This window comes from Pararhizobium sp. (assembly GCF_965279435.1).
Lineage (GTDB): Bacteria > Pseudomonadota > Alphaproteobacteria > Rhizobiales > Rhizobiaceae > Pararhizobium.
The window spans coordinates 2720923-2941912 of record NZ_CBDIHY010000003.1 but is presented as its reverse complement, the minus strand read 5'-3'; the positions used below and the strand labels follow the sequence as shown (position 1 = coordinate 2941912).

At 60.2% G+C, this 220990-nt stretch carries 226 protein-coding genes, 1 tRNA gene and 2 pseudogenes (1 of these 229 cut by a window edge); 97 read left to right on the top strand and 132 right to left on the bottom strand.

All coding sequences use genetic code 11. The features are described 5' to 3' along the window. Nucleotides 1–41 precede the first annotated feature (41 nt). Nucleotides 42–968, top strand: coding sequence for a transcriptional regulator GcvA (gene gcvA, locus ACQY8Q_RS19890; protein ID WP_428428144.1), 927 nt, complete (start codon nt 42–44; stop codon nt 966–968). Here gcvA (ACQY8Q_RS19890) and ACQY8Q_RS19885 read toward each other — a convergent pair whose 3' ends face one another. After that, nucleotides 969–1871 (bottom strand): DMT family transporter, encoded by a 903-nt coding sequence (locus ACQY8Q_RS19885; protein WP_428428143.1) that lies wholly within the window; start codon nt 1869–1871, stop codon nt 969–971. It abuts the gene before it with no gap. 198 nt (nt 1872–2069) lie between these two features. Continuing rightward, nucleotides 2070–3578, bottom strand: coding sequence for a winged helix-turn-helix domain-containing tetratricopeptide repeat protein (locus ACQY8Q_RS19880; RefSeq protein WP_428429829.1), 1509 nt, complete (start codon nt 3576–3578; stop codon nt 2070–2072). Nucleotides 3579–3713: 135 nt separating this feature from the next. On the opposite strand from ACQY8Q_RS19880, the gene ACQY8Q_RS19875 reads away from it, so the two are divergent. Continuing rightward, a complete protein-coding gene (locus ACQY8Q_RS19875; protein WP_428428142.1) occupies nt 3714–3968 on the top strand; it encodes a DUF1127 domain-containing protein in 255 nt (84 codons plus the stop codon). A 9-nt stretch (nt 3969–3977) separates the two neighbouring features. Then, a complete protein-coding gene (locus ACQY8Q_RS19870; RefSeq protein ID WP_428428141.1) occupies nt 3978–5144 on the top strand; it encodes an MFS transporter in 1167 nt (388 codons plus the stop codon). 33 nt (nt 5145–5177) lie between these two features. Here ACQY8Q_RS19870 and ACQY8Q_RS19865 read toward each other — a convergent pair whose 3' ends face one another. Next, nucleotides 5178–6041 carry a DMT family transporter gene (locus tag ACQY8Q_RS19865; RefSeq protein ID WP_428428140.1) on the bottom strand — a complete coding sequence of 288 codons (864 nt, stop codon included), beginning with the start codon at nt 6039–6041 and terminating at the stop codon, nt 5178–5180. Nucleotides 6042–6123: 82 nt separating this feature from the next. On the opposite strand from ACQY8Q_RS19865, the gene ACQY8Q_RS19860 reads away from it, so the two are divergent. Together ACQY8Q_RS19860 and ACQY8Q_RS19855 are read left to right on the top strand one after the other, a co-directional pair. Then, the gene (locus ACQY8Q_RS19860; protein WP_428428139.1) at nt 6124–7542 is read left to right on the top strand and encodes a PLP-dependent aminotransferase family protein; all 1419 of its coding nucleotides are present in this window, start codon (nt 6124–6126) and stop codon (nt 7540–7542) included. 171 nt (nt 7543–7713) lie between these two features. Next, complete coding sequence (locus ACQY8Q_RS19855) at nt 7714–7866, top strand: hypothetical protein (protein ID WP_428428138.1); 153 nt, start codon at nt 7714–7716, stop codon at nt 7864–7866. A 9-nt stretch (nt 7867–7875) separates the two neighbouring features. Here ACQY8Q_RS19855 and ACQY8Q_RS19850 read toward each other — a convergent pair whose 3' ends face one another. Beyond that, the gene (locus ACQY8Q_RS19850; protein ID WP_428428137.1) at nt 7876–8718 is read right to left on the bottom strand and encodes a GNAT family N-acetyltransferase; all 843 of its coding nucleotides are present in this window, start codon (nt 8716–8718) and stop codon (nt 7876–7878) included. Nucleotides 8719–8894: 176 nt separating this feature from the next. Between ACQY8Q_RS19850 and ACQY8Q_RS19845 the strand changes: the two genes are divergently transcribed. Then, the gene (locus ACQY8Q_RS19845; RefSeq protein ID WP_428428136.1) at nt 8895–9821 is read left to right on the top strand and encodes a Gfo/Idh/MocA family protein; all 927 of its coding nucleotides are present in this window, start codon (nt 8895–8897) and stop codon (nt 9819–9821) included. Nucleotides 9822–10074: 253 nt separating this feature from the next. Here the strand turns inward: ACQY8Q_RS19845 and ACQY8Q_RS19840 are convergent, their stop codons facing one another. The 4 genes from ACQY8Q_RS19840 to ACQY8Q_RS19825 all read right to left on the bottom strand — a co-directional run bounded on the left by ACQY8Q_RS19840 (nt 10075) and on the right by ACQY8Q_RS19825 (nt 13325). Next, the gene (locus tag ACQY8Q_RS19840) at nt 10075–10476 is read right to left on the bottom strand and encodes a hypothetical protein (RefSeq protein ID WP_428428135.1); all 402 of its coding nucleotides are present in this window, start codon (nt 10474–10476) and stop codon (nt 10075–10077) included. 58 nt (nt 10477–10534) lie between these two features. Beyond that, complete coding sequence (locus tag ACQY8Q_RS19835; protein WP_428428134.1) at nt 10535–10891, bottom strand: HNH endonuclease; 357 nt, start codon at nt 10889–10891, stop codon at nt 10535–10537. A gap of 479 nt (nt 10892–11370) precedes the next feature. Beyond that, on the bottom strand, nt 11371–11820 hold the full coding sequence (locus ACQY8Q_RS19830) for a DNA polymerase III subunit chi (RefSeq protein WP_428428133.1): 450 nt from the start codon (nt 11818–11820) through the stop codon (nt 11371–11373). An 8-nt stretch (nt 11821–11828) separates the two neighbouring features. Beyond that, nucleotides 11829–13325: a leucyl aminopeptidase gene (locus tag ACQY8Q_RS19825; protein ID WP_428428132.1), complete on the bottom strand. Its 1497-nt coding sequence runs from the start codon at nt 13323–13325 to the stop codon at nt 11829–11831. Between the two features lie 323 nt (nt 13326–13648). Here ACQY8Q_RS19825 and lptF point away from each other — a divergent pair, with 323 nt between their 5' ends. The 6 genes from lptF to rsmA all read left to right on the top strand — a co-directional run bounded on the left by lptF (nt 13649) and on the right by rsmA (nt 21276). Further along, complete coding sequence (gene lptF / locus ACQY8Q_RS19820) at nt 13649–14824, top strand: LPS export ABC transporter permease LptF (protein ID WP_428428131.1); 1176 nt, start codon at nt 13649–13651, stop codon at nt 14822–14824. Then, nucleotides 14821–15906: an LPS export ABC transporter permease LptG gene (gene lptG, locus ACQY8Q_RS19815; protein WP_428428130.1), complete on the top strand. Its 1086-nt coding sequence runs from the start codon at nt 14821–14823 to the stop codon at nt 15904–15906. The genes lptF and lptG overlap by 4 nt, the downstream gene beginning before the upstream one ends. Beyond that, entirely contained in the window at nt 15906–18236 is a 2331-nt protein-coding gene (locus tag ACQY8Q_RS19810) for an LPS-assembly protein LptD (protein WP_428428129.1), read from the top strand. The genes lptG and ACQY8Q_RS19810 overlap by 1 nt, the downstream gene beginning before the upstream one ends. Nucleotides 18237–18468: 232 nt before the next feature. Further along, nucleotides 18469–19410, top strand: coding sequence for a peptidylprolyl isomerase (locus tag ACQY8Q_RS19805; protein ID WP_428428128.1), 942 nt, complete (start codon nt 18469–18471; stop codon nt 19408–19410). 10 nt (nt 19411–19420) lie between these two features. Then, on the top strand, nt 19421–20449 hold the full coding sequence (gene pdxA, locus ACQY8Q_RS19800; protein WP_428428127.1) for a 4-hydroxythreonine-4-phosphate dehydrogenase PdxA: 1029 nt from the start codon (nt 19421–19423) through the stop codon (nt 20447–20449). Next, the gene (gene rsmA, locus ACQY8Q_RS19795) at nt 20449–21276 is read left to right on the top strand and encodes a 16S rRNA (adenine(1518)-N(6)/adenine(1519)-N(6))-dimethyltransferase RsmA (RefSeq protein WP_428428126.1); all 828 of its coding nucleotides are present in this window, start codon (nt 20449–20451) and stop codon (nt 21274–21276) included. Before pdxA ends, rsmA begins: the two co-directional genes overlap by 1 nt. A gap of 188 nt (nt 21277–21464) precedes the next feature. Here rsmA and gmk read toward each other — a convergent pair whose 3' ends face one another. From gmk to fabD, 7 genes are all read right to left on the bottom strand, one after another. After that, nucleotides 21465–22082 carry a guanylate kinase gene (gene gmk / locus ACQY8Q_RS19790; RefSeq protein WP_428429828.1) on the bottom strand — a complete coding sequence of 206 codons (618 nt, stop codon included), beginning with the start codon at nt 22080–22082 and terminating at the stop codon, nt 21465–21467. A gap of 46 nt (nt 22083–22128) precedes the next feature. Next, nucleotides 22129–23016 carry a YicC/YloC family endoribonuclease gene (locus ACQY8Q_RS19785; RefSeq protein ID WP_428428125.1) on the bottom strand — a complete coding sequence of 296 codons (888 nt, stop codon included), beginning with the start codon at nt 23014–23016 and terminating at the stop codon, nt 22129–22131. Between the two features lie 157 nt (nt 23017–23173). Beyond that, nucleotides 23174–24352, bottom strand: a complete 1179-nt coding sequence (gene mltG, locus ACQY8Q_RS19780) for an endolytic transglycosylase MltG (protein ID WP_428428124.1) — start codon at nt 24350–24352, stop codon at nt 23174–23176. A gap of 305 nt (nt 24353–24657) precedes the next feature. Then, on the bottom strand, nt 24658–25917 hold the full coding sequence (gene fabF, locus ACQY8Q_RS19775) for a beta-ketoacyl-ACP synthase II (protein ID WP_428428123.1): 1260 nt from the start codon (nt 25915–25917) through the stop codon (nt 24658–24660). 221 nt (nt 25918–26138) lie between these two features. Then, nucleotides 26139–26375 carry an acyl carrier protein gene (locus ACQY8Q_RS19770; RefSeq protein WP_018327362.1) on the bottom strand — a complete coding sequence of 79 codons (237 nt, stop codon included), beginning with the start codon at nt 26373–26375 and terminating at the stop codon, nt 26139–26141. A gap of 325 nt (nt 26376–26700) precedes the next feature. Further along, entirely contained in the window at nt 26701–27438 is a 738-nt protein-coding gene (fabG, locus tag ACQY8Q_RS19765) for a beta-ketoacyl-ACP reductase (RefSeq protein WP_428428122.1), read from the bottom strand. Nucleotides 27439–27464: 26 nt separating this feature from the next. Further along, nucleotides 27465–28409, bottom strand: a complete 945-nt coding sequence (gene fabD / locus ACQY8Q_RS19760; RefSeq protein WP_428428121.1) for an ACP S-malonyltransferase — start codon at nt 28407–28409, stop codon at nt 27465–27467. Nucleotides 28410–28638: 229 nt separating this feature from the next. Here fabD and ACQY8Q_RS19755 point away from each other — a divergent pair, with 229 nt between their 5' ends. After that, the gene (locus ACQY8Q_RS19755; RefSeq protein ID WP_428429827.1) at nt 28639–29682 is read left to right on the top strand and encodes an aldo/keto reductase; all 1044 of its coding nucleotides are present in this window, start codon (nt 28639–28641) and stop codon (nt 29680–29682) included. A gap of 118 nt (nt 29683–29800) precedes the next feature. Here the strand turns inward: ACQY8Q_RS19755 and ACQY8Q_RS19750 are convergent, their stop codons facing one another. Both ACQY8Q_RS19750 and gcvA (ACQY8Q_RS19745) read right to left on the bottom strand, forming a co-directional pair. Next, a complete protein-coding gene (locus ACQY8Q_RS19750) occupies nt 29801–30211 on the bottom strand; it encodes a GNAT family N-acetyltransferase (RefSeq protein ID WP_428428120.1) in 411 nt (136 codons plus the stop codon). A gap of 245 nt (nt 30212–30456) precedes the next feature. Beyond that, entirely contained in the window at nt 30457–31356 is a 900-nt protein-coding gene (gene gcvA, locus ACQY8Q_RS19745; protein WP_428428119.1) for a transcriptional regulator GcvA, read from the bottom strand. A gap of 207 nt (nt 31357–31563) precedes the next feature. On the opposite strand from gcvA (ACQY8Q_RS19745), the gene ACQY8Q_RS19740 reads away from it, so the two are divergent. Together ACQY8Q_RS19740 and ACQY8Q_RS19735 are read left to right on the top strand one after the other, a co-directional pair. Then, nucleotides 31564–32187: a glutathione S-transferase family protein gene (locus ACQY8Q_RS19740; RefSeq protein WP_428428118.1), complete on the top strand. Its 624-nt coding sequence runs from the start codon at nt 31564–31566 to the stop codon at nt 32185–32187. A gap of 29 nt (nt 32188–32216) precedes the next feature. Continuing rightward, on the top strand, nt 32217–33266 hold the full coding sequence (locus ACQY8Q_RS19735; protein ID WP_428428117.1) for an LLM class oxidoreductase: 1050 nt from the start codon (nt 32217–32219) through the stop codon (nt 33264–33266). Nucleotides 33267–33445: 179 nt separating this feature from the next. On the opposite strand, the gene ACQY8Q_RS19730 is transcribed toward ACQY8Q_RS19735, so the two are convergent. The 3 genes from ACQY8Q_RS19730 to ACQY8Q_RS19720 all read right to left on the bottom strand — a co-directional run bounded on the left by ACQY8Q_RS19730 (nt 33446) and on the right by ACQY8Q_RS19720 (nt 37410). Further along, entirely contained in the window at nt 33446–34468 is a 1023-nt protein-coding gene (locus ACQY8Q_RS19730; protein ID WP_428428116.1) for a DUF1254 domain-containing protein, read from the bottom strand. 13 nt (nt 34469–34481) lie between these two features. Then, on the bottom strand, nt 34482–35900 hold the full coding sequence (locus ACQY8Q_RS19725) for a DUF1254 domain-containing protein (protein WP_428428115.1): 1419 nt from the start codon (nt 35898–35900) through the stop codon (nt 34482–34484). A 103-nt stretch (nt 35901–36003) separates the two neighbouring features. Beyond that, nucleotides 36004–37410 carry a DUF1254 domain-containing protein gene (locus ACQY8Q_RS19720; RefSeq protein ID WP_428428114.1) on the bottom strand — a complete coding sequence of 469 codons (1407 nt, stop codon included), beginning with the start codon at nt 37408–37410 and terminating at the stop codon, nt 36004–36006. Nucleotides 37411–38428: 1018 nt separating this feature from the next. On the opposite strand from ACQY8Q_RS19720, the gene rpsF reads away from it, so the two are divergent. The 4 genes from rpsF to rplI all read left to right on the top strand — a co-directional run bounded on the left by rpsF (nt 38429) and on the right by rplI (nt 40930). Continuing rightward, nucleotides 38429–38890, top strand: coding sequence for a 30S ribosomal protein S6 (gene rpsF, locus ACQY8Q_RS19715; RefSeq protein WP_113246009.1), 462 nt, complete (start codon nt 38429–38431; stop codon nt 38888–38890). An 11-nt stretch (nt 38891–38901) separates the two neighbouring features. Then, nucleotides 38902–39150 (top strand): 30S ribosomal protein S18, encoded by a 249-nt coding sequence (rpsR, locus tag ACQY8Q_RS19710; protein ID WP_037107250.1) that lies wholly within the window; start codon nt 38902–38904, stop codon nt 39148–39150. Between the two features lie 201 nt (nt 39151–39351). After that, nucleotides 39352–40329 carry a DUF2232 domain-containing protein gene (locus tag ACQY8Q_RS19705; RefSeq protein WP_113246010.1) on the top strand — a complete coding sequence of 326 codons (978 nt, stop codon included), beginning with the start codon at nt 39352–39354 and terminating at the stop codon, nt 40327–40329. Between the two features lie 25 nt (nt 40330–40354). Continuing rightward, complete coding sequence (gene rplI, locus ACQY8Q_RS19700) at nt 40355–40930, top strand: 50S ribosomal protein L9 (protein ID WP_113246011.1); 576 nt, start codon at nt 40355–40357, stop codon at nt 40928–40930. 104 nt (nt 40931–41034) lie between these two features. Here rplI and ACQY8Q_RS19695 read toward each other — a convergent pair whose 3' ends face one another. From ACQY8Q_RS19695 to ACQY8Q_RS19685, 3 genes are read right to left on the bottom strand one after another with little or no spacing between them, the layout of a single operon-like run. After that, nucleotides 41035–42090, bottom strand: a complete 1056-nt coding sequence (locus ACQY8Q_RS19695) for an HlyD family secretion protein (RefSeq protein ID WP_428428113.1) — start codon at nt 42088–42090, stop codon at nt 41035–41037. A 19-nt stretch (nt 42091–42109) separates the two neighbouring features. After that, nucleotides 42110–43783 carry an MFS transporter gene (locus tag ACQY8Q_RS19690; RefSeq protein WP_428428112.1) on the bottom strand — a complete coding sequence of 558 codons (1674 nt, stop codon included), beginning with the start codon at nt 43781–43783 and terminating at the stop codon, nt 42110–42112. Nucleotides 43784–43790: 7 nt separating this feature from the next. Next, a complete protein-coding gene (locus tag ACQY8Q_RS19685; RefSeq protein WP_428428111.1) occupies nt 43791–44234 on the bottom strand; it encodes a MarR family winged helix-turn-helix transcriptional regulator in 444 nt (147 codons plus the stop codon). Nucleotides 44235–44591: 357 nt separating this feature from the next. On the opposite strand from ACQY8Q_RS19685, the gene ACQY8Q_RS19680 reads away from it, so the two are divergent. The 10 genes from ACQY8Q_RS19680 (at nt 44592) to ACQY8Q_RS19635 (ending at nt 54257) form a co-directional block, all read left to right on the top strand. Next, nucleotides 44592–46094, top strand: a complete 1503-nt coding sequence (locus tag ACQY8Q_RS19680) for a replicative DNA helicase (RefSeq protein WP_426231862.1) — start codon at nt 44592–44594, stop codon at nt 46092–46094. A 143-nt stretch (nt 46095–46237) separates the two neighbouring features. After that, a complete protein-coding gene (locus tag ACQY8Q_RS19675; RefSeq protein ID WP_428428110.1) occupies nt 46238–46882 on the top strand; it encodes a TerC family protein in 645 nt (214 codons plus the stop codon). Nucleotides 46883–47011: 129 nt separating this feature from the next. After that, nucleotides 47012–48175 (top strand): alanine racemase, encoded by a 1164-nt coding sequence (alr, locus tag ACQY8Q_RS19670; RefSeq protein ID WP_428428109.1) that lies wholly within the window; start codon nt 47012–47014, stop codon nt 48173–48175. A 178-nt stretch (nt 48176–48353) separates the two neighbouring features. Next, complete coding sequence (gene radA, locus ACQY8Q_RS19665) at nt 48354–49757, top strand: DNA repair protein RadA (protein ID WP_428428108.1); 1404 nt, start codon at nt 48354–48356, stop codon at nt 49755–49757. Nucleotides 49758–49900: 143 nt separating this feature from the next. Then, nucleotides 49901–50515, top strand: coding sequence for a CvpA family protein (locus tag ACQY8Q_RS19660; protein ID WP_428428107.1), 615 nt, complete (start codon nt 49901–49903; stop codon nt 50513–50515). A gap of 153 nt (nt 50516–50668) precedes the next feature. Beyond that, nucleotides 50669–52159 (top strand): amidophosphoribosyltransferase, encoded by a 1491-nt coding sequence (gene purF, locus ACQY8Q_RS19655; RefSeq protein WP_426123316.1) that lies wholly within the window; start codon nt 50669–50671, stop codon nt 52157–52159. Nucleotides 52160–52290: 131 nt separating this feature from the next. Further along, the gene (locus ACQY8Q_RS19650) at nt 52291–53031 is read left to right on the top strand and encodes an SDR family NAD(P)-dependent oxidoreductase (protein ID WP_428428106.1); all 741 of its coding nucleotides are present in this window, start codon (nt 52291–52293) and stop codon (nt 53029–53031) included. Nucleotides 53032–53133: 102 nt separating this feature from the next. Further along, the gene (locus tag ACQY8Q_RS19645) at nt 53134–53346 is read left to right on the top strand and encodes a helix-turn-helix domain-containing protein (RefSeq protein ID WP_428428105.1); all 213 of its coding nucleotides are present in this window, start codon (nt 53134–53136) and stop codon (nt 53344–53346) included. After that, a complete protein-coding gene (locus ACQY8Q_RS19640; protein WP_428428104.1) occupies nt 53282–53896 on the top strand; it encodes a Clp protease N-terminal domain-containing protein in 615 nt (204 codons plus the stop codon). Before ACQY8Q_RS19645 ends, ACQY8Q_RS19640 begins: the two co-directional genes overlap by 65 nt. 46 nt (nt 53897–53942) lie before the next feature. Next, nucleotides 53943–54257, top strand: coding sequence for an SDR family oxidoreductase (locus tag ACQY8Q_RS19635; RefSeq protein ID WP_428429826.1), 315 nt, complete (start codon nt 53943–53945; stop codon nt 54255–54257). Nucleotides 54258–54265: 8 nt separating this feature from the next. Here the strand turns inward: ACQY8Q_RS19635 and ACQY8Q_RS19630 are convergent, their stop codons facing one another. The 3 genes from ACQY8Q_RS19630 to ACQY8Q_RS19620 are packed head-to-tail and all read right to left on the bottom strand — an operon-like array spanning nt 54266 to nt 56313. Next, the gene (locus tag ACQY8Q_RS19630) at nt 54266–54673 is read right to left on the bottom strand and encodes a GFA family protein (protein ID WP_428428103.1); all 408 of its coding nucleotides are present in this window, start codon (nt 54671–54673) and stop codon (nt 54266–54268) included. Between the two features lie 45 nt (nt 54674–54718). Beyond that, on the bottom strand, nt 54719–55582 hold the full coding sequence (gene pssA, locus ACQY8Q_RS19625) for a CDP-diacylglycerol--serine O-phosphatidyltransferase (protein WP_428428102.1): 864 nt from the start codon (nt 55580–55582) through the stop codon (nt 54719–54721). Between the two features lie 32 nt (nt 55583–55614). Continuing rightward, a complete protein-coding gene (locus ACQY8Q_RS19620) occupies nt 55615–56313 on the bottom strand; it encodes a phosphatidylserine decarboxylase (RefSeq protein WP_428428101.1) in 699 nt (232 codons plus the stop codon). Nucleotides 56314–56506: 193 nt separating this feature from the next. Here ACQY8Q_RS19620 and ACQY8Q_RS19615 point away from each other — a divergent pair. Next, nucleotides 56507–57154, top strand: a pseudogene (locus ACQY8Q_RS19615) (VOC family protein). 6 nt (nt 57155–57160) lie between these two features. On the opposite strand, the gene ACQY8Q_RS19610 reads toward ACQY8Q_RS19615, so the two are convergent. After that, nucleotides 57161–59044, bottom strand: coding sequence for an ABCB family ABC transporter ATP-binding protein/permease (locus ACQY8Q_RS19610; protein ID WP_428428100.1), 1884 nt, complete (start codon nt 59042–59044; stop codon nt 57161–57163). Between the two features lie 204 nt (nt 59045–59248). After that, a complete protein-coding gene (locus ACQY8Q_RS19605) occupies nt 59249–61168 on the bottom strand; it encodes a LysM peptidoglycan-binding domain-containing protein (protein ID WP_428428099.1) in 1920 nt (639 codons plus the stop codon). Nucleotides 61169–61428: 260 nt separating this feature from the next. On the opposite strand from ACQY8Q_RS19605, the gene ACQY8Q_RS19600 reads away from it, so the two are divergent. Then, the gene (locus ACQY8Q_RS19600; protein ID WP_428428098.1) at nt 61429–62049 is read left to right on the top strand and encodes a TIGR00730 family Rossman fold protein; all 621 of its coding nucleotides are present in this window, start codon (nt 61429–61431) and stop codon (nt 62047–62049) included. A 24-nt stretch (nt 62050–62073) separates the two neighbouring features. Here the strand turns inward: ACQY8Q_RS19600 and rarD are convergent, their stop codons facing one another. Then, on the bottom strand, nt 62074–63012 hold the full coding sequence (gene rarD, locus ACQY8Q_RS19595; protein ID WP_428428097.1) for an EamA family transporter RarD: 939 nt from the start codon (nt 63010–63012) through the stop codon (nt 62074–62076). A 238-nt stretch (nt 63013–63250) separates the two neighbouring features. Between rarD and ACQY8Q_RS19590 the strand changes: the two genes are divergently transcribed. Together ACQY8Q_RS19590 and ACQY8Q_RS19585 are read left to right on the top strand one after the other, a co-directional pair. Next, on the top strand, nt 63251–65236 hold the full coding sequence (locus ACQY8Q_RS19590) for a bifunctional 2',3'-cyclic-nucleotide 2'-phosphodiesterase/3'-nucleotidase (protein ID WP_428428096.1): 1986 nt from the start codon (nt 63251–63253) through the stop codon (nt 65234–65236). Nucleotides 65237–65405: 169 nt separating this feature from the next. Then, entirely contained in the window at nt 65406–66287 is an 882-nt protein-coding gene (locus ACQY8Q_RS19585; RefSeq protein WP_428428095.1) for a DMT family transporter, read from the top strand. Between the two features lie 78 nt (nt 66288–66365). Here the strand turns inward: ACQY8Q_RS19585 and cimA are convergent, their stop codons facing one another. From cimA to cysS, 7 genes are all read right to left on the bottom strand, one after another. Then, complete coding sequence (gene cimA / locus ACQY8Q_RS19580; protein WP_428428094.1) at nt 66366–67982, bottom strand: citramalate synthase; 1617 nt, start codon at nt 67980–67982, stop codon at nt 66366–66368. Nucleotides 67983–68171: 189 nt separating this feature from the next. Next, entirely contained in the window at nt 68172–69131 is a 960-nt protein-coding gene (gene pip / locus ACQY8Q_RS19575; RefSeq protein ID WP_428428093.1) for a prolyl aminopeptidase, read from the bottom strand. 36 nt (nt 69132–69167) lie between these two features. Continuing rightward, nucleotides 69168–69641, bottom strand: coding sequence for a GFA family protein (locus ACQY8Q_RS19570; RefSeq protein WP_428428092.1), 474 nt, complete (start codon nt 69639–69641; stop codon nt 69168–69170). A gap of 1 nt (nt 69642) precedes the next feature. Beyond that, nucleotides 69643–70137 carry a GFA family protein gene (locus ACQY8Q_RS19565; protein ID WP_428428091.1) on the bottom strand — a complete coding sequence of 165 codons (495 nt, stop codon included), beginning with the start codon at nt 70135–70137 and terminating at the stop codon, nt 69643–69645. After that, complete coding sequence (locus tag ACQY8Q_RS19560; protein WP_428428090.1) at nt 70134–70616, bottom strand: GFA family protein; 483 nt, start codon at nt 70614–70616, stop codon at nt 70134–70136. Before ACQY8Q_RS19560 ends, ACQY8Q_RS19565 begins: the two co-directional genes overlap by 4 nt. Then, nucleotides 70613–70981, bottom strand: coding sequence for an endonuclease domain-containing protein (locus ACQY8Q_RS19555; protein WP_428428089.1), 369 nt, complete (start codon nt 70979–70981; stop codon nt 70613–70615). Before ACQY8Q_RS19555 ends, ACQY8Q_RS19560 begins: the two co-directional genes overlap by 4 nt. A gap of 233 nt (nt 70982–71214) precedes the next feature. Next, nucleotides 71215–72606 (bottom strand): cysteine--tRNA ligase, encoded by a 1392-nt coding sequence (cysS, locus tag ACQY8Q_RS19550; RefSeq protein ID WP_428428088.1) that lies wholly within the window; start codon nt 72604–72606, stop codon nt 71215–71217. A 414-nt stretch (nt 72607–73020) separates the two neighbouring features. Between cysS and ACQY8Q_RS19545 the strand changes: the two genes are divergently transcribed. Then, nucleotides 73021–73158: a hypothetical protein gene (locus ACQY8Q_RS19545; protein WP_428428087.1), complete on the top strand. Its 138-nt coding sequence runs from the start codon at nt 73021–73023 to the stop codon at nt 73156–73158. 21 nt (nt 73159–73179) lie between these two features. Here ACQY8Q_RS19545 and ACQY8Q_RS19540 read toward each other — a convergent pair whose 3' ends face one another. Continuing rightward, nucleotides 73180–73944, bottom strand: coding sequence for an SOS response-associated peptidase (locus tag ACQY8Q_RS19540; RefSeq protein WP_428428086.1), 765 nt, complete (start codon nt 73942–73944; stop codon nt 73180–73182). Between the two features lie 65 nt (nt 73945–74009). Between ACQY8Q_RS19540 and ACQY8Q_RS19535 the strand changes: the two genes are divergently transcribed. The 8 genes from ACQY8Q_RS19535 to ACQY8Q_RS19500 all read left to right on the top strand — a co-directional run bounded on the left by ACQY8Q_RS19535 (nt 74010) and on the right by ACQY8Q_RS19500 (nt 79090). After that, the gene (locus ACQY8Q_RS19535; protein WP_428428085.1) at nt 74010–74432 is read left to right on the top strand and encodes an NUDIX hydrolase; all 423 of its coding nucleotides are present in this window, start codon (nt 74010–74012) and stop codon (nt 74430–74432) included. Between the two features lie 54 nt (nt 74433–74486). Next, a complete protein-coding gene (locus ACQY8Q_RS19530; RefSeq protein ID WP_428428084.1) occupies nt 74487–74909 on the top strand; it encodes a TIGR02301 family protein in 423 nt (140 codons plus the stop codon). 125 nt (nt 74910–75034) lie between these two features. Further along, nucleotides 75035–75304: a hypothetical protein gene (locus ACQY8Q_RS19525; protein WP_428428083.1), complete on the top strand. Its 270-nt coding sequence runs from the start codon at nt 75035–75037 to the stop codon at nt 75302–75304. A 13-nt stretch (nt 75305–75317) separates the two neighbouring features. Further along, nucleotides 75318–76067 (top strand): hypothetical protein, encoded by a 750-nt coding sequence (locus ACQY8Q_RS19520; protein WP_428428082.1) that lies wholly within the window; start codon nt 75318–75320, stop codon nt 76065–76067. Nucleotides 76068–76140: 73 nt separating this feature from the next. Beyond that, entirely contained in the window at nt 76141–76980 is an 840-nt protein-coding gene (locus tag ACQY8Q_RS19515; RefSeq protein ID WP_428428081.1) for a YgfZ/GcvT domain-containing protein, read from the top strand. Next, nucleotides 76977–77585, top strand: coding sequence for an HD domain-containing protein (locus ACQY8Q_RS19510; protein WP_428429825.1), 609 nt, complete (start codon nt 76977–76979; stop codon nt 77583–77585). The genes ACQY8Q_RS19515 and ACQY8Q_RS19510 overlap by 4 nt, the downstream gene beginning before the upstream one ends. A gap of 1 nt (nt 77586) precedes the next feature. After that, complete coding sequence (locus ACQY8Q_RS19505; protein WP_428428080.1) at nt 77587–78126, top strand: tyrosine phosphatase family protein; 540 nt, start codon at nt 77587–77589, stop codon at nt 78124–78126. After that, a complete protein-coding gene (locus tag ACQY8Q_RS19500; protein WP_428428079.1) occupies nt 78116–79090 on the top strand; it encodes an NUDIX hydrolase in 975 nt (324 codons plus the stop codon). The genes ACQY8Q_RS19505 and ACQY8Q_RS19500 overlap by 11 nt, the downstream gene beginning before the upstream one ends. A 23-nt stretch (nt 79091–79113) precedes the next feature. Here ACQY8Q_RS19500 and ACQY8Q_RS19495 read toward each other — a convergent pair whose 3' ends face one another. Further along, nucleotides 79114–79599 carry a superoxide dismutase family protein gene (locus ACQY8Q_RS19495; protein ID WP_428429824.1) on the bottom strand — a complete coding sequence of 162 codons (486 nt, stop codon included), beginning with the start codon at nt 79597–79599 and terminating at the stop codon, nt 79114–79116. A 144-nt stretch (nt 79600–79743) separates the two neighbouring features. After that, on the bottom strand, nt 79744–80457 hold the full coding sequence (locus ACQY8Q_RS19490) for a sulfite exporter TauE/SafE family protein (protein WP_428429823.1): 714 nt from the start codon (nt 80455–80457) through the stop codon (nt 79744–79746). Nucleotides 80458–80608: 151 nt separating this feature from the next. On the opposite strand from ACQY8Q_RS19490, the gene ACQY8Q_RS19485 reads away from it, so the two are divergent. Together ACQY8Q_RS19485 and ACQY8Q_RS19480 are read left to right on the top strand one after the other, a co-directional pair. Continuing rightward, on the top strand, nt 80609–80839 hold the full coding sequence (locus tag ACQY8Q_RS19485) for a hypothetical protein (RefSeq protein ID WP_428428078.1): 231 nt from the start codon (nt 80609–80611) through the stop codon (nt 80837–80839). Nucleotides 80840–80849: 10 nt separating this feature from the next. Then, complete coding sequence (locus ACQY8Q_RS19480; RefSeq protein ID WP_428428077.1) at nt 80850–81068, top strand: DUF6434 domain-containing protein; 219 nt, start codon at nt 80850–80852, stop codon at nt 81066–81068. A 7-nt stretch (nt 81069–81075) separates the two neighbouring features. Here ACQY8Q_RS19480 and nadC read toward each other — a convergent pair whose 3' ends face one another. The 5 genes from nadC to ACQY8Q_RS19455 form a co-directional block, all read right to left on the bottom strand. Next, nucleotides 81076–81984, bottom strand: a complete 909-nt coding sequence (gene nadC / locus ACQY8Q_RS19475) for a carboxylating nicotinate-nucleotide diphosphorylase (RefSeq protein WP_428428076.1) — start codon at nt 81982–81984, stop codon at nt 81076–81078. A gap of 157 nt (nt 81985–82141) precedes the next feature. After that, the gene (locus ACQY8Q_RS19470; RefSeq protein ID WP_428428075.1) at nt 82142–83740 is read right to left on the bottom strand and encodes an L-aspartate oxidase; all 1599 of its coding nucleotides are present in this window, start codon (nt 83738–83740) and stop codon (nt 82142–82144) included. 134 nt (nt 83741–83874) lie between these two features. Beyond that, nucleotides 83875–84954 carry a quinolinate synthase NadA gene (gene nadA, locus ACQY8Q_RS19465; RefSeq protein WP_428428074.1) on the bottom strand — a complete coding sequence of 360 codons (1080 nt, stop codon included), beginning with the start codon at nt 84952–84954 and terminating at the stop codon, nt 83875–83877. A gap of 171 nt (nt 84955–85125) precedes the next feature. Continuing rightward, nucleotides 85126–86370 (bottom strand): MFS transporter, encoded by a 1245-nt coding sequence (locus tag ACQY8Q_RS19460; RefSeq protein WP_428428073.1) that lies wholly within the window; start codon nt 86368–86370, stop codon nt 85126–85128. A 108-nt stretch (nt 86371–86478) separates the two neighbouring features. After that, entirely contained in the window at nt 86479–87345 is an 867-nt protein-coding gene (locus tag ACQY8Q_RS19455) for a helix-turn-helix domain-containing protein (protein WP_428428072.1), read from the bottom strand. 125 nt (nt 87346–87470) lie between these two features. On the opposite strand from ACQY8Q_RS19455, the gene ACQY8Q_RS19450 reads away from it, so the two are divergent. Further along, on the top strand, nt 87471–88409 hold the full coding sequence (locus ACQY8Q_RS19450) for a phytanoyl-CoA dioxygenase family protein (RefSeq protein WP_428428071.1): 939 nt from the start codon (nt 87471–87473) through the stop codon (nt 88407–88409). A gap of 110 nt (nt 88410–88519) precedes the next feature. Beyond that, on the top strand, nt 88520–89527 hold the full coding sequence (locus tag ACQY8Q_RS19445; protein ID WP_428428070.1) for an aldo/keto reductase: 1008 nt from the start codon (nt 88520–88522) through the stop codon (nt 89525–89527). Nucleotides 89528–89533: 6 nt separating this feature from the next. Here ACQY8Q_RS19445 and ACQY8Q_RS19440 read toward each other — a convergent pair whose 3' ends face one another. The 7 genes from ACQY8Q_RS19440 to ACQY8Q_RS19410 form a co-directional block, all read right to left on the bottom strand. Beyond that, nucleotides 89534–90379, bottom strand: coding sequence for an MOSC domain-containing protein (locus ACQY8Q_RS19440; RefSeq protein WP_428428069.1), 846 nt, complete (start codon nt 90377–90379; stop codon nt 89534–89536). Between the two features lie 81 nt (nt 90380–90460). After that, nucleotides 90461–91117: an HD domain-containing protein gene (locus ACQY8Q_RS19435; protein WP_428428068.1), complete on the bottom strand. Its 657-nt coding sequence runs from the start codon at nt 91115–91117 to the stop codon at nt 90461–90463. A 1-nt stretch (nt 91118) separates the two neighbouring features. Next, nucleotides 91119–94013 (bottom strand): DUF2339 domain-containing protein, encoded by a 2895-nt coding sequence (locus ACQY8Q_RS19430; RefSeq protein ID WP_428428067.1) that lies wholly within the window; start codon nt 94011–94013, stop codon nt 91119–91121. 257 nt (nt 94014–94270) lie between these two features. After that, on the bottom strand, nt 94271–94780 hold the full coding sequence (locus tag ACQY8Q_RS19425) for a PaaI family thioesterase (protein ID WP_428428066.1): 510 nt from the start codon (nt 94778–94780) through the stop codon (nt 94271–94273). 14 nt (nt 94781–94794) lie between these two features. Continuing rightward, entirely contained in the window at nt 94795–95541 is a 747-nt protein-coding gene (gene recO / locus ACQY8Q_RS19420) for a DNA repair protein RecO (protein ID WP_428428065.1), read from the bottom strand. A gap of 95 nt (nt 95542–95636) precedes the next feature. Then, a complete protein-coding gene (locus ACQY8Q_RS19415; protein WP_428428064.1) occupies nt 95637–97958 on the bottom strand; it encodes a Tex family protein in 2322 nt (773 codons plus the stop codon). Nucleotides 97959–98083: 125 nt separating this feature from the next. Then, a complete protein-coding gene (locus tag ACQY8Q_RS19410) occupies nt 98084–99340 on the bottom strand; it encodes a class I SAM-dependent methyltransferase (protein WP_428428063.1) in 1257 nt (418 codons plus the stop codon). Here ACQY8Q_RS19410 and ACQY8Q_RS19405 point away from each other — a divergent pair. Beyond that, a complete protein-coding gene (locus ACQY8Q_RS19405; protein ID WP_428428062.1) occupies nt 99333–99485 on the top strand; it encodes a hypothetical protein in 153 nt (50 codons plus the stop codon). The two genes, ACQY8Q_RS19410 and ACQY8Q_RS19405, sit on opposite strands and share 8 nt — an antisense overlap. Before the next feature lie 151 nt (nt 99486–99636). On the opposite strand, the gene ACQY8Q_RS19400 is transcribed toward ACQY8Q_RS19405, so the two are convergent. Next, nucleotides 99637–100635: a glutathione S-transferase family protein gene (locus ACQY8Q_RS19400; protein WP_428428061.1), complete on the bottom strand. Its 999-nt coding sequence runs from the start codon at nt 100633–100635 to the stop codon at nt 99637–99639. A 177-nt stretch (nt 100636–100812) separates the two neighbouring features. Between ACQY8Q_RS19400 and ACQY8Q_RS19395 the strand changes: the two genes are divergently transcribed. The 6 genes from ACQY8Q_RS19395 to arsK are packed head-to-tail and all read left to right on the top strand — an operon-like array spanning nt 100813 to nt 105093. Next, the gene (locus tag ACQY8Q_RS19395; RefSeq protein WP_428428060.1) at nt 100813–101169 is read left to right on the top strand and encodes an ArsR/SmtB family transcription factor; all 357 of its coding nucleotides are present in this window, start codon (nt 100813–100815) and stop codon (nt 101167–101169) included. Then, nucleotides 101162–101689: an arsenate reductase ArsC gene (locus tag ACQY8Q_RS19390; RefSeq protein ID WP_428428059.1), complete on the top strand. Its 528-nt coding sequence runs from the start codon at nt 101162–101164 to the stop codon at nt 101687–101689. Before ACQY8Q_RS19395 ends, ACQY8Q_RS19390 begins: the two co-directional genes overlap by 8 nt. Before the next feature lie 3 nt (nt 101690–101692). After that, a complete protein-coding gene (arsB, locus tag ACQY8Q_RS19385; protein ID WP_428428058.1) occupies nt 101693–102745 on the top strand; it encodes an ACR3 family arsenite efflux transporter in 1053 nt (350 codons plus the stop codon). Between the two features lie 2 nt (nt 102746–102747). Further along, a complete protein-coding gene (arsC, locus tag ACQY8Q_RS19380) occupies nt 102748–103170 on the top strand; it encodes an arsenate reductase (glutaredoxin) (RefSeq protein ID WP_428428057.1) in 423 nt (140 codons plus the stop codon). Continuing rightward, nucleotides 103145–103870: an arsenical resistance protein ArsH gene (gene arsH / locus ACQY8Q_RS19375; RefSeq protein WP_428428056.1), complete on the top strand. Its 726-nt coding sequence runs from the start codon at nt 103145–103147 to the stop codon at nt 103868–103870. Before arsC ends, arsH begins: the two co-directional genes overlap by 26 nt. After that, nucleotides 103867–105093, top strand: a complete 1227-nt coding sequence (arsK, locus tag ACQY8Q_RS19370; RefSeq protein WP_428428055.1) for an arsenite efflux MFS transporter ArsK — start codon at nt 103867–103869, stop codon at nt 105091–105093. The genes arsH and arsK overlap by 4 nt, the downstream gene beginning before the upstream one ends. 33 nt (nt 105094–105126) lie before the next feature. Here the strand turns inward: arsK and era are convergent, their stop codons facing one another. The 8 genes from era to rpoZ all read right to left on the bottom strand — a co-directional run bounded on the left by era (nt 105127) and on the right by rpoZ (nt 112332). Further along, nucleotides 105127–106059, bottom strand: a complete 933-nt coding sequence (gene era, locus ACQY8Q_RS19365) for a GTPase Era (RefSeq protein ID WP_428428054.1) — start codon at nt 106057–106059, stop codon at nt 105127–105129. A 111-nt stretch (nt 106060–106170) separates the two neighbouring features. Continuing rightward, nucleotides 106171–106887 (bottom strand): ribonuclease III, encoded by a 717-nt coding sequence (rnc, locus tag ACQY8Q_RS19360; RefSeq protein WP_428428053.1) that lies wholly within the window; start codon nt 106885–106887, stop codon nt 106171–106173. Next, nucleotides 106884–107618 (bottom strand): signal peptidase I, encoded by a 735-nt coding sequence (gene lepB / locus ACQY8Q_RS19355; protein WP_428429822.1) that lies wholly within the window; start codon nt 107616–107618, stop codon nt 106884–106886. The genes rnc and lepB overlap by 4 nt, the downstream gene beginning before the upstream one ends. Nucleotides 107619–107821: 203 nt before the next feature. Continuing rightward, on the bottom strand, nt 107822–108229 hold the full coding sequence (gene acpS / locus ACQY8Q_RS19350; protein ID WP_113313566.1) for a holo-ACP synthase: 408 nt from the start codon (nt 108227–108229) through the stop codon (nt 107822–107824). 77 nt (nt 108230–108306) lie between these two features. Beyond that, a complete protein-coding gene (locus ACQY8Q_RS19345) occupies nt 108307–109017 on the bottom strand; it encodes a DUF2062 domain-containing protein (protein ID WP_428428052.1) in 711 nt (236 codons plus the stop codon). Nucleotides 109018–109098: 81 nt separating this feature from the next. Continuing rightward, the gene (locus tag ACQY8Q_RS19340; protein ID WP_428428051.1) at nt 109099–109251 is read right to left on the bottom strand and encodes a DUF3563 domain-containing protein; all 153 of its coding nucleotides are present in this window, start codon (nt 109249–109251) and stop codon (nt 109099–109101) included. Between the two features lie 292 nt (nt 109252–109543). Next, nucleotides 109544–111766, bottom strand: coding sequence for a RelA/SpoT family protein (locus ACQY8Q_RS19335; RefSeq protein WP_428428050.1), 2223 nt, complete (start codon nt 111764–111766; stop codon nt 109544–109546). A gap of 158 nt (nt 111767–111924) precedes the next feature. Next, nucleotides 111925–112332: a DNA-directed RNA polymerase subunit omega gene (gene rpoZ, locus ACQY8Q_RS19330; RefSeq protein ID WP_428428049.1), complete on the bottom strand. Its 408-nt coding sequence runs from the start codon at nt 112330–112332 to the stop codon at nt 111925–111927. Between the two features lie 587 nt (nt 112333–112919). Between rpoZ and ACQY8Q_RS19325 the strand changes: the two genes are divergently transcribed. Then, nucleotides 112920–113498 carry an NYN domain-containing protein gene (locus ACQY8Q_RS19325; protein WP_428428048.1) on the top strand — a complete coding sequence of 193 codons (579 nt, stop codon included), beginning with the start codon at nt 112920–112922 and terminating at the stop codon, nt 113496–113498. 62 nt (nt 113499–113560) lie between these two features. Here ACQY8Q_RS19325 and smpB read toward each other — a convergent pair whose 3' ends face one another. After that, nucleotides 113561–114037, bottom strand: coding sequence for an SsrA-binding protein SmpB (gene smpB, locus ACQY8Q_RS19320; RefSeq protein WP_426231920.1), 477 nt, complete (start codon nt 114035–114037; stop codon nt 113561–113563). Further along, the gene (gene dapA / locus ACQY8Q_RS19315; RefSeq protein ID WP_428428047.1) at nt 114037–114921 is read right to left on the bottom strand and encodes a 4-hydroxy-tetrahydrodipicolinate synthase; all 885 of its coding nucleotides are present in this window, start codon (nt 114919–114921) and stop codon (nt 114037–114039) included. The genes smpB and dapA overlap by 1 nt, the downstream gene beginning before the upstream one ends. 298 nt (nt 114922–115219) lie before the next feature. On the opposite strand from dapA, the gene ACQY8Q_RS19310 reads away from it, so the two are divergent. Next, nucleotides 115220–117307: a transglycosylase SLT domain-containing protein gene (locus ACQY8Q_RS19310; protein WP_428428046.1), complete on the top strand. Its 2088-nt coding sequence runs from the start codon at nt 115220–115222 to the stop codon at nt 117305–117307. Nucleotides 117308–117434: 127 nt separating this feature from the next. Further along, complete coding sequence (locus ACQY8Q_RS19305; protein WP_428428045.1) at nt 117435–118328, top strand: alpha/beta fold hydrolase; 894 nt, start codon at nt 117435–117437, stop codon at nt 118326–118328. A gap of 106 nt (nt 118329–118434) precedes the next feature. Here the strand turns inward: ACQY8Q_RS19305 and ACQY8Q_RS19300 are convergent, their stop codons facing one another. Then, the gene (locus ACQY8Q_RS19300) at nt 118435–119526 is read right to left on the bottom strand and encodes a porin (RefSeq protein ID WP_428428044.1); all 1092 of its coding nucleotides are present in this window, start codon (nt 119524–119526) and stop codon (nt 118435–118437) included. Between the two features lie 994 nt (nt 119527–120520). Next, nucleotides 120521–120610: transfer RNA gene (locus ACQY8Q_RS19295), tRNA-Ser, on the bottom strand. A gap of 355 nt (nt 120611–120965) precedes the next feature. On the opposite strand from ACQY8Q_RS19295, the gene ACQY8Q_RS19290 reads away from it, so the two are divergent. Further along, on the top strand, nt 120966–121145 hold the full coding sequence (locus ACQY8Q_RS19290) for a hypothetical protein (RefSeq protein WP_428428043.1): 180 nt from the start codon (nt 120966–120968) through the stop codon (nt 121143–121145). Between the two features lie 86 nt (nt 121146–121231). On the opposite strand, the gene ACQY8Q_RS19285 is transcribed toward ACQY8Q_RS19290, so the two are convergent. Further along, entirely contained in the window at nt 121232–123454 is a 2223-nt protein-coding gene (locus ACQY8Q_RS19285) for a caspase family protein (RefSeq protein ID WP_428428042.1), read from the bottom strand. 331 nt (nt 123455–123785) lie between these two features. On the opposite strand from ACQY8Q_RS19285, the gene ACQY8Q_RS19280 reads away from it, so the two are divergent. The 4 genes from ACQY8Q_RS19280 to ACQY8Q_RS19265 all read left to right on the top strand — a co-directional run bounded on the left by ACQY8Q_RS19280 (nt 123786) and on the right by ACQY8Q_RS19265 (nt 126477). Then, nucleotides 123786–124142, top strand: coding sequence for a PilZ domain-containing protein (locus ACQY8Q_RS19280; RefSeq protein ID WP_428428041.1), 357 nt, complete (start codon nt 123786–123788; stop codon nt 124140–124142). Between the two features lie 99 nt (nt 124143–124241). After that, nucleotides 124242–124655 (top strand): DUF2177 family protein, encoded by a 414-nt coding sequence (locus tag ACQY8Q_RS19275; RefSeq protein ID WP_428428040.1) that lies wholly within the window; start codon nt 124242–124244, stop codon nt 124653–124655. 149 nt (nt 124656–124804) lie between these two features. Further along, nucleotides 124805–125227 (top strand): PilZ domain-containing protein, encoded by a 423-nt coding sequence (locus ACQY8Q_RS19270; protein WP_428428039.1) that lies wholly within the window; start codon nt 124805–124807, stop codon nt 125225–125227. A 128-nt stretch (nt 125228–125355) separates the two neighbouring features. Then, nucleotides 125356–126477 (top strand): pyridoxal phosphate-dependent aminotransferase, encoded by a 1122-nt coding sequence (locus tag ACQY8Q_RS19265; protein ID WP_428428038.1) that lies wholly within the window; start codon nt 125356–125358, stop codon nt 126475–126477. Between the two features lie 61 nt (nt 126478–126538). On the opposite strand, the gene ACQY8Q_RS19260 is transcribed toward ACQY8Q_RS19265, so the two are convergent. Beyond that, nucleotides 126539–126805, bottom strand: a complete 267-nt coding sequence (locus tag ACQY8Q_RS19260) for a tetratricopeptide repeat protein (protein WP_113246086.1) — start codon at nt 126803–126805, stop codon at nt 126539–126541. Nucleotides 126806–127354: 549 nt separating this feature from the next. Here ACQY8Q_RS19260 and ACQY8Q_RS19255 point away from each other — a divergent pair. The 5 genes from ACQY8Q_RS19255 (at nt 127355) to ACQY8Q_RS19235 (ending at nt 130389) form a co-directional block, all read left to right on the top strand. Next, nucleotides 127355–127696, top strand: coding sequence for a DUF2147 domain-containing protein (locus ACQY8Q_RS19255; protein WP_428428037.1), 342 nt, complete (start codon nt 127355–127357; stop codon nt 127694–127696). A gap of 352 nt (nt 127697–128048) precedes the next feature. Further along, nucleotides 128049–128222, top strand: a complete 174-nt coding sequence (locus tag ACQY8Q_RS19250; protein ID WP_037107006.1) for a hypothetical protein — start codon at nt 128049–128051, stop codon at nt 128220–128222. Between the two features lie 11 nt (nt 128223–128233). After that, the gene (locus tag ACQY8Q_RS19245; RefSeq protein ID WP_428428036.1) at nt 128234–128407 is read left to right on the top strand and encodes a hypothetical protein; all 174 of its coding nucleotides are present in this window, start codon (nt 128234–128236) and stop codon (nt 128405–128407) included. Between the two features lie 81 nt (nt 128408–128488). Then, nucleotides 128489–128809, top strand: a complete 321-nt coding sequence (locus tag ACQY8Q_RS19240; protein ID WP_428429821.1) for a YnfA family protein — start codon at nt 128489–128491, stop codon at nt 128807–128809. A 77-nt stretch (nt 128810–128886) separates the two neighbouring features. Further along, a complete protein-coding gene (locus tag ACQY8Q_RS19235) occupies nt 128887–130389 on the top strand; it encodes an AMP nucleosidase (RefSeq protein WP_428428035.1) in 1503 nt (500 codons plus the stop codon). 3 nt (nt 130390–130392) lie between these two features. On the opposite strand, the gene ACQY8Q_RS19230 is transcribed toward ACQY8Q_RS19235, so the two are convergent. Next, nucleotides 130393–131349, bottom strand: a complete 957-nt coding sequence (locus ACQY8Q_RS19230; protein ID WP_428428034.1) for a lysylphosphatidylglycerol synthase domain-containing protein — start codon at nt 131347–131349, stop codon at nt 130393–130395. A 105-nt stretch (nt 131350–131454) separates the two neighbouring features. Between ACQY8Q_RS19230 and ACQY8Q_RS19225 the strand changes: the two genes are divergently transcribed. Further along, nucleotides 131455–132459, top strand: coding sequence for a glycosyltransferase family 2 protein (locus ACQY8Q_RS19225; protein WP_428428033.1), 1005 nt, complete (start codon nt 131455–131457; stop codon nt 132457–132459). A 77-nt stretch (nt 132460–132536) separates the two neighbouring features. Here the strand turns inward: ACQY8Q_RS19225 and ACQY8Q_RS19220 are convergent, their stop codons facing one another. After that, nucleotides 132537–133433, bottom strand: a complete 897-nt coding sequence (locus ACQY8Q_RS19220; RefSeq protein ID WP_428428032.1) for a diacylglycerol/lipid kinase family protein — start codon at nt 133431–133433, stop codon at nt 132537–132539. A 118-nt stretch (nt 133434–133551) separates the two neighbouring features. Then, the gene (locus ACQY8Q_RS19215) at nt 133552–133899 is read right to left on the bottom strand and encodes a winged helix-turn-helix transcriptional regulator (protein ID WP_428428031.1); all 348 of its coding nucleotides are present in this window, start codon (nt 133897–133899) and stop codon (nt 133552–133554) included. Nucleotides 133900–134014: 115 nt separating this feature from the next. Here ACQY8Q_RS19215 and ACQY8Q_RS19210 point away from each other — a divergent pair, with 115 nt between their 5' ends. Together ACQY8Q_RS19210 and ACQY8Q_RS19205 are read left to right on the top strand one after the other, a co-directional pair. Further along, nucleotides 134015–135028 carry a zinc-binding alcohol dehydrogenase family protein gene (locus ACQY8Q_RS19210; protein WP_428428030.1) on the top strand — a complete coding sequence of 338 codons (1014 nt, stop codon included), beginning with the start codon at nt 134015–134017 and terminating at the stop codon, nt 135026–135028. A gap of 200 nt (nt 135029–135228) precedes the next feature. Next, nucleotides 135229–135675: a DoxX family protein gene (locus ACQY8Q_RS19205; protein WP_428428029.1), complete on the top strand. Its 447-nt coding sequence runs from the start codon at nt 135229–135231 to the stop codon at nt 135673–135675. A 94-nt stretch (nt 135676–135769) separates the two neighbouring features. Here the strand turns inward: ACQY8Q_RS19205 and ACQY8Q_RS19200 are convergent, their stop codons facing one another. Then, a complete protein-coding gene (locus ACQY8Q_RS19200; protein ID WP_428428028.1) occupies nt 135770–136342 on the bottom strand; it encodes a CGNR zinc finger domain-containing protein in 573 nt (190 codons plus the stop codon). Nucleotides 136343–136439: 97 nt separating this feature from the next. On the opposite strand from ACQY8Q_RS19200, the gene ACQY8Q_RS19195 reads away from it, so the two are divergent. Then, entirely contained in the window at nt 136440–137342 is a 903-nt protein-coding gene (locus ACQY8Q_RS19195) for an alpha/beta fold hydrolase (protein ID WP_428428027.1), read from the top strand. A gap of 76 nt (nt 137343–137418) precedes the next feature. Here ACQY8Q_RS19195 and ACQY8Q_RS19190 read toward each other — a convergent pair whose 3' ends face one another. Together ACQY8Q_RS19190 and ACQY8Q_RS19185 are read right to left on the bottom strand one after the other, a co-directional pair. Next, nucleotides 137419–138036 (bottom strand): L,D-transpeptidase, encoded by a 618-nt coding sequence (locus ACQY8Q_RS19190; RefSeq protein ID WP_428428026.1) that lies wholly within the window; start codon nt 138034–138036, stop codon nt 137419–137421. A gap of 391 nt (nt 138037–138427) precedes the next feature. Continuing rightward, nucleotides 138428–140092: an electron transfer flavoprotein-ubiquinone oxidoreductase gene (locus tag ACQY8Q_RS19185; protein WP_428428025.1), complete on the bottom strand. Its 1665-nt coding sequence runs from the start codon at nt 140090–140092 to the stop codon at nt 138428–138430. Nucleotides 140093–140359: 267 nt separating this feature from the next. Between ACQY8Q_RS19185 and ACQY8Q_RS19180 the strand changes: the two genes are divergently transcribed. The 4 genes from ACQY8Q_RS19180 to ACQY8Q_RS19165 all read left to right on the top strand — a co-directional run bounded on the left by ACQY8Q_RS19180 (nt 140360) and on the right by ACQY8Q_RS19165 (nt 145619). Next, nucleotides 140360–142714, top strand: a complete 2355-nt coding sequence (locus ACQY8Q_RS19180; RefSeq protein WP_428428024.1) for a TPR end-of-group domain-containing protein — start codon at nt 140360–140362, stop codon at nt 142712–142714. A gap of 177 nt (nt 142715–142891) precedes the next feature. Continuing rightward, nucleotides 142892–144190 carry an Hsp70 family protein gene (locus ACQY8Q_RS19175; RefSeq protein WP_428428023.1) on the top strand — a complete coding sequence of 433 codons (1299 nt, stop codon included), beginning with the start codon at nt 142892–142894 and terminating at the stop codon, nt 144188–144190. 212 nt (nt 144191–144402) lie between these two features. Further along, nucleotides 144403–145290: a uracil-DNA glycosylase gene (locus ACQY8Q_RS19170; RefSeq protein ID WP_428428022.1), complete on the top strand. Its 888-nt coding sequence runs from the start codon at nt 144403–144405 to the stop codon at nt 145288–145290. A gap of 152 nt (nt 145291–145442) precedes the next feature. Beyond that, nucleotides 145443–145619, top strand: a complete 177-nt coding sequence (locus ACQY8Q_RS19165) for a hypothetical protein (protein WP_428428021.1) — start codon at nt 145443–145445, stop codon at nt 145617–145619. Nucleotides 145620–145692: 73 nt separating this feature from the next. On the opposite strand, the gene ACQY8Q_RS19160 is transcribed toward ACQY8Q_RS19165, so the two are convergent. After that, nucleotides 145693–146061, bottom strand: a complete 369-nt coding sequence (locus ACQY8Q_RS19160) for a hypothetical protein (protein ID WP_428428020.1) — start codon at nt 146059–146061, stop codon at nt 145693–145695. On the opposite strand from ACQY8Q_RS19160, the gene ACQY8Q_RS19155 reads away from it, so the two are divergent. After that, nucleotides 146060–147340 carry an MFS transporter gene (locus ACQY8Q_RS19155; protein ID WP_428428019.1) on the top strand — a complete coding sequence of 427 codons (1281 nt, stop codon included), beginning with the start codon at nt 146060–146062 and terminating at the stop codon, nt 147338–147340. The two genes, ACQY8Q_RS19160 and ACQY8Q_RS19155, sit on opposite strands and share 2 nt — an antisense overlap. 16 nt (nt 147341–147356) lie before the next feature. Here ACQY8Q_RS19155 and ACQY8Q_RS19150 read toward each other — a convergent pair whose 3' ends face one another. Continuing rightward, nucleotides 147357–148295 carry a DMT family transporter gene (locus ACQY8Q_RS19150; RefSeq protein ID WP_426240833.1) on the bottom strand — a complete coding sequence of 313 codons (939 nt, stop codon included), beginning with the start codon at nt 148293–148295 and terminating at the stop codon, nt 147357–147359. Between the two features lie 514 nt (nt 148296–148809). Between ACQY8Q_RS19150 and pepN the strand changes: the two genes are divergently transcribed. Continuing rightward, on the top strand, nt 148810–151458 hold the full coding sequence (gene pepN, locus ACQY8Q_RS19145; protein WP_428428018.1) for an aminopeptidase N: 2649 nt from the start codon (nt 148810–148812) through the stop codon (nt 151456–151458). A gap of 204 nt (nt 151459–151662) precedes the next feature. Continuing rightward, the gene (locus tag ACQY8Q_RS19140) at nt 151663–154002 is read left to right on the top strand and encodes an ATP-binding protein (protein ID WP_428428017.1); all 2340 of its coding nucleotides are present in this window, start codon (nt 151663–151665) and stop codon (nt 154000–154002) included. A 37-nt stretch (nt 154003–154039) separates the two neighbouring features. Here ACQY8Q_RS19140 and ACQY8Q_RS19135 read toward each other — a convergent pair whose 3' ends face one another. From ACQY8Q_RS19135 to ACQY8Q_RS19070, 14 genes are all read right to left on the bottom strand, one after another. Then, a complete protein-coding gene (locus ACQY8Q_RS19135; RefSeq protein ID WP_428428016.1) occupies nt 154040–156994 on the bottom strand; it encodes a bifunctional [glutamine synthetase] adenylyltransferase/[glutamine synthetase]-adenylyl-L-tyrosine phosphorylase in 2955 nt (984 codons plus the stop codon). A gap of 45 nt (nt 156995–157039) precedes the next feature. Beyond that, on the bottom strand, nt 157040–158449 hold the full coding sequence (locus ACQY8Q_RS19130) for a sensor histidine kinase (protein WP_428428015.1): 1410 nt from the start codon (nt 158447–158449) through the stop codon (nt 157040–157042). Beyond that, nucleotides 158446–159147 (bottom strand): response regulator transcription factor, encoded by a 702-nt coding sequence (locus ACQY8Q_RS19125; RefSeq protein ID WP_060503644.1) that lies wholly within the window; start codon nt 159145–159147, stop codon nt 158446–158448. Before ACQY8Q_RS19125 ends, ACQY8Q_RS19130 begins: the two co-directional genes overlap by 4 nt. Nucleotides 159148–159303: 156 nt before the next feature. Then, a complete protein-coding gene (locus ACQY8Q_RS19120) occupies nt 159304–160869 on the bottom strand; it encodes a Do family serine endopeptidase (RefSeq protein WP_428428014.1) in 1566 nt (521 codons plus the stop codon). 211 nt (nt 160870–161080) lie between these two features. After that, complete coding sequence (locus tag ACQY8Q_RS19115) at nt 161081–161536, bottom strand: cytochrome c-type biogenesis protein (protein ID WP_428428013.1); 456 nt, start codon at nt 161534–161536, stop codon at nt 161081–161083. Next, nucleotides 161533–163521 carry a heme lyase CcmF/NrfE family subunit gene (locus ACQY8Q_RS19110; RefSeq protein WP_428428012.1) on the bottom strand — a complete coding sequence of 663 codons (1989 nt, stop codon included), beginning with the start codon at nt 163519–163521 and terminating at the stop codon, nt 161533–161535. The genes ACQY8Q_RS19115 and ACQY8Q_RS19110 overlap by 4 nt, the downstream gene beginning before the upstream one ends. After that, a complete protein-coding gene (gene ccmE, locus ACQY8Q_RS19105) occupies nt 163518–163970 on the bottom strand; it encodes a cytochrome c maturation protein CcmE (RefSeq protein ID WP_428428011.1) in 453 nt (150 codons plus the stop codon). Before ccmE ends, ACQY8Q_RS19110 begins: the two co-directional genes overlap by 4 nt. Then, nucleotides 163967–165118, bottom strand: a complete 1152-nt coding sequence (ccmI, locus tag ACQY8Q_RS19100; protein ID WP_428428010.1) for a c-type cytochrome biogenesis protein CcmI — start codon at nt 165116–165118, stop codon at nt 163967–163969. Before ccmI ends, ccmE begins: the two co-directional genes overlap by 4 nt. Before the next feature lie 96 nt (nt 165119–165214). After that, nucleotides 165215–165664, bottom strand: a complete 450-nt coding sequence (locus tag ACQY8Q_RS19095; protein ID WP_428428009.1) for a hypothetical protein — start codon at nt 165662–165664, stop codon at nt 165215–165217. A gap of 192 nt (nt 165665–165856) precedes the next feature. After that, nucleotides 165857–167245, bottom strand: a complete 1389-nt coding sequence (locus ACQY8Q_RS19090; protein ID WP_428429820.1) for an ATP-binding protein — start codon at nt 167243–167245, stop codon at nt 165857–165859. A gap of 100 nt (nt 167246–167345) precedes the next feature. Further along, complete coding sequence (locus tag ACQY8Q_RS19085) at nt 167346–168032, bottom strand: response regulator transcription factor (RefSeq protein ID WP_113246111.1); 687 nt, start codon at nt 168030–168032, stop codon at nt 167346–167348. A 125-nt stretch (nt 168033–168157) separates the two neighbouring features. After that, nucleotides 168158–168409, bottom strand: coding sequence for a hypothetical protein (locus ACQY8Q_RS19080; protein ID WP_113246112.1), 252 nt, complete (start codon nt 168407–168409; stop codon nt 168158–168160). Between the two features lie 120 nt (nt 168410–168529). Next, complete coding sequence (locus ACQY8Q_RS19075) at nt 168530–168736, bottom strand: hypothetical protein (RefSeq protein WP_428428008.1); 207 nt, start codon at nt 168734–168736, stop codon at nt 168530–168532. Between the two features lie 59 nt (nt 168737–168795). Beyond that, nucleotides 168796–171492: a baseplate multidomain protein megatron gene (locus ACQY8Q_RS19070; protein ID WP_428429819.1), complete on the bottom strand. Its 2697-nt coding sequence runs from the start codon at nt 171490–171492 to the stop codon at nt 168796–168798. A 911-nt stretch (nt 171493–172403) separates the two neighbouring features. Here ACQY8Q_RS19070 and ACQY8Q_RS19065 point away from each other — a divergent pair. Next, a complete protein-coding gene (locus ACQY8Q_RS19065) occupies nt 172404–172976 on the top strand; it encodes a hypothetical protein (RefSeq protein ID WP_428428007.1) in 573 nt (190 codons plus the stop codon). Between the two features lie 498 nt (nt 172977–173474). On the opposite strand, the gene ACQY8Q_RS19060 is transcribed toward ACQY8Q_RS19065, so the two are convergent. From ACQY8Q_RS19060 to istA, 4 genes are all read right to left on the bottom strand, one after another. Beyond that, complete coding sequence (locus ACQY8Q_RS19060) at nt 173475–173720, bottom strand: DUF6894 family protein (RefSeq protein WP_428428006.1); 246 nt, start codon at nt 173718–173720, stop codon at nt 173475–173477. Nucleotides 173721–173740: 20 nt separating this feature from the next. Further along, nucleotides 173741–174148 carry a response regulator gene (locus tag ACQY8Q_RS19055; RefSeq protein WP_428428005.1) on the bottom strand — a complete coding sequence of 136 codons (408 nt, stop codon included), beginning with the start codon at nt 174146–174148 and terminating at the stop codon, nt 173741–173743. Between the two features lie 259 nt (nt 174149–174407). Beyond that, complete coding sequence (gene istB / locus ACQY8Q_RS19050; RefSeq protein WP_428423465.1) at nt 174408–175202, bottom strand: IS21-like element helper ATPase IstB; 795 nt, start codon at nt 175200–175202, stop codon at nt 174408–174410. Next, complete coding sequence (istA, locus tag ACQY8Q_RS19045) at nt 175192–176712, bottom strand: IS21 family transposase (protein WP_428423463.1); 1521 nt, start codon at nt 176710–176712, stop codon at nt 175192–175194. Before istA ends, istB begins: the two co-directional genes overlap by 11 nt. Before the next feature lie 142 nt (nt 176713–176854). Here istA and ACQY8Q_RS19040 point away from each other — a divergent pair, with 142 nt between their 5' ends. Continuing rightward, on the top strand, nt 176855–177148 hold the full coding sequence (locus ACQY8Q_RS19040) for a hypothetical protein (RefSeq protein WP_428428004.1): 294 nt from the start codon (nt 176855–176857) through the stop codon (nt 177146–177148). 309 nt (nt 177149–177457) lie between these two features. Here the strand turns inward: ACQY8Q_RS19040 and ACQY8Q_RS19035 are convergent. The 4 genes and pseudogenes from ACQY8Q_RS19035 to ACQY8Q_RS19020 all read right to left on the bottom strand — a co-directional run. Continuing rightward, nucleotides 177458–178618 (bottom strand): annotated as a pseudogene (locus tag ACQY8Q_RS19035) (baseplate multidomain protein megatron); the annotation flags it as partial. Between the two features lie 5 nt (nt 178619–178623). Further along, nucleotides 178624–179169 carry an NlpC/P60 family protein gene (locus ACQY8Q_RS19030; RefSeq protein WP_428428003.1) on the bottom strand — a complete coding sequence of 182 codons (546 nt, stop codon included), beginning with the start codon at nt 179167–179169 and terminating at the stop codon, nt 178624–178626. Continuing rightward, complete coding sequence (locus tag ACQY8Q_RS19025; protein ID WP_428428002.1) at nt 179162–180052, bottom strand: DUF2163 domain-containing protein; 891 nt, start codon at nt 180050–180052, stop codon at nt 179162–179164. Before ACQY8Q_RS19025 ends, ACQY8Q_RS19030 begins: the two co-directional genes overlap by 8 nt. Then, nucleotides 180049–180690, bottom strand: coding sequence for a phage distal tail protein, Rcc01695 family (locus tag ACQY8Q_RS19020; RefSeq protein ID WP_428428001.1), 642 nt, complete (start codon nt 180688–180690; stop codon nt 180049–180051). The genes ACQY8Q_RS19025 and ACQY8Q_RS19020 overlap by 4 nt, the downstream gene beginning before the upstream one ends. Nucleotides 180691–181015: 325 nt before the next feature. On the opposite strand from ACQY8Q_RS19020, the gene ACQY8Q_RS19015 reads away from it, so the two are divergent. From ACQY8Q_RS19015 to ACQY8Q_RS19000, 4 genes are all read left to right on the top strand, one after another. Continuing rightward, nucleotides 181016–181270 (top strand): hypothetical protein, encoded by a 255-nt coding sequence (locus ACQY8Q_RS19015; RefSeq protein WP_428428000.1) that lies wholly within the window; start codon nt 181016–181018, stop codon nt 181268–181270. Nucleotides 181271–181419: 149 nt separating this feature from the next. Beyond that, the gene (locus tag ACQY8Q_RS19010) at nt 181420–181620 is read left to right on the top strand and encodes a hypothetical protein (protein ID WP_428427999.1); all 201 of its coding nucleotides are present in this window, start codon (nt 181420–181422) and stop codon (nt 181618–181620) included. Nucleotides 181621–181812: 192 nt separating this feature from the next. Next, complete coding sequence (locus tag ACQY8Q_RS19005) at nt 181813–182022, top strand: CPCC family cysteine-rich protein (protein WP_428427998.1); 210 nt, start codon at nt 181813–181815, stop codon at nt 182020–182022. Nucleotides 182023–182140: 118 nt separating this feature from the next. Then, nucleotides 182141–182518 carry a DUF5071 domain-containing protein gene (locus tag ACQY8Q_RS19000; protein WP_428427997.1) on the top strand — a complete coding sequence of 126 codons (378 nt, stop codon included), beginning with the start codon at nt 182141–182143 and terminating at the stop codon, nt 182516–182518. 93 nt (nt 182519–182611) lie between these two features. On the opposite strand, the gene ACQY8Q_RS18995 is transcribed toward ACQY8Q_RS19000, so the two are convergent. From ACQY8Q_RS18995 to ACQY8Q_RS18930, 14 genes are all read right to left on the bottom strand, one after another. Further along, complete coding sequence (locus tag ACQY8Q_RS18995; RefSeq protein WP_428427996.1) at nt 182612–183193, bottom strand: phage tail tape measure protein; 582 nt, start codon at nt 183191–183193, stop codon at nt 182612–182614. 30 nt (nt 183194–183223) lie between these two features. Continuing rightward, the gene (locus ACQY8Q_RS18990; RefSeq protein WP_428427995.1) at nt 183224–183409 is read right to left on the bottom strand and encodes a rcc01693 family protein; all 186 of its coding nucleotides are present in this window, start codon (nt 183407–183409) and stop codon (nt 183224–183226) included. Nucleotides 183410–183429: 20 nt separating this feature from the next. Continuing rightward, nucleotides 183430–183768: a gene transfer agent family protein gene (locus tag ACQY8Q_RS18985; protein ID WP_428427994.1), complete on the bottom strand. Its 339-nt coding sequence runs from the start codon at nt 183766–183768 to the stop codon at nt 183430–183432. Between the two features lie 20 nt (nt 183769–183788). Continuing rightward, entirely contained in the window at nt 183789–184196 is a 408-nt protein-coding gene (locus tag ACQY8Q_RS18980) for a phage major tail protein, TP901-1 family (RefSeq protein ID WP_428427993.1), read from the bottom strand. 77 nt (nt 184197–184273) lie between these two features. Beyond that, nucleotides 184274–184672: a DUF3168 domain-containing protein gene (locus ACQY8Q_RS18975; RefSeq protein ID WP_428427992.1), complete on the bottom strand. Its 399-nt coding sequence runs from the start codon at nt 184670–184672 to the stop codon at nt 184274–184276. Continuing rightward, the gene (locus ACQY8Q_RS18970; RefSeq protein ID WP_428427991.1) at nt 184669–185004 is read right to left on the bottom strand and encodes a phage head closure protein; all 336 of its coding nucleotides are present in this window, start codon (nt 185002–185004) and stop codon (nt 184669–184671) included. Before ACQY8Q_RS18970 ends, ACQY8Q_RS18975 begins: the two co-directional genes overlap by 4 nt. A gap of 2 nt (nt 185005–185006) precedes the next feature. Beyond that, entirely contained in the window at nt 185007–185576 is a 570-nt protein-coding gene (locus ACQY8Q_RS18965) for a head-tail connector protein (protein WP_428427990.1), read from the bottom strand. A 143-nt stretch (nt 185577–185719) separates the two neighbouring features. Beyond that, complete coding sequence (locus ACQY8Q_RS18960) at nt 185720–186988, bottom strand: phage major capsid protein (RefSeq protein WP_428427989.1); 1269 nt, start codon at nt 186986–186988, stop codon at nt 185720–185722. Next, nucleotides 186985–187563, bottom strand: coding sequence for an HK97 family phage prohead protease (locus tag ACQY8Q_RS18955; protein WP_428427988.1), 579 nt, complete (start codon nt 187561–187563; stop codon nt 186985–186987). The genes ACQY8Q_RS18960 and ACQY8Q_RS18955 overlap by 4 nt, the downstream gene beginning before the upstream one ends. A 246-nt stretch (nt 187564–187809) precedes the next feature. Beyond that, nucleotides 187810–188127 (bottom strand): DUF6107 family protein, encoded by a 318-nt coding sequence (locus ACQY8Q_RS18950; RefSeq protein ID WP_428427987.1) that lies wholly within the window; start codon nt 188125–188127, stop codon nt 187810–187812. A gap of 220 nt (nt 188128–188347) precedes the next feature. Then, nucleotides 188348–188659 (bottom strand): type II toxin-antitoxin system RelE/ParE family toxin, encoded by a 312-nt coding sequence (locus ACQY8Q_RS18945; RefSeq protein ID WP_428427986.1) that lies wholly within the window; start codon nt 188657–188659, stop codon nt 188348–188350. Next, nucleotides 188659–188919 carry a CopG family ribbon-helix-helix protein gene (locus ACQY8Q_RS18940; RefSeq protein WP_428427985.1) on the bottom strand — a complete coding sequence of 87 codons (261 nt, stop codon included), beginning with the start codon at nt 188917–188919 and terminating at the stop codon, nt 188659–188661. The genes ACQY8Q_RS18945 and ACQY8Q_RS18940 overlap by 1 nt, the downstream gene beginning before the upstream one ends. Before the next feature lie 69 nt (nt 188920–188988). Next, nucleotides 188989–190140 carry a phage portal protein gene (locus ACQY8Q_RS18935; protein ID WP_428427984.1) on the bottom strand — a complete coding sequence of 384 codons (1152 nt, stop codon included), beginning with the start codon at nt 190138–190140 and terminating at the stop codon, nt 188989–188991. A gap of 62 nt (nt 190141–190202) precedes the next feature. Next, a complete protein-coding gene (locus ACQY8Q_RS18930) occupies nt 190203–190823 on the bottom strand; it encodes a hypothetical protein (RefSeq protein WP_428427983.1) in 621 nt (206 codons plus the stop codon). Between the two features lie 163 nt (nt 190824–190986). Between ACQY8Q_RS18930 and ACQY8Q_RS18925 the strand changes: the two genes are divergently transcribed. Continuing rightward, the gene (locus ACQY8Q_RS18925; RefSeq protein WP_428427982.1) at nt 190987–191136 is read left to right on the top strand and encodes a hypothetical protein; all 150 of its coding nucleotides are present in this window, start codon (nt 190987–190989) and stop codon (nt 191134–191136) included. 338 nt (nt 191137–191474) lie between these two features. Here the strand turns inward: ACQY8Q_RS18925 and ACQY8Q_RS18920 are convergent, their stop codons facing one another. Both ACQY8Q_RS18920 and ACQY8Q_RS18915 read right to left on the bottom strand, forming a co-directional pair. Beyond that, nucleotides 191475–192797, bottom strand: a complete 1323-nt coding sequence (locus ACQY8Q_RS18920; protein WP_428429818.1) for a DNA-packaging protein — start codon at nt 192795–192797, stop codon at nt 191475–191477. A gap of 220 nt (nt 192798–193017) precedes the next feature. After that, nucleotides 193018–193644, bottom strand: a complete 627-nt coding sequence (locus tag ACQY8Q_RS18915; protein WP_428427981.1) for a hypothetical protein — start codon at nt 193642–193644, stop codon at nt 193018–193020. A gap of 372 nt (nt 193645–194016) precedes the next feature. Here ACQY8Q_RS18915 and ACQY8Q_RS18910 point away from each other — a divergent pair, with 372 nt between their 5' ends. Beyond that, nucleotides 194017–194361 carry an MmcQ/YjbR family DNA-binding protein gene (locus tag ACQY8Q_RS18910; protein WP_428427980.1) on the top strand — a complete coding sequence of 115 codons (345 nt, stop codon included), beginning with the start codon at nt 194017–194019 and terminating at the stop codon, nt 194359–194361. Here ACQY8Q_RS18910 and ACQY8Q_RS18905 read toward each other — a convergent pair. Continuing rightward, complete coding sequence (locus ACQY8Q_RS18905; protein WP_428427979.1) at nt 194358–194825, bottom strand: YcgN family cysteine cluster protein; 468 nt, start codon at nt 194823–194825, stop codon at nt 194358–194360. The genes ACQY8Q_RS18910 and ACQY8Q_RS18905 overlap by 4 nt on opposite strands. 149 nt (nt 194826–194974) lie before the next feature. On the opposite strand from ACQY8Q_RS18905, the gene ACQY8Q_RS18900 reads away from it, so the two are divergent. From ACQY8Q_RS18900 to ACQY8Q_RS18890, 3 genes are all read left to right on the top strand, one after another. Next, nucleotides 194975–197221 (top strand): transglycosylase domain-containing protein, encoded by a 2247-nt coding sequence (locus ACQY8Q_RS18900; RefSeq protein WP_428427978.1) that lies wholly within the window; start codon nt 194975–194977, stop codon nt 197219–197221. 252 nt (nt 197222–197473) lie between these two features. Continuing rightward, nucleotides 197474–198061, top strand: coding sequence for a DUF1214 domain-containing protein (locus tag ACQY8Q_RS18895; RefSeq protein WP_428427977.1), 588 nt, complete (start codon nt 197474–197476; stop codon nt 198059–198061). Then, nucleotides 198054–198599: a DUF1254 domain-containing protein gene (locus ACQY8Q_RS18890; RefSeq protein WP_428427976.1), complete on the top strand. Its 546-nt coding sequence runs from the start codon at nt 198054–198056 to the stop codon at nt 198597–198599. The genes ACQY8Q_RS18895 and ACQY8Q_RS18890 overlap by 8 nt, the downstream gene beginning before the upstream one ends. A 114-nt stretch (nt 198600–198713) precedes the next feature. Here the strand turns inward: ACQY8Q_RS18890 and ACQY8Q_RS18885 are convergent, their stop codons facing one another. The 3 genes from ACQY8Q_RS18885 to ACQY8Q_RS18875 form a co-directional block, all read right to left on the bottom strand. Next, nucleotides 198714–198896, bottom strand: coding sequence for a hypothetical protein (locus ACQY8Q_RS18885; protein ID WP_428427975.1), 183 nt, complete (start codon nt 198894–198896; stop codon nt 198714–198716). 423 nt (nt 198897–199319) lie between these two features. Next, nucleotides 199320–199610 carry a hypothetical protein gene (locus ACQY8Q_RS18880; protein ID WP_428427974.1) on the bottom strand — a complete coding sequence of 97 codons (291 nt, stop codon included), beginning with the start codon at nt 199608–199610 and terminating at the stop codon, nt 199320–199322. A 16-nt stretch (nt 199611–199626) separates the two neighbouring features. After that, a complete protein-coding gene (locus ACQY8Q_RS18875) occupies nt 199627–199992 on the bottom strand; it encodes a hypothetical protein (protein WP_428427973.1) in 366 nt (121 codons plus the stop codon). Here ACQY8Q_RS18875 and ACQY8Q_RS18870 point away from each other — a divergent pair. The 3 genes from ACQY8Q_RS18870 (at nt 199991) to ACQY8Q_RS18860 (ending at nt 202562) form a co-directional block, all read left to right on the top strand. Continuing rightward, nucleotides 199991–200806: an SH3 domain-containing protein gene (locus ACQY8Q_RS18870; protein WP_428427972.1), complete on the top strand. Its 816-nt coding sequence runs from the start codon at nt 199991–199993 to the stop codon at nt 200804–200806. The two genes, ACQY8Q_RS18875 and ACQY8Q_RS18870, sit on opposite strands and share 2 nt — an antisense overlap. 135 nt (nt 200807–200941) lie before the next feature. Next, nucleotides 200942–201232 (top strand): hypothetical protein, encoded by a 291-nt coding sequence (locus ACQY8Q_RS18865; protein WP_428427971.1) that lies wholly within the window; start codon nt 200942–200944, stop codon nt 201230–201232. Between the two features lie 307 nt (nt 201233–201539). After that, entirely contained in the window at nt 201540–202562 is a 1023-nt protein-coding gene (locus ACQY8Q_RS18860; RefSeq protein WP_428427970.1) for a DUF2336 domain-containing protein, read from the top strand. 12 nt (nt 202563–202574) lie between these two features. Here the strand turns inward: ACQY8Q_RS18860 and ACQY8Q_RS18855 are convergent, their stop codons facing one another. From ACQY8Q_RS18855 to ACQY8Q_RS18840, 4 genes are all read right to left on the bottom strand, one after another. Beyond that, entirely contained in the window at nt 202575–202922 is a 348-nt protein-coding gene (locus tag ACQY8Q_RS18855; RefSeq protein WP_428427969.1) for a DUF1491 family protein, read from the bottom strand. An 80-nt stretch (nt 202923–203002) separates the two neighbouring features. After that, nucleotides 203003–204454 carry a methyl-accepting chemotaxis protein gene (locus ACQY8Q_RS18850; protein WP_428427968.1) on the bottom strand — a complete coding sequence of 484 codons (1452 nt, stop codon included), beginning with the start codon at nt 204452–204454 and terminating at the stop codon, nt 203003–203005. Between the two features lie 92 nt (nt 204455–204546). Further along, nucleotides 204547–205521: a peptidoglycan-binding domain-containing protein gene (locus tag ACQY8Q_RS18845; protein WP_428427967.1), complete on the bottom strand. Its 975-nt coding sequence runs from the start codon at nt 205519–205521 to the stop codon at nt 204547–204549. After that, the gene (locus ACQY8Q_RS18840) at nt 205493–207067 is read right to left on the bottom strand and encodes a sensor histidine kinase (RefSeq protein ID WP_428429817.1); all 1575 of its coding nucleotides are present in this window, start codon (nt 207065–207067) and stop codon (nt 205493–205495) included. The genes ACQY8Q_RS18845 and ACQY8Q_RS18840 overlap by 29 nt, the downstream gene beginning before the upstream one ends. A gap of 583 nt (nt 207068–207650) precedes the next feature. Here ACQY8Q_RS18840 and ACQY8Q_RS18835 point away from each other — a divergent pair. Both ACQY8Q_RS18835 and ACQY8Q_RS18830 read left to right on the top strand, forming a co-directional pair. Further along, a complete protein-coding gene (locus tag ACQY8Q_RS18835; protein ID WP_428427966.1) occupies nt 207651–208100 on the top strand; it encodes a DUF5330 domain-containing protein in 450 nt (149 codons plus the stop codon). A 160-nt stretch (nt 208101–208260) separates the two neighbouring features. After that, on the top strand, nt 208261–208683 hold the full coding sequence (locus tag ACQY8Q_RS18830) for a SufE family protein (RefSeq protein WP_426123621.1): 423 nt from the start codon (nt 208261–208263) through the stop codon (nt 208681–208683). Nucleotide 208684: 1 nt separating this feature from the next. Here ACQY8Q_RS18830 and ACQY8Q_RS18825 read toward each other — a convergent pair whose 3' ends face one another. From ACQY8Q_RS18825 to ACQY8Q_RS18780, 10 genes are all read right to left on the bottom strand, one after another. After that, complete coding sequence (locus ACQY8Q_RS18825; RefSeq protein WP_428427965.1) at nt 208685–209518, bottom strand: DUF6456 domain-containing protein; 834 nt, start codon at nt 209516–209518, stop codon at nt 208685–208687. After that, the gene (locus ACQY8Q_RS18820; protein ID WP_428427964.1) at nt 209511–209906 is read right to left on the bottom strand and encodes a helix-turn-helix domain-containing protein; all 396 of its coding nucleotides are present in this window, start codon (nt 209904–209906) and stop codon (nt 209511–209513) included. Before ACQY8Q_RS18820 ends, ACQY8Q_RS18825 begins: the two co-directional genes overlap by 8 nt. Nucleotides 209907–210208: 302 nt before the next feature. Further along, nucleotides 210209–210640, bottom strand: a complete 432-nt coding sequence (locus tag ACQY8Q_RS18815) for a MucR family transcriptional regulator (protein ID WP_113242894.1) — start codon at nt 210638–210640, stop codon at nt 210209–210211. Between the two features lie 610 nt (nt 210641–211250). After that, entirely contained in the window at nt 211251–211613 is a 363-nt protein-coding gene (mnhG, locus tag ACQY8Q_RS18810; protein WP_113242895.1) for a monovalent cation/H(+) antiporter subunit G, read from the bottom strand. Next, nucleotides 211613–211990 (bottom strand): cation:proton antiporter, encoded by a 378-nt coding sequence (locus ACQY8Q_RS18805; RefSeq protein ID WP_428427963.1) that lies wholly within the window; start codon nt 211988–211990, stop codon nt 211613–211615. Before ACQY8Q_RS18805 ends, mnhG begins: the two co-directional genes overlap by 1 nt. Continuing rightward, complete coding sequence (locus ACQY8Q_RS18800) at nt 211987–212463, bottom strand: Na+/H+ antiporter subunit E (RefSeq protein WP_113242897.1); 477 nt, start codon at nt 212461–212463, stop codon at nt 211987–211989. Before ACQY8Q_RS18800 ends, ACQY8Q_RS18805 begins: the two co-directional genes overlap by 4 nt. After that, on the bottom strand, nt 212460–214019 hold the full coding sequence (locus ACQY8Q_RS18795; RefSeq protein WP_428427962.1) for a Na+/H+ antiporter subunit D: 1560 nt from the start codon (nt 214017–214019) through the stop codon (nt 212460–212462). Before ACQY8Q_RS18795 ends, ACQY8Q_RS18800 begins: the two co-directional genes overlap by 4 nt. Before the next feature lie 5 nt (nt 214020–214024). Further along, entirely contained in the window at nt 214025–214402 is a 378-nt protein-coding gene (locus tag ACQY8Q_RS18790; RefSeq protein ID WP_428427961.1) for a Na+/H+ antiporter subunit C, read from the bottom strand. Beyond that, the gene (locus ACQY8Q_RS18785) at nt 214402–214821 is read right to left on the bottom strand and encodes a Na(+)/H(+) antiporter subunit B (RefSeq protein WP_113242900.1); all 420 of its coding nucleotides are present in this window, start codon (nt 214819–214821) and stop codon (nt 214402–214404) included. Before ACQY8Q_RS18785 ends, ACQY8Q_RS18790 begins: the two co-directional genes overlap by 1 nt. Then, a complete protein-coding gene (locus ACQY8Q_RS18780) occupies nt 214818–217178 on the bottom strand; it encodes a putative monovalent cation/H+ antiporter subunit A (protein ID WP_428427960.1) in 2361 nt (786 codons plus the stop codon). The genes ACQY8Q_RS18785 and ACQY8Q_RS18780 overlap by 4 nt, the downstream gene beginning before the upstream one ends. A 260-nt stretch (nt 217179–217438) precedes the next feature. On the opposite strand from ACQY8Q_RS18780, the gene msrB reads away from it, so the two are divergent. The 4 genes from msrB (at nt 217439) to ACQY8Q_RS18760 (ending at nt 220096) form a co-directional block, all read left to right on the top strand. After that, nucleotides 217439–217846 (top strand): peptide-methionine (R)-S-oxide reductase MsrB, encoded by a 408-nt coding sequence (gene msrB / locus ACQY8Q_RS18775; protein WP_428427959.1) that lies wholly within the window; start codon nt 217439–217441, stop codon nt 217844–217846. Between the two features lie 143 nt (nt 217847–217989). Further along, a complete protein-coding gene (locus ACQY8Q_RS18770; protein ID WP_428427958.1) occupies nt 217990–218508 on the top strand; it encodes a hypothetical protein in 519 nt (172 codons plus the stop codon). Nucleotides 218509–218539: 31 nt separating this feature from the next. Then, nucleotides 218540–219085 carry an AAA family ATPase gene (locus tag ACQY8Q_RS18765; RefSeq protein WP_428427957.1) on the top strand — a complete coding sequence of 182 codons (546 nt, stop codon included), beginning with the start codon at nt 218540–218542 and terminating at the stop codon, nt 219083–219085. A gap of 141 nt (nt 219086–219226) precedes the next feature. Beyond that, nucleotides 219227–220096 carry a DUF4118 domain-containing protein gene (locus ACQY8Q_RS18760; RefSeq protein WP_428427956.1) on the top strand — a complete coding sequence of 290 codons (870 nt, stop codon included), beginning with the start codon at nt 219227–219229 and terminating at the stop codon, nt 220094–220096. Between the two features lie 27 nt (nt 220097–220123). Here ACQY8Q_RS18760 and trhA read toward each other — a convergent pair whose 3' ends face one another. After that, the gene (gene trhA, locus ACQY8Q_RS18755; RefSeq protein WP_428427955.1) at nt 220124–220783 is read right to left on the bottom strand and encodes a PAQR family membrane homeostasis protein TrhA; all 660 of its coding nucleotides are present in this window, start codon (nt 220781–220783) and stop codon (nt 220124–220126) included. Nucleotides 220784–220979: 196 nt separating this feature from the next. After that, nucleotides 220980–220990, bottom strand: partial view of a LysR family transcriptional regulator gene (locus ACQY8Q_RS18750; protein ID WP_428427954.1) — the 3' end only. It continues 883 nt past the right edge of the window; 11 of the gene's 894 nt are visible here — the last part of the coding sequence; its start codon lies beyond the right edge, outside the window — the gene reads right to left on this strand; its stop codon occupies nt 220980–220982.

The following is a 220990-nucleotide window of genomic DNA, read 5'->3' as shown; positions in this document are numbered from 1 at the left end:
AATTCTAGTGCCATCTATTAGTTTTATTTGAAGATCGCCCCATGACCCGACACATTCCCGGCACACGGTCCCTGCAGGTGCTCGAGGCTGCCGGGCGGCATCTCAACTTTACCCGTGCAGCAGTGGAATTGAACCTGACCCCGGCCGCAGTCAGCCATCAGATCAAGGAATTCGAGTTGCAGCTCGGCGTCACGCTGTTCGTCCGCAAGGGCCGCTCGCTGCAACTGACGCCGGGCGGAGACATCCTCCATGAGGCGGCGTCGGACGCATTGGCGGCGCTGCGCCATGCCGCCGCCCGCGCAAGACGCAGCCAGGGGCAAACGAAGGTTCGGCTGAATGTCAACGCATCGACCTCGATCGCCGCCAAATGGCTGGTGCCCCGGCTCGACCAGTTCTTGAAGAAAGAACCGCATGCCGATGTCCGGCTGAATGTCTCCTGCGGCATGCAGGACTTCGATCGGAACGAGATCGATGTGGCCATCCAATTCGGCCCGGGAACATATCCCGGTCTGTCCACGGAGCGGCTGTTTAATCATGTCATCTACCCGGTCTGCAGCCCCAGGCTGCTTCAGGGCGAGCATCCGCTAACCGCGCCGGAAGATCTTCTCCGGCACACGCTCATCCAACAATCATGGAGCGGCCAAGGCGTCGTGTGGCCGGACTGGCATATGTGGATGCTGGCGGCGGGTATCGAGGGCTTCGAACCGAAGCCGGGGCTTCACTATACCGATACCCATCTTGCCATTCAGGCTGCCATCGACGGGCACGGTATCGCACTGGGAGACGAGGCTCTCGTGGCTGACGACCTGGCGGCCGGACGGCTTGTCCGGCCGTTTGCCCTGTCGATCGGCGGCCCGCCGACCTTTGCCTATTTTGTCATTTTTCCACCCGGCATGATGCAAAATCCGCTGGCGGCGAGTTTCATCCACTGGCTGCACACTGAGGCCCAAACGGACGGCGGCGCCTGATCAGGCAGGAACACGCTTGCGGGCCGGGATGGTCATGGCCATGACACCGGTGATGACGCAGGCAAGCCCCACCAGAGCTGTGCTGCTAATGCTTTCCCCGAGAAAAATGACGCCGATCGCCACGCCGATGGGCACGCGCAGATAGGCCTGCGCCGTCGTGCCGACGGAACCCAGCGTGTGCACAAGCCGGAAATAGATAACGAAGGCGAGTGCTGTCGAAAATACCGAGAGGCCCAGCAAGGCGAAAATCGAGGCCGTGGACGGCGCCAATGTCCATGGCTGCTCGATCGCCAGACTGAGCGGCATCAGGATGACAGCGCCGCAGATCAGCGACCCCGCCGCCGGCATCATCGGATCGAGCGACTTGAAGCCGCGGCCGAAGATGGCAGCGCCCGCGTAGCAGATCGTTGCGGCGACGATGGCGAGTTGGGCAGGCAGCTGGTCACCAGCACCGTTCAATGCTTCCAGACCAACGACAAGGGTAATTCCCGCAATGCCGGCGATCACGCCGAACAGTTTGCGTCCCGTCACCGATTCGTGGCGGGTGAGAACCGCAGTGAGCAGGAACGCAAAGATCGGCGTCGTCGAGTTCAGGATGGCGGCAAGTCCCGCATCGACGGTTTGTTCCGCCCAGGCGATCAGGGTGAAGGGGATGGCGCTGTTCAGGCAGGCCTGAAACAGAAACCGTCCCCACGTCGCTTTATCCTTCGGCAGGGAAAGCCCCCGCACGCGCAGGACTGCCAGCAGCAGCAGGCCGGCGATCAGCGTGCGCGTGGCAATCAGCGTAATCGGTGGAATGGTCTCCACGCCGATCTTGATGAAGGTATAGGAAGCGCCCCAGAGCGTGGCGAGCGCCAACAGCAGCGCCAGTTCCTTTTTCAGGTTTATCGTATCCGGTGTCATGATCGTCCCGCGTCCAAAGGATTGCCAAATTCCATCCTGCTATATCGCGCTTGCTGCCGGAATGCTTCGATGAAGACCGAAGTAAGGACGTTTCTCTCGCTGCCCGGCAAAGAACCGCCCCGGTGACCGCTTCAGCCATCCCCGCCCTCGGGTGGCAGTCGACTTTCAGATCGACGGGCCAGGGATCCCGGCGGCATCTCAGTCGGGCAGACCGGCCTTGCGGTAGCCATCGACAAAATGCTCCAGCGTCGCTGCATCACGGAACGGTTCGGTTTCGGCCCAGTGGCGGGTGGTAAAGTGCGGATTGCCGACGAGGAACAGCTCGGCTTCGGCGCGTGCCTCGTCAAGGCGGCCCAGTTGCGCAAGGCTTGCCGCCAGAAAACGGCGGGAGCTTGTGCTGTAGGTCTCGTCCCTGCGCAGGGTCTCGACGGCGGCGTGGTAGTCGCGGGCCGCATAGTGTGCCTGCCCCAGCGTCAGATAATACCAGCTTGCCGGATAAGGGTTCAGCCGGAACGCCTTGGCAATATGTTCAACGCCCTCCTCGATCCGCCCGGCAAGGACCATGATGTCGGATAACGCCGCAAAGGTATCGGCTTCGTTCGGGTCGAGCGCGATAGCCCTGGCGAATTCCGCATCGGCCTCGGCAAAGCTGCGCTCATAGGCAAGAAGGTAGGCCAGGACCCAGCGGCAGCCGGCATCGTTGGGATCCAGCGCCACCGCTTTACGCGCCAGTTCCAGGGCGACACTACGGTCAGGTTTCGTCGGCCCGCCACTGTGAACCCAGCCCATCCAGTGGTTCATGGCTAGCCAGCGATAGGCCTCGGCGTAATCAGGATCGAGCGAAATCGCGCGCGTCAGCATCAGATGCGCTTCACGAGCACTCTGCGGCGTGTCGTCCATCAGCTTGCGCGCCCGCACGCACAGATCGTAGGCCTCGATATTGTTCGGCCGGTTGCGCGGCAGCGGCGCGCGCAGGTGCCCGAGCAGCGCCTCGACGATCCTGGCTGTCACCTCGTCCTGAACGGCAAAGATATCATCCAGCGAGCGATCGAAGCGTTCCGCCCAGAGATGATCACCACTATCAGCATCGACCAGCTGGGCGTTGATGCGCACGCGGCCTGCGGCACGCCGGGCGCTGCCCGTGAGCAAATAGCGCACGCCAAGGTCTTCGGCGATCGCACGCACATCCATCGGTTTTCCTCTGTAGGAAAAGGCCGAATTCCGGGCGATGACGAACAGGCCCGCAGTCCTGGACAGGTCGGTGATCAGGTCTTCGGTCAGCCCATCCGCGAATGTTTCTTGCCCGGGATCATCGCCGATATTGGCGAAGGGCAGCACGGCTATCGATGGTTTATCGGGCAGCGGCAAAGGTTTTCGCTTAGCATCGCCGCGTTTTTCGACACTGCCCAGAAAACGATAGCCGATACGCGGAACAGTGACGATCCATTCGCCACCGTCGGCGGCCGGACCGAGCAGCTTGCGCAGCTGCGAAATCTGCACCGTGAGGTTGCCCTCCTCGACGGCCATGCCAGGCCACGCCGCATCCATCAAGTCGCCTTTGCCGAGGATGTCGCCGGGCCGTCCGATCAGCGCCTCAAGCAGCTTTATCCCGCGATAACCAACGGCAACGGGATCATGGCCCCGAAGGAGCGTTCCCGCACCCGGATCAAGCACGAACGGACCAAAGGCAAAGCGCAATCCCCGCATAGGACGCATCTATAGTCCGTTTGGAAGTTTTTGCGAACTTTTTGGCGGGGCTTAACGACGGCGCGGCTGACATGCTGCAGCATCATCTTCATCAGGCCGAGGGTCTTTTGATCCTCAAACCCTATGGAGGTTGCCATGAACAAGACCATCACCCTTGTTTCGCCCCACCATCGTGTGGCGCAACCGGGTTTCCCCATGAGTGCTGCGCCAGCGTCGCGCCGCTACAACCTGTCCAACGTCCGGCAGCTTATCTCTGTCTGGCGCGCGCGAAGACGCTTCCGTTGGGACCTCGAGCAGATAGCGGAGAACAATCCGCATCTGATCGACGATATCGGTCTGAGGCGGTGGCAGATCGAGGCGGAGATCGCCAAGCGATTCTGGGAGGCATAGGGACCGTAGATGACCGCAGAAAGCACGACATCATCGCCGCACGACCGTATCCCATGGGCCGCCATGGCCGGCATCATCGCGACGGTTACGGTATTCGCCGTGGCGCAGGGGCTGACCTATCCGCTGCTCAGCTTGATCCTCGAGCGGCAGGCAATACCCTCCGGCCTGATTGGCTTGTCAGCGGCGATGACACCTTTGGGCTTTGTCGTATCGGCGCCGTTCATTCCGGTACTGACGCGCAAAGGCGGCGGGGCGCGGCTTGCCATCCTCTGCTCGGTCCTTGCGGCCGCCACGCTCGCCGCGATTGCCGGGACACAAAACGTCTGGGCCTGGATGCCGTTGCGTTTCCTGCTTGGCGTCTTTGCCAATCCGCTTTCCGTCATCAGCGAGACCTGGCTGATTTCGATCACACCAGCCGCACGCCGGGCCCGCATCATGGGCCTCTATTCGTCGCTCGTTTCGGGGGGCTTTGCCGTCGGGCCGATTTCACTGGGGCTGGCCGGCACGCAGGGTTGGGCGCCCTTCATGGTCGGAATCGTCGCCTTCCTGCTGTGCGGGATGATCGTGCTTGCTGTCGTGCCGCGATTGCCGAAACTCTCATATGACGGTCAGGCAACATCCGTTGGCGGCTTTTTCGCCCTGGCGCCGCTGCTGCTGTTTGCGGTTTTCAGCGCTGCCGCCTTCGAGCAGGTCATGGTTTCCCTGTTTGCGGTCTATGGCGCAGCACTCGGCAGCACCGAGCCGCAGATTGTTGCGCTCATCACCTGCTTCATCGCCGGCAATGCCATGCTGCAGATTTTGCTCGGGCGCTTAGCCGAGACGTTTGGCTCGGCGCGAACCATGCTGATGTGCGCCCTGATGTCGCTGGCGGGTTGCCTGTTGTTGCCGCTGGTCTTCGGTTCGTGGCTCGTCTGGCCGCTGGTTTTCGGCCTGGGCGGGGTCTCGTTCGGGATCTACACCCTGTCGTTGATCCAACTCGGTGAACGTTTTAGTGGCCAGGCCCTGATCGCCGGCAACGCCGCCTTTGCGGCGATGTGGGGTATCGGCGGCATCATCGGCTCACCCACGGCAGGACTGGCCATGCAACTCTTCGGCCACCAGGGGCTACCATTATCCCTTGGCCTGCTGTGCGCCGTACTGGCACTGTTGCTGACCAACGCGAAATGGCGGGGCTGATCGTGCATTACCGGGCGGAGGTTGCTTCCGCTCCTACCGGGCGAACTTTCGTGCGCCTGCGACACAAAGGATGACCGCAACAGTGACCGCCAGCATCATCCAGCTCACCGGTTCATGCAACAGCGTTGCCGCCAATGCCAGGCCAAAGAAGGGCTGCAGCAGTTGCAGCTGGCCGACAGCGGCGATGCCGCCCTGCACGAGGCCGCGATACCAGAAGATGAAGCCGATCAGCATGCTGAACAGCGACACATAGGCAAGGCTCAGCCATGTGGGCAGCGCAATGCCGGAAAACGTCGGCGGCCTGAAGGCAAGCGACAGCGCCATCATCACCGGCAGCGACAGGACCAGTGCCCAGCAGATCACCTGCCAGCCACCGAGCGTGCGCGACAGTTTTGCCCCTTCGGCATAACCAAGCCCGCAGACGATGATGGCGGCAAGCATCAGCCCGTCGCCGAGAGGGGACGCTGCTCCACCCTGCACGAGCGCAAAACCGGCGACCAGTGCGCTACCGAGCGTCGAGAATATCCAGAACGCGGGTTTTGGCCGCTCACCGCCACGCAGCACGCCAAAAATCGCCGTCGCCAGCGGCAGCAGACCGACGAAAACAATGGAATGCGCCGAGGTGACATGCTGGAGCGCCAAGGCCGTCAAAAGCGGAAAGCCGACGACGACCCCGAGGGCGACGACGACGAGCGAGACGATATCGCCGCGCGAGGGCCGTTTCTGCCGGAAGACGACAAGCAGGCAAAGTGCCAGCAATCCGGCAATCGCCGCGCGCGCCACCGTCAGGAACACCGGGTCCAATTGCATCACCGCCACGCGCGTCGCGGGCAACGAGCCGCTGAAGATCACCACGCCGATCAATCCGTTGATCCATCCGCTCGCCATCCGGTCCATTCAACGCTCCTTCGTTGCGCTCTTATCGGCGGTGGTGGCTGGCAATACCAGCAACAGTCATATACAGTTTGGCGAAACTGTTATGGTATCGGATCACGTACAGATGAACAACGAGGCGACGAATGGCACCCGTATTGCAGCGGTTATCGCCGCGATCAGGCAGCGCATTGCCGGACGCAGCCTGACGGCAGGCGACAAACTACCGTCGATCCGGGCGTTTGCCCGAACCCTGCAGGTCTCCACGTCCACCGTGGTCGAAGCCTATGACCGCCTTGCCGCCGAAGGCGTGATCCAGCCACGTCCGGGCTCCGGCTTCTACGTGGCAAGCCAGGCAGTGCCCCTCGCCTTGTCGGAAATCGGACCGAAACTGGACCGGGCGGTCGATCCCTTCTGGGTGTCGCGCCAGTCGCTGGATGCGGGCAGCAATGATCTCAAGCCGGGATGCGGTTGGCTTCCGCCCTCCTGGTTACCGGATGACGGCGTACGCCGCGCCCTGCGAATCTTGGCGCGCGCCGACGGCGCCTCGCTTGCTGAGTATGGAGCGCCACTTGGGCTGCCACCGCTGCGCCAGTTGATCGCACGCCGCATGGGCGATCATGGCATCGACGCATCGCCGGACCAGATTATGCTGACGGAATCGGGAACGCAGGCGCTGGATCTCATGTGCCGGTTCCTGCTCGAGCCGGGCGACACCGTCATGATCGACGATCCCTGCTATTTCAATTTTCATGCGCTGCTGCGCGCCCACCGCGCCCGCATCGTCAGCGTTGCCTATACGCCCACCGGCCCGGATATCGAGCAGTTTGCCAAGGTGCTGCAGGAGCACAAGCCGCGGCTCTACATCACCAATTCCGCTATCCACAACCCGACCGGAGCGACGTTATCGCTGGTGACGGCGCACCGCGTACTGAAACTGGCCGAACAGGCGGGGCTGACCATTATCGAGGACGATATCTTCGCCGATTTCGAGCATGTTGCCGCCCCAAGGCTTGCCGCCTTCGATGGGCTTGAGCGCGTCATCCATATCGGCAGCTTTTCCAAAACCCTGTCGGCTTCGGCGCGCTGCGGCTTTATCGCCGCCCGGCCGGACTGGATCGAGGGGCTGATCGACCTGAAGATCGCCACCACATTTGGCGGCGGCCCCCTCACCGCCGAACTGGTGCTGAATGTGCTGCGCGACGGAAGCTACCGCAAACACATGGAGGGCTTACGCTTGCGCCTCTCCCGCGCCATGACTGAGGTCAACATCCGGCTGAAAAACCTCGGGCTCGTGCCATGGATCGAGCCGCAGGCCGGGATGTTTTTGTGGAGCCGGCTGCCGGACGGACTTGATTCGGCGGATATCGCCCGGGAAGCACTGGCAGACAATATCGTCCTGGCCCCCGGTAACGTCTTCAGCCTGTCGCAATCGGCGACCAGCTTTTTGCGGTTCAATGTCTCTCAGTCGCAGGATGAGCGTGTCTTTGCAGCGCTGCGCAAGGCCATGGCCCGAAAGCGATAGCCGCTCCGTGCAGGCACCGGACGAGCGCTCATCCACAAGCGAACGCTAAAATTTTACCAAAACCTTTAACCCACCGTTCAAATCGAGGCTTTAACTTTCCGCTCCATGAAGAACGAAACCCAAAATGCCTTCCGGTTCCGGCGCGTCAAATGGGGAGATCCCAGGCACGCCATGAATGCGTTGCGCAACAAGGAGCCGGTTTTCGTCGACGAAGCTGAGACATCCGGCCGCCTGTTCTGGGTGCTGGTCGCCCTTCTGGTGATCGCCGTCTTCGTCAGCATCATCGTCTTCGGCAGCCATCGCCAGCTGCCCTTCTGGAACTGATCCCAACCTTTATCCCAGCTCGAACGTGGTAATGCCGTAAAACTGACCCAGCGGCAGGTCCGGCACCGGACCGCGATACATCCGCGCCGTTTCAAACACCGGCTTCAGATTGTAGCGATCACACAGCGCGCGGGCTGCGGCATTGGGCTCGGGGATATCGAGATAGACCTGGCCGCCCCCAACACTGGTTACCAGCTTGCGGAAAATCAGGTCGGCATTCGTTTCGCTGTCGGCGAACAGCGGACCGATCTTGTGGCCCTCGCGGCAGGCGCGGATGGTGCCGTAGCCGGCAATTTCGGAATTGCGCAGCAGCGCAAAGCTTTCGCGCGTATCCATTGCCTTCAGCCACTCGCGCAGGAACGCATCTCTTCTTGCCGGATTGAACCGCGCATCATAATCGGCCAGCATCGGCACAAGAACGGGAGAGACAGAGACCAGCTCGGTGCCGGGCGGCTCGGTGCACTGGATCTCGCCGCCATAGCGGAAGTTGGCATGGGCGTAGACGAAGCCCGACTTGCAATAATTGTCCTGCTGGGCGACCACGCCATCAAGCCCGACCGTGCGGCTGCCCGCCTCCGCCAGTGCCCGTTGCCAAAGGGCAAGACCGATCCCCTGCCCGCGATAGTCCGGATGCGCCATGTAGAACCCGAGGAACGCATAGGTCTCATCGTAACGCACCAGCGACAGAGCTGCGGCCATGACGCCGTCCTCCTCGGCAATCCAGTAACCGTCCGGATCTGCCGCCCAGAAGGCCGCTGCATCGTCGATACCGGGGTTCCAGCCCTCTCTGGCCGCCCAGTCGATCAGGACATCAAGATCGGCTCGGCCGGCTTTTCGAATGATCGGGGGCATGGGCACTCCTGTTTGACATTGCAGACTACCCAAATAGCGCAACTTGGCTATTGTCCACCACCCGCAGTGACGATTGTCGTCAGGTCATCGTTAGCGCAAGCGACAGGCGCTTGCCCGCGATTGTCTTTCTGATACAAAAGCCCACCATAAAAGTCATACAAATCGAGCGAAGCACCATGAGTCCCATCCATATCTCGATCGTCGGCGTCGGCAAGATCGTCCGCGACCAGCATCTTCCTTCCATTGCCAAGAATGCGGATTACAAGCTGATCGCTGCCGCCAGCCGCCACGGCGTCGTCGATGGCATCGACAATTTCAAGTCAATCGAAGCCATGCTCGACGCGGTTCCGGCCATCGATGCCGTGTCGCTCTGCATGCCGCCGCAGTTCCGCTATGCTGCTGCCCGTACCGCACTTGAGGCCGGCAAGCATGTGTTCCTGGAAAAGCCGCCGGGTGCGACGTTGAGCGAAGTCGCCGACCTTCAGGCGTTGGCCGACGAAAAGGGCCTGTCGCTGTTTGCCAGCTGGCATTCGCGCTATGCGCCGGCCGTCGAAGCGGCAAAGTCTTTCCTTGCCTCGACGAAGATCAACGACGTCAAGGTGATCTGGAAGGAAGACGTGCGCCACTGGCATCCTAACCAGGACTGGATTTGGGCCGCCGGCGGTCTCGGCGTCTTCGATCCCGGAATCAACGCCCTATCGATCGTCACGCATATCTTGCCGAACCCGCTGTTCATCACCTCGGCGACGCTGGAGTTCCCGGAAAACCGCGACGCGCCGATTGCCGCCTCGATCGTCTTCAGCGACGCCAACAATCTGCCGGTTTCCGCCGAATTCGACTGGCGCCAGACCGGCCACCAGAGCTGGGATATCGTTGCCGAAACCGACGCCGGCATGATGGTGCTGGCCGAAGGTGGCGCCAAGCTGTCGATCGACGGCAAGCTGGTGCATGACGAGCCGGAGCAGGAATACCCGGCCCTCTACGCCCGCTTCGCCGACATCATCAAGGCAAAGACATCGGACGTCGATCTGGCGCCGCTGCGGCACGTGGCCGATGCCTTCATGCTGGGACGGCGCAAGTTCGTGGATGCGTTTTTCGATTGAGCCTGCAGGCTACCTGAAAAATAAAAAGGCCGTGGAGCGATCCACGGCCAACGCCTGTTTTGACATCGAACCGGCTATAACGCAGACATTGTGAGCGATTTTACGCGCTGAAAATATCTGCATCCAGCATCCGGCACACTCGGTTGTCGTCGGACGCCCATTTTACAACAATGGCACGGCGTCCGCTTTCGGCCCATTGCAGCCATTGTGAGGAGACTGCCAGCAACCTTTATCAGCGCAACGCGGTAGACGGCTAGCAAGGCATCCTTCCCCTGTTGCGTTTTCGATAACTCAGGGCTTTTTCCACGCTGACAATATCTTTTCTCGATGCGGCTCCCTCCTCAAGTACGACGACACCTGGGAGATAATCACGTCCTCCGCAGGGCCTGCGAAGAGCCTTGAGAACAGGACCGTTGATAAACAGATAGCGGCCGAGGTCAACGCAGTTCGGTTCTCCTGTCTCGATCAGATTGCCATTGGCATCACACCTCTCGATATAGGGGAAATTATCTGCTGCGGCTGAAAGCCGGCTAACGGCAGCGGCCGTGCTATACACCTCCCACAGAAAAAATGCGACAAAAGCGACACATCCGAAGAATACACTGAGCCGGTAAAGGCCACGGGCAACACTGGGATTGGCTGCGTCATCCGGCATTTAATATTCTCTACATTAGGACCGATGTCTCTTACTGGCGCAAACCTGCCGTTGCCGGTTAAGGCTTGCGCCCTCTGCCTCGACCCGACGACTGTCGTGATTCCTTCGCCGAATCCGAAAAACCTGGAGGCTTGCTTTTTACCCAGGCAACGAATGTTTGCACCGCAGGGTCTTCAAGAATGGCCTCGATCGTGGAGAACTTCTTGGCGAGTTGGGCATCAGTAAAAATCGCATGTATCTGGTCGTGGCAGATACGGTGCAGGCAAACGGTTTTCTTGCCACCTTTGCTCTTGGGGACGAGATGATGCTCGTCTTGCTGATCATCCGGGATCACGCGCTCGCACATTGGACAAAGCACCGGCTCAGGCACCGCCACGTCCCATGAAGCCAATTCGTCTCTGTTTTTGCGGGCCATCGGTCCATCATCCTAAGCGCTGCCGGCCTTGCTTCCATTTTGCTTGGATCGATGCAGGCCCTTGTACCCGCAGATAACGCTTCTCATCAGGCGGAGCAATGCTGTTCTAAACCAACCCTGGGCCATGGCATGGAAGTAGTTCTGGACCACCTTATCTGAGCAGCATTATGATCGCCACTATTCGCACCAGTGCCACTTCCCGATATGAGCGACCAAGAGATTGGCAGTCTGGGTGTACCTTTTGCTTTTGTTCAGTTGTCGACCACTGGTGGACGGAGGCTGAGTGTATGGCGACGAATTTGTTCGCCGATAGAAATGCCTTTAAGGCCAATCAACTTCACGATTATTTTGCCGCACAGCCGACGTTGCGTCACAAACGGTGGTAGCATAAATTCGAATTTCACAACCGTTTCCTGCGGCAACACGCCTTCCACATAATAGAGCGATCGTTGGCTTTTTTCGTTTAATGCGTGAAAGCATCAAGCCTTCTTCACCCAGCGCCCATCCTGATTCTGCTGCCAATAAGTCAGCGCATGCCCCTCGCCTTTCAGCACCTTCCAGTGCGCCCGCGCGCCTTCAAGCTGTTCCTGATCATAGCCGTCGAACATGAACACCACCCGCTCGTAGGTGCCGACCGGCGGTGGCACAGCGCCGTCGATGATGAAGCGAACGGTGGCACTGTTGGCGTTACCGTCACCAGCAGTCAGCAAGATCGGCTGGTCACCGGAAAACTCCGTCGCATCGGTGCCGTGCGGCAAAAAGCTGTCGTCGCGATAGGTCCACAGATGGTTGTCGAGCATGTCGCGGCGCTCGTCATCCGACGTCTGCACCACGACGCGCCAGCCGCGCTCGACACAGCGGTCAAGCAGGGGCGGCAGCGCGTCTTCGAGCTTGGATTCGGTCAGGTGGTAGAACAGGATTTCGGTCACGTCGCCGGTCAGCTCTCGTAATTGGAGCGAACGAGTTCATCAAGCAGACGAACACCGAAACCGGACGCCCAGGACTGGTTGACCTCGTCGGTCGGCGAGCCCATCGCGGTGCCGGCAATGTCGAGATGCGCCCACGGCGTGTCCTTGACGAAGCGCTTGAGAAACTGGGCGGCGGTGATCGAACCGGCATAACGGCCGCCTGTGTTCTTCATGTCGGCGAACTTGCTGTCGATCATCTTGTCATATTCCTTGCCGAGCGGCAGGCGCCACAGGCGCTCCTGCGTCGTCAGTCCGGCTGCGGTCAGCTGGCCGGCCAGCCGGTCGTCATTGGTGAACAGGCCGGCGTGATGGCTGCCGAGCGCCACCATAACGGCACCGGTCAGGGTCGCCAGATTGATCATGAACTGCGGCTTGAAGCGGTCGTTGCAATACCACAGCGCATCACACAGCACGAGCCGGCCTTCGGCGTCGGTATTGATGATCTCGATGGTCTGGCCAGACATCGAGGTGACGATATCGCCCGGACGCTGGGCGTTGCCATCCGGCATGTTTTCCACCAGGCCGATAATCCCGACGACATTGGCCTTGGCCTTGCGGGTTGCCAGCACGTGCATCAGGCCGGTGACGGCGGCCGCACCACCCATGTCGCCCTTCATTTCCTCCATGCCGGCACCCGGCTTGATTGAAATACCGCCGCTGTCGAACACCACGCCCTTGCCGACGAAGGCGACCGGCCGGTCCTTCGGCTTGCCGCCCTTCCACTGCATGATCGCCAGCCGTGGCGGCCGCACCGAGCCCTGCGCCACGCCGAGCAGTGCGCCCATGCCGAGCTTCTTCATTTCCCGTTCGGTGAGGATTTCGACTTCGACGCCAAGCTTTTCCAGCTCTTTCGCCTTGGCGGCGAATTCGACGGGGCCGAGAATGTTGGCGGGTTCGTTGACCAGGTCACGCGCAATGAACACACCCTCGGCGATCGCCTGCGAATAAACCGCGGCCTTCTTGGCGGCGATAACGGCGCCGGTAACGATGGTCACCTTGACCGGTTTCGGCGGGCTCTTCTGGTCGTCATCGTCCTTCTTGGTCGTCTTGTAGGTGTCGAAGCTATAGGCATTCATTTCCATGCCGAGGGCAAAATCGGCCGCCGCCTTGCCGGACACCTCGAGACCGGGCGCATCAAGAAAAATTACCACCTTTTCCGCACCGCGGGTTTTCGACGCTGCCGCACCGCCGGCTTTCAGCCAGTCATGCGCCGTTAGGTCGGCGCCATCGCCGATGCCGAGCACCAGGATACGATCGACAGGCGCGCCCTGCGGCGCAACGATGTCCAGCGCACGGAGCGATTTTGCCTTGAACTTGGCGATTCGCGCGGCCTTGGCAATGATCGCATCCGGATCGGCTTCCGCAGCACCGGCCGCCTCTTTTCCGTCAAGAGTCTTGAGCAAGATTGCCAGGCCGCCCGACAGGCGGGCCGACTTGCTGAAACCGATTTCGAATTTCAATGACATGAAGAAACTCCAGAATTGCCTTGGGCCGAAGCCAGTCTGTTACATGGGGGTTACAGTGGCAAACATTCGCCATCAACCGCAAGCCCGGAAACAGGTTCATGCACCGTTGTTGGTTTCGATGACCTTGGCAAGGCGCTCCCTTATGTTTACATGCTGTTAACCATCATTCTTTGCCGAGCCTTAGCCCTGCTCCTTTACAATTTCGTTATCGTGGAAAACATGCAAACCGGTTCATTCAACGCGATAGGGACATCAGGCTCAGCCATGTCCAGACTGGCGGCAGGCAACCGGACGGACGGCAGGAAAATGGGCCAGGACCCCGCATGAAGTTGATCGAACGTTATATCCTGAAGCGGGCAACGGGCATGTTCTTTGCCACGCTTTTGCCGCTGATGGCGATTGTCTGGACGACGCAGGCGCTGACCAGCGTCAATCTGGTCACCGATAGCGGCCAGTCGACGCTGGCTTTCATGCGTCTTGCAACGCTGATCCTGCCCTCGATCATTCCGCTTATTCTTCCCTTCGCGCTGGTGATCGGCGTGGCGCAGACGCTGACAGCGATGAATGCCGATTCGGAGCTGACTGTCCTGAATGCCGCCGGCAGTTCGCGCATGACCATCATCCGCCCGGTGATCTATCTCGGTCTTGCCCTGAGCGCCGTGTCGTTCACCGTCGATAACTTCGTCGAGCCCTATTCACGCATGGCCGTGCGCAAGATGATCGCCACAGCCCATGCCGACCTTCTGTCCTCGGTCGTCCAGGAAAACACCTTCCGCAAGATTACCGATGGCCTCTATGTGCAGGTTGCCTCACGGCGCAACGGCGGCGTCCTGCACGGCATCTTCGTCGCCGATTCGCGCGATCCGGCCTATGAACTCGTCTATTACGCCCGCGAGGGCGCCGTCGACGACAGCGGCTCGGCGCTGGTGATGAAGGATGGCGAAGTGCACCGCAAGCTGCCGGATGGCAACGTCTCGATCATCAAATTCGACAGCTACGCCTTCGACCTGACCGACATGACCAAATCGGCCGGCCAGGCAACGATCCGCGCCAAGGACCGCGACCTGCCCTTCCTGATCAACCCTGACCCGAAGGATCCGGTTTATGTGAAAAATCCGGAATCTTTTACGGCCGAACTGCATCGCCGCTTCACCGAATGGACATATCCGCTGCTGTTTGCCCTGATCGCGCTGGTTTTCAGCAGCGATGCTCGGTCGCACCGGGAGGCTCGCGTCCATCCGATGATCACGGCGCTTTTGACCTGCCTGTTCATCCGCTGGACGACATTCTATGCGGCCAACAGTGCAGAAGAATCACGCTTCTTCATCCCGATCATGTATCTGATCCCGCTTGGCACCGGCTATCTGACGATACGCCAGCTGATGGGCAACAGACGGCTTGAAATTCCGCTCACACTGGAGCAGAAGGTCAAGGAGATTCTGGTTCGCCTGCGCCTGACCAAGGCCACCCCGGCATCTGACGGGAACCAGGTGAAATGATCTTCACGACGCTCGGGCGTTATTTTTTGAAGCGATACGCGATCACCACATTCTGGTTCCTCGCCGGTATCTTCGCGTTGATCTTCATCATCGACTTTAGCGAGCTTTCCAACCGGATGTCGCAGCTACCGCGCTATTCGGTCCTCGGCGCGCTGTTGATGACGACATTCCGCATTCCAACGATCCTACAGCAAACGGTGCCGTTCGTTGCCCTGTTTGCCGGCATGGCGTCGCTGATTTCGCTCAATCGCCGCTATGAACTGGTGGTGACGCGCGCCGCCGGGATTTCAGCGTGGCAGTTCCTGCAGCCCTTCGTGATCGGCGCGTTCCTGTTTGGAATTGGAACGGTGGTCGCACTCAATCCGATCGCATCGTGGGGAACAAAACAGGCAGAAGCGCTTGAGGCCGAATGGGGCAGCTCGTCCTCGGCCGCGTCGGCGATCTCCATCCCCTGGCTGCGCCAGATCTACGGGAACGACGATACGATCATCGGTGCCCGGTCCGTCCAGGACGAAGGCAAGACACTGGTCAACGTGACAGTGATCCATTTCGATCCGCTCGGTACGATCGTTTCGAGGCAGGACGCCGCCTCGGCAAAACTGGAAGATGGTTACTGGCTTCTTAACAACGTGACGGAAACCCGCAACGGGGAACTGCCACGTCGTATTGCAACGGTACAACTGCCGACGCACCTGAAGCCGGAGTTCGTTCAGGAAACGCTGACGAAGGCTGATTCTATTCAATTTTTCGACTTGAGACGAAAAATTGAAGTGGCGAAGTCGTTTGGCTTCCCAACCAACGCAATGGAAACCCAATTCCATTCCATGCTGGCGCTTCCACTGCTTCTGGTCGCAATGACTCTGATCGCTGCAAGCGTCTCTTTAAAATTTAGCCGGTTTAACCAATCGAGACCGGTAATTCTCGGTGGAATCCTGTCGGGCTTCGTGCTTTATGTCGTCACCGTGCTTGTCAAAGCATTCGGGAGCAGCGGCATAGTGCCTCCGTTCGTTGCAGCCTGGTTGCCAGTTGTTGTAGCGATGGCGTTGGGCTCGACGATTCTATTGCATGAGGAGGATGGCTAGTGGCGGCAAGCAACCGCAAACATATCAGGCTGCTGGCGGCCATTCTGCTTTCCGGTGTTGCGCTCCAGGCGCTGACTCCGATCGCACCCGCATGGGCACAAGAAACCAAGATCGATTCGTTCAATCCCAAGATGCCTGACGATGCCAAGATGCTTCTGTCGGCCAATGAACTTGTCTACAACAAGGACGCCGAGCGCGTGATCGTGCGCGGCGCAGTTCAGATCAATTATGGCGGCTACCAGATGGTCGCCCAGCAGGTCGAATACAGCCAGAAGACCGGGCGCATCATTGCGACCGGTCAAATCGAGCTGATCGAGCCCGGCGGCAACAAGGTCTATGCCGACCAGATGGACGTGACCGATGATTTCGGCAACGGCTTCATCGAGCGGCTGCGCGTCGAAACCACCGACCTGACCAAGCTTGCAGCCGTAACCGGCGAGCGGCGCAATGGCGAGGAGATGATCCTCAACAACGCCGTCTATACCGCCTGCACGCCCTGCGCGACCAATCCCGACTACAAGTCGCTCTGGCACGTCAAGGCGCAGCGCATCGTCCAGAATGGCAGGACCCATACGATCCGTATGGAGAACGCCAGGTTCGAGCTGTTCGGCAAGCCGATCCTGTATCTGCCGGTGCTCGAAGTTCCGGACCAGACGATCAAGCGCAAGAGCGGCTTCCTGTTTCCGAAATTCGGCTATACCCAGAAGCTCGGAGCGGGCATCAGCGTCCCCTACTATTGGGCGATTTCGCCTTATATGGATGCGACGGTTACAGCGACCGGCCTGACCCGTCAGGGTTTTCTGCTGCAGGGTGAGTTCCGCCAGCGCTTTGCAAATGGCGAACATATTCTCAGCATGGCCGGCATCAGCCAGCTCAACCGCAGCAGTTTCACCGGCAATACTGTCGATGCCCGGGAAACCAACCGCGGCATGATCGGCTCCAAGGGCACGTTCGAGATCAATCCGCGATGGGCTTTCGGCTGGGATGTTCTCGTTCAGAGCGACAACAACTTCGCCAAGACCTACGAGCTTTCGACCTTTGACGGAACGACGTTTACGAACCAGGCCTATCTGTCCGGTCTCGGCAAGCGCAATTCCTTCGATGCGCGCGCCTTCTATTTCGACATCCAGGATGCGGATCCCGACAGCCTTGCCGAAAACAAGCAGGCCGTTGCCCAGGTTCTCGACTATTCCTACACGCACCCGGAACCGGTGCTTGGCGGCGAACTGACGGCGGATATCAATCTGACCAACGTCAATCGCAATCGCGAGGACGACCTGATCATACCCGGCATTGTCGATCGCTTTCGCGGTCTCGAGGGCACCTATCAACGCCTGACTGCCGACCTGGAATGGAAACGCAACTTCATCGTTCCAGGCGGCCTGTCGCTGACGCCGATCCTTGCCGCCCGCGGCGATCTGATCGGATCGTCGATGGCCGACCCGGTCGGCTATACCGGTAACTTCGACAGCGACGACGCGGCGACGCGGCGGATGCTGACGGCCGGTATCGACGCGCGTTACCCGATCCTTTTGACGACGCAGTACAGTAGTCACATCATCGAGCCGATCGCACAGATTTTCGCCCGGCCGAACGAGGAATATGCCGGCGGCCTTCCGAACGAGGATGCGCAGAGCTTCGTGTTCGACGCAACATCGCTGTTCGACCGCGACAAGTTCTCGGGCTATGACCGCATCGAAGGCGGTACACGCGCCAATCTGGGCGTCCGCTATACCGGCGCCCTTGGCAACGGCTACGCCCTGCGCGCAATTGCCGGACAATCGTTCCATCTTGGTGGCGTCAATTCGTTTGCAAGCGACGACCTGGTCAAGGCTGGCGCCAATTCCGGCCTGGAAACCGACCGCTCCGACTATGTCGCCATGGTCGGCGTCGATGCCCCTTCCGGCATCACGGCAAGTTTAAGCAGCCGCTTCGACGAGCGTAATCTGGACTTGCGCCGGGCCGATGCAACGCTCGGCTACCAGGGTATCCTCTGGCAGACGGCCGTGACCTATACCAGCATCCAGGCGCAGCCGCTTTATGGCTCGACCAGGGACCAGGATGAAATCCAGACGGCGGCGGCCTATAAGTTCGCCGATTACTGGTCGGTGTTCGGCTCGGTTACCTACGACCTGAACAGCAATGTCATCACCCGCAATGGCGTCGGTATCACCTATGATGACCGGGATACGATCTTCTCGCTGGTCTACAAGGAAGAGCGCGACAGCAATCAATCGATCGCCAACGACTGGTCGATCGGCGCACGCATCAGCTTCCGCACACTCGGCGATATCAACGTTGGCGACGCAAAGTTCGACGCACTGAACTGAGGCGCGCCGTCCTGACGGCGCTTTCGTCTTGTCTGAGGCAGTCATGCCTCAGACGGAATGCAGGGTTTTTGGCAGCCGGATGGCACTTTTTGCGGCGGACGGCAGGTCTTGTCATTGTTCGGCCGCATGTATTATGCATTTGATGCGCAGAAATGCGCAGGATGATGGCGCTTGGCATGAAGATCATGGCCCCGGATACGCGATGTCCGGTGGAAAATGAAAAGGACAAAGAATGGGCGGGAAGCTTTCGATCACGCGCACGGTTTCGGCAATGATCCTTGCCTGCGGCTTGGCGCTTTCCTCCGCGCCGGTCACATATGCCGCGAGCAAGGTTGTTGCTGTCGTCAACGGTGCACCGATCACATCCGGCGACATTGCCAAGCGCGCCGCTTTCATGCGCCTGCAGAGGCAAAGCGGTGGCCCGGGCGCTGCACGCGAGCAGATGATCGATGAAGCCCTCAAGCGCGAAGAAGTCCTGCGCGTCGGCGCCTCCGTCAGCACCACCGAAGTCGAAGGCGCCGTCGGGCGTTTCGCCGCTGGCAACAAGCTCTCCGTTCAACAGCTGTCGCAGGTCCTCGACCAGGCAGGCGTTGGTATCGATCACTTCAGAAATTATGTTGCCGTTGCCATGAGCTGGCCGCGTGTCGTCAACGCCCGCTTCGGCGGCGGTGGTGGCGGACGGCTGTCGAACGAGGACCTCGTCCGGCGCATGCAGGAAGCCGGTGGCACCAAGCCGGTGACGACGGAATATTTCCTGCAGCAGGTGATCTTCGTCGTGCCCGCCGCCAAGCGCAACGCCATCATCGGCAAGCGCCAGGCCGAAGCCAACGCGTCGCGTTCGAAATATCCGGGCTGCGAGCAGGCAAAAGTCTTTGCCGCCACGATGCGCGATGTGTCGATCCGCAACCTCGGCCGGATGATGGCGCAGGAACTTCCAGGCGACTGGAAGCCGCTGATCGAGAAGGCCGGCGACAGCAACACAACCGCAACCCGCGTCACCGAACGCGGCGTCGAATATCTCGGCATCTGCAGGAAGCGCGAAGTCTCCGACGACCTGGCTGCCGAAATCGTGTTCCGCGCCGAGGATCTCGGCAAGAAGCAGGATGGTGACGACCCAAACAGCAAGCGTTACATCGAGGAACTGCGCAAGCGCGCGCAGATCATTGAAAAGTAACTTAAGCAGCATGAGCCCGACGCGCGACAGGCCGCTCGCCCTGACAATGGGCGATCCCGCCGGGATTGGCCTCGACATCAGCCTTGACCTGTGGATGAACAGGCAGAGCTTGCAGACGCCGCCGTTCATTCTGATCGGCGATCCCGCAGCCCTGCAGCAGCGCGCCCGCGTTCTTGGCCACGACATCGTGATCCGCGAGACGAGTTGCGCCGAGGCTTCCACCATTTTTGAGAGCGCGCTGCCGGTTTTACCGGTGGCCTGCGCTGTCCCGGTCACCCCGGGCATGCCGGATTCCGCCAATGCCGGTGCGATCACCGGCGCCATCGAAACCGCCGTGCGGTTGACGATGGACGGCTCGACCTCTGCCATCGTCACCAATCCAATCGCCAAATCCGTACTCTACGACGCCGGCTTCAGATTTCCCGGCCATACCGAATTTCTCGCCAATCTTGGCGAACGTGTGACCGGCGAGCCGCTGCTTCCGGTGATGATGCTCGCCGGCCCGAAACTGATGGCTGTCCCGGTAACGATCCATATCCCGCTGAAGGATGTGCCTAAACAGCTGACCGCCGACCTGATCTACCGAACCTGCGTCATTACCGTGCGGGACCTCAAGGACCGCTTTGGTCTTGCCTCTCCGCGCATCGCCGTTGCCGGTCTCAATCCGCATGCGGGCGAGAATGGCGCTCTTGGCTTGGAAGACGATGCGATCATCCGTCCCGTCATCGAACGGTTGAAAGCCGAAGGTGTTGACATTACCGGTCCCCTGCCCGCCGACACCATGTTCCACGATCGCGCCCGCGCCACCTATGACGTGGCGATCTGCATGTATCACGATCAGGCGTTGATCCCCGCCAAGGCGCTCGGCTTCGACGACAGCGTCAATGTCACGCTTGGGCTGCCGTTCATCCGCACATCGCCGGATCACGGCACGGCGTTCAGTCTTGCCGGCAAGGGCATTGCCCGCGCCGACAGCCTGCTGGCAGCGCTACGGATGGCACAGCAATTGGCCGATAACGCCGCACGAGGGGAAAACTGATGGCGGCGATCGACGGCCTGCCGCCGCTGCGCGATGTCATAACGCGCCATGGGCTCGACGCGAAAAAAGCGCTCGGCCAGAATTTTCTGCTTGATCTCAACCTCACCCAGAAGATCGCCCGGACCGCCGGTCCGCTGGACGGGGTCACGGTGATCGAGGTCGGCCCAGGTCCCGGCGGCCTCACTCGCGCCATCCTGTCGCTGGGCGCCAAGAAAGTCATTGCGATCGAGCGCGACGGCCGCTGCCTGCCGGCGCTCGCCGAAATCGCCGATTTCTATCCCGGCCGTCTCGAGGTGATCGAGGGCGACGCGCTGAAGACATCGTTCGAGGACCTTGTGACCGCTGGCCCGGTCAAGATCATCGCCAACCTGCCCTACAATGTCGGCACGCAGCTTCTGGTCAACTGGCTCCTGCCGAAGGCATGGCCGCCATTCTACCAATCGATGACGCTGATGTTCCAGCGCGAGGTGGGGTTGCGCATCGTTGCCGATGCCGATGACGATCATTACGGCCGCCTTGGCGTGCTCTGCGGCTGGCGCACGAACGCCCGCATGGCCTTCGACGTGCCGCCACAGGCCTTCTCGCCACCGCCGAAGGTCACCTCGTCCGTGGTTCATCTGGAGCCGATTGAAAACCCGATCCCTTGCTTGGCCGAAGACCTCGAAAAAGTGACGATGGCTGCCTTTGGCCAACGCCGCAAGATGCTGCGCCAGAGCGTCAAGTCGATCGGCGGCGAAGCCTTGCTGGCCAGGGCGGAGATCGACCCGAAGCGCCGCGCCGAAACGTTGTCGGTGGAAGAATTTTGCAGGTTGGCGAACTGCCTTTGATGGCAGCTCCGGTCTTCCTCTTCTCCCCTGCGGGGAGAGGTGCCGAGCATAGCGAGGCGATGAGGCTCTCCGCGAGTTCAGAACCTGCCGCCCCCTCATCCGGCCCTACGGGCCACCTTCTCCCCGCTGGGGAGAAGAGAGAGGGGGCCGCACGCTCCCCTCAAACGATAGCTTAGTCCATCGGTTGATCAAGCGAGCTTCGGCGTTTCCGTCAGCAACCCATTGACGAACTCGAACAACCCGGGCCGGCGGTCGCGGCGCAGGCGTTCCGCTTCGACGATGGCCTGCACGGACGCAAAGGCGCTGTCGAGGTCCTCGTTGACGACGATATAGTCATATTCCAGCCAGTGCTCGATCTCGGAACGCGAATTGGCCAACCGCGTGGCGATGACCTCTTCGCTGTCTTCGGCGCGTCGGTGCAGGCGTGACTGCAGTTCGGCCATGGTTGGCGGCAGGATGAAGATCGAGACGACATCGCCGCCCATCTTTTCCTGCAACTGCTGGGCGCCCTGCCAGTCGATATCGAACAGCATGTCCTGCCCTTCCGACATGGCGGCCTCGACGGCGTCGCGCGGCGTGCCGTAGAAATTGCCGTGAACCTCGGCCCATTCCAGCAGCGCGTCGGTCTGGCGCAATCCCTCAAACTCGCGGATCGACTTGAAGAAATAATGCCGTCCGTCGATCTCGCTCGGACGGCGCTTGCGCGTCGTGACGCTGACCGAGATGCTCATATGCGGATCCGATTCGAGCAGATTGCGCGCAATCGTCGACTTGCCCGCCCCCGAAGGCGACGAGATCACCAGCATGAGACCGCGGCGCTGGATGGCTTTGGTAGGGGTTTGGCTCACGGGGTCACTCCAGATTTTGGACCTGTTCACGGAACTGGTCGATGACGACCTTCAGTTCGATCCCGGCGGTGGTGACCGCAGCGGAATTCGACTTGGAACAGATGGTATTTGATTCGCGGTTAAATTCCTGGGAAAGGAAATCGAGTTTGCGGCCAACTGGCCCACCTTTTTTCAAAAGGTCGCGGGCAGCCGTAACATGGGTGCGCAGCCGGTCGATCTCTTCGCGGATATCGGCCTTTGCCGCCAACAACGCCACCTCGGCATAGAGACGGTCCGGATCGACCTTCGAGCCGCCGTCCATCACCAAGGCGATCTGGCTGGCAAGACGGACAGTGATGACAGCGACGCTGCGTGACGGGTCCGCCTCGATCTCGCCGGTCAGCATCTCGATCCTGTCGATCTGCTCCAGCAACACCCGGTAGAGCGCCACGCCCTCGCGCTCGCGCATCGACGTCATATCGGCCAGCGCCTGCCGCAGTCCGGCGAGGATATCGCCGTCGCGGGCGGCGCGCTCCCCTTCCTGCTCCTCCGGCTCGCGAAAGTCGACGATGCCGCGAATGGACAAGAGCGTATCAAGGCGAAGCGGTGACGGATCGATGACATCGCGCAACTGCTCGCGCAGCGACAGGACGGCAGAAAGCGCACCCTGGTTGATCACCGGCTCGACGCCCGCTTCGCTGGCGCTGACACTGAGATTGACCTGCATGTTGCCGCGCGAAAAACACTCGCCCGCCAGCTTGCGGACGTCAGTCTCCAGATGCTCGGTGCCCGTCGGCAGGCGCAGCCGCAGGTCGAGGCCCTTGCCGTTGACCGAGCGTAGTTCCCACGCCCAGCGGTAGCGTCCGCAGGTGCCCTCGCGGCGGGCAAATCCGGTCATGGATTGCAGCGGCATCGTCTCGTCCTCCGGCCCCAGCGGTGCCCGCGCTCAACAAAGCGAAGCCGGCTGCGGAACATTGAATTGATCATGAATGTTTACGGCCCCGGGACAGTCAACCGCAAGGGTCAAGCGTACCGGAGCCGTGTCATCCACAAGCCTGATGGAAGCCCAGTTATTGCTGGGCTGGTGCCGTCTCGGTCGCTTTTGCGGCAGCGGCCTTTTCAGCCTCGATCTTGCGCCAGCGGCGGACATTGTTGTTGTGCTCGTCGAGCGTCGTGGCAAACACATGCCCGCCCGTGCCGTCGGCGACGAAATAGAGGTCCGATGTGCGCGACGGGTTGGACACCGCTTCAAGTGCTGCCCGGCCCGGATTGGCGATCGGCGTCGGCGGCAGGCCCTTGATCAGGTAGGTGTTATAAGGCGTGTCCTTCTCGAGGTCCGACTTCAGGATGGGCCGGTCGGCGGGTTTACCGTCGCCGCCAAAAATCCCGTAGATGATCGTCGGATCGGACTGCAACCGCATGCCTTTTTCCAAGCGATTGATAAAGACGGAAGCGACGCGTGAGCGTTCGTCGGCAATGCCGGTTTCCTTCTCGACGATCGAGGCCAGGGTGACGAATTCGTCGCGGTTGGCGATCGGCAGGTCCGGGTCACGCTTCTCCCAGATCTGATCGACAAGCTGCTTTTGCGCTGCAGCCATCTGCGTGACGATTTCCGCCCGCTTGGTGCCGCGCGAAAACTTGTAGGTATCCGGGCGCAGCGTGCCTTCAGCCGGGATCTGCGCAGGCAGGTCGCCTTCAAGAACCGGATCGCTGCTCAGCCTGGCAAACATCTGCTTGACGGTCAGGCCTTCCGGCAGCGACACCGAGTAGAGGATGGACTTGCCCGATTTCAGGAGCTGCATGATCTCCTGCATCGAGGAGCCGGCCTTGATCTCGTATTCGCCGGCCTTCAGCGTATCGTTGTCCTCGAGATAGGCTTCCGACATGAAGCGGAAGACGCGGCCATCGGAGACGATATTGTTGCGCTCGAGGCTGCTGGCGATCTCCTGGATGCCGGCACCGTTGCGCACAATGAAATTGGTGTTGGCCGTCAGCGGGCCGTTGTCCTCATAGGCGGACATCGCATAATAAACCGTCCCGGCTGCTGCAATGGTCAGACAGACGATCACGGTCATCAGGAAATTCAGAAAGATAACGACCTGGCTTTTTGCCTTGCGCGACCGCCTGGGCGGCTGCGGTACTTTTTCCGGACGAAGAGCTTCGCTCGCCGATTTCGGGATGATCGGGCCGTTATTGCCCGCCTCGTTGCGGCCGAAAGGCGCTGCGTTGTTTTCGTTTGCGTCGTTCACTGGTGTCCTGGGTCTGGAATTCGCATCATGCACGTCTCCATTCCTGATGCGAACTCCAGAAGAGAAGCAGGAATGAGAATCACCTTGTCACGATTATAGCGACAGTACGCCTCTGGCCTTGTGTCAGCATGGTTACAAAGCCACATGCTGACGATACCGGCTCAGTCGCAATCGTCCATATGCCATGTTTGAACCGAGCAATGCGGCAAAAGCACGATAGTGGGAGAATTATCGTGCTTGCGGGGTACGCTAGCGATGCCGGCGTTGGTGACGGGCCGCCATCCGGCAGGCCCGTTGCGTCCAAATCAGGCGTAGCGGCGTAGAATCAGCGAGGCGTTGGTGCCGCCGAAGCCGAACGAATTCGACAGGGCGACGTTGATCTCGCGCTTGCGCGCCACATGCGGCACCAGGTCGATCTTGGTTTCGACCGAAGGATTGTCGAGGTTGAGCGTCGGCGGCGCGACATTGTCGCGGATCGCCAGCGCGCAGAAAATCGCCTCGACAGCACCGGCAGCACCGAGCAGGTGACCGATCGCCGACTTGGTCGATGACATCGACACCTTGCCCGCATGATCGCCCATGACGCGCTCGACGGCGCCAAGCTCGATCGTATCGGCCATGGTCGAGGTGCCGTGAGCATTGACGTAATCGACGTCGGATGCCGAGAGGCCGGCGCGCTTCAGCGCCATCTGCATGCACCGGTAGGCACCGTCGCCATCTTCTGCCGGCGCGGTAATGTGATGGGCATCGCCGGACAGACCATAACCGACCACTTCGGCATAGATCTTGGCGCCGCGCGCTTTGGCATGTTCGAGTTCTTCGAGAACGACGATACCGGCACCCTCACCCATGACGAAGCCGTCACGGTCCTGATCGTAGGGGCGCGATGCCTTGGTCGGATCGTCGTTGTGCTGCGTCGACAAGGCCTTGCAGGCGGCAAAGCCGGCCAGCGCGATGCGCGAAATCGGCGATTCCGTACCGCCGGCGACCATCACATCGGCATCGCCCATGATGATGAAGCGCGCCGCGTCGCCGATGGCGTGGGCACCCGTGGAGCAGGCGGTGACGACGGAATGATTGGGGCCGCGCAGCTTGTGGCGGATCGATACCTGGCCGGAGGCAAGGTTGATCAAGCGGCCCGGAATGAAGAAGGGAGACACCCGGCGCGGGCCGCGGTCACGCAGCGTAATGCCGCCTTCGACGATGCCTTCGAGACCGCCGATACCCGAACCGATCATCACGCCTGTGGCGATCTGGTCTTCGTCGGTCTTCGGATGCCAGCCAGCATCCGCAAGCGCCATGTCGGCGGCAGCCATTGCATAGATGATAAAACTATCGACCTTGCGCTGTTCCTTCAGTTCCATCCAGTTGTCGGGATTGAACGTGCCATTGGTGCCATCGCCAAAAGGCAGACGGCAGGCGATCTTTGCGGGGAGGTCTTCGACTTCGAATTCAGTGACTTTGCGGGCAGCGTTGTCGCCGGCGATCAGCCGCGACCAGGATATCTCAGTTCCGCAGCCCAAGGGAGATACCATGCCGGTACCGGTGATAACGACACGTCTCATGCCCGTGATCCATCCTGCCTGTTCGTTCCAGAACCGGACCGGACCCTTAAGCAAAAAACCGGATCCGTACATCCTTTTCCGTGATGCTGTACCGCGTGATCTCAGGTACGGAAGCCATCAGGCTTTCCTTGATCACGCTTTTTCCTCCCGAAATGGGGAGACAGTCCCTGAGAGGGACGAAAGGCGGGCCGCAAAGCGGCCCGCCCCAACACGGCCTGATATTAGGCCTGTGCCTTTTCGATGAACTTGACAGCGTCGCCGACCGTCAGGATCGAATCCGCTGCATCGTCGGGAATTTCGACGCCGAACTCTTCTTCGAATGCCATGACCAGTTCGACGGTGTCGAGCGAGTCAGCGCCCAGATCGTCGATAAAGCTCGCGCCTTCCGAAACCTTTTCGGCATCGACGCCAAGATGATCAATAACAATTTTCTTTACGCGTTCTGCTACGTCGCTCATGTCGGATTCCTCGACCTTTGTTTTTCTCAACGATGCCGTTCTGACATCGGTACCCTATTAACGCCTGAAAGATCAAGACGATCCGCCCGGCAATTCCTTCAATCGAAAGCGGGCAAACCACGCCTGCCAAAGCCAGCGTATACCGCATATCTTCCGATCGACTGCGCACAGTCATGGCCCGCTTAACACGGTTTAAGTCTGTCGCAAAGTCCGAAAATCTCCGGCAATGGCTTGGTCAACATGCAATTCCCGGTATTTCGCCCCCACACCTCCGATTGACGCGAAAACGTGGCGGCACAGGCTTTTGACAGCCCGTGCCAAGGGATTAGATCATTGCCATGCCGCCGTTGACATGGATGGTCTGTCCGGTGACGTAACCGGCCTCATTCGAAGCCAGATAAGCAACCGCCGAGGCCACTTCGCCGCCGGTTCCCATCCGCTTCATCGGAATGGCGCCCATGATGGCGTCCTTCTGCTTGTCGTTGAGCTTGCCGGTCATCGCACTTTCGATGAAGCCCGGAGCGACACAGTTGACCGTGACGTTGCGGGTAGCGATTTCCTGGGCGAGCGACTTGGAAAAGCCGATCATGCCAGCCTTGGCGGCACAGTAATTGGCCTGGCCGGGATTGCCGGTGACACCGACGATCGAGGTGATGTTGATGATGCGGCCATGGCGGCGGCGCATCATCGGATGGGTCAGCTCACGGGTCAGCCGGAAGACCGAGGTCAGGTTGACCTCGATGACGGCGTCCCAGTCTTCGTCGCTCATGCGCACGAACAGGCCGTCCTTGGTGATGCCGGCATTGTTGACGAGGATATCGACGCCACCAAGCTCGGCTTCGGCCTTTTCGCCGAGCGCCTTGACGGCATCGCGGTCAGCCAGATTGGCCGGAAACAGGTGAACGCGCTCGCCGAGCGAATTGGCCAGCTCTTCCAGCTTTTCGACGCGGGTGCCGTGCAGGCCAACAATGGCGCCCTGCGCGTGCAGGATACGGGCAATTTCTTCGCCAATGCCGCCGGATGCGCCGGTAACGAGGGCCTTGCGGCCAGACAGATCGAACATGGTCTTGGGTCCTTGTTGGGTTCGGCTCAGCCGAGCAAAGTTTGAAGCGCCGCGTCGATGTCGGCGGGGGAATTGACGGCAATGCCGGTGACTGTCTTGTCGATGCGGCGCGCAAGACCGGTCAGCACCTTGCCGGAACCGATCTCGTACAGTGTCATCACATCATGGGCGGCAAACCACTCGACGGTTTCGCGCCAACGGACCTGACCGGTGACCTGCTCGACCAGCAGCGTGGCGATTTCGCCCGCATCCGTCACCGGGGCTGCGCGCACATTGGCGATCAGCGGCACGGCCGGATTATGCTTGGCAACGGTTGCCAGCGCCGCGCGCATGGCATCGGCTGCCGGCGCCATCAGCGTCGAATGGAATGGTGCGGAAACCGGCAGAAGGATGGCGCGCTTGGCGCCCTTTTCGGTAGCGAGCGCCGCAGCCTTTTCGACAGCCGCCTTCTCGCCCGAAATCACCAGCTGGCCGCCGCCATTGTCATTGGCAATCTGGCAGGATCCGATTTCGCCGACGCCATCGCAGATGGCTTGTACATCGCTGTGCTCAAGCCCGATGATCGCTGCCATCGCGCCTTTACCAACGGGAACGGCCGCCTGCATAGCATTGCCGCGAATGCGCAACAGCCGCGCCGTGTCCGCCAGCGAAAACGTGCCGGCGGCACAGAGCGCCGAATACTCGCCGAGCGAATGGCCGGCAACATAGGAAACCTTGGACTTCAGGTCGAGGCCTTTTGCTTCCAGGACCCGGAGTGCTGCGATTGACACCGCCATCAGCGCAGGCTGGGCGTTGGCCGTCAGCGTCAGCGTTTCTTCCGGGCCGTTCCACATGATGTCAGAGAGCTTTTCGCCGAGCGCGTCATCGACTTCGGCAAAGACAGCGGCGGCTTCCGGAAAGGCATCAGCCAGATCCTTGCCCATGCCGAGCGCCTGGCTGCCCTGTCCTGGAAATGTGAATGCAATTGCCATGAGGTTTTTCCTCGTCATGCGCGGTCCAGCCACGCCGTTTCATTCCAACTCTTTGCCGGCAAACATAAGGCAGGCATAGGCTTTTTCCTCTCCATTCACATTCCTGGCGCTTGAGTCAAGCTTTTGAGCCCCAAAGCCAGCACCTGTGCACGGCAACCGCTTTTCCCTTGCACCGCAGCAAACAGCCTCTACATTCGCCGCCGAACAAGTTTGAGGCACGTTGAGCACCATGAAATACAACACACTCGGCCGCACCGGCATCACGGTTTCGGAAATCTGCCTGGGCACCATGACCTGGGGCACGCAGAACAGCGAAGCGGAAGCGCATGAGCAGATGGATTATGCCGTCAGCCAGGGCGTCAACTTCTTCGACACCGCCGAACTCTACCCCGTCACCCCGGCTGGCCCGGAAAGCATGGGCCTGACCGAGGACTATATCGGCACCTGGCTGAAGAAGAGCGGCAAGCGCAGCGAGATCGTCGTCGCCACCAAGGTCGCCGGCCCCGGCCGCCCCTATATTCGCAGTGGCACGCCGGCCAGCCCGAAGACCATGCGCGAGGCGCTGGAGACCAGCCTGAAGCGCCTGCAGACCGATCATGTCGATCTCTACCAGATGCACTGGCCAAACCGCGGCCATTATCATTTCCGCCAGGCCTGGACCTACGACCCCTCGCATCAGGACACATCCGCAACGGTCGAAGACCTCGCCTCCATCGTCGAGACGCTCGGCGCCTTCGTGAAAGAGGGCAAGGTCCGCGCCATCGGGCTGTCCAACGATACCGCCTGGGGCACGATGAAGATGCTGGCGCTTGCCGAGAAACACGGCTTGCCCCGCATCGCCTCGCTGCAGAACGAATACAATTTCCTTTACCGCGCCTTCGATCTCGACCTTGCCGAAGTCAGCCACCACGAAGATGTCGGCCTGCTCGCCTATTCGCCGCTGGCCGCCGGTCTTCTCTCCGGCAAATACCTGAGCGGCGCCAACCCGGAAGGCTCGCGCCTGTCGATCAACGGCGATCTCGGCGGCCGCTATACCGAATATCAGGAACCCGCAGTCCAGGCCTACGCGGCCCTTGCCCGCGAACACGGTCTCGACCTTGCCCAGATGCAGCTCGCCTTCAGCCTCACCCGCCCCTTCATGACCTCGGTGATCATCGGCGCAACCAGCATGGAACAGCTGAAGACCAATATCGGCGCCAAAGACGTGGTGTTGTCAGACGCCGTGCTGAAGGGCATTGCCAAGCTGCACAAGATGTATCCGGCACCTATCTGAGGGGCAGAGCTGGCAACTGCCTGACGTCAGCAGCAGTCATAGCCGGGCAACCCATTAGGTCGCCCGGCCGCTGTTTCAGCCCTTTAATCGCAAATTCGCGTTCTCGAACGGAAAGCCTTCATTGTCGGTGGCTCTGCGCGACACTTCCACGAACCCGAACGCCATGTAGAACCGCATGGCTTGCTCGTTTTCGGTATAAACCTCCAGGGAAAGCGTGCCCTTTCGATCCACCGCATTGGGTGATCAGCATGCGGCCTATGCCCCGGCCCTGCTGGCCCGGGGCGACAAAGATTCCGCCGACGAACGTGTCCATCACGCTGATGAAACCAACCGGCTCACACCTGTGGCAGGCCACCCAGGTCTCTGCGTTGGGCAGGTATTTTTCCTCGATCAGCTGCCGCTGTTCGATCAGTCTGGATGCACCGATGAACGGGTGAGCGAGAAGGGAAGCGTCGAGCCAGATGCCTGACAGCGTCTTGGTGTCCGTCGCCGCCATATACGGCCGGACCACCGGATTTTGGTTCTCCATGAGAACTCCACAGAATAGATATGCAAAGAAGACCGGCACCTTGGGGGGCCGAACGATACCGCTACATGCGGTTGAAATCTGATCCTCTGCGCATAAGTCTCCTTCTGCCAATACGTCTGTGTATGTCCATCAAATCATGGCGTCAATGGCGGCTCTGGCCCAACAGGCAACGGACCTCCCGGCCGCATAGCCGGAAGCGGAGATGGCCCGAACCGGTCCGCCTTGACGCGCATCTTTCGCCCCCCTCAGTCTGACAGACATTCCCCTGATGCCTCCGCCTTCAGCCAGCCGATAAACTGCTGCACCGTTTTGCGCGCAGCCGTTTGCGGATGCGTGACAGCGTAATATGCAAAATCGGTTGGCCAAGGGGTGTCGAGCGCCAGGGCCAGGCGGCCAAGAGCGATTTCCTCCGTGGCATAGAGGTCGCGCACAAGGGCTATGCCCTGCCCGGCGATGGCTGCGCGGACGAGCAGGAAATCGTCGTCGAAAGATGGCCCACGCTCGGCCTGCCCGTCGCCGGCCACGCCGGCCGCCTGAAACCACATCCGCCAATCCGCCCGCGCACTGTCCTGAAGCAGCGGATAGGCAAGGCAATCTGCGGGGTTATTGATCGCTGGGCCGTTCCGCAACAGCGCAGGTGCGGCGACAGGCAGAAGAGCCGGGGTCATCAACCGTTCCGAAACGAGGCCGGGATAGCGGCCAAGGCCGTGGCGGATGGCAATATCGACGCGGTCCCTTTGCAGATCGGCAAGCTGCGACGTCGCCTCCACCCGGATTTCAATTTCCGGATGACGGGCCGTAAACCGCCCCAGCCGAGGCACCAGCCAGGATGCCGCAAAGGACGGCTCCGTGCTGACAGTCAGCGCCGGCCGTGCATTGACGGTCTCCAGGACGTCGAGACTGCGCGCGATCTGGTCAAAAGCCAGAACGAGGGCCGGGTGCGCCTTCTCACCTGCGGGCGTCAAACGCACGCCATAACGCGTACGCGTGAACAGCATCACGCCAAGGCGATCCTCCAATTGCTTAATCTGCTGGCTGATGGCCCCGGCGGTGACGCCCATCGCATCCGCCGCTTTCTTCAGGCTGCCATGACGCCCGGTTTCAGCAAATGCGCGCAGCGCAAGAAGAGGGAGAAAAGGATTCAAAGATTAGCCTATCTAAATTCTAAGATCAGATTGAATCGTTTTTTATTGGTATCCATTCAACGTATTAACAGACTAGAGGCCGCTCCGCAAATTTAGCAAAGCGCACATCAGGAAGAGACGGAGACCACATGCCAGACTTAGTGACGGAGCCACAATACCGCAGCGCAGATCAGGCCGGGTTTTGTATCTCCCAGCAGGGCAACCTGAATGATTGATCTTTACACCGACTCTTCCCCGAACGGGTTCAAGGCAACGATTGCGCTTGAAGAACTGGCGCTGCCCTATCGCCTGCATCATATCGACATCGACAAGGGCGAGCACCGGCAGCCGGCCTTTCTGGCGCTCAATCCGTACGGCCGCATCCCCGCGATCGTGGATCACGAGACGGGCGTCACCCTGTTCGAATCCGCCGCCATCCTGCTCTATCTCGCAGAGAAAAGCGGGCAGCTTCTTCCACAGGCCACCGTTGCGCGATGGGAAGCGATCAAGTGGCTTCAGTTCCACGCATCGAGCCTCGGACCGCTTTTGGGTCAGCGGGTGCACTTCGAAATGTTTGCCGCAACGAAAATACCGGATGCCATCGAGCGCTACCGCCGCCTGACCGAAGATGCGTTCGCGGTGCTCGACGGCCGGCTTGCGACGCATGAATGGCTGGCGGGCGACAATTATTCCATCGCGGATATCGCCCATTTCGGCTGGACGCACATCGCCACGATCTGCGGATTCGGCTTTGCCCATCACCAGCATCTTGCCCGCTGGCACGATCAGGTTGCGCTTCGCCCTGCCGTCCAGCGCGGCATTTCCCTTCCGGCTCCAGCGACCGGTCCCTGAGCAGATTTCACAGAGGAGTAGCGACCACCATGAACATTATGGATAACACGGCACCGGCGGGCACCCTGCTCGGAGGGGCTTCCTTTGACGCCTTCGCGGCGCATCCGGGCTATCGCCGCATGTTTGCACCCAACCATCTGACGATCGGCATCTTCCTGCCGTTGCGCTTCTGGCAGGGTGACATGCGGGTATTGGAAGGCCAGGCCGAACACGTTGCCGATATCGATCGCCGCGGCTTTGCGGCCGTCTGGGTCCGCGACGTTCCGCTCTACGATCCAAACTTCGGCGATGCGGGACAGGTCTTCGACCCCTTCACCTATCTCGCCTACCTGGCGGCCAGGACCGAGCGCGTTGCGCTGGCGACCGGAAGCGCAATCTTCAGTTTGCGCCATCCCATCGACCTTGCGAAAATGTCGGCGACGATCGACCATCTGTCCGGCGGAAGACTGGTGATGGGTATTGCATCGGGCGACCGGCCTGTCGAATTCCCGGCCTATGGTATTGATTTCGATGCACGCAGCGCCCGTTTTGCAGAAGCGGTCGCCTGGTTTCGCCAGCTTGTCGCAGACGGCCAACCCTCCATTCGCGGAACGTTGGGCACACTTCATGGGGCAACCTTGATGCCCAAAGCGGCTGCGGGACGCATTCCGCTGATCGTGACGGGATCAAGCCGGCAATCGCCGGAATGGGTGGCGGAACACGCGGATGGCTGGCTAACCTATCCGCAGGCCACCCATACTGCAGATGGCCCCAGACGGCTTGCCGAAAACATTCGTGCATGGCGCAACCGCATCCCCGATGGCGGTTTCAGACCGCACATGACCAACGAATGGCTGGATCTTGTCGGCGACACCGATTTCCCGCCCACCCCGCAGCACGGCGGCTTCGTGCTCAGGACCGGCAGAAAGGGGTTGATCGCGCTTCTGCATGCGTGGCGGGAAGCAGGCGTCAATCATGCAGCCCTCGGCATCCAGTTTTCGGAACGCCCGGTCAAGGAGATCATCCAGGAGCTGGCCGAGGAAGTCCTGCCACACTTTCCGTCGTTCGAGGGGCATCAGCGGTTGCCGGCCACATGGTGATGGCCGTCGAAAGGCGGCTGGCGCGGAGATGAAAAACATGACCCGGCCGCACCAGCAGGCGGCACCGAGCTGAGGCCCTATCGGCCGGTACACCGCATCGCCCCACATTCGGAGCGGCGCGGTTACGGCGCGTCGTCAACGGCAACGCACTCCTGCCAATCATCGACGCGCAGCCCAGCTTATCGCAGCGGCTGGGGCTCGGGAAATTTCCAGGCACCGTCGAGAATGTTTTCGCGCGGGCGATAGAGCCGGACGGTATAGTTCCAGCCCTTCACGATCGGCAGGCAATTGGCAATTTTCCCGTCGCAGCCACCGAACTGGATGGCGATCGAACCGTCCGCGCTCTTCTTGGCCGTCACGTTGTTGAGCGCATAAGCATCATAGGGGTTCTTCTCGTAGTAACCCTTCGCATTGTAGAGGCTGATCGACCAGAATCCGTCAACCGGAACATCCTTGACGTCGAGCTTGTAGATCTGTTTTCCGTCATTGTTCGCCGGTGTGATGTTCAAATAGCTCGCATCCTTGTCGGGATTTCCGCCCCAGGCGGCGGCGCTGGCCACGAGATGGCGCACCGGATCCACTTCAGCCTTCGATCCAAACGCCTTGTTGAAGTCCGGCATGGTTGTTGCCAAAACGAGCAGCGCATCGCGGACCTTCTTCTGGCTGGCCTGATCCCAGTCCGGCACCTCGAATTTTCCCGCCCCCCCGGGTTGGTTGATTTTCAAACCGTCCTGAAGAGCATGTACCTGATTGACGTCCTCCGGCTGGGCAGGATCGACGAATGTCCGGATGCCGACCACAGCATACCGGGTTCCGATCGCCTCCTTCGTCAGGGTGGTCGCCCCTTTGTAGGAAACCACCGGGACATAATGGTCCTCGTTGACCACCATCAGCGACATGAAGCGTGTGCCTGCATCCGGCAAGGTGACGGTTGCCGGTCCGGCATCCAGATCGATCACCACCGACGAATACAATGTATCCCGGTTGAGGCGGATGACGGTTTGATTGGCGACGTCTGCCGGTTCGCGGCGATGGACGAACTTACCTAAGGCGCCGTCTTTCACCATATTGCTGAAATAGAGATCGCTTTCGGCGCGAATGAAATTATCGACCGTCACAGGTTCGGCAGCAAATGCCACCGTGCAGTTGAGGGCGATAGTGATACCGGCAGCGGCCGTTCTTGCTGCGAAACTGTTGATCATTTCGGTTCTCCGCTTAGCTGTTGTGATCAAGAATCGGCGCCTTCCAGCGCCCGTCTAAGGCTTCGGGCTTCGGCCAATAGAGGCGCATCGCCATAAAGAAAGGACCGGCAGGAGCCGGAAGCCAGTTGGCTTCCTTGTCTGCACCAGGAGATTCATGCTGGATGATGAGCGTGATCCCGCCATCGTCATCCTTGCGCAAGCCGGGCAGCATCGGCGAATTGATCAGATACCGGTTCAGAACATTTGCCGACAAAAGGCTGTCTGGGAGTTCGTAGAGCGTCAGGGACCAGAAAGCGTTTACAGGCGGCAACTGACCGGGGGCGAAACGCAGTCTGTACATATCCTTGCCGTTGAGCGGCTTTTTGCGGCTATCAACGAAATAAGCCGGATACATCGCCTCATCTTTGGAATTGCCGTAAATTCCCAGAACCGCGCCGGACATTCGGTCGATATAACGGCCGGCCATAGAGTCGCGTGTGCCGAAGCTATCGGCACTGCTCCGCTTGCCGGTGTCCACTTGCGTTTCCTTGAACGTCTTGAACTCTGCCCAGGCATCCGCCATTCCTTCGGTCAAAGCTTTACGCAGATCCGGATTCATGGCCGCAACATCAAGCGTTTTACCGGCACCGATTCCCAGTTTGGCAAACCGGGCTCTGATGTCTTCTTCCGATGGATGTACCGGGCAGAATTGAAGAATGAAATTCAACTCCTCGAAGAATTGTGGTGAGGTTCGTTGGTCGGCAGATATCAGCGGCTTAAAGAAATCCACCCGGGGTTCGGGGTTCGGAGCCGGTTTGCCTGCGAACGCGGATAGTGGCTGAACCGCGTAGCCCGCCTGCACCGCCTTCACCTTCTCAATATCGTCAGGACCGAAAAGCTGCGTCCGGTAAAGAACGAAAGCGAATGCCGTTTCACATCGTATGACGGCCGTCACGTTTTCCGGCTTTTCCCCTTGCCAGCCGGGACCTGCCAACAAGTAGTGCCCCGCTGCGTTGCCAGTGGCGCGGCTGCCGACATAGGCGAAGTTGAATGTGTACATATCGATGAACTGCAGGGAGTAGTAACGCCCTTCCTCGACCTTCGGCACAGTGAAGACCAACGGTTCCGCGCGGAGATCCGCCCCGACATAGGAATAGGGCGTGTCCGAATTGGGCGTCTGAATCGCCTTGTCATCCGGCGTATAGACGCGCGCATTGTTGACCAGTGTATTCCAGGTCGCCTTATACTCGGGGCCACCCTTGTCGACAAAATAGGAGTGTTGCACCCGGTAGTTATCGACGAGCGGAAAACCATAAATGGTCGCTTCCTTGGCTATAGTGCGCGCTTCTTCAGCGGTGAGGTCAGCGGCAAGTGCCTCTCCCGTGTCCAACAAGAAGGGAGACACGGTGCCAATCAGCGCCGTCGATATCAAAAAGGTTCGTCTGGAAAGCACCGTTGTCGTCTCCCGTTGGAAGGCAAAAGTGATTGGGTGGCGATGCCCCCGGTAAGAACAAGTTTCGTAACAGTCACGGCGCGCATACTCGCCGGGGCCAAGCCTATTTCCGGACCCGCTCAACGTCCGAAAGCACCCATGCCTTGTCGAACAAGGCCTTCGTCGGTGCGTAGAGCCGGAACATCAGTTCGAAATCCCGCTTCGGATCCGTCGGTATCCAGTTCACATCCTTGCCATGTGGGGCTTTGGGTCCGAGAAACAGATCGACCGAACCGTCGGCATTTTTGATTAGTTCCGGGATCTGCGACGAGCGGCTGGCACGCGGCATGTTGCGGATCAGAGCATGGGTCTCACGGTCATAGGCAGTCAGCGACCAGTATTGCTCGACCGGCACATTGGCCGGCACATTGAGCCTGTAGGTCTTTCCCCCGTCGAAATCCTTGCCATCCTTGTCCTTGATCGAGATCAGATAGAACTGGCCCGTTCCGAGGCGCTTGATACCGATATAGCCATAGCTGTAGGTCAGGCCGCGAATATCGACTGGATAGGCATCGGGCTCGTCGAAGGAGGCGCTGGCAGCTTTGACCAATTCAGGATTGGCCGGAAAATTCCAGCGGCCCTTGCCGTAGAAGGGGACCAATTCCGAATCGTATTTGGCTTCGAGCCACTCCTGCGCTTCATGAATGCCGGCCTCAAGCTGCTTACTCGTTCGCGCATCCGGCTCGAAGGGTTTTCCCTTTTGAATGCCAAGCGTCCTCAGCTGGTCGATCATCACCCGGTCGCGTGGCAGCCACGGCTCGGCCTGGATGATGCGGTCGAGCGATGTGAAGAAGCTGGTATCGTAGCGGATAGTGCTATCGAACAGCACGTCCTTGGCGTCGCTGAACACCGTCTCCGGTGGGCTGGCCGCCTGCGACAACGGATAGACCTTCAGCTTTTTCGCGTAGGCAACCGACGCCGCGACATCGGCGTCACTATGGCTGGCGAGGTTCGACCGAAGCAATGCGTATCCGCCATAGGTGTCGGACTTCAGCGGGATGTAACCGTCAGGGATCTTTTCAGTGTAGCCGGGCGGCAGGATGAGATACTTGCCGCCCTTGCCCTGATCCGCTCCCAAAGGCCCGGCATCCTCAAGCGGCATCTGCCAGATATTGACGATATTGCCGTTGATCGAGCCGCCTTGCGCCGGCGGCACCTCGATGACGACCGGCCCGACATCCTTGGTGTTGGTGAAGGTCATCAGATAGATCGCGTCCGGATTCGGCGTCAGCGTCTGATTGTGCCAGTCGAGCGGCCGCGACCAATAGACGATCTGGTTGATCTTGCCCTTCGTCTTGGTCAGCATTTCCTGCAGCATCAGGTCGTAATTGACAGCCGGGATACCCCAGATGACCGCTTCCACGGCGCGGCGTTCAAGCGTGCGTTGCCGCAACTCCTGAGGAGAGAAAGCCGTAGCGGTCGTCGAGATCATCGCCGTGGCCATCACGGTGGCGAGGAACAATCGTCTCATAACAATACTCCTGTGGGTGCCGCCATCACAGGAACACTTCGTGGCCGGGCGGGGAAGTACGTTACAGTTACAATGGCTGCAACAGGCGGCGCAGCCGGAGCCAGAGCACCGTCTTGCGCCAGAATCATCCCCGCAAATCCCCGTCCTGAAAACCCGTGCCATACTTCTTCCCGTCTCATCACGGATACACCGGAAAGCGTTGCCGGCGAGGTGGGGCCGGTGCCCGGATGGTTTGGCGAAACGCGCGCGAAATCCCCGGGGCTGCGTGAAAGGCGGTTCTCCTCCGGTTCATGAAAATGGACCGGGCGTGCCGGGTAGCCACACCACAGGCGGTTCACCCCGCCGGACGGTTTTGCCGTCCAAGGGTGCAGGGCTGAACCCCGTCGCATTGAAAAGCCCAGCGGATAAGCGGCCGGGCTGGGGCATTGGAGGCTTTCTCCTGACACGGGAAAGCGCAGAAGAACCTGAGAAGCGCGGCAAAAGACATCGAACGGGGCGCTGAGAGGTGTCACCTACTCTTAACTACCTGAGGCACCCGATGTGCCCCGGCCAGTTTGCTCTTTGAAACCCATGGCGGTTCTTCGCGTGGGGATGAAAGACGTTGTAAGTGCGGCGTACGCCAAACTACTCCCTCCCCCTTGTGGGGAGGGTTGGGGAGGGGGCAAAGCGCGCAAGCGCGGAGCACGAGAAGCCCCTCCCGGCCCTTTGGGCCACCCTCCCCACAAGGGTAACGGAAAAGCCAAATTCCCCCTAAATTCCCCCCGCCCCTTGCTTCCTGCCCGAAAATGCGTATAAGCGCGCTGTTCGCAACACCCGGTCTTCTGGCTGGTGGCTGAACGGAGGGCCGGTTTCCCTTAAGAGACCTGTCAGGACCTATAGGGGTCCAGCCTCCCGTGTCTCCGCTCTCGACCGTCTCGAAACAACACTTTCTTGCCGGCTGCTTGCAGCCACTTGAACAGTCGTTGAGGCTTAGCCGCCGATTTCCGGGTGACGATTAACGCAAGAAAGGCAAAGCCTCATGGCTCTTTATGAACATGTATTCCTTGCCCGGCAGGATATTTCCGCACAGCAGGTCGACGCTCTCGTCGAACAGTACAAGGGTGTACTGGAAGCTAATGGCGGAAAAGTCGGGCGCGTCGAAAACTGGGGCCTCAAGTCCCTGACGTACCGCATCAACAAGAACCGTAAGGCTCACTACGTTCTGATGGACATCGATGCTCCGGCACCGGCCGTTCACGAGATCGAGCGCCAGATGCGCATCAACGAAGACATTCTTCGCTACATGACCATCGCTGTTGAAAAGCACGAAGACGGCCCGTCCGCCATGACGCAGAAGCGTGATCGCGATGACCGTCCACGCCGTGATGGCGACCGTCCTGACCGTGGTGGCTTCGGCGACCGTGGCCCGCGTCCGCCGCGCGAAGGTGGCTTCGGCGACCGTGAAGACCGTCCGCGCCGTCCGCGCGAAGACCGGGCATAAGGAGAGACATTATGGCTGATACATTATCCGCTCCGGCACGCCGCCCGTTCCATCGCCGTCGCAAGACCTGCCCTTTCTCCGGCGCTAACGCTCCGAAGATCGACTACAAGGACATCCGTCTGCTGCAGCGCTACATTTCCGAGCGCGGCAAGATCGTTCCTTCGCGTATCACGGCAGTGTCCCAGAAGAAGCAGCGCGAACTGGCCCAGGCCATCAAGCGCGCCCGCTTCCTCGGCCTCCTGCCTTACGTCATGTCCTAAGACTTGACCGTCCGTTAGGTCTCTGACTCGACGGATACTGACTCAAGGTGAGGCGAACAGCCGATGGCATCGCCTCACCTTCTCCCTTCCGCGTTGGGCGCGGATCGGAAACACAGGCGCATTCGGCGCTAAAACCCATGTTGGGGCTTCGTTCCTGAGTAAGGAAACGCCTCTAACTGCTTGATAGCAGGACAGCGATCCGTGAAGACATTGAACCAGACATCGCTGTTAACAGGCGCTTTTGCCGGCGTGACCGCCGCCTTGCTTTCGCTTGGCGCGAACACGCAGTCGTCGTTTGCGATCGTGCTTTATGCCGCGTCTGCCCTGCCGATCCTGATTGCCGGCCTTGGCTGGGGCAATACCGCAGCGATCACCGCCGTCGTCGTTGCCGGCCTGACGGGCACCGTACTTGTCTCCCCCTATTTCGCCCTGTTGATCGCCGTCATCACGCTGATCCCGGCCGCATGGCTCAGCCACCTTGCCAATCTGGCCCGGCCGGCATCCGAGCTTGGCGGTCCTGATGGGGCAATGGCCTGGTATCCGCTCTCGGATATCCTCACCAATCTCGCCGTGCTTGTGACGATCGGCATGCTGATCGTCGGCGTCATCATCGGTTATGACGGCACAATGTCCGACCGGATGATCGATATCGTCATGGAAGCGCTGAAGGCGCAGGAACCCGGCTACAATCCGGATGCTGCCTCGATCGCCCAGATCAAGTCGATCTTTTCCGTCGCTCTGCCGATGGTTCAGGGTGCGATCTGGGTGCTGATGCTGTTTGCCGCCTATTATATCGCCACCCGCATCGTCCAGACCTCCGGCAAGAGCCTTCGTCCCCGCGAAGACATGCCGTCGACACTGCGCATGCACCGCTTCTCGATCTTCGCCTTCCTCGGCGGCCTGCTGCTTGCCTTCATGGGCGGCGTTCCAGCGATCGTCGGTGCGCTTGTCTGCGGCACGTTCGGCGCTGGTTTCTTGCTGGCCGGCTTTGCCGTCTTCCATTTCCGCACACGCGGCAAGTCCTGGCGGCTTCCGGTGTTGTGGCTTGGCTATCTGTCGGTCGTGCTCTTCACGATCCCGGCATTCTTCTTTCTCCTGTCGGGTCTGATGGACACGCGGCGCGCCATCGCGCTGTCGCCGGCGGGGAAAACCACTGAAACTGAAACAAAAGACCTCTAAAACAGACAAACGAAAGGACACTATCATGCAAGTCATTCTTCTCGAACGCGTTGCAAAGCTCGGCCAGATGGGCGAGACCGTCAAGGTTCGCGACGGCTTTGCCCGTAACTACCTGCTGCCGCTCGGCAAGGCGCTGCGCGCCAACGAAGCCAACAAGAAGCGTTTCGAAGCCGAGCGTTCGACGCTGGAAGCCCGCAACCTCGAGCGCAAGTCCGAAGCCCAGACCGTTGCCGAAACCCTCGGCGGCAAGTCCTTCATCGTCGTCCGTTCGGCCGGCGAAACAGGTCAGCTCTACGGTTCGGTTGCTGCTCGCGACATCGTTGACGTTCTGGCTGCAGAAGGCTTCAACATCGGCCGCAACCAGGTTGACCTCAACAACCCGATCAAGACCATCGGCCTGCACGAAGTTGTGCTGCACCTCCACGCCGAAGTCGAAATCAAGGTTCAGATCAACGTTGCCCGTTCGGCCGAAGAAGCAGAACGCCAGCAGAAGGGCGAAAGCCTGACATCGGCCGACGCCATCTACGGCGTTGACGAAGATGCCCTGAAGCCGGAAGACTTCTTCAACCCGGAAGCCGAATTCGACGGCGACGACGAGTAATCGTCAGAGCGACGGGCACCTTTGCGGTGCCCCGCTTGCCTCATAGGCAAAACGAAAGGCCCGCGATTGATATCGCGGGCCTTTCGCATTTCAGGGCATGGCCGTTACTTGACGGCCTGCGGTTCCGCCGCCTTGTCGATATGCACTTCCACCGACATGCCCGGCGCCAAAGCCTCTGCCAGTGGCTGACCGGGATCGATCGAGACACGGACACCCACCCGCTGGGCGACCTTGGTGAAATTGCCGGTGGCATTGTCGGCGCGGATGACGCTGAACTCGGAGCCGGCGGCCGGTGAGAACCGCTCGACATGGCCGTTCAGCTTGGCCTTGTTGAGCGCATCGACGGTAAACATCACCGGCTGGCCGATCTTCATACCATCGAGCTGGGTTTCCTTGAAATTGGCGATGATCCAGACATCCCTCGGCACGATCGCCATCAACTGCGTTCCGGCCGTGACATACTGACCGAGGCGCGCGCCGACTTCGCCGAGCGTGCCGTCCTGCGGTGCGGTGATGGTGGTGTTGTCGAGATCGATCTGCGCCAGCTGGACGGCGGCCTCCGCGCTGCGCACCGCCGCCTCCAGACCCGCCCGCGAGCCGATGGTGGTGGCAAGGTTCTGGCGGGACACTTCGATTGCAGCCGTCGCCTGATCGACACCTGCCCTTCCCTGTTCAAGGGTTGCCCGCGCCGTATCGAGATCGACCGATGTCGCGATGCCTTTTTCCGCCAGCGGCTTGATGCGGTCCCACGCCTGCTGAGCCCGCGTCAGCGTCGCGACGGCGCTGTCGCGTTGCGCTTCGCTGGCAGCGATGCTGGCCTTTGCCGACAGCTCCTGCTGATAGGAGTTTGACAAGGACGCCTTCTGGGTATCCAGGGTGCCTTTGGCCTGGGCCAGCTTCTGGGCATAGATCCGGTCGTCGATCGTAACCAGAACCTGCCCTGCCCTGACCACCTCGTAATCCTTGACCGGGACCGCCGCGACATAGCCGGACACCTGCGGACTGACGATCGTCACATAACCGCGGACATAGGCATTGTCGGTCATCTCGACAGTGGTCGCGAACGGTGGCAGCCGCCACGCATAGAGCACCAGCAGCACTCCGGCAAAACCGGCCAGCAGTGTCAGGATAGTCGTTTGGGAACGCAGTGTTTTCAGCATGAAATATACTCTGGACGGATCAGGACTGGGCGGCAACTGCAGGTGTCGCTGCCGTGTGCGGAATAAGACGCTGCCAGGCCAGGTGCCCGAGCAGAAGGATGAGACCGGTGGCAGACGCAATGGCAATGACGAGGAAGGCGTCGTTATAGGCAAGGACATTGGCTTCGCGCGTCACCTGCTGGCCAAGCAGTTGCAGGCCTTCGGCATTCAGCAGCGACTTGTCGGTAATCACTTTGCCATAAGACCCCGAGAGTTGCGACACGCGCTGCGCAACGAAGGGATTGGTGAGCAAGATGTGCTCGACCAGGACGTTGGAGTGGAACTTTTCCCGCAGCGTCACGAACGTCCCGAGTGCTGCCTGTGCAACGATTGCGCCAATGCTCTGGGTGAATAGAAAGATCACCAGAAAATTGACGAGGAACGGCGCGCCCCTGGCGAGGGCTGCGGCAAATCCCTTGGACATCACCGGCGGCAGGAACATGGCAGCGCCCGCTGCAACCATCGCCTGGCTCAGATACATCTGTTCCGGCCGGGTCAGGCTGGTCGATTGGCTGTCGAGGAAAGCACCAGTGGCAATCAATACCAGTGCCAGCACATGGGCCGTTTCGACATAGCGTGTCAGCATCAGAACCGTGCAGACAAGTCCGCCGGCAATCGAGGCCAGCAGGATGATCGCATACATGGTTTGCGTCTGCTCGTTGAGCAGGCCAAGCTGCATATAGAAATTTGCCGCCGTCGTCGTCTGCTCGGAGCTGACGACGCGAAACAATAGCAGGATGCCGGCCATGTGCATGTTCTCTCTCGAGAACACCCAGCGCAGATCGATCAGCGGCAGTTTGCGGGGCAGTTCAAGAGCGACCATCAGCGTCAACGCTGCAATGGACGCGGCCAACAGCATCCCAAGCCACGGCACCTCGAACCACCAGTACAGCCGCCCGAGCGTCAGGAAGACAGCCAGGCAGCCAAAACCGGTGGCAAGCAGCAGATAGCTGAGGATATCCATCTTCTGGATGACATTGGCACGCGGCGGCGGCGTCAGCGGCAGAAGATAGACGACCGGCAGCGCCATCAGCGCCAGTCCCATTTCGAATGTATAAAGCGCCTGCCAGCCGCCAATATCCATCAACGGCGGCGAAATGATGCGGGCAATCGGCGCCGAGAGTGTCGTGTTCATCAAGGCGAGGCTGAGGCCCACCGACAGCTTGCGGGCAGCCGGGAACGCTTCGAGCATATAGAGAAAGCCGAGTGTCGACAGAGGGGCTGCGGCCATGCCGCTCAGAAACCGGACGACCGTTGCCGAATGCAGATCGGAGACGAAGAGATTGAGAACGGAGGCAAGGACGAAGCAGACGATGCTGAGTTCGGCGAACCGGCGAAGGCCGTATTGCATGCGGATCTTGAACAGGGCAATCGACATCGACGCATAGGGGGCGATATAGGCGGCCGAGAGCCAGGCGATCTCCGATGTCGTTGCCGAGAGCGACCCCTGAAGCTGGTAGATATTGGCGTTGAGCAGGTTCATGCCCAGGCCCTGCGTCAGGAACAGCAGCAGCGAGGACGCCATGTAGATAGCCGCCCTTGCCGGGCTCATCGGCTCTGGCGGTGGCTGGATAGGTTGCAGCACTGGCTCGGCGACCGGCGTTTGGGGCGCGATGCGGTTGTCGCTCGCGCTGCTTGGGGCCGCCGTGTTCATCTGCCGCTCAATCCCTGCCGATGGAAACGAGATTGCCGGCCATCAGGCTGACCACCTGCAAGGCGATGGCCTTGTCCTTGTTATCGACGCCACCCAGAACCTGCTCACGAATTTCGCAGGCCAGCTTATCGATTTCGCCGGCGATGTCACGGCCACGGTCGGTCATGTGGATCTGCTTGGCGCGCCGGTCTGTTGCCTCGACCCGCCGCTCAATGAACCCCTGCTTTTCCATGCCGTCAAGCAAGCGCACGATCGTCGGCGTTTCGATGCCGAGTTCGTCGGCCAGTTCGCGCTGATTGAGGCCATCGCGCTTTGACAGGGCAAACAGGGCCTTCGCACGCGACAGCGTCAGCCCGCGCTCCTTTACCCGCGCATCAAACAGCGCCCGCAGCTTGCGGTTTACCGAAGCCAGCGCATCGAAAAGTTCGCGATTAACGGCAGAATTGAGCATTTCGTACCTTTTTCATATTAGTAGCATACTACTTATTTCAGTCCTATTTAGTTCAACAAAGCCGGTCTTTCAAGCCGCTGATCCCGGCAGGGCCAAAAACCGTGTAAACCGCAGCCAACCGGGCTAGAATACGGCAATCCATTGACCGGCACCGATTCGGATGAAATCCGGTCAACAGGAAATAGCGCTATCGACAGTTTTTTCGAGTTCGAGCATAAGCGCCTGTGAACAACGGTGACGGCTTGTCCCTGCGTCCAATGCGGTGGCCACTGTTGCAGCCAAAGCATTGACGCTTGGCGGCAAGACCCGCAAACCGGTAGCACACCAGAGAATGACGACAGACAGAGACGGGACGCCATGAACGAGATCGCGCGCAAATTTGCACCCATCGCCAAGGATCAGGCCGAAGCACAGTACCGCGAGGCCCCGAACAACCTTGAGGCAGAACAGGCGTTGCTGGGCGCCATCCTCGTCAACAACGACGCCTTCTACCGCGTCTCGGACTTTCTGAAGCCGGTCCATCTCAACGAACCCTTGCACCGCAAGATTTTTGAAGTTGCCGGCGACATTATCCGCATGGGCAAGACTGCCAATCCGGTGACGATCAAGACCTTCCTGAAGGCCGACGAGAAAGTTGGCGATATGACGGTGGCGCAGTATCTTGCCCGCCTGGCCTCCGAAGCTGTCTCGATCATCAACGCGGAAGATTATGGCCGGGCGATCTACGATCTGGCGCTGCGCCGCTCGCTGATCACCATCGGCGAAGACATGGTCAACATCGCCTATGACGCGCCGCTCGATATGCCGCCGCAGAGCCAGATCGAAGACGCCGAACGCCGCCTGTTCGAACTGGCCGAAACCGGCCGTTACGACGGTGGCTTCCAGGCCTTTAACGATGCTGTGGCGCTGGCGATCGACATGGCCGGGCAGGCCTTCGAGCGTGACGGCCATCTTTCCGGCATTTCCAGCGGCATCCAGTCGCTCGATGCCCGCATGGGCGGCCTGCAGCGCTCCGACTTGATCGTTTTGGCCGGACGCCCGGGCATGGGCAAGACCTCGCTTGCCACCAACATCGCCTGGAACGTTGCGCATGCCTATGAACCGGAGGTTCAGGCCGACGGATCGTTCAAGGCGCGCAACGGCGGCGTCGTCGGTTTCTATTCGCTCGAAATGTCCTCCGAGCAGCTGGCCACACGTATCATCTCCGAGCAGACCGACGTGTCATCATCCAAGATCCGGCGTGGTGATATTTCCGAAGCCGAGTTCGAGAAGCTGGTCGGCTTTTCCCAGACGATGCAGAAGACGCCGCTCTATATCGACCAGACCGGTGGTATCTCGATTGCCCAGCTGTCGGCCCGTGCCCGCCGCCTGAAGCGCCAGCGCGGCCTTGATTGCCTCGTGGTGGACTATATCCAGCTGATGACCGGCTCGGGCAAATCGGGCGACAACCGCGTACAGGAAATCACCCAGATCACCACGGGTCTGAAGGCGCTTGGCAAGGAACTGAACGTGCCGATCATCGCGCTGTCGCAGCTCTCCCGTCAGGTGGAAAGCCGCGAAGACAAGCGTCCGCAGCTCTCCGACCTTCGTGAATCCGGCTCGATCGAGCAGGACGCCGACGTCGTGCTGTTCGTGTTCCGCGAGGAATATTACGTGAAGAACATGGAGCCGCGCGACGAGTTCGACCCGAAATACGAAGAGTGGAAGCAGAAGTTCGAAGCGGTCAAGGGCACGGCGGACGTGATCATCGCCAAGCAGCGCCACGGACCGACCGGTACGGTCAAGCTCGCCTTCCAGGCGGAGTTTACCCGCTTCACCGATCTCGCCGATCCGTCGTTCACGCAATACGAGGAACACTGACCGGCGAAAAAGGCCGCTGAACCCCGGAACGGTCACTGGCCGTGTTGCAAATCTCCAGGCATGCGGTTAAGCGGAAAGAAAATTAGCAAATCCTTCGCGGCATTTTGCCGCGATTGCCGCTACCAGCCTGGGGAAATCTGTTCATGGAAGCTTTTATCGCGCTGCTGCAAGTGCTTGCGATCGATCTCGTTCTGGCTGGCGACAATGCCATCGTTATCGGTCTTGCGGCAGCCGGACTTCCCAAGGAACAGCGCGGCAAGGCAATCCTGATCGGCATCGCCGCTGCCACCGTCCTGCGCATCATCTTCGCCCTTCTCGCCACCCAGTTGCTGCAGATCCTCGGCCTTCTCCTGGTCGGCGGCATCCTGCTGCTCTGGGTCTGCTGGAAGATGTGGCGTGAGCTGCGAACCGCAGCCCAGGAAGAAAATGCCGGACTGGAATCGCTGACAGGCGAAGACGTCAACAAGGACGGCTCGGTTGGAAGCGGTGCACCGCGCAAGACGCTGAAGCAGGCGGCCCTGCAGATTGTCATCGCCGACGTTTCGATGTCGCTCGACAACGTGCTCGCTGTTGCTGGTGCAGCGCGCGAACACCCGAACATCCTCATTCTGGGCCTTGCGGTCTCGGTGGCGCTGATGGGCATTGCCGCGTCCTACATCGCCAAGCTGCTGCACAGGTTCCCCTGGGTTTCCTATCTCGGCCTTGCCATCATCCTCTTCGTCGCGCTGAAGATGATCTATGAAGGCTTTATGGAAGTCGAACCGATGATCACATCGTCGCTGATGTAATTGACCCTTGGCTGACAGATGGCGGTACTTCCCGCCTGCCACGGCAATCCGCGACCTCTTCGACAGCGCTCGCGGATTGACAGACTGAGGTGATTGCAGCCGCCGCCGCTTGGCTGTATTTCTCTCGCCATGGCCAATTTGCACACTCCCCTTCTCACCGATCCTGCCTTTGAGGCTGCGTCCAACCGCCTGACCATCGACCTCGGTGCGCTCGCCGATAACTGGCGCCATATGGACAGGCTGTCCGGCAAGGCGCGGGCAGCCGCTGTCCTCAAAGCCAATGCCTATGGCATCGGCATCGAACCGGCGGCACGCACGCTCTACGCCGCCGGGGCGCGGGATTTCTTCGTTGCCAGCGTCGAGGAAGGCGTGGCGCTTCGCCCGATCGTGCCGGATGGCCGCATCCATATTCTTGCCGGCATGTGGCCGGGCAACGAACAGCTGTTCTTCGACAATGGCCTCGTGCCGATCATCAATTCCGAGGAGCAACTGGCCTTCTTCATGTCGGTGTTGTCATCGCGCGGCAATCACCCTTGCGTGCTGCATGTCGATACCGGCATGAACCGCCTGGGGTTGACACTGGATGAAGCTTTGGCACTTGCCGGTGATCCCGCCCGCCCGGCGAACTTTTCACCCGTTCTGGTGATGAGCCATCTCGCCTGCGCCGACGATCAGGCGCATCCGCTGAACCGCCGTCAGCTTGTATCATTCCGTGCGGTTACGGCGGCTTTCGAAGGCATCGAATCAAGCCTTGCCAATTCGGCCGGCATTCATCTCGGGTCCGATTTCCATTTCGACATGACCCGGCCGGGCATCGCCACCTATGGCGGAGAAGCCGTCAACGGCTTGGCCAATCCGATGAAACCGGTGGTGACGGCCGAGGCACGCATCCTGCAGATCCGCCGCGTTCGAACCGGCGACACGGCAAGCTATGGCGGTTCGGCGCAGTTTGCCCGCGACAGCCGCGTGGCAATCGTCGCCATCGGTTATGCCGACGGCTATCACCGCTCAGTCTCCGGCGGCGGCGTCACCTTGCGCCAGGCAACACCATCCGGCGCCTACGGCTTCCTGCATGGCCAAAAAGTCCCTCATCTCGGCCGCGTCACCATGGACCTCAGCCTGTTCGACATCACTGATTTTACCGACAATGCCGTCCGGCCCGGCGATTATATCGAACTGTTCGGCAACAATGTCGCCATCGATGACGTTGCCCGCGCCGGCGGCACGATCGGCTACGAAATGCTGACCAGCCTTGGGACGCGGTATGAGCGGGCGTATATCGAGGCGGAATAGCTTTTCGGGATTGCGGGCTTGGAATCAAGAAAACGATGTTATAGATTAGAACAAAAGGAGATCACCGTTGTTTTTAACGGCTGATCTGTTTCTGTTCCACCCCTTGCGCCTCGCCTGTCCGCATCCTTCACGGCCGCCAGGACGTTACCTCTGAAAACTTCCCCGAAAGCGAAATTTGATGGCGAAAGCCCGGACACAATTCATCTGCCAGAACTGCGGTACCATTCACGCCCGGTGGGTGGGGAAATGCGAAGGCTGCAACCAGTGGAACACGATCGTCGAGGAAGACCCGATGGGCGGCATCGGCGGTGGCCCCGGCCGGACACCGAAGAAGGGCCGTCCCGTGGCGCTGACGACACTGTCTGGCGAGATCGAGGATGCGCCGCGCATCATGACGGGGATTTCCGAGCTTGACCGGGCAACCGGCGGCGGGTTCGTGCGCGGGTCGGCGGTGCTGATTGGCGGCGATCCCGGCATCGGCAAGTCGACGGTGCTGATGCAGGCTGCTGCCGCCCTGTCGCGGCAGGGGCACCGGATCATCTATGTCTCGGGCGAAGAGGCCGTGGCGCAAGTACGGTTGCGTGCACAGCGGCTGGGGGCTGCCGATACCGAGGTGCTTCTCGCCGCAGAAACCAATGTAGAGGATATTCTGGCGACGCTCGGCGAAGGCCGGCGGCCGGATCTCGCCATCATCGATTCGATCCAGACGCTGTGGAGCGACACCGCCGATTCGGCCCCCGGCACGGTGACGCAGGTGCGCACCGGCGTTCAGGCAATGATCCGCTTTGCCAAGCAGACGGGTGCGGCCATCGTTCTGGTCGGCCATGTCACCAAGGAGGGCCAGATCGCCGGACCGCGCGTTGTCGAACACATGGTCGATGCGGTGCTCTATTTCGAAGGCGATCGCGGCCACCACTACCGCATCTTGCGCACCGTCAAGAACCGCTTTGGCCCGACCGACGAGATCGGCGTGTTCGAAATGTCCGACAAGGGGCTGCGCGAAGTCACCAACCCTTCGGAACTGTTTCTCGGCGAACGCAATTCGAAATCGCCGGGCGCTGCCGTCTTTGCCGGCATGGAGGGGACGCGGCCGGTGCTGGTCGAAGTGCAGGCGCTGGTTGCGCCGACTTCGCTTGGAACGCCACGCCGCGCCGTCGTCGGCTGGGACTCGGCCCGGCTGTCGATGATCCTTGCGGTGCTTGAGGCTCATTGCGGCGTCAGGCTCGGACAGCACGATGTTTATCTCAATATTGCCGGCGGATACCGGATTTCGGAGCCTGCAGCCGATCTTGCGGTCGCTTCCGCATTGGTTTCCTCGCTTGCCGGTCTTGCCCTTCCCTCCGATTGCGTCTATTTCGGCGAAGTCAGTCTGTCCGGGGCCATCCGGCCGGTCGCGCATACCGCCCAGCGCCTTAAAGAAGCCGAGAAACTTGGCTTTTCACAGGCCGTCCTGCCGTCTGCCTCCGCCGACCTGCCCAAGGGTAGCGGCATGAGCTGGGCGGAGATGGAAAGCCTGCCGGATCTGGTGGCGCGCATTGCCGGCTCGAAAGGAGCCCTGAAGCAGGCCGACAATGATGATTGAGGATGCCGCTGCTTAAAAATGGCGAATTCCGGTGAAAACAGTGTTCAATCATGGACCATCGAAAGACGCCTCTCGCGTCATCATATATGGTTCGCGGACAATCAGCGTGGGGCCGTCTCAAGGCGGTTTCGGAGTAGGACAATATGCCCATTACAATTCTCGACGGTATCGTTCTCGGCGTCGCGCTTTTCTCAGCCATTCTGGCCATGGTTCGCGGTTTTTCCCGGGAAGTTCTGTCGGTCGCAAGCTGGCTCGGCGCCGCGGCTGCCGCCTATTTCCTCTACCCGTACCTTTTGCCCTATGCCAAGAACTACACCAGCAGCGATACAGTCGCGATGATCGGCTCGGCCGGCGTCGTCTTTCTCGTCGCGCTGATCATCGTCTCCTTCATCACCATGCGGATCGCCGATTTCATCATCGACAGCCGCATCGGCGCGCTGGACCGGACACTCGGCTTTCTGTTTGGCGCCGCACGTGGTGTTCTGCTCGTGGTCGTCGCCATGCTGTTCTTCAACTGGCTGGTTGCCCCGCAGCAGCAGCCGGTCTGGGTCACCACTGCCAAATCCAAGCCGCTGCTCGACAATCTCGGCGGCAAGCTGATCGCGCTCCTGCCTGAGAATGCCGATGCCACCATCCTCGACCGCCTGCGCGGCAAGGATACGACCGGCGAAGGCGAGAGCGAAGGCACAGGCGGCACGACCACCCAGCCGCCGGCCGAAGAAACGCCCGCCACCAACGGTGCAGCGACCAACGGCTAAGGCCGAACGAGAAAATGAGGGCCCGCTTTTGCGGGCTCTGTCCATTTTGCAACAATGATATGTGAAACCCTCAGGCCTTCCCGGCTTGAAGGATCATGTACCCAATACGATATGCCAAACGCGTTCCAGCCGCTAACATAAAGGCCAACAGCGATGACCCATTTGCGAGCCGCAGAAATTCACGATGAAATGGACGGCGATACGCTGCACGAAGAGTGCGGTGTGTTCGGCATTCTGGGACATCCGGATGCGGCGGCGCTGACGGCGCTCGGGCTGCACGCCCTGCAGCACCGCGGCCAGGAAGCAGCCGGTATCGTCACCTTCGACGGCAAGCAGTTCCACACCGAAAAGCGCATGGGTCTTGTCGGCGATCACTATACCGACCCGGCGATCCTGGCAAAGCTGCCCGGCACCATCTCGATCGGCCACACGCGCTACTCGACGACGGGCGAAGTCGCGTTGCGCAACGTCCAGCCGCTGTTTGCCGAACTGGAAGTCGGTGGCATCGCCATCGCCCATAACGGCAACTTCACCAACGGCCTGACGATGCGCCGCCAGATCATCGCCACCGGCGCCATCTGTCAGTCAACATCGGACACCGAAGTCGTCCTTCATCTCATCGCCCGTTCGCGCCATACCTCGACGGCCGATCGCTTCATCGACGCCATCCGGCAGATGGAAGGCGGTTATTCGATGCTGGCCATGACCCGCACCAAGCTGATCGCCGCCCGCGACCCCACCGGTATCCGGCCGCTGGTGATGGGCGAACTCGATGGCAAGCCGATCTTCTGCTCGGAAACCTGCGCGCTCGACATTATCGGCGCCAAGTACATTCGCGACGTTGAAAACGGCGAAGTGATCATCTGCGAAATCCAGGCGGATGGTTCGATCCAGATTGATGCACGCAAGCCGGTCAATCCGCAGCCGGAACGGCTCTGCCTGTTCGAATATGTCTATTTCGCCCGCCCCGATTCGGTGGTTGGCGGCCGCAACGTCTATGTGGCGCGCAAGAACATGGGCATCAACCTGGCCAAGGAATCGCCTGTCGTGGCTGATGTCGTCGTTCCCGTTCCGGACGGCGGCACGCCGGCTGCAATCGGTTACGCCCAGGCGAGCGGCATTCCCTTCGAACTCGGCATCATTCGCAACCACTATGTCGGGCGCACCTTCATCGAGCCGACACAGTCGATCCGCGCTTTCGGCGTCAAGCTGAAGCATTCGGCCAACCGGGCGATGATCGAAGGCAAGCGCGTCGTGCTCGTCGACGATTCGATCGTGCGCGGCACGACGTCGCTGAAGATCGTCCAGATGATCCGCGATGCCGGTGCCACAGAAGTGCACATCCGTGTTGCCAGCCCGATGATCTTCTATCCCGACTTCTACGGCATCGACACGCCGAACGCCGACAAGCTGCTGGCCAACCAGTACACCGACATCAAGGCGATGGCGAAGTTCATCGGCGCCGATTCGCTGGAGTTCCTGTCGATCGACGGACTGTACCGCGCCGTCGGCGGCGAAGACCGCAACAATGCCCGCCCGCAGTTCACTGACCACTATTTCACCGGCGACTATCCGACGCGGCTTCTCGACAAAAACGGCGATACGACAAGCCCGAAATTGTCCATGCTCGCCAGCAATGGCTGAACCATATCCTTGAGCCCGAAAGGGCTTGAGGAACAGCGCTTGACGCCTTGAACCTTCGCTTCCTGACTTGCGTCAGAACCCGGACGTGTGGCACAGCAAGCCCGCATCAATGAATTCGGAGCCACCCAGACATGATCGATCTCAAGGGCCGCATAGCCTTGGTCACCGGCGCATCGCGCGGCATCGGCTATTTTACAGCGCTTGAACTGGCGAAAGCCGGCGCGCAGGTGATTGCCTGCGCCCGCACGGTCGGTGGGCTGGAAGACCTTGACGACGCGATCAAGTCGGCTGGTGGACTGCCGGCGACGCTGGTTCCCTTCGACCTTGCCGACATGCCAGCGATCGACAAGCTTGGCGGCGCTATCAACGAGCGTTGGGGCAAGCTCGACATTCTGGTTGCCAATGCCGGCGTTCTCGGCGTCATCTCCCCTGTCGGCCATGTCGAGGCCAAGGTGTTCGAGAAGGTGATGACCGTCAACGTCACGGCCACCTGGCGGCTGATCCGGTCCGTCGATCCGCTGCTGCAGCAATCCGATGCCGGCCGCGCGCTGATCCTGTCTTCAAGCGCCGCCCACAAGTGCAAGCCTTTCTGGGGCCCCTACTCCGCCTCCAAGGCCGCCGTCGAGGCTCTGGCCCGCACCTGGGCCGGTGAAACGCAGCGCCTGCCGTTGCGCATCCTCTCGGTCGATCCGGGCGCCACCCGCACAGCCATGCGCGCGCAGGCCATTCCCGGCGAAGACCCGTCCACCGTACCGCACCCGTCCGAAGTTGCTGCAAAGCTCCTGCCATTGGTCGGCCCGGATCAGACGGAAACCGGCAAGCTGTTCATCGTCCGCGAAAACCGCATCGTCGATTACCGCCTGCCGGATTGAACAGTCTCATCGGCCGGACCGCGTTCCACGATACAATTTTAATTCGCGGCCTAATTCGTCAACAATGGTTGACAATTCACATCCGTCAACTATTGTTGACGGATGTTTGACCCCAGCACTTTTCCGAAAGAACCCGACGATGCGCTGGCCGCCGTGGTGGCCCTGCGTCGCATGGCTGACACCCTGGAACGGCAAGCCGTCAGGGCTGCAATCGATCAAGGCTGGTCCTGGTCAAGAATAGCCCAAGCCCTTGGCATATCGAAACAGGCTGCACACAAGCGCCTGTCAAACCTCATCGTGGACGATCCCCTATAAGGAGTCTTGTATGTTCAGACGCATAAAAGCACGCCTCACGGACATGAAAACCATCAGTGCCCTTTGTCTTCAAGCTGAAAAGCATGCTCTCGACGATCACCAGAGCGAGCCCGGCGCCGAGCATTTCCTGCTCTCCGCCTTCGACCTTCCCGACGGGACGGCACAACAGGTTTTCGACCAAATCGGAGCCCGCCAAACCGCCATCAAGCCAGCGATCAAACAGCAATACGCTGACGCACTCCGTTCGATCGGTCTTGCCCCCGGCGCAATCTGGGCCGACGGCGGCGACACAGCCGTGCGTCCGGCTCAACAGCATTTATACAATGCTTCAGCCTCGGGCCAGGAGGTCCTGCAGGTTTTGGCGGCCAACCGGCAGGAACATGCGCCTCTGCTGGGCGCCCACGTCATTTTCGTCATAGCGGACATGCGCCATGGCGTCGCTGCCCGGGCATTGCGCGCCATGGGAGTTGACCCGGACCTGCTCAAATCAACCGCAGAACACATCGCCGCAAACCACGCTCACAACGCCCCTCGCCAACCCCAGATGTAGGGGAGTGCCGGGCGACTAAACCTTGTCCACCGGCGCATAGCGCGGCATCGGCTATTTTACAGCGCTTGAACTGGCCAATGCCGGCGCGCAGGTGATTGCCTGCGCCGCACGGTCGGCGGGCTGGAAGATCTTGACGACGCGATCAAGTCGGCTGGCGGACTGCCCGCCGACGCTGGTTCCCTTCGACCGTGCGGATATGGCAGCGATCGACAAACTCGGCGACGCGATCAACGAGCGTTGGGGCAAACTGGACATTCTCGCCACAAAGCTGCCGCCGCTCGTGGAGCCTGATCAGACGAAAACCGGCAAGCTGTTCATCGTCCGCGAAAACCGCATCGTCGATTACCGCCTGCCGGATTGACCTTCAGATCAGACCGGGTCTTTGTCAAAGATGGTGATGCCCGCTGCCAACTGAACCCAAGAGTGCTTGCGACAGGTGTAAACCGAGTCCTGCGGGGCCGGAAAATCCGGGTCGGCGAAACCGCCAACCGCAACAGCCACCGAGACTTGATCCACCTCTTCTTCAGTGTGAAACAGATTTGTTCCACAGACAGGGCAGAAGCGAAACCGGAATCGGGCGCCCTGATCGCCCGTCCGGACATAATCCGTAGCGCTTCCGAAAACCGTATAGGGCACTGCAAATGCAGCCAATGCTGCAAAGACACTGCCGGTTCGCTGCTGGCAGGCGAGGCAGTGGCAGACGCCAACACCCAGCGGCTCGCCGTGTACTTCTATCTGCAACTGGCCGCAACCACAGGAAGCTCGTCTGAGCATCATGACACCTCGTCAGGCTGCAAGCTCTAATCGCCAGCCAAACAGCGTTTACAAATTTTTGTCCACCGGCAGGCCATCTTCGCCCGGCGTTGACAGATCGGGGTGCCCCGGCCACTTGCTACCGTACTTGCGGTGCCAGGCGCGTGCGCCGAACGGCAGCGTCAACAGGTAGCCGACGGCGGTGACGACCATGGTTTCCCACGTAAAGCTCATCAGCGTCGCAACATAGAGGACGACGAACAGGATGACCGGAAGAACGAGATCGCGGCGAACGCGGTTTTCAGACTTACCCGACCAGACCGGCAGACGGCTGACGAGAAGGAATGCGATCAGCACCGTGTAGGCTGACGAAATCAACCCCATGAGGTGGCCCGGCTGCACACCGAGCAGCCCCAGATAGACCGGCAGCAGCACCAGCATGGCGCCAGCCGGGGCCGGTACGCCGACAAAATATTCCGACTGCCATTTGGCCTTGATATCGCGCTCGGCCATGACATTGAAGCGGGCCAGGCGAAGACCAGCGGCGATGACGTAGATCAGCGCGGCGATCCAGCCGATCGAGCGGGCTTCGTCCAGCACGTAGGCGAACAGAACCAATGCCGGCGCGACGCCGAAATTGACGATGTCGGCCAGCGAATCCATCTGGACGCCGAATTTCGACGTGGCCTTCAAGAGACGGGCGACACGCCCGTCGATACCGTCGAGGAAAGCTGCGACCAGCACCATGGCCACAGCAAGTTCGAAGCGTCCTTCGAAGGCGAGGCGAACGCCCGAAAGCCCGGCGCAGATGGCCAGAACCGTGATGACATTGGGGACCAGCATCCGCAGCGGAATTTCCCGCAGGCGCGGCCCGCGCGCTTCGTCGTCGTCGTTCGGACCATGCGGGTCAAAGGGCGGAAAGGGCGTTTCCATGATCTGCTCCTGTTTCGCTGAAGGCTCGTTCATCAGCCGCGCCGGCTGATGACAGGCCCCTTGGCGGAGCCGAATTCCGCCAGAACGGTTTCGCCGGCAATGGCGGTCTGGCCAAGGCTGACGCGGGGCTCGGCGCCTTCCGGCAGGAAGACATCAAGACGCGAGCCGAACCGGATGAGGCCGAAGCGTTCGCCGGCCTGCAGCGTGTCATTGGGAGCCGACCAGCAAATGATACGGCGGGCGACGAGGCCGGCAATCTGGACAACGCCGATTTCGCCATGGGTGGTCTCGATGACCAGGCCGTTGCGCTCGTTCTCGTGGCTCGCCTTGTCGAGTTCCGCATTGACGAATTTGCCGGCACGATAGGCGATGCGGCGGATAGGACCGCGCATCGGCGCACGGTTCACATGGCAATTGAAGACATTCATGAACACGGTGATGCGCAGCATCGGGACCGTTCCAAGGCCAAGTTCTTCAGGCGGCGTCATCATCGCGATCGAGGAAACGCGGCCATCGGCCGGGCTGATGACGAGATCGTCGTCAAGCGGTGTCATACGCTCGGGATCACGGAAGAAATAGGCGCACCAGGCCGTCAGGATGAAGCCGATCCACATCAACGGCTCCCACAGGAAGCCGAGAACCAGCGAAACGACGAAGAAACCGGCGATGAAGCGATACCCTTCCTTGTGCACCGGAACCAGCGTGTTGCGCACTGTATTGATCAAGCTCATCTTACGGCATCTCCTGCAAATTCGACGCCATGGACCTAACCTGAAAACATGGCGGGAGCAATGCGGCGAAGCCGCTTTGCCGCCATGTTGACAATCTCTGCACACCAAGAGAAAATCTCTCTGTTGCTGTAGGGCGCATCGGCAAAAGCCGAAGGGGCTATGCCCACCTACGACAGAAACCGTAGCTGCGCCCATGCCGAACCTCGAAAACCTGAAGAAGCAGGCCAAGCAATATCTGCGCTGGCATCGCGAACGGCATCATCCGGTGGCGGCGGTCATCCGCACCACCCTGCCCCGCTTCGCCCATCTTGCCGACCACGAGGTTCTGGACGCCGCGTTCTCGCTTGCCGATGCCCAAGAGCTTGTTGCCCGCCAGAACGGTTTCGACCGATGGACGGCGCTGAAGACAGGAGCCAAAACCATGAATAATCCGGCTGGAACGATCTCCGAACGTCCTTATCTCAGCGGAACAGAGGCAATCCTCTATGTCTCCGACTTCACCGCATCCCTTGCCTTCTTCACGGAAAAACTCGGCTTCGCCGTCGATTTTGCCTATGGCGAGCCGCCGTTCTAAGGCATCGTTGCGCGCGACAAGGCACGGCTTTGCCTGCGTCTCGTTTCGGAACCGGTTTTCATTGGCGATATCCGGCAGCGTGCGGAACTGCTGTCGGCATCGATCACGCTGGACAGCGCCGCTGACATCAAGCAGCTTTTTCTCGATTACCAGGCGGCACGCGTTACTTTCCACCAGTCATTGAAGACACAACCCTGGGGAGCGCGGACGTTCATCCTGCTCGATCCGGACGGCAATCTGATTCTGTTCGCGGGACCAGGCGACTGAGACCGCTCATACCGCCGCCGCGCCGCGCACCACGACACCGAGATCGTCGCTTTCGCGCACCTTCTTCAAGGTCTCTTCGGCCTGCGTTGCTTCGCGCTGACGGTTCCACATCGACGCATAGAGGCCGTCGCGGTCGATCAATTCGCCATGGGTGCCGCGTTCGGCGATGCCTCCGTCCTTCAGCACGATGATTTCGTCGGCATGGATGACGGTGGACAGCCGGTGGGCGATGACCAGCGTCGTGCGGTTCTGCGAGACGATATCGAGCGCCGTCTGGATTTCCTGCTCGGTGCGTGTATCGAGTGCCGAGGTCGCCTCGTCGAGGATGAGGATCGGTGGGCTTTTCAGGACCGTGCGAGCAATCGCCACACGCTGCTTTTCGCCACCCGACAGCTTCAAGCCACGCTCACCGACCATGGCGCCATAGCCTTCCGGCAGGCTATTGATGAAGCCGCCGATCTGGGCGATGTCGGCTGCAGTCTCGACTTCGGCTTGAGAGGCGGAGGTGCGGCCATAGCGGATGTTGTAGGCGATGGTATCGTTGAACAGAACGGTATCCTGCGGCACCATGCCGATGACGGCGCGCAGACTTTTCTGCTTCACGTCGCGCACATCCTGGCCATCGATGGTGATGGAGCCTTCCTGCACGTCGTAGAACCGGTACAGCAGCCGGGACAAGGTCGACTTGCCAGCACCGGAGGGGCCAACGACTGCGACGGTCTTGCCGGCCGGCACCTCGAACGAGATACCTTTGAGGATTGGCCTGGCCGGATCATAGGCGAAATGCACGTCCTTGAAGGCAATGGCGCCCTTGTCGATCGCCAGTTCCACTGCGTCCGGGCTATCGACGACCTCGGCCTCGACTTCCAAGAGGTCGAACATCTGTTCGATATCGGTCAGACCCTGGCGGATTTCGCGGTAGACGAAGCCGATGAAATTGAGCGGGATGGACAGCTGCATCAGCATGGCGTTGATGAAGACGAAATCGCCAAGCGACTGTTCGCCGCGCTGGACGGCCAGCGCCGACATCACCATCATGATTGCCGTACCGGCACCGAAAATCACCGCCTGGCCAAAGTTCAGCCAGCCGAGCGATGTCCAGACCTGCGTCGCCGAGCGCTCGTAGCGCTCCATCGACTGGTCGAAGCGCTTCGCTTCCATTTCTTCGTTGCCGAAATATTTGACCGTTTCGAAGTTGAGCAGCGAATCAATCGCCTTGGTATTGGCGTCGGTATCGCTGTCGTTCATGGCGCGGCGGATGCCGATGCGCCAGTCGCTCGCCTTGATGGTGAACCAGATATAGATAACCACCGTCACCGCAGTGACAAGCAGATAGCTGAAACCATAGCCCCACCAGAAGATGATCGCCGTCATCAGGAACTCGATCAGCGTCGGCACGGTGTTGAGAATGGTGAAGCGGACGATGGTTTCGATGCCCTTGGTGCCGCGCTCGATGATGCGCGACAGGCCGCCGGTGCGGCGCTCCAGATGGAAGCGCAGCGACAGTTGGTGCATGTGGACGAAGGTGCGATAGGCAAGCTGACGCACCGCATGCTGGCCGACACTGGCAAACAGCGCATCGCGCAGCTGGTTGAGCCCGGCCTGCAGCAGGCGAGCAAGATTATAGGCCAGCACCAGCATGACGGCGCCTGTGAACACGACAGGCAGAACGCCGACGATATCAGTCTTGCCGTTCAGCGCATCGGTCGCCCATTTGAAGAAATAGGGCACGAGCAGCAGCACGACCTTGGCGATCAACAGGATGACCGTCGCCCAGACGACCCGCATCTTCAGGTCCGCGCGGTCAGTCGGCCACATGTAGGGCCAGAGGTTGATGATCGTCTGCAGCGGATTGCCTGAATCCGCCGATACCGTCTTCTTCTGCGCCACGTCTTGTCTCGCCTTCGTTCCCCGGCCGCGTTGTCAAACACAGCCGTCATTGCAAGCCTGAATGTCGCGCGGATGAAGGGCATCCGGCAAAGGCGTACAAATGCAATTTTCCAATTGAAAGCGGCGCCCTTCTCAAGGCGCCGCTTTATGTTTCAGATAAGTCTGATCATCGCCCGCTGCAATGGAGCGGCACACGAAAAGCCATCAAGGCAGATGCTTCACATGCTTGCGGTGCATCTGTTCCGATTCGGCCTCCGACATCGCCTTGTCCGGCACGCCGAAGATCTGGCCCGGCAGAATCCGGTCGGGATCAGCGATCTGATCCTCGTTGGCCAGGTAGATCGTCGTGTAGCGGACACCGGCGCCATAGACGCGCCGCGAAATCTGCCAGAGCGTATCGCCACGGCGTATGATCACGGAGGTCTTGCTCTGCTGCAGTGGCGCCTGCTGGACGGTTTCCGGTTCGGCGGAAGCTTGGCCCGTGGCTGCAGTCGCGTTTCCGGTTACCGTCGCGGCCGTGCCTGTCTCAGCGGCAGGCGCGGTTGACTCTGCGGCAGGCTTCTGTGCGGTTTCCGCAGTCGCAGGCTTTGCAGGATCGACACTTTCAGCGGGTGCCGTGCTTGTTGCTGCAGCGCGCTCATGAGCCGGTGCCGGCATCGTGGTCTGGCTGGCAACCGCATCGTTACCGGTACCATCGGTGCGCGGCATCAGCGCCGAGCCGACCCCACTTTCGATCTTGCCAAGCGAGGCCGAAACGCTGGCCGCATCCTTCGGAAGCGCCTTCAGCATGGTCAGCGCATCTGTTGCGGCCGTCGCGGTCTTGGCCGCCATTTCCTTGACATTGGCATCCAGATTGTCGGCAACCTTGAAATCAGCAAGCGACTTCAGGGCGATTTCGGTGGCCGAGCGCGCCGCCGCCAGTTCCTCTGCCGTCGGCACCTTGCCGTTGGCAAACAGGCCCTTCAGCAGGCTCAGTGCCTTGGTTGCTTCCAGGCGCAAGCCATCGAAGCTGCCGCCATCGAACGGGACGACAGAGCCCTGGGCGTTACCCTGCGCCACGGCCGCCACCTGATCGCCGACCGGGCGATCGAACGGTACGGCCGCACGCAGCTCGACCTTGCTGCCATCGGCACCCATCATATCGGCACGGATCGTGTGATTGCCGACAGGGAGCTCGAGCGTGCCGTCGACGACGAAGCGGCCCTGCTCGTCGGTCTTGGTTTCTCCCACCAGCGTGTCATCGGCATAGATACGCACCAGCGCACCGGCCTTGGCGTTGCCGGCAACGAAAATCTTCTTGCCTTCGATCTCGACAGCGGAGACGGCAACCAGCGCCTTGTCACCGGTTGCTGTGGCCTCAGCCGCCGTCGCCGGGGTCTGTGTGGAAACTGCGGCATCCGCAGGTTTGGCGCCATCCGTGGCTGTTGCTGCGGTTGGGGCTGGCTCAACCTTTGCCACGTCACCGGATGCAGCGGTCGTCGCGTCAACCACCGGTTTGGTGATGATGCGGCTTGCTTCGCCGGGCTTCGACACCATGGCGAGCAGTTCGCCTGTCTTGTCCTTCGGGATCGAGACGGTCGCGACCTCTTCCGAGGATTTGGTCACGCCGTTTTCGCCGACGCTGCGCAGCGTCAGCTGATAGTCGCCGGCCGGCAGCGGATTGTCGAAGATCGCTGCGAAATCGCCGGTCGCGCCGACATTGGCGGTTCCAACGACAGTGTCGCCGTTAACGATCTCGAGTTTGGTATTGGGTTGCGCCCGTCCGGCAATCACCGTCGAGCCATCCGGCTCAACGCGCAACACGTCAAAGCCCGGCACCGTCCATGCGGCAGCCGGATCGGCAGACTTCGAGCCGGTCCCGGTTGCTGTCGCCTCGGCTGCCGGAGCGTTCGCCGTTTCGCTTCCAGCGACCGGCCGCGCGCCCTTTGCGTCTGCCGTGTTGGCATCCGCAGGCTTGACGTCGGTTGGCGTTGCGTCGGGTTGCTTGGCCACACTATCGGCCGGAGCTTGCGCCGTGACCTTGTCCTTGCTGCCGTTGATATTGGGCATGACAAAGAAAATCATCAGCAGTGACGCAATTGCCAGGACGATAAGGGCCACCCAGCCGGCCTTGTTCTTCATCATGCAAAATCTCCAAATGGCCCGGAACCGTCTGCGCCCGACATGAGCGCAGAAGGACAGCTTTTTCCAAGCCTTTATGCCCGCAGCTTTCCGCCTGTTTCTGCTGACCGGAATCAGCCAGCCCATAACGTCAGCCCATGCTTAAAAATTGCTAACGATTCCCGAGGTTTTCCACAAGCAGCGCCGCATGTTCAGACCGGCTGAAAGCCCCGTTTCCCGTCATTTTTCTTGACGCATGCTGCCTTGCGATGTCTCTTTGGCCCATGAGCGAGAAAAATATCCCGATTCGATCCATCTGCGTCTACTGTGGCTCACAGCCCGGACGCGATCCGTCCTTCATGGAAGCCGGCCGGATTCTTGGCAAATCCATTGCCGAAAATCACCTTCGCCTGGTCTATGGCGGCGGTACGAAAGGTATCATGGGAGCCGTTGCAAGCGGCGTTCTTTCGCATGGCGGCCGCGTGACCGGCATTATACCAGAATTCCTGATGGATATGGAGGCCACCCGTCATTCACTGGGGCAGCTCAGCGAACTGATCGTCACGCCGGACATGCATGACCGCAAGCACAAGATGTTCGAGCGCTCGGACGCATTCGTCACGTTGCCGGGCGGCATCGGTACGCTTGAGGAAATCGTCGAGGTGATGACCTGGGCGCAGCTTGGCCGCCACCGCAAGCCGATCGTGCTCGTCAATATCAACGGTTTCTGGGATCCGCTGATGAAGCTGATCCACCATATGGCCGACAGCGGCTTCATCCACACCGCCCATCTCGTCCAGCCGCTGGTGATCGATGCAGCCGACGAAGTCGTTCCGGCCCTGCTTGCCCATTGGGCCAGCCAGGTCGATCGCGACGGCGACGACGGGATCATCGCCAAGCTTTAAAAGAGCTTTTTAAATCCCGGCCGACTATTCGGCCGGGTTCGGCACCGCCGCCCGGCGGGCGCGGCTTTCGAGGATCATCGACGTCGAATAGACCGCCAGTGCTGCCCAGATCAGAATGAAGGCGATCAGCTTCGATGTGCCGAAGGGCTCGTGGAAGACGAAGACGGCGATGATGAAGATCATCGTCGGGGCGATGTACTGCATGATGCCGATGGTCGACAGTTTCAACAGCTTGGCGCCATTGGCGTAGATCATCAGCGGGATCGCGGTAACGACGCCGCAGGCCATCAGCCAGGCAACGTCGGCCCAGCCGGTATCGAGGAAATGTCCCTGACCGGTGAATTCCAGATAGGCGATATAGCCCAGCGCCGGTACGCTGAGCAGCAGCACTTCCAGGAAGAAGCCCTGGTTGGGTCCAACCGGCAGCGTCTTGCGGAAGAACGCATAGAGCCCCCAGGAAAGCGCCAGCCCGATGGAAACCCAGGGCAGCCCGCCGGCATCGAAAGCAAGCACGACCACGGCAATGGCAGCCAGAACGATCGCCACCATCTGCGCCGGATTGAGCTTTTCCTTCAGGAGGACGGCACCAAGGAAGATCGAGAACAGCGGGTTGATATAATAGCCGAGTGCCGTTTCCAGCGCCCGCCCTGCCCCGATCGCCCAGACATAAATGCCCCAGTTGATAGTGATCAGCACCGCCGTCAGCATCGCCATTTTCAGCATGCGCGGCGTGCGCAGCGCCACCTTCACGTCGTCCATGCGGCCAAGCACGATCAGCACGGCACCGGCGAGCGGTACCGACCAGACGATGCGGTGCGCGACAACCTCGAAAGCCGGGATATGCGCGACGGCCTTCATGAAGAACGGCAGGAAGCCCCAGAGCAGATAGGCGGTCAGCGCGAAGGCGAAGCCGCGGGGGGAATCGCCATTTTGCACCGCTGGTATTTGTTTCGCGTCAGACATGGCATTCATCCCGTTGCGGCTTGCCGTGTGGCAGCCCTCAGTCATTTTGGCCGTCGTACTCCAAAGACGATTGATCAACCAATTCATTTCCGTGAACCTTGCTACAGCAAAGCTCACAATCGACGGTAAGAGAATTGTTACGGGATTGGCGAAACACCCAGATTTTACGGGGTGCATTTCACAGTCCGGCGCTTTACGTTCCCTCCAGGCAATGACCGGTCAGACGAAGGAATTTTAGATGTCATCCATCCTCGCGCTCCACCCGATTACCCGCCGCTCGTTGCTGAGCGGTGTCGCAGCCACCTCTGCCCTCGTCTTTCTGCACCCCTTTGCAGCGCGCGCGGCCGCCAATCAGGCGCATCTGCGCATCATGGAAACCACAGACATCCACGTCCACGTCTTCCCTTACGATTATTACGGCGACAAGCCGAACGACACGCTGGGCCTTGCCCGCACCGCCTCGATCATCGACGCCATCCGCGCCGAGGCCGGCAATTCCTTCCTCGTCGACAATGGCGATTTCCTGCAGGGCAATCCGATGGGCGACTACATGGCCTATCAGCACGGAATGAAGGAAGGTGACGTCCACCCGATCATCAAGGCAATGAACGTGCTCGGCTACGAGGCCGGAACGCTGGGCAATCATGAGTTCAACTATGGCCTCGACTATATGTTCAAGGTGCTGGGCGGTGCCAATTTCCCTTACGTCTGCGCCAACCTGACCAAGGGGCAACTCGCAGCCAACCCGAAGGACGACACGCTGTTCTTCAAGCCCTACACGATCATCGAAAAAACCATCACCGACGGCTCGGGCGCCGCAAGCGAACTGAGGATCGGCATTATCGGCTTCGTGCCACCACAGATCATGCTCTGGGACATCAAGAACCTCGAGGGCAAGGCGCAGACACGCGACATCGTCGAGGCCGCCAAGGCCTGGGTGCCTGTGATGAAGGAGGCAGGTGCGGATATCATCATCGCGCTTTCCCATTCCGGTATCGATGGCTCCGGCCAGAGCGACCGCATGGAAAATGCCTCACTCTATCTCGCCGGTGTCGAGGGCATCGATGCCGTGTTTACCGGCCATCAGCATCTCGTCTTTCCCGGCCCCAAGAGCTTTGACGGCATTGAAGGCGTTGATCCGGTCAAGGGCACGCTGCTCGGCAAACCCGCAGTCATGGGCGGTTTCTGGGGCTCGCATCTCGGCCTGATCGACCTTCTGCTGGAAAAGGACGGCAACAGCTGGAAGATCGTTGATTTCACCACCGAGGCGCGGCCGATCTATCACCGTGAGGACAAGAAGGTGGTCGCCGATGTTCCCGACCGCGCCGATGTCATCGCCGCCGCCAGCGCCGAGCATGAGGCGACACTCGCCTATATCCGCACGCCGGTCGGCAAGACCACGGCACCGCTCTATTCCTATTTCGCGCTGGTGGCCGATGATCCCTCCGTGCAGATCGTCTCCAACGCGCAGACCTGGTATATCAAGGACATGCTGAAGGAGACGGAGTTCAAGGACCTTCCGGTTCTGTCGGCGGCAGCCCCGTTCAAGGCGGGCGGACGCGGTGGCGCCGACTACTACACCGACGTTCCCGCCGGCGATATCGCCATCAAGAACGTCGCCGATCTCTATCTCTATCCGAATACCGTGCAGGCGGTGGTCGTCACCGGGGCGCAGGTCAAGAACTGGCTGGAAATGTCGGCCGGCATGTTCAACACCGTCGAGCCCGGCGCCAAGGATGTGGCCCTGCTCAACACCACATTCCCCTCCTACAATTTCGACATCATCGACGGCGTTACCTACCAGATCGACCTGTCGCAACCGGCCAAATATGACGGCGACGGCAAGGCGGTGAACCCAGATTCCAACCGTATTCAAAACCTCGCCTTCGACGGCAAGCCGATCGACCCGGCGCAGAAATTCGTCGTCGTCACGAACAATTATCGCGCCGGCGGCGGCGGCAAATTCCCGGAAATCGCTTCCGACAAGGTGGTCTTCGCCGCCCCCGACACCAACCGCGACGTCATCGTCCGCTACATCATCGCCGAAGGCACGATCAATCCGTCGGCCGATGGCAACTGGAGTTTCAAGCCGGTGGAGGGTGCTACGGCGGTGTTCGAGAGCGGCCCGAAGGCGCGCGGGCTGATTGCTGATGTGAAGAGCGTGAAGCTCGAGGATGCGGGCGACGGCGCCGACGGGTTTGCGAAGTTTCGGCTGGTATTGTGAATACGGTCGCTCCGATAGGTGGAACCGACCCGGCACAGCAAGAATCCCGAACCGTGCCGGGACATGACTTTTGACTGCGCCAGATTATAGCAGGTGCATACTCCCGCCCTGATACCAGGCGATCCGCGTCCATCCCGAGCCGCCACTCGAACTTGAAAGCACGTGCCGCATGGATAACAGTCCGTCGATCGCAAAGGCGGCAGCATGGATGGTGACGTCTGTGGTCCTGATACTGCTCATGGCGGTATCGGGCCGCATCATTACGCGTGAGATCGACGTCTTCCAGGCGATGGAGATGCGTTCCGTCATTGCCTTTTTCATGCTGTTGCCGCTGGTTTATCGTGAAGGCGGCATCAGGGCGATGCGAACCAGCATCCTGCTCAGACACATCGGCCGCAACGTTGCTCACTATGCGGGGCAATATGCCTGGTTGGTTGGCTTGACGCTGATCCCACTGGCTCAGGTCATTTCGATTGAGTTCACCGCGCCCATTTGGGCCGCTTTTCTGGCTGCCATATTCCTGGGTGAACGACTGACATGGCGAAAAGGGGTCGTGATCCTTTTTGGTTTGGCGGGCGTCGCGCTCATCGTGCGTCCCGGCGTAGCCCCTCTCAATCCGGGCCACTTGATAACACTGGGTGCTGCCTTCGCCTTTGCTATTTCCTTCATTTCCACAAAGGCACTGACCCGTTCCGACAGTGCAACAAAGATCCTCTTCTGGATGCTCGTCATCCAATCGATCATCGGGATCATTCCGGCGCTGAACGTGTGGCTTTGGCCGTCGGCCTCGACATGGCCGTGGATATTCCTGTTCGCATTCGCTGGCTCATTTGCCCATTTTTGCATGGCGAAGGCGCTGGCTCATGCGGATGCTACAGTCGTGATGCCTATGGACTATCTGCGGGTGCCATTGTCAGCCGTGCTCGGTTATCTGTTATACTCCGAGGCAATCGACGGTTTCACGGCGATGGGCGCGGGACTGATCGTTGTCGGCAACCTTTTCAATCTGCGACGGCCGAATGCCAAGAAAGTCGAGCCGACACCGACCTGACGATTGCCACAGGAATTGGTCCCCTGCGCGCGCAGCATTACCCACCCCCACCCTGCGGCAATGCTTGGCAACAGCCTTCTACTCCGCCGCCGCCAACCCCGCCTGATCGCGGTTCTTCAGCAGCTTGAACACGATTGAATCCATTAGTGCCTGAAACGATGCGTCGATGATGTTGTCGGAGACGCCGACCGTCCACCAGCGGGCGCCGGTGCCATCGACGGATTCGATCAGGACGCGGGTTATGGCCTCGGTGCCGCCGTTGAGGATACGGACCTTGTAGTCCACCAGTTCGAGATCCTCGATCTCCGACTGGTATTTGCCAAGGTCCTTGCGCAGCGCCAGATCCAGCGCGTTGACGGGGCCATGGCCCTCGGCGACCGACATGGTCGCCTGCCCATCAACCGACACTTTCACCACGGCTTCCGAAACCGTCTTCAAATGGCCGTTGGCATCAAAGCGGCGCTCGACCATGACGCGGAAACTCTCGACATGGAAAAAATCAGGCACCGAGCCGAGGATGCGCTGGGCAAGGATGGCGAAGCTCGCGTCGGCGCCTTCATAGGCATAACCGGTCGCCTCGTTTTCCTTGACGATGGAGATCAGCTTGTCGAGCTTCGGATCGTCCTTGGAGACGATGATGCCACGGCGCTTCAACGCGTTGATGAAATTGGCCTTGCCGCCCTGATCCGACACCATGACCTTGCGCAGGTTGCCGACGCTTTCGGGCGTCACGTGCTCATAGGTACGCGGGTCCTTCAGCAGTGCCGAGGCATGGATGCCGGCCTTGGTGGCAAAGGCGGAGGCGCCGACATAGGGCATCTGGTGGTCGGGCGAGCGGTTGAGTAGCTCGTCGAAGGCATGCGACAGCTGGGTCAGTTCCTGCAGCCGGTCGGCGTCGATCGCCGTCTCGAAGCGGCTGGTATAGGTTTCCTTCAGCGCCAGCGTCGGGATCAGCGTCACCAGATTGGCGTTGCCGCAGCGCTCGCCGATGCCGTTCAGCGTGCCCTGGATCTGGCGCACACCCGCCTCGACTGCGGCCAGTGAATTGGCGACCGCCTGACCTGTATCATTGTGCGCATGGATGCCGAGATTGGCGCCGGGCACGCCGTGGGCGATGATGGCCGTGACGATGTCGCGGATTTCCGGCGGCTGCGTGCCGCCATTGGTATCGCAGAGAACGACCCAACGGGCGCCGGCATCATAGGCGGATTTGGCGCAGGCAAGCGCATAGGCCGGGTTGGCCTTGTAGCCGTCGAAGAAATGCTCGCAGTCGATCATCGCTTCCTTGCCGCTTTCGACAACGGCTTCGACGGAAGACTGGATCGATTCGAGGTTTTCCTCGTTGGTGCAGCCAAGGGCGACGCGGACATGATAGTCCCAGCTCTTGGCGACAAGACAGATTGCGTCGCTTTCCGCCTGCAAAAGCGCCGTCAGCCCCGGATCGTTGGAGGCGGACACACCGGCGCGCTTGGTCATGCCGAAGGCGACGAAGCGGGCGGCCTTGGTGCGCTTCTTGCTGAAGAATTCGGTATCGGTCGGATTGGCGCCGGGATAACCGCCCTCGACATAATCCATGCCGAACTCATCCAGCATCGTCGCAATGGCAATCTTGTCCTCGACCGAAAAATCGATGCCCGGCGTCTGCTGGCCGTCGCGCAGCGTGGTGTCGAAGAGGTGGATGCGTTCGCGGGTCATGCCCTACCTCCGTCATTCCGGGAATTACCGCCCTCTGTCGGCAACGCCGACATCTCCCCCACAAGGGGGGAGATTGACCGTAGGCTTTTTGCACCTCTAACCAGCGCAGAGGAAATGAATGATCTCCCCCCTTGTGGGGGAGATGTCACGCAGTGACAGAGGGGGGTGCAAGCGGCATACACAGTCATGTCACTTCTTCCCCGCAAACCCATCCGTCGCGCGGATCAGCCGATCGAGAATGCCGGGTTCGGAATAGGCGTGTCCCGCCCCTTCGATCAGGTGAAACTCCGATTCCGGCCAGGCCTTGTGCAGCGCCCAGGCGTATTTCGCCGGGCACGGCATGTCGTAGCGGCCGTGGACAATGACGCCTGGGATGCCATGAAGCCTGTGCGCGTCGCGCAGAAGCTGTCCCTCGTCCAGCCAGCCGGCATTGACGAAGAAATGGTTTTCGATGCGGGCAAAAGCGTGGGCGTATTCTTCCTGTTCGAACGGCGTCGAGGTCGACGGTTCCGGCAAAAGCGTGATGGTTTCGCCTTCCCAGATGCTCCAGGCCATGGCGGCAGCAACGCGGGTCGCCCGGTCATCGCTGGTCAGCCGCCGGTGATAGGCGTGCATCATTTCGTGGCGTTCGTTTTCCGGGATCGGTGCGATGAAGCGCTCCCATTTGTCGGGGAACATTTCCGAGACGCCGAACTGATAGTACCAGTCGAGCTCGGCCTTGGTCAGCGTGTAGATGCCGCGCACGACCAGTTCGGACACGCGCTGCGGATGTTTTTCCGCATAGGCAAGCGCCAGCGTCGAGCCCCAGGAGCCGCCGAAGACCAGCCATTGATCGACGCCCGCCATCTCGCGCAGCCGCTCGATATCGGCAACCAGATGCCAGGTGGTGTTGGCGTCCAGTTCCGCATGCGGGGTGGACTTGCCACAACCGCGCTGGTCGAACAGGGTCACATCATAAAGCTTCGGATCAAACAGGCGGCGGTGGTTCGGCGAAATCGTGCCGCCGGGGCCGCCGTGCAGGAAGACGGCCGGTTTTGCGCCCGGCGTTCCGGATTTTTCCCAATAGATCCTATGGCCATCACCTGCGTCGAGATGGCCGGAGGCATAGGCCTCGATTTCAGGATAGAGCGTGCGGAGAATTTCGGTCATGCTGTCTGCTTTCAAGGATGATTTTAAGCGGCCGGGTCAGGAGATGTGCGGAAATTGCGGCCAGACCTCGGTGTCGTGGTCCGGATGCTGGAACGAGATGATCTGTTCCTGCTGCATGTAATAGTTGGGATCCTCATGCACCGGCTGGTCGAAGATCGTCGTTATCCAGTCATTGCGGGCGGCAAAATTCACCTGGATCTGCGGCGCGAGATCAGAGCGGTCGTCAAAGGCGCCGATGGCGATCTCAAGCCCGCCCGGATGTTTGTAGGTCAAAGGCGTGCCGCAGGCAGCGCAGAAGCCGCGCGCGATATTGATGGAAGACTGGAAATAGCTGGGCTCGCCGCGTGTCCATTCCGTCTCGCCTTTCACGGTGACGAGCGGCCCGAAGAAGCCGCCAAAGGCCTTCTGGCACATGCGGCAATGGCAGATCGACGGGCGGCCGAGCGCGCCATGGATCTTGAAGCGAACGGCTCCACACTGGCAGCCTCCGGTTCGATTGGTTTCGGTCATCTCAGTCCTCCGGTGGCCAATGTTCAGTATCGTAGTCGGGATGCTGGCGGTTCGATTCGAGAATGGCGATATGCCGCTCGGTGATCGGCTCGCTGCCGTCGTCCATCTCCGTGCCGGGCAATCCCGGCAGATGCGAAAACCAGGGCATGCGCGATTCGACACCGGATTGGGTCAGCGGTCGCACATCATAGGGATCATCGAGCGAGCCGAGCACGATATTGATGAAATCAACCTCCGGCATATCGTAAAACAGCGGCGTGCCGCAGAGGAAACAAAAGCCGCGCCGGACCAGATGTGACGAGCGGAACCAGCCGGGAGCGCCGCGGGTGATGCTGAAATTGGCGCGCGGCGCATTGGCGAGCGGCATGAAATAATTGCCGGATGCCTTCTGGCACATGCGGCAATGGCACAGATGCGGATCGCCGAGCGTTCCCTCCGCCCGGTAACGCACCGCCCCGCACTGACAGCCCCCGGTATAGATGCGGCTGATGCTCATCCGCGCTCCTCCGGCGGCCATTCAGCCGTGTCGTGATCCGGGTGCTGGTAGGAAACCAGATTGGCAAGGAAGGATGTGGCATCCTGATCGGCCATCGTATCCTCGCCCGGCAAATGCGGGATGTGATCGACATAGGGCAACTTGGCCTCGATGCCCCACTGGATTGTTGGGACGATCCCTTCCGGCCTGTCGAAGGCGGCGATTGTGAGTGCCACGCCATCCGGCGCCTCATAGGTCAGCGGCGTGCCGCAATCGCCGCAAAAGCCGCGTGACGCTGCGTTGGAGGACTGGAAGCGCTTCGGCTCGCCACGCGTCCAGACAAGCTTTGCCTGACGCACGGAAACCAGCGGCAAATAGAAATTTCCCGCAGCCTTCTGGCACATGCGGCAATGACAGACGGAGGCATCGCCGAGCGCGCCGTCGACACGGAAGCGAACGGCGCCACACTGGCACCCACCGGTATGGACGAGAGCGGTCATGGAAGGTCCACCTTCAAAATCTTGAGGATATGGGCACAAACACTATCGACGTCCTTCAGAACCTCATCATTCCAAAATCGAAGCACCGTCCAGCCATCGTCCTCCAAACGTCTGGTGCGTACGGCATCATAGATCGCATTTTCATCGGTCGCATGCTGCGTGCCATCCAGTTCAATGATCAAGCGATGCGTTGGGCAGGCAAAATCGGCGATATAGCCTGCGATCGGGAATTGACGCCTGAATCCGATGCCCATCGGCCGGTGAGCACGCAATTCATTCCAGAGCTTGAGTTCAGCATCCGTCAGATTCTTGCGCATTTTGCGCGAATTTCCGCGAATTTTCGAAGGGATCAAAGTATGCGGCATGATAACCCCCTCTGTCACTTCGTGACATCTCCCCCACAAGGGGGGAGATTGTATTCGGCGAGTGCCCTGCCCACCAATACCCCTTACATCGTGAGCATAGGAGCACGACAAATCAAACCAATTTCCCACCACGACCGATAGAGCAAACCGCTTGCGCATTCGACGGCAGAGAGCTCCCGATCTCCCTCCTTGTGGGGGAGATGTCACGAAGTGACAGAGGGGGGTGGCAAGGCTCACCGCCTGACCTCCCACGCCGTTACCCGCTCGCCGGTCTCTGTATCCTTGCCGTCCTTCAACTGGATGCCCTTGGCGGCGAGATCGTCGCGGATCTTGTCGGCCTCCGCAAAGTTTTTGGCCTTCAACATTTCAAGCCGCATCGCCACCAGTGCTTCAACAGCCGAAGCAACTGCGCCGTCAACTTCAGCCCCCTTGGGCAGAACACCGAGCAATGCAGCACTTGCGGCAAAGACCGGCAGTGCAGCCGGGTCCGCATTGGCGGCAGAAGCCAAGGCGTGCAGCGCTTGTACCGCTGCGACCGTGTTCAGATCATCGGCCAGTGCGTTGAGCACGGACGCATCCGGGGCAGCATCGCTAGGCTTTCCGGCCGGCCACTTGGCCAGAAGACGCTCCGCCTCTTCCAACCGCTTGATCGAAAAATCGATCGGCTCGCGGTAATGCGTCATCAGCATGGCCAAGCGCAGAACCTCGCCCGGCCACTTGCGGCCGCCAAAGGTCTCGGTGTGCAGAAGTTCGTAGATGGTGACGAAGTTGCCGTCTGATTTCGACATCTTGCGGCCTTCGACCTGCACGAAGCCGTTATGCATCCAGACATTGGCCATCACGTCAGTGCCATGAGCGCAACGCGACTGGGCGATCTCGTTTTCGTGGTGCGGGAAGATCAGGTCGAGGCCACCACCATGGATATCGAAGGTTTCGCCGAGATAGCGCTGGCTCATCGCCGAGCATTCGATATGCCAGCCGGGGCGGCCCCTGCCCCATGAGCTTTCCCAGCCGGGCTCATTATCAGACGAGAGTTTCCAGAGGACAAAATCGCCAGGGTTCTTCTTGTGGACATCGACGGCGATGCGGATACCGGCCTGCTGTTCGTCGAGATTGCGCTTCGACAGCTGTCCGTAGTCCGCCATTGAGCGCGTATCGAACAGCACTTCGCCTTCGGCCGCATAGGCATGGCCCTTGACGATCAGCGTCTCGATGATCTCGATCATCTGGGCGATGTTGTCTGTGGCGCGCGGCTGCACGTCGGGGTCGAGGCATCCGAGCGCCTTGGCGTCCTCCAGAAACTGCGTTTCGGTCTTTTCCGTCACGGCGCGAATGGCATCGTTCAAAGGCAGGTTCGGAAAATCCCGCAGCGCCCGTGCGTTGATCTTGTCGTCGACGTCGGTGATGTTACGCGCATAGGTGAGGTGGCTTTCGCCGTAGACATGACGCAGCAGCCGGTAGAGCACGTCAAAGACGATGACCGGGCGGGCGTTGCCGATATGGGCGAAGTCATAAACCGTCGGGCCGCAGACATACATGCGGACATTGTCGGGATCGATCGGCGCAAAGACCGCCTTCTCCCGGGTCAGCGTATTGTACAGTTTCAGTGTCGGCAGTCCGTCCATTCCCAATCTCCCATTCCGCATATGGCCGAAGCACGCAGGCGCCCGGCTGGACCTTTGCGTTGTCATCTTGATTTTTGGGAGACGAAAACGGCCAGGCCAGCTTTGAGGCTAGCGAATAATAATCCGGCAGGTAATGCAGATAACCGTTTTCATGGGCTGCTTTATCGCGCTTCGATCCGTCCCGGTCAAGAGGTCAGCCGCGCTCCAGCATATTCTGTTGCAATACTGGATTATTCGTCATTGTTTTGTCATGATTACGCTTATCTGGAGAGGCCAGATGTCCGGGGACGCAGGGCTTTGAGCACTTGCACATTAAAGCCTGTTTCCTGGGGCACAATAAGGAACGCCGTTTTGGTGGAGAACACACCGGACGAAGCGCTTCCGCTTAGGGAAAGCATCTGAGGAGAGATTGAAATGCCTGGTAAAAATACCGACAAGAACAGCCCGCGAGCGTCGGCCGATCTTATCGAGCAATACCGTCCGCTTGGCCTGAAGGCCGTGCTTGCCGCTGCGCTGCAGATCAAGCCGAAGCCGGTCAAGAAGCCCGCCTGAGCGAAGATATGGCCTGATCGTTCAAAAGAGCGACAGCTGCGGATTTACGGGCGGGTCTTTCGGCTTTGAGACAGGCCGTGCCGACACATGCACAGGCGTTTGAAGATCGGCTCCGGTGTTGGCCACCTTGTTGACCCGGTCCGACACGGCGATGACGTCGAAATAGTCGTCATCGATCGGCGCCAGCAAATCAGCGACATCGCGTGGCTCCTGCGTGCGGCAATCAAGCCAGCGGGCGAAATCCTCCGGCTTGATCACCACCGGCATCCGGTCATGGACATCGCCGATCCGCGCATTGGCATGCGTTGTCAGAATTGCAGCCGTATCGACCTCTGATCCATCCACTGAGGACCACGTTTCCATCAGCCCGGCAAATGCGACAATGCCGCCGTTCCGGGGCTTGATCCAGTAGGCCTGTGATGCCGTGCCGCTTTCCTTCGATGGCCGATGCCACTCGTAGAAACCGGATGCCGGGATCAGAACGCGCCGGTGGCGCATCGCCGCCTTGAACGAGGCCTTTTCGGCCGCAGTCTCAGCGCGCGCATTGATCAAAAGCGGAAAATCACGCGGGTCCTTGACCCAGGATGGTGTCAGCCCCCAGCGCACCAGAAGCGCCCGGCGGTCCGGCAAATTGCTGCCCGGCCGCTGCCGCTCGCCGGACATGACGATGATGACCGGTTGCGTCGGGGCAATATTGAAGCGCGCCGGAAAATCCTCCGTTTCCAGAAGACCGAAAATATCCGCCAGTTCCTTGGGTGTCGCCGTCAGCGAAAATCGTCCGCACATGGCATTCAAATCGCACTTCGCCTAAGGTGGGTCAAGATTTTCAATATTCTTCCGGTCTCATCAGCATGACAGCCTCCCCACAACTTGCCTCGTCCGCGATTCTCGAACGCAACGGGCGTTACCTGCTTGTGCGCCGTGCCAATCCGCCATCCGCCGATATGTATGCGTTTCCGGGCGGCCGGGCGGAGGCAGGCGAAACACCGGCGGAAACCGCGGTGCGCGAGTTTCATGAGGAAACCGGCATTCTGCCACGCAATCCGCTGCTGTTTGAGACTTACGATCTACCGCCGAGCGAATCGGATGGAGCCAGCGCCCGGCACTTCTTTCTTTCGGTGTTCAGGGTCGAAGCCGATGCCGATCGTGTTGCCGTCGCGGCTGACGATGCAGCCGATATCGGCTGGTATACGGCCGATGAAATTTTTGACCTTCCGATCCCCGAAAGTGTCCGGCAATGCGTGGAAAAACTCGAAACGCTCCGCCAGCGATGAGTGCCTCGCCAAAATCCGCTTGCCCCAAGGCATGATTCGGGGCTTGAAAGGGCGATGATCCGTTTTCTGGCCACACGATCGTTTCTGCTGCTGGCTTTCGCCGGCCTGCCACTCGGTGCGCAGGCGCAGGGTACGCCGCCTTTAGGCGTCCCGGCAGTTGCTGCAGAGAAACCCGCCCCCTATGATGCGCGCCTGCTGCGCTTGTCGGAAATCCTTGGTTCTGTTCACTATTTACGCACACTCTGCAAGGATCCGGCCGCCGACACCTGGCGCCAGTCCATGCAGAATCTGCTCGACAAGGAGGCACTGGGCGAGGCTGAGCGGCGTGCCCGCATGACGGCTGCCTTCAATCGCGGTTATCGGGCATTTGCCTCCGTTTATACTGCCTGCACGCCCCCGGCCGTGGTTGCGGATGAGCGATATCGTGCCGAAGGAGCAACACTTGCTTCAGAAATAACCGCCCGCTTTGGAAATTAACGATAAATTAACCTCTTTCTTCAGGAGCCCGTGTCGTTTTGGGAAAAGGCTGCTAAGGTTGTTAAGAGAGTGGTAAGAAGTGGCATCGCCCCGAGTCTGGTGCCAAGTAAAGAGCGTGAAACGGCATGGAACGAATGATGGAACCAAGTCTGAATGACATCGACGACATGATTGTTCATGAGAAGATGCAGGCAGCCCTGGAACACCAGAGTGAAGCCTGGGCGGATGGAATGGCCGATGGTATCGAGCCTGAAATCATTGCCGACGCTGCCATTGCGCTTGCCATGCGTGAAACGATCCGCCTTCACGGCGAAAACGGTGCCGAGGCCATGCTGAACTCGCTTCGCGAGCGTATGCTGGCCGGTGAATTCTCGCCGGAACGGACCCTGCAGTAGTTTCGAGGCCATCATGGAACGTCAGATATCAGCATGCCGGACGCGTGCGGTTCGCCTTTCCGCATTGTTTCTCGCCGGTCTTTTCGCATCCTCCCTGCTCACGCCGCATGCCGCGCTGGCGCTCAGCGAGTTGAAGCAGATTCCTGGCGAAGTCAGCCAGGACCAGAAAGCCAAGGACGTTCCGGCAGAAGAAAAGCCGCGCGAAAAGGTCCCGATGCAGATCCCGATGCCGGATCCGCTGGTCAACAAATCTAAACCCCATGCCAAGGACGACACGGTCGAAGATACGGCACCCGCAGCACCCGTCGAGGTGCTGTCGGACGTATCGAAAATCCCCGAACCGGTCGCGCGAATGCGCGAGTTGATCGTCGAGGCGGCCGCCTCCGGCGATATCGAGCGGCTGCGTCCCCTGCTCGGCAAGGGTCCGACCCAGACGCAGGTCGGCGAAGCCGACGCCGATCCTATCGAGACACTGAAAGGCTTGTCGGGCGATCCGCAGGGCATCGAAATCCTGGCAATCCTGCTTGACGTGCTGTCGACCGGCTTCGTGCTGACGGAAAAGGGTACGCCCGAGGAAGCCTATGTCTGGCCCTATTTTACCGAGAAGCCACTGGCATCGCTGACCCCACCGGAAAAAGTCGATCTGTTCCGGCTGTTAACGGCTGGCGATTTTGCCGAGATGGAAGAAGGTGGCAACTATAATTTCTATCGCGTCGGCATCACACCCGATGGTCAGTGGAAATTTTTCGTGGCTGGCGACTGAGGACACACGCAAAGCGCTTGCCGCGACGCCTGTGAAATCCTATCTGTTTGACTTGATGAACAGGACAAACGCCATGCAGCCCGTCGCCCTTCAAGATCGTGCCATGATTACCGTGTCCGGACAGGATGCGCAGGAATTTCTCCAGGCGCTGATCACCACCGATCTCGATCTGCTCGAAGACGGCGAAGCCAAACCCGGTGCGCTTCTGACACCCCAGGGCAAGATTCTCTTCGACTTCATCGTCACCCGCGACGGCACCTCGATCCGCCTCGAAACTGGCACTGACCAGGCCGAATCGCTGTTGAAGCGGTTGACAATGTACAAGCTGCGCGCACCGATTTCGCTGTCTCTGACCAATCCGGCCACAGTCACCGCCCGCTTCAATGCGGCGCCGGGCGCCTATCGCGACGCGCGGTTCGCAAAAGCCGGACAGGAGGTTTACCGCACCTATGATACTGAGGGCGAAACCGCTGGAATCGATGACTATGATCGCCTGCGCATCCTCAACGGCATTGCCGTTTCGGGCGCGGACTATGCTCTGCAGGACGCATTTCCCCATGATGTGCTGATGGACAAGAATGGAGCATTGTCCTTCAAGAAAGGCTGCTATGTCGGCCAGGAGGTCGTGTCGCGCATGCAGCACCGCGGCACCGCACGGCGGCGTGTCGTCATCGTCGCGGCCGAGACCGCTTTGCCGGAAACCGGAACCCCGCTGACCGCCAAGGGACGTTCGATCGGTGTGCTTGGCAGCGTCACCGGGTCGTCGGGGCTTGCCATCGTGCGCATCGACAAGGCCGGTGACGCCATCGCCTCGGGTGAGCCGATCCTTGCCGGCAACATCGCAGTGACGCTTACCCTGCCCGCCTGGAGCGGGCTCGACTTCCCGGTTGAAGCCGGCGAGGAAAGCGCCTGATGTCTGCCCGTGCTTGGCAGCGCATGCTTTCGGGACGGCGGCTCGATCTGCTTGATCCGTCGCCGCTTGATGTCGAATTGTCCGATATCGCCCATGGGCTGGCCCGCGTCGCCCGCTGGAATGGCCAGACGGACGGCGACCATGCCTTTTCCGTCGCCCAGCACAGCCTTGTGGTCGAGGAGATCTTTCGCCGGCAGTTCAGCTGCACGGCCGACGAGTGCCAGATGGCGCTGCTGCACGATGCCCCGGAATATGTGATCGGCGACATGATTTCGCCGTTCAAGGCGGTGGTCGGCGGTGGCTACAAGGTCGTGGAGAAGCGGTTGGAAGGCGCCATCCATCTGCGTTTCGGGCTGCCGTCCACCGCACCGGCCGAATTGAAGACGCGGATCAAGAAAGCCGATCAGATCGCCGCCTATTTCGAGGCGACGGTGCTTGCCGGGTTTTCACTTGCGGAAGCCCGCAAATTCTTCGGCCAGCCGCGCGGCATTACCCGCGAGATGATCCTGATCGATCCGCTGCCCGCCGTCGAGGCGCAAAGATTGTTTGCCGACCGGTTCGAGGCCATTGAGGCGCAACGGGCCGCTGTGCGGGCGGTGTCCTGAGATGCCGGTGATTGTCGTCTCGCCCTTGTCGCGCATCGCCGAGATGGCCGTGCGCCACCGTGCCTGCGAAATGATCAGCCTGATGGCGAAGGAGCAGGCGTTCCATCGCCCGGCAGTGATCGCGGCTGACCGTCATCTGCTGCTGGGGATGAACGATATCACCTTTGCCGGCAACGCGGTGCTTGTCGCGCCGGGCGAAGAGCATGTGCTGCAGATCATCGAATTTGCGAAGCAGTGGGACCGGTCGGCACCGCTCTTGATCCATTGCTGGATGGGTATTTCGCGTTCGCCTGCCGCTGCTGTTATCGCATCCCTGGCGGTGGCACCCGATCAGGATGAGACAGCACTTGCCCTGCGGCTGCGCGCCGCCTCGGCCTATGTCACCCCCAATTCCCGGCTGATCGAGATCGGCGACCGGCTTTTGTCGCGCAACGGCCGGTTAGCGGCGGCGATCAAGGCGATCGGCCGTGGTGCCGATACGGATGGAAACGTGCCTTTCGTCTTCTCGCCGTTGCCGGAGCCTGCCGCCCATGCCGGTTGAGCGGGCTATCACTGTCGAAATCGGCCTCAACGCGGCGATCGTCGCAGTCACCAACCGTTCGCCACGCATCCTCGCGGTCAGCGACGAGCAGGGTGACAACCGCGACGGCCTGCCGTTTGGTCCGTTCGATCCGGCCCGGCACCGGACGTTCGAAACCAGCCTGCGCGCCAGTGTCGAACAGCAGACGGCGCTTGACCTTGGCTATATCGAACAGCTCTACACATTCGGCGACCAGGGCCGCCACCGCCTGGCCGGTGAAAGCAGCACCCATATGGTGTCTGTCGGCTATCTGGCGCTCACCCGCACCGACGCGGAAAACAATGCCCGGCTGGCTGAGGCCGGCGCGCATTGGCGCGACTGGTACAGCTACCTGCCGTGGGAAGACTGGCGGCAAGGCCGGCCGGTGCTGATCGACCAGCTTATCCTTCCGGCGCTTCGTCAATGGGAAAAGAGTGGGCATCAGGACGAGCGCATGGGCCTGCCGCAACGGCGCACCCGCACGCGCCTTGCCTTCGGGCTCGACGATTTCCCGTGGGACGAGGAGCGTGTGCTGGAGCGTTACGAGTTGCTTTATGAGGCAGGCCTTGTCGGCGAAGCGGTAATCGACGGCCGCGCTGCCACCACAGGTACCCCGCCGGTTGGCCTCACTATGCGCCACGATCACCGCCGCATCGTTGCCACCGCCATTGCGCGCCTGCGCGGAAAAATCAAATACCGGCCGGTGATCTTCGAGCTGATGCCGCCGGAATTCACGCTGACCGACCTGCAGGCGACGGTCGAGGCGATTTCCGGGCGGCACCTGCACAAGCAGAATTTCCGCCGTCTGGTCGAAGGTGCCGAACTGGTCGAGCCGACCGGCATGCTGACGGCTGCAACCGGCGGCCGGCCTGCCGCCCTCTTCCGCTTCCGCCGCCAGATCCTCGACGAACGCCCGGCACCTGGGCTTAAAGTCGGCGGACGATAGGCGCCGTCGAACCGTATGATGCGTTATTCAATGACGGCGCAGGCGAGCCTGTCGCCGGCATCGCCCGAGGGCTGGCTGCGATTGTCGTCGGATTTTGCATGAACCATCAATGCCCGGCCGCGAATACCGTTTTCGGCATTATCGAGCGCAACCATGCTGTTGAAGACCTGGGCGCGCATGACGCCATCAGCGCCGACATACTGATTGGGCATATCACCAGCATGGGGGCCGTTGACAGCGAGAAAGCCGTGCTCGGTCTTGCCGGGATTGAAATGCTTGCCGGCGGATTCGTGATTGTGCGCGGCGTCGCATTTACCGGTTTCGTGGACATGGAAAGCCACCCATTTTCCGGGCGGCAGGTTGGTCACTTCCACTTCAATCAGTACGCCGTTCTTACCTTGGGTCAGCGATGCCCGGCCGGTCTCCTTGCCATCCTTGCCGACGAAATTGGCAATGGCCGTCTGCGATGACGATTGCGCAAAGGCGGCCGTTGCGGTGACGAGAACCATGGCAAACGTGGTGATCAAGCGTTTCATGAGACATTCCTCCGGTGGGGATGATTTCCTAAATCTTCACAGGATGCAACGCCTGATGAGCACAGCGGTTCCGAAATCAACCGGCGCGCTTGGAGAAATCGGATCCGGCGCGGCAGATCAGAAGATTCGAATGGCCGATGTGGCAATGATCACCAGGGAAACGGCGATCATCAATGGCCGTATGGGCAGACGCTTGACGACCAGCGCACCGATCGGGGCGGCGAGCACACCGCCAAGCACGAGGCCGAGGGCCGACCCCAGATCCGACCAGCCCAATGTCAGGACGAAGGTCGCCGAAATCGTCAGCGTGACGGCAAATTCGGTGAGGCTGGTGGAGCCGATAACCTTCTTCGGCTCATGGCCGCGGCCAATCAACGATGTGGTGACAATCGGCCCCCACCCGCCGCCGCCCGCCGCGTCGAGCGCGCCGCCACCCAGACCGATGAACGGCACCGCCCAATCCCGGACTTCGCGCAGCCAGAGAGGCCGAAAGGCCTTGAACAGTATGTAGATGCCGACCAGCACCAGATAGGCCGAGACGAAAGGCTCGATCAGTTCGCCATCGACATTGGAGATGCCGTAGGCGCCGAGTGCCCCGCCGATCATGCCGGCCGGTGCAAGGCGCGCGACGAGACGCCAGTCGATATTGCGCTGATAGGTGTGGGATGCTCCGGAGGCAGCGGTGGTGAAAATCTCGGCGATATGGGTCATGGCGCTTGCCGTTGCCGGCGGGATTCCAACCGCAAGCAGGCTGGTGGTGGACAACAGGCCGAAAGCCATGCCGAGAGCGCCATCGACCAGTTGTGCAAAAAAGCCGATGACAACGAACATCCAGAAATCTGCCGACACGAACAATCCTTCTTCAAATCCAGCCCTTTGGAAACGAGGCTTATTTGCGCCAACCGCGTCCTGTAGGTAAAGGTTCCCTCCCGGCAATTCACAGGCGCTGGGCTGAATAGGTGGTGACAAAGGAAACGAACCGATGAAGATGATCGCTCTTCTCCTCGCCGGTACCGTTCTGACGGCACCGGAGGATAAACCGGCCATTCCCGACTATTTCGATGGCAACGGCAGCACCGGCCAACCGGCGATCGCCCAATGCAATCTGACCAGCGAAGACCTGAACGGGCAATTCAAGACCTGCCGCTACGACTGCGGCAAGACGCTGACGATCGGCGCACGCGTGGTCTGCCCGTTTGTGCTGCAACGATAGGAAACGAGAGATGACGGGTTTCGACTGGCACGCCGATCCAATCAGTCGCGATACGGCGGTTACCCGGACCTATCGCAACACGCAAAACGTTCGCCGTTTTCTAACAGCGGAATGCGGCGACGGTTTTGCCTTCGACCGTGCCTTGATGGCCTGGATCAAGGACGGCGCGGCAAAGACGATGGGCGATGTTGCCGACGAATGGAAACGCCGTCACACCGCTGAGGTCTGACGTTGTATCAGCCGATCACCACGTCCAGCCCGATATCCAGTGTCGGTGCGGCCATGGTGATCTTCGAGGTCGAGATATAATCGACGCCGGTCTCGGCGATGGCGCGGATGGTCTGGAAATTGACATTGCCGGAGGCCTCCAGCTTGGTCCGGCGCGGATCGGTGGGATAGGTCTCAGCTGAGAGTTGCCAATGGGCGGCGTTGATGGCCACGGCTTGGCTGAGCAGATCCGGCCCCATATTGTCGAGCAGGATCACATCCGGGCTGGCGGTCAGCGCCTGGCGCATCTGGTCGAGCCCATCGACTTCGACTTCGATCTTGACGAGATGACCGCAATAGGCGCGTGCGGCATGGACGGCGGAAGCAACGCCGCCGGAGACGGCGATATGATTGTCCTTGATCAGGATCGCATCATCGAGGCCATAGCGATGGTTGGAGCCGCCACCGAGGCGCACCGCGTATTTTTCCAGCGCCCGCAGGCCGGGAATGGTTTTTCGCGTGCAGCAGACTTTTGCACTGGTATGGGCGATTTCGGCAGCGAATTTCGAGGTGTAGGTGGCGACACCGCAGAGATGCATGAGGAAATTCAGCGCCACGCGCTCGGCCGACAGCAGGCCACGAGCCGGGCCGGAAATGCGCGCCAGTGCCGTGCCGGGCGCGATCCGGTCCCCGTCTGTCACCAGCGCCTCGAAGCGGATAGCCGGATCGATCAGGCGGAAAGCGGTGCGGGCGAGTTCCATTCCGGCAATTACGCCGGTTTCGCGGGCGTTCATTTCGGCAGTCGCAGTCCGGTCAGGGGCAATCGTCGCATAGGTGGTGATGTCGCCGGCGCGGCCGAGATCTTCGAGAAGGGCTGCGCGCACCTGATCCTCGACCATCAGGGCGGGCAGTTCGGGGCGAAGGGCGGTGGGGGTCATTGGGGTTCCTCAGAAAATGTAGGTAGGAAAGGTTCGGTTTTTCAAACCAACGCCTCCAATCGTCATCCTCGGCCTTGAGCCGAGGATCCATGCAGCCCGTCTCTGGACCCTCGGGTCAAGCCCGAGGGTGACGGAGTGACCGGGTTGGCAGACGGCTTTAGACACTCTCCGTTTCCGTCACCTCGGCGACGACCCGGTCGGCCTCGGCGAGTGTCAGGAATGTCCGGTGCTTCCATTCCGGCCTTGGCTCCGGGCAATCGGAGCGGAAATGGCCGCCCCGGCTTTCGGTGCGCAGATAGGCGCCGGTGGTGATCAGCTTGGCTGCGGTGACGATATTGCCGAAGCGCAGCCGGGTGTTCTGGCGTTCCAGGTTGGCGATCGCCCGGATCGCTTTGACCAGCGTATCGCGTGAGCGGATGACGCCGACATGATCGCTCATGATATGGCGCAGCGCCGTCAATGGCGGGCTGTCTTCCAAGGTCACCGGATCGTCGTTCTCACCGGCATTGGCGCCCCAATCGGTGATCATCGGTTCCGGCAGCATGCCCTTGATGTTTTCGGCAATGCGGGCCGCAAAGACTACGGCTTCGAGCAGCGAATTGGAAGCGAGCCGGTTGGCGCCGTGGACGCCGGTGGAGGTCACCTCGCCCGCAGCCCAGAGGCCATCGATCGAGGTGCGGCCTTCCGCATCGGTCAGCACGCCGCCCATATGATAGTGCACGGCCGGGACAACCGGGATCGGCTGCGTCACAGGATCGATGCCTGCCGACATGCAGGAGGCATAGACGGTCGGGAATGCCTCGGGGAAATGTGCGCCGACTGCCTTGGTGCAATCGAGGAATGCGCCGCGCCCGGCCTGTACTTCAGCAAACACACCGCGCGAAACGATGTCGCGGGGTGCCAGTTCGCCGTCCGGATGGATATCCAGCATGAAGCGTTTTCCGGCAGAATTGATCAGGTGGGCGCCGTCGCCGCGCAGCGCTTCGGTTGCCAAGGGTGCGGGATCGCGGCCGATGTTGATCGCCGTCGGGTGGAACTGGATAAATTCCGGATCGGCAATGATGGCACCGGCGCGGGCGGCCATGCCGACGCCCTGCCCGCAGGCTTCGGTCGGATTGGTGGTGACCGAGAAGAGATGGCCGACACCGCCCGAGCAGAGCACCACGGCGCGCGCCGGGAACGACACGCGCTTTTTCGACTGGCCGGCATCCGGGCGGGCGATGACGCCGGAGATGAAGCGGCCCTGGCGCACCAGTTCCTCAACGACATAACCTTCCAGCACCCGGATCGACGGCGTGTTGCGCACGGCCGCGATCAAGGCTTCCATGATCGCCTTGCCGGCCATATCGCCCTTGACGCGAACGATGCGGCGCTCGGAGTGGGCGGCCTCGCGCGACAACAGCAGCTTGCCCTCAAGGTCACGGTCGAACGGCACGCCATAGCCGAGCAGATCATGGATGCGTGCAGGACCTTCGGCCACCATCAGCCGCGTCATTTTTTCATCGACGATACCGGCACCAGCAATCAGCGTATCTGTAACGTGTTTGTCGATGGTATCGCCGAGCCCCATGGCAGCGGCGATGCCGCCCTGCGCCCAGGCGGACGAGGCACCATGACCGATCGGGGCCGCAGCCAGAATGGTGACAGGACGCGGGCTAAGTTTCAGCGCGCAAAAAAGCCCGGCAAGACCGCCACCGACGATGACGATATCGTCAATGCCGTTGAAGGACTGTGGGCGGAAATGATCGGTCAGCATGCTCTTCCTCCTCCAGACTGGCACTTCCCTCCCCCTTGTGGGGAGGGTGGCCCGCAGGGCCGGGAGGGGTTTCCTTATTTAAAAAGAAAGTCCCCTCCCCAACCCCTCCCCACAAGGGGGAGGGACTAGCCCCTCTACTGCTTCAAATTCACCATCCGCTCGACGGCAAGTCTGGCGCGGCCGGCGATTGCCGGGTCGACCAGGACTTCCTCCGTCATGAACAACAGGCTGTCGAGGATCTTCGGCAGCGTGATGCGCTTCATGTGCGGACAGAGATTGCACGGCTTGATGAAATCGACGCCGGTAATCTCGGCCTGAATGTTGGAGGCCATCGAGCATTCGGTGACCAGCAGCACGCGCGGCGGGCGCTTGTCCTTGACGTAGTTGATCATGCCGGCGGTGGAACCGGCAAAATCGCAGACGGCGATGACATCCGGGTGGCATTCCGGATGACCGATGATCTCGATAGTGGGATCGGCTTCCTTGTAGGCCAGCAGTTCGGCCGCGGTGAAGCGCTCATGCACCTCGCAATGGCCCTTCCAGGTGAGGATCTTCTTGTTCGTCTGCTTGGCGACGTTCATCGCCAGATATTCATCGGGGATACAGAGAACCGTATCGCTCTCCAGACTTTCAATGATGGCCAGCACATTGGACGAGGTGCAGCAGATATCAGTCTCGGCCTTCACGTCGGCAGACGTGTTGACATAGGTGACGACCGGCACGCCGGGATAACGCTGTTTCAGCAGCCGCACATCGGCGCCGGTGATCGATTCCGACAGCGAGCAACCAGCCTTGCCATCCGGGATCAGCACGGTCTTTTCCGGGTTGAGGAGCTTGGAGGTCTCGGCCATGAAATGCACGCCGCACTGGATGATAATCTCGGCATCGACCTTAGTGGCGTCGCGCGCCAGCTGCAGGCTGTCGCCGACAATATCGGCAACACAGTGGAAGATATCCGGTGTCTGGTAATTATGGGCGAGGATAACCGCGCCGCGCTCCTTCTTCAGCCGGTTGATGGCATGCACATAGGGGGCATAGACCGGCCATTCGAAAGCGGGGACGAACTGCTTGACGCGCTCGTAGAGATGCGCCGTCTCGCGGGCGATCTCCGGCGTGAACGTCAGGTCCGGCCGCTCAAGGATGCCGAAACGCTCGGCGGCGGTCTTTACCGCGCCGGAAGCCTGCAGGGCCGCATTGGACTGTGCGATGGTCATCGAACTGCTCCTCTTGCCGCCCCTCCGGCGGCAGACCTATTTTGCTCAATATGAGCATAATAGGATCAAAACAAAACCGGCACTGCCGGTGGATGAGATTTAGAAAGTTTTGTGACGGTTTTCAAGAATGCCCTTCCGCTATTTCTGTGGGAGGGCAAGAAATAGCGGGTCTCAGGCCATGGCCGGGCGGGCAACGGCCTTTTCCTCGATCGGCCAATGGACGATGGCGGCGAAGATGCCGAGGACCACGCCCAGCCACCAGACCGGATCATAGGAGCCGAAATGGTCATAGAGATAGCCGCCCATCCAGACACCGAGAAACGAGCCGACCTGATGCGACAGGAAGACGATGCCGCCGAGCAGGCCAAGATGGCGCGTGCCGAACATGATGGCGACAAGGCCGTTTGTTGGCGGCACGGTCGATAGCCAGAGCAGACCCATGACGGCGGCAAAGATGATCACCGATGTCGGAGACTGCGGCAGGAGCAGGAACGCGGAGACGACGATCGAGCGAGCGATATAGATCCAAGCCAGGAAATAGGGCTTTGAATAACGCTGACCGATGAAGCCGGCGGCCAGCGAGCCGATGATGTTGAAGAAGCCGATCAGGGCGAGCGCGATCACCGCATAACGGGCATCGATGCCGATATCACCGATATAAGCCGGGAAATGCGCGGTGATGAAAGCCACCTGATAGCCGCAGACGAAAAAGCCGGTGACCAGCAAAAGATAGCTCTTGTGGCCGAGTGCTTCCTTCAGCGCTTCGGCGATCGACTGCTTGTACTGAACTTCCTTCTGGCTACCGGACGACGAATTGCCGCGCAGCGGGATGGCAAACAACGGCACAAGCAGCATCAGCGCGCTCATATAGAGCAGGCTGTCCGACCAACCGAAAGCCGAAATCAGGCCCTGGCTCAGCGGCGCAAACAGGAACATGCCAGCCGAACCGGCTGCCGTGCAGATGCCGAAGGCCATCGAGCGCTGCTCGGGCGTGACATTGCGGGCGAAGGCCGACAGCAGGATGCCAAAGGAGCCGGAGCCGACCCCAAGCCCGACCATGACGCCGCCGCCGATATGCAGCCAGATCGGCGCATCGGCAAAGGCCATGATGATCAGGCCACCGGCATAGACGAGGCCGGAAAAGGCCAGCACCCGCCAAGAGCCGTATTTATCGGCGATCGCCCCGAAAAACGGCTGGCTGACGCCCCAGGCGAGATTCTGGAAGGCCATGGCCAGACCGAACGTGGTGCGGTCCCAGCCGGTATCGGCCAGCATCGGCAACTGGAAGAAGCCCATGGCCGAGCGCGGCCCGAAGGTCAGAACAGCAATGAGGGAGCCGGCAATGATGATCGCCCAGGGCAGACCGGGACTGGCGACAGGCGCCCGCGTGGCGGAAGCGGTGGTAACGGCGGACATTCAGCGACTCCGTGTGATTGAAGCGGCAATCTACGCTGTGGCATCGTGCTAAAAAAGCGAAATAAAATGACGTTCGGATCAGCCACATTGATGGATGAAAGCCATTGTTCAGCGGCGCACACGGAAACTGTGGCGGTAGTCCCGTGGTGTGCGCAGCTTCAAGACCTTGAACTGGCGATTGAAATTGGCAAGCGAGGCATAACCCACGTCGCCGGCAATATGGGCAATCGGCCGGTCGGTCCCCGACAACAGCGCGCAGGCTTCACCGATCCGCAGGCGCATCACATAGTCCGATATCGTCGTCTGCAGATGGCGGCCAAACAGACGGTGGAGGCCGGACGGGCTGAGCGCGGCGATGCCGGCCAGCACCGCGACCGGTAGGCTTTCCGCATAGTTCAGGTGGATATGATCGAGCACCCGATCGAGACGGGCGCGATCCCCCTGCCCGGCCGTTGGCACCGCCAGCGTGCTCGACAAGGGCTTTGCCTCCACATCGCGGGCAAGCAGCGTCAGGATGCGGATGGCGCTGAGCAGCCGGTCTTCCGGCGCTTGCGTGAACGCCGCCTCGATCAGCGGCCGTGCCCGCGCCGCAAAGTCCGCGGAGAATTTCAGGCCGGCACTTGCAGCAGTCAGCATGCGGCGGGCAGCGGCAAGTTCCGTGAAGGTCGCATCCAGCGCCTCCACCCAGTCCGGACGGAACCACAGGACCAGCGCCACATGCGGCCTGTCGGCATCGATCTTTTCGGCCGAACACCATGTGTGCGGCAGGTTGGAGCCGACCAGCACGAGATCGCCGTCGTCGTATGCCCCGATATGATCGCCGATGAAGCGTTCGCCGCGCGAGTTGAGCGTCAGGGTGAGCTCCAGCTCGGGATGATGGTGCCATTGGAACGGAATGCCGTCGTCCAGGCGGCGGTTGAGCATCGACCAGGAGGAATCGGCGGAGGGCCGTAGGCGTTCGAGATGTGGCTTCATTCACGCATCTTTTTAAAGTTCAACGCCAGAATAGTATCAGAATTGGCCCCATTGATGCAACACGGCGGTCCAGAGACCGCTATTCTGTCCTTATCGAAACACATCGTGGACCAGAGGAAGCCGCCATGCAGACCGTAGCCAAGAAAGACAGCCACCCGACCACCAGTGCGGTCGAGACCCAGCTGAAGGATATCCGGAAGACCTTGCCATTGCAGGTGCTATCGCAGGCCGATTGGCAGCACTGGATCACCCGTGGCTATGTCATCGTGCGCCAGGCCGTGCCGATGGCCAATGTCGAGCGGCTGGTCGATCTGCTCTGGCAGTTCGACGAAAAAGACCCGGCCAATCCTGAGACCTGGTATGCGACGCAGCGCCGCGAGCACAAGATGAAGGAACTCAACAACACCGGCATGCTGGAGATCTACAATCATCAGCTTCTCTGGGACAACCGCCAGGAGCCGCGGGTCTACGGCGCCTTCGTCGATATCTGGGACCGCGAGGACCTCTGGGTGACGATCGACCGGGCAAACCTCAATCCGCCGAGGCGGATCAAGGGCAATCCGAACGGCTTCATCCACTGGGATGTCGATACCTCGATCGAACCGCTACCGGTCGGTGTGCAGGGCGTTTTGAGCCTGAAGAAGCAGGATGGCGATGTCGGCGGGTTCCAGTGCATTCCGTGGCTCTTCGAACATCATCAGCAATGGGTGAAAACCCAGTCCACTGACCGCGACCCGATGCATCCGGACACGGCCGGGCTCGATGTCATCAATATCGAGATGGAGCCCGGCGATCTCTTGATCTTCAATTCGCTGCTGGCGCATGGCGTTCGGCCCAATCATTCCGGCGACCGCGTGCGGATGGCGCAATATATCTCGATGCATCCGGCCGAGGAGAGCAACGAAGCCGAAAAGCAGGAGCGCATCCGGCTCTGGCGGGACCTTGACCATCCCCACCGCGATGCCTTTCCCGGCGACCCGCGCGAGTGGGAAAGGCAGAATGCCAAGACCGCAACGCTGAGCGATCTCGGTGAAAAACTGCTCGGTCTGAAGAGCTGGACATAGCAACGCCGGCTGCAGGGTATTTCACTGATGAAAAATACCCTGCAAGACTGCCTGTATGGTGGCGGGCGAGCCGCTGCTACGGTTCCGGCCGAAATCACGCGGAGGCTCGCATGCTCGACAGGACGAAACCGGCCAGCATCACACTCTGGGAGGGACGCACTATTCCGCGTCTCGGCATGGGCTGCTGGGCAATCGGCGGCCCCTTTTATGCCGGCGATGTGCCGCTCGGCTGGGGCGACGTCGATGACGCGGAATCGATCCGGGCGATCCACCGCGCCATCGAACTCGGCATCCGCTTCTTCGATACGGCGTCGAATTATGGTGCCGGTCATTCCGAAGAGGTCCTGGGCGAAGCGCTGATGGGGCAACCCGATATCGTCGTCGCAACGAAATTCGGCTTTGCCACCGATCCTTTGACAAAACAGGCGACCGGCGCCTTCGCCTCACCGGAATTCATCCGCGCTTCGGTAGAGACGTCACTGACACGGCTGAAGCGCGAGCGGATCGACCTGTTGCAGTTCCATCTCAACGAATTCGATCCGGTCGAGGCCGATACCGTCTTTGCCACGCTCGATAATCTGTGGGCCGAGGGCAAGATCGCTGCGTACGGCTGGAGCACGGACTGGCCGGAACGGGCGGCGCGTTTTGCCGGACGCGCCGGCTTTCATTCGGTGCAGCACACGATGAACGTGCTCGAACCGGCAGACGGGATGATCGCGCTGGTGGAACAGACGGACCTCATTTCGATCAATCGTGGCCCGCTGGCGATGGGGCTGTTGTCCGGCAAGTTCAAACCGGGCGACCGGCTGGCGGCAAACGATGTGCGCAGCGCCGATTTCGACTGGCTGCACTATTTCCGCGACGGCGTGGTTGCTCCGGAATTTACGCGGCGGCTCGACACGATCCGCGACCTGCTGCAGACCGAGGGCCGGACGCTGGCGCAGGGCGCATTGGCGTGGCTCTGGGCGCGCTCGCCAAACACACTGCCGATCCCCGGTTTTCGCACGGTCAAACAGGTCGAGGAAAATGCCGGGGCGCTGGACAAAGGTCCGCTGTCCGCATCGACGATGGACGCGATCGACGACGCGTTGCAGCGTCCAAGGTACTCTTCAATCTGACCGGGATTACGCCCTGATCTTCATCGGCCAGCGGTCTTGCCGCGCTGTGACGATCCGCATCCCGTCGCCGAGATTGATGGTGCCTTCGGAGCGCGGCACGGCGTTCCAGCCGAACAGGACGCCGGGCACGCGGCGGTCGGCCGACATGCGCTTTTCGGCTAGCCCCTGGATCGGGTTGCCGCCGATGCGCTCGCCGGTCACCTGGTCCTGTGTCGTCATGATGCAGCGGGCGCAGGGCTTGACGAGATCGAAGGTAATGCCGCCGATCTCGACGCTTTCCCAAAAGTCCTCTTCCCAGGGCTCGTCATTGTCGATCAGGATATTGGTGCGGAAGCGGTCCATGCCGACCGGCTCCTGCCCCTTGGCAATCAGCGTGACGTTGAGATCGGCAAGCGACGCGGTGGTGGTGATCAGCACCGGAAAGCCATCGGCGAAACCGACAGGTGCTGCCTTGCCTGCCCATTCCTCGCCAACGGCGCGCCGGGCCTGATCATCCATATGCACCAATCGGACGGGCCGGCCGAACCAATCCGAAAGCGTGGCGTCGGTACGGTCCTCGGAAACGGCGGCATTGACCGCGCTATCCCAGACGCGGACATCCAGCCGTCTGGCAGGATCGAAGGATACCGTTGCTGTGCGCGTGCCCATTTTCAGATGCACGCCCCCGGCCATATGGGTGGCCTCGACCTGCGCCAAAAGCTGCAGTTCGCGCTGGGTGATGAATTTTCCATCGGGGTCGACCAGCATGAAACGGCGGTCTCCGGCCAGACCATCGTGATGGATGGAAACCGACGTCTGCGCGATGGCGCGGCCGCTCTTCAGCGGGTGAATATTGAGACCCGTCACCTTCATGTCGTCACTCCCAGGCATTCAGATTGTGATTCAAGAGCATTGCAGATTGATTCCGCCAGTCCCGGCAAGACATTGTTTTGGCTAGATTTCCTCGATCAGCATGCCAAGCACGGCGCGCAGCCGCTCCTGCCTTTGGCGGGCAAGTGCCCGGCCCGCCGCCGTCTGGAAACCGTCCGTCAGTTTGAACAGTTTTGTCTCGAAATGGTCAATGGCAAAGGCCTTGTCATCGAGCGGCCGATCTTCTGCCAGCGGATCGAGCGGATCATAAAGGCCGCTCCCCATCCGCCCGGCAATGTAGAAGCAGCGGGCTGCGCCGATCATGCCGATCGCATCGAGCCGGTCCGCATCCTGCAGGATTTTTGCCTCGAGGCTTTCCGGAGGAATATTGGCGGAAAAGCTGTGCGTGATGATTGCATGGGCGACCGCCGTTATCTCCATCGTTCGCCAGCCGAGTGCATCGAGAACCTCGAACGCCTTCTCGGCGGCAAGGCGGGAGGCGTGGGCACGATCGGGCGAATTCTTTTCCACCGAAACACAATCATGCAGCAGCACGGCGGCGGCGATGATGCGCAGATCTCCGCCTTCCGAGCCATGGATGCGCAGTGCGTTCTTCCACACCCGGATCAGATGGGCGGCATCATGCGAGCCGTCATTGCCGGAGACGGCATAAGGCAGCAATTGTTCCGCAAGGGCCTGGTGAGGCGCAAAGGCGGCGGCAAGAGAGGCGGTGTGGCTCATATCAAACCCATGCAGAGAAACCCTTGGAACCCGATTCGTCAGCTTGTTTAGACGGGGGTGGGTCAATGTCCACCGTTGGCACCTGCGGCGGCTCGGCGCCCGCCTTGCCGGACAGGATTTTCTGGTAGAACAACCCGATACCAATCAGCACAGCACCGAGCCCGATAAACGAAAGCGCGCGCAAAAAGCCTTCGAGATTGGCCATGTCGATCAGAAAGACTTTCAGCACCGACACGAAGACCAGCACCGCCGAGGCGATCCGGATGCTCTTGGCGTTGAAGCGCGAGCCGAGCACCAACAACAGGACGCCAAGCAGCAGCCAGACGACCGAGTAGGTATAGGTCTCGCCCTGCAGGAACCCCTTCCAGTCGGCAATATTCTGCCCCTGCCAGAAGCGGCGGACCGACAGCGTTGCCCAGGCAAACACCAGCACGGCAGCAGCAACGGCAAGCACCGTGACATAAGGCACCGGCCGTTTGCCACGCGCATACCAGGCGAGACCGGCATAACCGAGCCCCGGCAGCAGATAGCCGATCAGCAGCAGATCAACGAGCGGGATCGAGCCGAGCAGTTCGCCACTGAAATAGGGATTGAGCCCGATCAGATGGGCGCCGAGGATCGACAGGATCGACAGGACGCCGATCACCATGCTGCCATAGCGAAAGATCGGGCTTGGAGACTTGCGATCGAGCGTCATCATGATGCCGGAGGCACCGATGGCAAGCAGCGTGTAGATCGACTGTTCACCAAGCGTCGGCACCGCGCTGTCGAGCACGCCGCCGTTCATGGCATGGCGCACGAGAATGGCGACGGTCAGCAGCACGAACAGGCTGGCAAGCGCCTGCAGCAGATTGCGCACCCGAAGGTCTGGCCAGCGGCGCAGCTCGAAGGCCGAGAGGACCAAAAGCAGCGCCGGAATGCCATAGCCGGCGAGAAGCGCATTGAAGACAGGCGTTTTACCAAGGTGGAGCGGACCGACGATGGTTGGCTCCCAGGCGATGCGGGCAAGCACTGCGATGGCAGCACCGACCATCATCCAGGGCAGTGCCGGCCAAGACCGCAGGCGCGTTGCCGCGACATAGGCTGCGCCGAGAAGTGCGATCAGGATCGTGGTTGCCAGACCATCGGTCAGGGCATGCAGGGCGATGACGAAAAGGCCGAGCGAGCCGGCGATCAGAAACGCCTGTGGCAGATCAAAACCGTCATCAAGGGTTTTGCGACGCGAAAACCACTCGGTGAGGCCGAGGAGAGCAAGGCCCGCCGCCAGCGCAAACAACCCGTGCGGCAGATCGAATGTCAAATTGCCGGTCATCAGCAGCGACATGCCGACCAGTGCGATGGGGACAACAGCGGTAACGGCGGCCCAGATCGTTGCCAGCGCCGGACGATCGTTGCCATGCAGATGAATGGCAAGAGCCCCCAGAGCAATGAAGACGCAGGACAGCACCATGCTGGCCAGCATTGCGGTATGGCCGGACACCGCAAACGTTACGATATGACCGGGTATTGTCGGATCGATGAAGGTCAGAAGGCCGCTGAGCGCGGTCATGCTCCAGACGCCTATCACAGCGACAAGCGCCGAGAAGATGGTGGGATAGACGGCAAAGCTGCGCGTGGCACCGAGTGCAGCCAAAGCCGTCACGATCAGGCAGAATTCGATGACCGGATAACCGGACGCGGTGGCGAGTGGGCTGATCATCGCCAGCGCCGTCAGGAGAGCGGAAATTCCGGCTGTCACCGTGATCGCGACGAAAGGCGGCGTCATCGTGTGTTCCCAGGCCATGCGCGCCGCCAGTGGCTGGTCCGCTTCTGTCGGCTCGCGGCCGATGGTATCGGCCTCACGTCCAGGCCAGACGAAGGCGATGCCGGCGATCATCACAAGCATGAGAAGGGTCACCGGCCGCGTTTCGAACGGCGCCGAGGAGGCGATATAGGCGAGTGTCCAGAGGCAGAGGCCGATATTGGCCATTGACGGCACGACCGTCCAGCGGCGGATGCGCGCTGCAAAAAGTGTGGCGATCCAGGCGATGGCGAGGAACCCGAACAGGGTCCAGGGGCTGGGGCTTTCAGACGAGATCAGCGCCGGGGTGATCAGCGAGGCAAGCAGGCCGAGCCCGGCCAGAGCCTGACCGTGCAGCAGCGACAGGCCGACGGTGGCAAGCGATACCAAGGCGAGCAGCACGAAGGCCGTGACCGGCCCGATGTAACCGTAGACGCCGTGGGCGGCGTAGCACACACCGAACAGGGTGACGGCGCCTGCTGCGGTCAAGATGCCGGGGATCATCGCGTTCTGGAATGCATCGGCAACCAGCGGCACGGCGCGGCGACGGACGAACTCGCCGACAGCCAACAGAACGAGGCCGAACACCGCCGCCATCGACAGCCGCACGGCCGGGCTGAGCAGCCCGGCATCGATCGAATACTTGACCATGAAGATGCCGCCGAGCGCCAGCGCGATACCGCCGACCCAGACGGCCCAGCGCGCGCCGAGGCGGCTTTCAAGACTTTCCTTCTGCCGGGGAGCAACGGCATCGATGGTGGTTACCCCGGCAGCGCGCGCCGCCACAGGCTCACCACGCGAGGCTTTTTCAACGGCATCCTGGTTTGGCGGTGGACCGCCGAAGATGGCATCGCCTTTGTTGATTTCCGCTTCACGCAGCGTTTGCGCCGGCATCCTGTCCAGCGGTTCCAGAACACTTTCTGGCGCCTCCGGCTGATCGGCGGCCTCCACAGCCGTATCGGTGACCGGAGGGGCAACCGGACGAAATGCCTGAAACTGCGCCAAATCCTCCTTCAGCGCGGCAATCTCGGCGTCCAGCCTTTCGGTTGTCTTGCGTCCGTTGAGAAGCGCTGCAAGCGCCAGACCAAAAGCAACGAAAGCAATGACTTCGATCATGTTTCTTCCCCGGGCCGATATCGGCGCAATCATTCAAACCATACAGCTTTTCAACCGAAGGCCAAATTAAGACGTCTCAGGGCAGCAATATCTTCACCAGATTATTCTCGCCTCTACACAACGTGGCGGCATTCACGTCTGGGAGAACGGTAAAACAGGGGATCGCGAACGCGATTTGCCTTTTGGAGCGCTTGGAAAGCGCAGCTGACATATCGCGCTTGAGAGATCGGCACGAGCCGTGATCGGCCAGTCGCCACCTACCGCATCAGGTTTTCGATCGGGAAGATCGCGCAGGTTTCCGTGCCGTGGGCCAGTAGCTTGCCATTCTTGTCCTTCAGCCATGCTTCCGAGGTTGCCAGCGTCCGGCCGCGATGGACGATCTTGCCTTCGCAAAACACCTCCCCCATGCCGGGCAGCAATGGGCGAACCAGATTGACCTTGAATTCGACGGTCGTATAGGCTTCGCCCGGCTTCAACGTCGTCATGACCGCACAGCCAAGCGCCGAATCCATGATTGTCGCCGCCCAGCCGCCATGCACGGTACCAAGCGGATTGAGATGCTCGACGGATGGCAGGCCCGCGAACACGACCCTGCCCTCCTCGACTTCAGTCAATCCGAATTTGAGCGTGGCTGCCATCGGGGGTGCGGGATGCACACCCGCCAGAAGATCGCGCATCGCCTTCAGGCCGCCATCGCGCGCAACAGCCGCAAGCGGCACCGTGCCGATGCCGGACACGGTCATTCCGGGATAGAGTTCGACGGTCATGCTTTCGGGATTCCTTATGGAGGGACTGCAGCACTTTGCGGTTTCAAAGCCTTGAGTGCGGCCTGGACGAAACCGTCGCGCGCGGTCGAAAGGCCGATGCCGCGCGGCTCATAGACGTGGCGGTGGAGAAAGAATGCGGTCATGCGGAAGGCGGCAGCCAAACTGTCATAGTCGGCCGCACCACCTTCGGCCAGAAATCCGGGCAATGCCAGCATCTTGTCGGCATAGGGCGCGCCTGCCGCACGGCTGACGGCGCGGCCGGATTTCGGCGAAACATAGATGAGATCGTCGCGCGTGCCGGTCGCGGCGCATTCCGCAAGGTCAAGGCCAAAGCCGAGATCGTTCAAAACGGCGATTTCGAAGCGCACGAACAATTCCCCGGCGTCGCTGGGATCGTGCAGGTTTTCGAGGATGATATCGAGCGCTTCATAGAGATGCGGATGCGGATCGCGCTCGGGCAGAAGCCTTAAAAGCGCGCCCATGGCCTGGACACCATAGACCGAGGTTGCCGCCTCCATCAACCGCGCTGCACGAAGCCGCACCGGCTCTATTCTGAATTCGCCCAGATGCTCATCGAGCCGTGCCCGCCAGGTGACCTCGACCTCGTTACCGGGTTGCAGCACCGGCTGCATCGTCCGCGACCGGCCGCCGCGCACCAGCCCGAGATGGCGGCCGCGCGCCCGCGTCATCACCTCTGCGACGACGGAGGTTTCCCCGAGCCGCTTGACGCCGATGATGATGGCCTGATCGCTCCATTGCATGTCTTGAGTTTTACCCCTGGCGGCAGGCGAAAACAATCAGGATAGAGCCCGATAGCCGACGGTGCCGGCAACCGGATCTCCCAATTCTCACAATCCTATTTCCGTTTCATCGCCTCGGCGAGTGCCGCGCCAAATGCGCCTTGCGACGGTGCCTGCGGCTTTTGCTGCTGGGCGCGGGCCAGGGTCTGGCGGGCCTGATGGGCGGCCTTCGGATCGCTCTTCATCTCGTTAGCGCCTGACTCTGCGGCACCGTCCTTGCGCATGGTGAGCGCGATACGCTTGCGGGGAATATCGACCTCGGTGACGCGCACCTGCACGACATCACCGGCTTTCACCACCTCGTGTGGATCCTTGACGAAGCGGTCAGCGAGCTGTGAGACATGCACGAGCCCATCCTGATGCACGCCGATATCGACGAAGGCGCCGAAGGCTGCGACATTGGTGACGGTGCCTTCGAGCAGCATGCCTGGCTTCAGGTCCTTGATGTCATCGACACCATCGGCAAAGGTCGCCGTCTTGAAGCTCGGGCGCGGGTCGCGGCCGGGCTTTTCGAGTTCGGCAAAAATGTCCTTGACCGTCGGCAGGCCGAAACGCTCATCGACGAAGGTTTTCGGGTCAAGCTGCTTCAGCGCGGCGCTATCACCCATAATGGCGCGCAGGTCGCGGCCGCAGGCGGCAACGATCTTCTTGGCGACGCCATAAGCTTCCGGATGCACCGAGGAGGCATCGAGCGGCTCCTTGCCATCGCGGATGCGCAGGAAGCCGGCGCATTGTTCGAAGGTGCGGGCGCCAAGGCGCGGCACCTTCATCAGTTCCTTGCGGCTGGTAAAGGCGCCGGTCGCATCGCGGTGAGCGACAATGGCTTCGGCGGACGATTTGCCAAGACCGGAGACGCGGGCGAGCAACGGCGCCGATGCAGTGTTGAGATCGACACCAACCGCATTCACCGCATCTTCGACGACCGCTTCGAGGGAACGGTTGAGACGGCCCTGATCGACATCGTGCTGATACTGGCCAACGCCGATCGATTTCGGCTCGATCTTCACCAGTTCGGCCAGCGGATCCTGGAGGCGGCGGGCGATAGAGACCGCGCCGCGCAACGACACGTCGAGGCCGGGGAATTCATCGGCTGCGGCCTGTGATGCGGAATAGACCGATGCGCCTGCTTCCGAGACGATGACCTTGGTGGGCTTGGGGCCTGCCGGCAGTTGGGTCAGCATGTCGGTGACCAGGCGCTCGGTTTCGCGGCTGCCGGTGCCGTTGCCGATGGCGATCAGCTCGATCTTGTGCTTGCGCACGAGGCTGGCAAGCTCCGCCTGTGTGCCGCGAATGTCGTTCTTCGGCGGAAACGGATAGACGGTGGTGGTCTCGAGCAGCTTGCCGGTGCCATCGACAATGGCCACCTTGACGCCAGTGCGGATGCCCGGATCGAGGCCCATCGTGGCACGCGAACCGGCGGGGGCCGCAAGCAAAAGGTCCTTGAGATTGCGGGCGAAAACGTGGATCGCTTCTTCTTCTGCGCGTTCGCGCAATTCGCGCATCAGGTCGAGCGAAAGCGACATGGAGAGCTTGACGCGCCAGGTCCAGCCGATCATCTCCATCAACCACTTGTCGCCCGCCAATGTGCCGCCGACCCTGTAAACGGCAGCGATGGTGCGCTCCACCGGCTTGACCGGCGACGTGTCGTCGAGATCGACGACGATATCGACGGAGAGAAACTCCTCGTTCCAGCCGCGCAGCATGGCCAGCGCCCGGTGACCGGCAACGGTTGCCCACTTTTCCGAATGATCGAAATAATCCGAAAACTTGGCGCCGGCTTCCTGCTTGCCCTCGACGACCTTGGAGCGCATCAAGGCGACCTGGCGCATATGGGCGCGCAAGCGGCCGAGCAGATCGGCATTTTCGCTGATGCCTTCGGCGATAATGTCGCGGGCGCCATCGAGCGCAGTCTTCACATCCGGCACATCGGCAGTGATATAGGCGCTGGCGCGGTCAGCCGGCGCAACGGTCCGGTCGGCCAGAATTGCTTCCGCAAGCGGACCCAGGCCCCGTTCGCGGGCGATCTCGGCCTTGGTGCGGCGCTTGGGCTTATAGGGCAGATAGATGTCTTCCAGTTCCGCCTTGGTGGTGACGCCGGCGATCTTGGTTTCCAGTTCTGCCGTTAACTTGTCCTGGCTGCGGATCGAATCGAGAATGGATGTCCGGCGCGCCTCGAGTTCACGCAGATAGACCAGCCGTTCGGCAAGATTGCGCAGCTGCGTGTCATCCAGACCGCCGGTCACTTCCTTGCGGTAGCGTGCGATGAAGGGAACGGTCGCGCCCTCGTCCAGAAGCGCGATGGCTGATATCGCCTGTGCGGGCGTTGCCTTGATTTCCTGGGCGATGAGGACGGCGATGGACTTTGATGGCAGGGACATGGCATTCCGTGGTTTGCGCTGATTTGGCTGGGAGCATAGATGCACATGCCATCAAGGCCAAGTGAAGGCACTCCCTCGCCTCGGGGCGTCCACAGATGGATGCCGGTAGAGTGCCTGCGGATGGCCTAGAATTCCACCGGCTCCAGTGGTGCGCGGGTCTTCTCGAACGCGCGCAAGCGTGCCTCACGCTCGCCGATATAGGTGCGTGTGTAGGGCACCGCCTCCAGTTGGTGCGACAGCTGGATCTGGAAAATCGACAGCTTGTCGTAGAGGAAGGCCGTTTCCGACGAGGCCAGATAGAACTCCCACATGCGGAAGAACCGCTCGTCATAGAGCCGGATCGCTTCCTCCTTGCGGGCGGTAAACCGTTCGCGCCAGGCCCGCAACGTGTGGGCATAGTGCATCGGCAATATCTCGATATCACGGATCACCAGCCGGGCCTTCTCGATCGCCGGTACCACCTCGGACAGCGCCGGCATGTAACCGCCAGGGAAAATGTATTTCTCGATCCAGGGATTGGTCGCCCAGGGCTTTTCCGCCTGGCCGATCGAATGCAGCACCATGACGCCATCTGGAGCGAGAAGACCGGCCATCTTGGTGAAGAAATTGCCGTAGTTGGCCATGCCGACATGCTCGAACATGCCGACCGAAACGATACGGTCGAACTGGCGATCGGTCATCGTCCGGTAATCCTGCAGCTCGAACCGGACACGATCCGCAAGCCCGCGCTTTTGCGCCCGGCTGCGCGATACTTTCAGCTGCTCTTCGCTGAGCGTAATGCCCGTGACATCGACGCCGGACGACTCCGCCAGATACATAACCATGCCGCCCCAGCCGGAACCGACCTCGAGTACAGACTGGCCCGGTTCCAGCAAAAGCTTGGCGGCGATATGGCGCTTCTTCGCCGTTTGCGCTTCGTCGAGGCTGATGCCGGGCGGATCGAAATAGGCGCAGGAATATTGCCAGTCCTGATCGAGGAACAGGTCGAACAGCTTGCCGTCGAGATCATAATGATGGGCGACATTGTGCCTGTTGCGATTGACCGGCAGGCGGCTTTTGATCTGCTGCTCGGCCACATGCAGCAGCGCCGTCGCCGTGTTGCTGATCGTTGCCGCCCTCTCCATACCGTTGGCCTTCACCATCGATAGAAGATCGAAAATGTTGCCCTCGTCGATAACGATGCGGCCCTCGACATACATTTCCCCGAACCGCAGGCCCGGATCGCGCAGGATCGCCTTTTCGGCGTCCTCATCCAGCGTCCGTACGGTCACCGGAATGCCGAAGCCGTCTCCGAGAATAGCGCGCTCTCCCGACGAGAGGATGAGTGTCAGATTGCCTTTTTGAACCAGCCGGCGGAAAATTCTCAGAAATGTCGTGTTCATTCCGGACCTCACCACAGATGCAAAGCATTCCGGTGAATGGTCGCGTGCCGCCGGCCTTGTCTTTGCCGGACGTTCGGGAAACGAGAAGAACCGCAGCAGGAGCGCCATCGGCGTCGTTCGGGAGGTAGGCGGCAACATCGTGTGACTGGTTGCCGTCCGGCTACCGGACAGATCGTCTGGGCGCCCCGGTCAGGGACCTCTATCCATCAGAACACCCGTTAAAGTAATCGTGTTTCGCCAATCCGCAATAGCTTGGCGGGTCCCTCAAGGATTTATTTACTTATCAAATCGGATGGTCAGGCCGCCGCAACGCCCTTGCCTGCAAGCCTTGCGCGATCATGCGGACGATCGAGATCGAGCAGCGGACCAAGCGGAACGATCCCCGTCGGGTTGATATGGGCGATGGAATAGTAACCGCGTTTGATATGATCGATCCGGGCCGTCTCGCGAATACCTGGCCATTGATAAATTTCACGCAGGTAGTTCGACAGGTTGGGATAGTCCTCCAGCCGCCGCAGATTGCATTTGAAGGCGCCGTGATAGGCGGCATCGAAGCGGATCAGCGTGACGAACAGGCGGATATCGGCCTCGGTGAACGAGGTCCCCGCGATATAGCGATTGGCGGACAGATGTGCGTCCAGCGTATCCAGCATGTCGAAAAGGACGGTGACGGCATCCGCGTAAGCGCCTTGCGTCTTGGCAAAGCCGGCGCGGTAGACGCCGTTGTTGACCCGCTCATAGATTGGCGCATTCCAGCGGTCGATGTCCGGGCGCGAACGTTCCGGATAGAAATCCTGCGTGTCGCCGGTCAGGTGATTGAAGGCGGTATTGAGGATGCGGATGATATCGGCGGACTCGTTATTGACGATGCGGCCCTCCTTGCGGTCCCAGAGAACCGGCACGGAAACCTTGCCGGTATAGTGCGGGTCGGACGCCGTGTAGAGTTCGTGCTGGTAGCGGATTTTGCCGACGTGCGGACCGGCATCCTGCGGCTCGGCATAGGTCCAGCCGTTTTCGCCCAGCTCCGGCTCGGAGATCGACACGGAAATGATATCCTGCAGGCCTTTCAGATTGCGCATCATCAAGGTGCGCGAGGCCCAGGGGCAGATGAAGGCGACGAACAGCTGATAGCGGCCGGCCTCGGCTGGAAGTGCCGCCTGCCCGTCCGGTCCCGGCGATCCATCCGCCGTGATCCAGTTGCGAAAGCTGGTCGGCTCGCGGTGAAAGGCGCCGTTCTTCATTTCGCTGGCGGCGACATCGCCGGTTTCCCATTTTCCATCGACCAGCTGCGGCATCGTCACTGTCCTCATCTAGGCCCGGAACCACCGGGCCATCATCCCCCTTTCAAATCTCATGCGCACGCGCAGCGGGCAAGCCAGCGGTTTTTTGACAGACTGTTCGATGATCCGGCTTTGTCCGCCAGTGCGATCTCCATATTGACGGAATGTAATTATGTCGATAAGTCTCGACATATGGACATTACAAACACCGTCAATGCCTTTGCCGCCCTCGCCCAGACCACACGGCTGGATGCCTTCCGGCTGCTCGTCACCCACGAACCCGACGGGTTGCCCGCCGGTGAAATCGCCCGGCTGCTGGGCGTCCCCCACAACACGATGTCGACCCATCTGGCGACCTTGCTGCGGGCGGACCTGATCACGGCGGAGCGGCAAAGCCGGTCCATCGTCTACCGCGCCAGCCTCGACAGCCTACGCCAAGTGGTGACGTTCCTCGTCAAAGACTGCTGCGCCGGCCATCCCGATCTCTGCGCACCGCTGATCGCCGACCTCGTTCCCTGCTGCGCGCCGAAGGAAAAAGGCCATGCCTGATCGTATCTACAACGTGCTCTTTCTGTGCACGGGAAATTCAGCCCGCTCAATTCTCGCCGAATCCATCCTGAACGCCGAAGGAAAAGGCCGTTTCGTCGCTCATTCGGCGGGCAGCGATCCCAAAGGCACCGTTCATCCCCTCGCTTTGAGGGAATTGGAGGCGCTCGGCTGTCCGGCAGCCGGCTTCAGCTCCAAGAGCTGGGACGTGTTTGCGGTCGGCGGTGCACCGCAGATGGATTTCATCTTCACGGTTTGCGACAATGCGGCTGGCGAGGCCTGCCCCGTCTGGATCGGTCATCCGATGACGGCCCATTGGGGCGTCGAAGACCCGGCAGCCGTGGAAGGCAGCGAATTCGAGAAAGAGCGGGCTTTCTCGCAGGCAGCACGGTTCCTGAAAAACCGGATCACGGCGTTTATCAGCCTACCACACGCCTCCATCGACAAACTGGCGATGGAAACGCATCTGCGCCAGATCGGCGCGATGGAGGGCGCAAACCATAGCAAAACGGATGTGGCCTGAATCATGTCAACATTTGAACGTTACCTGACAATCTGGGTCTTTCTCTGCATCATCGCCGGCATCACTCTGGGCTACATCATGCCTGGCCTGTTTCAGGTGATCGGTGCAGCCGAAATCGCCCGGGTCAACATACCCGTTGCGGTGCTGATCTGGCTGATGATCATTCCGATGCTCTTGCGCATCGATTTTGCAGCACTTGGCCATGTCGGTCAGTTCTGGCGCGGTATCGGCGTCACGCTTTTCATCAATTGGGCAGTCAAGCCATTTTCGATGGCGCTTCTCGGATGGCTTTTTATCGGCTGGCTGTTCCGGCCGATGCTACCCGAGACGCAGATCGATTCCTACATTGCCGGCTTGATCATTCTTGCCGCGGCCCCCTGCACTGCCATGGTCTTCGTCTGGTCAAACCTGACCAAGGGCGAGCCGCATTTCACCCTGTCGCAGGTCGCCCTCAACGACGCGATCATGATCGTGGCATTTGCTCCCATCGTCGCTCTTCTGCTCGGGCTGTCGGCGATCACAGTCCCCTGGGATACGCTCATGCTATCGGTCGGCCTTTACATCATCCTGCCGGTAGTGGCTGCGCAACTGCTCCGTCGGCGGCTTTTGAACAGCTCCGGATCGCTCGGCCGATTGCTGGCCAAACTACAGCCCTTGTCTCTGCTCGCGCTTCTGACAACCCTAGTCCTCCTTTTTGGCTTCCAGGGCGAACAGATCATTGCACAGCCGACAGTCATCGCGTTGCTTGCGGTACCGATCCTCATTCAGGTTTATTTCAACTCCGGGCTCGCCTATCTGCTCAACCGCATGGCAGGCGAACAGCATTGTGTTGCCGGACCGTCCGCCTTGATCGGTGCATCGAACTTCTTCGAGTTGGCGGTCGCTGCCGCGATCAGCCTCTTCGGGTTTCACTCCGGGGCCGCCCTTGCCACGGTCGTGGGCGTCCTTATCGAAGTGCCGGTGATGCTTTCAGTCGTATGGATCGTGAACCGAAGCCGGGATTGGTACGAGCGCGGTCTCCCCATCGACAAGCCGACTGAAACCAACAGGATTTAAGCATGACCACCACCATCTATCACAACCCCGATTGCGGCACGTCCCGCAACACGCTGGCGATGATCCGCAATGCCGGGATCGAACCATCCGTGATCGACTATCTGCAAAACCCGCCAAGCCGGGATCAGCTCAAGGCGATGATTACGGATGCGGGCCTTAGCGTCCGCGAGGCGATCCGTGAAAAAGGTACGCCGTTCAACGCGCTCGGCCTTGCCGATCCGGCGCTCAGCGACGATCAGCTTCTGGACGCCATGCTGGAGCACCCGATCCTCATCAACCGGCCGTTCGTGATCACGCCGATCGGCACGCGGCTCTGCCGGCCCTCCGAAGTCGTGCTCGACATCCTACCGGAAACACACAAGGGTGCATTTGCAAAGGAAGACGGCGAACAGGTACTTGATGCCGAGGGCAAGCGTCTTGTCTGATCTGCCTGCAGCCAGCCTCAACCATCTTCGCCAACCGGACATCGATGCGCTACGCGCGCCGTTCTCCAGCCACCCGCCCCGCATTCTCATTCTTTACGGCTCGCTCCGCAGCGTTTCCTACAGCCGCCTGCTTGCCGAAGAGGCCGGCCGTTTGCTGACGCATTCCGGTGCGCAGGTGAGGTTCTTCAATCCGGACGGCCTGCCCCTTCCCGACGCAGCACCGGCCAGCCATCCGAAGGTGCAGGAATTGCGGGAGCTGTCCCTGTGGTCGGAAGGCCAGGTCTGGGTAAGCCCGGAACGGCACGGCGCCATGAGCGGCATCATGAAGGCGCAGATCGACTGGATACCGCTTTCGGTCGGGTCGGTGCGGCCGACGCAAGGCCGGACGCTGGCGATCATGCAGGTCTCGGGCGGCTCGCAGAGCTTCAACGCGCTCAACCAGATGCGCATTCTCGGCCGCTGGATGCGGATGATCACCATCGCCAACCAGTCCTCCGTCGCCAAGGCCTATCAGGAATTCGACACCAACGGCCGGATGAAACCGTCAGCCTATTACGACCGCGTGGTCGATGTGATGGAGGAATTGATAAAGTTCACGCTTTTGACGCGCGATGTCTCAGGCTATCTCACCGACCGCTATAGTGAACGCAAGGAGGATGCGGCAAAACTAGAACAACGCGTCGGGCTGAAGAGCATATGACCATGCCCTCGCCGCGCCACCGTCTGTTTCTGATTTTCGGCCTCGGGCTGACGCAAATCATCGGTTATGGGACGCTCTACTATAGCTTCAGCATTTTGGCACCGGACATGGCGGCGGACTTCGGCTGGCCGGTGGAAGTCATCTTTGGCATCTTCTCCGCTTCCCTTCTGGCGGGTGGTCTTGTCGCACCGCGTGTCGGGCGATGGATGGACCGCTATGGAGCAAGCCGGATCATGGCGATCGGCTCGGCTGCCGCTACCGTCATCCTGATCTTCTGCGCCTCTGCTTTCAATCCGGTGGCCTATGTCGCCGGCATCGTCGCGATCGAGATCGTCTCGGCGCTGGTGCTCTACAACGCTGCCTTCGCAACGCTGGTGCAGATCATTCCCGGCAACGCCCAGCGCAGCATCACGCACCTGACGCTGATTGCCGGCTTTGCCTCGACCATCTTCTGGCCGGCCACGGTCGAGCTACATGAACACCTTTCGTGGCGTGCGATTTATCTGATCTTCGCGGCACTCAATTTGGCCGTCTGCCTGCCGGTGCATCTCTGGATCACCTGGCTTGCGCGACAGGCTGCCCCTGCCGAATCGGCAAATCAGCCTGCGCATACCAAGGTCGCAGGTGGCACCGTGATCGCGGAACACCGGCGTCGCGCCTTCCTGCTGACGGCCACAGGGTTTGCGCTGCAAGGATTTGCGCTCGCTTCATTGCTGTTTCATATGGTGCCCCTGCTCGGGGCGGTCGGGCTTGGCGCAAGCGCGGTTCTCGTCGGAACCCTGTTCGGACCTGCACAAGTGCTCAGTCGCTTCACCAACATGCTGGTGGGGAGAAATATTTCACCGCTGACGCTCGCCATTCTTTCGGCGGTGTTCATCATCTGCGGCGCGTCAGTGCTGATCATATCCGGCGACTGGATTGCCGGTGCGGTCCTGTTTGCCCTGTTCGTCGGCCTTGGCTCGGGCCTTGCCAGCATCGTGCAGGGATCGCTGCCGTTGTTTCTCTTCGGCGCTTCGGGCTATGGCGAAATGCTGGGAAAGCTGGCCGCCGTACGGCTGGCAGTCTCGGCCGCTGCCCCTTTCGTGTTTGCCGTGCTCATCGAACAGGGCGGTGCGTGGGTCGCATTAACGTCCGTTGTGGTTCTCGGAGCCGGCGCGGTCGTGGCGTTCACGGCGATCGGCCGCTGGCCGCAGCCAGTGCCAGAGGCGGCAAAACCCTGCTGACGAAGGCGCCGGCAGGGTTTGCTGCGGTCAAAATTACTTCGGGAAGTCCAGGCCCATCTCGCGGAAGCGCTCCGGGTCGTCACCCCAGTTTTCGCGAACCTTGACGAACAGGAACAGGTGGACAGGCTGTTCGAGAATTTCGGAGAGCTCCTTGCGGGACGCCATGGAGATCGCCTTGATCGCGTCGCCATTTTTGCCAAGTGCGATCTTCTTCTGGCTGTCGCGCTCGACATAGATGACCTGCTCGATGCGCACCGAGCCGTCCTTGCGCTCTTCCCACTTTTCCGTCTCGACATGCGACGAATAGGGCAATTCCTGATGCAGGCGCAGGAACAGCTTTTCGCGGGTGATTTCGGCGGCAAGCTGGCGCATCGGCAGATCGGAAATCTGGTCTTCCGGATAGTACCAGGGACCTTCCGGCAGCTTCATGGCGAGATAGTCGAGCACGTCGTCGCAGCCGGAGCCGGTCAGCGCCGAGATCATGAAGGTGCGTTCGAAATCGACGAATTCGTTGGCGGCGGTCGCCAGCTTCAGAAGATCTTCACGCTCGACCTGGTCGATCTTGTTCAGAACCAGCATCTTCGGCTGTTCGACATGCTTCAAACCCTCAAGAATGGTTTCCGCATCACCCCTCAGGCCGCGTTCGCTGTCGATCAGCATCATGATTGCATCGGCATCCTTGGCGCCGCCCCAGGCGGTCGTCACCATGGCGCGGTCGAGACGGCGGCGCGGCTTGAAGATGCCGGGCGTGTCCATGAAGACGATCTGGGCGTTCTTGTGGATGGCGATGCCGCGCACGATGGCGCGGGTCGTCTGCACCTTATGGCTGACGATCGACACCTTGGCGCCGACCAGCTTGTTGACCAGCGTCGACTTGCCGGCATTGGTGGCGCCGATCAGGGCGACGAAACCGGACCGGGTCGGGCCCTTTTCGGTTTCTACTGCAGTTGGTTCTGTTTCGCTCATGATGTCCGTAATTTCCGATTGGGCGACCGGGCGCCGCTGCGGCGCGCTGGATCGCAATTGTCTGTCAAAGGATTGCCTGATCTTTCGGGAGGAACCGTGCCTCCGGACAGATCAGGCCGCCGTCGCTTTTTTCCAGACGCCTTCGCGTTCCAGAATCTTTGTAGCGGCCACCTGTTCGGCGGCGCGCTTGGACCGGTCGATGCCCGTTTCCGGAGCAATACCGGTTATATCGACCGTGACCGTGAAGCGCGGGTCGTGATCCGGGCCGGAGCGGTCGTCGATACGGTAGCTTGGCGTCACACCGAACTTGGCGTGGGCCCATTCCTGCAATTCGGTCTTGGCGTCGCGCCGCGCACCATCCACCCGGCTTGCCCGCGACGACCAATTCCGCTGGATGAAGCCGCGCGCAGCCTCCAGCCCGCCGTCGAGATAGATCGCCGCGATCAGCGACTCTACCACATCGGCGCGGACATTGAGCATCGATTTTCCGGTGAGCTTTTTCACATCGGCGCCGGTGCGGATGAACAGATGCAAGGACAGGGAATCGGCAACAAGCGCGCAGCTGTCGGCGCTGACAAGCTGGTTCAGGCGAACCGAAAGCTCGCCCTCGTCGGCATCCTTGAAGGTATCGAACAGCAGTTCGGCGACGCAGAGCCCGAGCACGCGGTCACCCAGAAACTCGAGCCGTTCATAGTTGGAACCCTTGGCGTTGCGGGCGCTGGCATGGGTCAGCGCCCGGTCAAGCCGTTCCTTCTGGGCAAAGCTGTAGCCGATCGCAACCTCAAGCCGCTGCCGGTCCTCGGCGTTCAGCGAACGGCCCTTGCTCATTCGACGCCCTTGAACAGACGGTCGTAACGCAGATTGGTCGGCCATTTCCAGATTTCGCGGAACGATGTGTCGTTGCCGAGCGAGAAGAAGATCATCGAGGCGCGGCCGATCAGGTTCTGTGCCGGAACAAAGCCGACGTCGAAACGGCTGTCTGCCGAATTGTCGCGGTTATCGCCCATCATGAAATAATGGCCTTCGGGAACGAGGAACTCACGGGTGTTGTCGCCGCGCGAATCCGGAAACTGGTCGAGCGTGTCGAAATTGACGCCGTTGTCGAGCGTCTCGCGGTAGACCGGAACGTCCGCCCCAGTGTCATACTGGTCATCGGCCCGGAACATGCCGTCCGGAACGCGCTGAACGGCCTTGTCGTTGACATAGAGGATGCTGTCGCGAACCTGGACCTTGTCACCTGGCAAGCCGATCAGGCGCTTGATGTAGTCGATGTCCGGGTTCGGCGGGAAGCGGAACACGACGACATCGCCGCGCTTGGGTTCGCTGGCGAAGATGCGGCCTTCAAACAGGTCGGGCGAGAACGGCAGGGAGTATTTCGAATAACCATAGGCGAACTTGTTGACGAAGATATAGTCGCCGACCAGCAGCGTCGGCATCATCGAGCCGGACGGAATGGTGAAGGGCTGGAAGAAGACCGTGCGGATCACCACGGCGAGCAGAAGCGCCTGGATGATGACCTTGACGTTCTCCCAAAGGCCGCCGCCCTGCTTCTTGTCGATGTTTTCTGCCACGCCACTTGTTCCTTGATCTGATCACCACTCCGGCTTCAAAGCCGTGTGGATCTATTCGCTACGGTTCCGTACCTGATCTCGCCATTCAATTGGAGGTTGCTTGACGCATATCGTGCGCGGCGCCGTCCTTTCAAATGAACGCAAGTCCAATTTGACGGTCCGTTTCATTTGGACATGCTCTAAACGCTTCCTCAATCTTGAGCAACGGGCAGAGCCTCAATTATGACGAAGGCCTGCGCCAGCGGAAAATCGTCGGTGATCGTCAGGTGAATGACGCCGCGATGGCCGGCCGGCAGCATTTCGGCAAGCCGCTCGGCAGCGCCTCCGGTCAGCTGCATGGTCGGCTTGCCGCCCGGCAGATTGACGACGCCCATATCTTTCCAGAACACACCCTGAGCCAGGCCGGTGCCGAGCGCCTTGGAACAGGCTTCCTTGGCGGCGAACCGCTTGGCATAGGATTCGGCGCGGTTCTTACGGCCTTCCGATTTACGAATCTCGATGTCAGTGAAACAGCGATGACTGAAACGCTCGCCGAAACGCTCCAGCGAACTGGCGATACGCCGGATGTCGATCAGGTCACTGCCGATGCCGATAATCATCGAAATGAAAATACCTTCGTGAAAGTGCAACAAGAGCAAACGGTGCGCCGTCTGCCAAGTTAAAAATGTGTCAGAAATCAAACATCATCGGCCCACGCGACGGCACGCGCACGCAACTTGCTTTGACGGCGGATTTGCCGGCGGGACTGAAAGAGCCTCGCAGCGTAGAAAGCCGCCACATAAAAGACGGCGCCGCTGACGGCTGCAAGCGGTACCGAGCCAATCAGCATCGGCTTGAGCACGGGGCCCCACAGATGCGAGAACTCAAGATGCCGCAGCATGTGGAGGATATCCTGGCCGGCCATGGCGCCATTGCCCTCTGTCCCCAGCATGATCAGGCCAACCTCATAGGTGGCCGCCAGAATGAACGGAATGGTCAGGGGATTGGCCAGCGCCGTCGAGATGCCGGCGGCGATCATGTTGCCGGACAGGAGATAGGCGAATGCTAAGGCAATGAGGATGTGAAAGCCGACAAACGGGGTTGCCGAGGAGGCAGCACCGGCAGCAACGCCGACCGCAATCGAATGGGGCGATGACGAGAGCCTGAGCACGCGCATCGACAGATAACGCAGCCCGCGCGAAAAACCTTTTCGCGGCCACAGGAACTCACGGAGCTTTCCCGACCAGGTGGCCGGCTTCTTGCGTCTGAACAACATAATGCTCTGATAGACGATGCGGATATGGCTGTTCAATGGCACCGGCGCGAAAATCCGCATTTCCAGCGCCGCGAGTGCAAACAGCCCGATATAGGCATGTATCGGTAGCGGTCCAATGGGCCTGCGCATCATGCACAGGGGGCGGATCCGCCATACGTTATTTGCATAGGTCCCGGCAGCCTGACGATGCAGGCAGCCGGACAAGACGATGACTTAGAACGAGTTGCGGAACAGGCCGCGGTCGATCTGACGCTGGCGGTATTCCAGGTCGATCCGGTCGAGTGAACCATTGAGGTAGTTCATTTCGCGGTCTGCGACAGACGGTACGCGCAGGGCGTTGGTGATCTTCTTCAGTTGCTTAAACATGGTAAACCTTCTTTCGTTTACCTCCCGACGCTGAAGATAGTGGAACCAAGCGCCCTTCACCAGAGCTACAAAAACGCGGCAGCCATGCACGGGGTGCATGACCTGCACGTTTCCGCCGCAAAGAATGCACAATCAAAGTGCAATTGCCGTCAAGCCATGCGGAATGGCCATCAATCATGGCGAAATGGAGAAAGGATCTTTCCGCCAACGCCGACCATGCGAAAGCGGCTCAGCGGCGGCCGCCGATTTCAATCCGGTGCGAAGAGGAGAAAGTAATGCCGCAAAGGCGGCATTACTCGAAGACGCGCTTGACCGTCGAAACGCTTGGTAGGTCGCGGATCTGCGTGATCAGGTGATTGAGCTGACGCAGGTCCCAGACCTCGATATCCAGCTGGAACTCGCTGAAATCGGCAGCCACCTGCCCCATCGACAGGGTGCGGATATTGATATCGCTGGTGGCAACCGCCTGGGCAATCTCGGCCAGCGTTCCCGGTTCGTTGAGCGCATTGATCTGGATGCGCGCCATGAAGCGGGTATTGTTGGCTTCGTCGAGATCCCAGCGTACATCGATCCAGCGCTCCGATTCCTCGTCGAACCTCTGCAGGCTCGGAGACTGGATCGGATAGATGGTGATCCCCTTGTCCTTCTCCATGATTCCAACGATACGATCGCCGGGCACAGCACCGGACGCGCTGAAATGCACTTCGGCATTGCCGGAAAGCCCGCGGATCGGCAGAGCCTCCGGCCCCTCGCCGTCCAGGGCGTCGAACATGTCCTTCGGGCGTCCGGGCAATTTGAAGACCATGCCAGCGGCGCTGCGCATGTTGAACCAGCCATCGTCACTGGGCTTGACCGTGACCCGCTCGTCCTGATGATCGGGATAGACAGCACGCAGCACATCGAGGGACGACAGCTCACCGCGGCCGACGGCGGCGATGGCATCTTCGATTTCCTTGTGGCCAAGCCGGTGCAGGACTGGCTTCATGCCCTCGCGGGTAAACTGCTTGCCGGCCCGCTCGAATGTGCGCTCGAGGATGCGGTAACCGAGGCCGGAATACTGTTTGCGGACGGCTGCACGGGTGGCACGGCGGATGGCAGCCCGGGCCTTGCCAGTGACGACGATCTCTTCCCAGGCCGGTGGCGGAACCTGGATACCGGAGCGAACGATCTCGACCTCGTCGCCGTTGTTCAGTCTTGTCACCAGCGGCATGATCCGGCCGTTGATCTTGGCGCCGACGCAGGTATCGCCGATATTGGTGTGTACCGCATAGGCGAAGTCGATCGGCGTCGCGCCACGCGGCAGTGCAATCAGCTGGCCCTTCGGCGTGAAGCAGAAGACCTGATCCTGGAACAGTTCGAGCTTGGTGTGCTCAAGAAACTCTTCCGGATTATCGCCTTCAGCCAGCGATTCGATCGTGCGGCGCAGCCAGGAATAGGCGTTCGATTTCGGCGACAGCTTGACCTCACCAACCGGCTCGACACTGTCCTTGTAGAGCGTGTGGGCAGCGATGCCATATTCGGCGATCTCGTGCATCAACCGGGTGCGGATCTGCAGCTCGATGCGCTGGCGCGACGGGCCGACAATGGTCGTGTGGATCGACTGGTAGTCGTTTTGCTTCGGAGTCGAGATATAATCCTTGAACCGGCCGGGCACGACGCGCCAGCGCGTGTGGACGATGCCCAGTGCGCGGTAGCAATCCGGAATATCGGCGACGATGATGCGAAAACCCCAGACGTCCGAGAGTTGCTCGAACGACAGCGACTTCGACTGCATCTTCTTGAACACCGAATAGGGCTTCTTCTGACGCCCCTTGACCTGCGTCCCCGTCAGGCCTCTGGCCTGAAGCAGCTCATCCAGCTCGGCCTCGATCTTCTTGATCAGGCCTTCATTGCGGGTCGAAAGCTCCTCAAGGCGCCGTGTGACCGTCTCGAAGGCTTCCGGATTGATGTGGCGGAAGGAGAGATTTTCAAGCTCCTCGCGCATATCCTGCATGCCCATGCGGCCAGCAAGCGGCGCATAGATATCCATCGTTTCTTCGGAAATCCGCGCGCGCTTTTCCGCCGACATATGGTCGAGGGTGCGCATGTTGTGCAGGCGATCGGCAAGCTTGACGAGAAGAACGCGCACATCGTCGGAAATCGCCAAAAGCAGCTTGCGCAGGTTTTCCGCCTGCTTGGCTTTTTTTGTCACGAGATCGAGCTTCTTGATCTTGGTAAGACCTTCGACCAGCGCGCCGATATCTTCACCAAAGAGTTCGTCGATTTCGGCGCGTGTCGCCGTCGTGTCCTCGATCGTGTCGTGCAGCAGTGCGACCGCAATGGTCGATTCATCGAGATGCATCTCGGTGAGGATCGCTGCGACTTCGAGAGGATGGGAGATGTAGGGATCGCCGCTCGCCCGCTTCTGCTGGCCATGCTTCTGCATGGCGTAAACATAAGCCTTGTTGAGAAGTGCTTCGTTTACATCGGGCTTATATTTTTGAACGCGCTCAACGAGCTCGTATTGGCGCATCATCCGCGAGGGACTCCAGGAGATATCCGGAAACAAAAAGTGCGCCAATCATAGGAGTGGCGCACCGCTTTGCAAATACCGGTGTCACGAGAATTCCGAACGAAAACGCGGTATTGCATCAGAGCAGCGCATCCGGCCGAAAGGCCGGACACCGCATTGGCTCAATAGTCGTCGCTTTTTTCCGGGGGAACCAGGCCTTCGATACCAGCCAAGAGCTCTTCTTCCGACATGCGGTCGAAGGTCACGACCTCCGGCTGATCGTCATCACCCGACTGATCGGCAAACACCGAGCCAGCGTCGCCGCTGATCATCGAAGCCGGATCGGGCTCTGGCTCATCGACTTCGACATGCTTCTGCAGCGAGTGGATCAGGTCTTCCTTGAGGTCGCCCGGCGACAGGGTTTCGTCGGCGATTTCGCGCAGCGCCACGACCGGGTTCTTGTCGTTGTCGCGATCGATGGTGATCGCAGCACCCTGCGAGATCAGGCGGGCGCGATGGCTTGCCAGAAGCACAAGCTCGAAACGGTTATCGACTTTGTCGATGCAATCTTCAACGGTGACGCGGGCCATTGCCTGTCCTTTGGATCTCAAGAGCGCAGCTGAAACCATGGATGCCGTGAGACGGCCCGCTGCTGCGCTGATTAACAACACCGGCACCCGCCCCAGCCGTCGGCTTGACGGGATGCGCGGCTCCGATTTCAGGAATTACCCTGCCCGATACAATCAAAACCGCATAAATTCAAGTTTTTCCTGCAATGCGGAAAAAGATATCCGGAATTCCCGTCTGCGGCAGTGCTGGAGACAAAAATGATTATGCGGGTAACCACTCCCCACCGATTGGCTTTGACATCCGCCTAAATGATGATTGAATATCGTTAAACCCTGATGAGCCATGGAGAAATTGACGTTTGCGCGGAGAGCGCGCCAGCCCGCACATCAGAAAAAAAATCTAAACAAAGCTGGATATCTGATATTTTAAGCAAAAAACTGCGAGAAATAGCTATTCCAAGCGGAATTTTCTTAGACTAAAGCGAATGCTGGCTTAGACAGCTGGAATATGATGAAATCTTAATGTATTCGAACGTTCTGCCGCCGAGGACGTTTCCGCTCGCTAAGGTTGAAAACAAAAAACATTAAGACAACAAAAAGGAATTACGATGTTCGACCCACGCGAAAAAATCGCGCTCTTCATCGATGGGGCCAACTTGTACGCCGCGTCGAAAAGCCTTGGTTTCGACATTGATTATCGCAAGCTTCTCAAAGCCTTCCAGAAGCGCGGCTATCTGCTTCGGGCGTATTATTACACCGCACTGATCGAAGACCAGGAATACTCATCGATCCGGCCGCTGATCGATTGGCTAGACTATAACGGTTACAAGGTTGTGACAAAGCCGGCCAAGGAATTTACCGATTCTCTCGGGCGCCGGAAAATCAAGGGCAACATGGATATCGAGCTGGCCATCGACGCGATGGAACAGTCCGAGACAGTCGATCACCTGGTGATCTTCTCCGGCGACGGCGACTTCACCACGCTGGTGGAAGCGCTGCAGCGCAAGGGCCGCAAGGTCTCCGTCGTTTCGACCATGTCGACTCAGCCGCCGATGATCGCCGATGATCTGCGCCGTCAGGCCGACCACTTCATCGAGCTTGTCAGCCTGAAGGCCGAAGTCGGCCGCGACCCCTCGGAGCGCCCGGTCCGGGTGACCGAGCCGGTCAGCGATGAATTCAACGACTGAACACAAAAAAGGACCGGCTGATCGCAGCCGGTCCTTTTTTAATCCGAACGTTGTTCCGTGAATTAACGGTCCTTGAGCAACCGGCTCTTCTGCCGGTTCCAGTCGCGTTCCTTTTCGGTTTCGCGCTTGTCGTGCAGCTTCTTGCCCTTGCCCAGCGCCAATTCCAGCTTCGCCCTGCCCTGATCGTTGAAATAGATCTTGAGCGGGATGAGCGTCATGCCGTCGCGGTTGATCGCGCTTTGCAGCCGGTGCGCTTCCCGTTTTGACAACAGGAGCTTACGGCGGCGGCGCGGCTCATGGTTGAAGCGGTTGGCCTGCAGATATTCCGGCAGATAGGAATTGATCAGCCACATCTCGCCACCCTCGTCGGTGGCATAGGATTCGGCGATATTGGCCCTGCCTTCGCGCAGCGACTTGACCTCGGTGCCGGTCAGAACCAGACCGGCCTCGTAGGTATCCATGATCTCGTAATTGTAGCGGGCCTTGCGGTTCTCCGCGACAATCTTGGTGACCACACGCTGGCTGCCTTTGGGTGCCATCAGTTCATCAGCCCCGCATGGCGCAGCGCTGCGTCAATCGCGGCTTCCGTCGCCGGTTCCAGCGTCGATAGCAGAGGCGAACGCACGGTGCGGCTCATATGGCGCAACTGGTGAAGCGCATATTTGGCACCGCAGAGGCCCGGCTCCATGAAGATCGCCTTGTGCAGCGGCATCAGCTTGTCCTGATAATCGAGCGCCTTGGCATAATCGCCGGCAAGCGTTGCTTCCTGGAATTCGGCACAGAGGCGCGGTGCCACATTGGCGGTGACCGAGATGCAGCCGACGCCGCCATGGGCATTGAAGCCAAGTGCTGTCGCGTCCTCACCGGAAAGCTGGACAAAGCCTGCACCGCAGGACAAGCGCTGTTCGGAAACGCGTTCGATCTTGCCGGTCGCATCCTTGACGCCGATAATCGACGGATATGCTTTGTGCAGGGCAGCCATCGTCTCGACACTCATATCCACGACGGAGCGGCCGGGAATGTTATAGATGACGATCGGCAGCTTGATGCTTTCGGCAACAGCTGCAAAATGGGCAAAGAGCCCCTTCTGGGTCGGCTTGTTGTAGTAGGGCGTCACCACCAGAACGGCGTCCGCGCCCGCCTTTTCGGCGTGCTGTGCCAGTTCGACAGCCTCTGTCGTATTGTTGGACCCGGCGCCTGCGATCACGGGCACGCGCTTTGCCGCCGTCTCGATGCACAGCTCAACCACGCGTTTATGCTCGGCATGGGACAGGGTCGGCGATTCACCGGTGGTGCCGACCGGCACCAGACCGTGACTGCCTTCGCTGATCTGCCATTCGACATGCGCAGCAAAGCTATCCGTATCCACAGCGCGGGAAGCGGTGAACGGGGTGACGAGTGCGGGAAGAGATCCCTTGAACATGCACGACTCCTGACGGCCCGGGAGCTTGAAACCAACCCACGCTTTAGCCGCATTTCATGGTTAGAAAACTGGCGCACCTTAATCATGTGAAGTGCCTGCGGCAAGCACTCTATCGCGCCATTCGTTGCCGGTTCCCGTCTATCAAGCCGGTATCTGCGGCGCTTTTGCGCATTTTTGGGTTCGGCCAGCGGTTATTTTGGACCGCCTATATTTATGGGATTGAATGAAAACCGGTAACCTTTCGTTAGCAATTGCATCGCCAAATGAAAGACTATTGTGGGCAGGCATGGGGTTCTGGATGCGTGGGCATATGTTTCGCCACATGATTGCGATGCTGGGCGCATCGGCAGTGCTTTTTTCGGCATTGGCTGTTACCGCGCAGGAATTTCAGGCGCCGCTGCCCCGGTCAAAGCCGCAGGCATCGGTCCCGCAGACGCTGGCCAAGACCGGACGAGCCCCTTCCGCTGAAGTAACAGGCTCCATCATCTCCGCTACGGCCGCGATACCGGTTAACTCCGGCCTGAAAACCGGACTGGATGCGCTGTCCAACAAGGATGCAGGAAAGGCAATCGTGGCCCGCAACGCCATGGCCAAGGGTACGCTTGACCGCCACATTCTCACCTGGGCGATCGCCACTTCCGGACAGAAGGGTGTGCCCTCCTATGAAATCGCTGCCGCGCAGCAGGAATTGAAGGGCTGGCCCGGGCTTGGCGCACTGCGTGCCAATTCCGAACGGGCAATGTCCCGCGAGAACCCGACTGCTGCCGATGTGCTTTCGGCGTTTGGCACGACGCGGCCGGAAACGCCCGACGGCACCATCGTTCTGGCGCGCGCTTTGCAAGAAACGGGCAACAGCAACGCGGCCGCAAAATTGCTGCGTGGACTGTGGTTGAAAGACGCGCTCGACAAAGAAACCGAAACCAAGATTCTTGCGGAATTTCCGGGCCTTCTGACGACAGAAGACCACAAGCAACGCATGGAAATGCTGCTGTATCGCGCCCGCCTCGACCAGGCCGCCCGCTTCAGCGATCTCGGCAAGGCCCAATCGCTGTACCGCGCCTGGATCGCGGTTGCCAAGAAAGCCGACAATGCGGCGGCGCTGATCGCAGCCGTCGACCGCTCCTGGGCCAACGAACCGGCCTACCTGTTCATCCGGGTCGAATATCTGCGCAAGCAGGAAAAATACGAGGAGGCAGCCAAGCTTCTGGCCGGTCTTTCGAAAGACAAGGACGCGCTGGTCAATCCGGGCGAATGGTGGGTCGAGCAGCGGATCATCAGCCGGGGTCTGCTTGACCAGGGCAAGTTCAAGGCGGCCTACGCGATCGCGGCAAACAATTCTGCGGTCAACCCGGCCGATATCGTCGATGCGGAATTCCATGCCGGCTGGTATGCCCTGCGCGGGCTGAAGGACGCGCCGGCCGCCACGCTACATTTTCAACGCATCCTTAAGGCCTCCAACAGGCCGATTTCTGTTTCGCGGGCCTGGTACTGGATGGGACGCGCCGCCGAGGCGGGTGCTTCCGGCGATGCAAAAGAGTATTTTACCAAGGCGGCCGCCTTTCCCGGCACATTCTATGGGCAGCTCGCGGCAGCCCGGCTTGGCAGTACAGGGTTGAACGTCACCTACCCGTCGCCAACGGCCGACGATCGGACACGCTTTGAAGGCCGCGAGGCGGTGCAGGCTATCGCGCGGCTGGAAGAGGCAGGGCATGCCTGGCGGGCAGATAACCTCTACCGGGCACTGGCCGAGGAAATGACCAGCCCGGGCGAGCTCGCCATTCTTTCGGCCCGCGCCGAAAAAACCGGCGGGCACCAGCTGTCGCTGCAGATCGGCAAGATTGCCTTCGGGCGCGGCATCGATGTTGCGGCTCTCGCTTTCCCGATCGGCGTCATTCCGGCAAATGCCAATATCAGTGGCGCCGGCAAGGCGCTGGCCTACGCGATTGCCCGCCAGGAAAGCGCCTTCAATCCGGCAGCGATCTCGCCTGCCAACGCACGCGGACTGCTGCAAATTCTGCCGGGCACCGCCAAGGGTGTTGCCGGGCGGCATGGCCTTGCGTATTCGCAGGAGCGGTTGACGACGGACACCGCCTATAATGCCACGCTTGGCGCGCACTATCTCGGCGAACAGATCGACGATTTCGGCGGCTCCTACATCCTCACCTTCATCGCCTATAATGCCGGCCCTCGGCGCGTGCCGGATTGGATCAATCGCTACGGCGACCCGCGTGGCAAGTCGATCGACGATGTGGTGGACTGGATCGAGCGCATTCCCTTTGCCGAAACGCGCAACTATGTGCAGAGGGTGATGGAAAACTACCAGGTCTACAAATCCCGCCTCGGACAGACGGCCGATATCGTGCAGGATCTGCGCGTAGGCCGCTGACGGCAGCTCCTCCATCCGCCTGCCGACAGCAACACCCGGATTGCCGAAAGACACAAAGTCCGCTGCCCCTCTTTCGGGACTGTTCTGATGCGCTATGGTTCTCCCGACACTCATTGGAGGGGACACCGTGACGAGCACCACCAAAACCAGCTTTCGTGAATACCGGTTTTCAGCCAGTGACGGACTACAACTCTATGCCCGTGATTATGGCCATGACGATCTTCGAACGGCAGCAGCACTACCGGTCGTCTGCCTGCCCGGCCTCAGCCGTAACAGTCGCGATTTTCACCTTCTGGCAACAGCGCTCTCCACTCACCCCGAAATGCCACGCCGCGTGATTGCGCTCGACTATCGGGGGCGCGGGTTTTCGGATTGGGACACGGACAAAAGCCGCTATCAGCTGCCGGTGGAAGCGGAAGATGCCCTGACCGCATGCGCAAATCTCGATATTACACGGGCGATCTTCATCGGCACGTCACGCGGCGGCCTGATCCTGCATCTTCTCGCCAGCATGCGCGCCTCGCTGCTCGCCGCCGTGGTGCTGAACGATATCGGCCCGGTCATCGAAATTACAGGGCTGTTGCAGATCCGGCAATATCTGGAGGCGCAACAGTCGCTGCAGTCTTGGGAAGAGGCCGTCGAAAACCTGAAACGGGTGCATGGCGCGGCCTTCCCTGCCCTTGAGGAGGTCGATTGGAGAGATATGGCAGACGCCATTTACCGGCAAAAGAACGGCATGATCGTCGCTGATTTCGATCCGGCGTTGATCGAGCCGCTGAAAAGCATGAATGCAGACACCGCAGTGCCGGATCTCTGGGCACTCTACCAAGGTTTTCAGGCAATACCTTTGATGGTCATCAGGGGCGAAAACTCCAGCATTCTGTCACAGGCCACCTTTGCGGAGATGGGGCAACGGCATCCGGGCATGAGATCCGTGACGGCAGCGGGACAAGGACATGCTCCACTGCTGCATCGCCCGGATATGTTTGCCGAAATCACGGCGTTCATCGACAGGATTTGATAGGGCGGTGGTCATACGAGTGGCAGCGAGAAAACCCGAAAGGCCCTAAAACGGAAAAAGCCCGATCTTTCGATCGGGCTTTCCATCACTGATATGAAACCAGAGATTAGAAGTCGCGCTGCAGACGGATGAAACCAGTCGTTTCATCGCCACCGCGGAAGTTGGTGGTTGTGCCTACACGGTTGTACGAGCCGCTGTCGACGTCCTGATACTGAACTGTCGCAAGAGCCTTCAGACCATCAGTGATCTGGTAGCCAGCCGTCAGACCAACGCGCCATGCATCAACACCGTTGATGAAAGCGTAGTCGCCGAAGTACTGAGCAGCCGGGGTGATGGTCAGCTTGTCAGTTGCCTTGAATTCGTACGAAGCAGCAACGGTCCATTCGGATTCGTTGTAGTATGCGTTCGGGTCCGAAGCCCAGACACCAGCAAGGTTGAACGTGCCAGCACCGAGTTCAGCGGACAAGATAGCGCGGATGGCACCTTCTTCACGCTCAGTGTCGTAACCGCCGAGCAGGGTAGCCGTTACGCCACCGACCGAGCCGGACAGCATGGCGGCAACGCCAACGCCGTTGTCGTGACGACGGAAATTGTTCGGAAGCTGGGTAGCAAGGGCCGGACCGTTGCGACCGAGGCCTTCGAGTTCATCAACCGAGATACCAGCCTTGAATGCGCCGCCATCGTAGGTGTACGAAATCGAGTTGAACAGGGTGGTGGTTGCAAGCGCGTCGGTTTCGCCAGCAATGCCATCGTCCCACCAGCTGTAGTAGTAGCCGAACTTGAAGCCAGCGATCGCGAACGAAGCCGTATCAAGGAAGGTCGAGCCACTGTTGTCAGCCGCGTCGGCGTTGGTCTGCAGAACGATCGTGCTTTCGAGCGTGCCAAGTTCGGTGTCGTTCTTGGCATCGATCTGCAGCTGACCACGGGTGAACGTATCCCAGCTGGACGAGCCGTTGCCTGCGAAATTGCCCTTCGCTACCTGGTCACGACCGAAGTTGGTCTGGAAACGGACGTAACCACCGATCTTCAGGCAGGTTTCCGTGCCCGGGATGTAGAAGTAGCCAGTGCCGAAAGCGTCGCAAACGCGAACGTATTCCATTGGTTCCGGCTCAGCAGCAACGATTGCGTCAGCTGCCTGGGCGCCGGATACTGCTGCGAGAGCTGCAGCGGAGCCGAGAAGAAGGCTCTTGATGTTCATTTCTGACCTCCAGTCAAAAGTTTCAAACAGGTCTGGGTATTATACTGAAGGACAGTATTCCCTGCCCCATCCCCAACATTTAAGAAGTCGGACGATCAACCGCCCTTGCTTCCGGAGTTGAAAATACAAGACGGGACCGCTGGCGCAATCACCAACTTGCCAGTTCGTCATGTTTGACCCGCCCTTCCCCCTGCGCTGTTGCTGAAACGACACAAAATCGCCTCAAGCGACCGGAAGTCCTTAACAAGAGATTAAGAAAACCCTTTGTTCATGAGGACTTAGCCCCGGTCCGCGATACGCTCGACGTATCAGAACGGGGCAAAAAAGGGGCGAAACGCCGCTGCACAAGCGGATTCGCCGTGTTGCGCAGGGCACGCCGCGACGGCGGGGACGATCATCCCGTGAACTCGAGAACCGGAATCGGGACACCGTGATGGGCGGCAAAGGCAGAGATTCGCAGAATCACCGGTGCGATGCGCGCCCAAGTCGATTCGTGCGGGCACATCGGCCAAGCCGTCAAAACCGCATCGTTGCACGCCTCGTGCCGGAGAACAGGCAGATTATGCCTCTATTGAGTGGCGGGCGGGAATAGAGCCAGGAAGAGCAACGACCAGAGAGAGAGAGAGAGAGAGAGAGAGAGAGAGAGAGAGAGAAGCTCGCCGGCTCATGACAGTGTGGTCATTTTGGCCGACTGCGTATCGGCGAACATCCGGCCGCGCGTCCAAGATGGCGGGCGGGACACCATCGCGCTTTTTGACGCTGAAGATTGCCATTCCGAACAATCGCCATTCCGACTGTTTCAGATTTGGCAGGTCATCTCCGACTTCGCAGTCAGCAGCGCAAGACAGTACGATAGGGGAAATGGGGTCAAACTGGGGGACGCAGGTGATGCAAGAGGAAAAGCGACAGCATCATAATGCGTGGCCCTTGCATCAACTGTGGCGCTCGGTGCGTGCCAACGTGCTGGCCGGAAAATCTTGCGGGTAAGGTCTAGTGGCGGAGAAGATGGGATTCGAACCCACGATACCCTTCCGGGTATACTCCCTTAGCAGGGGAGCGCCTTCGACCACTCGGCCACCTCTCCGTTAGCGCCTGACTAGAGTCAGGAGCCTTTCATTGCAAGGGGTTTTTGCGGTTTCCCGCGACAAAGTTGATTTTGAACACTCGTTGGCGTGGTCCTGCAGGCTGTAAACGGCGAGACGGGTGGCATATGGCACTCTTTATGAACTGCCTGATGAAGTACCCGGCCATCTTTGTCCCGGACTGGACTGTGATGGCCGTGGTGCAAAGACCTGCCGTAAGCAACAGCGCTGCGGAGGACAATTGCGCATTCTGCATTCCCGATTGCCCGCGACGGGGGTGTTGCGCTAATCCTGTCCTTATAGAAGCGCGTTCGTCGAGATTGCGCGCTGCAGACAAGTACAGGTTCGGAATCCACCATGAGCAATGACAGCAAGCCGGAAATCAAAGTGACGATCGAAAAATTGCGCAATGGGCGATGGGCTTTTGTGCTCAAGCGCGGCGCGGTCGTCTATCCCGCCCACGGCCAGTTCACCAACCAGATCGAGGCCATTTCCGCCGGGCAGGCTGCGCTCAAGGCTTTGGAAAACAACCGCTAAGCCGATCTGCTTTTCTCGTAAAAAGGGCCGGAGCTGTCTTTACAGCTCCGGCCCTTTTGTTTTCGCCAATGACCGACGCCTGTCTCTCAGGTCTTTTTCGCGAGACGGTCGATCGCATTCTGGGTGGCGGCGCCGAAATCGCCGTCCAGCGGACCGCTGTAAAGGCCACGATCCTTGAGCAGTGCCTGGATTTCCTTGCGGAAGGCGGGCGTGAAATTGTCCGGGGAGGTTTTCAGTTCCTCAAGCTTGGCCGGATCGCCACCTTCGACGCTTGCCGCTGCCCAGCGCACCGCCTCTTTCGGATCCGCTCTTGTGCCCAGACCCCAATCATAAAGGCGACTCAGATTTCCCATGGCATAGGCGCTGCCGGCATTGGAGGCCATTTCGTACCAGTTGCGCGCCTGCGCATAGTCCTGCGACACGCCCTTGCCGTCATCATAGAACCAGCCAAGCAGCGCCATCGAATAGGCGTCACCGACATTGGCTGCTTTTTCATACCAAACCTTTGCCTGGTTATAATCCTGTGGTGTGCCGAGACCATTCTGATAGGCCCAGCCGAGCGACGACATTGCATTGGCATCGCCGCCTTCAGCCGCCTTCTGGTACCAGGAGAGCGACTGGGCGAGATCTTTTTCGACACCGTTGCCCTCACGGTAGAACCAGCCCACCGTCGCCATGGCATTGGCGTAACCCTGATTGGCCGAGAGCTGGTACCATTTCAGCGATTCCACATAATCCTGCGGAACGCTGTCATAGCCATCCCGATAGAGCCAGCCAAGCGATGCCTGGGCATAGGAATTGCCGTTACCCGCGGCATGCTCGAACATTTCCTTGCCCTTATCGACATCGACGGGACCATCGGTGCCGTAGATCGAGAACCAGGCAAGGTTCGTCAGTCCATACATATTGCCGCCATCGGCTGCCTTTTGATAGTTGCTGCGGGCATCGGCATAGTTGCGGCCGGCGTCCTGCGCCCGGCCGAGCATGTTGATCAGCATCGTGTCGTCGGGGTTTTCGTTGACTGCCTGGGCGCAGGCCGTGAGCGCACGCGCCGCATCGATCTTCAGGAAATTGACGCCGAGGAAGCCCGGCATCGACTGCGGCTCGCCGGCCAGCAGATAGCAGTCGCGCGAGGCCTGCGTATCCTTGCCGGTTTGCGAAATATTCAAGCCCTTCTTCGGCTCCAGTGCGGCAATCTGGGTTTCGGCTTCCGCCCTGTGTTTGCTGTCGGGGTAACGCTCGACGAAACGGGTCAGCGCCGCGCCATCCGTGGATTGCTTGAGCGCCTCCCAGGCGATTTCGTCCGGCGTCACCGTCGTCTGCGCTGCCTCTTCCAAAAGCTTCAGCTTCTTTTCGGCGAGCATCTTGTAGACCGGGTCGGCGCCATGCTTGGCCAAAAATACCTCGATCAGGTCCTTGTCGGCGAGATCGCGGATATTCTGCCAATCGGCAGCAGCAGCCGACAGGCCGTTCGGCGAGACTTCCTGCGTGTTGCCATTGTTGGTGATGTTGATGTTCACTTCCTTGATATTGAGGAAGATCTGCGCGCCGCCGAGCGAACCATAAACAAAAGGCTCCTGCTCGCGATTGGTCGCGGTCACCACGTCATCGCGGACCTTGCCGAGCGCGATGCGCACATCGACGCCGGGTTCGGTCAGATATTTCGATAGCGCCGTGGCAAACGGGCTGTTCTTGCCCTCGCCGTCCATCGCAACGGTGCCGGCCTTCGAGGCGAAGGCGACCAGGAGGTCGGCCGATTCGGGCTCGACACGGGCCAGACCGCGGCTGACGGCGCGGGTGGAGATCGAGCGGGACATCGATTGTTCGAAGGGATTGTTGCGGCAAGCATCGAGAATGACCAGTTTCAACCGCGTTGCGCCTTCAAGCGAACGCTGCACGCGGTCGAGCCCAATCGCCTCGTCTTCCACATCCTTGTCTGTCTTGAGGCTGACATCGACCGGCAGGAGGAAATTCTGGCCGTTCATCTCCATGCCGTGGCCGGAATAATAGATGATGGCGACATCCGCACCGGCGGCAGTGTCCTCGAAATCGCGCAGCGCCCGGACCATCGCGGCCCGGTCGAGATCATGGACGGCCGTGACCGTATCGAAACCAGCCTCCTCGAACGACGTCTTCATGAGTTCGACATCGTTGGCCGGGTTGTTCAGCTGCGATGTGGCCTCGTATTTCTCGTTGCCGATCAACAGCGCGACACGTTTTGCAGCTTCGGCAGAGCCGGCCTGAAACGCAATGATCGACAGCGCCAGAACGAAGACCGGCAGCCAGCCATGGAAATTACGCTTGAACATGATTTTCCCTCCGCGCCCGTGCAGGCCGCCGGGGTGTAATGCACCCTTGCGAACTGCGCAAACATCATCGCTGTTTCGGCCGGCCTTTTCGCTGCCGGCGCACTTTGCATGAAAGTATTACGTATGGGCGGGCGGGTTTCAATGTCCGGCTTCAGGCTTTTTTAAGCAAGGATGAAAACAAGGCCGCTGGCACCGCAAGCTCAGTGCAAGGATGACGTTGGAAACTGCTACCCTAACGTCATGCGGCGTGGCGCACGTTGCGCACTACATGATCAAGAGTTGCAGCATTCAGCAGAAACGGCGCACTGCCGCAGATTTTCCGGAGTTTCCCATGTCGATGGTGATGCATCTCGCCGAGGCAAAGCCGGGTCAACTGACCACCAGCTACAAGCACTATTATATAGAGCGCCCCTGCCGCATCCTGGTGGTCGGACAGCATCTGAAGACCAAGACGAAATATCAGTGCCTGCTGCGCCACATCTCGGTCGGCGGAGCCATGGTGGATTTCAACGCCAATATCCTGCTGCCGAAGCATTTTTTCCTGCAGATTGACGGCTTCCAGGAGGAACTTGGCTGCTCGCAGGTCCATCGGCACCGAACCGAGCTCGGCGTGCGCTTCAATATACCGCTGGCGCCGGAATTCCTCAGCCGCCTGATCCGGTTGAATTTTACCAGCGGGCTGATCTGAAAGCCGGCCGGTCATCGCACATGTCTTCTCCTATTTTCGCCCGGTGGCAATCCAGACGGGGCTGCCTGCCGTAGCAAGGGTGAAAGAGGATCAATCATCATGAAAACTGTTCTGATCGCCTATGCGGGAACGCTGGTGTCCTTGTTGGTTGCCGATGCTATCTGGCTCGGGCTGGTGGCACGGACGTTTTACCGCGACCAGCTCGGCGAACTCATGCTGCCGTCGCCGAACCTTGCGATTGCATCGGTCTTCTACGCATTTTTTGCGATGGCCATTGTTCTGCTCGCCGTCATGCCGGGGGTTAAGGCCAACTCTCTCCTCACAGCGTTGGGATATGGAGCGGTCCTCGGCCTTGCCGCTTACGGCACCTATGACATCACCAATCTGGCGACGCTGAAGGGCTGGCCACCGATTGTCAGCGTGGTCGATATGGCCTGGGGCACCTTTGTCACGGCGTTTGCCGCCAGCTGCGGCCTGCTCGCCTGCCGCTATTTTGCCGGCGCAACGTCCTGATTTGCGACGCCGCGACAGGCGGAGTGCGTCAATTTACACCCTCATTAAATTTTTAGGGAATGTTTTCAAACGATTGCAATATCCCTGACCGATCCTCTGTCCATCGTATGCTGCCATCATGAGGAGGGCCAGTGCGATGAACGCAAACGATGCGGCAGATGTGGATTCACCGTCCAGGCCATATCGCTATCGAGGGAGTGACGATGCAGAACTCGACGATGTATTCCGTGGTCAGTTCCAAACTGTACGAGCAGCGTTTTGAGCGGTTCAAGATCGGACAGGCCGGAACGTTGATGGCCGTCAAGCCCGGGCTCGGCGGTGTCTCGACCCGGACCTGCAAGATGACCGAGATTTCACGCGGCGGTGCGAGCTTCGTCGTCAACACGACGATCGGCCTTCCGCAGCATTATTATCTCACCATCGTCGGCACGAAAAAGCGAATCGGCTGCGCTGAAGTTTATCGGCGGGACAACCGCATCCAGGTGCATTTCATCAAGCCGATCGACGAGGAATTCCTGCATCAGATCGTCCGCTACGAATTCTTCACCGGCGGAGAGCTGAAAAAGCACTAGGGGCCGCCGGAATTTGAGCACGTATTGCTATGAGTGCGGCCGTTGACGCGATGGATTTGGTTTCCATGATAGCGAAACCTCGCTAGTCTGCGCGGCGATTTCATCCATTGTCAGGCTCGATCATCCGCATGTCCGCATTTTCCCGATTTACTCCGCTTATCGCCTCGCTTCCCTCCACCATTCCCTTTGTCGGGCCTGAAGCGATCGAGCGCCAGCGTAACCGCCCGATCGCGGCGCGGATCGGCGCCAACGAGAGCGGTTTTGGTCCTGCTCCATCGGTTCTGTCAGCGATGACGGCTGCCGCCGCAGGGGTCTGGCGATACAATGATCCGGAAAATTTCGAGCTGAAGACAGCGCTTGCCGGCCATCTTGGCACCGCGGCGGACAATATCGCCATCGGCGAAGGCATCGACGGGCTTCTTGGGCAGATCGTTCGCATGGTGATCGAGCCCGGTATGCCGGTTGTCACCTCGCTGGGCGGCTATCCGACATTCAATTTTCATGTGGCGGGGCATGGCGGGCGGCTGGTGACGGTTCCCTATGTCAACGACCGCGAAGATCTCGACGGGCTGCTCGCTGCGGTCAAACGCGAGAATGCGCCGCTCGTCTACTTCGCCAATCCCGACAATCCGATGGGTAGCTGGTGGGACGCCGACAGCGTTGTCGCCTTTGCCCGGGCGCTGCCCGAGACATGCCTTCTCATCCTCGATGAAGCCTATGGCGAGACCGCACCGGCCGGCACCATTCCTTCGATCGTTTCACTGATTGAAAAGCCGAACGTCATCCGTACCCGCACCTTCTCCAAGGCCTATGGCCTGGCGGGTGCCCGTGTCGGCTATGTCATCAGCACGCCGGGAACGGCGCAGGCCTTCGACAAGATCCGCAACCATTTCGGCATGAACAGGATCGGGACCGCTGCGGCTGTCGCAGCGCTGGCGGACAAGGATTATCTGGCGGAGGTTCTGGAGAGAATTGCCGCCTCACGCGGCAGAATCGCCGAAATCGCTGTCAGTAACGGGCTGAAGCCCCTGCCCTCGGCGACGAATTTCGTGACGATTGATTGCGGCAAGGATGTCGTCTTTGCGCGGGCGATCGTTGACCGGCTGATGGCCGACCACGGCATATTCATCCGCATGCCGGGTGTTGCGCCGTTAAACCGCTGCATCCGGATCAGCACCGGACCGGAGGCAGATATGGCGCTTTTGGAAGAAGCATTGCCGAAAGTCCTGGAATCGCTCGGCAGGCAATAGAAACCGCGCCTCATCTTCGGAGGTCTCGGCCGCTACCGCCTGTCGTCGATGCAATTCTGTTTCAATGCACTGTCATCCATTCGCGCGCGGCGCGCAGAGCCGTGGCGAGGTCAGTCTTGCTCATTGTCATCGTCAGGTCGGCACGCAGCGCTGCTGCCCGGTCTGAACCCTTGATCGCGGCGATGTTCAACCATTTATGCGCGGCGACGAGATCGACATCGCAACCACGCCCGGTTGCATACATCAAACCCATTTCGCAAAAGACGTCCGCGCGGTTTTCGCCACCCATTGTGGCATCCGAAGCATTCTGAATGTCAAAGCGTGCCATTGTCTCTGTCCCTGTTTACCTGGTTTGTTACGTCCGTAGTCCCTGTTTTATCTGCCTTTTTGAGGCTCCCTGAAGGGGCCGCCGTCTTGTGCAGCTTTGGCCCCTTGAAGGATGTCGGCGGGTTGTTTTTCCCTGCTCGTCTTATGGATTTGAATATGCAGCAGTGGTTTCAATACACGCTTAAAATGCATGATTAATGTGCGGCAAACAAAGTTCAAACGATTGGTAAACTTGGGTTTTTGTTAAACATCCGACCACCCGGAAACGCTGGCTTTTGCCTCAATCTTTACGGAAAATTCAGGTGGCCATTTCAACCAATTGATAACCACGCAAAACGGTTGCCTGTTGCCTGCGTGGAAAAAGGGCGCCCGTGAAGGCCACCTTCTGCAGGAAAACCATCCGTCAAAAACACAGCAGAAACATATTTACGTTTACGTTCGCGTAAGCTATTTTCGTCGAATTGAGCGGTGAGGAGACTGGCTCAGGCAACATTTCGCCCGAAATCCGGCGGCAAAGCGCGGGTACTCGGCGAATTACCGGAGGGACATGATGATTCGCACATTGATATTGGCCGCCACCATGACGATGGCAACGGCAGCCTCAAGCTTCGCTGTCGAACCGATCGTCGGCAACTGGAAGACGGCAAGCGGCGAGACGGCCGCGATCGCCTCCTGCGGCGGCAGCTATTGCATTACCCTGAAGACGGGGAAACATGCCGGCAAGCGCATCGGCAACCTGGCCGGCAGTGGTGACAGCTATTCCGGCGAGATCACCGACCCGGCCAACGACAAGACCTATAGCGGCAATGCGTCGATCAGCGGCGCCTCGCTGAAGATGCAGGGCTGCGTTCTCAAGATTCTCTGCAAGTCGCAGACCTGGACACGGATGTAATTGCACCAACTATCCGGCGGGCATGCCCGCCGGATGCCATTTTTCCGGCACGATGGTTTGCAGCGCGCTATGGCGAGACAGGATTTCACGGGCTTTCCTGTCTTTTGATGCCTGTTGCTGCTCTGCCCCCGCCCCTCTCCCATCAAAACAATTCTGAACCGCCGTGTGTGCGGCGGGAATCTCAAGCCATTATTCGGTTGGGACGGTTGCCGTACGGTTTGAAAAGACCGCGGCGGGCGCGAAGATGAATGGGAGATGAACCGAGGTCTCAGGAAGAGTTCAGTTTGCCTATGCGAAAAGGTGATCATCGAATTGAACCCCGATCGACACACCAGACCAAACGGACAAAGCCATGGACATTCTCGCTCGCCGCCTCACCATCATCAGCATGCTTATGGTCGTCTTTGCATTAACGCTCGCAGCTGCTGTCAGCGCCGATAGCCAGCGCCGCCGCCACAACTACGCCGGCTCGATTGCCGACTGCACCGTGCACACCACGAAATTCTGCGAACAAGCCAAGCTGTAAGGTCAAAGACAATGTTCTCCCTCGCCCATTCCACAACCATCGCACTGCGCATGCTGACGCTCGCAGCCCTTCTGATGGCTCCGATGGGCGCAGTTGCCTACAGCAAGGCTTCCGGCCTTGGGATCGGCAAACAGGGAGCCGGCCTTGTCCTGTTCGTCACCCTGCAGCGCCAGTCGATGAGCTGAGGCTGCATCCGGCCTTCGCAAGTCTTGCACATTTGATCCTGCTCCCTTCCTATGGACCGCCAAGGAAGGAACCTCATGCCCATCACGTCATTCGCGATCTACGCCCTTGCGGCTCTTGCAGAAATTGCCGGATGCTTCGCCTTCTGGGCGTGGATGAAACTCGACAAGCCGATCTGGTGGCTGATCCCCGGAATGGCAAGCCTTGCCCTGTTCGCCTGGCTTCTCACACTGATCGAAACGGCAGCAGCCGGACGTGCCTATGCTGCCTATGGCGGCATCTATATTGCGGCTTCACTGGCATGGCTGTGGTTTGTCGAGGGCGTGCGGCCGGATCGATGGGATGCAACCGGCGTGGTGCTTGCCCTTGCCGGCACCGCCATTATCCTTGGCGGACCGCGCTGAGCGGCTTTTCCTGAACTGCCGCCTGTGCATTCCCATCTTGTCGTTTGCTTGTAAAAAACGGCATCCTATAATGCCGCATGAACAATCGAATCTCTTCCCTCTCCGCCCTTTCCATCGCAACGCCCGACGTTTTCGAACCGCAGACGTTTGACGATCCGCTTGCAGCTGTGGACGCGCTCTCGGCACTCTATGATCGCAACACGAAGTTTCTCGTCGATGCGTTCACCGAGCTTGGCCGGACCGGAACGCCGGTCTCGCGCTACCGCGCGTGCTATCCGCAGGTCAGCATCGAGACCAGCAGCTTCAGCCATGTCGATTCGCGCCTGTCCTACGGCTATGTCAGCGCGCCGGGCGTCTACACGACCACGGTCACAAGGCCAAAACTGTTCCGGCATTACCTCAAGGAACAGCTCGGTCTGTTGATCCGCAGCCATGGTGTCGGTGTCACCGTGTCCGAATCGACCACGCCGATCCCGCTGCACTTCGCCTTCGGCGAAGGCGCCTATGTCGAGGCGGCGATGGCCGAGAATATCGACATCCCGTTGCGCGACCTGTTCGACACGCCGGACTTGACCACCACGGACGATGAGATCGCCAACGGCTCGTACGAGCCCGGCCCCGGCGAGCCCTCGCCGCTTGCACCGTTCACCGCCCAGCGCATCGACTATTCGCTGGCCCGTCTCAGCCACTATACGGCGACCAGCGCGACGCATTTCCAGAATTTCGTGCTGTTCACCAACTACCAGTTCTATATCGACGAATTCTGCCTCTGGGCGCGCCAGCAGATGGTTGACGGCGGCAATGGCTACACCGCTTTCGTCGAGCCCGGAAACATCACCACCCAGCCGGGATCGGACAAGCCCGATTCGGACCTGACACTCACCCGCCTGCCGCAAATGCCGGCCTATCATCTGAAGAAGAAGGGCCACGGCGGCATCACCGTCGTCAATATCGGCGTCGGGCCGTCCAACGCCAAGACGATCACCGACCACATCGCCGTGCTGCGGCCGCATGCCTGGCTGATGCTCGGCCATTGCGCCGGCCTGCGTAACAGCCAGACGCTCGGTGATTACGTTCTTGCTCATGCTTACGTGCGGGAAGACCATGTGCTGGACGACGACCTGCCGGTCTGGATCCCGATCCCGGCGCTCGCCGAAGTTCAAGTGGCAATGCAGGACGCCGTGGCGGAAGTGACCGGATACGAGGGCTATGACCTGAAGCGGATCATGCGCACCGGCACCGTTGCCACCATCGACAACCGCAACTGGGAACTGCGCGACCAGCGCGGCCCGGTCAAGCGGCTGTCGCAGTCGCGCGCCATCGCTCTCGATATGGAATCGGCGACCATTGCCGCCAATGGCTTCCGCTTCCGCGTGCCTTACGGAACGCTGCTTTGCGTCTCCGACAAGCCGCTACATGGGGAACTGAAACTGCCGGGCATGGCGACGGCCTTCTACAAGACGCAGGTCAGCCAGCATTTGCAGATCGGTATTCTGGCGCTGCAGAAACTGGCCGCCATGCCGCCGGAAAAACTGCATTCCCGCAAGCTGCGCAGCTTCTTCGAAACTGCGTTCCAATAGCCCTCAGCGGCGCGGCGACAACAGTATAGACAAGAGCGTGCCGGCAACCGCCGACACGACGATCAGCAGATGAGCATTGACGCTGGCGCTGGCGAGCAGATCAAAGGCGGCTCCCTTGGCTGGCGCGCCGAAGGATATGGCGCCAGCGGTAATGCCGGCCGGATAGGTGCCGACACCGGCGGGGGCATGCACCGGCAGCACCGACGATAGCTCGCCGCCAAGCGCGCCGCCGAAACAGGCGGCAAGTGGAAGTACCCCCATGGTGGCCAGCACCCAGGCGAGCACGGCGACCTTCGTCGACCAATTAAGAACAGTCATCAGCCATGCCCTGACGAACACCAGCGCATTGGCCGGCAGCCCGGCCTCCACCTCGACCAGAAACCGGCCGAGTTTCTCCGGCAGGTGCCGCTGCAGAACGGCAAGCGCGTGGCCTTTCAACAGGAACAGCGCCAGCGGTGACACAAGAAAAAGCCCCCACAGCAACCAGCCCAATGCATGGTTGTCGCGGCCGATGATCAGGCCGACGCCGGCTGCGGCGAACAGGGCGTGCAGGTCGAGAAGCCGCATGAGCAGCAGCGCCGAGGTGCTGCGCGTCAAAGGAACGGCAAATTCCGAACGCATCAGGATCGGAAAACTGGTTTCGCCTGCCCGGAAGGGCAGCATGATATTGAGAAGATTGTGAACCTGCGTCACGCGCAGCAGCGACAGGAAACGGCCGCGGGTTTCGTTGGGGAAATAATCGTATATCCGGTAACAGCGGATGAAATAGGTTGCGACCAGAAGCAGTAGCGCCGACAGGACGGGAACGAGACCGATCCCGGCCCATTGCCGCAACAGAACCGGCCAGCCCCAGATCCACTGGATGAAAGCCGCATAGACAATGACGGTCACAAGGGACAGGGCGACCATCCGGTTGCGGACAAGCCATGAACCCCGGCTGGCATCCTCTCCTGCATTCATATATTTGGTACTTTCCTGTCCAGTGCCATGGCACGGCTGGTTATCACGATACCCCAGGCGAGAGAACCTGCAGCGTTTTAAAAGGCTTTGATTTTGGATCCCATATTGGAAGCAAGCAAGGCAGAGACTGACACAGCTCCGCCAGTCGAATTGTCCGTCGTCGTGCCGATCTATAATGAAGAAGAAAGCGTCGGCCCGCTGGTTGCCCGCATCCGGGAAGCCATGGCGAATTTCGACAAGCCTTGGGAGCTCATTCTCGTCAATGACGGAAGCACCGACGGCACACTTGTCAGTGCCCGCAAGGAACTGGATAGCGGCCTGCGGCTGAAGATCGTCGAACTGCAGCGTAATTTCGGCCAAACCGCCGCCATGCAGGCCGGCATCGACCTCGCGTCCGGCAGATTGATCGCCACGCTCGACGGCGACCTGCAGAACGATCCGCGCGATATTCCCGCGATGGTCAAGGCCATCGAGGAGCGTGAACTTGATCTTCTGGTCGGCTGGCGCAAGAACCGCCAGGACGGTTTGTTCCTGCGCAAGATTCCATCCTGGTGCGCCAACGCCCTGATCGGCAAGATCACCGGTGTAAAACTGCACGACTATGGCTGCAGCCTGAAGATCTATCAGGCCTCGATCATCAAGCAGGTCAAGCTGATGGGCGAGATGCACCGTTTCATTCCGGCCTGGGTTGCAGGGGTGGTGCCGAGCAGCCGCATCGGCGAAATGCCGGTCACCCACCATGCCCGCCAGCATGGAACGTCGAAATACGGGATTTCCCGAACTTTTCGCGTGATTCTCGACCTGCTGTCGGTACTGTTCTTCATGCGCTACAAGGCGCGGCCGGGACATTTCTTCGGGTCGATCGGACTTTTCGCCGGTGGTCTCAGCACGCTGATCCTGTTCTACCTGTTCATCGACAAGTTCCTGCTCGGCAACGATATCGGCACACGGCCGATGCTGATTGTCGGCGTCATGCTGTTCCTTTCCTCCGTCCAGCTGATCACCACCGGCATCCTCGCCGAAATGATGGCGCGGCTTTATTCCGGCGAAAACGACTCACCACCCTATATCGTGCGCAAGGTTTTCGAACAGGACAGAGCCCAAGTATAACGTCACGGGCGTGATCCAGCGCCAGGGAAGAGCCTGTTCCAGCTCTTCCCGAAGCTGACACTCAGGGCGAATATCGCTTATTTGCCAACGAGCAGTTTCAGTTCGCCGGGATGGACGCGCAGGGCGACATCGCGGCCGATCGGTAGCAGTTCGCCATCGATGACGCAGTTGATCTTGTGGCGCGCCTTGGGGAAATGCAGGTTGACGGTGGTGACGCTCATCTCGGTGATCAGCGGGCTTTCGCGAAACTTTCCACGCAGAATGTCGAAGGTCAGCTTTGCGACACCGGACGGTTTCAGCGGGGGAGCCGTGTAGAAGCCCAGGTTCCCGCCGGTCACATCATCGGCATGCATCAGCGCGTTTGAGCCGAAATGATTGTTGGATACCGAGATCGCCGACACGTCACGCTTCTCGCGAACGCCATCGACCTCGAACTCGATCTCGAACTCGGGCGGGTTGAACATCACGCCGAGTGCGGCGCGCGTACTGGCGCGGATTTTTCCGATCCGCGAGGCAAAGCTGTAGGATTCGCGGTAGCGCACCATGCGGGCGTGCAGTCCCATGGAAAACTGATGCACGAACGCGCGGCCATCGGCGCTGCCGATATCGGCCTCGACAATCCTACCTTCGGCAAGAACATCCAGGACTTTCCAGATATCCAGAGGTAGTTTCAGTGCGCGGGCAAACAGGTTCATCGTTCCGGCTGGAACCACGCCGAGCGGCATGCCGTTCTTCCAGGCAACACCGGCCGCTGCAGAGATGGTACCATCACCGCCACCGGCCAGCATTGCATCCAGATCGTCACGGCGGGCCGTCTTTTCGAGGATGTCAGCCATTCCGTCGCCGGAAGCGACGGTGATTTCGATGTCATGCCCGGCTGCGCGAAAGACGTCCTCGGCCTTTTTTGTATAGGCGTCCATATCGGTTGTGCGGAATGTTCCGCCGTCGCGATTGAATATGGCCTTGATCTTCATTCGTGCTCCTTGCAGCTCGTAGGCTACATATGGAGCGGCACACAGGCTTTTTCAGCCGGTACACGCTCAATGACGAATGTTTATTATTTCGGGCAGCAAAGCGCTTATATTCGCCCCGTCATGAAGCAATCTGCAGCATGATGTGTTCATCGCCCCAAAGCTTCATCGCCATGATCACCGGCTCAAGGCTACGGCCGCGCGGGGTCAGACAGTAATCCACCCGTGGTGGCACGACGGCAAAGACCGTGCGTTCGACAAGCCCGTCGGCCTCCAGTTCGCGCAGCTGCTTGGTCAGCATGCGCTGGGTGACGCTGGTCAGGCGGCGGCGAATTTCGTTGAAGCGCATGGTGCCATCCAGAAGGTGATAAAGGATGACGCCTTTCCATTTTCCATCGATCAGATGCAGCACGCCCTCGACCGGGCAGCCGGGAGAACAGGTCAGGAGCTTGTGGCGAACACGCGGCATTCACGGTATCCTTTTGGGTACTATATACACTTATTGTGCATTCTTGCGCTCTCGCACCATAATGCGCATCTAGCTTCCAGACAAACCCCACCAAGCGAACCTGCAGGAGCCAGCCATGCGCGCCATTGCCTACAAGATCCCCCAGGCGATTTCCGCCGAGACTTCCCTTATCGATGTGGACCTGCCCGTGCCGGTGCCGGAAGGCCGCGACATTCTCGTCGAGGTCAAGGCGATCTCGGTCAATCCGGTCGATGTCAAGATTCGCGCCAATGCGAAGCCTGATCCAGACCAGCTGAAAGTGCTCGGCTGGGATGCCGCGGGGATCGTCAAGGCGGTTGGCCCCGGTGTGAAACTGTTCCAGCAGGGGGATGCCGTGTTCTATGCGGGCGCCATCGACCGGCCGGGAGCAAACTCCGAATTCCACCTGGTCGATGAGCGCATCGTCGGCAAGAAGCCGGAAACGCTGGACTTTCCGGCAGCGGCCGCCTTGCCGCTGACCTCGTTGACCGCCTGGGAAGCGCTGTTCGACCGGTTGAAGGTCAACGATCCGGTTCCCGGCGCTGCCAACGCGATCCTGATCATCGGCGGTGCCGGTGGGGTCGGCTCGATCGCCATCCAACTCGCCCGGGCGCTGACCAATCTCACCGTGATTGCCACCGCATCGCGCCCCGAAACCCAGAAATGGGCCTATGATCTCGGCGCGCATCATGTGCTCGATCATTCCAAGCCGCTGGCGCAGCAGATCGACCAACTGGCGCTCGGCGCCCCGGCCTTCGTGTTTTCGACGACCAATACCGCCGATCACCTGGAAGACATTATCGCATTGATCGCCCCGCAGGGCCGTTTCGGGCTGATCGACGATCCGAAAGTGCTCGATGTCGTGCCATTCAAGCGCAAGGCGGTTTCGATCCATTGGGAACTGATGTTTACCCGTTCGCTGTTCAAGACCAAGGACATGGAAGAGCAAAACAGGATTCTCACCGAGATCGCGCGGCTGGTCGATAGCGGTAAAATCCGCTCGACGCTGACCGAAACGCTCGGGCTGATCAACGCCGGAAACCTGAAAAAGGCCCATGCCCTGATCGAAACCGGCAGGACGAAGGGCAAGCTGGTGCTGGCAGGATTCTGACGCGCACCCCTTCGTCAAAATCCGGCCTTGCCGCAGTTCCTGCGGGAACGTCTCAACCGCTGCGCTCGCCCTAAACAGGAGGCAGCGCGGCACACCGGATAGTCTCCCAAACGGGTGATGCCGCGCTGCTCCGGATCCGATCCCCACGCCCCAGTGGGGCCGGATCCGGGGCTCGTTCATCCCTGTTTCTGGAGAGAAAAATGCCTTCCTTTATTGATTCCCTCGTCGGTTCCCGCGCGTTCGGCTATCTGGCGCGCACCATCCTCACCTACATGTTCTGGGCGAGCGGCCTCGCCAAACTCATCGATTTCAATGCCGGCGTCGCCGAGATCGCCTATTTCGGCCTCGAACCGGCACCGCTCGTCACCATCGCCGTCATCATCACCCAGCTTGGCGGCTCCGCTCTGATCATCGCCAACCGCTGGACCTGGCTCGGCGCAGGCGCGCTGGCCGTTTTCACCGCATTGACCATTCCGATTGCCCATACGTTCTGGACCATGCAGGAGCCCATGAAGACGCTGGAATTCTATGTCGTCATGGAACATATCACGGTTATCGGCGCACTGATGGTCGTCACCTGGAAATCCGCCCCGGTCCGCGCGCCTGTGAACGATACGCGTCCGGGTTTTGCGGAGATCAACGCGTAGGATTGCTGGAGAACACGACAGGCAAAGCCTGCTGGACAGATCCAGCAGGCTTTGCCTGGCATTTTCAACCGCTTCAATGAATCCGCCCGAGCCGTCATGCCGACTTGCTGCGCTGATAGTAGCGCGAGACGCGGACGCGGTTGCCGCAGCGTGCAGCGGAACACCAGCGGCGGCGCGCATTGGTGCCGACAAACAGCATGACGCAATCCTCTGCCGCACATTGGCGGATCAGTGCCACCTCACCGCTGGCAAGCAGCGCGGCAGCATCTTCGGCCAAAAACCCGGCGAGCCGGACCGCCGGTGCCCCTGCCCGTTCGCTGGAGAGCACCGGTGGGTCGCTCCATGCGAGCTGGCGCATGACCGGCGCTGCGCGCATCGCGGCATTCAATCCGTTGATATCCTTGATTGGCACCGGCTTGCCGTCGCGCATATGCGCGATCGCCGAGGCTGTGTGGTCGCGTACGGCGACGATCGCCGCGATGTCACCCACCTGCAGCGCGGCAGATTCCGCAGCCGACAGGACGGACAGCCGCTCAGCCTCGGCGTCCAGCCACAGCCTGAACCCCGCATCGGTTTCGAGCAAATCCACTCGGCCTTCAGCCGTTAGGGGCCGGGTATTGACGAGATCGAGCGCCAAGGGCTCGCCGGTGAAGGGGATCAAATCCATGTTCAGCCTCACGCATATAATGTATATTTTGACTATTGACACATTAGTAGCATCGACGCAAACCTAACGCATAGATTTTCAAATTATGGGTGTTAAAATGACCTTGCGCAGCATTGCCCAGATCCGTCATCGTTTTGTCGAGGCCGGTGGCGTTCGCATCTTCTATCGGGAAAGCTTGCCGGAGGCGGCTGCAGACGCGCCGACCATCCTGCTACTGCATGGTTTCCCCGCTTCGTCGCACCAGTTCCGCCGGCTGATGGACGCGCTTGGCAGCCATTACCGGTTGATTGCGCCCGATTACCCGGGTTTTGGCCATAGCGAAGCGCCCGTCTCCACCAACGAAGGCGGCGCATTCACCTATAGCTTCGACAGCCTTTCCGGCGTGATCGAGGCCTTTGTCGATGCACTCTCGCTCAAACGCTTCATGCTCTACGCCTTCGATTTCGGTGCACCGGTCGGGTTCCGGCTGGCCAGCCGGCGGCCGGAACTAATCGCAGGGCTGATCGTCCAGAACGGCAATGCCTATCTGGAGGGCCTGTCAGACATCGCCCGCGATTTCATCGCGCTTGCCCCTTCTCGAGAGGGCGCCGTGGAGCAGATTCGCAACCTCCTGACACTGGACATGACCCGTGGGCAATATGAAGGCGGCACCGCACAGCCGGAGCTTGTCGCCCCCGATGGCTGGACGATGGACCAGCATTTTCTCGACCGTCCCGATCGCCGCCAGCCGCAGCTCGATCTTGCCTTCGACTACAAGAGTAATCTTGTTCGTTATCCGGAGTGGCAGCAATGGCTGCGCCAAAGCCAGCCGCCGACGATGATCACCTGGGGCCGCAACGATCCGTTCTTCACCGAGGCTGGCGCCCGCGCGTTTTTGACCGACGTGCCGGAAGCGGAACTGCACCTGTTCGACACGGGTCACTTTGCACTGGAGGAACGCTTGCGGGAGATCGCGCCGCTGATCGCCGATTTCGTCGATCGCAAATGGGCGCGCGGATAAGACAGAAAAGGCGCCGGAGATCTCAGCTCACGGCGCCTTTGATGGATTGGATATGCTCGTGCTGCTGCCGCCGGGCTTACGCCTGCAGGACGACGACGCGGCCGCCGACGGTTGCCCGCTCATAGAGATCGACGACATCGTGGTTGAGCATGCGCACGCAGCCGCTCGACATCGCCTGGCCGATCGACCAAGGCTGCGTCGTGCCGTGGATGCGGAACATCGTGTCGTTGCCGCCCTGATAGAGATAGATGGCGCGGGCGCCGAGCGGGTTGTTCGGGCCGCCGGGAACGCCGCCAGCATATTTCAGGTTCTTGCCGGGATCGCGTCGGATCATGTTGTCGGTCGGCGTCCATGTCGGCCATTCAGCCTTGCGGCCGATCGTGGCCGAACCGGCCAGCGCATAGCCGTTGCGGCCAACACCGATGCCGTAGCGCAGGGCCTGGCCGTCGCCGAGGATATAGTAGAGCCGCCTTGCCGGCGTATCGACGACAATCGTGCCCGCATCATATTTCGTTGCATAGGCGACCTGCTGGCGGCGCAGTTCCGGCTTGACCTTTTCCAGCGGCATGGCCGGCATCGGAAACTTTTCATCCGGTTTTGCAGCATAATTGGCAGCGTGGTTCGGTCCGTTGGTGGCGCAACCGGCAAGAAGAGCAGACAAGCCGAGCAGCAGGCCACGGCGGGAGATCGACATCGTGAGTTTCCTTAAGATCCGGTTGATGCAACCGAAAATAGGGAAAACATGGTTAATGCCCGGTTAAGCGCGTTGATATTGTGCGCAATGGAAAGGCGGCGGCGGGCTTTCTGCCGATTTCAGCTGCCTACGAATTGCTATGTTTTTTATGAACACCCAAACTCTGCTCCGTCATTCCTGTGCCTGTCACAGGAATCAAGTCACGGCGCGTCTGCGCCGTGGGACGAGTCTTTAGCGTTCAAGGACTTGAACGCACTGGATCCCGGAACAAGTCCGGGATGACGGAAGGAGAGTGGCGTGCAAGGAACGGAGGACCTGCTGAAAACCATGAACCGGTATGTTGGTGTTCAGCATTTTCGACAGCCGCTTTGGCCTAGCCCTACCATGCCGCTCACATATTCGGATAGACCGGCCCTTCGCCGCCCTGCGGCGGTACCCAGTTGATGTTCTGGTTGGGGTCCTTGATGTCGCAGGTCTTGCAGTGGACGCAGTTCTGCGCGTTGATGACGAAGACGTCTTCGCCGTCCTTTTCCACCCATTCATAGACGCCGGCCGGACAGTAGCGGGTCGATGGGCCGGCATAGACGTCGTGCTCGGACGATTTTTGCAGGGCCATGTCCTTGACCTTCAGATGTACAGGCTCGTTTTCCTCGTGATTGGTGTTCGACAGGAACACCGAAGAGAGACGGTCGAAGGTGAGTACGCCATCCGGGCGCGGATAGGCGATCGGCTTGTGCATTGACGCCGGTTCCAGCGCCTGCGCGTCGGTCTTGCCGTGTTTCAGCGTGCCGAAGAAGGAGAACCCGAACAGCGTGTTGGTCCACATGTCGAGACCGCCGAGCGCCACGCCGGCCACTGTCCCGAGTTTCGACCACAGCGGCTTGACGTTGCGGACTTTTTTGAGGTCGGAGCCGATGGCACTGTCGCGCCAGCCGTTCTCGATTTCGATCACCTCGTCATTGGCGCGGCCTGCAGCGATCGCGTCCGACAGTTTTTCGGCGGCGAGCATGCCCGACAGCACGGCATTGTGGCTACCCTTGATGCGCGGCACGTTGACGAAGCCAGCCGAACAGCCGATCAGCGCGCCGCCCGGGAAGGTCAGCTTCGGCACCGACTGATAGCCGCCCTCGGTGATGGCGCGGGCGCCGTAGGTCAGCCGCTTGCCGCCTTCGAAGGTGCCGCGAATGGCCGGATGCGTCTTGAAGCGCTGGAATTCCTCGAACGGATAGAGATAGGGGTTCTTGTAGTTCAGGTGCACGACGAAGCCGACGGCAACCAGATTGTCTTCGAGATGATAGAGGAACGAACCGCCACCGGTCTTCATGCCGAGCGGCCAGCCGAACGAGTGCTGCACCAGGCCCTGTTTGTGGTTCTCCGGCTTCACCTGCCAGAGCTCCTTGATGCCGAGGCCGAATTTTTGCGGCTCGCGATCCTTCGAGAGATCGAATTTCGCAATCAGCTGCTTGGCGAGCGAGCCGCGCACGCCTTCGCCGATCAGCGTGTATTTGCCGATGAGCTCCATGCCGCGGGCAAAGTTCGGGCCCGGCTCGCCGTTCTTCTCGACGCCCATGTCGCCGGTGGCCACACCAATGACGGCGCCCTGATCATTGTAGAGCACTTCGGTCGCGGCAAAGCCCGGATAGATCTCGACGCCCAGTGCCTCTGCCTTCTCGGCCAGCCACCGACAGACGAGGCCGAGCGAGACGATGTAATTGCCGTGATTGTTCATCAAGGGCGGCATCGCAAAATTCGGCAGGCGGATCGAGCCGGCGGGACCGAGCAGCAGGAACTGGTCGTCCGTCACCTTGGTCTTGAAGGGATGCCCCTCCTCCTCGCGCCAGCCCGGCAGCAGACGGTCGATGCCGATCGGATCAACCACAGCGCCCGAGAGAATATGCGCACCGACCTCGGCACCCTTTTCCAGGACGACGACGGAAAGCTCCGGATTGACCTGCTTCAAGCGAATGGCGGCAGACAGACCGGCCGGCCCCGCCCCGACGATCACCACGTCGAATTCCATGCTTTCGCGATCGGGCAATTCCTGTTGGTCGGTCATCTTATCGTCTCCAGTCGCACCCGGCTATTTTGCGCGGTTTTGTTCCCAATTCTTGACCTCCGTCATGGCAAATACGGCCGGACTTGTCGAGCCAGTCTGCGACGGCAGCCAAGCGCATTTGCGCATGAGGTCATGCGGCAGGATACAAATACATGACGTGCACGTAAACGTCAAAAACATGATGTTGTAAATTTCCTCTTTGCCAAAATCCCTTATTGAACGAGTACATGTGAAATGCAATTTTAAGATGCTGATTGAGGAACTCACATGATAAAATACACTGACGAAGACATCGCCGAACTGGTCAATACAATGCGGCGTGCTCCGCGCCGTTTTGATTTCCTGACTGGTGCCGGCATGTCTCTGTCGGCCGGAATTCCACTGGCGGGCGACTTGGTAAAGGAAATAATCAGGACTCACGTGGCGAGAGTTTCCAGACAGCCCGAGGCATTAAGAAATGACTACGGCGCGTGCATGAACCTCCTTTCGCTCGATGAGCGAAACGATCTGCTCGCCCCTTATTTAAGGAACTCCAAGATCAACTGGGCGCACATCGCCTTGGCATGCCTGATGAAGGCGGAACATGTACGCCGTGTATTGACCTTTAATTTCGATAATATTCTCGCGCGCGCCTGCGGGCTTCTGGGACTTTATCCCGCCACCTATGATTTCGGCATCGCGCCCGCAGAACGCGTCGATTTTCTATCGGATCCATCCATTATACATTTGCACGGCCAAGGGGTCGGGCCTGTGATGATGAATTCAACGGAAGAGACGCAAAAGCACGCCGACAAACTGAGACCGCTCATCGACGATTGCCTAGGCTCCTCAAACCTCGTGGTCATCGGCTATAGCGGACAGGCGGACCGCGTTTTTCCTATGGTCGCCCGGTGCTATTCCGGCCGGAGACACATTTATTGGGTTGGCAGGTCCGATAGGCCCGGCGAACACCTGAAAGACCTGTTCGAAGGAGATCACAAAGCATATTGCCATTATATCGGTGGCGCGGATGCCGATAGCTTTATGATCAAGCTGGCGCAGGAGTTGGACTGCTTCCCGCCTGAAGTTTTCAAGAGCCCCGCGGACCATCTCCTATCAGAAATGAAAGATGTCATTTCCTTTCCCATGGGTAGCACCGGTATGACAAAGGATATCTTGGTGGACACCCGCAGTCGACTTGGAACCGCGCGATCTACCTTGGAGATGAGCATCAACGTCGCATCTGTTCTGGGAAATAATCCGGCTGGAATTATCGATATCGAGAAACCATTGGATGAAAACGGCACGTCGCATGAACCGATAGATCAAGAGATTCAGGCATGGGCTCACTTTTCAACGGCTTACGACCTTCAGACGGAGGCTAAAGCGTCTCTCGATCTCGATAAATTGGAGAAATTGGAGAAATCCGCCGGTGAATACGCGAAGGCGGTTCAAGTCAAACCAGACTTTTATCAAGCCCTTAACAATTGGGGCAACAGAATCGGCGACCTAGCGAAGCTGAAAAGCGATGAAATCCTTTATAGTCAGGCATTCGACAAATACGAAAAGGCACTCTCCATCAAAACTAATTACTATGAAGCCCTTTTCAACTGGGGCGCCGCACTCGGTGATCTGGCGAAGCTAAACGGTGATGAGACGACCTATAGGAAAGCATTTGAAAAGTATGAAAAAGCATTTTCTATTAAGTCCGACGACCATGAGCTCTTTTTCACCTGGGGCAATACACTCGGTAATCTGGCGGAACTGAAAAGCGATGAGGCCATCTACAGGCAAGCATTTGAAAAATACAAAAAAGCTCTTTCCATTAAGGCCGACGGCCATGAGTTCCTTTTCAACTGGGGCAATGCACTCAGTGACTTGGCGAAGCTAAAGAGCGATGAGGCCCTCTATAGGCAGGCATTTGAAAAATACGAAAAAGCGCTTGCCATTAAAGACGATGACCATGAGCTCCTTTGCGCCTGGGGCAATGCACTTGGTGATCTGGCGGAACTAAAGAGCGACGAGGCCCTCTACAGGCAAGCATTTGAAAAATACGAAAAGGCACTCTCCTTCAAAACTGATTATTACGAAGCCCTCTTCAACTGGGGAACTACGCTTGGCGATTTGGCGAAACTGAAGAGCGACGAGTCCCTCTACAGACAAGCATTTGGAAAATATGAAAAAGCACTTTCGATCAAACCCGATCATTACGAATCCCTCTTCAATTGGGCAAACACACTCGGAAACTTGGCGAAAATGAAAAAAGACGAGGAACTATACAAGAAAGCATTTGAAAAATACGAAAGCGCTATAGTAATAAACAAAGACGATCATAAAATTTTAGATAATTATGCATCGGCATTGCTGGGTGCCTGGCATCTCAGCGGAAATAGACATTACCTTAGTATCGCGGAAAGTGTACTGGACCGAGTGGAGGCGATCGTTCCAGAAGATTGCTACAACAGAGCCTGTCTTGCCGCCATTCTCGGCGATGAGGAGGGTGTTCGGCAAAGATTGGAAAAAGCTCTTGCCCACGCCACCCTTCCTGCAGGCGAGCATCTTATGACAGACGATGATCTGGAGCCTTTTCGCGATATGGAATGGTTTAAATCTATCGTGGAGCGCGCCAAGTCGCGACGGTAGATCCGTTTCATCAAAAACCTCGTCGCCTTGCATTGGCTCGGCAGCCATGTCATGAGGCGCCTCCCAAAAAAGAACAATTCTCATCTCGTTAACCTCTCAATCGGGCACATACGTGGCTGGGTAGGGCCCATATGTTGGCACGGCGGTTCTGCGAACGGCGAGACAACGGAGACTTTCATGGCCAAGGCACTCGGCTTCGATTTCGGCACGACCAATTCGGTGCTTGCCGCCTCGCAGGGCGACACGACGCAGTCGCTGAGCTTTTCAAGCATGGCCGGAACCACCGATTCGATGCGCACGGCGCTGTCGTTCATGAAGCACGCGAAGCTCGGCGCTGCCGCCGTGTCCATCGAGGCGGGCCAGGCGGCGATCCAGCAGTTCATCGACAATCCCGGTGAAGCGCGCTTTCTCCAGTCGATCAAGACCTTTGCCGCCAGCCCCCTGTTTCAGGGCACGCTGATCTTTGCCCGCCGCAACAGCTTTGAAGACCTGATGCGCGCCTTCCTCACGCGCATTGCCGACTATGCCGGCGATGGCTGGCACCAGGATTACAAGCGCATTGTCGTCGGCCGTCCGGTGCGGTTTGCCGGCTCGAGCCCGGATGAAAACCTGGCGCTGGAGCGGTACGACCGGGCGCTGGCATCGTTTGATTTTCCCGAGGTCCATTATGTCTATGAGCCGGTCGCGGCCGCATTCTACTTTGCCCAGAACCTGAAGAAGGATGCGACCGTGCTGGTCGCCGATTTCGGCGGCGGCACCACCGACTATTCGATCATCCGCTTCGAAAGCCATGCCGGCAAGCTGACGGCAGTACCCGTCGGCCATTCCGGTGTCGGCGTCGCCGGCGATCATTTCGACTTCCGCATCATCGACACGGTGGTTTCGCCGCTGATCGGCAAGGGCAGCCAGTTCAAGAGTTTCGACAAGCTGCTCGACGTGCCCTCCAGCTACTATGCCAATTTCGGCCGCTGGAACCAGCTGTCGATCTTCAAGACGCTGAAGGACTTTACCGACCTGAAGCAGCTGGTGCGCTCCGCTGTCGAGCCGGAAAAGCTCGAAGCCTTTGTCGATCTGGTCGATCATGACGAAGGTTATCCGCTCTACCAGGCGATTTCGGCCACCAAGATGCGGCTGTCGCATGAGGAAGAGACGGAATTCTACTTCGCGCCGCTCGGCGAGAAGAGCCGCCAGACTGTGCGCCGCAGCGATTTCGAAAGCTGGATCGCCCCGGACCTTGCCCGGATAGAGGAAGCACTCGACGAAGTGCTGGTCACCACCAACACGCTGCCAGAGGGCATCGACAAGGTGTTCTTGACCGGCGGCACCTCGTTCGTCCCGGCCATCCGCCGTATCTTCGAAGACCGTTTTGCCAGCGACCGCATCGAAAGCGGCGGGGAACTTCTCTCGATCGCCCATGGACTGGCGCTGATCGGCGAGCGCGACGACATTGAACGCTGGACGGCAATGGCGGCTTGATTGGCGGCTTCCTCTTCTCCCCGGCAGGGAGAAGAGGCCCGCAGGACCGGATGAGGGGAAAGCCAACACATAGAGCTTGCCGAACCGCCCCCTCATTGCCTCGCTGGGGAGAAGAAGGAATTTGCCGGTTTCTACACAGCCGAATGCGACGACGCCGTGAATAGCGGTCCGTATCCCTTCCCTGCCTCCTCAAGCTTCTGTACAAGCAGACCATGATCTCCAGCGACACCATGAGCCCGGCCGAACTTGCCGCCCTTCTGCATTTTCATGCGGAAGCAGGGGTTGAATGGCTGCTGGAAGACGAGCCGGTCGATCGGTTCGCGGAATTTGCCGAGGCGAAGGCGGCGCGCGGCAATGGCGGCTCACAAGCCATGCAACGGACGCAAGCCTCGGAGCGTAGTGATGCGCCCAATGCGCCGGCCGCTCGTGAAAACGGCAACCGGGCTGCCAACAAGCCGCAAGCGGCACCGGCAGTGGTTCCGCAAATGGCCATTCCCGACGAGCAGGCCATTGCCGAGGCCCGGTTTGCGGCAGAGTCTGCGCGCTCCCTTGCGGAGCTCAAGAGCGCCATGGAGGCCTTTTCCGGCTGTAATCTGCGCAACAGCGCCCGCAACATGGTGTTTGCCGATGGCAATCCAACCTCCGGCATCCTGGTGATCGGTCCGGTGCCGAATGGCGACGATGACCGCGAGGGCGTTCCGTTTTCAGGTAAGCAGGGCCAGATGCTGGACCGCATGCTGGCCGCCATCGGGCTTGACAGGACATCGGTGCTCTTGACCAATGTCATTCCCTGGCGGCCGCCGGGAAACCGCCCGCCCTCGCCACGCGAAACCGACATCTGCCGCCCGTTCATCGAGCGCCAGATCGTGCTGAGCGAGCCGCGCCACCTGCTGATCCTCGGCAATTTTGCCGCCCGTTTCTTCTTCGGTGGCAACGAAATGATCCATCACATGCGCGGCGAATGGCGCGACATTCAGGTGGGCAACGCCACTGTGCCGGCCCTCGCTACCCTGCACCCGCAGGACCTGACCTCGGCACCGGCCAGCAAGCGTCTGGCCTGGCAGGATCTGCTGGCGTTTCGCGCCCGGATTCGTGGTTAAGACCGTCTGAACCGGGCACTTGCCTCAATTGTGAACAAACGATGAAAAAAGCCATGCGGATTGCGCATACCAGCAACGCGAACGCGTCCGTTGCGGAATCGATGCTGCAGTGCAATATAAGCCAACGGGGGGACTGAATAAGGAATTGAACTATGACGACCCGTTTTCGCCCTCTGCATTCGAGCTTTGAAACGCTCCGCCACGCCGGCTCGGCGCTGCGCACGCCCTTCAACAGCTTCGGCTCTGCTGCCAACGAACAGATGACCGCTGCCGGCTATGGCCACAAGACACGCCCTGCCCAGATCTTTTCGGAATTCGTCCAGCGTTGATTGTCTAAGGTTCGCGCAATCGCGCGTTCCTCTGCCTGAAAAGCCAGGCTCAAATGAAAGGTATCCGATCATGTCAGCACATATCCGCTCGCTCCGGGTCCTCCTTGCCGATATCGGCACCGCCGTGCGCGCCTCCGGCGAATTTAGCCGTCTGAGCAAGGAAGCTCCGGCCGCCAATGCCGATCGCCATGCGGTCAGCGGCTTTCTGCCGAAGTAATCGCCGGCTTTTGGCCGCCCTGCGGCCATATTCCTCTTCTGCGCCAAGCCTTGTCGCAATCGACAGCGTCAGCAAAACTGGATAGAGCGACACTCGTTCTTTGATTCCAACAGCGGCGTGTCGGGCACCGGTTTTCAAGCACGCCATCCGCTCCACCATTTTCAGCGCTTCTCCTGAGGCTTGTGCGTCACAGGCAACCGGCAGATCCGCATCCGGAGCCTTCATGCTGACAAGCCTCAGATCCGTGCTCAGCCTGATGCTCTCGACACTGCTGATGATGGTCGGCTTCGGGCTGGCGAGCTACGTGCTGCCGGTGCGCTCGGTGGCCGAGGGCTGGTCGACGCTGACCATCTCGCTGATCGCCACCGGCTATACGCTGGGCTTCACCATCTCCTGCATCGTCACCCCGAAATTCGTGCTGCGCGTTGGACATGTGCGGGTGTTTGCCGCCTTGATCACCCTGCTCAGCATCGCCATCCTGATGTGCGGACTGGTGGTCGACTGGCGGGCGTGGATCTTCTTTCGCGCCATTTCCGGCTTTGCGATTTCCGGCAGCTATCTGGTCATCGAAAGCTGGCTGAACGAGCGGGTCACCAACGAAAACCGCGGCATGCTGTTTTCGCTCTATCTGATAACCACCATGGTCGGCACCATCGGCGGGCAATATCTCGTGCCCCTGGGTGACCCCACGAATTCATCACTGTTCATCCTGTGCGGCGTCTTGTTCTCGCTGGCACTTTTGCCAACGGCGTTGTCCTCATCCGCAATGCCCGCCCCGCCGGCCCAAGCGAAATTCGATGTGCCGGGGCTCTATCGACGCTCACCGGTTGCCGTCGTCGGCGCGTTTCTGGCTGGCGCCATGTCCGGCGCCTGGCTTAATCTCGGTGGCGTCTTCACCCAGAAGATTGGCCTTTCAACCGTCGAGGGTGCGACACTGCTTGCCTCCCTACTCGCCGGCAGCGCCATTTCGCAAATCCCCATCGGGCGAACATCAGACCGGATCGACCGCCGTATCGTCATGGTCGGCTGCGGCATCGTCGGCGTTGTCTCCTGCCTTGCCATGGTTGCCTTCGTCGGCTCCAGCCCGCTAGTGCTCTACGTTATCGCCGCTTTTGTCGGGTCTGTAATGTTCCCGATCTATGCGCTGAACGTTGCCCATGCCAATGACCTTGCCCGGCCGAACGAATATGTCGAAGTGTCCTCCGGCATGATGATCACCTACGGTATCGGAACGATTTCCGGCCCGCTGATGGTTGGCCCGGTGATGGACCGTTTCGGCCCGCCGTCGCTGTTCGTGCTTCTCGCCATCTATTTTGCGCTTTACGCCGCCTATGCCGCCTGGCGCATTGCCCAGCGTGGCCACACGGATGGGCTCGTGTCCAAAACGGATTTCCAGGCCAATACCGTTCCCACTCCCGGAACAGAGGCCGTCAACGCCATGAACCAGGCGGTGCGGCCGGCCGATCTGATCGAAGACGATACCGCTCCATCAGCATCATCCTGATCATTCAGACAATGGCTCACCCCTGAGGGGTAATGTGCTTGCGCGCGCCCCGGCGCTCAAGACCGAGCTGATGTTCGCGAAAGATGATGAAGATTCCGGCACCAACGACGATCGCCGTGCCGATCAGCATGACGCCCGTCGGCACCTCGTCGAACAGGAAATAGCCGATCAGCAGCCCGAGCAGGATCGAGGTATATTCGAACGGCGCAATCGTCGACATATCGGCATAACGATAGCTCTGCGTCAGAAGGATCTGCGCGACGCCGCCGCAAAAACCTGCCCCCATCAACAGCAGGAAGGAATTCATCGGCAGCGGTTCCCAACCGAACGGTAGCGACAACAGCGAGAAGCATGCGGCCGAGAGCGAGAAATAAAGCACGATCGTATGCGTCTTCTCCTTGGCGATCAGCTTGCGCACCAGCACCATGGCAACGGCTCCGAGCGCTGCCGACAGGAGTACGGCCAGTGCGCCAAGCGCTTCTTGCGAGCCGAACCCGCCGTCTCTCAGCAATGTCACACGCGGCCAGGTGATGATCATCACCCCGACCAGCCCGATCAGCACTGCCGACCAGCGATAGATCCGAACCGTTTCCTTGAGAAACACCGCCGCAAAGACCACAGCCAGCAGCGGCATGGCATAACCGATCGCAATCGCCTCCGGCAGCGGCAGGTGCACGAGGCCGTAGAAGCCGAAACTCATTGCCAGGATACCGATAAACCCGCGTGCCAGATGGCCGAAAATATCCTTGGTGTGGAAGGCGGTGCGCAAATGCCCCTTGAAGGCGAGATAGCCGAGGATCGGCACCATGGCGAAGGCCGAGCGGTAGAAGGTGATCTGGCCGGTGGCAATCTCAGTGCCTGCCGCCTTGATCAGAGTTGCCATGCAGACGAAAACCAGTACGGACATGACCTTGAGGGTAATGCCCTTCATCGGGTGGGGGAATTCGGAATCCATTGCGGGGTGCACTCATCGGACGAGGGCAGCGGGCCGGAAATCATCGGGAACGACAGGCTGCGGGGGATGTCGGCGATCGGAGAATCCGTCACCGTGACCCCATTACCTTAACGCGCGATAATCGAAAGAGGGATCAATTTTCGTGATGAGTGGCGGAAATATTTGATGCCCGCTCCGTGCGTGCACCCGGCCGACACAGCCAAACGGGCACCGCCCAAGCAATCCGGCGGGCAAAAACTGCGAGCTTGAGATAAACACTAACGACCGGCTGTAAAATTACGTAACCTGTGTCAAAAATACACGCGTGATTCAAATATTGTTAGGGCGAATTTCGTAAGTCTCTGAACAAGCAAAGAACGGGACACGTCAGGCATACCGGAAAACGGCACATGTCCACGAAAAGACCACCTTGCGATCACACCGGAAGCTTCGCATCTTCAGCGTAGCCTCTTCATCGAGACAAAGCCTCACCGCCAGCGTCTGGACGCAGCGGCCGATGCAAGCGGGACAAACAATGCGGACAGATACGGGCGAGATCATTCATCTGGAAGACTACCGGCCGACGGATTTCGTCCTTGAGAGGGTGGACCTCACCTTCGAACTTGATCCCACCGAAACCAAGGTCGAAGCCCGTTTGATCTTCCACCGCCGCGAAGGTGTCGACGCGGATGCGCCGCTTGTCCTCGACGGCGACGAACTGAAGATGACCGGCCTGCTGCTCGACCAGGAAGAAATCCAGGCCCCGAACTACGATGCTGCGGAAAGCACGCTGACGATCCGCAATCTGCCGGAAACGGCACCTTTCGAGGTGACGATCACCACCGAGATCAATCCCGAGGCAAACACCACGCTGATGGGCCTCTATCGCACCAGCAATGTCTATTGCACGCAGTGCGAGGCCGAGGGCTTCCGCCGCATCACCTATTTCCCGGATCGTCCGGATGTACTCGCCGTCTACACGGTCAACATCATCGCCGACAAGGCGACTGCACCGCTGCTGCTCTCGAACGGCAACTATCTCGGTGGCGCCGGCATGGGCGACGGCCGGCACTTTGCCGCCTGGCACGATCCGCACCCGAAGCCGAGCTATCTCTTCGCTCTGGTCGCCGGTGATCTCGGTGTCGTCGAAGATACGTTCACCACCATGTCCGGCCGCGAAGTCACGCTGAAGATCTATGTCGAGCATGGCAAGGAGCCCCGCGCCGCCTACGCCATGGATGCGCTGAAGCGCTCGATGACCTGGGACGAGGAACGGTTTGGCCGCGAATATGATCTCGACATCTTCATGATCGTCGCCGTGTCCGATTTCAACATGGGCGCCATGGAGAACAAGGGACTGAACGTCTTCAACGACAAGTATGTTCTGGCCGACCCGGAAACCGCGACCGATGCCGACTATGCCAATATCGAGGCAATCATCGCGCATGAATATTTCCACAACTGGACCGGCAACCGCATCACCTGTCGCGACTGGTTCCAACTCTGCCTCAAGGAAGGCCTGACGGTCTACCGCGACCACGAATTCTCGGCCGACCAGCGCTCACGCACCGTCAAGCGCATTGCCGAAGTCCGGCATCTGAAAGCAGAGCAGTTTCCGGAGGATGCCGGCCCGCTGGCACATCCGGTCCGCCCGACAAAATTCCGCGAGATCAACAATTTCTATACGACGACCGTCTATGAAAAAGGCTCGGAAGTTACCCGGATGATCGCCACCCTGCTTGGTGCCGACCTCTTCAAGCAGGGCATGGATCTCTATTTCGACCGCCATGACGGACAGGCCGTGACGATCGAGGATTTCGTCGCCTGCTTCGCTGAAGTCAGCAAGCGCGACTTCACCCAGTTTTCGCTCTGGTATCACCAGGCGGGTACGCCGCTGGTCAGTGCCTCGACCGCCTATGACGCCGCCAAGCAAACTTTGACGCTGTCGCTCGAGCAAATGGTGCCGCCAACGCCTGGCCAAAGCTCCAAGGAGCCGATGTATATTCCGCTGCGCATCGGCCTTCTGCTGGAGGATGGCTCAGAGGCTGCGGTTAGCTCCGTGACCGGCGCCGAAATGACCGGCGACGTGCTGCATCTCGTCGAGCGCACTCAAACTGTCGTCTTTCACGGCATCACCTCGCGCCCGGTTCTGTCCTTGAATCGTGGCTTCTCGACGCCGATCAACCTGCATTTTGAGCAGACGGCCGCCGATCGCGCGCACATCGCCAAGCATGAGAGCGACCTGTTTGCCCGCTGGCAGGCCTTGAACGATCTTGCTCTGCCCAACCTTGTCGCCGCCGCGGCAAGCGCCAAGGCGGGCGAGCCCGTGCACTGCGACACATCCCTGATCGACGCGTTGCTGGCGGCAGCAGCCGATAGCGATCTTGAGCCTGCCTTCAGAGCCCAGGCCTTGGCACTGCCAAGCGAAGCCGATATCGCCCGCGAAATCGGCGGGAATAACGATCCCGACGCCATCCATACGGGACGCCAGCAGATCATGGCCGCGATCGCCAAGGCCGGCAGGGAGATTTTTGCCAAGCTCGCTGACGAGATGGTTGTCGACGGTCCGTTCAGCCCGGACGCGGCAAGTGCCGGACGCCGGGCGCTGCGCAACACCGCCCTCTCCTATCTCGTCTATGCGGAAAACGAGCCTGCTCGTGCGGTAGAAGCGTTCAAGTCCGCCAACAACATGACGGACCTCAGCCAGGCCTTGACGATCCTCGCCCACCGGTTTCCGAATGCCACTGAAACGACGGAAGCCCTTGGCGCCTTCAAGGCTCGTTTTGCCGGCAATGCCCTGGTGATCGACAAGTGGTTCACCATCCAGGCGACCATTCCAGGTGCCGAAGCACTTGCCCGCGTTACAGCCTTGATGGCCGACCCGCTGTTCAACGGCTCCAACCCGAACCGGGTGCGCGCGCTTGTCGGCACGTTCGCCTTTTCAAACCCGACCGGCTTTAATCGCGCCGATGGCGAAGGTTACCGGTTTCTCGCCCGCCAGATTCTCGACATCGACCCGCGCAATCCGCAGCTGGCAGCGCGTATCCTGACGTCGATGCGGTCCTGGCGCTCGCTGGAAACCGGTCGTGCCGAACAGGCCCGCAAGGCGCTGCGCGAAATCGCCGCAGCACCCAAGCTATCCGCCGATGTCAGCGACATCGTCGAGCGCATGCTCAAGGGATAGAGACATTCACCGGACCTGATGAAAACCCCGCAGCTGCGGGGTTTTTCGTTTCTGCCGCCGCAGCAACGCCAATAGTGCAATTTTCCCATGACGATAAATGGTTAACAAAGTTTTACATTTCCCTCTGGACAAGGCGAATCACAATTGATTCATTGGGTCAGGTTCGGGCGAGCGGCGCACCGAATCACATGAGGGTTTTCAGATTTGACGAAGATGGCGGAAGCGCAGCGGGGACGCGCAGCCGGTGAGCGGTTGCGTCCCAGATTTCCAGGCTTTTCGAGGCTGGAACGGGACGTTATCCAGCACGCACGGATTTTTACCGAGCCGGCAGTGCGCCGTCTTGCGGGTGCGGAGCCGTTGCTCAAGCGCTCGATCCCGATCCTGATCACCGCATTTCTTCTCGTCGTTGCCATTTCCCGCATCAGCGGCATCATGGTCGAATATGCCCGCATGGAGGCCAGTTCGCGCCAGGTCACCGTCCTTGCTGCAGCGACCGCGAGTGCAGCGCTTCAGGAAAACGGCGTGGCCCTGTTCGACAAGGCACAGAAATGGGATGTCGAGCAGCGGCTGAACGCATTCCTTTCTCCCGATGCGCTTGAGCCCGGTGCGTTCGTCCTGACAGTACGCAACGACGGCCGGATTTTTGCAAGCTCCCCGGATGGCGCGGCCTATACGGGCCGCACACTCAACGCCGTGGCGCCGGAAGTTGCGGCCTTCCAGTATTTTGGCGAACGATCGACCGTGATGAAGACCTTCATCGGCGGTACCGAACACATCGTGGCGTTGATGCAGGTTCCGGGCGGAGCGGGAACTTTGCTCGTTGCCACCCCGCTGTCGCGGATCGAAAAACTCTGGCGCGACGAGGTATCGCTGAACGTCACGCTTTTTGCCGGCATCTCGGCGATCCTGCTTGTGGTGCTCTATGCCTATTACATCCAGGCCAAGCGCGCCCGTGACGCCGACCAGATTTTTGCGGAATCCAACCTGCGCGTCGAAACCGCCTTGTCGCGCGGACGCTGCGGCCTTTGGGATTTCGACATGCCCAACCGCCGCCTTTTCTGGTCGCGGTCGATGTACGAGATGCTTGGCATGCCGCCGCAGAGCAACGTGCTGTCATTTGGCGACGCTGCACGGCTGATGCACCCGGATGACGGCAGCATCTACAAGGTCGCCCGCACGATTGCCAAGGGTGACGCCCGCCAGATCGACCAGATCTTCCGCATGCGCCACGCCGATGGCCATTATGTCTGGATGAGGGCGCGTGCCCAGGTTATCCGTACCGCCTCCGGCCGTGTGCACCTGATCGGCATCGCCATGGATGTCACCGAGCAGCACCGTCTTGCCCAGCGCTATGCCGAAGCCGACCAGCGGCTGGCAGACGCCATCGAATGCACGTCAGAGGCCTTTGTGCTTTGGGACAAGAATGACCGGCTGGTGATGTGCAACACCCACTATCAGCAGGCCTACAAGCTGCCCGACCGGGTTCTGGTTGCCGGCACAGAACGCTCCGTGGTCAACTCTGCCGCCGCCCGCCCGATCATCGAACGGCGCATTGCCGACCCCGACCGGTCCAATCAGTCACAGACATCAGAGGTGCAACTTTCGGATCAGCGCTGGCTGCAGATCAACGACCGGCGGACCCGCGACGGCGGCCTGGTGTCCGTGGGTACCGACATCACTTTGCTGAAGCGGCATCAGGTGCGCCTGCGTGAATCCGAGCGCCGTCTGATGGCAACCATCGGCGATCTTTCGACCTCGCGCATCACTCTGGAGCGCCAGAAATCGGAACTCTCCGTCGCCAACTCCAATTACCAGGCTGAGAAGGAACGCGCGGAAGCGGCCAACCGGGCCAAATCCGAATTCCTCGCCAACATGTCACACGAGTTGCGGACCCCGCTGAACGCCATTCTCGGCTTCTCGGAAATCCTGCAGAACCAGATGTTCGGGCCACTGGGTTCAGAAAAATACGACGAATATTCGCACGACATCCATGACAGCGGCAAACATCTGCTCAACGTTATCAACGACATCCTCGACATGTCGAAGATCGAGGCCGGCCAGATGAAGCTGAACCGCGAGACCATCGATCTCGCGCCGCTGATCATGGAAACACTGCGCTTCACAACCATTCCAGCACAGCAGAAGAACATCTGCGTCGATCAGCAGATCTCATCCGGCTTAACGATCACGGCAGACCGCCGCGCCATGAAGCAGGTCCTGCTCAACCTACTCTCGAACGCCGTCAAATTCACCAATGAGGGTGGCAGGATTTCGCTGCGTGCCCGCAAGGTCGCCGGTGCCGTGACGCTGACCATCGCCGATACCGGTATCGGCATCCCACGCCTTGCACTGGAAAAGATCGGTCAGCCTTTCGAACAGGTGCAGAGCCAGTATGCCAAGAGCAAGGGCGGCTCCGGCCTCGGGCTCGCCATCTCCCGGTCGCTGACCAACCTGCATGGCGGCGCGATGAAGATCCACTCCCAGGAAAATATCGGCACGATCATTTCCCTGCGCATACCCGATACGTCGCCACGCATAGTTTAGGGGCCGAGGTAAATTTGGCCAATGCCCAACACCCCGATCAGGGTTTGACGGTCGCTTGGAATATCCGGCGCACAGCCTTCGACAGACGCCGGATATCAGCCTCAAGAACCTTGATATCCGGCGCATCTCCGGCCCGGCATAAAAGCTCGACCAGTCCGGCCGGCGCATCCTTCAGCTCCAGATCACCCTCAATGCACAACCGCACGATCTGCGAGAGGTCGGTGAACAGTGTCAGCGCCTCCTGCACGGTATCGAGGTCGGCCGGGGCAATCAAAGCCGGTCCTAGCAGCCGCAGGACATCCACCGTCGAGGTGCCGCTCGGTGGAGCGGCGACACCGCGCGCCGGTGCGATCAGGGCAAGATATTGCGCAATGAATTCGATATCGACCAGCCCACCGGGAATGAGCTTGAAATCCCAGACGTCGCTCGGTGGCTTTTCCTTGTCGATCAGTCCGCGCATCTCGGCGACATCGGCCGTGACCTTTGGAAGGTCGCGGCTCTGGCCAAGGACTTCGCGGAAAATTGTGTCGACCTCCGCGATCAGGCTTTCCTCACCACAGAGCGCGCGGGCGCGCGTCAGCGCCATGTGCTCCCAGGTCCAGGCTTCCTCGCGCTGATACTTGGCAAAGGCATTGATCCGGGTGGCGACGGGCCCCTTGTTACCGGAGGGACGCAACCGCATGTCGACCTCGTAGAGCACGCCTTCAGCCGTTGGCGCCGAAAGTGCCGCAATCAGCCGCTGCGTGACACGGGTGAAATAGCGGATGGAATCGAGCGGCTTGGCGCCATCGGATTCGCTCCCCTCGTCATCATAGTCATAGAGCAGGATGATATCGACATCGGATCCGGCAGTCAGCTCATGGCTGCCCAGCTTGCCCATGCCGATAACCGCGACGCGGCCGTCCGGAAATTTGCCATGCGCCGTCTCGACTTCGTGCAGCACCGCGTTCAAAGCGGCGGTGATGATCAGGTCGGCCAGATCGGTAAAGGCATGTCCCGCCTGCACACCGGTGATGACGCCGGTCAACAGTCTGATCCCGATCAGGAACCGCTGCTCCGAAGCGGTGATCCGCAGCCGGTCAAGAATGTCCTCATAGTGCCGTGCCGTAGCCAGAAAGCCTTTGATCCGCTCCGCCAGATAGTCCCTTGTCGGCAATTCGGCGAGAAGCCGGGGATCGAGCATGCCGTCGAACACATGCGGCTTGCTGGCGATGATATCGGCGAGCCGAGGGGCGGATGACATGATGTTGACGATCAGCGACAGCAGGCCGGGGTTGTTTCCAAGCAGCGAGAACAGCTGGATGCCCGACGGCAGGCCCGCGATGAAATGGTCGAAGCGCAACAGGGCGTCATCGGCCCGCTTGTTCTGGCCGAACACGCGCAGGAGTTCCGGCGTCAGCTCCGTCAAGCGCTCGCGGGCCTCCACCGATTGCGTCGCCCGGTAGCGGCCATAATGCCAGGTGCGGATGGTTCGGGAAATGTCCTGCGGCCGGTCAAACCCAAGCTTCCTGAGCGTTTCCAGCGTATCCGGGTCATCTGCCTGCCCGGTAAAGACCAGATTTCCAGTCTCGGTCGAAAGCTTCGCTTCCTGCTCGAACAGTTGGGCATAACGCCGTTCCACCGTCTTCAGCACGCGCGACAATTCCAGGGAAAACGCCGGAACATCGGCAAAACCCATCATGTAGGCGATGCGCTTCAGTTCGGCGTCGGTGGTTGGCAGAACATGCGTCTGCTCATCGCGCACCATCTGCACCCGGTGCTCGACATCGCGCAGGAACCAGTAGGCGGACACCAGCTCCTCGGCCGTTTCCGGATCGATCCAGTTGGCCCGTGCCAGGCCGTGGAGCATCGGCTCGGTGGCGCGCAGTCGCAGTTCCTGCATTCGTCCACCCGCAATCAACTGCTGCGTCTGGACAAAAAATTCGATCTCGCGGATGCCGCCACGGCCGAGCTTGATATTGTGACCTTTGACCGCGATCTCGCCATGTCCCTTGTGCGCATGGATCTGCCGCTTGATCGAATGGATATCGGCAATCGCCGCATAGTCGAGATATTTGCGGAACATGAAGGGGGTGAGCTCCCGCAGGAAAGCCTCCCCGGCCTTGATATCCCCCGCTACCGGGCGCGCCTTGATGAACGCTGCCCTCTCCCAGTTCTGCCCTCGCCCCTCATAATAAAGCATCGCCGCCTCGACCGGGATGGCGAGCGGCGTGGCACCCGGATCGGGGCGCAGACGCAGGTCTGTGCGAAAGACATAACCGTCACCGCTGCGCTCCTGCAGGATGCGGATCAACCGGCGCAACAGCCGGGCAAACGTCTCCGGCGCGTCATCCGGGATCGTGATCAGCGGAGCGTGCGGTTCGTAGAACACCACCAGATCGATATCAGAAGAGTAGTTCAGCTCGAAAGCGCCGAGCTTGCCCATGCCGAGAACGACGACGCCGGACCGGTCGCTCGGATGCGTGACATCGACGACATTCAGCTTGCCTGCGTCATGCGCGCTCAACAACAGGTGGTCGATAGAGGCGGACACTGCAGCACCGGCGAAATCACTCAGCCATCGCGTTGTCTCACGCGCATCGAAAAGACGCGAGAGATCGGCGAGTGCAATCGCAAAGGCGATATCGCGCTTGGCCTGGCGCAGGCGCGTCATGATCTCGGCATCGGTGAGCGGCTTGCCGGCATCAGCGCTTTTCCACGCGTCACGGGCTCTCTCGACGCAGGCTTGCAGGTAGGGGATCAGAGGTTTGCCAAGAGCCTGTACGAGCACCGGCGGATGGGAAACAGCCGTGTCGCGCAGATAAGGCGAAAGTGACAACGCCGCGACGACAAAATCCTTGAGTGGCGTTTCCCCGGCCAGCAGATCGGCAATGTCCGGCTGGCTTTTTGCAATATCCCTGAGGCTGGAGAGTACGGACTTGGCGTCCGTCTGGCTCATCGGCCGCAGCGTGCATATGCCGATATCCGATAACTGCCGCGTATCCACTTGCATATTGGTCTCTCCCAGCCGCTCCCGATTTCGGCTGACCTATGCCTATCAGCCGGCGCGCACCGGGAAAACCATGCTGGCAGTCAAACCATGATTGTTTTCAACGTCTGGAACCGTATCGCTCAGTTCGAGGGAACCCTGATGCATCTCCATCACCGCCTCGACAAGCGAAAGGCCAAGCCCTGTTCCCGGCTTGCTGCGGCTTTCGTCCAGCCGCACGAAACGCTCCACCACGTCCTCCCGCTTATTGGCGGGCACGCCGGGGCCATGATCCGCCACGGACAGGACGAATGCGTCTTCCCGTCTAACGAGGCTGACCTTGATCAGCGGATTTGCGGCGCCGTCGGAATATTTGATGGCATTGTCGATCAGATTGCCGAGTGCCTGCCCGATCAGTTCCCTATTGCCGGAAACATGAATATCGGCAGGCACATCGGCCTCCAGTTTCAACGCCTGCTCGTCGGCCACCGGCTCATAGAGTTCGACGCAGTCGGCCACGCTTTGGGAAAGGTTGACATCGCTCATCTCAGCGGCCGCCGCACCGGCCTCGACACGGGAGATCATCAAAAGCGCATTGAACGTGCGGATCAGCTGGTCGGATTCGCCGATGATCTCTTCCAGCGAGGCGCGGTAGCCTGAATTGGTCGCCTTGTGCGCCAGAGCCGCCTCGGCCTTGTTGCGCAGCCGCGTCAGCGGCGTTTTCAAGTCGTGCGCGATGTTGTCGGAGACCTGCCGCAAGCCTTCGTTCAGTTTTTCGATCCGCCCAAGCATGGCATTGAGCGATTCCGACAGCCGGTCGAATTCGTCGCCGGACCCGCTCATCGGCAATCGCTGCGAGAGGTCACCGGCCATGATCCGCGTACTGGCGTCCGACATCCGGTCGATCCGCTTCAGCGCATTGCGGCCGATCGCAAACCAGATGATCAACGCGCCAATGCCCATGATGCCAAGCGCGACCATAAGGGCCTGGCGGACCAAGACCCGAAATTTTTCGGGCTCCTGCAGATCGCGGCCAACGAGGATGCGCAGGCCGTTATCCAGCACCAGCACATGCGCCAGTGCCACATGCTCTTCCTTGCGGCTTTCGTCGGTATAACGCTGATAACGGAAAGACTCGCCGGTCCAGCCTTCCTTGTCCAAAAGGCCCGGCTGCAGCGAGGCGACATTGCCTGCGAGAATTTCGCCGGTCGGCCCGGCAATGACGTAGAGATTGGCGCCCGGCTGACGCGCGCGGCGCTCCAGCGTCTTCAAAAGACTGTTTACCCCTCCACGGCTGTAGATCTGTTCGATCTGCGATACTTCCGCCGTCACAGCATCCCGTGTCTGCTGCTCCAGCAGCCGCTGCGACATGGCGGTAACGTAGAACACCAGAAAGGCGGCGCAGAGCGAAAAGAGCAGGAGGTAAAGCGCTGACAGGCGAACGGCGGTGGTGCGGAAGAGGACGCGCAGCCTGGTCATGCGTCCGTGCGTCCATCTTCCTTGATCATGTAGCCGGCGCCGCGCACGGTGCGCAGCAAAGGCTGATCGAAATCCTTTTCGATCTTGGCGCGCAGCCGCGACACATGCACGTCGATGACATTGGTCTGCGGATCGAAATGGTAATCCCAGACATTTTCCAGAAGCATGGTGCGCGTCACCACCTGTCCCGCATTCTTCATCAGATATTCCAGCAGCCGGAATTCGCGTGGCTGCAGCAACAGCTCGCGGCCTTGCCTGCGCACGGTATGCGACAGCCGGTCAAGTTCCAGATCGCCGACACGATAGACCATGTCCTGTTCAGGAGCCCCCTTGCGGCGGCCCAGAACCTCGACACGGGCGAGAAGCTCGTTGAAAGCGTAGGGTTTGGGCAGATAATCGTCGCCACCGGCACGCAATCCAGTGACCCGGTCGTCGACCTGGCCGAGTGCGGAAAGAATGAGGACCGGGGTGTGGACACCCTTGCGGCGCAGTTCCGAGATCACCGACAGCCCGTCGCGTCGCGGCAGCATGCGGTCGATGACCAGCACGTCATAGCTGTTCTCGCTGGCCATGAACAAACCGCTCTCGCCGTCGCTGGCATGGTCAGAGACGATACCAGCCTCGCGAAAGGCCTTTGCCAGATAGGCGGCCGCTTCGAGGTCATCTTCGATAATCAGAATCTTCATACGCGTGACCATAGTCCCTGACCCGTCTCTTCCACAACCGGTATTGCCCTTGGGAATTCACACTTGCCTGCCCGGTTGCGCAGGTAAGCCGTGCCCTGAAACGCCAGACGCCGCGAAACCCTGGTGAAGGTCCGCGGCGCCCGGCAGCTGGAGCTGCGTCAGCCCTCGTCAGCCCTGGCTGATGGGCAGCGCCACGAAGCGGCTTGCGTTGTCGGCCTCAATCTGGAACAGCGCCTTGGTGCGTCCGTCCTTCTTGGCAGCTTCTATCACCTTGAGGATGTCGTCAGCCGACTTGACCTCCTGGTTGTTGACCGAGACGATCTTCTGGCCTTCCTTCAGACCACGATCGCTGGCGTCGGAGTCCGGATCGACCGAGGAGATCGTCACGCCCTTGCCGTCCTCGGACGGCGTCACGGTGACGCCGAGATCGGCCAATGCCTTTTCGCTCGACGGCTGCGGTTCTTCCTGCTGCTGCTCAGTGCTGGCAGAGGCGTCCTTGGTATCGGCAGGCAGGGTTCCGACTTCGAGCTTGACGCTCTCGGCCTTGCCATCACGCCACAAGGCAACATCGACACTGGTACCCGGGCGCATCAGGGCGATCTTGCGAGCCAGCTCGCGCGGACCCTTGATCGTGTCGCCATTGACGGCGGTGATCACGTCACCCTTCTTGATACCGGCCTTTTCGCCTGGAGAACCGGCCTGTGGCTCGATAACAAGCGCGCCGCTTGCTTCGGCCAGGCCGAGCGATTCAGCGACATCCTTGTCGACCGGTTGGATCTGTACACCGAGCCAACCACGGGAGACCTGTCCGTCCTTCATCAGATCGCCGACGACATCCTTGGCAACGGAAGCCGGAATGGCAAACGCGATACCGACATTGCCGCCCGATGGCGAGAAGATGGCGGTGTTGATACCGACGACTTCGCCATTGAGGTTGAACGTCGGACCACCCGAGTTGCCACGGTTCACTGCCGCGTCAACCTGCAGGTAGTCGTCATAGGGGCCGGAGCCGATGTCGCGGCCACGCGCCGAAATGATGCCCGCGGTCACTGTACCGCCGAGACCGAATGGGTTGCCGACAGCAACGACCCAGTCACCAACCCGCACCTTGCTGTCATCGGCGAAACCGACATAGGCAAACTTGCGCTTGTCATCAACCTTTAGCACAGCGAGGTCGGTCCGGCTGTCCTTACCGATCAGCTTGGCGTCCAGTTCCGTGCCGTCGCTGAGAATGACGGTAAAGGCGGAGCCGTCAGAAACGACGTGATTGTTGGTAACGAGGTAGCCATCTTCGGAGATGAAGAAGCCTGACCCCTGCGAGGTCGGACGCAGGCGGCCCGGCTTGCCGTCGCGCGGTCCATGGTCACGTTCGGCGCGCTTGTCACCGTTCGGGCCACCGAATTCCTTGAAGAAGCGCTTCAACGGGTGATCGTCAGGGAGTTCGTCCAGACCACGGCCGCCGAAATCGAAGCTGAAGCCGTTGCCGCTACCGGCGTCATCGGAAACAGGATTGGCACGCGACTGTACGCGCACGGACACCACAGCCGGAGAAACCGCATCGACAACATCAGCAAAACTTGGAACCTGCGGCGCCTCGATCTTGACGGCGGCGGCAAAGGACTGGGTGATGGTGGCGGGGATGCCGGTCGACAGCATGACGGCCGCCAAACCAGCAACGGTCGTTGTCTTCAAGACTGTCTTGAGGGAGGGACGCAGTGCGTTTGTTTGAAACATCCGGTTTGCCTTTTCTCTTTATTTGCATTTGGCTGACTGGAGGAACAGCCGATGAGAAAGAAATAGACGAACGCACCTTACTGACTTGTGTCCGGAAAATGAACTTTTGGTAATGTTGGGAAATAAACGGGACGCCCCTCGAGCGGAAAACATACCCGAAAAAAAGCGGAGATAGCTGAAAGAGCCGCCGCGTGCTTAAAAATGAAGGAAATCAATCCTTCAGGACGGCATCCAGCCGCGCCTGCTCGTCCGCAGACAGTGCCGTTCCCGTCACCTTGCCGGTCCTGCGCCTGCCAGCAACAAACATTGCTACAGCTCCGGCCAGAAGCAGCACCACCGGCGCGCCCCACAGCAGCAGCGTCTTTGTCTCGAAACGGGGATTGAGCAGCACGAACTCGCCGTAGCGCGAAACGACATAGGTAATGACCGCTTCGTCGCTATCGCCATTGGTGATCCGCTCACGCACCAGAAGCCGCAGGTCCTTGGCAAGTTCGGCATTCGAATCGTCAATCGACTGGTTCTGGCAGACCATGCAGCGCAGTTGCGCCGACAGGCCGCGCGCCCGTGCTTCCAGCGCCGGGTCGGCCAGCACCTCGTCGGGATTGACGGCAAAGACCGGCCACGCCGATAACATCAGGAAGGCAATGACGAGCAACCGGCGGATCATTGCGCGGGCTCCAGAACCGGTTTTTTCTGTTTTTTGGCGCGTGCCGGCGCACCGACCCTCAAACGTCTGTCGCTCAGCGAAACCGCACCGCCAGCCATCATGAACACCGTACCCAGCCAGATGCAGAGGATCATCGGCTTCCACCAGATCCTGACGACGACGCCGCCGTCTTTCATGTCATCGCCAAGCGAAACGTAGAGCTGGCTCAAGCCGAACGTCCGGATACCAGCCTCGGTGGTCGGCATCTGCCGCGCCGTGTAGAACCGCTTCGACGACCAGACCTCGGCCAGTTCGATACCGCCCTGGCTGATGGTGAAGTGCCCGGACTCTTCGCTATAATTTGGCCCGTTGCCATTGCGCAGTCCGTCGAAACGCAGCGTATAACCGCCAGCGTCCGTCGTCATCCCCGGCTTCATCTCGACGATGTGTTCCGTTTCGAATGCCGTGACCGCAACAATGCCGATCAGCGTTATGCCAAGCCCGATATGCGCCAGAGCCGTGCCGAAAACCGATCGCGGCAGCCCGGACACACGCCGCAAGGCGACAGCACCTGTCACCTTGCCAAGGCCCGATCGCAGGAAAATCTCCGTCAGCGAACCGGCAATCATGTAGGCGCCAAGTGCAATACCCAACAGGGCCATGATCGGGCCGCCGTTCTGCGCGTAGTAGATGACGCTGCCGACAACCAAACCGAACGCCACTGCGGCAAACAGGCGTTGCCCGGCGCCGAGCAGATCGCCTCGTTTCCAGGCCAAGAGCGGACCGAACGGCACCGCCAGCATCAGCGGCAGCATCAGCAATCCGAATGTCATATTGAAGAAAGGCGGACCGACGGAGATTTTCGCACCGGTCACCGCTTCCAGCGCCAGCGGATAAAGCGTGCCAATCAAAACGGTCGCAGCAGCTGTCGTCAGGATCAGATTGTTGAGGACCAGTGCGCCCTCACGCGAAATCGGTGCAAACAGTCCGCCCGCTTTCAGATGCGCTGCACGGAAAGCAAACAACGATAGTGCGCCGCCAATAAACAGGATGAGGATGACCAGAATGAAGACGCCGCGCTCAGGGTCGGTGGCAAAGGCGTGAACCGATGTCAGAACGCCAGAGCGAACGAGGAAGGTGCCGAGCAGCGACATCGAGAATGTCATGATCGCCAGAAGCACGGTCCAGATTTTTAGCGCCTCGCGCTTCTCCATCACCAGCGCCGAATGTAACAGCGCGGTGCCAGCCAGCCACGGAATGAAGGATGCATTTTCGACTGGGTCCCAAAACCACCAGCCGCCCCAGCCGAGTTCGTAATAGGCCCAGTAGGAGCCCATCGAGATGCCCGCCGTCAGACAGGTCCATGCGGCCAGCGTCCACGGCCGCACCCAGCGGGCCCAGGCGGCATCGATGCGGCCTTCGATCAGAGCAGCGATGGCAAACGAGAAACAGACCGAAAAACCGACATACCCGAGATAGAGCAGCGGCGGATGGATGGCGAGGCCGATATCCTGCAGTATCGGGTTGAGGTCCTTTCCCTCGCCCGGAGCATTCAGCAACCGGTTGAAGGGATTGGACGTCAGAAGGATGAACAGCGTGAACGATACGGCGATCCAGGCCTGGACTGCCAGCACATTGGCTTTCAGCGTTTCCGGCAGGTTGTTGCCGAACACCGCGACCAGCGCCGAGAAAAACGTCAGGATCAGCACCCACAGCAGCATCGAGCCTTCGTGATTGCCCCAGACGCCGGAAAACTTGTAGATCAGCGGGATCTGCGAATGCGAATTCTCCCAGACATTCTGGACGGAGAAATCGGATGTCACATGGGCGTAGGTCAGAGCCGAAAACGACAGAGCCATCAGCAGGAACGTGGCCTTGGCCGCGACCGTGCCGATCTCCATCAATGCATGGTCGTTGCGCAGCGCGCCGATAATCGGCAACACCGCCTGCAGCAGCGATGTGGCAAGCGCCAGAACCAGCGCATAGTGGCCAAGCTCGATGATCATTGGATATTTTCCTTGCCGCCGAGATTGACGCCCTGCGCCTTCAACCGGTCCGCGACGTCCTTGGGCATGTAGGTCTCGTCATGCTTGGCAAGCACGGTATCGGCAACGAAAACCGGGCTCCCCTGCTTGAAACTGCCTTCGGCGACAACGCCCTGGCCCTCGCGAAAGAGGTCCGGCAGAATTCCGGTATAGGTCACCGGCACCTTGTCCAGCGTGTCGGTAACGCTGAAAGTGATGGTCATGCCGTCGCCACGCTTAAGCGAGCCATTTTCGACCAGGCCACCCAGCCGGATCCGGGTTCCCGGGGCAAGGTCGGCCTTGGCGAGATCACCGGGCACATAAAAATAGGCAATCGCCTGACTGAACGCGACCATCACCAAAAGCACCGCTGCAGCGATGAACGTCACACCGCCGCCAATGATCACAAGGCGCTTCTGTTTGCGGGTCATTCTACGCCTCCGCCGGCCTTCAGCCCAAGCTCGCCTGCCAGCGCCAGCAATTGCTTGCCTTCGCTACCTTCAGCCGGAAAGACGGCAAGTCCCTGTTTCAGGGCATCGGCTGCCTTGTCCTTCTGGCCGAGCACGGAATAGGAGCGGATGATCCGCATCCATCCCTCGAAATTCTTCGGGTCTGTCTTCAGTTTTTCAGCGAGACTGCCGACCATGCCCTCGATCATCGCCGTGCGATCGCCAGCGGTCATGTCCTTGGCCGCCGCGATATCGTCACCGGTCGGGTTGCCCAACGGTGTCGCAGCCTGTTGCGCTGCTGCCGGGGTATCGCCCTTGAGGCTGGCAATATGTTCGTTGACCAGCGGCAACCACGGAGCGTCGGCCGGCGACGTGCTGACGATCTGCTCGAAGGCTGCGAGCGCTTCCGGCGTCTTGCCTTCCTGCTTCAAGGCAAGAGCCAGGTAGAATTGCGCACGCGGATCGCCGGGTACGATTGCCAGCAATTTCTGCAGCGCGTCCCGTGCCTCGTTCGTCACCAGCCCGCCGGACAGCGCGATCAGGCTTTCGGCATAGCCGCCCAGCCGCACAGGGGTGTCTCCAAGTATGCGCAATGCGTTGCGGAAGGCCACTGCGGCTTCTTCGACCCTGCCGCTGCGATAGTAGATCGGTGCCAGCACGTCCCATCCGGCACCGTCTTCAGGTTTGGCCACCAGTTGCTGTTCGGCCCGTGCGATCAGGATATTCATATCGTCGCCGGGATTGGCCAGGCGAGCGGCCAGCGGCGCATCCGGTACGTCCGGATTGCCGGTTCGCAAGTACAGACAGAGCCCGACGGCGGGCAGAATCAGAATAACGGCAAGCTGTGCCAGCCGGTTGCTGCGCTTTGCCGGCTGAACAGGTTCTGCAGCCTTCACGGCGTCGGTCGCGGCCAGCAGGCGGCGGGCGACCTCGGCGCGCGCGAAATTCGCGTCATCGCCAGAAATCAGGCCGTTCTTTTCGTCGCGCTTCAGCTCTTCCAGCTGATCGCGATAAACCTCGACGTCATGGGATTGCGGGGCCTCAGCGGTTGCGGCGGCGCGCAGCAGCGGGAGCAGCAGAACAGCGGCGACGGCCGCCGTCAGAATGGCAACTAGGATCCAGAACAGCATGTGCGCTCAATTACTATGCGAAGCCTGCCATTCCAATCGGAAAACGGGAGATGACGGAAATTTGAGGCGTTTCGCCGCAACTGACAAATGCTGAGATCAGCCCAGCGGCGTCCACGTGCCGTCGGCGTTCCGGCAAGCGGCGCCGCGTGCAACAGTGTCCTGCCCCTTGACCGTCACCGTATGGCTGTATTGGCGGCAGTTCTGCGAGCCGACCTGATACGGTGCGGCGGCAACGACGGAGCCGCCGATGCCCGATCCCTGCCAAACCACCGGCTGTCCGCCGCGCGATCCTTCGAGGGCACGGTATTCGGCTTCCAGCGCTCGCTGACGGTCGGCCTTGCTGATCGAAAGCCCGGTTTGACGTCCGATCACACCGCCGCCAAGGGCTGCGATATAGGAAGCCGATGTGTTCGAGGTGATGCCACCACCGATTTTACCGGCGTCGCGCGAACTCGTACCGCAGCCGGCGATCAACAGCGACAAGGCGATCACGCACGCGGCCGGTGAAGCGGAAAGAAGGGTCGGGAAACGGGCCTGGTTTTTCATCGTATCGGACAGCTCTTACGGTTTCCGGTGCATCGGCAGATCATGGCTCGGCTTCAGGCCGATTCATGGCTCACTATCTTTTTACATTCCCCGCATGAGCAGGCAACATCACAGCGGTTAAACCTGTTGCATTGCGGAATTTTGCCCGCAATCCTGTCAAAAAAGTCACGCGAAGGCTCAAAACACGTCTCATCATGACACAGCCGGCAGCACGATCAATGCTTTCAGCCCGCCGCGTTCGCCGCGCGACAGCCCGAGAGTGCCCTGATATTCCCCGGCAATCTCACTGACGATCGACAATCCCAGGCCGGTGCCCGGCTTGCTTTCGTCCAGCCTCTTGCCGCGCTTGATGGCAATGCCAATCTGCTCCGGCTCCAGACCGGGCCCATCATCATCCACCTCGATGGCAATCCAGTTGCGCCGCCCCGGATCCTTACCCTGCACGCCCTCGGGCGCAATCTGTGCGAGAATATGAACCTGATCATTGGCATAGCGCGCGGCGTTATCCAACAGGTTGCCGACCGTTTCCTCGACATCCTGCTGCTCCATTGCCAGGATAAGGCCGGGCGGCGAGACCGTCAGCAGAAACGTCTTTTCCGGGTGCAGCCTGCGCATGACGCGCACCAGCCGTTCAAGGACCGGTTCGACCTCTGTCCGCGCCAAAACCGATTCCCGCTGCGCGGCAATCCGCGCCCGGTTGAGATAGGACTGCACCTGCATTTGCATCGCATCCGCCTGCGCCTTGACTAGATCGCCGTGCGGCGGCTCAAGCACCCTCGCTTCGTTGATCAAAACGGCAAGCGGTGTCTTCAGCGAATGGGCGAGATTTCCGACCTGCATGCGGGCACGCTCGATAATGCGCCGGTTGCTGTCGATCAGGGCGTTGACTTCGCTCGCCAAGGGCTGGATTTCGCGCGGAAACTCGCCGTCCAACCGCTCGCTCTCGCCACCCCGGATCTTTTCCAGCGACCGCCGTGCCTGGTCGAGTGGCCGGAGCCCGAAGAGAATGGCCAACGCATTCATGCCAAGGCCGCCGAAACCGAAGATAGCCAGCGCCAGGTAGAGATTGCGATTGAAGTCGTTGATGTCGGCTTCAAGCACATCGCGGTTGCCCGCAACCCGGAAACGGGCCGTATGCCCCTGAATGTCCAGAACGACTTCGGTCTCGGCCACCTCGACTTCATTGTTGAAGGAATCGACGGTGGTGTAAAACCGCTCGTAGCGAATATCGAAGGGGACTTCATCAACGCTGGCAATCGGCAGCTTGCCCGAGCCGAGCGAGGTCGAAATCAGCGGCGGCGTGTTGAATTCGCCGATCGGCTCAACGATCCAGTACCAGCCTGTCTGCGGTTGGGAAAAGCGCAGGTCGCCCAGCTGCGGACTGCCGGCCAGCACCGACTTGTCGTTGACGACGATCGAGTTGATGACGTTGTAGAGCTGCGCGCGCAAAAGGTCCTGAAAGCCGCGCTCCGAACCTTGCCGGTAGAGCGTCGAGATCACCACGCCGATCACCACCAGCGCCGCCACCGCCCAGATGGTGGACACCAGAAGAACGCGTGCGGTCAGTGATTGCGGGCGCAGCATCATGGGTGTCGCCGAATGGTTTGGCCGGACAACACCGTCAGGCCTTGTCCTTCGTGTGTGGATGCCCGGCGTTTCCGGTTGATGATGGCGATCCCGCTCAGGATTTCACTTCCTTGCTGGCCATGCCGGGTGCCTGCATGCGGTAGCCGAGGCCGCGCACGGTTTCGATCAGGTCATTGCCGATCTTCTTGCGCAGGCGGCCGACGAAAACCTCGATCGTGTTGGAATCGCGGTCGAAGTCCTGATCGTACATATGCTCGACCAGTTCCGTGCGCGATACCACCTGCCCCATGTGGTGCATCAGATAGGACAATAGCCGGAACTCATGGGATGTCAGTTTCAGCGCCACGCCGTTGACCAGCGCCTTGGAGCCCTTGGTATCCAGCCGCACCGGGCCGCATACGATCTCGGAGCTGGCATGACCGGCCGCCCGCCGGATCAGCGCCCGGATACGGGCCAGCACTTCTTCGACATGGAATGGCTTGGTGACATAATCGTCGGCGCCGGCATCAATGCCTGCGACCTTGTCGCTCCAGCGGTCGCGTGCGGTGAGTATCAGCACCGGCATCACCTTTCCAGCACCGCGCCACTTTTCAAGCACGGTAATGCCGTCCATTTCCGGCAGGCCGATATCGAGGATGACGGCATCATACGGTTCGCCCTCGCCGAGATAATGGCCTTCCTCGCCATCGAAGGCCTGGTCGACGACATATCCGGCTTCCTTCAGGGTGTCCGTCAGCTGACGGTTGAGGTTGACGTCGTCTTCGACCACCAGAATGCGCATGAACAGACTTTCTTTCCTTGCGCGCCGTCATCTCCCGAAGGTCTGCCGTCGCGTTGCAGCACGAGATCTACTGCTTACCTTATTTCATCCGTTTGGAGAACATTCTGAAGGCAGGTATCCTGCGGCTACATCGGTACCCGCATCGTTACCTTTTTCGGGCGGCCGCCATTGCCGGGGATCAGCACGGTGACGACGCATTTGCCGTCGCTGGTCGGCTGCGCCGACAGCAGTTCACCACCGGTCTCAGCCACCACTTCGGCAGCCGCCTGACCACAATCGCCGTCCACCGAGACCACCATCGATGGCACATCAATCGCCGGCGGCGCGAATCCGGAAAGACCCGCTGCAAGCGTTGCTATGATCAAGGGTGAGGACATGAACGCACTTTCGGATTGAAAACGATATTGGCGACCTGGGAAGCATCGTTGCAGTTTTAATAGACGATACAGTCTGAATGGCAAATGAATGTCCCGAAAGCGGCCAGTTTTGCGCAATGTCTAGCGTAATCGCGCTCGAGCAGAAATCCGGCCCCAGACGGCGATCAGTCCACCTATGGCAGCAGCCAGCGCGGTCAGTCCATCCACAATGCCACTTTCGTCCTCATGCGCGATCTCCAGTCCCAGCAGATTGGCGCAGGATGCCAGGATTGCCACCACACCGCCCCAGACGGTTTTCGACATGTACCAGGTCTTCAAATCGTTCATTTGACGCTCCTCGTCCGGTTTGCTTGATGTGCGTTCGGTTTGAATGGAAAATTGACGTTCTAAAGGCTGAGCAACGCCTGCGCCGGCACTCCGAAGGCAACCTTGTGGCCGCGCTGCCGGACACGAACCGACAAGGCCGCCTGCGGCACGCCGAAATCCTCGATTTCGAACCCGGCCGCATAATGCAGAGCTGGCTCGGACACATCGACGGACCGCTTGATGCTTGTCCCGTCGAGAATGTCGATACGATATCGTTCCTGAGGCTCATCCAGCGCGATATCACCGTCCAGCCAGTGGTCTGCATCGCGGCGGGCGCAGCGGGTCCAGGTGATTCGGATACCGCCACCTTCAAGACGCCGGCCCCGCAGATGCACCGGTGCAACCGGCCTTTCCGCCCTCAATCCACCCGCAAAGGCAAAGGGGCCACTCGGTGCAGCAACCTGCCCGCCCGGTTCGGCGATCCAATTGATCATCCGCCCAGCCTCGTCCGGGCTTAACCCAAGCGGCCTGACCGCCGCGTTGAGCACCACGATCGCAGCACCCGCAGCACTCCCCGCCAGCATCGCATCGGACGTCCCATGCAGTCCGCGCAACAATTTCGCCAGCCGCCAGCGCCCGGCAGAGACTTCCTCCGCGCTTTGGAAACCGATGATTTCCCAAACGCCGTTTGCAGCAAGGATGGCCATGCGGTTCTGCCCGTTGAGGACGGAAAGACGGCCTGCCGAAGACAGTCCGCCGAAATGCAGATCCAGCGTCAATGTGCGCGCGCCATCGAACCGGCCGGCAACACCGGCACCGAGCGGATCCGTCAAAATACCCGTCTGCGCTGGCTGCCCGAGCCGCACCCGCGCCTGATAGCCTTCCGTCGTCGCCGATGACGACAGCGTCACCGCCCGCCACGGCCGGGCAAAGACGGCCGCCCGCGCAAACAGGCTGGCATCGCCCGCCTGGTATTGCGGCAGGTCTATCAGATGCACGACCGGCGAGAACCCGTCGGATGGGGTGCGCGGCCGATCGATCGGTTTTGACGGTGGAACCGGACCACCGCCACTTGACGGCACGAATGCCCGTGCCTCGACCGCGCGCGCCGCGCCATCCTCGATCCGGGTGATGATAAAACTACCTGCCGGTCCGTCATCGAAAGAGACGACATCGCCCGGCTCGAAGGCCAGTGCCGCCGGTGATAGCGAAAAACGCACAGTACGCCGCGACACCTGATGATCGCGCAGCGCATCCTCGACAGCGCTTGCCGCCGCACCGTCATGTATCACCCCCGGCAGCGAAAACCGCAGCACACGGTCATTGGCGGGTGATACGCGACGTGAGCGCGCCGTCGTCCGCTCATAGGCCTTTTCCGGATCGAACCGGTCGAGGATGGCCTCGCTACCAAACTCGCTGTCGTGGCCCCGCGTCTCCTCAAACAGCGCTTGTCCGTCGAGATCCGCCAGCACCGGAATGACCTTCGGCTGCGACGCCTGCTTCATCCGCGACCGGAACCGCAACGTCCCGCCGTCCTCGATCGCATCGATCTGCAGCGCTGCCATCAGCGGCTCCAGCACATCGCGCGCGGATGCCTGCTCCGACTGCACGTAACCGCCGAGATCACCGCTGACGCAGCTGACATCACCGCCCTCAAACCCGTGGTCAGCGAGCACCGCCGCGATCACGTCGGCCGCAGTCGCCGAGCCCAGCCGGCCGTTCACCCAGTGCCCTGTCTGCCAATTGGCGCCGTCCGACCAAAGTGCCGTATTCTCCGGGAAAGCCGGCATCGGCCGCGCGTCCCAGGTCCAGACGAACATATGACCCGGATCAACGCATACGGGCGCACCCGGCTCCTGCCAGAACCGGTGCTGCACCTGCAGAAACCGGCGTTGCATGGCATCGCTACGCGCGCCGTTCGAAAAGTATGGAACCGCAGTTTCCGACGATTTCGGATCGGTAAAGACATTCGGCTGGTTCGCACCTTTGTCAATCGCCGGGCAACCCAGTTCGGTAAACCAGACGGGCTTGGCGCCCGCAACCCAGGCCGTCGGCACCGCCTGTTCGACACCGCCGATCCGGTTGCGATGCGTCTGCCCCCACCAGCTGGCTATATCCTTGAACCGATAGACCCAGGGCTTCCCGGCCAGACCGTCGGTAATCGGCGTGCGGATACGGTCGCGGCGATCCTCCATGCTGGCATAGTACCAGTCATACCCCTCGCCGGCGGCGATCATCCCCCGCATCGCCTCGGCATCTTCCGCAAGGCCGAAACCGTCGGGATTGCCGAGCGACAGATCACCATCGCGCCAGTCGGACAGCGGCATGTAGTTGTCGATCCCGACCGCATCGATATCGGCCGAGGCCCAGAGCGGGTCGAGATTGTAAAGCACATCGCCAGAGCCATCGGCTGGGTGGTAGCCGAAATATTCGCTCCAGTCCGCCGCGTAGGTCAGCTTGGTAGCGGCCCCAAGCGTGGCCCGGACATCGGCCGCAAGATCAATCAACTTTTCGACAAATGGAAACGCGCCCGCCCCATCGCGCAATTGCGTCATTCCGCGCAATTCGGAGCCGATGATGAATCCGTCGACCCCACCCGCCGCCTTGCCCAGCAGCGCGTAATGCAGCACTAGCCGGCGATACCCTTCGTCTGCGGATAGCGATGTCACCGACGTCCCGGACACGGAAAAATCTCCGGCCGTGGCAGCCCCGCAAAACACGCCCACTTGCGTGCGCGCCACCATTGTCTTATCGGCACTGCCCGTGACGCCCGTCAGACTCTCGTTCCCGTCAGGCTCTCTGGAAAACAGATACTTACAGGATTTGTCACCCGAGCTTTTTTCGCAAAACGTCAGACTTTCGTGGTCAACTTTGCGAAATCATCAGACATCTTTTCTCAGCTCCGATATCCCATTGATTACAATGATCAAAATACACTGAGGCCGACGGTGGTCAATTATCGGCGCGCAACGCAAGATCGGTAGGGATTTCGGTGACCGAGTCGTACGTTATCGCCCAATGCTTAACCCGAGGAGCTATCGCGTGGCTGGCCGCTACGGTTGGTGGGTTAGAACTCATCAAATGCGTGGGTCGCGGCCCCGCCCTGGCTTCTTTGATGGCTTGAGAGTCGCCAGCACCTGGCGCAATGCGGACCCTGCTCGACCGTGTCAATTTCATCGGGATTTTCCAGGAGGGCCACAGGTCGCTGAGCAGGGTTTTCTCCTGTCGTTCGTAACAGAAGTAGCATGATAAGTTTACGCGTCATCAGAAACTCCGAAGCGACTCATCCGATTGCATCATCTGCCGTCGAACCTTAGAACAAACTTAAAGTCTCCAATTTATGCGCCCTAGCGCAGCGAATGGAGAGATCAATGAAGGAACTGGTGGTCAAGTCTTTGGAAGTGATTCCAAGTGTTGTCGGTAAAGAACAATCGACACAAGCCAGCTCGATGAAAAACGCACCCCCGAATTTCAACGGCTAACAGGACAATTCCGGAATTATGCAGCAAATGCCACAAGGTTGACCAAACGGCCTTTGGCGACTGAATACCTACCTCACCACAAGGCGAGGGTTGGAGAGCTAAGTTGTCGTTTCGGTAAGCATGCACGCCTGTGTGGCGTCTACCAACAGTGCAGGCCGCAGTTAATCACGTTCATTTAGCTCGGCGCAACCACTAACCTGCTAGGAATGCTGAACTTTAATGGCAAGCGGCAGCGGCAAATGATCTTCATAATAGTAGTCTTGATTCTTGTGGTGATGATTGTAATTGGCGGTAAAGTTCTTGTTCGCGACCGACCCGATCCGCCTCCAGAGAACAAGGTACCGTTTTCTTTACCTGACGAGTTTTGGATTAACGTCGAGAAATACGAGGACTATCTGATACAACGCCGTAAGATCACGACGGCGGAGAGGGCTTCATGGCGAGCTAAGTTCGAGGACAAGCTGAAGCATGTGGAGCAATACCGGAAATCTTGGGGAAGAAGCCCGTACATTTGCTATTCTAGGGATGGCAGCCGGGTCATTCTCGTAGGCGGCACTTGGAATAGCGTAAGAACCCATGAGCTTCTTCACCTGTATCAGGAGGTAATATTTGGCGTCCTCACAAAGGAAAAAAATAAGGAGCTAAAATTTATCGACCAAATCATGATTGAGATTGAAGTAAATCGCTTTAGTACGCCGTTGATAAACGTAATTCTTCTCGCTTTAGTGGTTGCTGTGGCTTTTGTGATTGGGATCGCTTTCTTCATCTCCTACGCTTGACAGCAAATTTAGCGCAATTGCGCATACCATATACCCCTCCGAGCGACGAGCCAGTCATGGCGCGCGCCAAGCACGAGCGCGGCCTCCTTACTGACCGTGATTAGTTAGCATCGAAATGGCTATTTGAAACTCGAGCGAGGGTTGATGGGGCGGCTCTTCCTCTCAGCTAGGTGTTACCGATGATAATGACAAGGTATACTACCACCCCAAGGGCAGCCGGGATTATGAAAAGACAGCCTATTCTGAACAATTGATCGGCCATTTTCTCTTGAAAATACGAGACGAAGGACAGGCCAATGAGAATTGCTGCGCTCCCAGCTGATGCAAAAGTGAGTCGTTGCAAAGGGCCTTGACCGCCGTCCATTTCATTACTTCCAATCAACTATGATGTTGATTGTCTGGCCCGTATTTCAAGAAGTCAAGACGCGTTAAATGGATCGCACCCTGGCATCGATTTCATCATTTTCAGATCGATATGCGTGAGCACTAACTTAGCGGTCAATCGGCCGTCACTTCGTAAGTGAATGTTAGCGATCCGACAGAGATGGACTTGCCGTCGCCGTCTCTGACTTTCACGGTTACTATCCCGCGATGCTCGTCATAGGGAAGCTCGTCTCTCGCGATATCCGACATGATCCGAGCGACCTCTCTCGGCAAGTCTGCCTTTGATGAAATCAGCATGCCGACATCGTCAGTCATCTGACCGTCGCCGTTATGGATGTCGAAAAAGTATCGGGTCGTCATTGGTCTGGCGCTTTCAGTAGTCATTGCATCTTGGCGGAATTGATGTGGTCGCAGTGCTTTCGAAGGAGCTGATGGACCAGTTCCGGGGTCAACGGCTTTGAAATGAAGGTGGCGTTTTGGGGTACGTCCCCTGCAGCAGGCACGGCTGCTCCGGAGGCGATGACGACGCATATGTGGGGCCAACGTTCCGCAACGACACGGGCAAGGTCGAAACCGTCTAGTTCGCCAGGCATCTGCACGTCCGTTACAAGGAGCTGGAGCGAAGAATGCCGGTTGAGGAATTCATATGCCTTGTCGGCAGTCGTGGCTTCGACGACGGCATATCCCTCGTCTGCGAGCATGTCGGCGGTATCCATGAGGATCAAGGGTTCGTCATCCACGACAAGTGCGATCGGTATCGCGAGCTTTTCGAATTCTGCTTTTTCCATCCGCCCTAAATCTTTAAAATGACGAATAGTTCCTTAGAGTAGCGCACATGTTCCTATGTCGCTTAACACCGAGTGGGTGAGTCCGAAGATCGAATGGAATACGAATGAGGCCGCCTCGACGTGCGTTGCGTTATGGCTACTTTATAAACCTCTACGTCGCTTGTACGAGACACGACACAGAGTTACCTGTTGGTTTTCACGCGGAACTGAGCCGGTTTTTCCACCGAGAAGTGAGCCACCTCTAAGTATGGTTTTTTGATCAGGCTCTGGTCAAGTGACTGGCTTTTTCTCCTCTCTTTTGCGCTGCTGCGGCCGAGCTGGCTTTGAAGCGGAAGCTGTCGTTCCCGGTTTCAAGGATATGGCAACGATGGGTCAAACGGTCGAGCAGAGCTGTGGTCATCTTGGCATCGCCAAAGACGGTGGCCCATTCGCTGAAGCTGAGGTTGGTGGTGATGATGACGCTGGTGCGTTCATATAGCTTGCTCAGCAGGTGGAAGAGCAGTGCTCCGCCTGAGGCACTGAACGGAAGATATCCGAGTTCGTCGAGGATCAGCAGATCGAGGCGAACCAGCGTCTCAGCGATCTGGCCTGCTCTGCCTTTGGCCTTCTCCTGCTCGAGCGCATTGACCAATTCAATTGTTGAGAAGAAGCGGACCTTTCGGCGATGATGCTCGATTGCCTGGACACCGAGGGCGGTCGCGACATGCGTTTTGCCTGTACCCGGTCCGCCGACAAGCACGATATTCTGCGCTCCGTCGATGAACTCGCATCGGTTTAGTTGGCGCACCGTCGCTTCGTTGATCTCGCTGGCGGCGAAGTCGTATCCGGAGATGTCCTTGTAGGCCGGGAAGCGAGCAGCCTTCATATGATAGGCGATGGAGCGGACCTCGCGTTCGGCCATTTCGGCTTTCAGCAATTGGGACAGGATCGGCACGGCGGCATCAAACGCTGGAGCGCCTTGCTCGATCAGGTCCGTGACGGCTTGAGACATGCCATACATCTTCAGGCTACGCAGCATGATGACGACGGCGGCGCTGGCAGGATCATGACGCATGACGACCTCCTACGATCCGGACCCGCAGACCGTCATAGCGTTCTACATTGGCCTTGGGTTCACGCAGCAAGGTTAGCGCCTGTGGCGTGTCGATATCGGGACCGTCTGTCGTCTTGCCGTCGATCAACCGATGCAGCAGGTTCAGCACATGCGTCTTGGTCGCCACGCCTTGATCCAGAGCCAGTTCCACAGCCCTGACGACAACCTGTTCGTCGTGATGAAGAACCAGAGCGAGGATGTCGGCCATCTCCCGATCACCACCGGGGCGGCGAAGCATCTGATCCTGCAGTTGTCGAAAGCCCGGCGGCAATTCCAGGAAGGGTGCGCCATTGCGCAAAGCACCGGGCTTGCGCTGGATGACGGCAAGGTAATGCCGCCAGTCATAAATCGTCCGTGGTGGTTTGTCGTGGCTGCGTTCTATGATCCGCGGATGTTCGCAGAGGATATTGCCCTCGGCCGCAACGACCAGTCGCTCGGGATAAATCCTCAGGCTGACGGGCCGGTTCGCAAAAGACGCAGGCACGCTGTAACGATTGCGCTCGAAGGTGATCAGGCATGTCGGCGAGACGCGCTTGCTCTGCTCGACGAAGCCGTCAAATGCGTTAGGCAATGCCATCAATGCTGCCCGCTCATCAGCCCAGACATCTGCAATCGTACCGGACAAGGTGCCATGCGCCGTCTCTCGCCACAGGTCCTGGCAATGCTGTTCCAGCCAGATATTCAACGCCGCCAGATCTGGAAAGTCCGGCATCTGTTGCCACAAACGTGGTCGGGCATCCTGAACGTTCTTCTCGACCTGCCCCTTCTCCCAGCCTGCGGCAGGATTGCAGAACTCGGGCGCAAAAACGTAGTGGTTCGTCATCGCCTGGAAGCGGACGTTGACCTGTCGCTCCTTGCCGCGGCCAACACGATCGACCGCGGTCTTCATGTTGTCGTAGATGCCGCGACCAGGTACGCCGCCAAACACACGGAACCCGTGCCAGTGAGCATCGAACAGCATCTCGTGCGTCTGCAGCAGGTAGGCTCTGACCAGAAACGCCCGACTGTGCGATAGCTTGATGTGTGCGACCTGAAGCTTGGTGCGCTCGCCGCCGATCACGGCATAATCTTCACTCCAATCGAATTGGAATGCTTCGCCTGCACGGAAAGACAGCGGAACGAATATGCCGCGGCCAGTCGTCTGCTGCTCAACCCGCCACTCACGGGCAAAGGCAGCGACCCGACCATAGGAGCCGGTAAAGCCGAGAACCACCAGATCGGCATGAAGCTGCTTCAGCGTTCGGCGCTGCTTGCGCGACCTCCCGGCCTCGGTCTTCAGCCAGGCCGCCAGTTTGTCGGCAAAAGGATCAAGCTTGCTCGGTCGCTCCGGTACCGTGAACGTCGGCTCGATCGTGCCAGCGTTCAAATACTTCGCAATCGTATTGCGCGACAAACCGGTATGCCGACTGATCTCGCGGATCGACTGCTTCTCGCGCAGCTTCATCCGACGGATGATGTTTAAAAGTCCCATGTGGATCACTCCGTTGCCCCCGTCGCTCACCGCGTTGGGGGGAAGGTCACATGGCTCAATTCTCAATGGAAATTATGCGTCTAACCGGCTCAGTTCTGAGTGGAAACCAACAACTGAAGGTCGATTCCTAAGAAATGAGGTCTTGAATTACAACCGTTATCGATCCGGGAAAAATTATCCGACGCTGAACGTCTTATTCAAGATAGTCAGCAAGTTAGCATTGATGATTCAACACAATATTGCTGATTTTGGTGTCGGATGCGATAGCATCTGGGGTTCGCTACAGTACGATGACTTCCCGGACAAGTTGAGCATCTACACCGACGTCGATGACGCGATGAGCAAACTGAGTTTGGGTAAACCTTCCTATTTCCCTATCGAATACGACGCTCTTACGGAGAACGAGACGGCAGGCGTCGTCGATTCGGCCCTCTAACGGAGCCGGGTTAACGCGGAGTTAAGAGCAGTCCGGATTTATTTTCGTTGTTTTGAACGTTTTTTTGGCTTTTCGAGGCTGGATTGCCGAAATGACCGCGATCTCATTACGAATGCGGCTCATGGATCGGGTCGCTTAGCGCAAGTCACGAATCAGCTCCGCCAGCCGCTTTGTAAGACGTCGGGCGGAAACTTGGTCTAAAAACCCTCAGTTTTCTACCAAATGGCGATTTCCCCATCGACAAATACTCGTTTTGATTGAAAATGGAACGGGACTCTGACGTTTGCGAAAGGGAATCTGACGGACGACAGCAAGCCCGGGGGCCGGATGCGCGGTAATCCGCCCCCGCCACGGGTAGGCAGGCTGCCCCGTGCCGCCATAGGGATTGGGCAGCGTGTTACCGGCTGCAATGTCCATCATCACGAAAGGATAGAGATCGACTTTTAGCCCCCGCGCTTTCAGATCGGCGATCGCCGCGACCACGCTTGCATCACCCGGCGTACCGCCATAGGCCGGGCCGCCGCCATTCTGGCTGATCAGCCGCGCACTCCCGCGCGAAATCCCCGACACCGACCAGGGCCGGCTTTCTCCCTGCCGTACCGGCGTCTCGACGCCGGGCACTATCCGGCATTGGCCTGCCCTCAAATCCGTCCCTAACCACGATACCACCAGCGCCACCCGCTCGAGGTTCGGGCACAAAGCCTGCAATTCATCGATCGAAGCACGCCAATCGGAACTGGCGTGGAAAATGTTGCGATTGATCAACCGGCTCGCACCGGCCCCTGTTTCTTCCTTGACGACGCCCGGATCATAGCCGTGTTCGCTGGAGCCCGGAATGATCGTCATCGCCCGAATCTGCCTTTCCAGCGCACCGACCGGCCGCAAGACCTCGAACTTGATCACTGGAATCCGGTTGCCATAACCATCCAGCGGCAAGCGCTCGAACACGGCATAGGCGAGCCCCCGGTAGGCCGGTGCCTTGCCCACCCCCTGCTTGGCCTCGATCAACGGATCGGGCAATTGACCGGCCGTGCCGCGATATATCCGCATCTCCACACCGGTCAGATCCAGTTCCCGCCCGTCCGCCCACACCCGGCGCACGCAGGCAATCTCGCCCTCGCAGATCCCAAGGGCAAAATTGGCACAGTAGCGAAACGTCTCGACCCGCGGCCCACTCGCCTTGCCGCCCTGCCGCTCGACCCGTACTTCCTCCTCGAACCGGGTCGCCCAGATCAGCGTGCCGCCGATGCGCACCGTGCCATAGGCGCGGGTGATCGCCGTGCCGTCCTCGGCACCGGGTATGCGCGCATCGCCCAGCCGGGCGCCGGAAACCGTCGTCATGCCGTTGATGATCGAGCGGTCGATGACCGATCCGGCCAGCGCTCCGGCGGCCCGGCCAAGCGCTGCACCAACCGGACCGAACACGCTACCGAGTGCTGCCCCGGCCGCCTGCAGAAGAATGGTTGCCATAATCGTCAGACCTTCTCGGGAAAACGGAACACACCGGCAACCCGCCGACGCCAGGACGGCACCAGTGCCGACTCGATCACCGCCGCCTGCTCATAGGCATGGATGAAACGGTCTTGGCTGCTGAGAATTCCCGCATGCTTGGCCGGCAAATCGGGCCGCCAGCAAAACAACAGCAGATCGCCCGGCCGCATCTCCGCCACCGTAAACTGCGCCCCAAAATACCGTCGCGCCGCCTCGCGCAACCGGTCCTCACCGCTGCGCTCGGCCCAATCCGGCTGATAGGCCGGCGGCAATTCCGGCTCGGAACCATAAGTTTCCCGCCACACACCCCGCACCAACCCCAGACAATCGCAACCGACCGCCTTCAGGCTTGCCTGATGCCGGTACGGTGTCCCGATCCAGCTCCGCGCCGTCTTGACGATCTGCCCCGCAAAGCCAGCGACCTGATCTCTCTCTTCTCCCCATCGGGGAGAAGGTGGCCCGCAGGGCCGGATGAGGGGGAACGCAGCCTCCGAACCAACCAAATGGCCCTCCGCGCGATCGTCACTCATACAATGCCCGCCCATCATGCACCGCATCGCCATCCGCATAACCGAAGGCAAAATCCGTCCCCGGCATATGCGGAAATCCTTGGAAATTCAGCCGGTTTGCAAATGTCCCGCCACAGGTGCCAAAGCTCTTGTCGCAGCCCGCCGTTACCGTGAATGCATCTCCCACCGCCAGCGGCAAAGGCGGCGGTAGCCACAGGGAAAGCGTGACCCCGTCAGCGTCCTTGCGATGATCCTCGATGTCGCAGACATGCCCGGCATTCGCACCACCAACGAACCGGAACATGCCATACCGGTAAAACCCCGCCACCGCTGCACCAAGCCCGGTCACCCGTATCCGCGCCTCTCCCAGAACAACTGCGATCGTGCCACTGCCCCGGTAGGCTGGATTGCTCAAATTCACCTTGCACCGTCCATCGCCCAGCACGGCATCGCAACGCCGCCCGTAAATCCGGCCCTGCACCTGATCCAGCCGATGCGTCAGCCGCCGCAGCTCGGCGCGAAAGGCGCCGCCCGCGCGCACGACATCGCCGATCTCCTGCACGCGCAGCAGAATGCGCTGGTCCGGCGCCTGCCAGTTTACCTGGAATACCTCGACCCTGGCGCCGTCATAGCGTCCGGCAATCACATCCGCCTCGCTGATCGCGGCGCTGGAAAACCCGCCGGTTACCTCGCCGGCCTCGACGGAAAGCCCGCTTGCCGCCTCGCTGTCGGCCGCCTGGAAGCCGCTAGCCGCCCAGAAATCGGTGCCATCGAAGCGCAGATCATGATCATGCTCGGTAAAGCCGAGCACCACCCCATCGCGCCGCGTCACGCGCCAGCAATGGCACATCGTCGTCGCGTCGCCGTTCAGGTGTTCAGCAAGCGCTGCGGTGAGCGTTCTCATGGCTTAATCTCCACCAGAGGAATGGACGGAATGCGCCCGGCCTGGAACTGCCCCAGATCCACATCGATCCGGTCGGTATCGAAGCGCACCGGCACGTCAAATTCGAAGCCCGCCTTTACGGCGGCGCCGTTTGCCGGAATTTTCGAAGGCAGAAACGTCACCCGCCCACTTGCCGCATCGAGCGTAAAATCGGCCGGTGCTGCCAAAACCCCGCCAACCGAAATCACCACAGTGCCCAGGACCGGCTTGGCGATCTCGCGCACGCTGGCGCCACCCGCATCGCCATAGGTCTTCGCCAACTGGAACAGGGCTGTTGCGCCATCTCCCGTTCCAACGAGCTGATCATTGGCACTGACCGCTCCACCCGGCGCACAGGATTTGAAATCGACGGGATCACGAAACCGGAACCCGTAAAGCTGCCCGGCCCGCGCCTCGAAAAACTCCAGCACGGCATAGAGATCGCTGAGCGACTTGATCCCCGATCCGGCGTCATAATGCCGGCGCGCATCGCGCCAGCGCCGGTTGCGGTTCTCCCGCCCGTTCGAAAGACTGACAATATCCGTCCGCCTGACCGGCCCGCCACTCGTCCCTAAAGCCAAACGCAGAGGAAACCGGACCTCATGAAATCCTGTTGGCATGATGTTTTCCGTTGTGTGTTGAATCGGTTGGCGGGGAAAGTTCAGGGATTGCTGCATGGGCGGCGGCGTTTGTTGCTCGCCCGTCCATCGGCTATCTTGGCCCCTAGGTGAAGCGAATGAACGGGTCACGACCTCTATCGATCACTCTCCGCCTATTCGGAGGCAACGACCTTGATCATTCCCCGTCACCGATGCTGAGGGCTCCGGTAAACACTAGAAAGCTTTGCAGCGGGGATTCTGTCTTCGGCCGATTGCGGTCATAGGCATTGCAACGCAGAGATTGAGTAGGCAAGAGAATAGTCGTCTTGTTTGACGGAGTTTGGACATGGAAACAGACCCTTTGCCCCCCGAAGAGGCGATCGCTTTCATTCAAGACTGCAAACGCGCTGGCCTGAGGGTGCTTGGAGTGGAAAGGCTTTTTCTTCGTCAGGGGGCTTATGTGCTGGACTTGGAAGCCATCGCGGACTTCACAATGGCCCCTGATGTTACCCGAGATCTTGAGGAAGATGCAGATGCGGCTTGTGTTTTCATCCGTTCAAACGTGAAACAGGACAGCCTCTTCTTGATCGTTTTTAAGTGACATTACCCTCTTTTCCCCACCACATTCTCTGAGGGTGAGGGGGTGTCCTTATATTTCGCGGTCACCCCTTGAACCAACCAAGGCTCTAGTTTTAATAGCCGCTTCCGGTCTCCGCTGAGCTTTTTGTCGAGGAATTTTGGGAAGAGCGCATGAGCGACTATGCCTGCTGGTTTTGCAAAGAAACTATTGAGGAGCACGACGTCAAAGCCGTGTACATTCGGGTCACTAATCTCTGGTTTGTTGAAAACCTTCAACCTTCTCAGGAATTTCAGGCACATTCCGAATGCGCGAAAAGAAACCTCAGTGCTGGCTATAAGTTCGATCCTGACGATCTGATGAACCCGCAGTAGTTGCTTGGGTGATGTGTTATCTGATACGTTCGCTATCGGCGACCCATAGCTCAGGGGAAGAGCGCCAGTCGTTGTACTGGAGGCCTCCGGTCGAGACGGAGTGGGTTCGCCACCTTCCAGACTCACCTAGGGTGGTAACTGTGCGGCAAAGATGTGATAGGGAACCGATCCTAGCATGTTAAAAGGTCCGCAATGGTCTCCCGAGAACGTTTCCCGTGTCCGTGCTGCCATGCCCTGACTATAGGGGAACGCGCAGCATTTGAGATTTGCCAACGTTGCGGATGGGAAGACGATGGTCAAAATGACACTGACGCTGAAGTCGTAAGAGGTGGGCCAAATGGTGGTTTGTCTCTCGCGACTGCACGGCTCAACTACGTCCGAACTGGCCATTGCGGCCATTGACGTTTAAACTTGGGGTGATGGGGCAGTCGGTTCCCATTGCAGGCATTCAAGTGAACTGTCAGTTTGAAGCAATGAAGCACGATCTGCACGACAGGGACGCCTTCGGAGCGGGAACAAGATGCGATTACCCGAAGATAAATTTGATCTCGATGCCGTGACGCAGCTTGAGGCGGCGGGCTTTCCGGCAACTGCCCCGTTCCTTGGCGACCTCATCGCTTGGATTGCCGATGGGAACTGGCCCGTGGCAGTGCCGGTTGCTGACTTCCTCGTTTCAGCAGGAGCCGGTGCAATTCCTGCCTTGCGCAAGGTGCTGCAGGGACGCGACGCGATCCACCAATATTTTGCTCTCTTGTTGGTGGTCGATCGCCTTCCGCCGGATGTAGCCGCTTTGCTGCATGGCGATTTGAAGCAGCTTGTGACGTCACCCAGCCTAGACCAAATCCGAGAAGAAGTTCCCGAACTGGCTGAGAGGATTCTGCAAAAGCTAGGTAACTGACTACCTCGACTGCTATGGCCGCAATTATCGCAAAGCGCGCGCCCCACATGATCTTAGGGTGATGGGCATCGCGACGGAAAAGCTCTTCCGCTCTCAAAGCCCCCGCCGCCCCCGCCCCACCGTCCGCGTCAGCATCGCCGCAATCTGCCCTTCCGATTTTCGAAAACTCTGCACATCCGACGCCGTCACATTGAAGACGACATTCATCGCCACTCCGCCACCGGAAGACGCCACGCCCAGCGATCCGTCGGAACCGCGTTTCAGCGGCAGGATCGCCTCCGATCCGGCCTCGCCCATCAGCCCCATCTGTCCGTCCATCGGAAAATAGGTCGGCGTCGACACGACACCTCCAGCGGCAAACGGCGTCACCCTGCCCGGCACGCCGCCATCGGCGAAAGCGGTCGCCCCACTCAGGCTCCCGGCAAGCCCCGAGATCGCCGATCCGAGCAGCCCCTCGAGCGGCTTCAAGCCCGCCGAAAGCGCAATTTCCGTCAGCCGCAATCCGGCACCACGCAGCACATCCTCAAGCCCCTTGCCGCCGCGCATCGCCGAAGCCAGAGCGCCTGTTAGCGCCGAGCCGAACGAGCGCGACCGCCGCTCCAGATCGTCGAGCACATCCTTCAAGGTGTCCGCATCATCGGCCGCTGCCGAAAACCCGATCTCGTCACGTTCCATCATTGTCTCCTTAAAAGAATACCCGCCGCCTCAGTCCGGAAATGCCGCCATCAGCGTTTCAATGCCAGACCGATCCGGAACCGCACCAGATGGCCGCAGCCCGCCGAATGCAGCTTGTATCTCGCGCGGCGTCATCGACCAGAAATCCTGTGCTGGAAGCCGCAGCAGACAAAGCCCGGCATGCATCACCGCCCCCCACGGAAACGGAGGCGGCAAGCCATTGCCCGCTGCGGCCCTCAAGGGTTTGCGCCATCCTCCGCTGCGCCAAAAGTCGCCGCCAGCAGTTCACTGGTCAGCCGCGCCAGGCCGGCAATGCCGCCGTCGATGCTCATCACGGCGACATCCTCGTCGGAGACCAGATTGCCGCCGCCGCGCAGGCCGGCGCTCAAAATCCGGATCATGTCTTCCGCCTTCAGCCGCCCGGCCGAAAACCGCGCTGCCAGTTCCATCAGATTGTCAGCCGCAAAAGCGGTCTCCAGCTCGGCCAGACTGCCAAGCGTCAGGCAGAGGATGCGCCGCTCGCCGCCGATGACGGCTTCCACCTCGCCGCGATGCCGGTTCGCCCGGCCCGTCATCCCGGTGTTCCGCCCGATCATCACAGCGCCGCAAAGGTCAGGGCACCGGCCGATTCCAGCGCCGTTTCAAACTGGATCTCGCCGTTGTACTGGCCCGAATATTCCAGCGCCGTCACCTGGAACGGCCCGGTCAGCGTACCGAAATCCGGAATGACGATCTGCCAGTTGAGGATCGAGCCGTTAAAGAACGCCGCGCGCACCAGCACATCCGAGCTCTGGTCCTTGAATATACCGGCGCCCGAGACCGAGGCGCGCTGCACGCCAGCGCCCCCCAGCAACTCCCGCCACCGCCCCGCCGATTCCGCGTCCGTCGCGTCCACCGTCTCGGCGTTGAACGCCAGCCGTTTCGAGCGCAGCCCCGCCACCGTCAGGTAAGAGCCGCCATTGTCGATCTTCAAAAGAAGATCCTTCCCCTTCTGCGCCACCATATCTTCATCCTTCTCGGAAAACGAAAAAGGCGCCCGAGGCGGACGCCGACAAACTCACACTTCCAGTGCGAAAATCCTCACTCCGTCACGGCCCGAAACTCGATCTCCGCCACATGCCCCTTGGCCTTGGCATCACGGCCAATTCTGGTGCGCCGGTGCAAAAGGCTAACCAGCACAAATCCGGCCAGGACGAGAGGCACGTCGTCCAGCAGCATCCGCACCCGCGCGGCAATCTCCTGCACGACCCGGCTCCCGCCTTCGCCCGTCCGTACGTCCAGCGTGACCAGATGTTCTTCCCCCGCCTCGCTCGCCGTCGACGCATCGCGGCTGTCGATCCCGGCAATGACAATGCATGGCCGGTGCGATCGTGTCTGCAGGTGATCGTGAACCCCGTCTGGTCCAATCAGCGCCGTCAGTGCCGCGTCACCGGCAAGTTTTATGAAGACCGCCTTCTGCAAGGCTCCGGCCGCACTCATCGCCCATCCTCCGCACATCGGCAGACCAGATAGCGCCGCGTCTCGTCCGGGTCATGACATGCCCGGACCGTAAAAATCCGCGTCCCCTTGCGAAACCGCATACCGGCCGCGATATCCTCGCGGAACCGGATCCAGATCCGGTGCGTCACAATAAACATCTCCGCGTCCGCCCGCTCCTCTTCGGTGATGGCGACAGGCTCGATCCGCGCCCAGAGCGAGGTCACCAGTGCAAAACCCGGCACGATGCCACCCTGGCCATCACCGGCGTCATTGCGCATCTCCAGGTCGAGCCGCACCGACAGCTGCCCAGGGTCGAAAATGATGGCACCCATCGTCAGAGCCCCCGCCGGCAATAAGGGGCAATCAGCCGGTCGTAACCGGCAGGCACCGCCGCCGGCTGGCTGTCTGGAGACACCGCGCCGCGAAATTCGTAAAGCAGTGCCGCGTGCAACAGCATCGCCCGCTTCAGCGTGTCCGGCACATCCGCACCGGTCGCCCCAAATCCGGCCGAAAAATCGATCTCGATCCCGTTGATTACCCGTCCCGGCTCCGGTTGCCGGGGTAGGATCAGCCGCGCCGGACGTGCCTGCCCGTCCAGTACGAAGCCTGCGGCATTGACGGCGACGGGTGCACCAGCCGCATCATAAACCGTAATGCCCTCAATCGTTTGCACCGGCCCCCTGCCAATCTGAATCACCCGCGCCGGTGGCCAATCGTCGAGATAAAGGCGGAAGGTTCGCCTTATCAGCGAAAGCCCGGTCTGCCGTTCCAGATGCTCGCGCACGGTGTGGATCAGCCCGGCGATCAGCGCATCCTCGGCGCTTGTTTCAACACGCAGATGCGCCTTGGTCTCGGCAAGCGTCAGCGGCTCGCCGAGCGGCGGCGCCAGTTCGGTGATGGTCATGGAACTCTCCAATGGGGATGCTTGGGGCATGGAATGGGTGGACGCAGCGGGAGGGGAGCTGCGTCCACCCTCGCGCACTGCGGCAGGGAAGACCGCCGGCGCGAATGGTTGCCACCTTTGAGGAAGGGCGGCCTTACGCTTATTCAAGATGCCGCGAATTTAATCAGCTTGATAGCCTCAAAATTTTGCACTCCACCACCGACGCGTTTGGTGGTGTAAAACAGCACATACGGCTTGGCCGAGTAGGGATCGCGCAGCACCCGCACCCCGGTGCGATCGACCACCAGATAACCGGCGGCAAAGTTGCCGAAGGCGATCGACGTGCTGCTGGCGCCGATATCCGGCATGTCCTCGGCCTCGGCAATCGGAAACCCCATCAGCGAGGCCTGCTGCCCGGCCACTGCCGGCGGACGCCAGAGATAGTTGCCGTCGGCATCCTTGAATTTGCGGATCTCGGCCTGTGTCCTGCGGTTCATCACGAAAGCGGCGTTCTGCCGGTGCCCGGCCTTCAGCGCGTAGATCGTGTCGATCAGCGTGTCGGATGGGCCGCTTGTCTTGAAAGCACCGGCAACTCCCGTGGCGATGTAGCCGATATTGCCCCAGCTCCAGCTTGTCTCCGCCACATTGGTATAGCTCAAAAAGCCCTTCGGCTTGTTGGTACCATCGCCGGAAACGAAGGCCGTGCCTTCCTGTTCGCCAAAGGCGATATCGACTTCGGAAGCGATCCAGTTCTCGATATCGACAGCCGCATCGTCGAGAAGGGCCGCCGTCGCCGCAGGCATGGCGTAGAGTTCCATGGTCGGGAAGGAGAGCTCGGCCAGCTGCGGCGTCGTGGTCTGCGGCCGCGCCGCCGTCTCCGCCACCCAGCCGGTCGCCATACCGGAGAGCGCAAACGGTTTCTTCAGCACCGCGCCCGAGACCTGCCGCACCGTTGCCATCGAGCGGATCGGCGAGACCACCGAAAGCCGCCTGCCGATTTCCGTGTCGGTCTCATTAGGCACCAGGTAACCGCCATCGCTGGTGGAACCGGTCGAAAATGCCTTGGCCTCCAGCTCACGCAGCGCCTGCTCGTCGCCCCGGCGAATATAGCTTTCAAACGCCGCCTTGTGCTCCATCGTCTCCAGGCTGGATTCACCGCTGCGCCCCAGCGCCGGCCGCGCTTTCTTCAGCATCATCTGGTCGATGACGCGTTTCTGCTCGTCCATGGTGCGCGAAATGCGGTCCATCTTGTCGCGGGTGATAACATCGGCCGTCAGCTTGCTTTCCAGCTCGCCCAGCCGCCGGTCATTGGTTTCCTTGAACGCCTCGAAGGCGCCCATGAAATCCTCGAATGCCGCTGTCATCGTTTCGGGCGCGGTCTTGATTTCCGGGGCAGCCCGGCCTTGCTGCGCCATGGTGCTCGTCTCGCTCATCGATGTGTCCTTCTGTCAGAGAGTTTTATCATCCGGGCCGCCCGCCGCATCGTGCGCACGAGCTCCGTTTCCTTGTCGCGGAAGAACCGCGCATTCTTGACGTTCGAAACCCTGGCCGATGGCAGCATCGGAAAGGTGACGATCGAGATTTCCCAGAGATCGGCTTCGAGGATGCGGCGCACGCCGGTCTTGCCGTCGGTCTTTGCCGTCACGGTCTGGAAGCCGATCGACAGCCCGTCGAGCGCGCCCGCCTTCATCAGCATGTGAATCCCTTGCGCCCGGGCAACACCCGGCGACAGAAGCCCCTCGACATAAAGCCCGCGCGCATCCTCGCGGATGGTCTTCCAGGTACCCAGCGGCTCGCCGGGGTCGTGTTGGAACAGCATGCGCACACCGGAGGCTCCACGCCGGGTGAGAGATTGCTGGAATGCGCCGGGCGCAATCGCATCCTTGCCGAGATCGACCTCGCCAAAAATGCTGGCATAGCCGGAAAACCGGCCCTCCCCGGTCACCCCGGACAGCGTCAGATTGGCAAACTTCTGCGTTCGCCAGACAGGCATCCTGTCGGTCGTCATGGGTCTCTCTCCGATGGTTGAAAATGCGGTGGAAGGGCAAGCGGCCGCCAAGCGTTAGCGCTCTGCCACCAAAACTATCCAAAGCCGGGGTTGATCGCTGGCGGCCCCGGCCTATCTCGACCTAGGTCGTCTTCGAGGGACGGCCGTGGACTGACGCAGGATGCGATGCGGCAGCGACACACCCGGGCGGAAACATTTGATCCGCCCGGGATGACAGCCGGCAAATGCGCCTGCGGCACTGCCAACCTAATCCGGCCGCGTGCCAAACCGTTCCGCTACGCGCACGGCCGCTCCCATCACCCACCAGGCAAGAAGGCTGCATGCCGCCGAGCCGGTCAACATCACCTCGGCGCCTGAAAGGCTGCCGGCGATATCGAGCTTGGTGACGATCCACAGGCCCGCCGGTCCGCCGAAAATCAGCCCGCAGGAAAGGCCGGTGAAAAAGCGCGAGGCAGCCTCGCGCTTACCCTTCGGCAGCATATAGATCAGAGACACCGCAGCCCCGGCCGCAGCACCGATCCCCTTGGCGGCCCAAAGGCCCGGGTCATTGCCAAAATCAGCCATTTGTTAAGTCCTTGATGCTATTATCGGAATTGCATCGTCCTCACCCGGCCGCAGACAACTGCCGCTGGGTGATGCACAACGTGACGTCGCGTCAGCTGGAGCATTCTCTGAGTCTTTTGAATCGGTTGCGACGGGGCGTTGAGAAGTTGAATCAACCACTTCACACGGTGAATCATCCGCAGCATGATACAGGCCACAAGCCGCTGATAAGATTGCGTAGTTAACCCTCGAACTGGTCGGAATCGCCGTTCGCATCGGGAACACGCGGATTTTGCCGTCCGTGCCGAATGGCCAAAATGACGATGGCACCGCCGGTTTCCGTATAGTCGATGACATAGGGCGGCGACACATAGCGCCTGACGCCGGGGATGATCGCAACCGCCTGTCCAGCCTGTGGATGTTCTGCCAGGATTTCCGCAACCTTCCTTATCTGCCGCGCCGTCGCACTTGCAGCTCGCTTGTCGAAACGGCCAAGGTAGGCTTGCTCAGCTTTGAGATAGGCCAGAGCCCGTTCGGAGAACCGCACATCCATCAGGCAGCGTCGTCCTCAGCCAGCCGGTCAAGCTCACTCAGGACAGCGTCCATATCATGAACCTTGCCGTCCTTGACGTCCTGCAGACCTTGCGCGATCTCGAGAATGTCGGCACCCTCGTTGAGAAGATAATACCGCATCGCCCGAACCATCACCCAGCTGCGGGATCGTTCACTCGTTGCGGCGATCGTCTCGATATCTTTCAGCACATCGACCGGCAGACGCAGCGCGATCGGATCGGACAGAACAGGTTTGGCCATCATCGCCTCCATTTGTTATACGGCGTATAACAAAATACCAGCAACGCGCGTTGCCCTCAAGTCCCGCGCTCAATAGCCCACCGCCTGCCGCTTCTCCTCGTCGCTCAAGAAATCCGCGTCCTTCATCCGTGCCCAGACCTCGCTGCGTTCGCCGGTCAGCCCAGTCACCTGGTCGAGATCCGGCACCAGTTTCAGCGTCTCGCCCAACCGCCCGGAAAGCCAGCCCGACAATGCTGCCGCCGTGCGAAAAACCATCGGCAGGATGGTCAGCCGGTAGAGCGCCCGGTTGGCCTCCTGGTAATTGGCATAGGTGTTGTCGCCAGGAATGCCGAGCAGCATCGGCGGCACGCCGAAGGCAAGCGCGATGTCGCGCGCCGCGCCATTCTTCGCCTCGACGAAATCCATGTCCTTCGGCGAAAGCCCCATCGCCTTCCAGTCGAGCCCGCCTTCGAGCAGCAGCGGCCGTCCGGCGCGGATCGGACCGGAATAGCCTTCGTCCAGTTCGTTTTTCAGCCGGTCATACTGGTCGGCAGAGAGATTGCCGCCCTCCTTCGGCTGGTAGACCAAAGCGCCGGAAGGCCGGGCCGAATTGTCGAGCAACGCCTTGTTCCAGGTCGCCGCCGCGTTTGAGAGATCGAGCGCCATTTGCGCCGCCGCCAGCGGCGGAAAACCCAGGTGATCGTCGAGCGGATGAAAGAGCCTCAGATGCAGCAGCCCGTCCTCACCGGCCGAAATCCGCCGCACCAGGTTGCCGACCCGATATTCGTAAGCCTCCGGCCAGCCGTCCCGCCCTTCGAGAATACGCACCCGGTCCGGCCGTAGCAGATGCAGTTCGCGCACCACGCCCCCGATCTCGGCCGCATCGACATAGGCATTGCCGGACAGCAACAGATGGCCATACATCGTCTCGAGGAAATCATGCCCCCCCATCCGCCCGTTCGGCCGTGCCAGCAGCGCCAGAACCGGATGCTCGCTCCGCTCCTCCGTTCCCTCGTAGACCAGCAACGGCACGTTCGCCGCAGCCTCCGAAATCAGCCTGACTGCCCGGTGCGCAACCGGATTGCGCATGAACCCTTCTCGGGCCAATGCCGCATAGGATCGCCCGGTCCAGTGCGCCCGCCCCTCCTGCGCGATGGCAATGAAACTTGAGGCAGCCTTTGTTTCCCGTAAAGGGTCGCTTTCCACCGGGCGGCGCCATGGCAGACGGAATGGATTCTTCATGTCTCGCTATCCTTGAATGCCGCCCGGGCGCGGCCTGAAACCGGAACGAAAACCGATACCGCTTACGCCGCCCCGGCCAACCGGATCGCCGCCAGATATCGCCTACCGTATCCCGCCACCAGTTCCGCCCGGTCGCGGCCATTGATAATCCGCCGCGCGCCGGTCCAGTCCTCTTTGCTTGCGGAAAAATACTGCCCGAGCCTGCGGCCCGTAAACGCGCCGGTCTGCATGCCGATGAACAGGATGTCGACGGCAACGTCCATTTCCATCGCCCGCTCAGGCCGGGACACCAGGTCGATCCCGGTCGCCAGCGCCATCTTTTCGTAATTGACCCGGTGCGTCAGCTGCACCAGCCCACGCCCGAGCCAGCTCCTCCCCTCCGCATCCCGCCGCCAGTAGAGCACAGACACAGAAGGCAGCCGGCCGTTGTCAAACGCGCTGTCGAGAAGGACGATCGCCCGCGCGTCGCTTTTGGCAAAGGTCTCGCGCACCGGCTGCATCGTCCGGCTGGTCTCGTGATGGACAGTCGCAAGCATATAGGCGAGCCAGCGATCGTCGATCCCTGCTGCAACTCCGCCGCGATCGAGAATAGCCGTTAGCCCCGTCACCTGGTGCTTTTTCAGGACACCATCGAACAGGGAAACACGCACCGCATCGAAGAAGGTTTTTCGCGCAAAGAGCATTTATCCTCCGTTTCCGGCCACAAGACTTGAAAAATGTCGTGACTCTAAATCGATTTAACCAATTTAAATCGTTTAAACTGTTTAATGCCCTGATTTACTTTGGGTTTGGGATGTGAAATCTGGATTCAAGCAATATGATATTGCCTTGATCGAGGAGGATCGCATGAACGCTCAGAGCAAGATACAGGCCGACACCACCCGCTCGACGGTACCGCAGCACATCCTCGACCGGTTCGAAAACGCCTGGCAGCAGATGCGTGCAAACGCCTCCCCCGCGCCGAAATCCACCAGTACCGAAGACGACAAGCGCTGATCGTTTCCAGATTTTTCGTTTCGCCAGCGCACAACCGGAGCGGAACCTTCCGCCTCGGCCTGCGTTGTCGGTCGTTGCAGTAAGAACGAAAGGATCGCCCATGCCGGCCCAGCAAATCTCCCAGGCCCAGTTCGAACGCCTTGAAAACGAATGGCGCCAGATCCGCCAAACCGTATCGGCGGCACCCAAGCCCGCTGCCACCACAGCCGCGAAATAATTCGACAGTTCTGCCGCACGACACCCTCCCCTTGAGGGGGAGGGTCGGAGTAAAGCTCCGGGGTGTGGTGACCGCCAAGTGCTCGTAACATCGATCCATCGCCACCCGCCTTCCAGCCCTATCAAATTCCCCTGACCCGCGGCTCACCGCCACCGTCCAGCATCAGGGCCGTCAGCGCCCAGACTAGTGCATCCAGCCGGTCCGGCGAACGTCCGGACGACAATCCATCCGGCCCAAAATCACACATCTGATCTTCCAGAGCCGGAAACGATCCGGCATGCACCACGCGGCCCTGCTCGTAGAGTGCCGCCACCGGTTCCGCCCGCAGCCACTTTCCGCGCGACGCCCTGACGGCCGTGACCGGCAGTTGCGCGTCGATGCCGCGCAGTACGGCAGAGACCATGTCGCCTCCCTGGTTGACCTCGGCGACGATCCGGTCGGCGTCAAAACGCCTGAAGGCCCGAACCACCGCCCCAGCCCATCCAGCCGGGCTTGCGCCTTCGACCGAACAATCGGCCAGCACGACACCGCGCCCGGCGCGATCGAGCCCAGCGACAATGATGCCGCAGCAGGATTCGCGTCCCATGCCGGCTGGTGGATCGACTGCCACAACGATGCGGCCAAGCGGTCCGGTATCGCGCAGTTTCAGTGCCTCGATCCCGGCGCGCGACCAGAGCGCATCCTCGCGATCCTCGATCATCTCGCCGTCAAGTTCCTGCCTTCCCAGCCGCGTGCCGCCGTAGCGTCCAGCCATGGCGGAGAGAAATCCCGGCGCCAGGTTCCCCGCATTGTCGCCGGTCCTGATCCGGCACGTTGTGGTGCCGGGATCGGCGATCAGCGCCTTCAAAACCGGCACCGGCCTCGGCGTCGTCGTCACCAGCGCACGCGGATGATGCCCGAGCCGCAGGGCAAACTGCAGCATGTCCCAGGTCTCCTGCCCATGCTTCCATTTGCCGAGTTCATCGCACCAGGCATAGTCGAATTGCGGTCCGCGCAAACTTTCGGGGTCTTCCGAGGAAAAGATCTGCGCCACCGTACCATTCGGCCAGACCAGCCTGCGCCGCGACGCCTCGAAGTCCGGCCGGACGTTTCGCGCAATCCGGCAGATACCGGACACGCCGTCGATCATCACTTCGCGCGCATCGCCTAGCGTCTCGGCCACCAGCGCAATCCGCAATCCCGGCCGCGCCGTCTTTCCGGCCGCCAGCTCCTGCACCCATTCTGCCCCCGCCCGCGTCTTGCCAGAGCCGCGCCCGCCCATCAAAAGCCAGACCCGCCAATCGCCGTCCGGCGGTTTTTGTTCGGAGCGGCCCGTTTTCGACCAGTCCCGGGAGTACGCGACGAGATTGCGAAACCGTTCAAGGCGGCCCGCCTCTATTGTGTTGGAAGCCACCCCAGACGCGCTACCAATGCCACCGCGTGACTGAAGGCCTTGCCCCGGCATTTCGGAAACGTCAGCCGATATTTCCACTCCGGCAGCATCCGTATTCAAATCGGCAGCAGGCATTTGTTCGTCTTCGGCAGGTACATTGCGGTTGACGTTCTCCACTCGCGGCAAGACCTGCAGCTGAGTGCAGATTGCTGCACCGTCCATCTCGCCCATCAAAAGGCGCGTCTCTCTAGCGGCCCTTGCGCGCAGAAGGTTCAGACGCTCCACGAGGAGCTTATGCTTGCGCATCCTCTTTTCGAGATGGCGAAACTCGGCCTTCGTCTTCAGGCGATCCACGCGGGGCTCCGGGCGTTTGGTCGCCCGCTGTTGCGGGGCCGTCGAGATGAGGACCGCTGTCTCCGGCATCGGCGATATATTTGGCGAAGAGTTCCTTGGCGCGTTGTTCAACGCGCTGATCGATTTCTGCAACGAACGCGTTGTAGCTGGCCTCGTCGAACGCGGTATCCGCTGCTGCCTGCCGGTCATGCGCAATCGGCCTTTGCAGGCTGTCGATCTTTTCCAGCGTCCGCACGATCACCGACATCGCCTCGATGCTCGCCTTGGCGTCGGCCTGGACCAGCTTGCGGTCGATCTCCTCGCCCGCCGCCTCCGCTTTGTCATCAGCCAGACGCCGCAGCCGCTGGAACTGCTGCATCTGCTCGCGCAATTCCTTCGTCATGCCGTTCAGCATGTCCTGCAGATCATCGAGCGGCGACACGGCTTCCGCCTTGGTCTCGAGGATGACCCGCCGGGCAACATCCTCCAGCGCGGCATCCGCCTCGTGCGGCCACACCCCGCCATAGACCGGCGCCTTCGGCCACAGGCCAAACAGCGCCGGATCGAAATCCAGATCAGACGTCATAGGAATGTCCCTTGAAACTCACCCTCCCCTTGAGGGGGAGGGTCGGAGCGCAGCTCCGGGGTGGGGTGACCACTATAAAAAGCAGATCTCACCGCTGAGACCGCGACACTAGCGGCTGGCCACCTTCTCCCTCGCGGGGAGAAGGTGGCCAGCAGGGCCGGATGAGGGGGCCGCGATCTCAAATGATAAGGAAATCCGTCGTCCCGCGCCGGTAATATCGGCGCCGCAAGAGTGCCGAAGCATCCCGCTTCGCCCACTTTTCCGACTGTGCCATAAACCTACCAAACGACCGTCACGCCGTCAAGGATTATTTTCCTATTAGGATTATTTTCTTGAATTTGCGCTATATGGGATGCGTGTTACACTTTCCCGATGAGAACCGAGGACCTGGAAAAGCGGGCTTTGGGCCTGCCGGGCGCGGTTGAAAGCGCCCATTTCGGCAAACGCGACTTTCGCGTTGGCAACCGCATCTTCATGTCCCTGCCGGAAGCCGGTCGCGCCGTCGTCAAGTTCACCCCAGGCCAGCAGAAACTGTTCCTCGAAACCGAGCCCGGCGTCTGCGCTGCGGTTCCCGGCGGCTGGGGCCTGAAGGGCTGGACATCCGTCTACTTCGCCGACGCCGAAGACGACATTATCGCCCATGTGATGGATACCGCCTGGCGCAACGTCGCGCCGAAAGACCTTTTAAAACCGGCGGCTCCGGCGCAACAGGCTTAACGCCCAGCGTGCTCGCCCACCGTCAGCGGCCATTCCACCAGATAATCCTCCAGCTCCTCGACGTCGATATCATCTTCGGAAACCGTGCGGCCGCGCACCGAGATGCCCGCCTGATGGACCGTGTCCGGATCGCCGGATACCAACGGATGCCACCAGTAGAGATCGATCCCGTCGCGCACCAGCCGGTAGCCGCAGGTCGGCGGCAGCCAGGTCAGCGTCTCCACCTCTTCCGGCGTCAGCTGGATACAGTCCGGCACCGTCGCCTGCCTGTTCGGATAGTCCTTGCACCGGCAGCTTTCGCCGTCGAGCAGCGTGCAGCCGACATTGGTCCAGGCGATTTCGCCCGTGTCCCAGTCTTCCAGCTTGTTGAGACAACAGAGCCCGCAGCCGTCGCACAGGCTTTCCCATTCCGCGCCCGTCATCTCGGCCAGCGTTTTTGTCTTCCAGAAGGGCTGTTCGCCCATGACGCTTATTCTTCCATCGGTTGGATTTCGGCGACAATTTTACAAAACATTGCCGGATTTTTAAGGCTCATTACCGATATCGACGTAGAATAGAAACCCGGCCCATGCAAATATCGGCCGGGACGTGTAGCCATCAGGACGCGACAAAGTTGCAGGATCCAAGCCAAGACGACAGCCCGAACCCGGAAAACGCCCCGAAGGACGATCGTCCAAGGAAGCGCCATATCCTGCTGCGCATCGATTCCTGGATCGATTCGACCGTCTGGAATGCCGGTTTCCGGCTTGGCGTCTGGTGGGAAGACATCACCATCTTCTTCCGCCGTTTTCGCGTGCGCGGTTGGAAAAAGGCGGTTTTCGAGGTGCTCGGCGAAGGCATGACCTGGGGCACCGCCGGTTCGGTGCTGATGCTGGCGCTCGCTCTTCCGGCCTTTGAGGACACCAAGGGCAACTGGCGGGCGCAAGGTGATTTCGCCGTCACCTTCCTTGATCGCTACGGCAACGAGATCGGCCATCGCGGCATCATCCACGAGGATTCCGTGCCGGTCGATGAATTGCCGGATACGCTGGTCAAGGCGGTTCTGGCCACAGAAGACCGCCGTTTCTTCGATCATTACGGCATCGACTTTTTAGGCCTTGCACGCGCCATGACCATCAATGCGCGCGCCGGCGGCGTCGTGCAGGGCGGCTCGACGCTGACCCAGCAGCTTGCCAAAAACCTGTTCCTGTCGAACGAGCGCACCATCGAGCGCAAGATCAAGGAGGCCTTCCTTGCCGTCTGGCTCGAATGCAACCTGTCGAAAAAGGAAATCCTGCGCCTCTATCTCGACCGCGCCTATATGGGCGGCGGCACGTTCGGGGCGGCAGCCGCATCGCAATTCTATTTCGGCAAGAACATCACCGATATCAATCTGGCCGAAAGCGCTATGCTCGCCGGCCTGTTCAAGGCCCCTGCCCGCTATGCGCCGCATGTCAACCTGCCCGCCGCCCGCGCCCGCGCCAACGAGGTCCTGACCAATCTCGTCCAGGGCGGGCTGATGACCGAGGGCCAAGTGATTGCCGCGCGCCTCAACCCGGCAAAGGTTATTGACCGCGCCGAGGTCACAGCCCCGGATTTCTTCCTCGACTGGGCCTTTGACGAAACCAAGCGCATCGCCACGCCGTTTGCCCAGCACTCGCTGGTCGTTCGCACCACCATCGACATGGGCCTGCAGCAGGCGGCGGAAGAATCCGTCGAATCCAGCCTCCGCCAATATGGCGAGACCTACAAGGTCAAGCAGGGCGCCATGGTGATGATCGAGAATGGCGGTCCGGTGCGCGCCATGGTCGGCGGCCGGGATTATGGCGAAAGCCAGTTCAACCGCGCCACCAAGGCGCTGCGCCAGCCGGGCTCGTCCTTCAAGGTCTATACCTACACGGCAGCGATGGAGACCGGACTGAAGCCGGAATCGACCATCAGCGATGCGCCGATCACCTGGCGCGGCTGGTCGCCGCAGAACTATTCGAAGGGCAGCTATTCGGGCAAGGTGACGCTTTTGACCGCCATCGCCAAATCGATCAACACCGTGCCGGTGCGCCTTGCCAAGGATACGCTCGGCACCGAGATCATTGCCGAAACCGCCAAGAAGATGGGTATCGAAACGCCGATCCGAACCGACAAGACCATGCCGCTCGGCACGTCCGAAGTCACCGTCATGGATCAGGCAACCGCCTACGCCGTCTTTCCGGCCGGCGGCCTGCAATCGCGCCGCCACGGCATCAGCCAGATCCTCAATTACGACGGCGATATCCTCTATGATTTCAATCGCGATACCCCGCCTGCCAAGCGCGTCGTCAGCGAGCAGGCCAATGCCTCGATGAATTACATGCTGACCCAGATCCCGATCATCGGCACGGCCCGCAAGGCAGCGCTCGACAACGGCATCATCGCCGGCGGCAAGACCGGCACGACGCAGGCGTACCGCGATGCCTGGTTCGTCGGTTTCACCGGCGATTACACCACCGCCGTCTGGTTTGGAAACGACGATTATACCTCGACCAACAACATGACTGGCGGCTCGCTGCCAGCCATCACCTTCAAGCGGCTGATGGACTATGCCGAACAGGGCATCGAGCACCGGGCCATCCCCGGCATCAAAAACCCGCTGCCGGGGCCGGATGCCAAGAAGAAGCAAACCGAAACCGCTGCCGCAAAACCAGCCGACGAAAACGCCCTGCCCCCGTTGGTGCGCCCCCGCTCGCTTTCCTCCGAGGTCACCCGGCTGCTAAAATCGCTCGGCGAACAATTCAACACCGCCCCGCCTCTGACGGCTCCGGCCGAAATCCCCGGCAAGGTCGCCGAACTCGACCCGCAACCGACCGGCACCATCGCCAAGGGAGGCCGGGATGGCGCGCGGTGATGTCTGTGCTTTCATAGTAATTGCGACGGCCGGCCTCTCGCTCAGACGCCCCCCTCTGTCCCTTCGGGACATCTCCCCCACACGGGGGGAGATCGGTCGGGAATTCAGTACTCCATCCGTAAGGTGGCCTAAGAAATTTATGGCAATCTCCCCCCTTGTGGGGGAGATGTCCCGGAGGGACAGAGAGGGGTATGAAACCCCAAGCTCAAAGCACAACTTCCCATCAGTCCTCGCGCATTCCCGGTAAAGCCCTTGTTCCGCATCCCCCTCCTCGTCGCTCTTGCCCTGTCCGTCGCCTTTGGCGTCGGCATCGTTTCGAGCGTGTCGGCCCTGAAAGCCACGGTCGGGTTCGGGGCGATTGCGCTTGGCCCCTGGGTAGCGTTTCCCGACGCGCAGACGGAAAACACCGATCCCTATGCCAAGGCCCACCGGGCACGCGCCGGCAAGCTGCTCTATGGCGGCGCCGAAGGCCTGCAGTTTACTGCGGCAATGGACAGCAACGGCGAAAAGCTGGCCTCCAACTGCACCTATGATATCTCCGGCATGACCCCGCCTGCGCGCTTCTGGACGCTGTATGCGACCCATGCCAACGACCAGCCGATGAAGATCGCCGCGGAACTGCCGGCGGCAACCAATGCCTGGACGGTGCTGCGCCAGCCCGACAGTTCCTTCGTCATCCATGTCTCGCCGGTGGCCCAGCCGGACAACTGGCTGGCCATCCGCCGCTCCGGCGCCTTCAAGCTGGTGCTGACCCTGCTCGACACTCCGACGGCCGGTTCTTCCGGTCTCATCGATCTCGCCATGCCGAAGATCGTCAAGACGGGGTGCCCGAATGCGTAGCACCCTTTTTGCCATCCTTGTCGGCCTGGTTGGTGCAGCCCTCCTGCATATCGTCATCATTCTGGCTTTGCCGCAATTTACCGGCAGGGACGCCTACAGCCGGGTGCTCGGCCTCTATGAGATGGACAGTTTCTTTCCACTCACCAGTGAGCCCGGCCCGACCGGCCTTGCCAATGACGATCCTTTCCTGAGGGTCGCCGTCTGCGGATTTTCGGTGGATGCCGGGCCGGCCCGCTTCGTCGCGAAGGGCGCGGTACCGTTCTGGTCGCTGGCGATCTATGACGCCAACTCCAACGAGATTTTCAGCATGAACGACCATACGGCCGTCAATGGCAATCTCGATCTGGTCATGGCCACCCCGATCCAGCTCGTTGATCTGAGAAAGACGCCGCCCGCAAGCCTCGCGCAGTCGATCATGGTGGCGATGCCCGACGAGGAAGGCTATGCCGTCCTTCGGGCGCTTGCACCGACGGACAGTTATGAGGAAACCGTGCGCAATTTTCTGGCCGAATCCAGCTGCGAGCCGTTCCGGCGATAATGTTTGGAAAATGCCCCCGCGCCCAACGGCGGCGGTATTCAATAAAGAAATTATAAAAAGACAATTCAATCAAACGCCGGAGCCTCGCCGTAAAGCATCGAGCCGGCTAAAATATCAATGCTTCTTTGCTCTGCCTGGGGTCTTTTTCGAGGGCAAATCACCCGGGTGACCGTCCAGCCGCTCGTAACGGATGCCGGTAAACAACAGGATGACCGCATTGCTTGGCGCAATCGGACCCATCGATGGTTTTGGCGGTGCCCGCACCAGGCGGTCCTCCAGACTGATAACCTCTGCCATGCTCGTCTCCAAAAATGGTTGAGACGGATGAACTACCGTACTGATTTCACCCTGCCCGCTTCGCGGGCTGGCGCGTCCCAATGTCTTCAGGCTTTTGGCCATCCGGCGTTGGGCATCTGCGCCTTTCTCGTTGCTCCTTCTTCCGGGAATTCCGGATTTCATGCCAGTCCACGTGCCAGTTCAAAGGCGACAATGCCGATGATATCCAAGCACATCACGCGCCGTCAGATTGAGCCATACGATAGTTAACAGCGCCTTAACGGTTGTGACTACAATTTGACCGAAACAGCGCCTGTCCCGGTCATACCCCAAAATGGATATGTCCGGCGCGACGGCACCGGACACTGTTCCCGCCTTGCAGGAACCAATATAGACGAATGCTCATGCAAGGGAGTTTCGCAGGAAACACCCTGACGGCGGATTTTATCGCCGTGCGAGCAGGCCGATGACGAAAGATACGCCGGCAATTGCCAACAGTGTCGAAACGGGTTCTTCGCGAATGCGGTCACGCAGCCGCTCTGTCAGCACCTCGACTTCCGAGGCAGCAACCGCCTTGGCGCTGCTGCCAATGGCAGAAACGGAATCGGTCAGACGCGAGATTTCGGCACGCAGCTCGGCCAGCTGGTTCTCCAGATCGGCCTTTGCTGTACCGGCTTCGATCTCGGCAGTGATTTCTGCATCGTTGGGCACAGCTGCGAATTTCTTTTCGACCATGGTCAGGGCTCCTTTTTCAATGCTCCCAAAACGCATCAGCGGCGATTTGGTTCCCGACAAAGCAGCACCAGCCATGTACTCTCTGGCGTATTTTTCGATCAATAAAACTGTGAAACGCTACATCTGTTCCGACGCCATTCATATTGCCGCGCGAACGCGGAACGAAGCAGCTTATGTTAACGTTTATCTGGGCGGAAGATAAGCGCCAGGGCCGCAAAGACCTCAAAAAAGACACAAAAACAACGGTGTTTGAAGGAAACCGCGCGACAGCACCTGTCAGGGTCCGCCGGATGGATAGGGATGGAAAACCGATGATCATACCGCGACGATATTCATTCAAATCAGCACTGATGGTGATAGCCGCTGCTGCAACCGTTTTCATGCTGCCAGCCATCGCTCAGGCCGCAGAGGGTTTTGCGACGGCGAATGTCAACATGCGCTCCGGCCCCAGCACGCGCTACCCGGCCGTCACCGTCATTCCGGTCGGTACGCCGCTCGAAATTCACGGCTGCCTTGCCGACATGCCCTGGTGCGACGTGTCCTTCTATAACGGCCGCGGCTGGGTCGCTGGCCGTTATGTTCAGGCCCAGTACCAGCAACGCCGCGTTTACGTCGAGCCGGACTATTACGGTTCGCTCGGCATTCCGCTGGTCACGTTCGAACTCGGAAACTATTGGGATCGCAACTACCGCAACCGCGATTTCTATCGCGAGCGGGATTATTACCGCCGCGACCGCGACAGGGACCGCGTCAATCCGGATCGCCGGCCACGGCGCGACTACAACACCTATGAACGGCCGCGTTACAACAATAATGACGGCATCGTTATCGAGCGCCCGGGCCGTGACCGCGACCGGGAACGCATCGAACGCCGCCGCGACGACAATGCCCGGCAGTTCGAAAATGAACAGAACAATCGCCGCGAACGGGACCGCGAACGCATCGACCGCCGCAACAACAATAGCGAGCAGCAGTTTGAGCGTCCTCGCGATCGTGACCGCAACAATGAAGGCAGGCAGATCGAAAGACGCGACAACAACCGCGAGCGGCAGGTTGAGCGCGACAACAATAATCAGCAGCGGATCGAACGCCGGAATAACAGTCAGCAGCAGATCGAAGGCGGTAACGACCGGCCCAGATTCCGCGGCGATGGCGGCGGAGGTTGCAATCCGCGCGACGTGAACTGCAACAACTAAGTTCGATCCAAACGACGGCAGAACGGGCGGCATCAAGCCGCCCGTTTTCATGTCAGCAGGACGGAGTACACGGAAGTCGATTTAGCGGAACCAAATCATCGCGCAGGGGTTGTTCTTTCTTGACGGGAGAACACCATGTTTCTAAGTCCTCTGCAGCACTGGGCCGGCGAATATCGCCGTAGACAATGCGCGCGAAGCGTTTATCCCACCCTGACGCTGCTCGTCGACAAAGCCCATCTGGCCGGCTGGAGCCGCGAGGAGGTTTTGATCGCGATTGCCGATGCTGCCGATCATCAACTGGCGGATATCACTGGCAACTGCGTCGTCACAGTCATCGATAATGACGATCCGCAGGCCGAAGCGCCGGAGAAACCTGTGCAAAAGCAGCTGGCCGTGCCTAAGAGCGCTGCCGATTTGGTCCGGTAAACGGAATGTTAACCACGTCGCCCTATTCTCGAATGATCATTCAGCCATGATCGGCAGGGTCGGCATCGCCTTCATTGGCACCAATGTTTTCAGCACCTTAGCGTTGATAACAGGGGTAACGCCAACAGCGTTCGAAAACGTTCCCATCGTCCATGACTGAAATTTCGCCACCCTTTCGGACAAGCAGCAATGCCGGCACGTCCGAAATCGGGACAATGTGTTGTGCGTATGAGTGGGTGTATCCGTGGCGGACCGGTTTCGTGAGTTGGAAAGACCGCAGGCAGGGCGGCTGAAGGACGTGGTCCTGATGGCGACCGTGACCGGTTTTGAAGGACTGCGCCGTCCCCGCCGGATCGATCTCAAGCAATTCTCCGAACTGTTCGACCCGCTGTTTTCCGCCTCCAGCGACGAGGCCCGCCGTCAGGCCGCCGCCGCCCTTTCCCAATGCCAGCACGTGCCACCATCGGTGGCGCTGCAGATTGGCAATGCGCCGATTTCCATTGCAGCGATCTTCCTTACCCGCTCCGCCTCGATCGATGATGCGATACTGCTGCAGGTCATCCGCAGCCAGGGGCAGGCGCACGCCACTGCCATTGCCCGCCGCGACAATCTTTCGGTTCATGTGGTCGATGCCCTCGTCGAGCGCCGCCAGACCGCTGCCGCACCGGCAAAGACGGCCGCTCCTGCCCTGCAGGCCTCCCCGGCCGCGCGGACTGCCGACGCGCCGGCACAGCGCCAGCCCGAGGCGACGGCGCAGGACATGACCACGGCAAAACTGCTGCGCGAGGAAAAACTGCGCGGCGATCTGAAATCGCTGGCGCGCGTCCCCCAGAAAACCGGATCTGTCCTGCCGGCCATTGCGCCACTGGACCCGCTGCATGAGGCGCTGCTCGTGCGCTTCGCCCGCTCCGGCGAGGCCAATCTCTTCGCGGCCAGCCTGTCGGATGCACTGTCCTCTACGGGTGAACTCGGCGAGCGCATCCTGCTCGACATATCCGGCCAGCAGCTCGCCACCACGTTGACGGCGCTGGACATGCACGCCGATGACAGTCTTTTCGTGCTTTGCGCATTTTATCCCGACCTCACCGAACGGCTCGGTGGCGGCACGCGCGGCGAAGCACTGCTCGCCTCCTTGACCGCAGAAGCCTGTCGCGTCCGCGTTCAGGCCTGGCTGCAGTCGGACCAGAAGGATACGGTCGGCCCATCCGAACATCAGGCCTACCTGTCACCGGACCGTGGCAACGATTCACGCCAGACGGCGGCCCGCCAGGACCCGGCCCACGTTGCCGCCGACATCCAGCAGAAACGGACCTTCGGCCGCGGCCGCTGAGGTTTCACAGGTTCAATTGGGCTTTTCGGTCACGACGTCGAACAGATCGCCGCGCGTATCCACCTCGATCTCCACCACCCAGCAATCCGGATCAAACCGGATTTCGCGGGCGATCGCCTGATCGACCGCATCGGCATCCACGTTGTCTAGCCGTATCTCGAACAGGCGGCCGGATGCCTCTTCATCGAAGAAACTCTGCGGTGCCGGTGCATAGAGCGTTTCGGTGCCCTGACGTGACCGCTGCCGGATGAAGATCGCCCCTGCCTCGCCTGCGCCCTTGCGCAGCACGGCCGCATAGGCGCCAAGGCCAAAGACCCGGCGGACGAGGGCAGACACGAAGATTTCGGATTTCAGGCGCATGGATGGCTGATACACCGGTGCGGGCGGAGGCGCAAACATCCCTGCTCCCCCTAACCAATCTCCCGTTCATTGTGCCGGTGTTAAACCCGGATCGCCAGCCGCAACCCGCCCCAGTGCCGGCCGTTGACGAAGATCGGGGCAGAGATATCCTTCATCAGCACAAAATTCCCGGCCCCCATGTCACGCCGGTAGGTCTGCACCAGGAAAGGCTCGGTGCTGCGGCCTGCGGCAAGGCCGACCCGATCATTGAACATGCGGCGGTTGCGGCAGTTGGCGGTATTCCAGTCGGTATCGCCGGGCCGCTGCGGATGGGAGAACTTGCGATTGTGGGTCGGTAGATAACCATTCTCGTCGATCGGCGCACAAAAAGCGACACGCTCGTCGGACATGGCGACCGGCTCGAGGATGGCCGGCAGAACGCGGTCGGTAAACTCGGTAAAGCGGGTGGTCATCTGCACCGGACTGCTACCCGCGATCTGCCGGTACTGCCGGTCAAACAGGGCATCCATACTGATCGTGCCAGACGCGACATGGCGCTCAAACACCCCGGAAATCGTCGCTGCGACCGCGCTGGCGGTGCGGATATGGGGGCTGTCGGGCGTTTCAAGCCCGGCGCTCGCCGTCACCTGGATGATCTTTTCAGAGACCGCGACGACGGCATCGACGCGGGCGGAAGCGGTCTTCAGCGCGCCGCTCGATGTATGGATCTCGGCAGCGATACCCGTCAGTTGCTCGGCAAAGGCTGCATATTGCCGGTCCACCGCATCGGTGGTTCCGGTGACGGACGAGGCGCTGTCGAGGATCGCCGACATCACCTGTTCAAGGCTGGCAAAGGAGCCCTGGATCTCGCTAGCCTTTTCCTTGACGCCGTTCGCCGAGGCCGAGGCCTGCTCGCCCGCAGAGGTCAACCGCACGATGCGACTGCGCAGTTCGCCAAGCGTCTTCTGGATCGAGGCGGTGGTCTGCGATGTCTGCAGCGCCAGCGCCCGCACTTCGGACGCGACCACGGCAAAGCCCTTGCCCGCGTCGCCAGCGCGCGCTGCCTCAATCGCGGCGTTCAGCGCCAGAAGGTTGGTCTGGCGGGCAATGGTGCCGATCTCGCCGGCAAACCGGTCGACCTCGGATAATGCGCCGGAGAAGGACGAAATTTCCGTGCCTATTTCCCGTGTCGTTGCGACCATATGGTCGATTTCGAGCAGCGAGCCCTGCAGCCGCGTCCCCTGCTCGCCCAGCACCGTGCGGGCGCTGGTGGCCGACGCATCGGTTTCGCGCAGCGAGCGGGCGACCTCGCCATTGGCGGCGGCAATCGAGCGGGCGGTTGCGGTAACGCTGGAAAAGATATCGACATGGCGGGCAGACAGCGCCGCAGCATCCTGGATGGCGCCGGCAATATCGACAAGGTCGATGCCAAGACCAGCGGCCTCTCGGGCCAGATCGGCGATGACACGTCCGAGGCTCGCTGAGCCCACATCGCTATCGTCCTCACCCGGCTCATTTCCGGGCATAGGTATGCGCAAAGCCGTCGTCACCATCCCAATTCTCCTCAACCCGGATACAACCTATGCGAACAGGGTTAACGAAGCGAAAACGGGAATTTTGGTGAACTGCAACGGGTACGGGAAACTCAGAGCGCGCCGATTTCCTTCATTTTCTTCAGCACCTTGTCGCTCGGCTGTCCGGTTTCGGGCAGGCGGTAGTGCTTTTCGAAATGGCGGATGGCCGTTCGCGTCTGCTCACCGGCCACACCATCGACCGAGACATCGGTATAGGCCAGATTGCTCAGACCCTTCTGGATGTTCATCACCAGTTCGCTGGAAGCGGGAATATCGACCTTGGGGATATATTGCGGATCGATCTCGGCATTACGGATCGCCGCAGCCACCGGATCGAGCTCGCCCTTGCCGCCCTTGACGTTCTCATAGGGCCGCTGCGCCGGTTTTGCCGAAGCAAGCGATTTCGCTTTTGCCGGCTGCGTGCTGCCTGTGCCCTGCAGGGCCGCCAAAAGCGTATCACTGGCGGAGCCGGTTTCTGTCCTGCCCGCCTGTTTTTCAAAACGCAGAATCGCCGCCGATGTTTTCGGACCGGTCTTGCCATCGGCGGGGCCGTCGTAAAAGCCCCGGCGCGCCAGTTCCTTCTGGATACCGGCTACCAGTGCCGTGTCGGTCGCAGGCGTTGCTGCGGGTGCAGACTGGATGATCTGCGAAACGGTTTCCGCATCCGTCTCCGGCTGCGGTTTCGGCTGCTCGATGCTGGCGGTCTGCTGCTCCTCGTCCTCGCGCTGAATGACGAAGGTCGTCACCTTGCGCGGTGCAAGGCTGTCGTCTTCGGCAGCAGCCTTGGCGGCTTGCGGATCGACAAACGGCAGGCGCGTGCGCATGAACGGCGATGGATGGGCGCCCGGCTGATACCACATGGCATTGGCGGCAACAAAACTGAAGGCGATGGCAAACGCCAGCGAACCGCCAAAGGCGCGCGGATTGCGCGACGCCAGGCGGCCGGCGAAGGTCAGACCGCGCATCGCCAGGCCAACGGTCACAAGACCGGGGCCGCGCTGCGCCTTCTTTTTCTTCTCAGGCTGTTTTCGCTTGCGAGCCGTCATGACCAGCACCCCCGTTCATTCCATCGGCATCCTTCCGGCTCATCTCCGGATGGGCCTTACCGTTCGTCTTTACCCGCGTACGCTCCTTCAGGCGCGGCGGAAACTCCACCATTGTCTGTTCCACAGCTTCCTGCTCGTCGATGCCGACAATACCGGAGCCGTCGAGCGCGATCGTCACGGTGATCACAGTGCCTTCGCCCGGACGGCTGCGGATATCGAATTGCCCGCCATGCAGAGCGACGAGGCCCTTCACCAGCGACAGGCCAAGGCCGGTGCCTTCGTACTTGCGGGTATAGTCGTTCTGGATCTGCACGAACGGCTGGCCGAGCATCGACAGCTTGTTTTCGGCGATGCCGATGCCGGTATCGCTGACGATCAGGTTGAGATTGCTGCCGGCGATTTCGGCGTCGATGGTGACCAGACCGCCGCGATCGGTGAACTTGATGGCATTGCCGACCAAGTTGATCAGAATCTGCTGGATGGCGCGCTGGTCGGCATTGACTTCGCCGACGCTGCGCATGATCCGGCTGGTCAGCTGAACGCCCTTTTCGCGCGCCTGCAGGCCGAGCATGGCTTCGCAGGCATTGACGACATCGGCGACCCGGAAGGGCTCGGGGATCAGCTCGTAGCGGCCGGCCTCGATCTTGCTCATGTCGAGCATGGTGTTGACGACTGATAGAAGATGGTGGCCCGACTGATTAATCAGCGAAACATATTCGCGCTGCCGGTCGTTTTCGAGCTTGCCGAAATACTCGCCGGACAGGATGTCGGAAAAACCGAGAATGGCATTGAGCGGCGTGCGCAGCTCATGGCTGACGGCAGCGAGGAACCGGGTCTTGGCATCGTTGGCCGTCTCGGCAAGTCCGGTCTTGTAGATCGCCTCGGCGCGCAGACGCGCCTCTTCGGACACGTCGCGCGACTGGACGAGGATGGAGAACTCGCCTTCCGCCTCGCCAAGTGCCGTCATTTCGCAGCGCATATGGACGAACTGCTCGCCGCCGGCAAAGACGTTGGGGTGTTCCAGCCGGATGTCGATGGTCGCCTGGCGGTTGCCTTGGCGCAGTGTATCGATGGCCTGCAGGAAGAGAATGCGATCGGAAACGTGAATCTGTTCGATAAACCCACGGCCGCCCGGATTGCGCATCCAGGCGAGATAGGTTTCGGCATCGCGGCCATGAACGGATGTGACCGAGCCGCGGATATCGTGGATCGTCACCAGACCGGCAAAACAATCATAGTGGCGGGCGCCAGTGTCGATGGAGGTCTCCCGGGTTTCGCCAATGGCATGGGCCGGCGTGCGGTTGCGCTGATAGGCAATGCCGCCGACGGCAGCGATCAGGGCTGAAGCACCGACCAGGGCAGCACCCACCGGCAGGGCCAGCGAAACCGGCAAGGCGACGGACAGAGCGAGAGGAACGGTCGGGAAGGCAACAAGAGCAGTGGCGGCGACCGCCCGGACGACGGCGAACTCGCGGCTTGCCTCCGGCTCTCCCGCCAGCTGGCGGGGCAGCCAAAGGCGTGCGGCGTCGTCGATGCGAGACGCCATCCTGCCAGCAATGTTACGCAATACTCTCAACGTCTAACCCTGTACGCTCGTTCTTTTCCGGACCCCGTCATGGCTCCGTCCTTTTATAAGCAAGTATTCATACATGACCGGAAACGGACTTTTTGAACAATCGCTTTGCACATCCGAATTTCGCACTGGCGGCTTAATGAAAGGATAAATGAAATTGCGACAAATCCCGCGAAAGGCCCTCAAAGTCCCATTCCGGGACAAATCGCCGGGGCTTTGTCTTTTGTGGTTAATGGGGTGTAAGCGCTGGATTTCAAGTGGTTTTCGGCCTCGCGTTAACCTCTGTGGCAACACCACCCGAGCATAAATCCCGCGTTTGCTGCCCTGCCCGGTTCCGCTCTGCCTTGAACCTTAATGGCAACTGTTAAAATGCGATGCAAATGCCATTCAAAAGCCGATAATTCGAATTTTATGAAAAGACAGTGCAAATACCACCGGTTTTGGCAAAGGCATGTTCCGAATCCCGGCCTAAGGTGTGATGACAAGGCGCCAAGGGAGCGAACCCGGCAGAGACCGGACGCAGGTTTGAGTGCCTTACCAAAGGATGGGCAAGACAATGTGGTTTCTGATCAAAGGAACATTCTGGTTTTCGCTGGTGCTGGTGCTGCTGCCGTTTCTCGATCCGGCCAGCACCTCGACGCTGGAGCGTGGCCCCAAGGTCGATGTCGGCGATACGGTCTCGGCCGCAACCGAAGCCTTCGGCTATATCAGCGCCATCTGCGTCGAAAAGCCGGATGTCTGCGTCAAGGGCACAGAGACGTTCGTGGCGCTCGGCCACCGGGCCCGCGAAGGCGCCAAGATCGCCTATCAGTTTCTCGACCAGCAATTTGCCGAACCCAGCGATGCCGTGACCACAGGCACAGTGGCTGCATCCGAGCAGCCCGCTGTTGACGTCACCGCCGATGTCGCCACAGCCGAACAGGCCGCCGCACAGCCGGAACCGATCTTCAACCGAATTCCCGTCCCGGAAAAGCGCATCGAGCCGAACGCATCAGTTCTGCGATAACGCCCGTCCGGCTTGCTACCATGATTTTCAAGACTGTCTGAACTGCCGATTTTACGGCCGCCGTGAGGAACGCCCATCCCTCACGGCTTTTCTTTTTGCAGTTCTCATTTCGCGGCCCATCGCCTATATGAACGGCATGGACCAGACGAACACATCGCCGATCACACCGCTTGCCGAGATCATCGACAATTGCGCCTATCTGGACGATTGGCAGGACCGGATGAGCTATGTCATCGAGCTCGGCCGCAAGCTGCCGGAAATGCCGGAAGACAAGCGCACATCGGAAAACAAGGTGCAGGGCTGCGCCAGCCAGGTCTGGCTGGTGACCCATGCCAGTCCTGCGGCAAGCGATCCGATCCTGACCTTCGAGGGCGAATCGGATGCGCATATCGTGCGCGGCTTGGTCGCCATCGTGCTGTCGATCTTTTCCGGGCAGCATGCCTCCGATATCATCAAGACCGATGCCATCGACCTGTTCGGCCGCATGGGGCTGATCGAATACCTGACGGCGCAGCGCGCCAACGGCCTGCGTTCGATGATCAAGCGCATCAAGGACGAGGCTGCCCGCCAGCTGATCGCCTAGCCTACCAGTCGCCTGCATCGGGCCGGTAGCCCTCAGCACCCCAGGCATGGCTCCTTGGAGCCGCCCGTGGCGGGGCATAATGGCGTGCAAGCGCCATCAAGGCCGTGCGCAGCATCAGCTTGGCCGAACGCGCCGGCCATTGCCGCTCCCGCTCGACGATTTCCAGCCCCTTCTGGAAGCAGCAGACGTCGAGCGCCACGCCGCAGAGTTCCGGCCCAATCGCCTCCATCGCCTTTCCGACGCGAAACCGTGCAGACATGGCAGAATCGCTGAGATCAGCTGCACCGCCAGCACCTCCCCTGGTCTTCGTCGATAAGCGTGGCTCGTAGGACATGGTCAGCCGTGGTTGCAGATGCGCCCGGGTGAAATCGGCATGCAGCCTCTCGCCTGCTGCGATCGCGTCCGGCGGCAGGAAAGGCTGACCGGATTTTTCCTTCAGGCGTGCCGCCGCACCGAGCGGCGATTCCATTTGATTGACCCGGACGGCCTGACGGACGCCGTCCATTGCAACGGTCCCACTCTCCATTTCGCGGTGCTGCTCCTGAAACCCCTCTTCCGGCGTGACAAGGGCACGGCGCAGGAAAGGCAGCGCTTCTGCCGTTGCCCGCATGGAATGGCCATCAAGGATGACCAGCCCGAGGGAAAGGGCATGAGCGACCGTGGCTCCAGCAACCGGGCGCGACAACTTGCCACCATGCGAACCATCGCCGTCAAGAATGAGCGTCACGCCCCTCTCACCCGGCTTCAGCCGGACAGGAGCGTGGGTGACGACAGAGCGGACGAAGCGAACAATATCCTTTTGCGCGGTGCGGGCGCCGGTTGTCGCCTCATGCATGGTCCCGCCCTCCCGGCGCACCGAAGAAGCAGGTGACGACGCGCTCCAGCGCCGCGATGAAATCATCGAAAGCCTGATCGTCGCGCCGATCCTCGACGACATTGCAGGCATGGCTGACGGTGGTGCGGTCACGCCCGAAGGAATAGCCGATATCGGTCAGCGAAATCTGCAACACGACATGGCAGACATACATGGAAATCTGCCGGACATGGCAGCTGGTGCGGCGGCGGTCGCGCCTGAGCGGCACACGTTCTCCCACCAGCATGACCATCTCCGCCGTTACCTGGCGCACAAGACGGCATCGGAGATGGGCGGCAACGGACAGCACCGGCCCCCAGGGATCGGCCAGCGTTCCGGAGCCGGACGGCAGGATGGACTGCTGGACCACGCGCGCTCTCGGCACAGGTGAGAAATGTTCTGGAGACGGAGGCCGATGAAGAAAATTGCTAAGGTGCATGGTTGACTCCCTTGATAGGAATTAATTCATACACCCTAGTACGACGGCGGGGATGAATGAAAGCACGCGACCACAACCAGCCGTTGTTTTTCCATCATTTTCGGGAATTTTGCAGAAAATAATAGGTATATTTTCCTCGTTGCCGATTTCTTGTATTGCCAATGCATACAAAAAAAAGCCGGCCTGTGGGAGTCAGGCCGGCTTGGAAGTCTGATTGCAAATATCCGCTTGGCTTACTTGACGCGGCGCTTGCGGCGCTGGCCGAGGCCCATTTCCTTGGCGAGGCGCGAACGCGCTTCGGCATAGGCCGGTGCGACCATCGGATAGTCCGACGGCAGATCCCACTTCTCGCGGTACTCTTCCGGCGACAGCGTGTGATGGGTCATCAGGTGGCGCTTCAGCGACTTGAACGTGCCGCCGCACTCCAAACAGGTGATCTGGTCGTCCTGAACCGACTTGCGCACCGAAACGGCAGGCTTCGGCTTTTCGATCACAACCGCGACCGGTGCCGGGCTGCTCGTGTTGTTCAGCGCAGCATGCACATCACCGATCAGCGTCGACAGCTCGGCGACCGGCACGACATGATTGCTGACATAGGCAGCGACGATCTCGGCGGTCAATTCAACCAGCAGATCATGGCCCGAGCCAAGCGGTAAATCCGTCATTTTTTCTTTCTCCTATCGGAATCACTTCAAACGTGGCCGCGACGGGTTTATCGCGGACACAACGAACTCATCTTGAGAAAGTGCCCGACTATCACATTCCCCGCCGGGCCAGATGCGCTTTGCTCCTGACAGCGACAGAAAACCACGACAACCGCATAATACTCCTAATTCCCAGGGATTGGAATCCGTTACCAAAGCGCCGGGACAACCCTGCGCCTCAAAGCAACGATCAATAGTCACAACCCATGCTGGAATTTCAGAATGAAGTAATACGGAAATGGACACTTTGCCTTTACTCGATTAACATCGATCGGGCAAAAGTCCAATCATAATTTATGCGAGATTTAGCCTATTGATCTTTAAAGGCGGCGCATATCAGCGTGCAACCGGAAACATTACGATACATTTTGCCGCAGAGGCTGCGCCCTTCGCCAACTAATCGATATTTTACTTGGCATTAACCATACTGTTTCCAGCAATACCAAGAGCCAGCGTCCGGACATTCTAGTGAAACCAAAGTGGCCGGCGCAATTAAGCCGGTGGCGCCTGATTGGGAATCGCGCGATCGCATGCATCGCGGCAGAATGCGTTCGATTAAAGGCACAGTGCCTCAGAGGCCATGGGATTTCTGTGGAGACTGCGGCAGCTGGTCGGTCACCGACAGATTGGTCAGCCTGTACCCGGCCTGATGGGCAGCCTTGGCCAGCAGGTGGGCCGAGAGCGGTGCAGTCAGCACGAAAAAGGCAAAACCGGCAAGGGCGCGCAGAAGGATGGCGATGTCCATCGCGTGGATACCGGCGGCAAGCAGCAGCAGGCCGGAGCCGATCGTACCAGCCTTGGAGGCCGCGTGCATGCGTGTATAGAGATCGGGAAAGCGCAGCACCCCAAGGGCCGCCAGCAGGCTGAACAGCGAGCCGATGACCAGCAGCGCGCTGACCGCGAGCGCGGTCACCATATTGGGATCACTTGCCATTACCGGGCTCCCTTCTTATTGCGGCGCTCCGGCTTGCCACGCCTGGCCTTTTGCCCTGCTGTCATCGGGCGCCCGTCTGCCCCCTTGTCCTTTTCCGGCGACAGTCCGCGCGCCAGAATGAAGCGGGCAAAGGCGACGGTTGCCAGGAAGCCGACGAGGCTGAGCGCAATGGCGATGTCGATATAGAGATTGAAGCCGCTCTTGATGGCAAGGACGGCGATCAGGCCGATGGCAATTGCCACCAGCATGTCGAGGCCGAGCACCCGGTCGGGCAGTGTCGGCCCGCGCAGGATCCGAACCACCGTCAGCAGCAGGCCGAGCGACAGCGCAGCCAGCGCGAAATAGACAGACGAGGACAGGATGACAGAGGCGCTCATAGCGGAAAGGCCTCCCGGATGCGGCGCTCGAAGCCGTTGGAAATTGCCCGTTTCTCGGCCGCAGGATCGTGGCAATCGAGCGCGTGGACATACAGCGTCTTGCGGTCGTCGGACACGTCGACCGACAGCGTGCCCGGCGTCAGCGTAATCAGGTTGGCCAAGAGGGTGATTTCGAAATCCCTGGTCAGCGACAGCGGGAAGGCAAAGATGCCCGGCCGCAACCGCATGTTGGGCCGCACCACCAGGATCGCCACCTTGATGGCCGACAGTGACAGTTCCTTGAAGAACAGCGCGACAAGCAACAGCAGCTTGACGGGGCGGACACGGTGGCGTGCCACGGCAAACTGTTCACGCACCAGCCAGATCGACAACGCGCCAACCGCGAAGCCAAGCAGCAGGTTGTGCATGGTGAAACTGCCGGACACGGCCGCCCAGGTCAGCATCAGCAGCAGATTGACGGCAAGGAATGTCATGGCGCACCTCCCGCCGGGAAAACGGAGTTGAGATAGGCGGATGGCTCGTTGAGCGTCGCTGCGGCCTGTTGAGCGAGGTTCAGCAGGGTTTCGGGAAACAGCCCGATGAGAACGCTTGATACCGTCAGGACGAGGATTGGCAAAAGGGCGGTGATCGCCAGCGGCTGCGGCACTGCCGCCGTCTGGGCAGGCGCCGGGCGCCAATAGGCCAGCAGGAACACCCGGCCGGTGGCAATCATGGTGAGGAAACCGGACAACAGCAGGATAGCCGCCAACCAGGAAACGCCACCATCGATGGCGGCCTTGACCAGCACGACCTTCGGCCAGAAGCCGGAAAACGGCGGCAGGCCGGACACCGCGAAGAACAGCATCAGCGACAACGCCGTGAACAGCAGGTGGTGGCGATAGAGCCCGCCACTCACAGTGAGCGAAAATCCGCCACTCAACCGGGCGGCAAGACCGGCCGCCAGATAGAGCGCCGTCATCACCAGCATCGAATGCACCGCATAGAAGATCACCCCGCCGATCGCCTCCGGGCTACCGATGGCGATACCGGCGAGCATGGCGCCGATGCCGGAAATGACGAGATAACCGAGCAGGCGGCGGGTATCGCTCTGCGCCAGCGCGCCGAGTGATCCGGTCAGCATCGTCAGCGCCGCGACGATGGCCAGGACTAGGCTCAGTTGTTCGCGTTCGGCCGGAAACAGCATGACGCCGATGCGGATCAAGGCATAGATGCCGACCTTGGTCAGCAGGCCGGCGAACAGCGCCGACACGACGATACGCGGCGTGTGATAGGAGGCAGGCAACCAGAAATTCACCGGGAAAGCCGCCGCCTTCATTGCGAAGGCGAGCGTGTAGAGCGCCGTCAGCGTCACCAGCGGCGCCGTCATCTGCAGGCTGGGTGCCTTGCGGGCGATATCGGCCATGTTGAGCGTGCCGAAGATGCCGTAGAGATAGCCGGTTGTGATCAGGAACAGCGTGGTGGCGACCAGATTGAGAAAGCCGTATTTCACCGCGCCGTCGATCTGCTCACGTTCGGAGCCCAGCACCAGAAGGCCGAAGGACGAGATCAGCAGCACCTCGAACCAGACGTAGAGATTGAAGACGTCGCCGGTCAGAAACGCGCCGCTGACGCCGGCCATGAGCAGCATCAGGAAGGGATAGAAGCCATAGCGTCTGCCGCTGGCATTGATGTCATCGATGGCAGCGACCGCGCCAATCAGCGCCGCCACCGCTGATGTCAGCGCAAACAGGGCGCCGGTGAGATCGACCGTGAACGCGATGCCGAACGGCGGCAGCCAACGGCCCATGACCATCGTCACCGGTCCATTTTGGGCGACATGCCAGAGAAGCACCGCATCGAGCCCGACGAGAACTGCAAGCGCTGCCACGGCGACCAGCGGCTGGGCGACACTTTTGTGGCGGATCATCAGCAGGATGGCGCCGACGGCAAGGCACCAGGCGACCGGCAGGATCACCAGCCAGTCGAGCGCCGCCACCGGTTGAAGAACCAGGGCTGCGGAGAGATCGGCGGTAGAGGAGGAAACGGCCATGTCTGTCAGTATCCAAGCGGCGGCGGCTGGACGTCGTCCGGCTCGGCCACGCACATAGCATCGGTGTTGTCCGTTCCCAGAACGCTATAGGCGCGCCAGGACAGCACCAGAAGGAAGGCGAAGAACGAAAATGAAATGACGATTGCCGTCAGGATCAGCGCCTGCGGCAAGGGATTGGCGGTCGCACCGGCTGGCACGTCGAGCCCTGCCCCTATCACCGGCGGCACCTCGCGCATGATACGGCCGCTGGTGAAGATCAGCAGGTTGACCGCATTGCCGAGGATGGCGACACCGAGCAGCATGCGGATGATGTATTTCGACAACAGCAGATAGACGGCGACGGCGAGGAAAATGCCAGTCAGAACGGCAAGAACGGGCTCCATCAATCTTCCCCCCTTTCCTCAAGTGACAGGGCGATTGAGGTGACCGCGCCGACCACGACCAGATAGACGCCGATATCGAAGGTCATGACGCTCGACAGCGGGATCTCTTCGCCGAGTATCACCGGATAAACCCAGAGCCCGGTCATGAAGGGTACGTGGAAGAGCATCGACAGCAGGCCGGACAGCGTTGCCAGCAACAGCCCGGCACCGGCGATCGACAGCGGGTGAAAGACGATGGCGCGGCGCACCGTCTCGACGCCGAAGGCAATGCCGTAGATCGACAGCGCGGCAACGGCGATCAGGCCGCCGATAAAACCGCCGCCCGGCTCGTTATGGCCGCGCAACAGCACGAAGATCGAAAACAGCACCATCACGCTGACGATGACCGGGGCGATGGTGCGGAAGATCAGCGACTTCATCGGCCGGTCTCCTCTGCATCCGGATCATTGTCGGCGATGCGGCGCATCGAGCCTGCCCGCAGCCGCACCAGCGACAGAACCGCCAGCCCGGCAATCATCACCACGGCAATCTCGCCCAGCGTATCCGTGCCGCGGAAATCGACGATGATGACGTTGACGATATTGGCGCCATGGGCGACGGTTTTCGAATATTGCGCGAAGAAATCCGACAGTGCCGTATCGAACGGCACTTGCGTCACCTTCAGCAGCAGCAGCCCGGCGCCGAGCCCGCAGGCAATGGCGATCGCCGCATCCGGCAAGGTTTCGCGGAACGGCCGGTGATCCGACGGCGACAGCTTGAGCCGCGTCATCACCAGTGCAAGGATGACGACAGCCAGCGTTTCGATCATGAACTGGGTGAAGGCCAGATCCGGCGCTCCGTAGAGCAGGAAGATGACCGCGACGGAAAAGCCCTGAATGCCGAGCGACACGATCGCTGTCAGCCGGTCCTTGGCAACAACCACGGCAAACAGGCCGATCACCGCAATGAACATGATGGCCAGTTCGTGCAACGGAATGGACGGAAACACCGGCGCCAGCGCCAGTTCACCGAACAGGAACGGCGGCACCAGAAGAACGACCGCAATCGCCACGAAAGTCATGGTCATGTAGCTGCCCAGCCTGCCATTCTGCAGCCGGCGGGTCACCGCAAAGGACAGGCGCACCAGGCCACGGATGGCCTGATCGAAGCCCCGGTCCGGACCCCAGCCGATCCAGGCGAGAACCGACGCGACACCTGCCCGCACCTGCGCAAGGCCAATGTAGAGGGCAATACCGATGATGATAGTGAGGCCGGACAGCGCCAGCGGCACGCCGATATGGGGAGTAAGCGAAATGGCGACGGAGCGCGGTTCGCCCGCAATGGCAGAGGCCATCGGCGTCGAGAACAGCGCGTGGACGGTGCCCGACAACACGGCGGCGGCGAGCCCGGCCAGCGCCAGAACGGCAGGCCCGAGCCAGAGCAGCACGGGTGCTTCATGGGCATGTTTCGGCGTGGCGACGGGTTTGCCAGCGAACGGCTTCAGCGCCACGGCAAAGGCGATGGCAAACATCAGCGCATTGCCGGTTACAGTCAGAATGGCAAAAACGATCGAACGCGGATCAAAGGACGACAGCGCGGCATAAACCTCTTCCTTGGCCAGAAAGCCGAAGAAGGGCGGCAGGCCGCCCATCGAGATGGCGGCGGCAAGCGCGATCGCGAATGTCAGCGGCATTGCCGAACGCAGTCCGCCGAGCCGCGTCACGTCACGCGTGCCGGTCTCATGGTCGATGATACCCGCGACCATGAACAGCGCGCCCTTGAACAGCGAATGCGCAACGAGATACAGCACCGCCGCTTCGATGGCATAGGGCGTACCGAAGCCCGTGAGCATGACCAGAAGGCCGAGCGACGACATTGTCGTATAGGCGAGCATCAGCTTCAGATCGGTCTGGCGCACGGCGAGAAGCGCGCCGATGACGAGTGTAGCGGCACCGAATGCCGGCAGGATGAGCTGCCATTCCGGCGTGCCGCCCAGCACCGGATTGAGCCGCATCAACAGATAGACGCCAGCCTTCACCATAGTTGCCGAGTGCAGGTAGGCCGAGACCGGGGTCGGCGCTTCCATGGCGTTCGGCAGCCAGAAATGGAACGGAAACTGGGCCGATTTGGTAAAGGCGCCGCCGAGCACCAGAACAAGCGCTGCGAGATAGAGCGGGCTCGCCTTGATAACGGGGCCAAGCGCCATCAGCGCAGAGAACTGGGTGACGCCGGAAATGTTCCACAAAACGATCAGGCCGGCGAGCAGGAACAGTCCGCCGCCGCCGGTGACCACCAGTGCCTGAAACGCGGCGCGGCGCGCGGCCTCGCGGTGATGGTCAAAGCCGATCAAGAGGAACGAGGTGATCGACGTCAGTTCCCAGAAGATGAACAGCATCAGGAAGCTGTCGGAGGCAACCAGCCCCAGCATCGATCCCATGAACATCAACAGGAACGAAAAGAACCGGCCCTGATGCACATGGCCCTTCAGATACCCACCGGCATAGAGCACGATCAGCGCGCCGATGCCGGAGATCAGCAGGATGAAGCTCAGCGACAGGCCGTCAATCAGCCAGGAAAACCGGACATTGAAGGATGGCACCCAGGTGTAGCCACCGGTGATCGCCGTGCCTTGGGCGATTTCGGCGGTAAAACCGGCAAAATGCACAAAGATCGCCGCCGGTATCAGGGCGAGCACCCAGGCGGCATTGTGGCCAAGCATTTTCGTCAGCAAGGGTGCGACGAGCGCGCCCAGGAAAGGCAGGCAGAGGGCCAGAAATGTCAGGTCGGTGACATTCACGGGTCAGCAGGTCCTTTCGTGAACGGGGTGGCGAAAAGCAGGAGTGGCGGCAAACGAACGCCGCAGTGTCTACCTGTGGGAATAAGGCAAGCGCGGGGTAAACTCAAGGTTACGGCGGGATATACAGGCCCCCTTTCCCGGTTGCGGCCTGCAAAACGTCCACAGTATCCCGATATCAATTTTGCCGTCAGGCCCGTGACAGCAATTGCCGCAGCCGCAGTTCGTCCTATCTGCTGTGCCATAACGTCACGGAGAGGCCGATGAACGCGAAGAGCACCTTGAAAGTCGATAGAACCGATGCGGAATGGCGGGAACTGCTGACCCCGGACCAATACCGGATCACCCGTCAACACGGCACCGAGCGGGCCTTCTCAAGCCCGGATTTCGAACTCGGCAAGACAGGCGTCTATCACTGCGTCTGTTGCAACCGGCCGCTTTATCGCTCGCAGACGAAATTCGATTCCGGGACCGGATGGCCGAGTTTTTTCGAGCCGATGTCCATGGATGCGGTGACGGAGCATCACGACGTCTCCTATGGCCTCAGCCGGACGGAAATTCGCTGCGCCGATTGTGATGCCCATCTCGGCCACGTCTTTCCCGACGGCCCGCCGCCGACCGGCTTGCGCTATTGCATGAACGGTGTTGCATTGACGTTCGAGCCGGGATGAGTTGTCCTCAGCAGCGATCGCCCTTTAGAACGGCAGAGGTTTGGTCTTGCACCGTCCCGTCAGATGCCGCGAATAGATGAAAGGCCTGCTGCGTTCCGTTTCTACGAATTTACAGCGCTTGTGCTGCCGACGGAGAACCAGTCTTGAGATATGCGCTGCTCCTGATCGCAAGCCTTTTCACCGCAATTCCGGTTCTGGCGGCAGACAGTTGGACCCCCTATGCAAACCCGCGCTTCGACTATAGCGCCGAAGTGCCGCCCGGTTTCAAGCTGACCCAGGAAAGCGACAATGGCGACGGCGCAACGTTTGAATCAAGGGACGGTGCCAGGCTGTTGATTTTCGGCGCTTTTGTCGAGGACGGCGCCTTTGCCGCCGATACCCGCCAGCGTATCATCTGGGACAATCAAAAAGGCTGGCAGATCACTTACGAAAAAGTGACGCCGGGATGGGCCAGCTATTCCGGTGCAAAAGATGCTGATATTCTGTATTCCCGTGCTGTTGTTTTATGTGACGGGAGTGCCGCCTATTTCCAGCTGACATATCCGCGCAAAGCGCTGAAGGCCTACAACAGACTTGTTGGCCGCATGGTCAAATCCCTGCGCCCCACGACGGGATGCAGCAATCAGGCGCCGACATCAGCACCCGGCGCTGCGCCGAATTAAAAGCAGTAATATCCACAACAGAGAGAATTTCATGAACCGTTTCGTGGTGATTTCAGGTTGCTCGGGCGGCGGCAAGTCCACCTTGCTGGCAGCGCTTTCCGATCGTGGATATGCGGTTGTCGAGGAGCCGGGCCGGCGCATTGTCGAAGACGAGACGAAGGGCAGCGGGTCTGCCCTGCCCTGGGTCGACATGACCGCCTTTGCCCGCCGCGCCGTGGCGATGGCGCTTCAGGATCGGGATGATGCCAGCCGATACGAGGGCTGGGTGTTCTTCGACAGAGGGCTGGTCGATGCCGCAGCAGCGCTGGAGCATGTTAGCGGTGAACCGGCAGTGGAAAGGTTCTGTCAGGCGCGTCGTTATCACAAACGGGTTTTCCTGGTGCCGCCATGGCCGGAGATTTATGTGACCGATCCGGAGCGGCGGCACGGCCTTGATACCGCTATGGCAGAATACGACCGGCTTCTGGCTGCCTACAGCCCGCTTGGCTACGACATCTGCATTCTCCCGAAAACCGGCATTACTGAGCGGGCGGATTTTGTCTTGCAGATGCTCGCGGGCGACGAACCGGCGCAGTAGCGCCAGATCCTTCAGTCTGGCGGAATTCACCTCACGTTTCACTCACGCCCGAATTGCACTCGGTGTATACTTGTTGCGTCTATCGCAGCTGCGTCCGCCGCTCTGGCGGCAGGACCGCATAACATTGGCGGGAGTTGAACAATGACACGTGTTGAATCCGGGCTGGACGGCGATATCGCGCCGCTGCGGGCGGACGATCCATTTCTCGCCGAGGCACCCTCGCAGGCGCCGGCACTGACGGGGTATGTCGCATCGGTCCTGATGACCGCCGCCGCCACGGTCGTGGCTATCGGTATCGATAGCGGCATGAACATCCCCAACGTCTCACTGGTCTTTGTCATCCCGGTGATCATCGCCGGCGTCACCTTCGGGCTCGGAGCCTCCGTCTGCTCGGCAATCCTGGGCGCGCTCGCCTACAATTTCTTCCTCACCGAACCGCGCTACACGCTGGCGGTCAGCGATCCGGCCAATGTCTGGGCGATCGCGCTGCTGCTTTTCGTCGGGCTGATCGTCAGCAGCGTTGCCTTCACCTCGCGCCGCAGAGCCATCAACGCAGCACTCGTGACAAAACAGGCAGCCCTGTTGCAGGACTATAGCCGCGATATCGGGACAGCCGGAGACACGAAAACCGCTGCGTTCATCACCTCCAAGGCGCTTGCCGCACTGTTCAACGTGCCCGCAGTCGTCATCCTGATGACCGGGAATGACGCCGTTTCGGTCAGTAGCGCCGGTGGTCTTGAGCTTCAGGCCACCGATCTGGATGCGGCGCGATCATCACTGGTAATGGGGTCCGTGGCGCGGGCCGGTGTCTACCCGGCTGTGGCCTCGCGGTTCGATTTCTGGCCGGTGACGACTGCGGCGGGCCAAACCGCCGTCATCGGGCTCGCACTCGCTCCAGAACAGCGGGCGACGTCATCGGAAACATCCATCGATATCGTTGGCAGGATTTTGGCGCTGGCGCTCGATAACCAGCATTTTCGCGCTGGAAGTGGCGCTTCACAGGTCCGTTGACGGCAAACAGAAAGCGACTGTCTTGCCTCAGCTCGACGCGCTGCTGATGCAGGTGAGAACGGCCGAATAATGCACGGCAGCGGCGGTGACGACGAAGCCGTGCCAGATGGCGTTCTGGAAGCGCAGCTTTTCCCAGACGTGAAAGATCACCCCCAGGGAATAGATGACGCCACCGGCCAGGATCAGGATCATCGTCGTTTCGGTCAATTGGGAGAGCAACGGACCGGCGGCAAAAACGCCGCTCCAGCCCATGGCGAGGTAAAGCAGGATCGCCAGCTTGTCGAAGCGGCCGGGAAACACGCATTTGATCAGCACGCCGACAATGGCGATCGACCAGATGCCGATCAGCATGCCGAACAGATAGGGATCGTCCCAGCCACGCTGCAGGAATGGCGTATAGGTGGCGGCAATCAGGATGAAAATCGACGAGTGATCGAAGCGGCGCAGGAACCACTTGGTCTGCGATACGGGATAGAGATTGTAGAGGAAGGAGATCGACAGTGTCGCCACCAGCCCTGCGCCGTAGATCCAGGCAGCAACCAGCTGCCCCGACGTGCTCCAGATGCTGGCGTAGAAGATCATCGCGGTGACGCCGATCAGCGCAAAGGCGAGCCCGACACCGTGGACAACGCCATCGGCGATCAGCTCGGAGCGATCGTAGTTCCACTTGATGCCCTTGATTTCCACGTCAGCCTCTCAAAACTCATTCCGGTCCGGCGCGTTGCGGCGACGGCCCCTGCCCTGCACAAAACTGTGATCGCAGTCTGCCGTCAAGCGGGGCGCCCGGCAAGCCCGGCAGCTGCAACAATCTGACACAGGGTTTCGGGCCGAAACAGGGCGGGAAACATCAACAATTGCGACAGGCAGACATTTTGCCCGGCCATCACGGCCGAT

What these genes read in the sequence shown, in the direction of transcription:
- ACQY8Q_RS18760 (WP_428427956.1), top strand. Translation starts at nt 219,227, where the DNA reads ATGACACGTGTTGAATCCGGGCTGGACGGCGATATCGCGCCGCTGCGG.
- ACQY8Q_RS19280 (WP_428428041.1), top strand. Translation starts at nt 123,786, where the DNA reads ATGTCGATGGTGATGCATCTCGCCGAGGCAAAGCCGGGTCAACTGACC.
- ACQY8Q_RS19680 (WP_426231862.1), top strand. Translation starts at nt 44,592, where the DNA reads ATGAACGAGATCGCGCGCAAATTTGCACCCATCGCCAAGGATCAGGCC.
- ACQY8Q_RS19455 (WP_428428072.1), bottom strand. Translation starts at nt 87,345, where the DNA reads ATGAAGCCACATCTCGAACGCCTACGGCCCTCCGCCGATTCCTCCTGG.
- ACQY8Q_RS19440 (WP_428428069.1), bottom strand. Translation starts at nt 90,379, where the DNA reads ATGAAGGTGACGGGTCTCAATATTCACCCGCTGAAGAGCGGCCGCGCC.
- ACQY8Q_RS19135 (WP_428428016.1), bottom strand. Translation starts at nt 156,994, where the DNA reads ATGCAAGTGGATACGCGGCAGTTATCGGATATCGGCATATGCACGCTG.
- nadA (WP_428428074.1), bottom strand. Translation starts at nt 84,954, where the DNA reads ATGACCATCGCACAGTCCAATGCGGCCCTGCAGGCTTCCGGCGCGGTA.
- ACQY8Q_RS19620 (WP_428428101.1), bottom strand. Translation starts at nt 56,313, where the DNA reads ATGAGCTTGATCAATACAGTGCGCAACACGCTGGTTCCGGTGCACAAG.
- ACQY8Q_RS19165 (WP_428428021.1), top strand. Translation starts at nt 145,443, where the DNA reads ATGACGACCCGTTTTCGCCCTCTGCATTCGAGCTTTGAAACGCTCCGC.
- arsB (WP_428428058.1), top strand. Translation starts at nt 101,693, where the DNA reads ATGTCAACATTTGAACGTTACCTGACAATCTGGGTCTTTCTCTGCATC.
- lptG (WP_428428130.1), top strand. Translation starts at nt 14,821, where the DNA reads ATGATCTTCACGACGCTCGGGCGTTATTTTTTGAAGCGATACGCGATC.
- ACQY8Q_RS19030 (WP_428428003.1), bottom strand. Translation starts at nt 179,169, where the DNA reads ATGAGTGACGATCGCGCGGAGGGCCATTTGGTTGGTTCGGAGGCTGCG.
- ACQY8Q_RS19300 (WP_428428044.1), bottom strand. Translation starts at nt 119,526, where the DNA reads ATGAACATCAAGAGCCTTCTTCTCGGCTCCGCTGCAGCTCTCGCAGCA.
- ACQY8Q_RS19505 (WP_428428080.1), top strand. Translation starts at nt 77,587, where the DNA reads ATGCCGGTGATTGTCGTCTCGCCCTTGTCGCGCATCGCCGAGATGGCC.
- ACQY8Q_RS19750 (WP_428428120.1), bottom strand. Translation starts at nt 30,211, where the DNA reads ATGGAGAACCAAAATCCGGTGGTCCGGCCGTATATGGCGGCGACGGAC.
- ACQY8Q_RS18965 (WP_428427990.1), bottom strand. Translation starts at nt 185,576, where the DNA reads ATGACCATCACCGAACTGGCGCCGCCGCTCGGCGAGCCGCTGACGCTT.
- ACQY8Q_RS19220 (WP_428428032.1), bottom strand. Translation starts at nt 133,433, where the DNA reads ATGAAGATCAAGGCCATATTCAATCGCGACGGCGGAACATTCCGCACA.
- arsC (WP_428428057.1), top strand. Translation starts at nt 102,748, where the DNA reads ATGACCACCACCATCTATCACAACCCCGATTGCGGCACGTCCCGCAAC.
- nadC (WP_428428076.1), bottom strand. Translation starts at nt 81,984, where the DNA reads ATGACCCCCACCGCCCTTCGCCCCGAACTGCCCGCCCTGATGGTCGAG.
- ACQY8Q_RS19185 (WP_428428025.1), bottom strand. Translation starts at nt 140,092, where the DNA reads ATGACCGACCAACAGGAATTGCCCGATCGCGAAAGCATGGAATTCGAC.
- rplI (WP_113246011.1), top strand. Translation starts at nt 40,355, where the DNA reads ATGCAAGTCATTCTTCTCGAACGCGTTGCAAAGCTCGGCCAGATGGGC.
- purF (WP_426123316.1), top strand. Translation starts at nt 50,669, where the DNA reads ATGACCCATTTGCGAGCCGCAGAAATTCACGATGAAATGGACGGCGAT.
- ACQY8Q_RS19530 (WP_428428084.1), top strand. Translation starts at nt 74,487, where the DNA reads ATGATCCGTTTTCTGGCCACACGATCGTTTCTGCTGCTGGCTTTCGCC.
- smpB (WP_426231920.1), bottom strand. Translation starts at nt 114,037, where the DNA reads ATGGCACCCAAAGGCAGCCAGCGTGTGGTCACCAAGATTGTCGCGGAG.
- ACQY8Q_RS19865 (WP_428428140.1), bottom strand. Translation starts at nt 6,041, where the DNA reads ATGGACCGGATGGCGAGCGGATGGATCAACGGATTGATCGGCGTGGTG.
- cysS (WP_428428088.1), bottom strand. Translation starts at nt 72,606, where the DNA reads ATGGACGGACTGCCGACACTGAAACTGTACAATACGCTGACCCGGGAG.
- lptF (WP_428428131.1), top strand. Translation starts at nt 13,649, where the DNA reads ATGAAGTTGATCGAACGTTATATCCTGAAGCGGGCAACGGGCATGTTC.
- ACQY8Q_RS19630 (WP_428428103.1), bottom strand. Translation starts at nt 54,673, where the DNA reads ATGATGCTCAGACGAGCTTCCTGTGGTTGCGGCCAGTTGCAGATAGAA.
- ACQY8Q_RS18845 (WP_428427967.1), bottom strand. Translation starts at nt 205,521, where the DNA reads ATGACGGCTCGCAAGCGAAAACAGCCTGAGAAGAAAAAGAAGGCGCAG.
- ACQY8Q_RS19690 (WP_428428112.1), bottom strand. Translation starts at nt 43,783, where the DNA reads ATGAACACGGCGGCCCCAAGCAGCGCGAGCGACAACCGCATCGCGCCC.
- ACQY8Q_RS19200 (WP_428428028.1), bottom strand. Translation starts at nt 136,342, where the DNA reads ATGGATTTGATCCCCTTCACCGGCGAGCCCTTGGCGCTCGATCTCGTC.
- ACQY8Q_RS19335 (WP_428428050.1), bottom strand. Translation starts at nt 111,766, where the DNA reads ATGATGCGCCAATACGAGCTCGTTGAGCGCGTTCAAAAATATAAGCCC.
- ACQY8Q_RS19520 (WP_428428082.1), top strand. Translation starts at nt 75,318, where the DNA reads ATGGAACGTCAGATATCAGCATGCCGGACGCGTGCGGTTCGCCTTTCC.
- ACQY8Q_RS19720 (WP_428428114.1), bottom strand. Translation starts at nt 37,410, where the DNA reads ATGAGACGATTGTTCCTCGCCACCGTGATGGCCACGGCGATGATCTCG.
- dapA (WP_428428047.1), bottom strand. Translation starts at nt 114,921, where the DNA reads ATGTTCAAGGGATCTCTTCCCGCACTCGTCACCCCGTTCACCGCTTCC.
- ACQY8Q_RS18925 (WP_428427982.1), top strand. Translation starts at nt 190,987, where the DNA reads ATGAACGCTCAGAGCAAGATACAGGCCGACACCACCCGCTCGACGGTA.
- ACQY8Q_RS19445 (WP_428428070.1), top strand. Translation starts at nt 88,520, where the DNA reads ATGCTCGACAGGACGAAACCGGCCAGCATCACACTCTGGGAGGGACGC.
- ACQY8Q_RS19590 (WP_428428096.1), top strand. Translation starts at nt 63,251, where the DNA reads ATGTCATCCATCCTCGCGCTCCACCCGATTACCCGCCGCTCGTTGCTG.
- ACQY8Q_RS19560 (WP_428428090.1), bottom strand. Translation starts at nt 70,616, where the DNA reads ATGACCGCTCTCGTCCATACCGGTGGGTGCCAGTGTGGCGCCGTTCGC.
- ACQY8Q_RS19260 (WP_113246086.1), bottom strand. Translation starts at nt 126,805, where the DNA reads ATGGCACGCTTTGACATTCAGAATGCTTCGGATGCCACAATGGGTGGC.
- ACQY8Q_RS19215 (WP_428428031.1), bottom strand. Translation starts at nt 133,899, where the DNA reads ATGCCGCGTGTTCGCCACAAGCTCCTGACCTGTTCTCCCGGCTGCCCG.
- ACQY8Q_RS18950 (WP_428427987.1), bottom strand. Translation starts at nt 188,127, where the DNA reads ATGGCTGATTTTGGCAATGACCCGGGCCTTTGGGCCGCCAAGGGGATC.
- ACQY8Q_RS19450 (WP_428428071.1), top strand. Translation starts at nt 87,471, where the DNA reads ATGCAGACCGTAGCCAAGAAAGACAGCCACCCGACCACCAGTGCGGTC.
- ACQY8Q_RS19065 (WP_428428007.1), top strand. Translation starts at nt 172,404, where the DNA reads ATGCTGAACTTTAATGGCAAGCGGCAGCGGCAAATGATCTTCATAATA.
- ACQY8Q_RS19055 (WP_428428005.1), bottom strand. Translation starts at nt 174,148, where the DNA reads ATGGAAAAAGCAGAATTCGAAAAGCTCGCGATACCGATCGCACTTGTC.
- ACQY8Q_RS19645 (WP_428428105.1), top strand. Translation starts at nt 53,134, where the DNA reads ATGTTTGACCCCAGCACTTTTCCGAAAGAACCCGACGATGCGCTGGCC.
- ACQY8Q_RS19085 (WP_113246111.1), bottom strand. Translation starts at nt 168,032, where the DNA reads ATGCGCATTCTGGTGGTCGAAGACGACGTCAACCTCAACCGTCAGCTG.
- ACQY8Q_RS19025 (WP_428428002.1), bottom strand. Translation starts at nt 180,052, where the DNA reads ATGAGAACGCTCACCGCAGCGCTTGCTGAACACCTGAACGGCGACGCG.
- ACQY8Q_RS19005 (WP_428427998.1), top strand. Translation starts at nt 181,813, where the DNA reads ATGGTCTCCCGAGAACGTTTCCCGTGTCCGTGCTGCCATGCCCTGACT.
- ACQY8Q_RS19190 (WP_428428026.1), bottom strand. Translation starts at nt 138,036, where the DNA reads ATGTCGATCTCCCGCCGTGGCCTGCTGCTCGGCTTGTCTGCTCTTCTT.
- ACQY8Q_RS19345 (WP_428428052.1), bottom strand. Translation starts at nt 109,017, where the DNA reads ATGATGCGCAGGCCCATTGGACCGCTACCGATACATGCCTATATCGGG.
- ACQY8Q_RS19390 (WP_428428059.1), top strand. Translation starts at nt 101,162, where the DNA reads ATGCCTGATCGTATCTACAACGTGCTCTTTCTGTGCACGGGAAATTCA.
- acpS (WP_113313566.1), bottom strand. Translation starts at nt 108,229, where the DNA reads ATGATTATCGGCATCGGCAGTGACCTGATCGACATCCGGCGTATCGCC.
- ACQY8Q_RS19880 (WP_428429829.1), bottom strand. Translation starts at nt 3,578, where the DNA reads ATGCGGGGATTGCGCTTTGCCTTTGGTCCGTTCGTGCTTGATCCGGGT.
- ACQY8Q_RS19600 (WP_428428098.1), top strand. Translation starts at nt 61,429, where the DNA reads ATGAGCGAGAAAAATATCCCGATTCGATCCATCTGCGTCTACTGTGGC.
- ACQY8Q_RS19875 (WP_428428142.1), top strand. Translation starts at nt 3,714, where the DNA reads ATGAACAAGACCATCACCCTTGTTTCGCCCCACCATCGTGTGGCGCAA.
- ACQY8Q_RS18800 (WP_113242897.1), bottom strand. Translation starts at nt 212,463, where the DNA reads ATGACATTCCTTGCCGTCAATCTGCTGCTGATGCTGACCTGGGCGGCC.
- ACQY8Q_RS19415 (WP_428428064.1), bottom strand. Translation starts at nt 97,958, where the DNA reads ATGTCCCTGCCATCAAAGTCCATCGCCGTCCTCATCGCCCAGGAAATC.
- ACQY8Q_RS19250 (WP_037107006.1), top strand. Translation starts at nt 128,049, where the DNA reads ATGGACATTCTCGCTCGCCGCCTCACCATCATCAGCATGCTTATGGTC.
- ACQY8Q_RS19845 (WP_428428136.1), top strand. Translation starts at nt 8,895, where the DNA reads ATGAGTCCCATCCATATCTCGATCGTCGGCGTCGGCAAGATCGTCCGC.
- ACQY8Q_RS19485 (WP_428428078.1), top strand. Translation starts at nt 80,609, where the DNA reads ATGAAGATGATCGCTCTTCTCCTCGCCGGTACCGTTCTGACGGCACCG.
- ACQY8Q_RS19430 (WP_428428067.1), bottom strand. Translation starts at nt 94,013, where the DNA reads ATGATCGAAGTCATTGCTTTCGTTGCTTTTGGTCTGGCGCTTGCAGCG.
- rpsR (WP_037107250.1), top strand. Translation starts at nt 38,902, where the DNA reads ATGGCTGATACATTATCCGCTCCGGCACGCCGCCCGTTCCATCGCCGT.
- ACQY8Q_RS19230 (WP_428428034.1), bottom strand. Translation starts at nt 131,349, where the DNA reads ATGAATGCAGGAGAGGATGCCAGCCGGGGTTCATGGCTTGTCCGCAAC.
- rpoZ (WP_428428049.1), bottom strand. Translation starts at nt 112,332, where the DNA reads ATGGCCCGCGTCACCGTTGAAGATTGCATCGACAAAGTCGATAACCGT.
- ACQY8Q_RS19735 (WP_428428117.1), top strand. Translation starts at nt 32,217, where the DNA reads ATGAACATTATGGATAACACGGCACCGGCGGGCACCCTGCTCGGAGGG.
- ACQY8Q_RS19495 (WP_428429824.1), bottom strand. Translation starts at nt 79,599, where the DNA reads ATGGTTCTCGTCACCGCAACGGCCGCCTTTGCGCAATCGTCATCGCAG.
- ACQY8Q_RS19755 (WP_428429827.1), top strand. Translation starts at nt 28,639, where the DNA reads ATGAAATACAACACACTCGGCCGCACCGGCATCACGGTTTCGGAAATC.
- rsmA (WP_428428126.1), top strand. Translation starts at nt 20,449, where the DNA reads ATGGCGGCGATCGACGGCCTGCCGCCGCTGCGCGATGTCATAACGCGC.
- ACQY8Q_RS19885 (WP_428428143.1), bottom strand. Translation starts at nt 1,871, where the DNA reads ATGACACCGGATACGATAAACCTGAAAAAGGAACTGGCGCTGCTGTTG.
- ACQY8Q_RS19525 (WP_428428083.1), top strand. Translation starts at nt 75,035, where the DNA reads ATGGAACGAATGATGGAACCAAGTCTGAATGACATCGACGACATGATT.
- istB (WP_428423465.1), bottom strand. Translation starts at nt 175,202, where the DNA reads ATGCGTCATGATCCTGCCAGCGCCGCCGTCGTCATCATGCTGCGTAGC.
- ACQY8Q_RS19660 (WP_428428107.1), top strand. Translation starts at nt 49,901, where the DNA reads ATGCCCATTACAATTCTCGACGGTATCGTTCTCGGCGTCGCGCTTTTC.
- ACQY8Q_RS19000 (WP_428427997.1), top strand. Translation starts at nt 182,141, where the DNA reads ATGCGATTACCCGAAGATAAATTTGATCTCGATGCCGTGACGCAGCTT.
- ACQY8Q_RS19460 (WP_428428073.1), bottom strand. Translation starts at nt 86,370, where the DNA reads ATGTCCGCCGTTACCACCGCTTCCGCCACGCGGGCGCCTGTCGCCAGT.
- ACQY8Q_RS18940 (WP_428427985.1), bottom strand. Translation starts at nt 188,919, where the DNA reads ATGGCCAAACCTGTTCTGTCCGATCCGATCGCGCTGCGTCTGCCGGTC.
- istA (WP_428423463.1), bottom strand. Translation starts at nt 176,712, where the DNA reads ATGGGACTTTTAAACATCATCCGTCGGATGAAGCTGCGCGAGAAGCAG.
- ACQY8Q_RS18935 (WP_428427984.1), bottom strand. Translation starts at nt 190,140, where the DNA reads ATGAAGAATCCATTCCGTCTGCCATGGCGCCGCCCGGTGGAAAGCGAC.
- ACQY8Q_RS18970 (WP_428427991.1), bottom strand. Translation starts at nt 185,004, where the DNA reads ATGGGTGCCATCATTTTCGACCCTGGGCAGCTGTCGGTGCGGCTCGAC.
- ACQY8Q_RS18880 (WP_428427974.1), bottom strand. Translation starts at nt 199,610, where the DNA reads ATGGTCGAAAAGAAATTCGCAGCTGTGCCCAACGATGCAGAAATCACT.
- ACQY8Q_RS19290 (WP_428428043.1), top strand. Translation starts at nt 120,966, where the DNA reads ATGAGCAATGACAGCAAGCCGGAAATCAAAGTGACGATCGAAAAATTG.
- ACQY8Q_RS19840 (WP_428428135.1), bottom strand. Translation starts at nt 10,476, where the DNA reads ATGCCGGATGACGCAGCCAATCCCAGTGTTGCCCGTGGCCTTTACCGG.
- fabF (WP_428428123.1), bottom strand. Translation starts at nt 25,917, where the DNA reads ATGAGACGTGTCGTTATCACCGGTACCGGCATGGTATCTCCCTTGGGC.
- ACQY8Q_RS18765 (WP_428427957.1), top strand. Translation starts at nt 218,540, where the DNA reads ATGAACCGTTTCGTGGTGATTTCAGGTTGCTCGGGCGGCGGCAAGTCC.
- ACQY8Q_RS19265 (WP_428428038.1), top strand. Translation starts at nt 125,356, where the DNA reads ATGTCCGCATTTTCCCGATTTACTCCGCTTATCGCCTCGCTTCCCTCC.
- ACQY8Q_RS19490 (WP_428429823.1), bottom strand. Translation starts at nt 80,457, where the DNA reads ATGTTCGTTGTCATCGGCTTTTTTGCACAACTGGTCGATGGCGCTCTC.
- ACQY8Q_RS19275 (WP_428428040.1), top strand. Translation starts at nt 124,242, where the DNA reads ATGAAAACTGTTCTGATCGCCTATGCGGGAACGCTGGTGTCCTTGTTG.
- ACQY8Q_RS19605 (WP_428428099.1), bottom strand. Translation starts at nt 61,168, where the DNA reads ATGATGAAGAACAAGGCCGGCTGGGTGGCCCTTATCGTCCTGGCAATT.
- ACQY8Q_RS19515 (WP_428428081.1), top strand. Translation starts at nt 76,141, where the DNA reads ATGCAGCCCGTCGCCCTTCAAGATCGTGCCATGATTACCGTGTCCGGA.
- radA (WP_428428108.1), top strand. Translation starts at nt 48,354, where the DNA reads ATGGCGAAAGCCCGGACACAATTCATCTGCCAGAACTGCGGTACCATT.
- ACQY8Q_RS19425 (WP_428428066.1), bottom strand. Translation starts at nt 94,780, where the DNA reads ATGACCGTCGAACTCTATCCCGGAATGACCGTGTCCGGCATCGGCACG.
- ACQY8Q_RS18920 (WP_428429818.1), bottom strand. Translation starts at nt 192,797, where the DNA reads ATGCCGGGGCAAGGCCTTCAGTCACGCGGTGGCATTGGTAGCGCGTCT.
- ccmE (WP_428428011.1), bottom strand. Translation starts at nt 163,970, where the DNA reads ATGACCCGCAAACAGAAGCGCCTTGTGATCATTGGCGGCGGTGTGACG.
- ACQY8Q_RS18855 (WP_428427969.1), bottom strand. Translation starts at nt 202,922, where the DNA reads ATGCGCCTGAAATCCGAAATCTTCGTGTCTGCCCTCGTCCGCCGGGTC.
- ACQY8Q_RS19770 (WP_018327362.1), bottom strand. Translation starts at nt 26,375, where the DNA reads ATGAGCGACGTAGCAGAACGCGTAAAGAAAATTGTTATTGATCATCTT.
- recO (WP_428428065.1), bottom strand. Translation starts at nt 95,541, where the DNA reads ATGCAATGGAGCGATCAGGCCATCATCATCGGCGTCAAGCGGCTCGGG.
- ACQY8Q_RS19585 (WP_428428095.1), top strand. Translation starts at nt 65,406, where the DNA reads ATGGATAACAGTCCGTCGATCGCAAAGGCGGCAGCATGGATGGTGACG.
- ACQY8Q_RS19540 (WP_428428086.1), bottom strand. Translation starts at nt 73,944, where the DNA reads ATGTGCGGACGATTTTCGCTGACGGCGACACCCAAGGAACTGGCGGAT.
- ACQY8Q_RS19740 (WP_428428118.1), top strand. Translation starts at nt 31,564, where the DNA reads ATGATTGATCTTTACACCGACTCTTCCCCGAACGGGTTCAAGGCAACG.
- ACQY8Q_RS19175 (WP_428428023.1), top strand. Translation starts at nt 142,892, where the DNA reads ATGGCCAAGGCACTCGGCTTCGATTTCGGCACGACCAATTCGGTGCTT.
- pssA (WP_428428102.1), bottom strand. Translation starts at nt 55,582, where the DNA reads ATGGAAACGCCCTTTCCGCCCTTTGACCCGCATGGTCCGAACGACGAC.
- ACQY8Q_RS19075 (WP_428428008.1), bottom strand. Translation starts at nt 168,736, where the DNA reads ATGAACGATTTGAAGACCTGGTACATGTCGAAAACCGTCTGGGGCGGT.
- ACQY8Q_RS19400 (WP_428428061.1), bottom strand. Translation starts at nt 100,635, where the DNA reads ATGCCGCAGCTGGTCGATGGAAAATGGGAAACCGGCGATGTCGCCGCC.
- ACQY8Q_RS18960 (WP_428427989.1), bottom strand. Translation starts at nt 186,988, where the DNA reads ATGAGCGAGACGAGCACCATGGCGCAGCAAGGCCGGGCTGCCCCGGAA.
- ACQY8Q_RS19325 (WP_428428048.1), top strand. Translation starts at nt 112,920, where the DNA reads ATGTTCGACCCACGCGAAAAAATCGCGCTCTTCATCGATGGGGCCAAC.
- pip (WP_428428093.1), bottom strand. Translation starts at nt 69,131, where the DNA reads ATGACCGAAATTCTCCGCACGCTCTATCCTGAAATCGAGGCCTATGCC.
- ACQY8Q_RS18885 (WP_428427975.1), bottom strand. Translation starts at nt 198,896, where the DNA reads ATGGCAGAGGTTATCAGTCTGGAGGACCGCCTGGTGCGGGCACCGCCA.
- ACQY8Q_RS19210 (WP_428428030.1), top strand. Translation starts at nt 134,015, where the DNA reads ATGCGCGCCATTGCCTACAAGATCCCCCAGGCGATTTCCGCCGAGACT.
- ACQY8Q_RS19160 (WP_428428020.1), bottom strand. Translation starts at nt 146,061, where the DNA reads ATGAAGGCTCCGGATGCGGATCTGCCGGTTGCCTGTGACGCACAAGCC.
- ACQY8Q_RS18910 (WP_428427980.1), top strand. Translation starts at nt 194,017, where the DNA reads ATGAGAACCGAGGACCTGGAAAAGCGGGCTTTGGGCCTGCCGGGCGCG.
- rarD (WP_428428097.1), bottom strand. Translation starts at nt 63,012, where the DNA reads ATGTCTGACGCGAAACAAATACCAGCGGTGCAAAATGGCGATTCCCCC.
- ACQY8Q_RS18995 (WP_428427996.1), bottom strand. Translation starts at nt 183,193, where the DNA reads ATGGAACGTGACGAGATCGGGTTTTCGGCAGCGGCCGATGATGCGGAC.
- gmk (WP_428429828.1), bottom strand. Translation starts at nt 22,082, where the DNA reads ATGCTGGTGATCTCGTCGCCTTCGGGGGCGGGCAAGTCGACGATTGCG.
- ACQY8Q_RS19570 (WP_428428092.1), bottom strand. Translation starts at nt 69,641, where the DNA reads ATGACCGAAACCAATCGAACCGGAGGCTGCCAGTGTGGAGCCGTTCGC.
- cimA (WP_428428094.1), bottom strand. Translation starts at nt 67,982, where the DNA reads ATGACCCGCGAACGCATCCACCTCTTCGACACCACGCTGCGCGACGGC.
- ACQY8Q_RS19310 (WP_428428046.1), top strand. Translation starts at nt 115,220, where the DNA reads ATGCGTGGGCATATGTTTCGCCACATGATTGCGATGCTGGGCGCATCG.
- ACQY8Q_RS18975 (WP_428427992.1), bottom strand. Translation starts at nt 184,672, where the DNA reads ATGAGTGCGGCCGGAGCCTTGCAGAAGGCGGTCTTCATAAAACTTGCC.
- pepN (WP_428428018.1), top strand. Translation starts at nt 148,810, where the DNA reads ATGCGGACAGATACGGGCGAGATCATTCATCTGGAAGACTACCGGCCG.
- rpsF (WP_113246009.1), top strand. Translation starts at nt 38,429, where the DNA reads ATGGCTCTTTATGAACATGTATTCCTTGCCCGGCAGGATATTTCCGCA.
- ACQY8Q_RS18785 (WP_113242900.1), bottom strand. Translation starts at nt 214,821, where the DNA reads ATGAAGTCGCTGATCTTCCGCACCATCGCCCCGGTCATCGTCAGCGTG.
- ACQY8Q_RS19855 (WP_428428138.1), top strand. Translation starts at nt 7,714, where the DNA reads ATGAATGCGTTGCGCAACAAGGAGCCGGTTTTCGTCGACGAAGCTGAG.
- ACQY8Q_RS18825 (WP_428427965.1), bottom strand. Translation starts at nt 209,518, where the DNA reads ATGCATGAGGCGACAACCGGCGCCCGCACCGCGCAAAAGGATATTGTT.
- ACQY8Q_RS19480 (WP_428428077.1), top strand. Translation starts at nt 80,850, where the DNA reads ATGACGGGTTTCGACTGGCACGCCGATCCAATCAGTCGCGATACGGCG.
- ACQY8Q_RS18870 (WP_428427972.1), top strand. Translation starts at nt 199,991, where the DNA reads ATGCTGCCAGCCATCGCTCAGGCCGCAGAGGGTTTTGCGACGGCGAAT.
- ACQY8Q_RS19825 (WP_428428132.1), bottom strand. Translation starts at nt 13,325, where the DNA reads ATGTCATTGAAATTCGAAATCGGTTTCAGCAAGTCGGCCCGCCTGTCG.
- ACQY8Q_RS18930 (WP_428427983.1), bottom strand. Translation starts at nt 190,823, where the DNA reads ATGCTCTTTGCGCGAAAAACCTTCTTCGATGCGGTGCGTGTTTCCCTG.
- ACQY8Q_RS18865 (WP_428427971.1), top strand. Translation starts at nt 200,942, where the DNA reads ATGTTTCTAAGTCCTCTGCAGCACTGGGCCGGCGAATATCGCCGTAGA.
- ACQY8Q_RS18955 (WP_428427988.1), bottom strand. Translation starts at nt 187,563, where the DNA reads ATGACGACCGACAGGATGCCTGTCTGGCGAACGCAGAAGTTTGCCAAT.
- ACQY8Q_RS19130 (WP_428428015.1), bottom strand. Translation starts at nt 158,449, where the DNA reads ATGACCAGGCTGCGCGTCCTCTTCCGCACCACCGCCGTTCGCCTGTCA.
- ACQY8Q_RS19805 (WP_428428128.1), top strand. Translation starts at nt 18,469, where the DNA reads ATGGGCGGGAAGCTTTCGATCACGCGCACGGTTTCGGCAATGATCCTT.
- ACQY8Q_RS19110 (WP_428428012.1), bottom strand. Translation starts at nt 163,521, where the DNA reads ATGATCATCGAGCTTGGCCACTATGCGCTGGTTCTGGCGCTTGCCACA.
- arsH (WP_428428056.1), top strand. Translation starts at nt 103,145, where the DNA reads ATGCCGAGGGCAAGCGTCTTGTCTGATCTGCCTGCAGCCAGCCTCAAC.
- ACQY8Q_RS18915 (WP_428427981.1), bottom strand. Translation starts at nt 193,644, where the DNA reads ATGACGTCTGATCTGGATTTCGATCCGGCGCTGTTTGGCCTGTGGCCG.
- ACQY8Q_RS19020 (WP_428428001.1), bottom strand. Translation starts at nt 180,690, where the DNA reads ATGCCAACAGGATTTCATGAGGTCCGGTTTCCTCTGCGTTTGGCTTTA.
- ACQY8Q_RS18985 (WP_428427994.1), bottom strand. Translation starts at nt 183,768, where the DNA reads ATGACGGGCCGGGCGAACCGGCATCGCGGCGAGGTGGAAGCCGTCATC.
- ACQY8Q_RS19115 (WP_428428013.1), bottom strand. Translation starts at nt 161,536, where the DNA reads ATGATCCGCCGGTTGCTCGTCATTGCCTTCCTGATGTTATCGGCGTGG.
- ACQY8Q_RS19285 (WP_428428042.1), bottom strand. Translation starts at nt 123,454, where the DNA reads ATGTTCAAGCGTAATTTCCATGGCTGGCTGCCGGTCTTCGTTCTGGCG.
- ACQY8Q_RS18805 (WP_428427963.1), bottom strand. Translation starts at nt 211,990, where the DNA reads ATGAGCGCCTCTGTCATCCTGTCCTCGTCTGTCTATTTCGCGCTGGCT.
- ACQY8Q_RS18875 (WP_428427973.1), bottom strand. Translation starts at nt 199,992, where the DNA reads ATGAAAACGGTTGCAGCAGCGGCTATCACCATCAGTGCTGATTTGAAT.
- ACQY8Q_RS19270 (WP_428428039.1), top strand. Translation starts at nt 124,805, where the DNA reads ATGCGGCAGATGTGGATTCACCGTCCAGGCCATATCGCTATCGAGGGA.
- ACQY8Q_RS19435 (WP_428428068.1), bottom strand. Translation starts at nt 91,117, where the DNA reads ATGAGCCACACCGCCTCTCTTGCCGCCGCCTTTGCGCCTCACCAGGCC.
- ACQY8Q_RS19860 (WP_428428139.1), top strand. Translation starts at nt 6,124, where the DNA reads ATGGTATCGGATCACGTACAGATGAACAACGAGGCGACGAATGGCACC.
- ACQY8Q_RS19695 (WP_428428113.1), bottom strand. Translation starts at nt 42,090, where the DNA reads ATGCTGAAAACACTGCGTTCCCAAACGACTATCCTGACACTGCTGGCC.
- ACQY8Q_RS18850 (WP_428427968.1), bottom strand. Translation starts at nt 204,454, where the DNA reads ATGGTGACGACGGCTTTGCGCATACCTATGCCCGGAAATGAGCCGGGT.
- ACQY8Q_RS19010 (WP_428427999.1), top strand. Translation starts at nt 181,420, where the DNA reads ATGAGCGACTATGCCTGCTGGTTTTGCAAAGAAACTATTGAGGAGCAC.
- ACQY8Q_RS18905 (WP_428427979.1), bottom strand. Translation starts at nt 194,825, where the DNA reads ATGGGCGAACAGCCCTTCTGGAAGACAAAAACGCTGGCCGAGATGACG.
- ACQY8Q_RS19255 (WP_428428037.1), top strand. Translation starts at nt 127,355, where the DNA reads ATGATTCGCACATTGATATTGGCCGCCACCATGACGATGGCAACGGCA.
- msrB (WP_428427959.1), top strand. Translation starts at nt 217,439, where the DNA reads ATGAACGCGAAGAGCACCTTGAAAGTCGATAGAACCGATGCGGAATGG.
- ACQY8Q_RS19095 (WP_428428009.1), bottom strand. Translation starts at nt 165,664, where the DNA reads ATGAAAAACCAGGCCCGTTTCCCGACCCTTCTTTCCGCTTCACCGGCC.
- ACQY8Q_RS19195 (WP_428428027.1), top strand. Translation starts at nt 136,440, where the DNA reads ATGACCTTGCGCAGCATTGCCCAGATCCGTCATCGTTTTGTCGAGGCC.
- ACQY8Q_RS19150 (WP_426240833.1), bottom strand. Translation starts at nt 148,295, where the DNA reads ATGGATTCCGAATTCCCCCACCCGATGAAGGGCATTACCCTCAAGGTC.
- ACQY8Q_RS19155 (WP_428428019.1), top strand. Translation starts at nt 146,060, where the DNA reads ATGCTGACAAGCCTCAGATCCGTGCTCAGCCTGATGCTCTCGACACTG.
- ACQY8Q_RS18980 (WP_428427993.1), bottom strand. Translation starts at nt 184,196, where the DNA reads ATGGTGGCGCAGAAGGGGAAGGATCTTCTTTTGAAGATCGACAATGGC.
- ACQY8Q_RS19565 (WP_428428091.1), bottom strand. Translation starts at nt 70,137, where the DNA reads ATGAGCATCAGCCGCATCTATACCGGGGGCTGTCAGTGCGGGGCGGTG.
- mnhG (WP_113242895.1), bottom strand. Translation starts at nt 211,613, where the DNA reads ATGGCAAGTGATCCCAATATGGTGACCGCGCTCGCGGTCAGCGCGCTG.
- ACQY8Q_RS19080 (WP_113246112.1), bottom strand. Translation starts at nt 168,409, where the DNA reads ATGTCCTCACCCTTGATCATAGCAACGCTTGCAGCGGGTCTTTCCGGA.
- ccmI (WP_428428010.1), bottom strand. Translation starts at nt 165,118, where the DNA reads ATGCTGTTCTGGATCCTAGTTGCCATTCTGACGGCGGCCGTCGCCGCT.
- ACQY8Q_RS19060 (WP_428428006.1), bottom strand. Translation starts at nt 173,720, where the DNA reads ATGACGACCCGATACTTTTTCGACATCCATAACGGCGACGGTCAGATG.
- ACQY8Q_RS19245 (WP_428428036.1), top strand. Translation starts at nt 128,234, where the DNA reads ATGTTCTCCCTCGCCCATTCCACAACCATCGCACTGCGCATGCTGACG.
- ACQY8Q_RS18795 (WP_428427962.1), bottom strand. Translation starts at nt 214,019, where the DNA reads ATGGCCGTTTCCTCCTCTACCGCCGATCTCTCCGCAGCCCTGGTTCTT.
- ACQY8Q_RS19850 (WP_428428137.1), bottom strand. Translation starts at nt 8,718, where the DNA reads ATGCCCCCGATCATTCGAAAAGCCGGCCGAGCCGATCTTGATGTCCTG.
- ACQY8Q_RS18835 (WP_428427966.1), top strand. Translation starts at nt 207,651, where the DNA reads ATGTGGTTTCTGATCAAAGGAACATTCTGGTTTTCGCTGGTGCTGGTG.
- ACQY8Q_RS19395 (WP_428428060.1), top strand. Translation starts at nt 100,813, where the DNA reads ATGGACATTACAAACACCGTCAATGCCTTTGCCGCCCTCGCCCAGACC.
- ACQY8Q_RS18860 (WP_428427970.1), top strand. Translation starts at nt 201,540, where the DNA reads ATGGCGACCGTGACCGGTTTTGAAGGACTGCGCCGTCCCCGCCGGATC.
- ACQY8Q_RS19235 (WP_428428035.1), top strand. Translation starts at nt 128,887, where the DNA reads ATGAACAATCGAATCTCTTCCCTCTCCGCCCTTTCCATCGCAACGCCC.
- ACQY8Q_RS19785 (WP_428428125.1), bottom strand. Translation starts at nt 23,016, where the DNA reads ATGCCGCTGCAATCCATGACCGGATTTGCCCGCCGCGAGGGCACCTGC.
- ACQY8Q_RS19170 (WP_428428022.1), top strand. Translation starts at nt 144,403, where the DNA reads ATGATCTCCAGCGACACCATGAGCCCGGCCGAACTTGCCGCCCTTCTG.
- ACQY8Q_RS19015 (WP_428428000.1), top strand. Translation starts at nt 181,016, where the DNA reads ATGGAAACAGACCCTTTGCCCCCCGAAGAGGCGATCGCTTTCATTCAA.
- ACQY8Q_RS19870 (WP_428428141.1), top strand. Translation starts at nt 3,978, where the DNA reads ATGACCGCAGAAAGCACGACATCATCGCCGCACGACCGTATCCCATGG.
- fabG (WP_428428122.1), bottom strand. Translation starts at nt 27,438, where the DNA reads ATGTTCGATCTGTCTGGCCGCAAGGCCCTCGTTACCGGCGCATCCGGC.
- rnc (WP_428428053.1), bottom strand. Translation starts at nt 106,887, where the DNA reads ATGAGCAAGGGCCGTTCGCTGAACGCCGAGGACCGGCAGCGGCTTGAG.
- ACQY8Q_RS19835 (WP_428428134.1), bottom strand. Translation starts at nt 10,891, where the DNA reads ATGGCCCGCAAAAACAGAGACGAATTGGCTTCATGGGACGTGGCGGTG.
- ACQY8Q_RS19500 (WP_428428079.1), top strand. Translation starts at nt 78,116, where the DNA reads ATGCCGGTTGAGCGGGCTATCACTGTCGAAATCGGCCTCAACGCGGCG.
- ACQY8Q_RS19470 (WP_428428075.1), bottom strand. Translation starts at nt 83,740, where the DNA reads ATGCTGACCGATCATTTCCGCCCACAGTCCTTCAACGGCATTGACGAT.
- ACQY8Q_RS19340 (WP_428428051.1), bottom strand. Translation starts at nt 109,251, where the DNA reads ATGTTTAAGCAACTGAAGAAGATCACCAACGCCCTGCGCGTACCGTCT.
- ACQY8Q_RS19120 (WP_428428014.1), bottom strand. Translation starts at nt 160,869, where the DNA reads ATGTTTCAAACAAACGCACTGCGTCCCTCCCTCAAGACAGTCTTGAAG.
- ACQY8Q_RS18840 (WP_428429817.1), bottom strand. Translation starts at nt 207,067, where the DNA reads ATGGCGTCTCGCATCGACGACGCCGCACGCCTTTGGCTGCCCCGCCAG.
- arsK (WP_428428055.1), top strand. Translation starts at nt 103,867, where the DNA reads ATGACCATGCCCTCGCCGCGCCACCGTCTGTTTCTGATTTTCGGCCTC.
- ACQY8Q_RS18815 (WP_113242894.1), bottom strand. Translation starts at nt 210,640, where the DNA reads ATGACGGATTTACCGCTTGGCTCGGGCCATGATCTGCTGGTTGAATTG.
- ACQY8Q_RS19555 (WP_428428089.1), bottom strand. Translation starts at nt 70,981, where the DNA reads ATGCCGCATACTTTGATCCCTTCGAAAATTCGCGGAAATTCGCGCAAA.
- ACQY8Q_RS19685 (WP_428428111.1), bottom strand. Translation starts at nt 44,234, where the DNA reads ATGCTCAATTCTGCCGTTAATCGCGAACTTTTCGATGCGCTGGCTTCG.
- ACQY8Q_RS18790 (WP_428427961.1), bottom strand. Translation starts at nt 214,402, where the DNA reads ATGGAGCCCGTTCTTGCCGTTCTGACTGGCATTTTCCTCGCCGTCGCC.
- ACQY8Q_RS19180 (WP_428428024.1), top strand. Translation starts at nt 140,360, where the DNA reads ATGATAAAATACACTGACGAAGACATCGCCGAACTGGTCAATACAATG.
- ACQY8Q_RS19730 (WP_428428116.1), bottom strand. Translation starts at nt 34,468, where the DNA reads ATGATCAACAGTTTCGCAGCAAGAACGGCCGCTGCCGGTATCACTATC.
- ACQY8Q_RS19675 (WP_428428110.1), top strand. Translation starts at nt 46,238, where the DNA reads ATGGAAGCTTTTATCGCGCTGCTGCAAGTGCTTGCGATCGATCTCGTT.
- ACQY8Q_RS19650 (WP_428428106.1), top strand. Translation starts at nt 52,291, where the DNA reads ATGATCGATCTCAAGGGCCGCATAGCCTTGGTCACCGGCGCATCGCGC.
- pdxA (WP_428428127.1), top strand. Translation starts at nt 19,421, where the DNA reads ATGAGCCCGACGCGCGACAGGCCGCTCGCCCTGACAATGGGCGATCCC.
- ACQY8Q_RS18890 (WP_428427976.1), top strand. Translation starts at nt 198,054, where the DNA reads ATGCGTAGCACCCTTTTTGCCATCCTTGTCGGCCTGGTTGGTGCAGCC.
- ACQY8Q_RS19545 (WP_428428087.1), top strand. Translation starts at nt 73,021, where the DNA reads ATGCCTGGTAAAAATACCGACAAGAACAGCCCGCGAGCGTCGGCCGAT.
- alr (WP_428428109.1), top strand. Translation starts at nt 47,012, where the DNA reads ATGGCCAATTTGCACACTCCCCTTCTCACCGATCCTGCCTTTGAGGCT.
- gcvA (WP_428428144.1), top strand. Translation starts at nt 42, where the DNA reads ATGACCCGACACATTCCCGGCACACGGTCCCTGCAGGTGCTCGAGGCT.
- ACQY8Q_RS19205 (WP_428428029.1), top strand. Translation starts at nt 135,229, where the DNA reads ATGCCTTCCTTTATTGATTCCCTCGTCGGTTCCCGCGCGTTCGGCTAT.
- fabD (WP_428428121.1), bottom strand. Translation starts at nt 28,409, where the DNA reads ATGGCAATTGCATTCACATTTCCAGGACAGGGCAGCCAGGCGCTCGGC.
- ACQY8Q_RS18945 (WP_428427986.1), bottom strand. Translation starts at nt 188,659, where the DNA reads ATGGATGTGCGGTTCTCCGAACGGGCTCTGGCCTATCTCAAAGCTGAG.
- ACQY8Q_RS19410 (WP_428428063.1), bottom strand. Translation starts at nt 99,340, where the DNA reads ATGAACACGACATTTCTGAGAATTTTCCGCCGGCTGGTTCAAAAAGGC.
- ACQY8Q_RS19535 (WP_428428085.1), top strand. Translation starts at nt 74,010, where the DNA reads ATGACAGCCTCCCCACAACTTGCCTCGTCCGCGATTCTCGAACGCAAC.
- ACQY8Q_RS19125 (WP_060503644.1), bottom strand. Translation starts at nt 159,147, where the DNA reads ATGGTCACGCGTATGAAGATTCTGATTATCGAAGATGACCTCGAAGCG.
- era (WP_428428054.1), bottom strand. Translation starts at nt 106,059, where the DNA reads ATGAGCGAAACAGAACCAACTGCAGTAGAAACCGAAAAGGGCCCGACC.